Below are 230,686 nucleotides of genomic sequence, written 5' to 3'. Positions count from 1 at the left end.
GCCGGTGGACACCGCCACCAGCGACGAGTTCTTGAACGCCCCGGTCGCGAAGGCATTGGGCTCGCCCTCGAAGATGCCGACCTCGGGCATGCCGATGCCGGCCTTGTCGGCGAACTTGCGCACCGTGCCGACAATCCAGGCCTCGTCGGGCGTCTGGGGGTTGTCGATCATGTGCAGCTTGGTCGTCCACTTGGCCATGGGCTTGCTGATCAGCAGCGAAATGATCGCACCGCCAAAGCCCATGATCAGCGCAAAGCCGAGCAGCGCCGTAAGGTTCAGCCCGTTGGCCGTCAGAAAGCGGTTGACGCCGAGCAGGCTGGCGACGACGCCGAGCACTGCAACGACCATCACATTGGTCAAAACGAACAGAAGGATACGTTTCAATTGAATTCTCCGTGGGGAATGCTGCCGCATAGATGAGGACCGGATGGCCCTCTTCAAGCCGTGCAGAAAATGTCGCTCTTCCTGTGTTGTTTGGATTCTGGATGAGCCGCACCGCGGCTGGCGGGTAGAGCGATGATAGGAGCAAAAGTTCTACGGACCGGGCCTGAAGACCTTCGGATCGTCGTAGAAATCCGCCGTGGCGTTGTCTGCGCACCAGCCCGGCACGCCGAGCACCGGCAAGGGGACGAAAGGTTTTTGCGCCAGATATTGCGCATCGAGTCGGCGCGCCAGCACCCGGTCGTCGAGCGCCTCGGGTCCACCGCCATTCGGTGAAGGCGGTGCCGGCAGCAGCACATGCGCGGTGATCGCCTTTCGCGGAGTGGTGAGCTTCTCGAGCAACGCGTGGCCGAACACAATCAGGCGCGCCTCGGACCACAGCGCGCGCTGCGTCACGAAAAGGGTGTGCCAGTCGCGCGCGACCAGCGCCTCCCACAACGCGGCGGGTGCATCGAGCAGCGCGCCGTTCTCGTCGAAGAGCGTGAGCGCATCGCGCACGGGGCCGCGCGTGGAGGTGACGCCATTGCGGGCGATCTCCGAAGCTTGTAGTTCATTGAGGCGGCGCTTGGTTTCGGGGAACGCCAGCCAGACCAGCCCGTTGAAGAAGTCGTGCAGGTTGTCGCGGGTCGGCACGGTGCCGGTCTGGAAGATGTGGGCTTCGTAGGCACGGCCCGCCGGCAGGTCCAGTTGCGGCACGAAGGTGGGCGCGGAAGCCGGCTTGGCGCCCTGTTCGAGCGCCGCTGCAACGGAGGTGCAGAGCGCGGTGTGCGCCGCCGCTTCGCCAATGACGCGATAAGGCGCGAGCCAGGGCTGTGCCCAGTCGATCGCCTCCAGGCTCAAGGCGCGGGGGCTCCGGTCCAGCGGATGCGGTCGGGGTGCTGCAGCACGGCGAACTCCGCAGGGAGTTTGTCGAACAGCTTGAGCGAACTGCCGTGCTTGCCGAGCAGCCCTGCCGCGCGCAAGGCCTGGGCGACGTCGTTGAGCGGCACGTCGGCGCCGCTGCGCAATGCGGGCGCAGCCTGCAGGATGAACTCGGCCGCCTCGGACGGCGGTTGCGCCAGCTTGGCGGCCTTGGCCGCCTTGCGGGCCGGTGTCTTGGCCGCGGTCTTGCGAGCTGGCGTGGCCGTGCTCTTGCCGGTCTTGGCAGCGGGTGCGCGCTTCGCGGCCACCTTGGCCGCAGCTTTCCTGGCTGGCGCAGCGGCCGGCGCAACCGGTGCCCCGTGGTGCCGCAGGTCGGTGAACTCGTCGTACACCGCCACGGTCTCTTCGCCGGTCTTGCCCTGCTGGCCGAGGCCACACACACGGCAGCCCTTTTCACGCAGTCGGATCACGAGCGGCGCAAAGTCGGAATCGGACGACACCAGTACCACCACGTCGGGGCGCTCGGCAATCACGAGGTCGACGGCATCGACCGCAAGCGCGATGTCGGTGCTGTTCTTGCCGGACGAGAGATTGACCATCGGCCGCACCGACAGGCGCTTGAAGAGCGTCTGTTGCTTGAGCGCGGTTTCGGCGTTGCAGTAAGCACGCCGCACGTGGATGGCGCCGTGCTCGGCCATGGTCCGCTGCACGGCCTGCTCGATCACGTCGGCCGAGACGTTGTCGGCATCGATCAGCAGCATCACGCGCAGCGTGGGGGTCATGCGAGTCTCCAGGCGATGGTTTCACCGCCGCGCAGCGGCTTGAGCGTGGCGTCGCCATAGGGCACCGTCTCGGGCACGGTCCAGCTTTCGCGCTTCAGCGTGATGGTGCCGCTGTTGCGCGGCAGGTCGTAAAAGTCGGGGCCGTGGAAGCTCGCGAACCCCTCGAGCTTGTCGAGCGCATCCACGCTGTCGAAGGCTTCGGCATAGAGCTCGATGGCGGTCAGCGCGGTGTAGCAGCCGGCGCAGCCGAGCGCATGCTCTTTCAGGTGGGCCGGGTGCGGCGCGCTGTCGGTGCCCAGGAAGAAGCGGTCGCTGCCGCTGGTGGCCGCCTCGACCAGTGCCACGCGGTGCGTCTCGCGCTTGAGCACGGGCAGGCAGTAGTAGTGCGGGCGGATGCCGCCGGTGAAGATGGCGTTGCGGTTGTAGAGCAGATGGTGCGCGGTGATGGTGGCGGCCGTGAAGCGGTTGGCATCGCGCACGTAGTGAGCGCCCTCTTTCGTGGTGAGGTGCTCGAACACCACCTTGAGCTCGGGGAAGTCGCGGCGCAGCGGAATCATCACGCGGTCGATAAACACAGCCTCGCGGTCGAACAGGTCGACGGCCGGGTCGGTCACTTCGCCGTGCACCAGCAGCAGCAGGCCGTGCTTCTGCATCGCTTCGAGCGTCTTGTAGGTATGGCGGATGTCGGTCACGCCGGCATCGCTGTTGGTGGTGGCGCCGGCCGGGTAGAGCTTGAGCGCGCGCACGCCGGCCTGGGCGGCCAACGCAATTTCTTCGGGCGGCAGCTTGTCGGTCAAGTAGAGCGACATCACGGGCTCGAAGGCCGTGCCTTCGGGTACCGCGGCGCGAATGCGGTCGCTGTAGGCCATGGCCTGCGCCGCGGTGGTCACGGGAGGACGCAGGTTGGGCATGACCAGCGCGCGGCCGAACTGGCGCGCACTGTGCGGCACCACGGCTTCGAGGGCGGCGCCATCGCGCACGTGCAGGTGCCAGTCGTCCGGGCGGGTGATGGTGAGGGTATCTGTCATGAGAAGGCGATTGTCGCATCGGGGCCCCGGAACAGCGGCTGGCACATGTCGTGCTTGACCGCTTCCCTCGGCCTCGTGGCCTTCGTCTTCGGGCCCTGGCCCGTCCTTTCCTTAGGAGTTGATGTGAAGCGTGCTGCTATCCCTGCCCCGTCCCTGAAACCGCTGGCCGCCAGCGTGCTGCTGGCCATGCTGGCCGTTGCCGCACCCGCTGCGCTCGCGCAGGAAAAAACCCTGCGCATCGCCATGACGGCCGCCGACATTCCGCGCACGCTGGGCCAGCCCGACCAGGGCTTCGAGGGCAACCGCTTCACCGGCATTCCGATCTACGACTCGCTCACGCAATGGGACCTGTCCAAGGCCGATGCGCCCAGCGTGCTGATCGCCGGCCTCGCCACCTCGTGGGCGGTGGACGCCAAGGACAAGACCAAGTGGGTCTTCAAGCTGCGCCCGGGCGTCAAGTTCCATGACGGCTCGGCCTTCAGCGCCGATGCCGTGGTGTGGAACGTGCAGAAGGTGCTCGACAAGGACGCGCCGCAGTTCGACCCCAGCCAGGTGGGCGTGACCGCCTCGCGCATGCCCACGCTGCGCACGGCGCGCAAGATCGACGACATGACGGTCGAGTTCACCACCAGCGAGCCCGATGCCTTCCTGCCGATCAACTTGACGAACCTGTTCATGGCCTCGCCTGCGCAGTGGCAAAAGAAGTTCGACGCCGCGACCGGTGCAACGCCCGCCGACAAGGCCAAGGCCGCATGGACTGCTTTCGCGGCCGATCCCGCCGGCTCGGGCCCGTTCAAAGTCACGCGCTTTGTCGCCCGCGAGCGGCTGGAGCTGGCGGCCAACAAGACTTACTGGGACGCCAAGCGCGCGCCGAAGATCGACAAGGTCGTGATGATCCCCATGCCCGAAGCCAACGCACGCACCGCCGCGCTGCTCGGCGGCCAGGTCGACTGGATCGAGGCGCCCGCGCCCGACGCCATGGCGCAGATCACGCAGCGCGGCTTCAAGATTTATTCGAACGCCCAGCCGCACGTGTGGCCCTGGCAGCTCTCGTTCGCCGAAGGTTCGCCATGGCTCGACAAGCGTGTGCGCCAGGCTGCCAACCTGTGCATCGACCGCGGCGGCATGAAGCAATTGCTCGGCGGCATGATGGCCGAGCCCAAGGGCACGGTGCCGCCGGGCCACCCCTGGTTCGGCAAGCCGGGCTTCGACATCAGGTACGACGTGAAGGCCGCGCAGGCACTCATGACGCAGGCCGGCTATTCCGCCGCCAAACCGATCAAGGTGAAGGTGCAGATCTCCGCCTCGGGTTCGGGCCAGATGCAGCCGCTCCCGATGAACGAGTTCGCGCAGGAGTCGCTCAAGCAGTGCTTCTTCGACGTGCAGTTCGACGTGATCGAATGGAACACGCTCTTCACCAACTGGCGCAAGGGCGCGAAGGACCCCTCGGCCAACGGCGCCAACGCCACCAACGTGAGCTTCGCGGCGATGGACCCGTTCTTCGCGATGGTGCGTTTCGTGAGCACCAAGGCCTTTCCGCCGGTGTCGAACAACTGGGGCTACTACGGCAACGCCGAGGTCGACAAGCTCGTGGCCGACGCGCGCACCAGCTTCGACGACAAGGCGCGCGACGCGGCGCTGGCCAAGCTGCACACCCACATCGTGGACGACGCTCCCTTCGTCTGGATTGCGCACGACGTCGGTCCGCGCGCGCTCTCGGCCAAGATCAAGAACGTGGTGCAGCCCAAGAGCTGGTTCATCGACATCGCCACCATGACGATGGATTGATGTTTTCCTATTTGATTCGCCGCATCGTCTACGCCGTGCCGATCATGGTCGGCGTGGCGCTCGTGTGCTTCCTGCTGGTGCACATCGCGCCCGGTGACCCGCTGGTGTCGATCCTGCCGCCCGATGCGTCGGCCGACCTGCAGGCGCAATTGCGCGAGCTGTACGGTTTCAACCGTTCGCTGCCCGAGCAGTTCGCAATGTGGGTCTGGCGCGCGCTGCACGGCGACCTGGGCGTGTCCATTGCCAGCAACCGCGCCGTGGCGTCGGAGGTGCTCACCGCCGTCGGCAACACGCTGCGGCTGGCGGTCGTGGCCACCTTCATCGGCTTCGTGCTGGGCTGCCTGTTCGGGTTCGTGGCGGGCTACTTCCGCGGCTCATGGGTCGACCGCTTTGCATCGATGCTGTCGGTGCTGGGCGTGAGCGTGCCGCACTACTGGCTCGGCATGGTGATGGTGATCGTGTTCTCCTCGCAGCTCATGTGGCTGCCCGCCACGGGCGCGGGCCCGAGCGGTTCGGGCGACTGGGCGTGGGACTGGGCGCATCTGCAGTTCCTGGTGCTGCCGGCGCTCACGATATCGGTGATTCCCATGGGCATCATCGCGCGCACGGTTCGCGCGCTGGTGGCCGACATCCTCGACCAGGAGTTCATCGTGGGCTTGCGCGCCAAGGGGCTCACGCACTTCGGCGTTTTCCGCCACATGGTGAAGAACGCGGCGCCCACCGCGCTGGCCGTGATGGGGCTGCAACTGGGCTATCTGCTCGGCGGCTCGATCCTGATCGAGACCGTGTTCTCGTGGCCCGGCACCGGCTTTCTGCTGAACTCGGCAATCTTCCAGCGCGACCTGCCGCTGCTGCAGGGAACCATCCTCGTGCTGGCGCTGTTCTTCGTCGTGCTCAACCTGCTGGTCGACGTGCTGCAGACGCTGCTCGATCCGCGCATTGCGCGTGCCTGAAGAAGAAAAAGATCAAACCGATAAACCCATGTCCTCCGTGCTCGCTTCTTCCTCACCCGTGGCAGCGGCCGTCGAGCCGCTGCCGGCCCAGCGCTCCCGCGGCTACTGGGCTTCGGTCTGGCTGCGCTTCCGGCGCGACCCGGTGGCGGTGGGCGCCGCCATCGTCGTGCTGCTGCTGATCGCGCTCGCGCTGGTCGGCCCCTGGATCGCACCGGCCGACGCCTACCAGTCGTCGATGCTCAAGCGGCTCAAGCCCATCGGCACCGCGGGCCTGCCGCTGGGCAGCGACGAACTCGGGCGCGACATGCTCTCCCGGCTGATCGTCGGTGCGCGGCTGTCGCTCTTCATCGGCATTACGCCGGTGCTCTGCGCCTTCGTGCTCGGCACGGTCATCGGTTTGGTGGCCGGTTATGCGGGCGGCCTCACCAACACGCTGATCATGCGCACCATCGATGTGTTCTATGCCTTCCCTTCGGTGCTGCTGGCCATTGCGCTGTCGGGCACGCTGGGCGCGGGCGTGGTCAACTCGCTGATCTCGCTCACCATCGTGTTCATTCCGCAGATTGCGCGCGTGGCCGAGAGCGTGACCACGCAGGTGCGCAACCGCGACTATGTGGAGGCGGCCCGCGCCTCGGGTGCGAGCCCGTTCACCATCGTGCGGGTTCACGTGCTGGGCAATGTGCTCGGCCCAATCTTCGTCTACGCCACCAGTCTGATCGCGGTGTCGATGATCCTGGCCTCGGGCCTCTCGTTCCTGGGCCTGGGCGTAAAGCCACCTGAGCCGGAGTGGGGGCTGATGCTCAATACGCTGCGCACTGCGATCTATGCTCAGCCTTGGGTGGCTGCGCTGCCGGGGGTGATGATCTTCATCACGTCGATTTCCTTCAACATCCTGTCGGACGGCTTGCGTTCTGCGATGGACAACAAGGGTTCGTGATGGGCGCTTGTCTTTTTGTGCCTCGGAGTGCGCGGTTGGTTTGTTCGGGGCGCGCTCCCGCCGACGGGGTACCTTGCTCCGCGAATGACCCCCGCCCTTCGGGCTCCTCCTTTATTTCGCTGCGCAAGGCACCCCATCGACGTGACCGTCATGCGGCGCGGTCGTTGATCGAGCGGAACAACCGCAGCGCCCATTGGGCACAGGGCGCCGGGTGCTCCCCGCAGCGAAATAAAGGAGGAGCCGAAGGCGGGGGACATTCGCGGAGGGGAGTACCCGGTGGCCTGTGCACACGCCCTGAATCAGGAGCACCCGCAACGCAAACCGACAGAGGCATGACCGCATGGACGCACTGAAAGACATCGGCGGCCCCGCACAACCGCTTCTCACCATTACCGGACTCGTCAAGCACTTCCCGCTCAAGAAAGATCCGCTGGGCCGCGGCGGCGGCATGGTGCGCGCGGTGGACGGCGTGGACTTCGAAGTGATGAAGGGCGAAACGCTGGGCGTAGTCGGCGAATCGGGCTGCGGCAAGTCGACCACCGCGCGTCTCCTGATGCAGCTCCTCGAACCGACGCGCGGCGAAGTCGTGTTCGACGGCCGCGAGGTCGGAAGCCGCGACCTGCCGCTGAAGGAATTCCGTCGGCAGGTGCAGATGGTGTTCCAGGACAGCTACGCCTCCCTCAACCCGCGCCTCACCATCGAGGACTCGATCGCCTTTGGCCCGCAGGTGCATGGTGTGCCAAGGCGCGAAGCCGTGGCCCGCGCGCGCGACCTGCTGTCGCGCGTCGGCCTCGAGCCGCATCGCTTTGCAGAGCGCTATCCGCACGAGCTGTCGGGCGGGCAACGCCAGCGCGTCAACATCGCGCGTGCGCTGGCGCTCCAGCCGCGCATGGTCATCCTCGACGAGGCCGTGTCGGCGCTCGACAAATCAGTCGAGGCACAAGTGATCAACCTGCTGCTCGACCTCAAGGCTGAATTCGGCCTTACCTACCTCTTCATCAGCCATGACCTCAACGTGGTGCGCTACGTGAGCGACCGCGTCATGGTGATGTACCTCGGCCAGGTGGCCGAGATCGGCCCGGCCGACGCGCTCTACGAGGCGCCGGCCCATCCCTACACACGCGCGCTGCTGTCCTCCATGCCGTCGATGGACCCCGACCATCGCACCGAGGAAGCTCCGCTGGCCGGCGACCCGCCGAACCCCATCGACCCGCCCACCGGATGCCGCTTTCATCCGCGCTGCGCCCTGGCCGCGCCGGTGTGCAGCCAGGTCGTTCCCGAACGCATTGCCATGGGCTCGCAGCATGCGGCGAGCTGCCTGGTCCACGAGCCGGGCAGCGGGCATCCGCTGGCGCGGCAACCGATGAGGCGAGCAGCATGAGCACCAACAGCAACGTCATTCCAGACGGCGAACCGATGGTCCGCCTGCGCGACCTCAGCGTCACTTTCTCGGGCGGACGCAAGCCCGTGCATGCCGTCAGCGGCGTGAGCCTGGATGTGCGGCGCGGTGAAGTGGTGGCGCTCATCGGCGAATCGGGCTCTGGCAAGAGCGTGACCATGCGAACGCTGCTGCGACTGCATCCGGAGCGTCGCACGCGAATTGGTGGCCACGTGCAGGTGGCGGGCCGCGACGTGCTCGCGATGCCGCAGCGCGAGCTGTTCGACTTCCGCGGCAAGGTGGCGTCGATGATCTTCCAGGAGCCCTTGCTGGCACTCGACCCGGTGTATTCGGTGGGCGCGCAGATCGTGGAATCGATCCGCCGCCATGAAGCCGTTTCCGAAACCGAGGCACGGCAGCGCGCACTCGCGCTGTTCGAGCGGGTGCGCATTCCGAGCCCCGAACGCCGGCTGGCCGCCTATCCGCACGAGATGTCCGGCGGCATGCGCCAGCGCGCCATGATCGCGCTGGCGCTGGCCTGCAAGCCCCAGCTGCTGCTGGCCGACGAGCCGACCACCGCACTCGATGCCACGGTGCAGATCCAGATCCTGCTGCTGCTGCGCGAACTGCAGCGCGACCTCGGCCTGTCGGTGATCTTCGTCACGCACGACATTGGCGCGGCCGTCGAAGTGGCCGACCGCATTGCCGTGATGTATGCCGGGCGCATCGTCGAGGAAGGCACCGCGCGCGAGCTGATCCGCTCGCCGCGGCATCCCTACACCATCGCATTGCTCAAGAGCCGCGCGCACGGTGCGCTGGCGCGTGGCACGCGACTCGAAACCATCGGCGGCGCGCCGCCCGATCTCTCCGCTCTGCCGCCGGGCTGCGCCTTTGCAGAGCGCTGCGCGCTCGCGAACGACATGTGCCGGGCCGCACAGCCCACGGCGGTGGAGCTTGCGCCGAACCACCGCGCGCGCTGCATCCGCACCGATGCCGCCGCGGCCACCGCGCCCGTCCTGGTCGCCTGAAATCTCTTCGTCCAAACCTTCATCGCCATGCCGCTGTTCGACCCCGCACATGCGTTCGTTCCCTACCCCGACGTGCCCGTGTCGCGCGCAGGCACCGGTCCGCTGGCCGACCTGAGTTTTGCCGCCAAGGACCTGTTCGATGTGGCGGGCTACCCGACGGGTGGCGGCAGCCCCATCGTGCTGGCGATGTCGGGCATCAAGACGCGCACCGCGCCCACCGTGCAGAAGCTGCTCGACGCCGGCGCACGCTTTGTCGGCAAGACGGTGACGGACGAGCTGGCGTTCTCGATGAACGGCAACAACGCGCACTTCGGCGCGCCCATCAATGGAGCGGCCAAGGACCGCATCACGGGCGGCAGTTCGTCTGGCTCGGCGTCGGCCGTCTCGTCGGGCCTGTGCGACTTCGCGCTCGGCACCGACACCGGTGGCTCGGTGCGCGCACCGGCCAACCATTGCGGCTTGTACGGCCTGCGTCCCACGCACGGTCGCGTGAGCCTCGATGGCGTGCTGGACCTGTCGCCCAGCCTCGACACCTGCGGCTGGTTCGCGCGCGACGTCGGCACCTTCGCGCGTGTGGCAAAGGTGCTGCTGGGCGAGGACGCGCCCGCGCTCCCGCAGCGCGTGCGGCTGCTGCGCCCCGACGACGTCTGGTCGCTTGCCGCCCCGGCCGCTGCCGATGCGCTGGCCGATGCAGCCGCGCGCGTGCAGGACGTATTCGGCGAAGCGCAGGGCATCACCGTTGCGCTCGACTCTTTCGATGCGATGTACTGGAACTTCCGCTACGTGCAGGCGCACGAGGCCTGGCTCACCGACGGTCCGTTGATCGAACGCTACGCGCCACCCCTCGGTCCTGGCGTGGCCGAGCGCTTTGCCTGGTCGCGCGACGTGACCGACGCGCAGATTGCCGCCGGACGCGCGTTTCGCGCCGCCTTCCGCGGCCACCTGGCGCAACTGCTCGGCACCGACGGCGTGCTGCTGATGCCGACCATGCCCGACATCGCGCCGTTGCGCAGCGAGAGCGAAGCGGGGCTGGAGGACTACCGCAACCGCGCCATCCAGATGCTGTGCATCGCGGGGCTCGCGGGCTTTCCGCAGTTGTCGATGCCGCTCGCGCAGCGCGACGGTGCGCCGCTCGGCCTTTCGCTGCTCGGGCCGGCCGGCTCGGACCGGTCGCTGATCCGGATGGCGGAGCGCATCGCGGCGGGCTGACGCGGCGCGGCCTGGCCGGACTCGGCGACACTGCGCTCTTTTCATCCGGCGCCTGGCGCCAGCACATCATGTCGGAAGCCTCGTCGCAGTTCGCCGATTTCATCGTGGACCGGCTCTCCGGAATCCCGCGCATCGCCAGAACCCGCTTCTTCGGCGGAACGGGGCTGTCGGCCGATGCCACGCAGTTCGGGATGATCATGGGCAGCACCCTGTACTTCGTCGTGGACAAGGACACCCGGCCGAAATACGAGAAGCTGGGCAGCCAATGCTTTGCCTACGACACAAAGGCACGGCGCGTGCAGGTGCGAAAGTATTTCCAGGTTCCAATCGAGACCATCGAAGACCACGAAGCGTTGACGGCGCTGGCCCGGGAGGCTGTTCAGGTGGCGCAAAGTCTCGCCAGGAAGAAAAAGACCGCCGGCAAGGGCGCCTAGCTTTTCCAGTCGACCATCGCCGGCGCCGCGAACGTGCAGGTGTCGCAATCGACCGCATCGCCGGCACGCTCCACCACCACGAAGTCGCCCGCGTCCACTGCCAGCAGCGCGTGGTGCCACGTGCCGGGCGCGAGCGTCACGCCCTGCAGCCCGTCGGTGATGAACGCGGCGAGCGCACCGGCCGCCGGAGGCTCGCCGGCCGGCGCCACGACGATGACGAAGCGCCGCTCGCCCAGCGGCACGAAGGTCTGGCTGCCGAGCGCGTGGCGCTCCATCTCCGTGACCTGGTGCGGAAAGCGCCGCGCCTCTGCGCGGAACAACGCGAGCATCGGCCGGCCGTTCGCGGTGCCGAGCTGCAGATCGGAAACCAGGTCGAAGCGCTGCGCATTGCCGCCATTGATCGGGCGACCTGCGCCAGAGGGTGCCTCGATCACAGTGCCATAGGGTGCGAAGGCTTGCGGCGTCAGCGATTGCACGGCGAGTGGCATGGGGGCGGCGCGGGGAGCGGCATCGTTCATGCGGCCAGTACAGCAGAAAACATGCCGTTGGTCATCTCGCCCCATCCGGCGCCGGACCGGCAGGCGCTAAAGTCGCGGACTTCTTGTTCCTCCGCGCATCCCTGCGCCTTCCCGATGCGACCCTCTCTCACCCTCTGCCTGCTCGTTCCGGTCGCCCTCGTCGCGGCATGCGCAACGGGGCCGGCACCCCTCGTCACACGGCTGGGGGACGGCGTGTACAAGTCGCCCAGCGCCAAGGATGCCGAGGCCTACTGCCGCAACTTTGGCGCCCCGCTGCGCTACCTCGACCCGAAGGCAGCGGCCCGCGCGCCGAATGCCGAAGTCACCTACCGCTGCGACTGATCGGTCGGCTCCGCGCCGGGCGCTCGCACCCGCTCCAGAATGAAATCGATGAAGGTGCGGATCGCGCGGGTGTGCTGGCGGTTCGGCATGTAGAGCATGAACATCTGCGTGCCGAAGATGGAGAGGCGCCAGTCGTCGAGCGTGGTCACCACGTCGCCCTTGCGCACGTCTTCCTGCACCACGTAGTCGGGCACGAGGCCGATGCCCAGGCCCGCGAGGACGGCCTGGCGCAGGAACAGAAAGTTTTCCGAGATCAAGGTCGGCTCCAGGATCACCTCGCGCCGCGTTTCCCCCTGGTAAGCCGACACGCGCAGCTGCCGGCCGATGACAGCCGCCGTGACCACGGGCGCGCCCTGCAGTTCGTCGAGCTGCACCGGCAGCGGATGCTTCTCTGCATAGTCGCGTGACGCGCAGGCCACGTAGCGCACCGGCCCCAGGTCGCGCGCCACCAGGTTTTGCGGCGGCTCGGGAATCACGCGCACCGCAATGTCGACCTCGTCGCGCAGCAGGTCTTCGATGCGGTTCTCGAACACCACGTCGAGCACGATGCCGGGGTACTGGCGCTTGAAGTCGATCAGCCAGTCGGCCATCACCAGTTGTCCGTAGCCGCTGGGCACGCTCAACCGCACGCGGCCCTGCAACCCCTCGCCCAGCGTGGTGACCGACTCCCGCGCGGCCAGCAGTTCGGTCTGGATGGCCACGCCGTGCTGGTACAGCCGCAGGCCGATTTCGGTCGGCTCGGCACGGCGGGTGGTGCGCCGCACGAGTTGCGCGCCGACCGAGCGCTCCAGCTGGTTGAGGTGGTAGCTGACGTTGGCGCGGCTCATCTTGAGCCGGCGGGCCGCCGCGCTCAGGTTGCCCGCGTCGAGGATTTCCACCAGCAGGGTGAGCGATTGGAGGTCCATGCGGCGATTGTGTCAAAAATTCTTTGACAGTCTGTCAACCGTCTATGCAATTGTCAAAGCGGCGGCGCGGACCAAGAATGCGAGGTTCACCCCAGAGCCTCGAGCCCCTCGCGTTGCAGGGCTCGCCACGCAAGAGACAAAGCACATGGCCACCTCAAGCTCCAGCCCCTCCACGTCTTCCGGTCCCGTCGCCTTCGAACGTCGAGGCAACGTGTTCGTGGTGATCATCGACAACCCGCCCGTCAACGCCCTGGGCGTGGACGTGCGCCGCGGCCTCGTGGCTGCGATCGACGCGGCCGAAGCCGACGGCGGCGCCGCCGCGGTGCTGATCGTCGGCGCGGGCCGCAACTTCATCGCCGGCGCCGACATCCGCGAGTTCGGCAAGACGCCGCAGCCGCCATCGCTGCCGGAGGTGTGCCTGAAGATCGAGAACTGCAGCAAGCCGGTGGTCGCGGCGATCCATGGCGCAGCACTCGGCGGCGGTCTCGAAGTGGCGCTCTCGGCGCACTACCGCCTTGCCGCGCCGTCGGCCAAGCTCGGCCTGCCCGAAGTCGCGCTCGGCCTGCTGCCCGGCTCGGGCGGCACGCAGCGGGCGCCGCGCCTCGTCGGCGTGAAGCCCGCACTCGAACTGATGCTGAGCGGCCGCCATGCGGGCGCGAAGGAAGCGCTGTCGCTCGGCCTCGTCGACCGGCTCGGCAACGAAGCCGACGCGCTCGCCGAAGGTCTCGCCTACGCAAACGAACTCGTCGCCGCCAAGGCCCCGGTACGCCGAACGCGCGAAGCCACCGCGCTGGCCGATACCGAAGCCAGCCGGGCCGCCCTCGAAGCCGCACGCGCCGACACCGCCAAAAAGAGCCGCGGCCTGTTCTCGCCGATGAAGATCATCGAAGCGGTCGAAGCCGCGCTCACGCTGCCTTTCGCCGAAGGCATGGCACTCGAGCGCAAGCTCTTCCTGCAATGCATCGACAGCCCGCAGCGCGCGGGACTGATCCACGCCTTCTTCGCCGAACGCGAAGTGCTCAAGGCGCCCGAGACCAAGGTGGCCAAGCCCCGCGCGCTCGATGCGGCCGGCATCGTCGGCGGCGGCACCATGGGCGCGGGCATCGCGGTGGCCATGCTCGACGCGGGCATGCCCGTGACCATGATCGAGCGCGATGAGCCCAGCCTTGCACGCGGCCGCCAGCACGTCGAGAAGGTGTACGACGGCCTGATCAAGAAGGGCCGCATGACGCCCGAGGCCAAGGCCGCAGTGATGGCGCGCTTCTCGGGCTCCACGAGTTACGACGCGCTCGGGCAGGTCGACATCGTGGTCGAGGCCGTGTTCGAAGACATGGGTGTGAAGAAGGCCGTGTTCGCCGAGCTCGACCGCGTGTGCAAGCCCGGCTCAGTGCTGGCCACCAACACCTCCTACCTCGACATCGACGAGATCGCGGCCAGCATTTCGCGTCCGCAGGACGTGGTGGGCCTGCATTTCTTCTCGCCGGCCAATATCATGAAGCTGCTCGAAATCGTGGTGCCCGCCAAGGTGAGCGCCGACGTGGTCGCCACCGGCTTCGAGCTCGCGAAGAAGCTGAAGAAAGTGCCGGTGCGCGCCGGCGTGTGCGACGGCTTCATCGGCAACCGCATCCTGGCCGTATACCGCCAGGCGGCCGACCACATGATGGAAGACGGTGCCTCGCCCTACCAGATCGACGAGGCGGTGCGCAACTTCGGCTACCCGATGGGCCCGTTCCAGGTGTCGGACCTGGCCGGCGGCGACATCGGCTGGGCCACGCGCAAGCGCAAGGCCGCAACCCGCGACCCGAAGGCACGCTACGTGCAGATTGCCGACCGCATCTGCGAGCGCGGCTGGTTCGGCCAGAAGACGCAGCGCGGCTACTACCTGTACCCCGAAGGCGCGCGCACCGGCGTGCCCGACCCCGAGGTGCTGGCCATCATCGACGCCGAGCGCGAGCGTGCCGGCATCACGCCGCGCGCCTTCACCGAAGAAGAAATCATGCGCCGCTACATGGCCGCGATGATCAACGAAGGCGCCAACGTCGTGCACCAGCGCATCGCGCTGCGCCCGCTCGACGTGGACGTGACCTTTCTCTACGGCTACGGCTTCCCGCGCCACCGCGGCGGCCCGATGAAGTACGCCGACACCGTGGGCCTCGCCAAGGTGCTGGCCGACATCCGCGAGTTCGCGAAGGAAGACCCGCTTTTCTGGCAGCCCTCGCCGCTGCTGGTGGATCTGGTCGAACGCGGTGCCGATTTCGCCAGCCTCAATCAAAACTGAAAACCTTGCGGGACAGACCAAGAAACTGCGCAGCAGTTTTTGCTCTGTCCTCAACTGACTAAGGAGCCCTCCCCATGCGTGAAGCCGTCATCGTTTCCACCGCCCGCACCCCGCTCACCAAGGCGCACCGCGGTGAGTTCAACATCACGCCCGGCGCCACGCTGGCCGCCTTTGCGGTGCGCGCGGCCGTCGAGCGCTCGGGTCTCGACCCCGCGCTGATCGAGGACGCGATCCTCGGCTGCGGCTACCCCGAAGGCACCACGGGCCGCAACATCGCGCGCCAGAGCATCATCCGCGCAGGCCTGCCGATCAGCATCGCCGGCACCACCGTGAACCGCTTCTGCGCCTCAGGCCTTCAGGCGATCGCGATGGCGGCGGGCCGCATCGTGGTGGACGGCGCGCCGGCCATGATCGCGGGCGGCGTCGAAAGCATCTCGCAGATCCGCGGCCGCAGCCCGGGCGACGGCGGCGACCTCAGCCTGGACCCCTGGATCGTCGAGCACAAGCCCGCCCTCTACATGGCGATGATCGAGACCGCAGACATCGTGGCCAAGCGCTACAACATCAGCCGCGAAGCACAGGACCGCTTCTCGGCCGAGAGCCAGCGCAAGACCGAAGAAGCACAGATTGCCGGCCGCTACAAGGACGAGATCGTCGCCTGCACCACCACCATGGCCGTGACCGACAAGGAGACAAAGGAAGTCAGCTACCGCGAAGTCACCGCCACGGAAGACAACTGCAACCGCCGTGGCACCACCTACGAAGCGCTCGCCAAGCTGAAGCCGGTGATGGGCGAGGACAAGTTCATCACCGCGGGCAATGCCTCGCAGCTGTCCGATGGCGCGTCGGCCTGCGTGCTGATGGAAGCCAAGGAAGCAGAGCGCGCCAACCTGAAGCCGATGGGTGCGTTCCGCGGCCTGGCCGTGGCCGGTTGCGAGCCCGACGAAATGGGCATCGGCCCGGTGTTCGCAATCCCCAAGCTCCTCGCGCGCCACGGCCTGAAGGTCGACGACATCGACCTGTGGGAACTCAACGAAGCTTTTGCCTCGCAGTCGATCTACTGCCAGGAGAAGCTGGGCATTCCGTCGGAACGCCTCAACGTGAACGGCGGCGCGATCTCCATCGGCCATCCCTTCGGCATGACCGGCGCGCGCCTCACGGGCCACGTGCTGATCGAGGGCAAGCGCCGCGGCGCGAAGTACGCCGTGGTCACGATGTGCATCGCCGGCGGCATGGGCGCGGCGGGCCTGTTCGAAATCTACTGAGGAGCTGGCGATGGACCTGAACTTCACCCCCGAAGAAGAAGCCTTCCGCGCGGAAGTGCGCGCCTTTCTGGCCGACAAACTGCCCGCGCGCCTCTCGGCGAAGGTCGGCGGCGGCAAGATCCTCGCCAAGGCCGACATGGAGGAGTGGCACGCCATCCTCAACGAGCGCGGCTGGCTCGCCAACCACTGGCCCGAGCAGTACGGCGGCCCGGGCTGGACGGCGGTGGAGAAGTTCATCTTCGAACACGAATGCGCGCTGGCCTTCGCGCCGCGCATCGTGCCCTTCGGCGTGAACATGCTGGGCCCGGTGCTCATCAAGTATGGCAACGAGGCGCAGAAGCAGCGCTGGCTGCCGCGCATTCTGAACGGCGACGACTGGTGGTGCCAGGGCTATTCGGAACCCGGCGCGGGCTCCGACTTGGCCGCCGTGAAGACCTCGGCCGTACGCGGCATCGATGCCAAGGGCGACCACTACATCGTGAACGGCCAGAAGACCTGGACCACGCTGGGCCAGCACGCCAACATGATCTTCTGCCTGGTGCGCACCAACCGCGAGGCGAAGAAACAGGAGGGCATCAGCTTCCTCTTGATCGACATGACCTCGCCGGGCGTGGAAGTGCGCCCGATCATCACGCTCGACGGCGAGCATGAGGTGAACGAGGTGTTCTTCTCCGACGTGCGCGTGCCGGCCGAGAACCTCGTCGGCGAAGAGAACAAGGGCTGGACCTGCGCCAAGTACCTCTTGACCTACGAGCGCACCAACATCGCGGGCGTTGGTTTCTCGGTGGCCGCGCTCGAACAGCTCAAGGGCATTGCCGCCACGCAGACGAAGAACGGCAAGCCGCTGGCCGAAGACCCGGCGTTCGCGGCACGCCTGGCGCGCGTCGAGATCGACCTCGAGAACATGAAGACGACGAACCTGCGCGTGATCGCCGCCGTGGCCGGCGGCGGCGTGCCGGGCGCGGAGAGCTCGATGCTGAAGATCCGCGGCACCGAAATCCGGCAGGAGATTTCGTCGCTCGCGCGCCGCGCGATGGGTGTGTATGGCCGGCCCTTCGTTGAAGAAGCGTTGCACGACGGATTCGACGGCGAAACCTTCGGCCCGGCCTACGCATCCGCCGCGGCCGCGCGCTACTTCAACAACCGCAAGCTGTCGATCTTCGGCGGCTCCAATGAAATCCAGAAGAACATCATCTCCAAGATGATCCTCGGCCTGTAAGGAGACATGCAATGAACTTCGAACACACCGAAGACCGGCGCATGCTCGCCGACAGCCTGAACCGCTTCATCGCCGAGCAGTACGCCTTCGATGCGCGCGACCGCATCGCGAAGTCCGAGCACGGGTTCAGCAAGGAGATCTTCCAGCAGTTCGCCGAACTCGGCGTGATCGGCGCGCTGTTCAGCGAGGCCGATGGTGGCTTCGGCGGCGGCGGTTTCGACATTGCCGTGGTCTTCGAGGCACTGGGCCGCGGACTCGTGGTCGAGCCGCTGCTGGGCGCCGTGATGGTCGGGGAGGCACTCAGTGCTGCCGGCAACGATGCGCAGAAGGAAAAGCTCGGCGACATCATCAACGGCGTTACCGTCGCGGCCTTTGCGCACGACGAAGCCGATACGCATTACGAACGCACACGAGTTTCGACCCGCGCCGAGCGCAGCGGCGGCGGCTGGGTGCTGAACGGCGCCAAGGCTGTCGTGCCGCAGGGCGAGCAGGCCGACCTGTTTCTCGTCTCCGCTCGCACCTCGGGCCAGGTGGACGACGAGGTCGGCATCTCGCTGTTCCTCGTGCCCGCGAAGACGGCAGGCCTCACGGTGCGCGGCTGCCCCGCCATCGACGGCGGCCGTGTCGCAGAACTCACGCTCGACGGTGTGAAACTGGGCGCCGACGCACTGCTGGGCACCGAAGGCCAGGGCAGTGCGACGCTGGAACGCGCCATCGGCCGCGGCGTGCTCGCGCTGTGCGCCGAGGCGCTGGGCGCAATGGAAGCCGCCAAGACCGCGACGCTCGACTACCTGCGCACGCGCAAGCAGTTCGGCATTCTGATCGGCAGCTTCCAGGCGCTGCAGCACCGCATGGCCGATCTGCTGCTCGAGATCGAGCAGGCCCGTTCGGCCGTGATCAACGCCGCGGCCGCCATCGACGGCACCGACCGCGTGGCGCGCGAGCGCGCGCTGTCGGCCACCAAGTTCAGCATCGGCCGCATCGGCGCGCTGGTGGCGGAAGAGAGCATCCAGATGCACGGCGGCATCGGCATGACGTGGGAGCTGCCGCTGCCGCACTACGCCAAGCGGCTCGTGATGATCGACCACCAGCTCGGCGACGAGGACCATCATCTGCAGCGCTACATCGCGCTCGGCAAGGAGGTGGCGGCATGACCGACAAGACCGTGTTGATCTCCCAGCAAGGCGCCGTGCGCATCCTGACCAACAGCAACCCCGGCGCGCGCAACGCGATCACGCCGACGCTGTATGCGGAACTGAGCGCCGCGCTTGCCGATGCGCAAAACGACCCCGAAGTCGGCGCGATCGTCTTCACCGGCGCGGGCGATTTCTTCTGCTCCGGCGGCGACCTGAACCTGCTGGCCAAGCGCCGCGAACTGCCCGCCTCGGAGCGCCGCGAAAAGCTCGAAGGCCTGCACGACCTGATCCGTGCGATCCGCGATTGCGGCAAGCCCGTCATCGCGGCCGTCGAAGGCGGCGCGGCCGGTGCGGGCCTGTCGATGGCGCTGGCCTGCGACATGCTGGTGTCGGCGCGCGATGCGTTCTACACGGTCGCCTACGTCAAGGTCGGCCTCACGCCGGACGGCGGCGCGACGGCCTTTCTCTCGGAGTTCGTCTCGCGCCAGGTGCTGACCGAGATGTGCCTGACCGGCGATCGCATGCCGGCCGAGCGCCTGCATGCATTGGGCGCGGTCAACCGCCTGACCGACAAGGGCGCGGCGCTGGCCGAGGCCATCGCGCTTGCGGCCAAGGTGGCCAACGGTCCGCAGCGCGCGAGCGCGCGCATCAAGACCCTGTGCCGCCAGGCGCACCGCACCACGCTCGAAGAGCAGCTCGAAGCCGAGGCCGTGTACATGGTCGAGTCCCAAGCGGATGTCGAAGCGGCCGAAGGCATCGGCGCTTTTCTCGGCAAGCGCACGGCGGATTTCGCGGCGCTGCGCGGACAGAAGTCGCAAGCCACCTGACACCGCCCGAACTCGCACGCCATCTCGCCTCGCACCCGGTGCGGGGCTTTCTCGTTTCCAGGGAGTTGCCCTCATGCCCATGCTCAATTCATCGCTGCCGCTTGCCGGCGTGCGCGTTCTCGATCTGTCCCGCATCCTCGCGGGCCCCTGGTGCGGCATGGTGCTGGCCGACATGGGCGCCGAAGTAATCAAAGTCGAGCACCCGGGCCGCGGCGACGACACGCGCGACTGGGGCCTGCGCGTCGGCAAGACCGAGACGGCCTACTTCAACAGCGTGAACCGCAACAAGCGCTCGGTCACGCTCGACCTGCAGACGCCCGAAGGCCAGCAGATCGCACGCGACCTTGCGAAGCAATGCGACGTGGTGATCCAGAACTTCAAGTTCGGCGGCATCGACAAGCTCGGGCTCGGCTACGAGCAGCTCAGCAAGGAGCAGCCGGGGCTCATCTACTGCTCGATCTCGGGCTACGACCGCACCGGCCCCGAGGCCGCACGCCCCGGCTACGACCTCGTGGTGCAGGGCGAAGCCGGCTTGATGGCGCTCAACGGCGAAGCGAACCAGCCGCCGCTGAAGTTCGGCGTGGCCATGGTCGACCTGTTCACCGGCATGTATTCGGCGCAGGCCATCCTGGCCGCGCTCTATCAGCGCGAAAAAACCGGCAAGGGCCGTCACGTCGAGATGGCGCTGTTCGACTGCGGCCTGATGATCACCGCCTACTACGGCCTGGAGGCGCTGCTGATGGGCGAGGACCCCCCGCGCTACGGCAACTCGCATCCGTCGATCGTGCCGTATGGCGTGTTCGATGCGGCCGACGGCCCGCTGGTCATCACCGTGGGCAACAACGCGCAGTTCGCGCGCTTCTGCACCGAGGTGATCGACCGGCCCGACCTCGCGGCCGACGAGCGCTTCAAGACCAACATCCTGCGATCGGCGAACCGCGGAGTGCTGCTGCCAGAGCTGCACGCCGAATTGGCCAGGCGCCAACGCGCAGACCTGCTGGCGAAGCTCACGAAATCGGGCATTCCCTGCGGCGAGGTGCTCGGCCTGCTCGAAGCGCTGAACTCCAAGCGTGCGACCGATGCCGGCCTTGTCACCGAGCAGCCGCATCCGGTGGCCGGCACGGTCAACGTGCTGGCGCCGCCCTATCGCTTCGACGGCGAACGCCTGCCCGTGCGCAGCGCACCGCCGCAACTGGGCGAAGGCACGCACGAGGTGCTGCAGTCGCTGCTCGGCCTGTCGGACGACAGGCTCGCGCAACTCAAATCAAATGGCGTCGTCTGAAGGCGCTTGTCTCTCTTCCGATCCCTTGAACATGTCCATGGCCTTTTCTTCTTCCCGCTCCCTTCGCAATCCCGCACGCCGTGCACTCATCGCACTGGCCCTTCCGCTCGCGGCCGGCGCCGCCTTCGCACAAGCCTGGCCGTCCAAGCCGATCACGGTCATCGTGCCCTTTCCGCCCGGTGGCCCGACCGACGTCGCGACGCGCATCGTGGCGCAGAAGATGTCGCAGGGCCTGAAGCAGAACATCCTCATCGACAACCGCAGCGGCGCCTCGGGCACCATCGGCGCGGCGGCGGCCGCCAAGGCCGCGCCCGACGGCTACACCTTCGTGATGCTGGCCACGCCCACGCTGCTGGCCGCGCACCTGTACGGCCAGACGCCCTACGACATCTTCAAGAGCTTTACGCCCGTGGGCGTCGTCTATGACTTGCCAATCGTGATGGTGGTCAATCCGAAGGCGTTGCCCGGCGTGAACGACTTGCAAGGCCTGATCGCCAAGGCCAAGGCCGAGGGCGGCAAGCTCAACTACACGACGGCCGGCGCCGGCAGCTTCGGCCACCTGACGACCGAGCAGCTCAAGAACATCGGCAAGTTCGAGATGCAGCACGTGCCCTACCGCGGCAGCGCACCAGCCGTGACCGACCTGATCGGCGGGCAGGTGCCTGCGATGTTCTCCGACCTGGTGGCGGTGATGCCGCACATCCGCGCGGGCACGCTGCGCGCCATCGCGGTCGGATCGGGCAAGCGCGTGAGCCTGCTGCCCGAAGTGAAGACTGTCGCCGAGCAGGGCTTCCCTGGTTTCGATGCGACCTCGTGGGGCGGGCTGCTGGCGCCGGCGGGTACACCCAAGGACGTGGTCGACCGCATGAGCGCCGAGCTGAAGTCCGCGCTGGCTGACAAGGAAGTGCAGGACAAGCTCGAAGGCGTTGGCTCCTTCGCGGCCTACGGCACGCCCGAGCAGACGGGCACGCGCATGCGCCAGGATTTCGAGCGCTGGGGCAAGGTCATCCGCGACAACAAGATCACGAACCAGTAAAACAGCGATTCGCGCGCGGCCGGCAAGAGACAACATCAGGAGACGACATGACAGGCAACGACAAGAAGACCAGTCCGGGCGGGGCGCCGTTCCGCCCCCTGTTGCCGGTTCGCAGCCTGGCGGACATCCGCAAGCTCGAAGAGACGCCGCTTGCGCAGGCGCTGACAGTCCGCAGTACCTACGAGATCTTCCGCAACGCGGGAGCGGCCTTCGGCAACAAGACCGCGCTGACCTTTTTGCGCACCGGCAACCCGGCCGATGAACCAATCCGCTGGTCGTATGCCGACTTGCTCGCGGGCATCCACCAGACTGCGAACATGCTGCACGCCCTGGGCGTGGGCCCTGATGACGCGGTGGCGGTGCTGCTGCCAGGCTGCCTCGAATACCACCTGGCCCTCTGGGGCGGCGAAGCGGCCGGCATCGTGCAGCCGCTCAATCCGCTCTTGACCGACGAGAAGCTGGTGGCGCTGATGACCGCCGGCCGCGCCAAGGTGCTGATCGCCTATGGCTCCGACAGCGAATCGGGCATGTGGTCGAAGGCCATGCGTTTGCGCGGGCAGGCGCCCACGCTCACGACCGTGCTGCGCGTGGCGCCGCATGACGAAGCGCCGGGTTCGGCGGGCGCGCTGCATGAAACAGGATCGGGCAGCGCGGCCGCGCTGCCGGGCGTGGCCGACTTCGACGTGCTGCGTTCGGCACAACCGTCTGATCGCCTCGTGAGCGGCCGCGACATCGCACCCTCCGACATTGCCGCCTACTTTCATACCGGCGGCACCACCGGCGCCCCGAAGCTCGCGCGCCACAGCCACGGCGCGCAAGTGTTTACCGCGTGGGCCAGCGTGCAGGTCGCGGGCATGAACGAACAAGGCATCTCGATCAACGGCTATCCGCTGTTCCACGTGGCGGGCGTGCTGCCGGCTTCGCTGGCATCGCTCTCGGCCGGTGTGGAGGTGATCATTCCGACCCCCTCGCTGCTGCGCAACAAGGAGGTGCTTGCCAACTACTGGAAGCTGGTCGAGAAATACCGGCCGACATCGCTCTCGGCCGTGCCCACAGTGCTTGCGGCGCTGGCGAACGTGCCGCTCAATGGCGCCGACATTTCATCGATCGGCTACTGCCGCACCGGCGCCGCCGTGCTCTCGCCGGAACTGGCCGCGCGCTTCGAGCGCCTGTTCGGCCTGCACGTGCACGAGAGCCTGGGCATGACCGAGATGGCCGGCATCTCGACCATCACGCCGCCGGGCGTTGACGGGCCCGCGGGCTGCGTTGGTTTTCCGCTGCCCTACATGCAGATGCGCATCGTGGCGCTCGACGAAAACGGCAACGCCAGCAACCGCGACCTGCCGCCTGGCGAGCAGGGCATGGTGCTGTTCAAGTCGCCCAACCTGTTCTCTGGCTTCGTCGATCCGGCCGACAACGCCAGGGCCTTCACCGCCGACGGCTGGCTCGCGACCGGCGACTTGGGATGGATCGACGGCGAAGGGCGGCTCAACCTCAGCGGCCGCTCGAAGGACCTGATCATCCGCAGCGGCCACAACATCGACCCCAAGGTGATCGAGGACGCGCTGGGCGCGCATCCCGCGGTGCAGCTGTGCGCGGCGGTGGGCGCACCCGATGCGTATGCCGGCGAACTGCCGGTGGTCTTTGCCACGCTGGTGCCGGGCGCATCGGCCACCGAGGACGAACTGCTGGCCTTCACGGCCGCGCGCGTCGACGAGGCGCCGGCCAAACCCAAGTCGGTGATCGTCATCGAGAACATGCCGATGACCAACGTCGGAAAAATCTACAAGCCCGAGCTTCGCGCGATGGCCGCGAGCCGCGTGGTGGCGGCTGGCGTGGCGCAAATCTGCGACGAGCTCGGCGTGGCGCAAGCCGCACGGCCGCGCGTGCAGAGCGAGGGCGAGGGCCTCGTGCAGGTGCGCATCGATGCAACCGCTGCGGGCCCACTCGCGGACACGCTGCAGAAGCGGATCCGCACGGCGCTCGAGCCGCTTCCGTTCAAGACGCGGGTGCTCCTGGAATAGACACGCCCCGCTTCTTTTTTTCGACAGACAACACAACGACATCCGGAGACATCGCAAACATGAACGCAACTTCGACCCCTCGCGGGCTCACCCGACGCGCCCTGCACTGCGGCATCGCCTCGCTCGCGCTGGCGGCCACGGGCGCCAGCTGGGCGCAGGCCTACCCGAGCAAGCCGATCCGCATGGTGGTGCCCTTTGCCCCGGGCGGGGCAACCGATGTGCTGGCCCGCGTGCTGGGCGAGAAGATGGCGGCCGGGCTGGGCCAGCCCGTCATCATCGACAACAAGCCAGGCGCCGCCGGGATCATTGGCACCGATGCGGTCGCCAAGGCGCCGGCCGACGGCTACACCATCGTGCTGTCGCTGAGCAACTCGCTTCTGACCAACCAGTTCCTGTACGAGAAACTGCCCTACGACACGCAGCGCGACCTCACGCTGGTCTACCAGATCGCCACCGCTCCACTGGTGCTGGTGGTGCACCCCAGCGTGCCCGCCAACACCGGGCCCGAGCTGCTGAAGTACGTGGTCGCAAACAAGGGCAAGGTGGCTTACGGCTCTTACGGCGTGGGCGCCTACCCGCACCTGGCGGGCGCGCACATGAGCCTCACGCAGAAGGCCGAGATGAACCACATCGCCTACAAGGGCGAATCGCCGATGCTGCAGGACCTGATCGGCGGCCAGATCCAGATGGCCTTTGCGAGCGCGCTGGTGGCCAAGCCGCACATCGAGGCCGGCAAGCTCAAGGCCATCGGCGTGAGCGGCGAGCGCCGCATGGCCACGCTGCCCAACGTGCCCACGCTGGCCGAGCAAGGGCTGAAGGACGAGGCCTACCGCGTGACCGGCTGGCTCGCCATCGCCATGCCGTCCGGCACGCCCAAGCCCATCGTGCAGCGCATCGCCGACGAAGTGGGCAAGGCCACCCGCCAGCCCGACGTGCAGGCGCGCGTGGCGGCCATGGGCTTTGACCTGAAAGACAGTTCGCCCGAGGCTTTCAACGCGGTGTACAAGAAGGAAAGCCCGATCTGGGAGCGCCTGATCAAGGACTCGGGCGCCAGGCTCGAGTAGCCGCCAAGGGCCTCCAAAGGGGCTGGGGGAATGAGGCCACAGCTTAGGAAAACCCCGATGAACGGATGGTCATGGATCGTTACCATTCATAGCTGCTTCCCCCTCTCCCTTCGATGACCACTCCCAACGAGTCCGGCCCGCTGCTGGACGCCGCCAGCCCCCTCCCCCCAGACATAGAAGCCGCCGACGAGCCCACCAAGGTGCCGCTCGCCATCGAAGACTGGCTCACCGTCATCATCATGGGCGCGCTGGCGCTCATCACCTTTGCCAACGTGCTGGTGCGCTACTTCACTGACTCTTCGTTTGCGTGGACGGAGGAGTTCTCGGTTTTCCTCATGATCATGCTGGCGCTGGTGGCCGGCTCGGCCGCGGTGGCGCGCGATCGGCACATCCGCATCGAATACTTTTCCGAGAACGGATCGATGGCACGCCGCAAGCGGCTCGCGCAATTCGGCGCGCTGATGATCGCCATCCTCTTCGGCCTGATCGGCGCGCTCAGCATCCGCATGGTGTGGGACGACTACCGCTTCGACGAGACGACGCCGGGCATCGGGCTGCCGGCCTGGTGGTATTCGATGTGGCTGCCGATCGTGTCCTTTGCCATCGCGCTGCGCGCGGTGGGCCTCATGGTCCGCCGCGGCCGCAAGGAATACGGCGACAACGAAAACCGCAAGGGCGACGCACCGTGATCGCCACCCTGCTCTTCGTCGCCTTCGTGGTGATGATGCTGGTGGGCGTGCCCATCGGCGCCGCGCTGGGCCTGGCCGGCGCCGCCTGCATTGCGCTCGCCAACAGCGACGCCCAGTGGTTCGGGCTCCTGGCCGTGCCTCAGAACTTCTATGCCGGCCTCGGCAAGTACCCGCTGCTCGCCATTCCGATGTTCGTGCTGGTGGGCTCCATCTTCGACCGTTCGGGCGTGGCGCTGCGGCTCGTGAACTTTGCGGTGGCCATCGTCGGGCGCGGCCCGGGCATGCTGCCGCTGGTGGCGATTGCGGTGGCCATGTTCCTCGGCGGCATCTCGGGCTCGGGCCCGGCAAATGCCGCCGCGGTGGGCGCGGTGATGATCGCGGCAATGTCGCGCGCGGGCTATCCGGCGGCTTTCTCGGCCAGCGTGGTGGGCGCCGCAGCGGCCACCGACATCTTGATTCCGCCCTCGGTCGCGTTCATCGTCTACTCGGTGCTGGTGCCCGGCGCCTCGGTGCCGGCGCTGTTCGCGGCCGGCATGATCCCCGGCGTGATGGCCGGCCTGGCGCTGATGATCCCGGCCGTGCTGCTGGCCCGCCAGCACAAGATGGGTGCGCTCGAATCGACGCTGCCGCGCCCGCCGTTCTGGAAGAGTTTTCGCGAAGCGATCTGGGGCCTGGCGGCGCCGGTGCTCATTCTGGGCGGCATGCGCGCGGGCTGGTTCACGCCGACCGAAGCGGCGGTGGTGGCGGTGTTCTACGGGCTCTTCGTGGGCATGTGCGTGCACCGGACCATCAAGGTGCGCGACCTGTTCGTCATATTGCGCGAGTCGGGCGAACTCTCGGCGGTGATCCTGCTGGTGGTGTCGCTCGCGGGCATCTTCGCGTACTCGCTCTCGACGCTCGGCATCATCGACCCGGTGACGCGGGCCATCGTGAATTCGGGCCTCGGCGAATACGGCATCCTGGCGCTCCTGATCCTGCTTCTCATCACGGTGGGCATGTTCCTGGACGGCGTGTCGATCTTCCTGATCTTCGTGCCGCTGTTGCTGCCGATCGTGCAGTATTACAAGTGGGACCCGGTGTGGTTCGGCGTGATCCTCACGCTCAAGGTGGCACTCGGCCAGTTCACGCCGCCGCTCGCCGTCAACCTCATGGTCTCTTGCCGCATCGCCAAGGTGCGCATGGAAGAGACCGTGCGCTGGGTCGGCTGGATGCTGTTCTCGATGTTCGTGGTGATGGTGCTCGTGATCGCGTTCCCTGAACTCGCGCTTTGGTTGCCGCGCAAGCTGGGGTATTGAGATGGGGTCGTGCGTTTGGGTGCTTTGTTCAGGGCGCGCTCCCGCCGACGGGGTACCTTTCTCCGCGAATGTCCTCCGGCCTGCGGCCTCCCCCTTTATTTCGCTGCGCAAGGCACCCCATCGGAGCGGAACAACCGCAGCGCCTGGTGTGCACAGGGCGCCGGGTACTCCCCGCAGCGAAATAAAGGAGGAGGCGAAGCCGGGGGACATTCGCGGAGGGGAGTACCCGGTGGCCTTTGCACGCGCCCTGAACAGGAACGCCCCGAACACTCCAGTCAGTACCGTTACCCAAAAACATCCATCGCTTAGTTGTGTTCAGAAAACAAGGAGACCTCAAATGAAATTCCGCCGCACCCTGCTCGGCCTTGCCGCCGTAGCTACCGCCTTGGGCATGTTTTCGACCGGCGCAATGGCGCAGGCCGCCTACAAGCCCGAATACAAGATGTCCCTCGTACTCGGCCCGCCCACGCCCTGGGGCCAGGCCGGAAAGATCTGGGCCGACCTCGTGAAGGAACGTACCCAGGGCCGCATCAACATCAAGCTCTACCCCGGCGTGTCGCTCATTCAAGGCGACCAGACCCGCGAGTTCAGCGCGCTGCGCCAGGGCGTGATCGACATGGCCGTGGGCTCCACCATCAACTGGTCGCCGCAAGTCAAGCAGCTCAACCTCTTCTCCATGCCCTTCCTCATGCCCGACTATGCGGCCATCGATGCGCTCACCCAGGGCGAAGTCGGCAAGGAAATGTTCAAGACGCTCGACAAGGCCGGCGTCGTGCCGCTCGCATGGGGCGAGAACGGCTACCGCGAAATTACCAACTCCAAGAAGCCGATCAAGTCGCCTGAAGATTTGAAGGGCATGAAGATCCGCGTCGTCGGCTCGCCGATCTATTCCGACATGTTCACCGCGCTGGGCGCCAACCCCACGCAGATGAGCTGGGCCGACGCACAGCCCGCGCTCGCCAGCGGCGCGGTCGACGGCCAGGAGAATCCGCTCTTCCTGTTCACCGTGCTCAAGATGCAGAACGTGGGACAGAAGTTCGTGACCACCTGGGGCTACGTCGCCGACCCGCTGGTTTTCGTGGTCAACAAGGAAATCTGGGCTTCGTGGACACCGGCCGACCAGGCCATCGTGCGCCAGGCCGCCGTCGATGCCGGCAAGCAGGAGATCGAGCTCGCGCGCAAGGGCCTCGTCGAAGCCGACAAGCCGGTGCTGAAGGACATCGCCGGCATGGGCGTGACCGTGACCCAGCTCACGCCCACTGAGCGCGAAGCCTTCGTGAAGGCCACGCGCCCGGTGTACGACAAGTGGAAGAACACGGTGGGCGCGGACCTGGTGGCAATGGCCGAGAAGGCCATCGCCGCGCGCAAGAAGTAAGTAGACAGGTCCTGCGTCGTTTCGGGGTGGCCGCGACAATGTCGTGATGCCACACACCCTGATCATCGACACTGACCCGGGCGCGGACGATGTGATCGCGCTGCTGTTCGCCATGGCGGCGCCTGAAGCGCTAAAGCTTCAGGCGCTGACCACGGTGGCCGGCAACGTTCCGTTGGCCAAGACCTCGCGCAATGCGCGCCTCGCCTGCGAATGGGCCGGCCGGCCGGACCTTCCGGTGTACGCCGGCGCGGAACGCCCGCTGCAGCGCACACCCATCTACGCGGCCAACATTCACGGCCGCGAAGGCATCACCGGCGTCGATGTGCATGAACCGGCCGCGCCGCTGGCCGAGGGCCATGCCGTCGACTACCTGATCCGCACATTGCGCACGGCGCCCGAGCGAAGCGTGACGCTTGCGATGCTCGGGCCACAAACCAACCTGGCACTCGCGCTTGAGCAAGCGCCCGACATCGTGCGCGGCCTGCGCGAACTGGTGCTCATGGCTGGCGCGCATTTCAACGGCGGCAACATCACGCCCACCGCAGAGTTCAACGTATTTGCCGACCCGCATGCGGCCGAGGCCGTGCTGAAGTGCGGCGTGCCAATCACCATGCTGCCGCTGGACGTGACGCACAAGATTCTCACAAGCGACGAGCGCATTGCGCGGCTGCGGAGCATCGGCAACCGGGCCGGCAGGATCGTCGCCGACATGTTGGATGCCTACGCTCCGCAGGAGATGCAGCACTACGACATGCCCGGCGGGCCGGTGCACGATGCCACGGTCATTGCCTACCTTCTGAAGCCTTCGCTCTTCAGGGGCAGGCTGATCAACGTCGAACTCGACAGCCGCGAAGGCATGGGCTTTGGGCAGACGGTGGCCGACTGGTATGACAGCCTGAAGCGTTCCACCAATGCGAACTGGATCGTGGACGGCGATGCGCAGGGCTTCTTCGACCTGCTGACCGAACACATCGCGCGGCTGCCATAACAGTTCCAGGCAACAAATAAAAAAGCCACGCTGCGAACAGCGTGGCTTTTGCTTTTTGGCGCCGCAGCGAATCGATCAGTGCTGCAGAATCTTGTTCAAGAAATCCTTCGTACGCGGCTGACGATTTTCCGGGTGGCTGAAGAACTCGTCCTTCGGGCAGTCTTCAAGGATCTTGCCGCCCACGTCGATGAAGATCACGCGGCTGGCCACCTTGCGGGCAAAGGCCATTTCGTGCGTGACCACCATCATGGTCATGCCGTCCTTGGCCAGGCTCACCATCACGTCGAGTACTTCGCCGACCATTTCGGGGTCGAGAGCCGAGGTGGGTTCGTCGAACAGCATCACGATCGGGTCCATGCTGAGCGCGCGGGCAATGGCCACGCGCTGCTGCTGGCCGCCCGACAGTTGGCCCGGGAACTTGTCCTTGTGCGCCATCAGGCCCACGCGGTCGAGCATCTTCAGGCCGCGGGTCTTGGCTTCGTCGGGGCTGCGGCCGAGCACTTTGATCTGGGCGATCGTGAGGTTCTCGGTGACCGACAGGTGCGGAAACAGCTCGAAGTGCTGGAACACCATGCCGACCTTGGAGCGCAGCTTCGGCAGGTTGGTCTTGGGGTCGTGCAGCGGAATGCCGTTGACGGTGATCTCGCCCTTCTGGAAGGGCTCGAGCGCGTTCACGGTCTTGATGAGGGTGGACTTGCCCGAGCCCGAGGGCCCGCACACCACCACCACGTCGCCCTTGGAGATGCTCACCGAACAATCGTTGAGCACCTGCACCGGGCCGTACCACTTGGAGACGTTCTTGATTTCAATCATTTTCTCGGACATTTCTTTCTCTCCGGTTCAGCCACTCGACTAGCGAATGATCGCGATTTTCTTGTGAAGGCGCTTGACGAGCCAAGACAAGGCATAGCACATGATGAAGTAGACGACCGCCGCCAGCAGGTAGGCCTCGATCGGGCGACCGAAGTTCTTGCCCGCGGTCTCGAAGCCCTTGAGCATGTCGTAGGCGCCGATGGCGTAGACCAGCGAGGTGTCCTGAAACAGGATGATGGTCTGCGTGAGCAGCACCGGCAGCATGTTGCGGAAGGCCTGCGGCAGCACCACGAGCCGCATGTTCTGGCCGTAGGTCATGCCAACCGCCTGGCCCGCATGCACCTGGCCGCGCGGGATCGACTGGATGCCCGCGCGCATGATCTCGCTGAAGTAGGCCGCCTCAAACGCGATGAAGGTGATCACGGCCGAGATTTCCGAGCGGTAGTTCGAGCCGACGGAACCGAAGGCCGCGTAGAACGAGGCCGGCACCAGAAGGAAGAACCACAGGATCACCATGACCAGCGGAATGCTGCGCATGCCGTTGACGTAGATGGCGGCTGGCGCGTCGAGCCATTTCTTGCCCGACAGGCGCATGAGCGCCAGCACGGTGCCGAAGAGCACGCCGCCAATGGTGGCCACGATCGTCAGCATGATGCTGAAGTAGAAGCCCTTGACGACGAAGTTGCTGATGACGTCCCAGTTATAGAACGACAGGTCGAGATTCATCATGTCAGTGTCCCCCGCCGCCGCTGGCCGAGACGATGAAGCCTGGCACGCGCGTCTTCTTCTCGACGAAGGCCATCAGGCGATTGATCGTGAAGGCCGAGATCACGTACAGCGCCGTGACCGCCAGGTACACCTCGATACCGCGCGAAGTTTCTTCCTGCGCCTGCATGGCGAACATCGTGAGTTCGGTCACCGACACGGCAAACGCCACCGACGAGTTCTTGAAGATGTTCATCGTTTCGCTGGTGAGCGGCGGAATGATGATGCGGTAGGCCATCGGCAAGATGACGTAGCGGTAGTACTGCGGCGTGGTGAAGCCCACCGCCATGCCCGCATAGCGCTGGCCCTTGGGCAGCGCCTGGATGCCCGAGCGCACCTGCTCGGCAATACGCGCCGAGGTGAAGAAGCCCAGTGCCAGCACCACCAGGATGAAGCTCGGCACGCCCTTCATGACCGGCACCATCGCCGGGATGACGTGGTACCAGAGGAAGATCTGCACCAGCAGGGGGATGTTGCGGAACAGCTCGACCCAGGCATTGCCGAGGCGAACGAGCCACGGGCTGTTGGGCAGCGTACGGATGATGCCGATGAGCGACCCCAGCACCAGCGCGACGATGAGCGCCAGCAGGGCCACCGACACGGTCCAGCCCCATGCGGACAGCATCCACTCCCAGTAGGTCGGGTACTTCCCGCCAGGGTCTTGCAAGAAGACCTGCCAATCCCAGTTTGATCCCATCGGGGACTCTCCTTCTTTCAGATTTCCAGACTGCTAGCCAGTTTGCATGCAGAGGCCGTGCCCGCGTGCCGCATTGCGCTGCATTTGCGAAAACAAACGCCCGCCGGGGGCGGCGGGCGTTGCGCGGATGACCTTGCCGTGTTTACTTCTTGGCGGCGTACTCTTCCATTGGCTTGTCGTTCGGGTTGGCCCAGGCCGACTTCGTGGCGTCGGACAACGGCAGGTTGACCGTGACATTGGCCGGGGGGATCGGCTTCAGGAACCACTTGTCCCAGAGCTTGGCGAGATCGCCGTTCTTGATCTGTCCCTTGATGCTGTCGTCCACCACCTTCTTGAAAGCGGGGTCGTCCTTGCGGATCATGATGGCGATGGGCTCGACGCTGAGCACTTCGCCGACGATCTTGTACTCGGCAGGCGACTTGGACTTGGCGATGTTCGAGGCCAGGATGGAACCGTCCATCACAAAGGCGTCGGCGCGGCCCGACTCGAGCAGCAGGAAGCTGTCGGAGTGGTCCTTGCCATAGAGTTCCTTGAAGTCGATGCCGCCGGCGCGCTCGTTCTTGCGCAGGGTCTGGACCGAGGTGGTGCCGGTGGTGGTGGCCACGGTCTTGCCGTTGAGGTCCTTGATCGAGTTGATGCCCGAATTGGCCTTGACCGCGATGCGCACTTCCTCGACGTAGGTGGTCACTGCGAAGGAAACGTCCTTTTGCCGCGTGGCGTTGTTGGTGGTGGAACCGCACTCGAGGTCGACGGTACCGTTCTGCACCAGCGGCACGCGGTTTTGCGAGGTCACGGGCTGGTACTTGGTTTCGAGCTTGGCGAGGCCCAGGTGCTTCTGGATGTCGCGGATGATGTTGGCGCAGACGTCGTAGTGGAAACCGGTGTATTGCCCGTTACCCAGCGTGTACGACAGGCCGGAGGACTCGCGCACACCCTCGGTGATGCTGCCCGAGGCCTTGATCTTGGCCAGGGTGTCATTGGCCTGCGCAAAGGCGCTGCCTGCGGCCAGTGCCGCGATCGCCAATGCCAATACTTGCTTATTCATGTGGAAACTCCTGAGGGTGACTAAGAGATACAGATACAACGAAATTCTAGACATTCACGTCTTGGGGAATACCCGGGCCAACCCGGTGCATTCTTGGTGACGCCCGCACCGGCCACGCGCGCCGAGGCGCCGTCGTGGTGCAGGTGAACCCATAGGCATTGTCCGACTTTCACTAAGCAGCCTTTGTGCCCGAGGGCTCGGCAGCGGGTGGCACCGGCGCGGACAGGCGCACCGGCTGGGTCAGGTTTTCTGGCACGAGGAGCGCTTCCATCTCTGCGCGCGTCATGATGCCGAGCGATTCGGCCACCAGGTCGATCGGCCCGCCGGTGGCCAGCGCGGTTTTTGCGATCAGCGCCGCCTTTTCGTAGCCGATCAGCGGATTGAGGGCGGTGACCAGCGTGACCGACTCCCGCACCCGCTTCGCCAGGAACTCGCGGTTCGCCTCGATGCCGTCGACGCAGTTCTGCCGCAGCGTGGTGCAGGCATTGCCCAGGTGAAGGATGCTCTTGAACAGGCTCCATCCCATGATCGGCTCGAAGGCATTGAGCTGCAGCTGACCGGCCTCCGACGCCATCGTCACCGTGATGTCGTTGCCGATAACCTCGAAAGCCACCTGGTTCATCACTTCCGGAATGACCGGATTCACCTTGCCCGGCATGATCGACGAGCCGGCCTGGCGCGGCGGCAGGCGGATTTCGCCGAAGCCCGCCTGCGGGCCGCTGGACAAAAGGCGCAGGTCGTTGCAGGTCTTGCTCAGCTTGCACGCCACGCGCTTGAGCACGCCCGACAGCTGCACGAAGGCGCCGGTGTCCTGCGTGGCCTCGATGAGGTTGGCCGACTGCTTGAGCGGCACGCCGGTCTGCTCGGCCAGGTACTGGCAAGCCAGGTTGGCATAGCCATGCGGCGCGTTGATGCCGGTACCGATGGCGGTGGCGCCGAGGTTGATTTCCTCGATGAGCGCGCGCGCCTCGCCGAGCCGTGCCTCGTCCTCGCCGATCATGATGGCGTAGGTCAGGAACTCCTGGCCCAGCGTCATGGGCACGGCGTCTTGCAGTTGGGTGCGGCCGATCTTGAGGATGTCCTTGAACTCGAGCGCCTTGGCTTCGAAGCTCTTGCGCAGCGCGGCCATGGATTCGAGCAGCCGGCCGATGGCAAACCACAGCGCCAGCCGCACCGCCGTTGGATAGACGTCGTTGGTGCTCTGCGAGGCGTTGACGTGGTCGTTGGGGTGAAGCACGTCGTAGCGGCCTTTTTCGTGGCCGAGCTTCTCGAGCGCGAGGTTGCAGATCACCTCGTTGGCATTCATGTTGGTCGAGGTGCCCGCGCCGCCCTGAATCACGTCGACCACGAATTCGTCGAGCAGCTTGCCCTCGATGAGGTCCTCGCAGGCCAGGATGATCGCGGCCGCGCGGTCGCGGTCGATGGCGCCCAGGTCGGCGTTGGCGCGGGTGGCCGCCTTCTTCACGAAGGCCAGTGCGCGCACCAGTTCGGGCATGGCCGAGACGCGGGTGCCGGAGATGGCGAAGTTCTCGACCGCGCGCGCCGTGTGCACGCCCCAGTAGGCAAAGGCAGGAATCTGTTTCTCGCCGAGAAAGTCGTGTTCGGTCCTGAAATTCGGGCTCATACGGGGTTCCTCGGCTTAAAAAAAAGCACGCGGGTGGCGCGTGCCGGAAGTTTGCTGTGTGACAGCGGCAAAAACTGCCGCGACTGTAGTGGCGCCCAGCCGGCAAAGCCAATGCCGTTTGCGGGGGGTCCTATGCGCGGCATTTATAGATTGTGCAATGCACAAATCCGGCGGGTCAATCCACCTCAATGCGGTGGCTGGGCGCCGACAAGGTATGACCACAGGGCGTCGGCCGTGCGCTTGGGCTGCAAGCCCTCCGACGCCGCAGCGGCCTTGGAGGATCGGCCGGTGCTGGTCTTCACCGGCACCGACATGCCGGGCCGCTCGCGGTAGGCGCGGATTTCCATCGTCGCCTCCAGGCTGTCGATCTCGGGCGGCAGCGCGCTCACGAGCTTGCGCGACTTGATCTCCTTGCGCACCGCGCTCTGCGGCAGAAAGGCGATGCCATGGCCTTCGAGCGCCATGACCTTCAGCCCCTCGGCCATGTCGGTTTCATAGACCCGGTCGAGGTGAATGGCGGTGCCCGACTCCTTCAGCAGCTGGTCGACCACGCGTCCAAGGTAGGCGCCGGGCGCGTAGCCCAGGTAAGGCAGCGGCTGGCCCGGCCGGCCGGGCAGGCGGAAGCGCGGCGCCCCGTCGGCATCGGCCTTGACCCAGGGCGCCACGGTTTCCTCGCCCAGGCTGACCATCTCGTACTTGTTGGCATCGAGCTGCAGCGGCTGCGAAGGGTGGTGGTAGGCAATCAGCAGGTCGCAGCTGCCTTCCACCAGGCGCAGCACGGCGTCGTGCACGTTGAGCGCGATGAGCCGGCTCTTGATGGGGCCGAAGTGCTCGCGCAGGCTGGTCACCCAGGAGGGAAAAAAGGTGAAGGCCAGGGTGTGCGGCACCGCGATTTCGATCACGTCCTGCCCGGCTGCCGAATGGCCGCGCAGCATGGCGCGGGTGCTCTGCAGCGACTGCAGCATCTCGATGGCCTGGCTGTAGAGCGTCTGGCCCGCGGGTGTGAGGCGCGTGGGGTACGAACTGCGATCGACCAGGTCGGTGCCCGCCCAGCCCTCGAGCGCCTGGATGCGGCGCGAGAACGCCGGCTGGGTGACGTGCCTCAATTGGGCGGAGCGGCTGAAGCTGCGCGTTTCCGCCAGGCTGATGAAGTCTTCGAGCCACTTGGTTTCCATACGCGGCGATTATGTCCGTGTGAAGGCCGGCTGCGGGCCCCTGGCACATACTAAGGTTCTCGAAGACCCCTCCTCACCGGATCGCCATCGCCATGCCGCCTGCCGACATCCTCGAACTCACCGCCACCGAGCTTTCGCGCCGCATCGCGTCCCGCAGCGTGTCGTGCCGCGAACTGATGCAAGCCTCGCTGGCGCGCATCGAAGCGCTCAACCCGCGCTTCAACGCCATCGTTTCGCTGCGCGAGCCCGAAGTGCTGCTGGCCGAAGCAAGCGAGCGCGACGCCGAGCTGGCGCGCGGCGAACGGCGCGGGTGGATGCACGGGTTTCCGTTGGGCGTGAAGGACCTGAGCCACGCGGCCGGCCTGCCGACCTCCATGGGTTCGCCGCTTTCGCCGCGCTCCCCGGCGCGGGCCGACAGCCTGCACGTCGCGCGCATGCGCGAGGCCGGCGCCATCGTGATCGGCAAGACCAACACGCCCGAATTCGGCCTGGGCTCGAACACCTACAACACGGTGTTCGGCATCACCCGCAACGCCTATGCGCCCAAGCGCAGCGCCGGCGGCAGCAGCGGCGGCGCGGCCGTGGCGCTGGCCCTTGGCATGCTGCCGGTGGCCGACGGCAGCGACATGATGGGCTCGCTGCGCAACCCGGCAGCGTTCAACAACGTGATCGGCATGCGGCCCTCGCGCGGACGCGTGCCGGGAGATCCCGAGCAGGAGCTGTTCTTCCAGCAACTGGGCACCGAAGGCCCCATGGGCCGCACGGTGGAAGACGCGGCGCGGCTGCTCGCGGTGCAGGCGGGCTTCGATGCGCGCGTGCCGCTGTCGTCGCCGCAGCCGCTGCCTTCGCCCGACGCGCTGCAGCTCAACGCCGAAGTGAAGGGCCTGCGTATCGGCTGGCTCGGCAGCGTCTGGCCAGATCTGCCGCTCGCACCGGGCATCCGCGAACTGTGCGAAAGCGCGCTGGGCACCTTTCGCACGCTCGGCTGCGAGGTCGAGCCCTGCACCCTGGACGTGCAGCGCGAACACAACTGGAGCGCCTGGCTACGGCTGCGGCAATTGCTGGTGGGCGGCAAGCTCGGCGCCTATCTGAGCGACCCGAAGCTGTTTGCCCAGCTCAAGCCCGAGGCGCAATGGGAAATCGAACAGAGCCGGCATCTCGATGCGGCCTCGCTTTACCAAGCCTCGCTCTATCGATCGAACGTGTACCGCGCGTTCCTCAAGCTCTTCGAACGCTTCGATTTCGTGCTGGCGCCGACCGCCCAAGTGTTCCCGTTCGATGCCGAACTGCATTGGCCCGCCGAAGTGGCCGGCGTGCCGAGCGACACGTACCACCGGTGGATGGAGATCGTCACGCCGTTCACGCTGGCGGGATTGCCTACGCTGAACGTGCGCGCGGGTTTTGGCGAGGGCGGACTGCCGATGGGGCTGCAGCTCGCGGGGCCGATCCATGCGGATCTCGACGTGCTGCGGCTCGGGTATGCGTATGACCAGGCGTGCGGCTGGGCGTCTCATCGCCCTCCGGCCCTGGCTTGATAACTCCCCCCTTCCGGGGGAGGGTTGGGGTGGGGGCAAGCGGCGTATTCATCGAGCGCCCTGCCCGCCCCCATCCCAGCCTTCCCCCAGCGGGGGAAGGAGCAAGACCTCAGATCGGCGTCAAAACGCCGCGGCCTGCGAAGTGCCCTTCGGCATTCGCGAGGAAATGGTCCACCGACTTCTGCGTCGCTTCCGGCGACCACCCCGCCATGTGCGGCGTCAGCAGCACGTTGTCCAGCCCGATCAGCGGCTCAGGCCGCTTGGGTTCGCTCTCGTACACGTCGAGGCCCGCGCCCGCAATGCAGCTCTCTCGCAGCGCAGCGGCCAGCGCCTCGGTATCGACCACGCTGCCGCGGCCGATGCTGACCAGAAAGCCATGCGGTCCGAGCGCGTCGAGCACCTCGGCATTCACGAGGTGGCGCGTGGACGGACCGCCCGGCGCGGCCAGCACCAAAAAGTCGGCCCAGGTGGCGAGCGATTTCAGGTCGTCGAAGTAGCGGTGCGTTGCGCCTTCGCGCGGCTTGCGGTTGTGATAGCCGATCTGCATGTCGAACGCCGCGGCGCGCTTGGCGATCTTCTGGCCGATGGTGCCGAGCCCGAGGATGCCGAGCTTCTTGCCCGACACGTTCGGCGGCTGCGGAATTTCTTCGCGCCAGACACCTTCGCGGCACAGCCGGTCGAGCTGGCGAAAGCCGCGGACGATGCTGATCAAGAGGCCGAAGGCGTGGTCGGCCACGCAGTCGTCGTTGGTCCCCGCGCCATTGGCCGTGGCGATGCCGCGCGCGCGGGTCACGTCGAGCGGCACGCCCTCGTAGCCTGCGCCCATGCAGCAGATCAGCTCGAGCGCCGGCATGGCCGCGATCTCTTCGGGCGTGATGCCGATCACGCCGATGGTCAGCACCGCGCGAAATTTCTTGCCGTGCTCCGCGATGGCGGCGGCGCGGGCGGCGGGGTCGAAGGCATAGGTCATGTCGTAGACCTCGGCAATCTGGGCCTGGTGGGCGCTCGAGAGGCTGTTGAGCACCAGCAGGGGAATCTTGGTCGGCACGTCTTAACTCCTGGATCGATATAAAAGAAGAATGGTCGGTCTACATCAGCGGGGTTGCTTCGCTCTTCTGCAAAGTCCACATCTGCGCATAGCGCCCCTGCTTCGCAAGCAGCTCGGCATGCGTGCCGCGCTCGACGATCACGCCCGCTTCGAGCACCAGGATCTCGTGCGCATCGACCACCGTCGAGAGGCGGTGCGCGATCACCAGCGTGGTCTTGTCCTGCGCCGCGCTCTTGAGCTCCGATTGAATGGCACGTTCGTTGGCCGAGTCGAGCGCCGAGGTGGCCTCGTCGAAGATCACGATCGGCGGGTTCTTGAGCAACGTGCGCGCAATGGCCACGCGCTGCTTTTCTCCGCCCGACAGCTTGAGGCCGCGCTCGCCCACGCTAGTTTCATAGCCCTTGGGCGTAGCGGAGATGAAGTCGTGGATGCGCGCCGCGCGCGCGGCGTTTTCCACCTCTTCACGCGTGGCGCCAGGGCGGCCATAGGCGATGTTGTATTCGACCGTATCGTTGAACAGCACCGTGTCCTGCGGCACGATGCCGATGGCGCGCCGTACGCTCGATTGCTGCACCTCGCGGATGTCTTGCCCGCCGATGGTGATGCGGCCCTGCTGCACGTCGTAGAAGCGGTAGAGAAGGCGTGCGAGCGTGGACTTGCCGGAACCCGATGGCCCGACCACCGCCACCGTCTTGCCCGCGGGAATCTCGAAGCTCACGTGCTTGAGGATGGGCCGCGCGGACTCGTAGGCAAAGCTCACGTCTTCGAAGCGGACGGTGGAATCTACGCCGCTGCTCTCACCCTCACCCTCGCCCTCTCTCCGAGCGAGAGGGAGTAAAGACAAAGGCTGCGCGTCCGGCGCATCGCGCACCTCGCGCTCTTTTTCCATCAGCACGAACATCTTGTCCAGGTCGGTCAGGCTCTGCTTGATCTCGCGGTAGATCACACCCAAGAAGTTGAGCGGAATGTAGAGCTGGATCATGAAGGCGTTGACCATCACTAGGTCTCCGAGCGTCATGCGCCCTTCGACCACGCCCGACGTGGCGCGCCACAGCATCAGCACCAGGCTGGTCGCGATGATCAGTTGCTGGCCGATGTTGAGCATGCTCAGCGTGCGCTGGCTCTTGATGGCCGCCTTGCGGTAGCGGTCCAGGCTGGCGTCGTAGCGCTTCGCCTCGAACTCCTCGTTGTTGAAGTACTTGACGGTTTCGTAGTTCAGCAGCGAATCGACGGCTCGGCTCTGGGCCATCGAGTCGAGCTCGTTCATGGTCTTGCGAAACTGGGTGCGCCACTCGGTCACCGTGACCGTGAAGGTGATGTACAGCACCAGCGCCGCGCCCGTGATCCAGACGAACAGCGAATCGAACTTCACGCCCAAAATGGTGAGCACCAGCACCAGCTCGATGAGGGTCGGCACGATGCTGTAGAGCGACATCGAAATGAGCGAGTGCACGCCGCGCGTGCCGCGCTCGATGTCGCGCGTCATGCCGCCGGTCTGGCGCTCCAGGTGAAAGCGCAGGCTCAGCGAATGCAGGTGGCCGAACACCTCCAGCGCAATCTGCCGCGCCGTGCCCTCGGTGGCCTTGGCGAAGATCAGCTCGCGCAACTCGCCGAAGAGCGCGGTCGAGAACCGCAGCAGGCCGTAGGCCAGCAACAGCCCGATGGGCACGAGCAAGAGCGCCTGCGCCATGTCCGGCTTGGGCGTCATCGTGTCGATGAGGTTCTTGAGCAACACTGGCACGCCAACGTTGGCGACCTTGGCCCCGACCATGAAGGCGAGCGCGGCGATCACCCGCCACTTGTATTGCCACAAATAGGGAAAAAGGCGGCGCAGCGTTGCCCAGTCGGAACGGTCGCTGCGCGCCGGCGCGTGGCCGGCCACGGGGTGGGAGGGAGGAGGCAGGGCTTCGCCGCTTCGGCGCATGGAGGACAATCGTGGTTGCTTTGTTTGTCCAGATTGTGCCCATGTCCGATATTTCCAGTAGCGCCGCTGCCGCCACCCTCAAGAGCCTGCCCACCGACATGGAGCTGGTGCTCAAGGTCATTCCGATGCCGGCCGACTGCAACGCCAACGGAGACATCTTCGGCGGCTGGGTCATGGCGCAGTGCGACCTGGCCGGCTCGGTCATCCCGGCCCGCTATGCCAAGGGCCGCCAGGCCACAGTGGCGGTGAACGAATTCATCTTCAAGCAGCCGGTGCGGCTGGGCGACATTCTTTCATTCTATTCGAAGCTGGTGCGCGTGGGGCGCACCTCGGTCACGGTCACGGTCGAGGTCTTTGCCGAGCGCTTCCGGGCGCAGGGCGAGTACATCAAGGTGACGCAGGCCACTTTCACCTACGTGGCCATCGACGACAACGGCCGGCCGCGCCCCATCGAACAGGAGCCCTGAGCACGCCCGCTCAGCGATCGATTGCTACTTTTTCTGCAGCATCGATCGCGCGCTGGCCTGTCAAGGAACGCCTTCAGACCTTGGAGAAATCCGGCTTGCGCTTCTCCATGAAGGCGCCAAAAGCCTCCTTGGCAGCGGGTTCGCGCAGCATGCGGCCGAAGCTCGCGCCCTCTTCGTCCATGCGCTCGAGCACGGCGGGCATCTGGGCCTTTTTCAGCAGGCGCTTGGTTTCGACCAGCGCGCTCAGCGGCTTGGCCGCGAGCTTGCGCGCCTGACCCTGCGCAATGGCGTTGGCTTCGGTGGGCGGCACGATGCGGTTGACCAGGCCCACTTCGAGCGCGGCTTCGGCCATGAAGGGCTCGCCCAGCAGCAGCGCCTCGGCCGCGCGGTGGTAGCCCAGCATTTGCGGCACCAGCAGGCTGGAAGCGGCTTCGGGGCACAGGCCCAGGTTCACGAAAGGCATGGAGAACGCGGCGTTGTCGCCCGCGTAGACCAGGTCGCAATGGAACAGCATCGTGGTGCCAATGCCCACGGCCGGGCCGCAGACTGCGGCGACGATAGGCTTGGGAAAAGTGGCGATGCCGCGCAGGAAGCGAAACACCGGCGAATCCTGGCTGGCGGGCGGCGCATTGAGAAAGTCGCCGATGTCGTTACCGGCGCTGAAAATCGTCGGGTCACCCTGGATCAGCACGCAGCGAACGGCCGCATCGCCCTCGGCCGCAGCCAGTGCATCGGCCAGTTCGCCGTACATCTTGCTGGTGATCGAGTTCTTCTTGTCGACGCGGTTGAAGGTCAGGGTCATTACACCGGCTTCGGTGTGGGCGAGGATGTCGGTCATGGAAATGGTCCTTGAATAAAACGGGGTGATGGCGACGCGTTCAGGTGCCGAGGGCTTCGCGCACGAAATCCAGCCGGTCCTGGCCCCAGAACATCTGGTCGCCGACGAACATGGTGGGCGCGCCGAACACGCCGCGCTCCACGGCCTCTTGCGTGACGGCTTTCAGGCGGTCTTTCACTTCCTGCGAGCCGGCCAGAGCGAGCAGCGCAGTGGGGTCGAAGCCCGCATTTTGAAGCACCGCACCGACGGTAGCGGGGTCGTTCATATTCTTGGGCTCGACCCACATCGCATGAAAGATGGCGTCGACGTAGGCGCCGAAGCGTGCAGGCTCCTTCATCTGAACGCCGGTGGCGCCGCGCATCAGCAGCAGCGTGTTGATGGGGAAGAACGGGTTGTGCACGAAGGGCACACCGTAGCGCCTGGCGAAGCGCTGCAGGTCGATCGTCATGTACGGCGCCTTGGGCACCACCTCGGCCGGCGAACGGTTGCCGGTGGCCTGGAACACGCCGCCGAGCAGCATGGGCTTCCAGACCAGTTCGGCGCCGGTGTCGGCGCAGACGTGCGGCAGCTGCGTCGCGGCCAGGTAGGCGGCGGGGCTGCCGAAGTCGAAATAGAAGTCGACGGATTTGGTCATGGGTGTGTCCTTAGCGGTTCTTTTGTTCTGCGCGCTGCTGGTGCACCGCTGATCACCAACCGCTCTGAATAACGCACCCGCTGGCGGGGTGCCTTGCGCAGCGAAATAAAGGAGGAGGCCGCAGGCCGGGGGACATTCGCGGAGAAAGGTACCCCGTCGGCGGGTGCGCGCCCTGAACAGCTAAAACAGCGAACAAGCATCTCAGAACTTCTCCGACCAAGGCCGCAGATCAAGCTCGTGCGTCCATGCATCGCGAGGCTGCGAATGCAGCATCCAGTAACTGTCGGCGATGTGCTCGGGATTGAGGATTCCGTCGCTCTCCTTCAGCGCATAACGCTCGGGAAAATTGGTGCGGATGAACTCGGTGTCGATGGCGCCATCAACCACTACGTGTGCCACGTGAATGCCCTGCGGACCCAGCTCGCGGGCCATCGACTGCGCCAATGCGCGCAGTGCCATCTTCGCGCCCGAGAAGGCGCCGAAGTTGGCCGCGCCGCGCAGCGATGCCGTCGCGCCGGTGAAAATGATCGTGCCGCGATGCCCGCCTTTCGGGAGTTCGCGCGCCACCATGCGCTTCGCCACCTCGCGCCCGTTGAGAAAGCCCGAGAAGCAGGCCATCTCCCACACCTTGAAGTACTTGCGCGCCGTCTCCGTCAGGATGCTCTCGGGCACATTGGCACCAATGTTGAACACCATCACCTCGATCGGCCCGATAGTCGATTCGATCTGCTCGACCAGCGCGACCACGTCTTCTTCCTTGCGGGCATCGCAGGCAAAAGCATGGGCGCGGCCGCCGTCGGCCTCGATCTGCGCGACCAGCGGCTGCAGCTTGTCCAGGCTGCGGCGCGTGACGCAGGCGGCGAACCCTTCGCGCGCGAAGCGGCGTGCAATGGCCCCGCCGGTGGCGTCGCCGGCGCCGACGATGAGTGCGGTCTTTTGCATGGGATGCTCCCGCTATTCCTTGTAGTAGACGATCTGGTTGGACGTCGCGAGCAATACGCCCTTCTCGCTCCACAGGTGCGCCGCCTGGTCGAAGAACCCGTTGAAGAACTGCTGCCCAACCGCCCGGCCCAGCAGATAGCCCGTGCCGGCCTCGGCCAGCTGCGCAGGTCCGGCATGAAAGTAGGTGGTTATCGAGACCGTACCCGCCGGCACACGCGTTGCGCGGCGCAGCCAGACGCGCGGATAGAACACGTCGCTCATCGCGGCCAGCGAGCAGAAGTCGAGCGGCCGCTGTTGCGCCTCGCGCAGCCACATCCGGGATTCGCTGTGATGCAGGCTGTCATCCCATTTGGCAGGAATGCCGCCGCTGAATGGGCGCATCTCGTACCGGTCCAGCCAGGCCACGCCCGAGGGGCCGATGCTGAGGCGCTCGACTGACTCGGGGTTGGGCGCCTCGGGCATTGGCATGTCGCTTGCGCTCCACGTCTCGCGCCGTGCGGCGGTGACCACGGTGGCGGTGGTCGTCATGTTCGGCACACCCCCCGTTCCCGCCTGTGTGATCTGCACGGTCCAGTGCTGGGTCGAACGGTTGGTGCGCACGGCGGTGGCCTGCACGTCGAAAGCGCCAGCCTCCAGCGCGGCCGCGAAATTGACGGTCAGTGCAATGGGCGTGCCCAGCAGGTCCGGATGCCGCAGCACCGACTGCAGCGCAATGGCCGCGGTGGTGCCACCGAAGGGCCCGACCATGTTCCAGTAGTCGGGGCTCGTGGCGCCGGTGAAATGGCCGACACGGATGTCGCTGTGCTCAAGCGCGATGGCTTTGTCGAAGGGGTGCGTGCTCATGGTTGCAGTGTGCCTCCGGTGGATGGCGTCACGCAGTCGTGTGCGGGACGCTGGCTTGCTGCACCGCGGTAAGTGCCGTCAGCCGGTGCAGCTTGTCGAGCGTGCTCGGCCAGAGGTTCTGGCTGAATTGCTCGCGGAAAAAGCCGAAGTGGCCGATGCGCCGGGCCTGCACGTCGGCCGGCGCAATGCGCTGGACCGCGCTCGGCGCGCCGGCGTAGAAACTCACGAGGCTCTCGGTGCCCGCGAGCGTCATCAGTTCGTCGTCCGTGATCGACAGCGCAAGTACCGGAAAACGCACGCGCCCGTAGCTCTGCAACGCGCGGTCGCCTTCGGCACCGACGCTGTAGCGCGGATGGAGGCACCAGCGGCGCCACTGCAGGATCACGCCCCGCGGCAGGTCGCCGACCTTCTTGAGCTTGCGGCCCGGGAAGTAGCCGCACAGCCGCGTGACCAGCGGCACCAGAACGAACCAGAAATAGAGAATGCTGCGCTTGAGCTTGGGCGCGTTCTCGCGCCAATAGCCGCTTCCCGCGGCGATGCTGACGAGACCATCGACCTGCTCCGGCCGCTTGAGGAAACCCGGCAGCTGCGCGCCGAGGCTGTGGCCGAGAAGGTAAAGCGGCTGCCCGGGCAGCGCGGCCTTGGCAGTGTCGATGACCGCCTCGTAGTCGCGCGCCCAGTCGAACAGGTCGGCCTCGAAGCCGCGCAGCGAGGCGCCGTTGCGCGAATCGCCGCTGCCGCGGTAATCGAAGGTCCACACGCGCAGGCCCTGGCCGGCGAGCCACTGCGCGAAGGGTTCGTAAAACGACTGGCGCACGCCCATCGCACCACCGATGACGATGCTGGCACGAGGTTCACCGGCCGGATCGTAGCGGCGCACAGCCACCTGCACGCCGTTGTCGACCGGAAGTTGTTGCAACTGCACGTGAGCGTCTCCTTCGTTCTTTGAAATCACCGACCACAACCTTCCCGGCGTAGCGAGCGGGATGAGATGCAAGGCGCGGGTGGCGGGAAACCGGAGCGACCTTCAGGGTCGTGAGGATTTCCCGACGGCCCCCGCAACGCCGCAGATCGCCCGCGCAGTAGCCGTCACACGCGTTCGAAGATGCCGGCTGCGCCCTGCCCCATTCCTACGCACATGGTGACCATGCCGTACTTCAGGTTTTCGCGGCGCAGCGCGTGCACCACGGTCGCCGCGCGAATGGCGCCGGTCGCGCCGAGCGGATGGCCCAGAGCGATTGCGCCGCCCATCGGGTTCACCTTCGACGGATCGAGCCCCAGCGTGTTGATGACTGCGAGCGACTGCGCGGCAAAGGCTTCGTTGAGCTCGAACCAGTCAATGTCCTCGTGCTTGAGCCCCGCGTAGCGCAGCGCGGCAGGAATCGCCTCGATCGGACCGATGCCCATGATGTGCGGCGGCACGCCCTTGCTCGCAAAGCTCACGAAGCGCGCGAGCGGCGTCAGGCCGTACTGCTTGACCGCCTTCTCGCTCGCGAGGATGAGCGCGCCCGCGCCGTCGGAGGTCTGCGAGCTGTTGCCGGCCGTGACGGTGCCGCGCGCGGCGAACACCGTGCGCAGCTTGGCCAGGCCTTCGAGGCTGGTGTCGGGGCGTGCGCCTTCGTCGAGACTCACCGTGCGCGTCTTCGCGATCGACTCGCCGGTCTCCAGGTTCGGCGTGCGGTCGGTCACTTCGATGGGCGTGATCTCGTCTGTGAACTTGCCGGCCTTCTGCGCAGCCAGCGCCTTCTGGTGCGAGGCGAGAGCGAACTCGTCCTGCGCCTCGCGGCTCACCTTCCACTGCTGCGCGACCTTCTCGGCCGTGAGGCCCATGCCGTAGGCAATGCCGACGTCGCCTTCGCGCTCGAAGATGGATGGCGACAGGGAAGGCGAGTTGCCCATCATCGGCACCATGCTCATGCTTTCGACACCGGCGGCGATCATCACGTCGGCCTCGCCCACACGGATGCGGTCCGCGGCCATCTGCACTGCAGAGAGGCCTGAAGCGCAGAAGCGGTTCACGGTGATGCCGCCGATGCTGGTGGGAAGACCCGCCAGCACCGCGCCGATGCGCGCGACGTTCAGGCCCTGCTGCGATTCGGGAATCGCACAGCCGCAGATGATGTCTTCGATGGCCTTCGGGTCAAGACCCGGCACGGCGGCGAGCGCGGCCTTGAGCGTGGTGGCGAGCAGGTCGTCGGGACGGTAGTTGCGGAAGTAGCCGCGGTGGGATTTGCCGATGGGCGTGCGGGTGGCGGAGACGATGTAGGCGTCTTGGATTTGTTTCATGGCTCTTCAATCCTTGTATCTTGTCTTGCTCATTCGTCCGATGCGACGACGGTGAGCGGCTGTTGTCTTGCTCCCTCTCCCGCTTGCGGGAGAGGGCTGGGGTGAGGGCTGCCTTCCAGCAGCACTTGCAGGATCCGTTCACGCACGGCATCCGTCTGCGCCAGCACTTCGTTGTTCCAGAACCGAAGCACACGAAAACCCTGCGCTTCCATGAAGCGTGTCCGGCTCTCGTCATACGCTGCAGCTTCCACATGCTGCCCGCCGTCCAGTTCAACGATCAACTTCGCTTCCAGGCATGCAAAGTCTGCGAAGTACGGACCGATCGCGCGTTGGCGGCGAAACTTGAAATTGGCGAGGCGTCGGTCGCGCAGCTGGTACCAGAGCAGGGACTCGGCGTCCGTCGGGGTCGTGCGAAGGCTGCGTGCCCTCACCCTAGCCCTCTCCCGCTCGCGGGAGAGGGGACCAGAGGCGCCGAGGTCTTCGCTCATGGTCCTTGCCAGGTCAGTTGCGCACCGGCTTCCCCGTACTCAACATCCCCATGATCCGCTCCTGAGTCTTCGGATGCACGATCAGCGAGCAGAAGGCCTTGCGTTCCAGCGTCATCAGGTACTCCTCGGTCACGAGCGAGCCCGCATCCACGTCACCGCCGGTCACCACGTTGGCGATCAGGCTCGCGATATGGAAGTCGTGCGCGCTGATGAAGCCGCCGTCGCGCATGTTGACGAGTTGCCCCTTGATGGTCGCGGCGCCGCTGCGACCCGCCACGCGAAAGCTGCGGCGCAGCGGCGCGCGGTAGCCGGCGTCGGCCATGGCCTTGGCCTGCTGCAGTGCCACGTAGAGCAGCTCGTCCTTGTTCGGCACGATCACGTCGCTATCGAGCAGGTAGCCGAGCTTCTTCGAATCGAGCGCGCCAGTGCCCACCTTCGCCATCGCCGCGGCGGTGAAGCCCTCGGTCAGGAACGGCAGCAGGTCGTTGCCGATGGAGGCCGCAGCGTTCTCGGCTGCACGGCGAGCGATGTAGGTCAGACCGCCCGCGCCGGGAATCAGGCCCACGCCTACTTCGACGAGGCCGATATAACTTTCCATCGCTGCGACGCGTTTGGCCGAATGAATCGCCAGTTCGCAGCCGCCGCCCAGCGCCATGCCGCGCACGGCCGAGATCACCGGCACGCTTGCGTAGCGGATCTTGAGCATCACGTTCTGCAGCTCTTCCTCGGCACCTTCGACCGCACCGATGCCGGCGACCACGAAGGCCGGCAGCATCGCCTGCAGGTCGGCGCCGACCGAGAACATCTCGTCGGGCGACCAGATCACCAGGCCCTTGTATTCGGCCTCGGCCAGGTCGACAGCGGCGCCCAGCGCCTCGGCCACGTCGGGGCTGATGGCGTGCATCTTCGAATGGATGCTGGCGATGAGCACTTCACCGTCGAGCGTCCAAACGCGGACGTCGCCTTCGTCGCTGATCGTGGTGCCGGCCGTGTTGGCGTCGACCGCGTTCGCGCCGAGCACGCTTTCGGGGAACAACTGGCGGTCATGCACCGGCAGCTTGCGCTGCGGCACGAACTTGCTCTGCGAAGCGCTCCACGAGCCTTCCGGCGTGTGTACACCACCCGCTTCGGCCACTGGGCCTTCGAACACCCATTTGGGCAGCGGCGCAGTGCTCAATGCCTTGCCGGTGTCGATGTCTTCCTGCACCCACTTGGCAACCTGCGCCCAGCCGGCTTCCTGCCAGAGCTCGAACGGACCCTGCTTCATGCCGAAGCCCCAGCGCATCGCATAGTCAATGTCGCGCGCGCTCTCTGCAATGGTCTCCAGATGCACGGCGGCGTAATGGAAGCTGTCGCGCATGATGGCCCAGAGAAACTGGCCCTGAGGACCTTCGCTCTCACGCAGCAGTTTCAGGCGCTCGCCCGCGGGCTTCTTGAGCATGCGGCCATACACCTCGTCGGCCTTGGCGCCGGCGGGCACGTACTCGCCGCTCTGGAGGTCGAAGCGCAGGATGTCGCGGCCGGCCTTCTTGAAGAAGCCGGCCTTGGTCTTCTGGCCCAGGTTGCCGAGCTCGAGCAGCTTGGCGAGCACCGGCGGTGTCGAAAAGTTGGCGTAGAACGGATCGCTCTTCTCGTCGAGGTTGTCCTGCAGCGTCTTGACCACATGCGCCATCGTGTCGAGGCCCACCACGTCGGCAGTGCGGAAGGTGCCCGAGCTCGCGCGGCCCAGCTTCTTGCCGGTGAGGTCGTCCACCACGTCAGGCGTGAGACCGAACTTTTCCACTTCTTTCAGCGTGGCCAGCATGCCGGCGATGCCGACGCGGTTGGCAATGAAGTTGGGCGTGTCGTGCGCGCGCACCACGCCCTTGCCGAGCGTGCTGGTGACGAAGGCCTCGAGGTCGTCGAGCACCTTCGGTTCCGTGGTGGGCGTGTTGATCAGCTCCACCAGGAACATGTAGCGCGGCGGGTTGAAGAAGTGAATGCCGCAAAAGCGCGGCTTCAGGGCTTCGGGCAGCGCTTCGCTCAGCTTGGTGATCGAAAGGCCCGAGGTGTTCGAGGCCAGGATCGAATGCTTGGCGACGTGCGGCGCGATCTTCTTGTAGAGATCGAGCTTCCAGTCCATGCGCTCCGCAATGGCTTCGATGATGAGGTCGCACTCGCCGAGCTTGGCGAGGTCGTCCTCGTAATTGGCCTGCTCGATGAGCACCGCATCGGCCACGTCGCCGAGCGGCGCGGGCTTGAGCTTCTTGAGGTTGTCGATGGCGCGCGTGACGATGCCGTTCTTCGCTGCACCTTGAGCGACAGCTCCGGTCGCGTCCTTGGCGGCCAGGTCGAACAGCACCACAGGCACGCGCACGTTGACGAGGTGGGCGGCAATTTGCGCGCCCATCACGCCGGCGCCGAGCACGGCGACCTTCTTCACTTGAAATCGGGACATGTTGATTGGTATTTCTTGGATTGAAAACGCGGCGGTCTACTACTGGACGCGGAGCCAGGTCTGGGTGCGCCAGAAGGGCCCCAAGTAGCCGCGCACTTCGAGCTTCTTGCCGCCGTCGATGGGCGTGAAGCTCGCGCGGTATTCCTTGCCGTTCTCGGGGTCGAGGATCTTTCCGCCTTCCCAGACGTCCTTGCCCTCGGCCTTCTTGCCGCCGCGGATGATGTCGAGCCCTGTGATGGGCTTGCCCTTGCGGTCGTCGCTGCATTCATCGCAAATCGCGTCGGGCTTGGCGTCCTTCCGTAGCGACTTCTCGATGCGTCCGATGAGCGCGCCGCCGGATTCGCCGATGCGGATCTCGGCCTTGACCTCGCCCGTCTTGTCGTCGACGTTGCGCCACAGCCCCACCGGGGTGCTCTGGGCCATGGCTGTGGCAGAGATAGCGGCCAAGGCGATGGCTGCAAACAACGATTTCATGATTGGGTTCCCGGCTGGACGATGAAGAAGGACAGCAGCCTCAGGCCAGCGCCGCTTCGGTATCCATCAGCACCTTGCTGCCGGCGCGCGCGGTGCGCATCAGCGTCGCGGTCTCGGGGAACAGCTTGGCGAAGTAGAAGCGTGCGGTCTGCAGCTTGGCAACGTAGAACGGGTCGGTGTTGCCGGCGGCAATTTCGCGCAGCGCCACCTGGGCCATGCGAGCGAACAGGTAGCCGAACACGAAGTGGCCGGCCACGCGCAGGTAGTCCACCGCGGCGGCGCCCACTTCGTCGGGGTTCTGGAAGCCCTTGAAGCCGATCTCGGTCGTGAACTTGGTGAGCTGGTCGCCCAGCATGGCAATCGGGTTGATGAACTCGGCCATCTTCTCGTTCACGCCCTCTTCTTCCACCAGCCTGGCGACGAGCTTGCCGAACTTCTTGAGCGACGCGCCGTTGTTGCCCAGCACCTTGCGGCCCAGCAGGTCCAGCGACTGGATGGTGTTGGTGCCTTCATAGATCATGTTGATGCGGTTGTCGCGCACGAACTGCTCCATGCCCCATTCCTTGATGAAGCCGTGGCCGCCGAACACCTGCATGCAGGCATTGGTGGCGATGTGGCCGTTGTCGGTGATGAAGGCCTTGACGATGGGCGTGAGCAGCGCGACCAGTTCGCCGGAGTCCTTGCGCACCTTCTCGTCGGGGTGGTTGTGTTCCTTGTCGAGCAGCAGCGTGCAGAAGATCTGCAGCGCGCGGCCGCCTTCGGCATACGCCTTGGCCGTGAGCAGCATCTTGCGCACGTCCGGGTGGACGATGATCGGGTCGGCTTCCTTGTCCTTGGCCTTGACGCCGGAAAGCGAACGCATCTGCGTGCGGTCCTTGGCGTAGGCCAGCGCATTCTGATAAGCCACTTCGGTCAGTCCGAGCGACTGGTTGCCCACGCCCAGGCGCGCGGCGTTCATCATCACGAACATGGCTTGCAGGCCCTTGTTGGGCTCGCCCACCAGCGTGCCGGTGGCGCCTTCGATCACGATCTGCGCGGTGGCGTTGCCGTGGATGCCCATCTTGTGCTCGAGGCCGGCGCAGAAGATCGGGTTGCGCTCGCCGAGCGAGCCGTCGGCCTTGACCTTGAACTTGGGCACCACGAACAGGCTGATGCCCTTGCTGCCCTTGGGCGCATCGGGCAGGCGGGCCAGCACCAAGTGAATGATGTTGTCCGTCATGTCGTGCTCGCCGGCCGAGATGAAGATCTTGCTGCCGGTGATGCGATAGCTGCCGTCGGCCTGCGGTTCGGCCTTGGTGCGCAACAGGCCCAGGTCCGTGCCGCAGTGCGGTTCGGTCAGGCACATGGTGCCGGTCCATTCGCCGCTCGTGAGCTTGGGCAGGTAGGTCTTCTTCTGTTCGTCGGTGCCGTGTGCCACCAGCGCTTCGTACGCGCCGTGCGAGAGGCCGGGGTACATGGTCCAGGCCTGGTTGGCGCTGTTGAGCATTTCGAACAGGCACTGGTTTACCACGAAGGGCAGGCCCTGGCCGCCGAAGGTCGGGTCGCACGACAGCGCGGGCCAGCCGCCTTCGACGTACTTGGCGTAGGCGTCCTTGAAGCCCTTGGGCGTCTTCACTTCATGCGTGGTCTTGTCGAGCTTGCAGCCCTCTTCGTCGCCGCTGATGTTGAGCGGAAAGGTCACCTCGGCGGCGAACTTGCCGGCCTCTTCGATCACCGCATTGATGGTGTCGGCATCGGTCTCGGCATGGGCCGGAAGCGCCTTGAGTTCGTCGGCGACGTTGAGCACTTCGTGCAGCACGAACTGCATGTCGCGTACGGGTGGGTTGTAAGTAGGCATCCGGAACTCTCCTGGTCGAAAACTGGATAAAAAAGAAAAAGGAAGAACGAAAAAAGGGGCGCTCAGCGCACCGGCTTGAGCCGGCGGGAAGCGGAGGGCTTGGCCTTGGCCGCAGCCGCTGGGGCCGGCGGTGCTTCGGGCGTGGCGCTGCGCGCCAGGATGTTGTCGAAGCCGACGTTGGCGCGGCCGATGGAACCCGGCACCTGGAGGAAGCGCGCTTCGTAGTGCAGCGCGAGGATCAGGCCATGGATCTCGAACGCGAGCTGGCGCTCGTCGGCGTCGGCGCGCAGGTGGCCTTCGCTCTTGGACTGCACGATGGCGCGCAGAACAGCCGCCTGCCAGATGCTGACCGACTCCACGAGCGCATCGCGCACCGGGCCGGGACGGTCGTCGAACTCGGAGGCGCCGCTGATGTAGATGCAGCCCGAGTCGATTTCAGCCGAGGTGCGCTTCATCCAGTTGGCGAACATGGCGCGCAGCCGCGGCAGGCCGCGCGGCGCCTCAAGGGCCGGAAAAAACACCTCTTGCTCGAAGCGCGCGTGATACTCGCGCACCACCGAGATCTGCAGTTCCTCGCGCGAGCCGAAGTGGGCGAACACGCCCGACTTGCTCATCTTCGTGATTTCGGCCACGGCGCCGATCGACAGGCCTTCGAGCCCGATCTGCGCTGCCAGCGCCAGCGCCGCGTCGACGATGACGGCCTTGGTCTGCTGGCCCTTCTGGGCGGCGCGGACCGGCTTGGCGGGAACGGCATTGACGGACATCGTGGAAGCTCCGAATAAAACGAACGGTCGTTCTATTTTGCAGGCGCTTTGCGATTTTGGCTGTCAATGTCCTTCTGCAGTTGAAGGTTAATCGGTGCGGGGCGGGGCCGCCACTGCCCCACCCGCCCGGATCAGAACTCCTGCGAAACGGGCCGGAGCACCACCTCGTTGATGTCCACGTTCGCGGGCTGCTCGACGGCGTAGACCACGGCGCGCGCCACCGAGTCAGCGGGAATCTGGTTGGCCTCGTAGAACGCCTTCACCCCGGCCGCGCTCTCGGCGTCGCTGCTGCCGAACTTCAGCTCCGATTCGATCGCGCCCGGCGACACGATGGTCACGCGCACGCCGCTGTTGCCCATTTCGACGCGCAGCCCTTCGGAGATGGCACGCACCGCATGCTTGGTCGCGCTGTAGACGGTGCCAATCGGCGTAAACACCTTCAGCCCCGCGATGGACGCCACGTTGACGATGTGGCCGCTGCCCTGCGCCTGCATGCGCGGCAGCACCGCGGCAATGCCGTAGAGCACGCCCTTGATGTTGACGTCGATGGTGCGATCCCATTCGTCGACCTTGAGCTTCTCGATCGGCGACAGCGGCATCACGCCGGCGTTGTTGACCAGCACGTCGATGCGGCCGAAGGCTTCCACGGTGGCGGCCGCGAGCTTTTCCAAATCGGCGCGCTTCGCCACGTCGGTGGCGACGGCCATCGCTTCGCCGCCGGCTTCGCGAATTTCGGCGACCACTTTGTCGAGCCGGTCGGTGCGCCGTGCCGCGAGCACCACCTTGGCGCCGCGTGCGGCCAGGTGGCGCGCGGTCGATTCGCCAAGCCCGCTGCTCGCGCCGGTGACGATGGCAACCTTGCCGCGGATGTTGTCTTGTACGGATGTCATGGGGATTTCCTTTCGGGTGTGTTGAAGAAGAAGTGCATGCAGTGTGGAAAATCCATGCGTTCCCGTAAATGAAACTCTTGCGACTTCAGAATTCCCCAAACCGGAATTCGCCTCCTCTTGAAAGCAGCCCATGGCCAATCGTCTCGAAGCCCTGCGCGTGTTCTGCACCGCCGCCGCTGCCGCCAACTTCCGCGAAGCAGCCGCGCGCCTGTCCGTCTCGCCGCAGGTGGTGACACGCGCGGTGCGCGAGCTCGAAGAAGAACTGGGGGAGCCCTTGTTCCACCGCAGCACGCGCGGCGTGCAGCTCACTGACTTCGGGCGGCAGCTCGCGGAGCGCGCCCGCGTGGCGGTGGGCGGCGTCGATGACCTGTTTCACCAGATCGACCGGCGCACGCTGTCGCAGCACGCAGGCACGGTGCGGGTCACGGCGCCGCATGTGTATGCGCGGCTCATCCCGCAGGCGCTGGCGCCGCTCGTGGCAGCGCATCCGGGGCTGGTGCTAGACCTGCGCCTGTCGGAACAGCATGCCGACGTGGTGGACGAGCAGATCGACATCGGCGTGCGCGTGGGGCCGATGCGCGACGCCCGCTTCGTCGCGCGGGCCGTCGGGAAAATGCCCCTGCGTGTGGTGGCCGCGCCAGCGCTCATTGCGCGACTGGGCACGCCGCGTGATCTCGATGCCCTGTCCGCCCTGCCGCTGACGGCGTTGATCAACCGCAGCTCCGGCCGCCCCTGGCCGTGGCCATTCAGCAAGCGGCGGGTGCTGACGGTCTCGTCGCCCGCGTTCGTCACGGACAACATCGATGCCGAATGCGCCGCTGTGTTGGGCGGCGTCGGCTTCGGCCAGCTCATCGGACCGCTGGCCGAACCATGGCTGCAGTCGGGCGCGCTCGTGGCCGTGCTGGAGGCGGATGCGCCGGAGCCATTTCCGATTCACGTCTATCGTCCGCAGCGCGCGCCGGTGCCGGCACGCGTGCGGCTGGTGTACGACGAGCTGATCCGGGTGCTGCGCTGAGCGCGCTGCCGCGCGTCAACAAAAAAGGCGCGCCGGGCTTTCGCCCGCCGCGCCTTTCGTGGCTCGCTGCCGCGAGGCTCAGAGCTTGAAAGGCACCACTTCCTGGCGCTGCTCGCCCAGGCCTTCGATGCCCAGCGTCATCACGTCGCCCTTCTTCAGATAGAGCGGCGGCTTCATGCCAAGGCCGACGCCGGGCGGCGTGCCGGTGGTGATGACGTCGCCGGGCAAAAGCGTCATGAACTGGCTCAGATAGCTCACGATCTTGGCGATGCTGAAGATCATGGTCTTGGTGTTGCCGGTCTGCATGCGCTTGCCGTTGAGGTCGAGCCACATCGACAGCTTCTGCGGGTTGGGCACTTCGTCGCGCGTGACGAGCCACGGGCCGAGGGGGCCGAAGGTGTCGCAACCCTTGCCCTTGTCCCAGGTGCCGCCGCGCTCGATCTGGTATTCGCGCTCACTCACGTCGTTGATGGTGCAGTAGCCGGCCACGAAATTGAGCGCATCTTTCTGCGAGACATAGCGCGCGCGCGTGCCAATGACCACGCCGAGCTCGACTTCCCAGTCGCTCTTGACCGAGTTCTTGGGCAGCATGACCGGATCGTTCGGGCCCTGGATGCAGCTGGTCGCCTTCATGAAAACCACGGGCTCCGCGGGGATCGGCAGGCCCGATTCGGCCGCATGATCGGCGTAGTTCAGGCCGATGGCAATGAACTTGCCGACATTGGCCACGGGGCTGCCGAAACGCGGCTTGCCCCTGACCAGCGGCAGCTTGTCGACCTTTTGCTTCTGCAGCTTGGCAAGGGCGGCGTCGCCGAGCTGCTCGGGCCCGATGTCCTTGACCACCGCGCTCAGGTCGCGCAGACGGCCTTCGCCGTCGATGAGGCCGGGCTTTTCCTTGCCGGGGTTGCCATAGCGAACGAGTTTCATGTTGTCCTTTCTTGTGAGACTGATTGACTGGCTAGTAAGTGGAGCGGCCGCCGGAGAGGTCGAACACGGCGCCGGTGGAGAACGAGCAATCTTCGGTGCAGAGCCAGCCGACCATAGCGGCCACCTCCTCCACCGTGCCGAAGCGGCCCATGGGAATTTTCGAGAGCATGAACGCGATGTGCTCGGGTGTCATCTGGTCGAAGATGGCGGTCTTCACCGCCGCGGGCGTCACGCAGTTGACGCGGATACCGGTGTCGGCCAGCTCCTTGCCCAGCGACTTGGTGAGCGCAATGACGGCGGCCTTGCTCGCACTGTAGGCGCTGGCGTTCGGGTTGCCCTCTTTTCCGGCCACGGAAGCAATGTTCACGATTCGGCCATAGCCCTGCCTTTGCATCTGGGCCACCACCTCGCGGCAACAGAGAAAGACGCCGTTGACGTTGACGTCCATCACCTGCCGCCAGTCGTCGACGGGGTAGTCCCACAGCTTGGTGTTGGGACCGGTGATGCCGGCGCTGTTGACCAGCGCGTCGATGCGCGGCGCATGGGCCAGCGTGGCCGCCACGGCCGCGGCCACCGAAGGCTGCTGCGCCACGTCGACCTTGACCGCGAAGGCCTTGGGGCCCAGCGCAGTGCAAGTCTGTAGGGCCGCGGCCTCGTCACGATCCCAGAGGGTGACGCTGCCGCCCGATGCAATCAGCCGCTGTGCAATGCCGAAACCCAGCCCCGCCGCGCCGCCGGTCACCACCGCGTGGCGGCCGGCGAAGTCGAGCTGGTTCATATGGTGAGGCCGCCGTCGACCGTGAAGGCCTGGCCGGTCGCGAACACCGATTCATCGCTCGCGAGGAACACCACCACGGGCGCGATTTCTTCGGCCTTCGCGAGGCGCCCCATCGGCTGGCGCGCGATGAACGCCTTGCGTGCAGCCTCGGGATCCTCATTGGCGTTGATGCGGTCGCCGAGCGAAGGCGTATCGACCGTGCCTGGACACACGGCATTGCAGCGGATGCCGCGGGTCACGAAGTCGGCTGCCACGCTCTTGGTAAGGCCGAGCACCGCTGCCTTGGTGGTGCCGTAGACGAAACGGTTGGGCAGGCCCTTCATGCTCGAGCAGACGCTCGCCATGTTGATGATGCTGCCGCGCCCCGCCGCCAGCATGCCGGGCAGAGCGGCCTGGATGGTCCAGAACTGCGCGCGCACGTTGAGGTTGAACGCGAACTCCAGATCCTTGTCGGTGGCGTCGAGCGCGGTGCCGTTGTGCACCACGCCGGCGCAGTTGAACAGCACGTCGAGCGCTGGAAGACTCTTGAAGAAGGCGGCGATCGCATCCTTGTCGAGCACGTCGAGCCTGGCGGTGCGCACGTTGGCCACGCCAGCGTAGCGCTCGAGCAGCGTCTCGTTGACGTCGGTGGCCCACACCTGGGCGCCTTCGGCCGCCATGGAGAGAACGCTCGCGTGGCCGATGCCTTGTCCGGCCGCCGTCACGAGCACGGTCTTGCCCTTGAGTCTCATGCATGTCTCCTTGGAAGTTGGAAGCGGCCGTTCAGGGTTTGGCCCGATGGCAACGGCGCAGCGAGATCGTATTCTGAATTGGCCTTACCACTTGTCCAATTCAGGACAACCCTTAACAACCACCCCGTGCCGCTCCAGACCGTAGAACCCCAGCGCCTGTACCGCCAGATTGCCGACCAACTCCGAGAGCTGATCGGCAAGGGCGAATTCGCGGTCGGCGCACGGCTGCCGGCCGAACGCGACCTGGCCAAGCAGCTCGGCGTGAGTAGGCCCTCGGTGCGCGAGGCGCTGATTGCGCTCGAGGTCGAAGGCTGGGTCGAGGTTCGAACGGGCTCGGGCGTGTACGTGCTCGACCGGTCACATCGCGTGAGCAAGCCGGTGGCGCCAAGCGAATGGGGTCCCTTGGAGCTGATTCGTGCACGCCGCGTGATCGAGGGCGAGACCGCCGCCATCGCGGCCACCGTCGGCAAGCGCAAGGATGTCGACGCCATGAGCCGCGCCATCGAAACGATGCGCGGGCTCGCCGACCGCGAAATAATGCCGCTCGAAGGCGACCGCGCATTCCACGTGGCCATCGTCAACGCCAGCGGTAACACCGTGCTAGTGGAAACCGTGCAGAGCTTCTGGGATTCCCGCAACGGACCCATCTTCACGCGGCTGGGCGGCTACTTCGAAACAGTGGCGTCCTGGCGCTCGGCCATTGCCGAGCACGAGGCCATTCGCGACGCGGTGGCCGCGCACGACGCCGAGGCCGCGCGCGCCGCGATGCACGCCCACATGGACAACTCGCACCAACGATTCAGCGCGAGCTGGCGCCGCGCAAAAGCCGCCTGAACCGCCAGCATTTCCTTCATCAAGATATTTTCTAACCCCACACCACGAGTTCCACGATGAATCCCTTCATTCGCCTGCATCCGGCCGACGATGTCGTGATCGCGCGCAGCCAGTTGGTCGGCGGCGCCAAGGTCGAAGACTTCGCCGTGCGCGGCCTGATTCCCGCCGGCCACAAGGTGGCGACGCGCGCCATTGCCGCCGGCGAGCCGGTGCGCCGCTACAACCAGATCATCGGCTTTGCGAGCAAGCCGATTGCGGCTGGCGAGCACGTGCATACGCACAACCTCGACATGGGTCCCGACAAGGGGGATTTCGAGCGCGACTATGCGTTCGGCGCCGACGTGAAGCCCGCGCCCCCAAAGCGCGAAGCGACCTTCATGGGCATCAAGCGCGCCGACGGCCGCGTGGCCACGCGCAACTACATCGGCGTGCTCACGAGCGTGAACTGCTCGGCCACAGCGGCGCGCGCCATTGCCGACCACTTCTCGCGCAAGACCAATCCATCGGCGCTGGCCGACTACCCGAACGTCGACGGCATCGTGGCGCTCACGCATGGCACCGGCTGCGGCATGGACACCCAGGGCATGGGCATGCAGATCCTGGAGCGCACGCTCACGGGCTATGCCACGCACCCGAACTTCGCGGGCGTGCTGGTGGTGGGCCTGGGCTGCGAGGCGAACCAGATCAATGCCTGGCTTGCGACCGGCCACCTGGCCGAGGGCGAGAACTTTCGCACCTTCAACATCCAGGACACCGGCGGCACGCGCAAGACGGTGGAGAAAGGCATTGCGCTGATCAACGAGATGCTGCCGCGCGCCAATGCGGTGAAGCGTGAGCCCTGCAGCGCGGCGCACATCACCATCGGGCTGCAATGCGGCGGCTCGGACGGCTACTCCGGCATCAGTGCCAATCCAGCGCTGGGCGCGGCGGTCGATCTGCTGGTGGCGCACGGCGGCACGGCCATCCTCAGCGAGACGCCCGAGGTCTATGGCGCCGAGCATCTGCTGACGCGCCGTGCCGTGAAGCACGAAGTCGGCCAGAAGCTGGTCGACCGCATCAAGTGGTGGGAGCACTACACCGAGATCAATGAAGGCGAGATGAACAACAATCCCTCGCCGGGCAATAAAGCAGGCGGCCTCACGACCATCCTCGAAAAGTCGCTTGGCGCGGTGGCCAAGGGCGGCACCAGCAACCTCGAGGCGGTGTACGAATACGCCGAACCTGTCACGGCGCACGGCTTCGTCTACATGGACACGCCGGGCTATGACCCCGTGAGCGCTACCGGGCAGGTGGCCGGCGGCGCAAACGTCATCTGCTTCACGACCGGGCGCGGCTCGGCCTACGGCTGCGCGCCCTCGCCTTCGCTCAAGCTCGCGACCAACTCGGCGCTGTGGCAGCGGCAGGAAGAGGACATGGACATCAACTGCGGCGAGATCGTGGATGGCACGTCGTCGATCCAGGAGATGGGGCAGCGCATCTTCGAACTGGTGCTGGCCACCGCGTCAGGCGAACCGTCCAAGAGCGAAAAACATGGCTACGGCCAGAACGAATTCGTGCCGTGGCAAGTCGGCGCGGTGATGTAAGGAACATATGCCCCAGACTCTTTCCGCCTCCGTTCTCCGGACGCAATGCGCCCGCATCCTCGAAGCCGCCGGCAGCACGCCGGCCGAAGCCGCGCAGGTGGCCGGCAACCTCGTGCTTGCCAACCTGAGCGGCCATGACTCGCACGGCGTGGGCATGCTGCCGCGCTATGTCGATGCGGTGGCCGAGGGCGGGCTCAAGCCCAATGCTTCGGTCAAGGTCAATGCCGACATCGGCACGATGCTCGCGATCGACGGCCAGCATGGCTATGGCCAGATCGTCGGCGTGCAGGCGACGGAGCTCGGCATCGCACGCGCGAAGCAGCACGGCAGCTGCATCTTCACGCTCGCCAATGCGCATCATCTGGGCCGCATCGGGCACTTTGCCGAAATGGCGACGGCGCAAGGCCTGGTCTCGATGCACTTTGTCAACGTGCTGTCGCGGCCCGTGGTGGCACCGTGGGGCGGCGGCGACGGGCGCTTTGGCACCAACCCGTGCTGCATCGGCATTCCGCTGGCGGGGGCCGAGCCCTTCCTGCTCGACTTTGCGACCAGCCGCGTGGCCCAGGGCAAGATGCGCGTCGCCCACAACAAGGGCGAACGGGTGCCCGATGGCTACCTGATCGACGAACACGGCGCGCCCACCAACGACCCCGGCGTGGTGGTGGTGCCGCAAGCCAACGGCCTCTTCGGCGCGCTGATGACCTTCGGCGAGCACAAGGGCTACGGCATGGCGATGGCGTGCGAACTGCTTGGCGGTGCGCTCAGCGGCGGCGGAACCTGGCACCGCCCGGCCGACACCGCTCGCACGGTGCTCAACGGCATGCTGACGATCCTGATCGACCCCGCCAAGCTGGGAACCCAGGCGAGCTTCGAGCAGGAGGCGACCGCCTTCGTCGAGTGGCTGCGCCAGAGCCCGCCAGGCGAGGGCTTCGACCAGGTGCAGATTGCGGGCGAGCCGGAGCGCGCCGCACGCGTGGCACGCGAGCGCGACGGCATCTGGCTGGACGATGCGACGTGGGGAGAAATCGTCGCGGCCGGTTCGAAGGTGGGCGTGGCGATCGCGTAGAAGCCAGCCTGCGCGCCTAACGGCGTGCGTTGCGCGACTTCTGGCTCAGCACGATCGCAATGCCGCCGAGGATGGCCACCGATGCGGCCGCGAGCCGCGGCGTGATGGCTTCCGACAGCAGCAGCACGCCGCCGATCGCCGCCAGCAGCGGCACCGACAGCTGCACGGTCGCCGCCTGCATGGCCGAAAGACGGGCCAGCGCCGCATACCAGATGACATAGCCGAGGCCCGAGGTCACGGCGCCGGACGCCACGGCCAGCGCGATGCCGGTCGCGTCCGCATGGGCGCGGGCGACAAAGATCAAGCTCAGCGCCAGGGCCATCGGCACGGCCCGCATGAAGTTGCGTGACGTGGCTGCCAGCGGATCGGCCACGCCGCGGCCGCGCAGCGAATACACGCCCCAAGCTACCCCGGCGATCGCCATCAGCGCGGCGCCCAGGAGCGGCGGCGCGGCGACGCCCGGCAGCACAAGGTAGACGAGCCCGCCCGCCGCCAGCACGAAGCCCAGCCATGCGAGCGGCCCAAAGCGCTCGCCGGAACCCAGGCCCGCGCCGAGCATCGTGAGCTGCACCGCACCGAACAGGATCAGCGCGCCCGTTCCCGCCGGCAGGCTGAGGTAGGCGAACGAAAAGAATGCGACGTAGGCGAACAGCATCGCGGCAGCGAGCCAGTCGACGCGGGCGGGCGACGGCGGCCGTGCTCTGAGCCGCACGACGAGGGCGAGCGTGAGCGCGCCCGAAACCAGCCGAATGCTGCCGAAGCTGGCCGGATCGATGCCCTGGTGCTGCAGTGCCAGCCTGCACAACAGCGAATTGGCCGCAAACGCGACCATGGCCGCCGCGGTGAGGGCCACGGTCTGCAGGAGGGACGGAGCGCCGCGCGCCTCGGACACGGCTTCAGACATGCGACGCCACCGTGAAGACGGCCCAGCCCATCAGCGCGAACCCGAGCGGCGCGCTCAGGCGATGGCCCCAGCTAACGTTTTTTTCCAGTGCCATGACGACGGCCAGAAGAAGCATCCAGCCGAGGCTGCCCGTGCCGACGGCGAACATCAGCAGCATCAGCGCCCAGCAGCAGCCAACGCAGAACAGCCCGTGGTGCGTGCCCAGAACGAAGGCATGGCGGGCCTGCGCCCGCCCGCGCCAGTGCTCGATGACGAAGCTCAATGGCGAGCGGCACTTTTCGAGGCACTGGTGCTTGAGGCGGCTGAACTGGAAGGCGCCGGCCAGAGCAATGGTCGCGGCGCCGATCACCCAACCGTGCCAGGCCAGCGTTGGCGCGCTGGCGAGCAAAGCCAGCACCGCGCTGTGAAGGCCGTGCGCCAGCAACCCGAAGGCACCCCACACCGCCACGTAGCCGAGCCCCAGCATCACCAGCAGGCGCGCATGGTCCGGGCGCCCCATGGTCAACCTATCGAAGGCGTTGAAAAGCGGCAGCGTGGTCGGCAGCATCATGGCCATTGTCATGAGGATCCACGCCACCGCATAGAGCACCGCGGGCACCACCACGCCGCCGGCGGGAACGACCTGGCACAGGAACGCGGCCGGGCCCGAGACGGTCCAGTCGCCGTGTTCGAGATAGCGTCCGTAAGGGCTGCGCGCCCAGGCCCACAACACCAGCCACGCAAGCGTGGCGAGCGCGGCAAGAACCGGCAGGAACACGCGGCGGTGGCGGACGGCGTGGCGCGGCGGCGAGCCGGCCATAGGGGTCATGAGTCGAAGACGAAGGTGCTCTGCAGCGCGTTGTGGTTCTTGATGTCGAGATCGATGCCGAGGGCGGCGTTCTTCGACCGGTAGGTGGGTGCCTTGCCAACGAACACCGGGGCACCCGGCACCGTGGAGAACACGGTGTCCGACAGCGTGGTCTGTCCGCCGGTCGCGCCGCGGTAGGGCTCGAGTTCGGCGTAATAGTCCTTGCCGATCTCCAGTTCGCCCTTGCCTTCGTTCACGGTGAAGCGGATGGGCGCCCGCTCGACCGACACGACCTGGCCGATGAGCGCGGCCAGATCGGCGATCGGCCCGCCGGCCTTCCCGGTGTAGACCTTGAGCAGCGCTTCCTCTTGTTCCTTGGAGGCCTTGTCGTCGACGAAGATCGCCGCCGTCCAATTGCCTTCGAGGATGTTGCCCGGCACGTGCGCCACGGCCGCGATGGTGTTGCCGCCGACGTCGACGCCGTCGATGGTTCCCTTGTCGATGCGCCAAGCGACGATGGTGTCGCAGGTGCCGTTGTCAGGGTCCTCGCCGATCCAGCAGGGACACAGGACATTGCAGTTGCAGACCTCCAGCAGGCGACCTTCCAGGTGATAGCTCATACGAACCTCCGTTCAGAAGCCACACAAACACGGACTTGTCGCCGCGACTCAGCGGCAAGGGGGCGCTGATCGTACGCTTCGCAATGAAGCAAGTCGAGTGCGGCGCCCCGGTGCCGCGCTATCGCCTGGGTACCCTCTTGGCAGCTGCCGATCAGCTGCGGCTCGTGTCGACGATCAGGGCGATCGTGGCCTCGAGATGCTCCGAAGGCGCCCGGCGGAAGCCCGAACGCGTGAAGCGCTGCAGCTGCCCGACCACAAAGGCCGTGAGCGCAGCTGCGCGCACCTGGGCATCCACCGTGGGGGTGCTCGAACCGTCCGCCGCGGAGGCGCCGCGCAGCACTTGGCGCAAGGTGGCTTCGATCTTGTCAAAGAACTGGTTCATGCGCTGCTGGAGGCGCTCGTTCTCGAACACCAACGCGTCGCCCACCATGACGCGTGTCATGCCCGGATTGCGTTCGGCAAACTGCACCAGCAGGGTGAGGATTCGTGCGGCCTGCTGGGCGCCCGTGGCGCCCTCGCGCTCGAGAATCTGGTTCACCAGCGTGAAAACGCTCTGCTCGATGAAGTCGATCAGGCCCTCGAACATCTGGGCCTTGCTGGCGAAATGGCGGTAGAGCGCGGCCTCGCTCACATCCAGCCGCGCGGCCAATGCCGCCGTCGTCACCCGCTCGGCGCCGGGCTGCTCGAGCATGGCCGCCAACGCCTGCAGTATCTGCACGCGCCGCTCCCCCGGCTTCGGTCGCTTGCGCACCGGCGCCGCAGGGGTCAGCGTCTCTGTCTGGGTTTCTACGCCGGGGTAGCTTGTCTCTTCGTTCTGCATGGGAGCGCGTGCAAAGATGTAATCAATTGATTCTCGCACAGGGGCGCCTGCAGTGAGCGCGTGCAAACCAGCCCCCGAAAAGCTCGTACAGAATCAGGCTTCGCAAACAGAAAAGAGATCACATGGCCCAACGCAGCGTTCTGGTGACCGGAGGTGCAGGCTTTATCGGCAGCCACACCTGCGTGGCGCTGACGGCAGCGGGATATACCCCGGTCATTCTCGACAACCTCGGCAACAGCGACGTCCGCGTGCTGGACCGGCTGCGCCAGATCACGGGCAGCGCGCCGCGGCTGATCGTGGGCGACGTGCGCGACAGGAACTTGCTCGACCGCGTGCTGGGCAGCGAACGCTTCTCGGCCGTGATCCACTTTGCGGGCCTCAAGGCCGTCGGCGACTCCGTGGCCGATCCGCTCACCTACTACGACAACAACGTGCATGGCAGCCTGGTGCTCGCCTCGGCCATGCAGCAGGCGGGCGTTCATACGCTGATCTTTTCGTCGTCCGCCACGGTATACGGGGAACCCGACCACTCGCCCATTCCGGAAGACGCCCCCTGCAGGCCGGCCAATCCCTATGGGCGCTCCAAGCGCATGGTGGAAGAAGCGCTGATCGATCTGTACCACGCGCAGCCGAATTGGCGCATTGCACTATTGCGGTATTTCAACCCGGTGGGTGCGCATGAGAGCGGGCTCATCGGCGAACATCCGCAAGGCAAGCCGAACAACCTGATGCCCTTCGTGTGCCAAGTGGCCGTGGGCCAGCGCGACAAGCTGCTCATCCACGGGAACGACTATCCGACGCCCGATGGCACCGGCGTGCGCGACTACGTACATGTGATGGACTTGGCCGAGGGGCACGTCGCGGCCCTGCGGCACGCAGAAAAGCAGGCGGGCCTGGTGACGCTGAATCTCGGGACCGGCCGCGGCGCCTCGGTGCTCGAGGTGGTGCATGCCTTCGAACGCGCGAGCGGTCGGCCGCTGCCTTGTGAGATCGGCCCGCGCCGGCCCGGCGACGTGCCCGCGTACTGGGGGGATCCGTCGCTCGCGGAGACGACCCTCGGCTGGCGTGCTCAGCGCGGGCTTGAGCAGATGTGCGCGGACAGCTGGCGGTGGCAGCAGGGGAACCCGAGCGGGTACGAAGGCTAAGCCGGACCTGCTGGCTCAGCGCGCCCGAATCATCGTGCCGTAAGCCTGGTCGGTCAGGATCTCAAGCAGCATGGCGTGCGGCACGCGGCCGTCAATGATGTGCACCGCGTTCACACCGCTCTTGGCCGCATCGAGCGCGCCTTCGATCTTGGGCAGCATGCCACCTGAGATGGTGCCGTCGGCAAACAGGTCGTCGATTTCGCGCGCGCTCAGGTTGGTGAGCAGCTTGCCGTTCTTGTCGAGCACGCCGGGCGTGTTGGTCAGGAGCATGAGCTTCTCGGCCTTGAGCACGGTGGCCAGCTTGCCAGCGACGACGTCGGCATTGATGTTGTAGCTTTCATTCTCCTCGCCGAAGCCGATGGGGCTGACCACGGGAATGAAGGCGTCGTCCTGCAGGGCCTTGACCACGCTGGGGTCGATGGAGACGATGTCGCCCACCTGGCCCACGTCGTGGTGCAGGTTGGGGTCGGTGCGGTCCGCCATTTTGAGCTTTTGCGCCCGGATCAGGCCGCCGTCGCGCCCGGTCAAGCCCACGGCTTTGCCGCCGGCCTGGTTGATCAAGCCCACGATGTCCTGCTGCACTTCGCCGGCCAGCACCCACTCGACCACTTCCATGGTTTCGGCGTCGGTCACGCGCATGCCCTGGATGAAGCTGCCCTTCTTGCCCAAGCGATTGAGCGCCGCCTCGATCTGCGGGCCGCCGCCGTGCACCACCACCGGGTTCATGCCGACCAGCTTGAGCAGCACCACGTCTTCCGCGAAGTCGGCCTGCAGGGCTGGGTCGGTCATGGCATTGCCGCCGTACTTGATGACGATGGTCTTGCCGTGGAACTTGCGGATGTACGGCAGGGCCTGGGCCAGGATCTCGGCCTTGTCGCGCGGGGGAATGTTGAGGACGGGGTCGGTCATGGGCGGTCAGGCTCCAAAGCGAAGGACGATGAGGGAAATTCTCGCAAAGAAAGCGCAGTCAGGGGCGCAGCCAGCGCGGCACTTTGAAGCGCACGATCATGAGGTAGGCGCCCACGTAGGTCGTGACGAACAGCAGGCAGAACAGCATCAGCACGATGGTGTTGTTCCAGAACAGCACGGCCGGCACCACCGACAGCGCCGCAAACATCCACAGGTAAGGTGAGGTCCTGTTGTTGCGGGCAAGCAATTGCCGGGCCTCGTCGTCGGCAAACGCCACCCGCACGATGCGCCGGAAGATCAGCTGGTGAAAGTGCAGGGCATCGGCGGTGCCGGGCGACTGCCCGCGCGCCAGCTTGCGGTAGATGGAAAACAGCGTCTCCCACACCGGGTAGATCAGCAGCAGCATCGGGAACCATGGCGAGACGACGCGGTGCCGCTGCACCAGCGTCACACAGGCCACCGCAATGACCATGCCCCACACGTAGGCGCCGCCGTCGCCGGCAAAGATCTTGCCGCGCGGATAGTTCCAGATCAGGAAACCGACGGTGGCGCCCACCAGGCACACCATCATGGCCGCCAGCTGGCGATCGCCCACCTGCAGCGCCACGTGCGAAACAGCCAGGCAAACCAGCACCGCCACGGTGCCGGCCAGGCCGTTGTACCCATCGATGATGTTGAAGGCGTGCGGCAGGCCGCCGATGGCCAGGGCCGCGAACAGCACAGCGCCATAGGGAACCATGGCGAGCCACGTGTCGACCGTTTCGATGCCGGTGCGCGACAGGCTGAGCCCCAGCACCCAGCACACCAGCAAGGCGGAGCCGATGGTGAGCCCCAGCCGGTAGCGCACCCTGACGTTCTGCGTGACGTCTTCGACGATGCCCGCGAGCACAGCCGGCGCAATGCACAGCAGCGTGAGCATCGAGGTCTTGACCGGCCAGGACACGTTGAATGGATCGGTGCCGGTAATACCGGACGCCAGCCAGGCCGCGCCCATGCCGAGCAGGATCCCCGCGCCGCCAAGCCGCGGCACGTGCCCCCTGTGGAAGCGCTGGGGCATGTCGGTGCCGTAGAGCCGGGCATGCCTGCGCGCGCGGCGCATGAACAGCTGGACCGCAAAGGCGGAGACGAAAAAACTGATGACGATCAGAGCAATCATGTGTGGGTGTTCGGGAACCCTAGAATTCCCGAGCGAAATTAGACCATGCCAGCGCCCTCCCCCTCCCAACCCCCGATCACCGTTTCGATCGTCAGCCACGGCCAGCTCGCGTTGGTGCTGCCGCTGCTCGAGCAACTCGACCGCTTCAGCCGGGCTTCGACCGCCAAGGTGGTGCTGACGATCAACATCCCCGAACCCGACCTGCTGGACGGCCGGAAATGGGGATTTGCCGTCGAGCGCATCGAAAACGCGAGCCCCAAGGGGTTTGGGGCCAACCACAACCAGGCGTTCGAACGCTGCGACACGCCATGGTTCCTGGTCCTTAACCCGGACATCCGATTCGACAACGACGTTCTGGCCCCGCTGGTTGCGCAGGCCGCGCCCGATGCCGGCCTTTTGACGCCGCGCATTTTGGAGCCGGACAAGAGCACCCCCGAGCAGCACCGCGCAATCATCACGCCGCTCGAGATCCTCACCCGGCGCAAGCCTGGCTATGTGCGCCCAGCGGTACCTGACTGGATTCCGGGCCTGTTCATGCTGTTTCGAAGCGCCGCCTACCGCGAGATCGGCGGTTTCGACGAACGATTCTTCATGTACGGCGAAGACTTCGACATCTGCGCAAGGACCCAGCTGGCAGGCTGGAAGCTGCAGGTGGGAGAAGACCTGCTCGCGCGCCACGAGGCCCAGCGCGCCAGCCGCAGCAGCAAGAAGCACCTGTACTGGCACGTGACCAGCCTGCTGAAGGTGTGGAGCTCGGCGGTGTTCTGGCGCTACCTGCGGGCACGCCCCCGCCATTCCTGAAACAAACGCTTTCCGTTTGCGAAGACAATCCGGGGCCCGGAAGCCGGAGCCAAGCCGCCTTTCCCTCCCCAACGACGACGATGACGACAACCAGCAGCCCGACATCCCCGCAGGAACACGCCCACCTGGTTCACCCCAAATACCGACCCGACATCGACGGCCTGCGTGCCGTCGCCGTGATTTCGGTGCTCGGCTACCACGCGTTTCCGCAGTGGATCAAGGGCGGCTTCATCGGCGTCGACATCTTCTTCGTCATTTCGGGTTTCCTGATCACGACGATCATCCTGGGCAGCTTCGAGGGCGACGGATTCAGCTACCGCGAGTTCTACGCGCGGCGGGTAAAGCGCATCTTTCCAGCGCTGGGCCTGGTGCTGGCGGCCACGTTCGCCTTCGGTTGGTATGCGCTTCTGCCTAACGAGTGGGAGCAGCTCGGCAAGCACGTGGCGGCAGGCGCGGGCTTTGTCTCGAACTTCGCGTTCTGGAACGAAGCCGGCTACTTCGACAACGCGGCCGAGACCAAGCCGCTGCTGCACCTGTGGTCGCTGGCCATCGAGGAACAGTTCTACATCTTCTGGCCCGTGCTACTGGGCCTGGCGTGGAAGCGCAAGTGGCGCGTGCTCGCGGTGGTGGGCGCGGTGGCAGCCATGTCGTTCCTGCTGAACGTCTCGACCATCCATAGCCACCGCACGGCGGCGTTCTATTCGCCGTTGTCGCGCTTCTGGGAGCTGATGATCGGCGGCATGCTGGCGTACATGCGGCTTCACCGGCCCCTGCCAAAGCCGGGTTGGGGGCGCCATGCGCAGTCGATTGCCGGGCTGGTGCTGATCGGCCTGGGCCTCGCCTACATCCGCGGCAACAAGGCTTTTCCGGGTTTCTGGGCCATCCTGCCCACGCTGGGTGCGTTCTACTGCATTGCAGCCGGCCCGACCGGCGTGCTCAACCGCTACGTGCTTGCCTCGAAGCCGATGGTGTGGATCGGCCTGATCAGTTATCCACTTTACCTTTGGCATTGGCCCTTGCTCGTGTTCGCGCGCATCGTGGAAGGTGGCCTGCCATCCGAAGGCCTGCGCGCCTTTCTGTTGGCGACAGCGGTTCTGCTGGCCTGGATCACCTACCGATTTGTCGAACGCCCGGCACGGGCCTCGTCGGCGCCGCGCATGGTGCGCACACTCGGCGCAGCCGTGGCCTGCTTGGCTGTGCTCGGTGTCTTCGCCCTGACGAGCCGGCTCACAGGCCGCCTGGACGACTCTTACTTCGACACGGTCGAGGCGGCACGAAAGAACTGGGTGTTCGGGGAGGGCCTAACCCCGGCAAAACTGAAAAGCGGACAGACCGTCTTTAGGGTCGGCTCCGGCAAGGAGCGCGTCTTGATCATGGGCGACAGCCACGTCCAGCAATATGCGATCCGTGCCGCACAACTGGCGAAGGATCCAGCGCAGCAGCTGAACTCGATCACGTTCGCAACCGCACCCGGATGTCCTTTCGTTCCGGGTATTTTTCGCGACGCCACGCCGGGCTGCGACGAGTTGCGAACGGCCTTCATCGATTACGCCTTGACCGACGATGTCGACACCATCGTGATCGGGGGATGCTGGAACTGCTATTTCATCGACCAGGCCCAGCCGGCCACGGGCGCGCTCAGCGAAGAAGGGTTCTACTTCCGCGCAGGCCCACAAAAACTCCTCTTCCGCGAAGGCAGCGGGGTGGACGCATCACTGGCCTCGCTGGAGATTCTGCTGAAACGCATCGCTTCGAGGAAGAAGGTCTACCTGCTGCTGGACAACCCGATCGGGCTGGAATTCAGTCCCGAGCATTTGATCAGCGGCCACCGGCTCGGCACCATGCACGTCGGGCGGATGACCCCTCACATTGCGCTTCGCACAACGCAGAACAGCCTCAACCAGCGCATGGCCGAGATCGCCAACCGCAGCGGTGCATCGGTTGTTGATCCGCTGCCTTTCCTGTGCCCCGAGAATCAGTGCATCCGGGCACTGGCCGATGGGACGCCGGTGTACAAAGATCGTGACCATTTTCGATCGGACTACGCTCGGACAGTGCCCTACCTCGACGACATCTTGCTCGAGCGCCACGGCCGATGAAAACGAGGTTGGCCGCTCAGTTCTCCCGGACGCCAGGCGCCATCAGTCGAGCAGGCGCCTGACCGTGCGCAGCCCCGGCACCTTGGTCAGGGAGCCGATTGCTGCCACCGTCGAAGGCGAAACGCGGCGCAGCAGGAAGATGACCATGCGCAGCTTGAGCTTGGACTTGCGGCCCACCGACGGATTGGCGAGGACCACCGCGGCGTACTGCTCCAGGATGTCGAGCATCTCGGCGCGGAATTCGTTGTCGTGCTTGGCCGAATCGATCGCGTGGTCGACGAAGTACGCCTGGAAGCGCGGCACCAGGTAATCGCGCAGGTAGTACAGCGAGCGCCGCGGCTCGTCCGGAAAGGCCGCGGCCAGCTTCATGAAATACCTGAAACGGCTGCGGACCATGCGAACGCCGAACGAAGTGCTCGCGGTGTGGATGCACCAGACCGTCACGGCCCGATCGACAAAATGGTTGGTGTAGCCTTTCCTGAAGATTCTCAGAAAAAGATCATCGTCTTCATACCCCGTGAACTGCGGATCGAACCCCCCAACGGCATCGAAGGCGGTTCGGCTGATCAGGCTGGCCGATGGCAGGACGAACATGTCGTGGCGCAGCAGGTCGAAGAGATCCGTTTTGGGGTGCGATTTGGCGCCCAGCTTGACCACACCAGTCCGGATTACATTGGCATCCGCATCGGCCTCGTAGAGATCCGCATAGACGAAGCCGAACCGCGCCTCCTTGGCGGGAATCGCTTCGACCAGGATCTCAATGTGGTTAGGCAGATAAAAATCATCCTGATCCAGAAAGCAGATGTACTCGGACGTGGAAGCAGCCACTCCGGCGTTGCGCGCCGAGCCCTGCCCCCCGTTCTCCTTGTCCAGGATGCGGAAGGGATAGCGCTCGGCCAGCGCGTCGAGCGCCGCGCGCTCTTCGGGCCGGGAGCCGTCGTTGACCACGATCACTTCATTCGCCGGCACGGACTGCTCGAACACGCTGCGGACCGAACGCTCGATGAAATCGGCGCCGTTATAGAACGGGATGATCACCACTACCGTGGGCGACACGCCCGTCCCGCCGGCGATGGATGTTGGAGAGGAATTCATTGGGGTCATTGTTTTTCTGGAAGAACGCGGTTCGGTGCGCGCGCCGAGCCTACACAGATTCGAACAGATCGCGAACCACACCCCGGAAGCCACGGCCGAACTTGTCGTAGCGCCCGGTCATGGCTTCGCGAAGGATCGGCAGGCAACGGGCGATCCGCGATGCGGGCAATGCGGCGCGAAACCGCTGATGCTCGATCTTGCTGCGCACCCTCGCGAGAATTTCCGGCGAGACCGCGTCTCCGAATTTCTGCAGCCGCGCAAGAAGCAATTCGGCCTTGTGAGCCCGCTCGACGTGCGTGCTCCCCCTGGAAGCCAGCGCCTTGTGCACCTTGGCTGCGAAGGTGTCGCGCCGCGCCCCGATCTGGTTTGACTCGTGCTGGCGGTAGTCGATCAGCGGCTGCTCCAGCAGGTCGACTCGCCCGATGGCCGAGGCGATGATGCCCAGCCATTCGTCGTGCACCCATTCGACCGGCAAGGGCAGCGCGTGCTCGAGCAGAGAGCGGCGAAACACCGTGGTCGCGCCGGTCACGAGGTTGCGCCGGAGGAACACGTCGAATGCGTTTCCGCCATGGATGCGCTCGATTTCGGATGGCGTGACCTCGAGCGCATGAAAAAGCGTATCGCCCAGGTCGCGACGCTCGGCGTTGACCAGGCGTGCATCGGTGTGCAAGAGCAGCAGCTTCGGATCGCGTTCGAAGAGCGGCACCATCTGCGCAAGGCGGTCAGGGAGCCAGACGTCATCCTGGTCGCTGAGCGCGATCAGGCCGCCGGTGCAGGCGCCGATCGCCTGCTCGAAGTTCTTGACCACGCGCAGGGCGGGCCTGTTCTCGAAGATGCGCAGGGAAATAGCGTGCCCGGGGCGCTCGGCGGCGCACTCGGCCACTGCAGCGCGCACCACCTCCACCGATCCGTCGGTCGATGCGTCATCGGACAACACGATTTCCACCGGCGGCAAGGTCTGCAGGCAGATGCTTCGTACCTGCTCACGTAGGAAACGCGCGCCGTTGTGGGTGCAAAGCGCGACGGAAACAAAGGGGGGCGTTGGCGCGGCGGTGTTCGGGCCTGCTGTCATGTCGAAGGGGGGAGCCAAGGGGTTCGGGGCGGCCAAGCGTAGCTGAAATCCTCGGCGGCGAGGCTCAGGTTGGGGTTGTAGGCGGGGTCGGCCTGCAGCAGCGCGCCCCAGCGCCCGCGCATGAACTGCTCTTCACGAAGAAAGCGCTGCAGCGCCGGGCCGGAGAAATCCGAGACACGCGTCGCCGATTCGTGATGGAACAGTTCGGCCTCAGGCGTCCAGACGTTGCGGTAACCAGCTTCGCGAAGGCGCAGGCAGAAGTCGATGTCATTGAAGGCCACCGTGAGGTGTTCCTCGTCGAGTCCTCCCACTTGCTCGTAAAGCGCCTTGCGCACAACCAGGCAGGCGGCAGTCACGGCGCTGAAAGATTGCGCAAGCTGCGCACGCCTGCCATGGCCGGGATCCGAGCGAGCCAAGTGCTTGTGGGCGTGGCCTGCGATGCCGCCGACACCCAGAATCACGCCCCCGTGCTGGACAGTCGTGTCGGGATAAAGCAGCTTCGCGCCGACAGCGCCCACTCCCGGCTGCAAGGCAATCGACACCATCTCCGCGAGCCAGCCGGGCGAGATGACCTCAATGTCGTTGTTGAGCAGCGCGACAAGTTCGCCCTGTGCCCTTGCAACTGCCGCGTTGTTCAGCGCCGAATAGTTGAACGCACGCTCGTCACGGATAACGGTGATGCCCTGCTGCGCATTCAGTGCGGCGAAGTAGGCAAGCGCTTCAGGGTCGTCTGATCCGTTGTCGACCAGAAGAATTTCGTAGTTCGGATAGTCCGTCTCGAGCACGATGCTCTCGATGCACTGCCGTACCAGCGGCAGCGCGTTGCGCGTCGGAATGATCAACGAAACCAGCGGCGGCGAAGATGGCAACGCATAACGGGTGCGATAGCCAAACTGCGTGGCCTCGGCCCTGGCTGCGGTGGTTGTTCGCGCGAAATGGGCATTCAGTACGGCAACGCCTCCAGGCCGACCACCGAATTCGACCTCAGAAGCACGGCGGTGGGCGAGCACGTGTGGGATGTGGCGTATCTGCTCGCTGCGAACCCGTTCCACACAGCGCAGCGCGAGGTCATAGCCCTGTTCGGGAGGCGGCAGCTCCGCACGAACTCCGCCGGATTCATCGAACAGGTGGGCCTCGATGGCAACCCACGAAGCAAAGAGATTGCGGCTGAGGAAAAGGTCCGGATTCCAGTCGGGCTTGAAAAAAGGATTGATGCGCCGACCGTTCGCATCCAGCTCGTCTTCATCGGCATAGATCAAGCGGGCCTCGGGGTGCGCAGTGCTCTGTTGGGCGATGACCCACAGTGCGTGCGACGGCAGTGTGCAGCCTGGCTCGATCCAGATGACCCAGTCGGCGGAGGCCGCCGCGTTGAAGCCCTCGGGCAGGGATCCGGCCGGCCTTTGCGTCCATTCTTTGTACAACTGCGCGTCGAGTGTGCCTGCGCTCAGTTCGCCTGCGGGCAGCAGCAGCAAACGCTGGCGCTTCGGCGATGCATCGATTTCCCGGCGCCTGCGATCGGTGGCCGCCGGATCGATCATGTCGTAGCGCTCGACCCAATCCGCGTAATCTCCTCGCTCTTCGACCTGCGGCAAGGGTGCACCGCCCACGACCCGCTGAAGACACCGGCTGGCCCAGCGCAGCGGCGCCGTGACGCGCCAACTGGTGGACTGCTGCATCTCCAATAACCGCGTTTCGAGGGACTGCGTCTCGTGCTCGAGCAAGGCGATCCGGCGTTGAAGCTGTGCACTGCTCAAGCCGTTTTCAAGCCCCCTTCGCCGAATATGGGGCTGCGGGGCTGGCAGCGTAGGCTTACTGAACATTGCTCGAGATCACGAAAATAGAGGCTTCCACTGGTTACGGGCCCTTTGGAGCAAGGCCGGTAAAATTATCCCCTTCTTCACACTCCTATAAAAAATGCACGTACTTTCAGTTGTGCTCTCGGGGGGGGCAGGCTCCCGGCTTTGGCCAGCATCACGGCAGGCGTTTCCAAAACCCTTTATGAAGCTGGGCGGCTCGACGCTGCTGCAGCAGGCCATCGAACGTGGCCAAGCCTGCGGCACCGGTGATCTGATGATTGTTACGAACAAGGATCATCTCTTCCTGACCAAGGATGTGCTGGGCCAAATGGCCGACCCGCCGGACGCCACGCTGCTTCTCGAGCCGAAGGGCCGCAATACCGGCCCCGCCATCGCGCTTGCGGCGCTGCAATGTATCGAGAAATTCGGTGGCGAAACCGTGATGCTCGTGCTGTCCGCCGATCACCTCGTGCCCGATGTCGAAGCCTTCGTCGCGAGTGCCAGCCAGGCTTTCAAACTTGCCACGCAAGGAGCGCTGGTTGTATTTGGCATCAGCCCGACGAGTCCGGACACAGGCTTCGGCTATATCGAAGTGGCCCAGGTCTCGCGGTCGAGTCAACCGGCCAAGCGCTTTGTCGAGAAGCCCGATTTGCAGACCGCGCAGGAGTATCTGGCTACCGGACGCTATTACTGGAACAGCGGGATGTTCTGCTTCACGGCAAACGCCATAGTGGCCGCCTTTGAGAAGTACGCACCCGAACTGCTGGACGCCGCCAAAAAAGCGCTGAAGAGCACGGAACATCAAGGCAACACCATCCAATTCGATTTGCATGCCTTCGGACTCCAGCCCGACATCAGCATCGACTATGCAGTGATGGAGCCGGCCGACAACGTGCACGTGGTTCCGGCCAAATTCCAATGGAGCGACGTAGGCTCTTGGCCTGCGGTGGCAAAAGCCCAGCCCCAAGATGCGAGCGGCAACACAATGCCATCGGACGTCGTGGCGATCGACACCACCGGCACCCATGTGCAGGTCGACAGCCATATTCCGAAACTGGTGGCGACGCTGGGCGTTCACGACCTCGTCATTGTCGACACTCCCGACGCGCTGCTGGTTGCCCACAAGAACAGCGCCCAGGAAGTCAAAAAGATCGTTGATACGCTGAAATCCCGCAAGCACGAGGCGGTTCATCTGCCCTCCGTGGTGCACCGCCCATGGGGCACCTACGCAACACTCAAGGAAGAAGATAGCTACAAGGTCAAGCGAATCACGGTCAAACCCGGAGAATCGCTGTCTTTGCAGTATCACCACCAGCGCTCCGAGCATTGGGTGGTGGTGCAAGGGCGGGGCATCGTGCAGATCGGCGACATCGAACATGTCACCGGGCCGGGCGAATACCGCCATATCCCATTGAAGGAGAAACATCGTTTGACCAACATCGGCGAAGAACTATTGGTGCTTATCGAAGTCCAGTGCGGTGTTTACCTTGGCGAGGACGATATCGTCAGGCTCGCAGACACCTACGGACGCGCATGACCCAAGAAATTCACTCCAACCTCCACCGTAGTGCCCTATCCGACTGGTGGGAGGGGACACGCCGCACCGACATCTGGTGGACACTGGCCTGGTTCGACATCGTTCTTCGCTATCGGCGTTCGATGCTCGGTCCGCTCTGGCTCACGTTGAGCATGGGCGCAATGATTGGCGGCATGGGCCCGCTCTACAGTTCGCTCTTCGGCACGGAACTTTCAAAGTTCTTTCCTCACCTTGCGCTCGGAATCATCTTCTGGGGATTTTTTTCCAGCGTGGTCTCCGAGGCGTGCAACGCATTCGTGGGCTCGTCCAATTACCTGAAGCAGGGCTACTTTCCGATCAGCCTTTTTGTCTGGCGAAGCATTGCGCGCAACCTGATCCAGTTTGCCCACCAGATCATTTTGTATGTGCCGGTCGCGCTCTGGGCGGGCATTTCGCTGTCCTGGTCGGCGCTGCTGATCCTTCCCGCGATGGTGATCGCAGTCGTCAATGCACATGCGATCGGCGTACTGCTTGGGCTGATCTGCACCCGTTTTCGCGACGTGACGCAGATCGTGAACAGCGTCATGCAGATGCTGATGTTCCTGACACCGGTTTTTTGGCTGCCCGAAAGCCTGCCGCAACGCGCCCAGTACGTCCTGTGGAACCCTTTTGCACAAATGCTTGATCTGCTGCGCACACCCCTGATGGGCGGCGTGGCGGAGATGCACAGCTGGCTCGGCATCCTGGCCTGGACCGTGGTGAGCGTCGTGGGGTCCACGCTGCTCTTCATCAAGTATCGCCGCCGCGTTGTTTACTGGCTCTGATCTATGGCATCCATTTCACTCAAGAACGTCGCCGTCAATTTCCCAATCTACGGTGCGGGCGCAGCCTCTCTGAAGAAGACGCTTGCAGCCTCCGTGACCGGCGGGCGTTTCGGTAAGGAGACCGGTGTTACCGTGGTCCAGGCCCTCAGCGACATCAATCTCGAACTGCGTAGCGGCGACCGCTTGGGGCTGATCGGCCACAACGGCGCGGGCAAATCGACCCTTTTACGCACTCTGGCGGGCGTGTACGAGCCCTCGGCCGGTGAATTCCGGCGCGAAGGAAGCGTGTCGAGCCTCATCGATCCATCACTTGGTATTGAGATGGACGCGACGGGTGTAGAGAACATCATGCTGCGCGGCCTGGTGATGGGCATGAGCAAGAAGGAGATCGACGAGCGTACGCCCGAGATTTGCGAATTCAGCGGTCTCGGCCAGTATGTGGACATGCCTGTGCGCACCTACTCCACAGGGATGATGATGCGCCTGGCTTTCTCGATCTCGACCAGCGTCGAGGCAGACATCCTGCTCATGGATGAATGGCTGTCAGTAGGCGATGCCGAGTTCACCGAGAAAGCCGAGCAGCGCATGCGCGACGTGGTGTCCAAATCGGGCATTCTGGTGCTCGCTTCGCACTCGCCCGACCTGATCGCCAAGGAATGCAACAAGGTCGTGAAACTCAGCCATGGCCGCTTGGAGGCGGTGGACATGGAAGCGTACATGGCCGAGCACACGCGACTCGCGGCTTGAACAAGTAAGCGGCAACCGGGGCCGCAAACACGGCCCCGGAGCTCTTTATTTAGCTCTTCGATTCTGTTTGGAACGTCGCGCGGATTTCGGCCAGCCGTGCCGCGGCCTTCTGGCCCGCCATTTTCAAAGACAGATCAATGGCCGCACGCGCTTTGCCGCGCGCACCGACCTCCTTGGCCCACGCCCGGTCTTCATACAGGCGGCGCATGAGTTGCGCTGCGTGCTCTGTGGATGGCTCGGCCCACTCAAGCTTTTCGTCGTAAGGCGGAATTGGACGACCGAGTTTTACCAACTTGTAGGACACCAGCAGGCTGTCATCCTCACCCATGAAATCGACGTTGCCAGAGTAGTTGGTGGCAATGACCGGCTTGCCCATCAGCATCGCCTCGGCCATCGTCAGGCCAAGACCTTCGCTGCGATGCAGTGACACGTAAGCGTCGCACGCATCCATGAGCGACAGCACTTCGTCGGGGCTGTAGACCTGATCGATCACCACGATGTTATGGCCCTCTGCGGCCGCACGCAGTTCTTTCAGCTGCGCCGGATGACGATCGCCGAATGACGTCTTCAGCACCAGCGTTACGTCTTCCTGCGGGGAAAAGGCGGCCTTGAATGCATTGATCAAACCAAGCGGATTCTTGCGCTCCATCACGCTCATCATGTGGAACGTGAACAGGAACGTGAAGCTTCCATCCTTCAGGCCGAAGTACTTGCGCTCTCGCTGCTGGTAAGCACCCAGTGCAACGCCGGGGAATATGGTGCGCACCGGAATGGAGAGCCGATCACGCAGGCCCTTGGCAACGAATTCAGTGGCTGTCCAGACTTCATCGACCTTGGCTGCCGCATCGAGCCATGAATCCGGAATCGAGTCGAACTCCCAGTACCAGTAGGCAATCCGATATGTGCGCGGCAAGTACTCGTTCAGATCGCTGCGGCTATAGGCCTCGTTGAAGAACGGCTCGGGCTGTGTGTGGATGATGGTCGTTTCGAAGTCTTCGAAATCACGAAACTGCGCGTGAACCGGATCGTCTTTCTTGTCGGTTCGAAGGTCACGTAGCGCGGTCTGCACGCCGACTTCTCGCAGGCCCTTGACCAGCGCCTCCACGGAAACCCGAAGACCCGAGGGATACGAAAAATGTCCGATGACATTGACGCCGGGCGTCGTCATCTCGGCTGCCACGGCGTCTTTGTCGAGCCCGGCGCACCATGCCCGCACCTCTTCAGTCTGCATGGCTTCTGACGACTGCAGCCAGTCGATCAATGCCTTCGCGGACTCGAAATCGTCCAGTGCTTTGGGGTGCAGGCGCTGCCATTGCTCGCGCGTCCGATACGCAGACCGAAGCTGGCGGGCAGGCGGGATATCGACCGGCCAACGCACCGGGTCCGCCCACAGATCGGCCACGCGATAGTGGGCGCGGAACCATGCGGCAAAGGCGCGGCGGCCGAAAACCGTCAGGCCATCGGGATAAAGCTTTTGCCACTCGGGGGTGAACTCATAGGCCTTGACCAGTTCGGCCTCGGGCCTTTCGGCGGCTGTCCAGAACAGCCACCAGATTTCTTCCAGCCTCAAATCCGCGTTGCGACGGCCATGCTGCACGAACCAATGGAACAGCTCGCGTCTTCCAATCGGCAGCAAGCCGTGGGGCAGCAATGCGCGGACCTCCGAGTGATAGAGAAACGCCTGCCGCGCCCGGACCGCCAAGTCCTCCGACCACATCGCGCGAATCGCGGCGAGCGCATTCTTGCCTAGTCCGAAACGATTCGCACCCTCTGCTTCCAGCCAGCCGACAAACGCACCTTCCGGGCCTTCGGACAGTGCGGCTGGAAAGCGCAGGCGGATGTCGGGGCATGTACGCAAGAGGTCCAGGCACCACCGTGCAGCAGACCAGATATCGCGCACGCCATGCGCCGGCTGGGGTGTCCAGATCACGCTTTCGCGCGGCCGCATCGCAACCGCCAAGCATGCGCCATCGTTTGAGAGGTCGAGCGTCTGCAGCTGCGGCCTGGGCGAGCCGAATTCGCGAAGGCTGGCCTTGAGCTTCTCGCGAACCGAGGGCGCCGCGCCGACTCGAAGGGTCGGAATCGCGTGGTTAGCATCCAACTCGGGGTGAAGATAGGGGTCTTCATCGATACCCAGGGTGCGAATGTCATCGGCTATTCGACGCATATCGATCTGGGGGTTAGTGTTGCCCCGTGTCGCGCCTTCGTGGTGCACGAGGCGTGCTTGCGGTACATAGGCAATGCGATAACCAGCGCGCCAGACCTGCAGGCAGAGTGCGACGTCGCTCATTGCAATCAGGTATGACTCGTCGAATCCGCCCACGCGCTCAAAGGCATCGCGCCGTACCATTTGGCAGGCACCCATGATCGAAAGCCAGTTCCGGGCGTGGTCCGGCGAACCGAACACACCCCAACCGAGCCGCTCCGCACTGCGATACATCAGGCCGCAAAGGTGAATGCCAACGCCCACGCCGCCGTGCTGCAGTTCGCCTGACGGGAACACCAGCTTGGCGCCGACCACGCCGACGCCGGGCCGCATTGCCACGCGCACCATTTCGTGCAGCCAATCGGGCGAAACGATTTCGATGTCGTTGTTCAAGAACAGCAAGATTTCGCCGCGCGAGAACGCTGCCCCATGATTGCACGCGGCAGAGTAGTTGAAGGTCTTGTTGAAATGAACGATGCGGACGCTCGGCTCGGCGGCGAGCTCGGCGTAGTACGCCAGCGCTTCCGGCTCGGTAGAGCCGGTGTCCACGATGATGATTTCCTTATTTGGATAAGCCGTTTCCCGCAGCAGCCCACCCACGGACATGCGCAGCAGGTGGTCCTTGTTTTTCGACGGAATCACGATCGAGACGAGCGGCGGCCGATCAATGTCCCAGGTCGCGTGGTGGGTGCCGTCCGGCTGCGTCTGGACTGACGCGTCAATGCCTTTTTGCGCCCAGTATTTGCGCAATGCCGAGCGATGCGAGGCGGCTTCAGCCGAGTCGGTCGACGGCCGTTCCCGGTGACCGCCACCAGTTGCGCGATGGCACAGTACCTTAGGAATGCGGGTGACGGTTTGGGCGAAATCGCTCACGCGAAGGTTCAGATCCCACTCGAAACCGGCGCCCACCGCGGAATCGATTCCGCCCGCAGCCTCGACCAGTTGCCGGCGCAACAGCGTCAAGCGTCCGAAGTAGTTGAAGGCATAAAGCAGCTCCGGCGACCAGTTCGGCTTGAAGTACGGCTGGGCGCGGCCGCCTTCGACCGACCACTCGTCTTCGTCGCAGTAAAGAATGTCGCTGGCCGGCGATTCGATGAACGCATTGGCGACTTCGACTGCGGCGCCGGGTGCGATGACGTCTCCGGCATCAAGCACTGCAATGAAATCACCATTGACGCGCGAAAGGCATGCGGCAAGCGCTTCGGCAGCGTTCTTGCCAGAAGCAGGTAGCCAGACGATGCGAGGCTCTTCATCCTGCAGCATGCGCAACGCGTCATCGATTGCGCCGGCATCATCACCGGTCAGCGCGATGACGAGCTGCCACTTGGGGAAGTTTTGCGACCGGATCGACTTCACCGTCGCGGTCAGCATCGCAAGCTGTGCACTGCTTGCACAAAGCAGAAAACTCAACCTCGGAATTGCCGAGAGATCGCCAAGCAAGGCAGAGCGACTTTCGTGCTCGGCAATCCATTGCCGATAGGAGTTCTGAGAGCTGTGGCTGGTTTCGGTGCCGACCACAGGCACCAAAGAGGACGCATTCGCCTCACCCGTACTGCGGCGCTCCTTGAGAAAATTAAGCCGCTGAGGCATGCGCCAAGGCGTTGCAACCCACCAGGTAGCCTTCGCCGCGCGGCGCAGATGACCTCGCCATGCAGGAGGAATCGCGGCAGACACTTTGCGCAACGGTGCGGTCAGCCGCCAGGATGCCGAGTTGAGCAGTGCGTTTTGCTGCTGCAGTGCGAACGCCGCGCGCTCATTTGCCGCTTCGATCTGGGCCTCAATCGATTCATCGCTGCTTTGCACGAGTCGCTCCTGCAACTCCAACCGCAATTTAAGGACGGCTATCTGCCGCTCTGCTTCGGCGAGTTTTTCTGCGTCTCGTGGTGTATGGCTCATATTTGCTTTGTGTATCTGGAGCATTTGGCGGGCTGGCCCCGTTCAATGAGTCAGTCCTTGCTCCCTGCGCGGACATGCCTGGGTCGGTACGTCCACGCTCAGCACATTTATTATCCCCATGAACTGTTGGGCTTCAACCACACCACCCTTCAACAATGTTGCACTTTCTCGCGTCTTATCTTCCCCGCTTCACTTGGATAAGACCGAGATTGCCCGCCGCTGATCGCGTAACGCCTGGCGTACGTCCACCCGGGAAAGTTACGTAACGGAATATGCCGGGGGCGCCGCCCGCCGATTTGGCAGAATCCCGACTTCGACCGGTTGACCGTTCCAGGCCCCCCAAGGATGGCTCGATCCGCCGCGCAGGCGAATATTTAGACAATACAGAGAAGGTTCTCATGAAAAAACATGCCGTTGTCACGGGCATCACGGGCCAGGATGGCGCTTACCTCGCCGAGTTGCTGCTTGCCAAGGGTTACGTCGTCTATGGCACCTATCGGCGCACCAGTTCAGTAAATTTCTGGCGCATTGAGGAACTTGGAATTCAGAACAACCCCGACCTGCACCTGGTGGAGTACGACCTGACCGATCTGGGAAGTTCGATCGAACTGCTCCGCCAAGCTGAACCCGTCGAGGTCTACAACCTCGCGGCCCAGAGCTTCGTTGGGGTGAGCTTCAATCAACCCGTGGCGACCGCTCAGATCACCGGCGTTGGCGCCCTGCACCTGTTGGAAGCCATTCGCCTCGTCAACCCGAAGATTCGCTTCTACCAAGCGTCGACCTCCGAGATGTTTGGCAAGGTGCAGGCCATTCCGCAGGTGGAGGACACACCCTTCTATCCGCGCAGCCCCTACGGCGTTGCCAAGCTTTATGCCCACTGGATGACCATCAACTACCGCGAGAGCTACGACATCTTTGGCTGCAGCGGCATTCTCTTCAACCACGAAAGCCCACTGCGCGGCCGCGAATTCGTGACGCGGAAGATCACCGACGGCGTCGCCAAGATCAAGCTTGGCAAGCTGGACGTGCTGGAGCTCGGAAACCTCGACGCCAAGCGGGATTGGGGCTTTGCAAAGGAATACGTCGAGGGCATGTGGCGCATGCTTCAGGTCGCCACGCCAGACACATACGTGCTGGCGACCAACCGCACCGAAACCGTTCGCGACTTCGTGCGCATGGCGTTCAAGGGCGCGGACATTGCCGTGGACTTCAAGGGCAGTGGAGAGGGCGAATCGGCCGTAGACATCGCCACCGGCAAGACCGTCATGCGAATTAACCCCAAGTTCCATCGTCCTGCAGAAGTCGAACTGTTGATTGGGAACCCGGCCAAGGCCAAGACCCAACTCGGCTGGGAACCGAAGACCACGCTCGAGGAACTTTGCCAGATGATGGTTGAAGCAGACCTGCGGCGGAATCGCCAAGGCTTCTCGTTTTGAGAATCCTGCTCACCGGTGCCGAGGGTTTTACCGGCCGGCATTTCATTGAACGGGCATCCGCTAAGGGGCACTCGGTCATCCCGCTGCGGTCCGACCTGATGGAAGACGAGGCGCTTCGCCGGGAGGTGCTGGAAGTTGCGCCTGACGCAGTGGTCCATTTGGCGGCAATCAGCTTCGTCGGGCATGCGGACGAAACGGCGTTCTACGCCGTCAATGTGGTCGGCACCACGAACTTGCTCGATGCACTCGCAAGGCTGCCCGCTCGGCCCCAACGCGTGCTTCTGGCCAGCAGCGCCAACATCTACGGCAATACGGAAGCATCGCCGATCAGCGAAACGCAGCCGCCCGCACCCGTCAACCATTACGCCATGAGTAAGCTCGCTATGGAATACATGGCGCGGACCTACGACGGGCGCCTAAACCTGGTCATTGCGCGGCCGTTCAACTACACAGGCCCTGGACAGAGCCCGAGCTTTCTGATCCCCAAGCTCGCGCTCCACTTCGCGCAGCGCGCGCGATCCATCGAGCTCGGCAATCTCGAAGTGGAACGCGAATTCAACGACGTGCGAATGCTTTGCGATGCATACCTCGAACTCCTTGCCCACGGAGAATCAGGTGAAAGCTACAACATCTGTACCGGCCGTCCACACACGCTTCGCCACATACTGGACGCCTTCATTCGCATGACGGCCCATACGCCGCGCATCGAGATCAACCCGGCCTTCGTGAGAGCGAACGAAGTGCACAGGCTCTGCGGCGATCCGGCCAAGCTCGATGCACTGCTAGCACGCCACGGCAGCACGCTCGAGGCGCCAAGTCTTGAAGACACTCTGCAATCCATGCTGGCTGCGGCGGCGATCAGCGTACTGAAGACGTAGAGCTGGCCCTGCCTGTCAAGTCAGAATCTAGTGAAATCTGAGACGCGCAGTGTTGCGCCTGCTCGGCGGAACCACCGCGGATCCTATCCAGCCGGCACAGCGCTTTGCCGCCCGACCAAGGGACGCACGCATCGTCCCTCTGAGCCGCGTGCGCTGAGTCAGTCTCCTAGCCGTGCCGCAGCCCGTGCTCAGCGCTTTTGCAAGTGCGTCGATGCGATTCGATGCAGCTGCTCGCGATAGCGCAAACCTTGCCTGCGATGCGAAAAATGCGTGCGCATGTGAATGCCGGCACGCTTACCCAGCTGCCGACCGAATTCCGGATTCTCGAAAAGCATTAGCACCTTCTCAGCGGCGTCCTCCGGGTCAGCGTCTGCCCACACTTGGTCCTGCCAATACGGATAGTCGCCGTCAGTCAGCGGCACCAGGTTGTAGCGAACACCCAGCGAGTTGTCCGTCGACATGTAGTCCATGTTTCCGGACCATGCCGTCACGATGACAGGCTTGTCAAAAAACATGGCTTCGGCGGGCCCGAGGCCAAAGCCTTCGGCGCGATGCAGCGAGAGGAAAGAATCGCAGACCCGGACAAGGCTCCTGACCTCTTCTTCGGTCATCGTCTTGTCAATCAACGTGACCCGATCGCGGATGGGCTCGATTTCTTCCTTCAGCTTTTGCAGCGACTGGGCATCTCGAGCTGAGTTGTTGATCTTCAGGACCAGTTGCAGCTTGGCCAGGGGCCTCTGTGCAAGCACGCGCTTAAAGACATCGACTGCAGCCCACGGATTCTTGCGGCTTGCATAAGAAAGTGCATCGAAGAAAAAGAGCACCGCATAGCGCGACTCCGGAATACCGAAGTATTTGCGGCCGAAGAATTCTTGAACCCGCGGCTCGACGGCGATGGGCATATGGAAGACCGGCCGCTTGACAGCCCCGCGCAACGCAACATCGACATGAAGCGATGGTGACCACACTTCGTCGAACCGTTCGAGCTGACGCGCCCACTCCTGTGGATATCTGGGTAGTTCCCACATTGGATAGATGATGTTGTAGCCGTTGGAGAACGCCCCCTCGTACTTTTGCTCGATCGTCCGGATCACGGCATCGACTTCATCTCCATTGATGCAGAAGAGCCGGACAGGGGCGGAGAATTGCTCAGTGAGCAGAGGACCGAACTCGCGCGCTTCCCGTGGCATCGGCTTTGTGAACTTATAAACGTCGTGCACCGAAAAGTTCCCGTGCGCAGCCGCAAGCGAGCGCACGATGCCCCTGCAGTGGGCTCCCATTCCGATCGCCGCATAGGGGTGGCCGACGATCAGGCACTCAGGCTTGCTGGAGTGGTCATTTGCCGCCATGCTCATCCGTTCCTCTTCAGATATTTGTGTGATTCGAGCGCGTCGCGCAGGGCGGTCAAATAGGCATGGCCGTAGCGCTGGTCCGGCTCCAAGTAGGCGCCTTCCCCCCACTCGTTCCAAGCGTTGATGAAGACCATTCTGCGCTCCGGTACGTTGAAGTCGCGGGAGAATTCCAGTGCATGTTCCAGCCAGGCACGGAATGCACCGGGACTGGGATCGCTCAGGATGAAGGGCGCATCCTGTCTGCGCGGCGTGTTGTCCCATCCCGGCAGCACGCCCGGGAAATGGGTGAATGGCCGCAAGGGCAATTCGGTGGCATAGCGCGTGCCCACGGTCTCGTAGTCGTCGATGGTTCCCGTGAAATTTGGACTGACCGCCGACGGTGTCTTGGTCACAGGCGAGCCCATGTTGTGGGGCGGGAAGCCAATGCTCGCATCGAGCCCGAAGTCCGCCACGTTCTTGAGCTTCCAGGCCAGATCAAACGAATCCACACTCGCGACGAAAATCTCTCCGATTCCCAAGCGCCTGCACTCCTCGCGCCAGACCTGCACTGTGTCGGCGATTGAAGGGAGCAGATCCCAGCGATAGACGATCACCAGCGGCTTGCCTTCTACCCGGATGTAGCGCTCGTCTCGCATGAATCGCATGAGGTCTTGGATGAGCGCCTTGTCGTCCTCAGTCGAGTATTCCTGCTTCAGAAGAAGATCCTGATCGCGCCCGTCCCATCGCCTGCTCCAGTTCTCGTTGGCCCAGCAAAGGCAGAACGGGAAATCCAACGACCTGTCCTCAAGATACAGTTCCAGCGGCGCCTCTAGAATGCGGCGGCCATTGAACCAGTAGTAGTAAAAGCAGAAGCCATGCAGTCCGTATTGCATGGCAAGCTCGATCTGCTTGCGAATACTCTTGGAGCTGGCAAGGTCGTAGTGCCCAAGGTCGGCGGGTAGGCGCGGCTGATCGTGCCCAGGATAGTTCGGTTTTGCCTTGGATACGTTCGTCCACTCTGTGAAGCCTGGCGCCCACCACAAGTCGTTCTCCGGGATCATGTGGTATTGCGGAAGATAGAAGGCAATGGCCTTCACGGCATTGTTGGCCTCCAATTGGGCCTGCCATCTCTCTGAGAAGTTCTGCGCACCGCGGGCCGATTGCGCATACTTGTATGCCGGTGACAGCGACGACATCGTTTCGCTCATGAAGTGAACGATGCGTGCCTTCGGTTCATAGACCACGCGAAGCCCGCGGTCGCGAACGCGGAAGCACAGATCCACGTCTTCGTAGTAGGCAGGGTAGAAAAGGGGATCAAAGCCCCCCAACGCATCGAACAGTGCCCGCTCGATCAGCAGGCATGCGCCGGAGATGTACTCCACGTCCCGACGGTAGCCGAATCTCGGATCCTCGGGGCTGGCGCCATGTCCAACGAGGGCAGGTGAACAGTCCACCCGAATCCGGCCACCCGCTTCCTGGAGCAGACCGGACGGATAGAGCACCTGCGGACCCACGATGCCGACACCAGCTTCGTAAGCAGCCACCATGGCGTCCAGAAAGCCCTCCTGGACCAGCGTATCGTTATTCAGGAACAGCACGAACCTGCTGCGTGCGGTTGCCGCTGCCTTATTGCAATTGCCGCCGAATCCGAGGTTTTGTTCCGACCGAAGGAATGTCAGGCCCGAAATGTGGGCGAGTTCGAGGCAATCGGGGTCGACCGAGGCATCATCCGCAACGATAACCTCGTAGGGAGTTTGACAGTTGCTTTCAACGATGGCCCGAAGGCAGGTCAGCGTCAATGCAGGCTTGTTGTAGACAGGAATCACGATCGAGACGAGCGGGCACTCGAACGTGGGAATCACGATTTTGGCCGCATCGATCTCGAATTCGTTCCCGACGGGGAGTGGAATAGATGTCTTGGCGCGCGGGTACTGTTCCGCGCGCCGCTTTTCGGCCTGCGCGAGTCTCGCCCGCATTGCGCCGTAGCGGGTCCACTCCCACTTTCCATTTGCGACACGCGCCAAACCTTCGTGCATTCGGGCGCGCGGAATGCCGTCTTTGGCGAACGCCTCGGTGTAGTCACCCTCCACTGCGTAAGAGCTTTCCTGCACCAAAAAGTGCGCGAGTTCATGGACCTTGTCGGCTTTGGCGGCCGGGAACTCCCGCGCGTGCTCAACGAGATTGATCGACAAGCATGGATTCCTTAGAGCCTCGTGTCGACGCTCGATGAAATGAGCAAGGGGGTCGGCGCCCTCAGCAACGTCTCCGTAGGTTGCGCAGTACCAGTCCGGATCGAAGCTCGGGTGCGGCATCCTGCGCTCGCGCGCACCGAACAGCACGTAGTGCAGCAATGGGTTGCGGCCTGCGGCCTTCACATCGAGGTATTGATCCAGGTACCACGTCGTGCTGAACAGCGGATGCGGATCCCGTCCTTCCTTCCAACCGAGATCCACATAGTGGGCCAGCGGGTTCAAGCCAGCCTCGGCAACGTCGGGATTGCGCGCCAGATACCACGCCACGTCGAACAGCGGGTGCGGATTGAGCCCTTCTTTCCAGCCAATCCGCAAAAAGTGGCGCATCGGATTGAGGCCGTTCTTTAAGACCTCTGAATTGCGTCTGCTGTACCACTCCGCGTCGAAAAGCGGATGTGTTTCTCCCCATTGATCGCTCGACGAATTTTCAATGCAGCTGTTTTCCTGCGCCAGGTAATGAGCGACTTCATGGACTTTGTCCGCCTTGGCTGACGGGAACTTCCGCGCGTGGTTTACTAGGTCGATCGACGGACATGGGTTCCGCACAGCGTCGTGCCGATGCTCGAGAAAATGAATCAGCGGGTCCACGCCTTCGGCGACATCTCCGTAGGCCGCGCAGTACCATTCGGGGTCAAAAGCTGGATGCGGAATTCTGTGCTCGGCTGCACCGAACAGCGCGTAGTGCATTAACGGGTTTTGGTCCGCCGCCTTCACATCGACGTACCGACCCAGGTACCAAGTCGTACTAAACAGCGGATGCGGATCCCGTCCTTCCTTCCACCCGAGATCGATGTAGTGAAGCAGCGGGTTCCAACCAGCCTGGGCAACGTCAGGATAACGTGACAGATACCACCATGCATCGAATAGAGGATGAGGATTCCGTCCTTCTTTCCACCCGAGATCGAGGTAGTGGAGCAGCGGGTTCCAGCCGGCTTGGGCTACGTCAGGATTCCGCATGAGATACCACCCTGCATTGAACAGCGGGTGCGGATTCCGCCCTTCCTTCCAGCCGGGATCGAGATAGTGGAGTAGCGGGTTCCGACCCGCCTTTGCAACATCAGGATTGCGCGCCAGATACCACCGTGCATTAAACATAGGATGCGGGTTCCGACCTTCTTTCCAGCCGAACCGCAGAAAGTGGCGCATGGGGTTGAACCCGGCCTTCATCACATCTGGGTTACGGCCGATATACCACCCTGCATTAAACAGTGGATGTGGGTCCCTCAATACATTTTGGCGCTCGGAAATACCACCAATTCTCATTCGGCCGATTACCCGACCGCAAATCGATTTCAAACGGCGGTACCAATGGAAATTCTTCATGTTCTTCAGCCCGCAAGCCGATCCTTGCAACTCAGCACTTCGTGTGTGAATGGGTTATAATTGCAGACAACAATTTTTCAAGCCGGTTTTACGACGCGCACATATCTTCGGTTGAATAATAAATTTCGCGCCCCATTCAATTCCTTCACTCAGAGAACAATGCTGGAAAGAATGGTTCAACCTGCCGCACAAGCCATCGATTCAGGCCATCCAATCAATTTTCAAACTTGCCTTGGGCCGGTCTCCTGCGCGCGTAGACATGGAAAGAACCAGGCTTTGACAGCTCGGACTACTGTACGTTGGACAGTTAAACTACCGCCCCGAAGCGCAGTCATCATAACAGACGCCCCCTCCCCTCCAGGGAGCCAAACCATCTTCAAGATCGAATGCACGAGGTTTGTCACATTTTTCCAGGCTAATGTGCATGCGTAACATGACCACCGGAGGCATTTCGCTGATCAAGATTCGCAATACACTTGCCACAGTCGGTAAGCTTTTTTGACCTAAATCAAAAGATGGTGCACATGATTACAAATGAATCCCACATTGTTAGCACGAGATATGGCCAGATGCATCTGCTCGGACGGGATTCCGTCGTCTCGGAATCCCTCGCGCTATATGGCGAATGGGCCCAGCGCGAGATCGATTTCCTTGCATTTTTTATTGCGCCAGGTTCGACGGTTCTTGACATAGGCGCCTTTATCGGAACGCATACGCTTGCGTTCTCCTCGCTGGCAGGCGGCTACGGCACTGTAATTGCGTTCGAGCCCCGCGCGGAAGCATTTGAGCTGCTGTCCAGGAATATCCGGGACAATCACCGAATGAATGTTCGGCTCCGCCAAGAAGGAGTCGCTGACGCGATGTCAACCATCGAACTGCACCGTCTCCAGCCGGGTGCATTAACAAACTTTGCAGGGCTCGCACTTGAAGACGATGGCGGCTCCGGTTCGGAATACGAGGTGCCGCTTATTACGGTTGACAGCTTGCTTCTTCCTGCCGTCGACTTGATGAAGATCGACGTCGAGGGAATGGAAAGGCAGGTGCTCGAAGGCGCGCAAAAAACCATCGCATCTCTCAAGCCCGCGATATTTGCCGAGGCCAACTCCATCAGCGCCGGAATCAAGATCCTCAATTGGTGCCAGTCCAACGGATACGAATGCTTTGGGCACCTGACCGATGCGTTCAATCCAGACAACTTCAATGGTGAAACTCGAAGCATCTTCGATGGTGGCAAGGAACTCAATCTTCTCCTGCTGCCGGCCGAGCGTGCACTTCCCCCCAATTTGCCACGCGTATTCGCCATCGACAACGCGGACGATATCGCCGCTTTGCTTCTTCATAAGCCGCAATATCCCCATGAAGTCTTGAAATTCGCGAACAGGCAAAAGGGGCCAGGCTTGTTGTATCCCTCGCCAGCCGCGCAAGCTGCAACCGAGGCGCAAAAACAGCTCCAGAACGAAGTTTCGGATCTTCAATCTCAACTGCAAGCAGCCAATGCCTCGCATGCGGCGACAATGGGGGCCGCCGAAGAAGCTGCAAGGGCAAACTCTCAGAGCCGCGACAGATTAAAAGGCGAACTGAATGCTCTGCAGCTAAGATTTGACGCCGAAAAAAACAAGATTGATACGCTGCTCGCACAACTCGCACAAGAGTCTGCGATGAAGGATCACATCGACCGCCAACTCACGCAAGCAAACGAACACCTGGACGCGCTGAACAGCGAAAATAAGGCGAATCTTGCTGCGTTGGCATTGCTTCGTGGCAGCCGCTCATGGAAATTCACCGCGCCATTACGATATGTGAGCCATCATGTGCGGTCTGTACTGAATCGTTTCACTACTCGCTGATTTCTAACAGCCAAGCAGTCTTGACAGTGCAGCAGAGGAAGGTCTGCGTCCACTTCATTCAAATGTGTCGGCTTTGCTCAACGAAACACCGGCCTGATCCTTCGCAGACAACAGGGGGGCCATTCCGATTTCCGGCCACTCGATACCCACGTCCGCGTCGTTCCATGCGATGCAACGTTCGTGCGCTGGCGCGTAATACTCGGTGGTCTTGTAGAGAAAATCCGCAGTCTCGCTGAGCACCAGAAACGCGTGCGCGAATCCGGCCGGCACCCAGAGCTGCTTATGATTTTCTTCGGTCAACTCGACGCCAACCCATTTGCCGAAGGTGGGCGACGATCTGCGGATGTCGACCGCCACATCAAACACCGAGCCGCGCACAGCTCGCACAAGCTTCCCTTGCGGCTGCTGCACTTGATAGTGCAGGCCCCGAAGCACCCCCTTCACCGATCGTGAATGGTTGTCTTGCACGAACTCGACATGCCGCCCAACAGCCTCGTCGAACGCCCTGCCGTTGAAGCTTTCATAGAAAAAACCGCGCGCATCGCCGAAGACCTTCGGCTCGATGATCAGCACCTCGGGAATTGCGGTGGGCGTTGCCTTCACGAGCGCACCTCCTCGGCCAGCAGATGGTTCAAGTACTTGCCGTAGCCATTCTTCTGCAGCGGAGCCGCAAGCCTTGCCAACTGTTCCCGGTCGATGAAGCCATGTCGCCACGCGATTTCTTCCGGACAAGCGATCTTCAGCCCCTGCCGGTGCTCCAGCGTTGCGATGAACTGCCCCGCTTCCAGCAGGCTTTCATGCGTGCCGGTATCGAGCCAGGCATAGCCGCGCTGCATGATCTGCACGTTCAGCTGGTTGAGATCCAGGTAAGCCTGGTTGACGGCCGTGATCTCCAACTCGCCGCGCGCGCTGGGCTTCACTGCCTTGGCAATGTCGACCACCTGGTTGTCGTAGAAGTAGAGGCCAGTGACCGCATAGCTGCTTTTGGGCTGGGCCGGCTTTTCCTCGATGCTGCTGGCCTTGCCCTCGGCATCGAAGGCCACCACGCCGTAGCGCTCAGGATCGTGCACGTGGTAGGCAAACACCGTGGCACCCGAAGACTTCGAATCGGCATCGGCAAGCAAATGCGCGAAATCGTGGCCGTAGAAGATGTTGTCGCCCAGCACCAGCGCGCTCGGCGAATTTCCTACGAATTTGTCGCCGATGATGAAGGCCTGTGCCAGGCCATCGGGGCTCGGCTGCACCGCATATTGCAGGCTGATGCCCCACTGGCTGCCATCGCCCAGCAGTTGCTGGAAGCGCGGCGTGTCCTGCGGGGTGCTGATGATCAGGATGTCACGCATGCCGCCGAGCATCAGCGTGCTGAGCGGGTAGTAGATCATCGGTTTGTCGTACACCGGCAGCAGCTGCTTGCTGAGCGCGAGCGTTGCGGGGTGCAGGCGCGTGCCCGATCCGCCAGCGAGGATGATGCCTTTGCGTTTCGTCGTGGTCTTGGTGGTCATTGTTTTATTTCTCTCCTTGCTTTCTTTGCTTTGCCGCGCTCGGCGTAATTAGAGGGTTTCGCGCAGCATGCGGGCCACGCCCTGCTGCCAAGGGGGCAGCACCAAGCCGAAGGTGGATTGCAGCTTGCGGGTGTCGAGGCGCGAGTTGGCGGGGCGGGTTGCAGGGGTGGGAAAGGCGCTGGTGGGCACGGCATCGACTTCAGCGGGGCCGGCCTTCAGTTGGGCGCCGGCCAGCTGCGCCTGTTCGAGCACGAAGCGTGCATAGCCGCACCAGGTGGTCTCGCCGCCAGCCACTGCGTGATAGAGCCCGGCCTTGGCCGGGTCTTGCAAGGTGGCGCGGATGGCGTGTGCCGTGACGTCGGCCAGCAATTCGGCTCCAGTGGGCGCGCCGAACTGGTCGTCGATGACGGTCAAGCGGTCGCGCTCCTTTGCGATGCGAAGCATGGTCTTGGCAAAGTTGCCGCCGCGCGCGGCATACACCCAGCTGGTGCGAAAGATCAGGTGTTTGGCGCAGTGCTTGGCCACCAGTTGTTCGCCTTCGAGCTTGGTACGGCCGTACACGCTGAGGGGGCCGGTGGCGTCGTCTTCTTTCCAGGGCTTGCTGCCGCTGCCGTCGAACACATAGTCGGTGGAGTAGTGCACCATGAGCGCGCCGATCTGCTGCGCGGCCTCGGCCACCACGCCGGGCGAGGTCGCGTTGAGCTTGCGCGCAAACTCGGCCTCGCTCTCGGCCTTGTCGACAGCGGTGTGCGCTGCGGCGTTGACGATGACGTCGGGACGCACCTTCAACACGGTCTCGGCCAGTTGCTCGGGGCGGCTGAAGTCGGCGTGAAAGTCGGTGCTGTCGAAATCGAGCGCCACCAGTTCGCCCAGGGGTGCGAGGCTGCGCTGCAGCTCCCAGCCGACCTGTCCGCCCTTGCCCAGCAGCAGCAACTTCATGCCGCGGCCTTGGCCGCGGGCGCGGCGTCGTATTGCTTCTCGACCCATTCGCGGTACGCGCCGCTTTGCACGTTGCGCACCCATTCGGCGTTGGCAAGGTACCACTCGACGGTCTTGCGGATGCCGCTGTCGAAGGTTTCGGCGGGCTTCCAGCCGAGTTCGCGTTCGAGCTTGCGCGCGTCGATGGCGTAGCGGCGGTCGTGGCCCGGCCGATCGGTGACGTAGCTGATCTGCTCCTTGTAAGGCTTGCCGTCGGCGCGCGGGCGCAGTTCGTCGAGCAAGGCGCACACGGTGTTGACGATCTCGATGTTGGGCTTCTCGTTCCAGCCGCCGACGTTGTAGGTCTCGCCGAGCTTGCCGCCCTCGAGCACGCGGCGGATGGCGCTGCAGTGGTCCTTCACGTAGAGCCAGTCGCGCACCTGCATGCCGTCGCCATACACGGGCAGCGGCTTGCCGGCCAGTGCGTTGACGATCATCAGCGGGATGAGCTTCTCAGGAAAGTGGAACGGCCCGTAGTTGTTCGAGCAGTTGGTGGTGACCACAGGCAGGCCATAGGTGTGGTGCCATGCACGCACGAGGTGGTCGCTGGCAGCCTTGCTGGCCGAGTAGGGGCTGTTGGGCTCGTACTTGTTCTCTTCAGTGAACGCCGGATCGGTCTTGGAGAGCGAACCGTAGACCTCGTCGGTCGACACGTGCAGGAAGCGGAAGGCGGACTTCTGTTCGGCTGGCAATGCGCTCCAGTAGCCGCGCACCGACTCGAGCAGGCGGAAGGTGCCAAGCACGTTGGTCTGCACAAAATCTTCGGGGCCGTGGATGGAACGATCGACGTGCGATTCCGCGGCAAAGTTCACGATCGCGCGCGGTTTGTGTTCAGCCAGAAGGCGGTCGACCAGTGCGCTATCGCCGATGTCGCCCTGCACGAAGATGTGGTTCGTGTTGCCTTTGAGCGAGGCGAGCGTCTCGAGGTTGCCGGCGTAGGTGAGTTTGTCGAGATTCAAGACCGGCTCGTCGCTCTGCGCAAGCCAGTCAAGTACGAAATTGGCGCCGATGAAGCCGGCGCCGCCGGTTACCAGAATCATTGAGTCCCCCGAAGTTGTCGAACAATCGCCCTATGGCGAGTCTGCTGGCGATTATCCCATCGGACAGAATTGTCAAGATCGAGGGTGAGCAGCTCGGCGCTTAGCCCTACAATACTTTTACTGCAGGAGAGCGAGTAGAACTTATTACTACTCCACCGAAGGCGCAAACTCCCATAAACGCTCAGGTCGGCTCCGCGATTCTTGAAGTTCTTCTTTCAAAGAGTTTCGAGAGGGGCCTGTACTGCATCAACTGATACGCCGTCTGGAGAGCCATCGCCTTTTGCGTGATGCACCGAAGGAGCAAACCCGTTGCGGGCGCAGCGGGTGAATCTCTCAGGTACCAAGGACAGGGGGAGCGGCAACTTGGACGGCGGTCGTCCGGTTGCTTGCTATTGAGTTCGGTAGCACACCACGTCCGTCGTTCAAGCGCCTCACTCAAAAGGTACTTGAAATGCGCGTGATCGTTCTTGGCGCCGGCTTGCTCGGCGTGACCTCGGCTTATTACCTCCAGCAACTCGGCCACGAAGTGACCGTGATCGACCGTCAGGCCACGCCAGCGGCCGAAACCAGCTTTGCCAATGGCGGGCAGATCTCCGTGAGCCATGCCGAACCCTGGGCCAACCCGAGCGCACCGCTCAAGGTGCTGCAGTGGCTGGGCAAGGAAGACGCCCCGCTGCTCTTTCGCATTCGCGCCGACATGCGCCAGTGGCTCTGGGGCCTGCAGTTTTTGCGTGAATGCACCCCGGCGCGCACGCGCCACAACATCGAACAGATCGTGCGCCTGGGCACCTACAGCCGCGACACGCTGCAGCAGCTGCGCGCCGACACCGGCCTCCAGTACGACCAGCGCACCCAGGGCATCCTGCACTTCTACACGACGCAAAAGGAGTTCGACGGCGCCCTCGCGCCGGCCGAGCAGATGCGCGCGCTGGGCTGCGAGCGCCAAGTGATCTCGGCCGACGAGGCGGTGAAGATCGAGCCCGCGCTGGCTCACATCCGGCCGCAACTGGCCGGTGCCACCTATACGGCCGAGGACGAATCGGGCGACGCGAACCGCTTCGCGCGCGAGCTGGTCGCGCTGGCGAGGGCGGCCGGCGTGAAGTTCCTCATGAGTCACACCATCACCGCGCTGCGCGAAGCGGGCGGCCGCATCGACCATGTCGAAGCCACCGACAACGAAGGCCGCTTCCAGCGCATCCGGGGCGACGCCTTCGTGCTGGCGATGGGCTCGCTGAGCCCGATCGTTGCCGCGCCGCTGGGCCTCCGCCTGCCGATCTATCCGGCCAAGGGGTATTCGGTGACCTTGCCGGTCAAGGACGCCTCGAAGGCGCACCAGGTCTCGCTGACCGATGACGAATACAAGCTCGTGTTCTCGCGATACACCTCGCCGGGGGGCGAAGGGAGCGACCGCCTGCGCATCGCCGGCACGGCCGAACTCAACGGCTACGACCGCGACCTGAACCGCGTGCGCTGCGAGGCCATCGTGCGGCGCGTCGAAGAGCTCTTCCCCGGCGCCGGCGACACCGCGCAGGCGCAGTTCTGGACCGGCCTGCGTCCTGCGACGCCAAGCAACGTGCCGCTGATTGGCAAGACGAAGCTGCCGAACCTGTATCTGAACACCGGCCACGGCACGCTGGGCTGGACGCATGCCTGCGGCTCGGGCAAGTCGATCGCGCGCATTGTGAGCGGGCTTGCGCCGGAGGTGGATTTCGCGTTCACCGGCATGCCTGCGCCCGCCGCGCGCGTGCTGCAGCCGGCCTGAGCTTGCGCCCGTCGGCGGTTGCTGAGCTCAGTCCTTGCCGGTGAACACCGTCAGCACCCCCGTATACCCATACAGGTGGTGCCGGGCGATCTCGCCCGCGGCAAAGAAGCCGACCAAGGGCACGTCGCCCAGGGCGTGCCGCACGATCTGCAGTTCAGCGCCGGGCGCGCCGAAGTGCGGCCCGCCGCGGCCCGAGCAGCTGACATAAACGGCACCCGCGATGCGGCGCGCCGGATGCGGCGCGGCTTCGGCCTCTCCGGCCGCCACGGCGCGCGCGGTGGCCAGCGTCTGTTCCTCGGGTTCCAGCTCTTCGCGGATTTCCGCGCAGATGCGCATCAGGTCGGCGCGCGCGGCCTGCGCATTGCGGCGGCAGAAGGTCAGGCGCATGCCAGCCTCGGCCACATCGGCAATGGCGATGCCGCGGCGCGTGGGGTCCAGGCCAATGATGTGGCGCACCAGCACGTCGGCGCCCAGGTCGCCAGTGCGGCGGATGCCGTCGCTGCCCGCATCGGCAAGGCCCACGAGCGTGGCGCGCACGGCGTCAATGGCTTCCTGCGGCCGCTCCAGCGACACCTGCAGGTCGGCCAGCAGCACGTCGAGTGCCGGTTCGCCGTCGAGCTTCAACAGCAGATTGCCGTCGGCCTCGGTGATCTCGCGTTCGCGCCCGCCGCCCGAACGCAGCGGCTGGCAGCCTTGGGTGACGCGCGACACAAGTCGCACGCCCTCGCCGAACACCACGCCCGACAAGCCACCCGAGAACACGCCGCCCGCCGCGCCATGTCCGCGGATGTTGCCGTTGCCGCCCACCGCGAACTGCAGCGCGCCCGCGCGGCCCGACGACAGTCCGCCGAACAGGTAGCCGGTGTCGGTGCGGCCGGCCATTTCGCCGATCAGCTCGGTCAGGTCGGGGGTCGCGGGGTCCGCATGCACCAGCGCCGTGTGGGCCTCGAAACCGCTCATCTCCGAATTACCCAGCGGCGCGACGCCGGAGAACACGCGGTATTGGTCGCTCGGCAGCGCGCAGAGCATCAGGCAGAGGCCGGGCTCGTCGAAATATTCGGCATTGTTGGCCGACACGCCGATGCCGACCGTGCCCGACCAGTCGGTGACCTCGGGGAGTTCGGCACCCAGGTGGTCGAGGATGTCTTGCGCGTCCGACGCGTAGTGGTCGGTGATGTAGAGCAACCCCAGCGTCGGCGACGACGCGTAGTCGGGCAGCGCCATCTGCGCCCGCAACTGCGCCAGCACGAGGCCGGCCGCCATGCGCCATTGCGGATGGGTGGCATGGCCGGAAGGAAACAGCTTCATGATGCGTGCCAACCCGTTCTCTTCAAACAAAAATGCGTTCGTGTGTATGGCGTCAGCGCCGACTGGCCGCTCGCTTTCGCGCGGCGCCGGGCGCCTTCTTCTTCGCGGCGGGCGTCGCTGCCGCCTTCTTGGCCGCAGGCTTGGAAGCCGCGGAGGCCGCCGGCTTGCCCATTGCCTTGTCTACCGCATCGGCCACGGGCTGGGCCATGGCCGGCACCTTGAGCTGGGCTGCATCTTGCAGCGCCGAGCTGGCAATCTGCTGAAACTGCTCGGTCAACGAGCCCCACCATTGCATCGGATCCACCACACCCCCGTTGCCGGTCGAAGCTGCATTGGACGACGCCGGCTTGCTGCGCGCCTTCCTGGCGGGCGCCGCTGCTTCTGCCGGTGCTTCTTCCTCCGGCTCGGCTTCCGGCTCGGGCTCGACGGGCGCAGCAGCAGCTGGCGCCACGGCGGCCGCCTGCTTGGTGAACGCGTTGGCGATATCTTCCATCCGCACGTTCATGCCGCGCAAGGTCGAAAGTGTCATCTTTTGCACTTCGAGCGCCTGGATGGTGGCCTTGAGCGCATGGCCGTTCTGTTCGAGCCAGTACTGCACCGTTTTGAGCTCCTGGATGCGCTTGTCGACCTCTTCCACGCTCAGCGTGGGCGCCACCCAGCTTGCAAGCCCGGGCAACCCCGGCGCTGCGCCGCCACCCGAACCACCGGCTGCACCGCCGGCTAGGTTCTTCAGAAAATCGAATCCAGGGACGAATTGACTGAAGTCGAAGGGTTGGCTGGCGTTGCTCATGCGGTGGTCTCCGGGTTGGGTTTTCTTGTGATGCCAGCTTACTCCAAGGCACCCCTCTTTTCGACCCACGAACGCCCACGTCGCGCAAGGGCAAAAACCGTCAAAGCTCCGCGCGGACCTTGCTGAATACTTTCCAGAATGCCGCGTCCTGCGAGGTCGCGAAATTGATCCGCATCATCGTGCTCGGCGGCCGCCGCGCATGGAACAGCGAGCCTGGCGCCAGCAGGTAGCCCTGGTCGAGCATGCGCTGCGTGAGCGCATCCGTGTCCACGCCGGTGTCGACCCAGCCGAAGAGGCCCGCCGGTTCCGATGCGAAGGAACAGCCGTGCGACATGGCGAGTTTCACGGCACGGCCGCGCGCGCCGTCGAGCCGGATGCGTATGCGGTCGGCATGCCGCCGCAGCTGACCCTGGTCGATACACCATGAAAGGGCCCGCTCGAACAACGCGGGCGTGGTGAGCGTGGCCAGCAGCTTGGTTTCGAGCAGCCGCTCTTTCAGTTCGGGCGAGGCAGCCAGGAAACCGATGCGCCAGTTGGGCGCCAGTATCTTGGCAAAACCGCTGACGTAGATGGTGCGCTGCAGGCCGTCAAGCGCGCTGAGCCGGGTGGCGTGCTCGGGCGCCAGGTGGCTGTAGGTGTCGTCCTCGACGATGTGGAAGTCATGCGCGTTGGCCAGCTTGAGCACGCGGTGCGCACTGCCCGGCGTGAGGCTGTAGCCGGTCGGGTTGTGCAGCACGCTCACGCTCACGAAGAGCTTGGGCTGGTGCAGCGCGCAGTACTGCGCCATCACCTCCAGGTCGGGTCCGTCGGCGCGGCGCGGCACCGGCAGGATGCGCATGCCCAGCGCCTCCAGCCGAGCGAACTCCAGCGCCCAGCCGGGCTCCTCGACCATCACCGGATCGCCCGCGCGCAGCAGCGTGCGGCTCACGATGTCCAGCGCATGCGTGGCGCCCACGGTCGTCACGATCTGGTCGGGCGCGGCGGGCACGTTGATGCCCATGAGCTTGTTCGACAGGCTGCGGCGCAGCGCGGCGTCGCCGGCGGGCTCCCCGTACTGGAGCGACAGCTCCTGCAGCGCGGCTGTACTGGTCACGCGGCGCACCGCCGTCGGCATGAAGGTCGACGACATCCATTCAGGCGGAAACACGCCCATGCCGGGCTGGGGCTTGTCGCTTGGCCGGTGAAACATGCTGCGGATGAGCGAACTGGCATCGGCCGGCACGCGCGAGGCCATCATCTGCGCGACCATGGGCGCCGCGTTGGGCGGACGCCCCTCCTGCGCCGGCGCCGAATCGCGCACGTAGAACCCGCGCTGCCGGCGCGCCTCCACCAGGCCCTGGGCCAGCAATTGGTCGTAGGCCGCCACCACCGTGTAGGGACTCACGCCCTGCTGGCGCGCACATTCGCGCACCGAGGGCAGGCGCGCGCCCGGCGGCAGGAGGCGGGTGCGGATGCGCTCGGCCAGCCGGTCGGCCAATTGCCCGGTGAGCGACTGCGTTGAGGTTCGTGTCAGCATCGGGTTGGGCTTCTGTGTCGAAAGGCAGACCAATACAGCTTTGGAATATGTTCGATCAACTGTATTGGAACTGTAATGGTCGCAAAGTTTAGAGTGTATGCAATGAACTGGCAAGAATTCACCGCGCTGCTGGTGCTGGCCACGGCGATGAGCTTCTCGCCCGGCCCCAACACCACGCTTTCCACTGCTCTGGCGGCCAACGGGGGGCTGCCGCGCGCGATGCGCTTCGTGGTGGCGGTGCCGGTCGGCTGGACACTGCTGCTGGTTCTTTGCGCGGCCGGCATCGGCGCGCTGGTGGTGGCGGTGCCTCCGCTTCGCCTGGGCATCAAGGCGCTGGGCGTGGGCTACCTGCTGTGGCTGGCGTACAAGCTCAGCGGCAGCGGCACGCTCGGGCGTGCTGACAGCGCCAGCCTGAACATCGGCTTCGGCCAGGGCGTGATGCTTCAGTTCGTCAATATCAAGGCATGGCTGCTCGCGCTCACGCTGGTGGCCGGCTGGATCGCGGGGCAGCCCGACGCGCTCGGCCGCTTCGCCATCGTCGCGCCGGTGATGCTGGTCTATGCCTTCGCCAGCAATTTCGCCTACGCCTTGGCGGGTGCGCTGCTGCGCGACTGGCTGTCCAAGGGCAAGCGCCTGCTGTGGTTCAACCGTGCGATGGGCCTGGTGCTGGTGCTCACGGCGTGGTGGATGTTGGGCGTATGAGCCGCATCAAGGACGAGACCCTGGGCATGTGGCTCGGCGTGATTGGGGTGGCGCTGTTCGCCGTCACCTTGCCGATGACGAGGCTGGCCACCGGCACGCAGGGCGCACCGCAACTCTCTCCGTGGTTCGTCACGCTCGGGCGCGCCGCCTTGGCGGGCATTCTCTCGACGGTCTTCCTGCTCGCCACGCGCTCGCCGCGGCCCGCGCCGCACCAGTGGAAGCCCCTGGGCATGGCGGTGCTCGGCAACGTGATCGGCTACCCGCTGCTGCTGGCCTACGCATTGCGCGTGGTCACGGCCAGCCATGCGGCCGTGGTCACCGCGCTGCTGCCGCTCGTCACAGCGGCAGTCGCGGCCCTGGTGCTGCACCAGCGGGCGCGGCTCGGCTTCTGGCTTTGCGCCGTGGCGGGCAGCATGCTCGTCGTGCTGTTTTCGCTGCTGCGCGCCAGCCAGCAGGGCCACGGCTTCGGTTTCGAATGGGCCGACCTGCTTTTGGTCGGCGCGGTGGTCGCGGCTTCGTTCGGCTACATCTACGGCGCGCAGGTCACGCCGTCGCTCGGCGCCGAGCGCGTGATCTGCTGGGTCTGCGTCATGGCGCTGCCCGTCACCTTGCCGGCCACGCTGGCCCTGTGGCCGGAGGAACCCATCGCCACGTCGGCCTGGCTGGGTTTCGTCTACGTCGGCGTGTTCTCGATGTGGATCGGCTTCTTTGCCTGGTACCGCGGCCTTGCAATGGGCGGCGCACTGCGCGTGAGCCAGACCCAGCTGCTGCAGCCCTTTCTCTCGATACTTGCCTCCATTCCGCTGCTGGGCGAGCCGCTCGATGTGGTTACCCTGGGCTTTGCCATTGCCGTGGTCTGCACGGTCATGCTCGGCAAGCGCCTTTCGCAGCCGCAGCCCGCACAGGCCGTTTCGCCGCGTGCAGCCCGTGCCGAACAATCCTGAACAAATTCGCCTCTCACCTCACCCGCCTGAAAGAAGAACCCATGAACTGGAAACTCGCCGCCCGCGCCGCCAAGATGAATCCGTCGGTGCTGCGTGAAATCCTCAAGGTCACCGAGCGCCCCGGCATCATCAGCCTGGCCGGTGGCCTGCCCTCGCCCAAGACATTTCCGATCCAAGCCTTTGCCGACGCCTGCGCCGAGGTGCTGCACAACGACGGCCAGGCGGCCCTGCAATATGCCGCGAGCGAAGGCTATGCGCCGCTTCGTCAGGCGGTGGCCGACATGCTGCCGTGGAACGTCGATCCCGCGCAGGTGCTCATCACCACCGGCTCGCAGCAGGGCCTCGACCTGGTGGCCAAGGTGCTGCTCGACCCGGGCAGCAAGGTGCTGGTCGAAACGCCCACCTACCTCGGCGCGCTGCAGGCCTTCGGCCCGATGGAGCCGCAGCCCGTGAGCGTGGCAAGCGACGACGACGGCGTGATCGTCGATGACCTGATCGCCAAGGCGAAGGACGCGCGCTTCGTCTACCTGCTGCCCAACTTCCAGAACCCCACCGGCCGCACCATGACCGAAGAGCGCCGCGCCGCCGTGTCGGCCGCTGCGGCTGCGGCCGGCCTGCCGATCGTCGAGGACAACCCCTACGGCGAGCTGTGGTTCGACGAAGCACCGCCGCTGCCGCTGACCGCGCGCAACCCCGAAGGCTGCATCTACCTGGGCTCGTTCTCGAAGGTGCTGGCCCCTGGCCTGCGCCTGGGTTTTCTCGTCGCGCCGAAGGCCATCTACCCGAAGCTGCTGCAGGCCAAGCAGGCGGTCGACCTGCACACGCCCATCTTCACGCAGCGCATGGTCTCGGCCGTGATGAAAGACAACTTCCTCGAGCGCCACGTGCCCACGATCCGCGCGCTCTACAAGCGCCAGCGCGACGCGATGATTGCCGCGCTCACGCGCGAGATGGCCGGTCTCGACGTGAAGTTCAACGCGCCCAAGGGCGGCATGTTCCTGTGGGCGCGGCTGCCCGAGGGCATCGACACCGTGGCCCTGCTGCCCAAGGCGGTGGAACGCAACGTGGCCTTCGTGCCGGGCGCGCCGTTCTATGCGGACCAGGGCGACCCGCGCACGTTGCGCCTGTCGTTCGTGACGGCGAGCGTCGAAGAGATTGACATCGCCATCGCCGCGCTGGCCCTGACGCTGCGCGAAGAACTGGCGCTACTCGGCGAACGCAAGCTCGCAGCCGAACCGGTCTGAGCCGCAACACAAGAAGGCACACCACGATGCACATCGCCATCCTTACTTTCGACGGCTTCAACGAGCTCGATTCGCTGATCGCACTCGGGGTACTCAACCGCATCAAGAGGCCGGGCTGGCGCGTGACGCTGGCTTCGCCCAGTGCCACGGTCACTTCGATGAACGGCGTCACAGTGCATGCGAGCTCCACGCTCGAGGCGGCCGCCGAAGCCGAGGCGGTGCTCGTCGGCAGCGGCATCCGCACGCGGGAGGTTGCCGCCGATCCCGCCATCATGGGCGTGCTGCGCCGGCTCGATGCCAAGCGGCAGCTGATCGGCGCGCAATGCTCGGGCACCCTGCTGCTCGCCAAGCTGGGCCTGTTGGGTTCGGTGCCGGCCTGCACCGATCTCACCACCAAGCCATGGGTGCAAGAAGCCGGCATCGAAGTGCTCAACCAGCCCTTCTTCGCGCAAGGCAACGTCGCCACTGCCGGCGGCTGCCTGTCGGCGCCCTACCTCGCGGCCTGGCTCATCGCGCGCAGCGAAGGCGTCGAGGCTGCGAAGAGCGCGATGCACTACGTCGCGCCAGTGGGCGAGAAAGACGACTACGTGGCACGCGCCATGCGCAACATCGAGCCTTACCTCCCATCGGTTGCGGCTGCTACGGCCGCCGCTGCTTGAAAGAAGCGTTGCAAGACACACCATGATCAGCCTCGCCACGCTCGCGCTCTTCCTCCTGGCCGTTCTGGCGCTGTTCCTGTCGCCGGGGCCGAACATGGCCTTCGTGCTCTCGCACGGCGTGGCCCATGGACCGCGCGGCGGTTTCGCGGCGGCGCTCGGCATCTCGTCGGCCGACCTGGTGCACACGCTCTTCGCCGCCACGGGGATCACGGCGCTGGTGGCGACATGGCCGCCCTCCTTCGACCTGCTGCGCTATGCCGGCGCGCTGTACCTGCTGTGGCTCGCGGCGCAGGCCCTACGCAGCAACGCCGGCCTCCCGGCGGGTGCGCGCGTGCAGCCGTCCGCCTTCGCGCGCATCGTGCACATGGCGTTCCTCAACAACCTCGTCAATCCGAAGGCGCTGCTGTTCTTCATGGTGTTTCTGCCGCAGTTCGTCGACCCGGCGCGCGGCAGCGTGCCCTTGCAACTGGTGCAGCTCGGCGTCATGCTCTCGGTTGCCGCGCTCGCATTCAACACGCTGCTCGGCGCATGCAGCGGGCAGGTCGGACGCTGGCTGCAGCGCCGTCCGGGGGCTGAGAGATTCCAGCGCGGGCTGCTGGCCCTGGTGATGGTCGGCCTGGCCATCCGCCTGCTGCTGCTCGATCGTCCTTCCGTGCCGTCCGCCTTGTCCGCCACACCTGTCCAAGGAAGCTGAACACATGCTCAACATCTGGGGCCGCATCAGTTCGATCAACGTGCGCAAAGTCGTCTGGTGCGCGCAGGAGCTCGGGCTCGACTTTCAACGCACCGAAGCCGGCGGCCGGTTCGGCGTGGTGCAGACGCCCGAATACCTTGCGCTCAATCCGAACGCGCTGGTGCCCACCATCGACGACGGCGAAGGCAGCGAGCGCGTCACGCTGTGGGAATCGAACGTGATCGTGCGCTACCTGTGCGCCAAGCACTCGCACGGCAAGTTCTACCCGAGCGACCTGCCCGCGCGCTTCGACGCCGAGCGCTGGATGGACTGGCAGCAGACCACGCTCAACCGCGCGAGCCGCGACGCCTTCGTGCAGTGGGTGCGCACAGCGCCGGCGGAACGCGACTTCACGCTCATCGACGCTTCCGTCCATGCGAGCGAGTCTCTGTTCGCGATGCTCGACGCGCACCTTGCGCGGCAGCCCTACACGGCCGGCGAGCGCTTCACGATGGCCGACATTCCCATCGGCTGCGAAGTCCACCGCTGGTTCGGCCTGCCGCCGGCCGAATACCAGCGCCCCAGCTGGCCGAACCTCGAACGCTGGTACGGCGAACTCATTTCCCGTCCGGGCACGCGCGGCGTGCTCGACCTTCCGCTCGAATGACACGCATGAAACCCCGCCCGTTCAAACAAGTCGACGTCTTCACGGCAACGCCTTACCTCGGCAATCCGCTTGCCGTGGTGCTCGACGGCGCAGGCCTCGACGACGCCGAGATGCAGCGCTTCGCGCAGTGGACCAACCTGTCCGAAACCACCTTCTTGCTGCCGCCGACCGACCCCACCGCCGACTACCGCGTGCGCATCTTCACGCCCGGCGGCGAGCTGCCTTTCGCGGGCCATCCCACCATCGGCAGCTGCCATGCCTGGCTGCAGGCCGGCGGCAAGCCCAAGGCGGCGGGCCGCATCGTGCAGCAGTGCGCGGCCGGCCTGGTGCCCCTGCGCCATGAAGGCGAGCGGCTGGCTTTCTCGGCCCCGCCGCTCAAGCGCAGCGCGCCCAGCCCCACGCTGCTGGCCAAGGTGGCGGGTGCGCTGGGCCTGAAGGCGCAGCAGATCGTCGCGGCCCAGGTGTTGGACAACGGTCCGGTCTGGTTCGGCCTGCTGCTCAGCGATGCCGACACCGTGCTCAGGCTCGTGCCCGACCACCGCATGCTCAAGGAGTTGGGCGTCAAGGCCGGCGTGGCGGGCGTGCCGGTGGCGGAGGGCTCGTCGATGCTGATCGGCCGCTCGAACCGCGAAGCGCGCGCATTCGGCGGGAAGGCCGTGGCCGAAGCCGACGACGGCCCGAAGATCGATCTCGAGGTGCGCGCTTTTGCAGCGCCGATCGGCGTCGAAGAAGACCCGGTCACCGGCAGCCTCAACGCGAGCCTCGCCGAATGGCTGATTGCCGACGGCCACATGCCCGAGCGCTACGTGGCCGCGCAAGGTCAATGCCTCGGACGCGCCGGGCGCCTGTACATCGAGCGCGACGGCGACGGCAAGGTGTGGGTCGGCGGCGATGCCGTGACCTGCGTCGACGGCCAGGTGACGCTGTAAGAGGAGAACACCATGCACGCGCAGATCGACCACTTGGTGATCGCCGCCGCCTCGCTGGCCGAGGGCGTGGCCTGGTGCGAGGCCACCCTGGGCGTGACGCCGGGCCCCGGCGGTACGCATCCGCTGATGGGCACGCACAACCGGCTGCTCAACATCGCGAGCGCGGCCTTTCCGCAGGCCTACCTCGAAATCATCGCCATCGAGCCCGGCAAGCAGCCGTCGCGCCCAGGCACGCGCCGCTGGTTCGACCTGGACGACGCCGCGCTGCAGGCGGGCCTCTTGCAGCACGGGCCGAGGCTGGTGCACTTCGTTGCGCGCGTGGCCGACGCGCCCGCAGCGCTGCGGGCGCTGGCGCGCGACGAACACGCGCACATCGACCGCGGCCATTTGCTCGAGGCCTCGCGCGACACGCCCGCCGGCCGTCTCGAATGGCAGATCACGGTGCGCGACGACGGCCAGCGGCTGTTCTATGGCGCGCTGCCCACGCTGATTCAATGGGGGCCGGTGCACCCCACCGATGCCATGCCCGCCTCGGGGCTTTCGATGCGGTCGCTCCAGGCCACCCATCCACGCGCGGCTGACCTGTCTGCCGCGCTGTCCGCCATCGGCATGGTCGACATGGCCGTGCAGCCCGGGCCGCCCAATCTCGTGGCCGTGCTCGACACGCCGCGCGGCCCCGTCACGCTTCAATCCGAAGGGCTCTGACCAACATGCTCAGCTTGACCGAAATCGCCTGGTTCGCGCTCGCCTCCGTGCTGCTCGCGCTGACGCCAGGACCCAACATGATCTATTGCGTGTCGCGCACACTGATCCAGGGCCGCCGCGCGGGACTGGTCTCGCTCGGCGGCGTGATGATGGCGTTCCTGGCCCACCTGTTTGCGGCCGCGCTCGGGCTCACCGCGCTGCTGTTGGCCGTGCCGGTCGCCTTCGACGCCATCCGGCTTGCCGGCGCGGCCTATCTGCTCTGGCTTGCATGGCAGGCGGTCAAGCCCGGCGGCAATGCGCCCTTCGAGGCGCGCGCGCTGCAGGCGGACCGGCCCGGCAAGTTGTTTCGCATGGGCTTTCTCACCAACCTGCTGAACCCGAAGGTCGCGATGTTCTACCTCTCGTTCTTTCCGCAGTTCATCCATCCCGAGCGCGGCTCGGTGCTGCTGCAGAGCATGCAACTGGGCATGGCGCAGATGGCAAGCAGCGCCGCGGTCAATACCGTCGTGATCTTCGGCGCCGCAAGCATCACGGCCGTGCTGTCGCAAAGTGCCGGCTGGCTGCGCGCGCAGCGCTATGTGATGGGCAGCGTGCTCGCCGCGCTGGCGGTGCGTGTCGCGCTGACGGAACGCAAGTAGAAGGAAAACGCCCGTGAGGTTCACCCGCGAAGAAATCGAATCGGCGCAACGCACGGTCGCCGCCGCCATGCCGCCGACGCCCCAATACGCGTGGCCGCTGCTTTCCCAGCGCCTCGGCAGCACGGTGTGGGCCAAGCATGAAAACCACACGCCAGCGGGTGCCTTCAAGATCCGCGGCGGACTGACCTATTTCGAGACCCTGGCGCGCGAGCAACCCGGCGTGCGTCGCGTCATCAGCGCCACGCGCGGCAACCACGGCCAATCGGTCGGCTTCGCGGCGCGGCGCCATGGGCTCGCGGCCACCATCGTGGTGCCGCATGGAAACTCGCACGAGAAGAACGCCGCGATGCGCGCGCTGGGCGTGGAGCTGGTCGAGCATGGTGACGATTTTCAGGCAGCTTCGGAACATGCGGCCATGCTCGCCGAGCGCGACGGCATGCATCGCGTGCCGTCGTTCCACCGCGAGCTGGTGCGCGGCGTATCGACCGCCTATGTCGAATTTTTCAGCGCGCTGAAAGACACGCCACCCGACGTGATGTTCGTGCCCATCGGCCTGGGCTCGGGTTTTTCCGCCGCGGCCGCCGCGCGGGCGCATTGCGGCGTATCGACCCGGCTCATCGGCGTGGTGTCGGCGCATGCGACGGCGTACCAGGATTCCTTTCGCGCGGGCCGGCCCATCGAGTCGCCAGTCAGCACGCGGCTGGCCGACGGCATGGCCTGCCGCACGCCGGTGCCCGAATCGGTCGAGGTGATCCTGCGCGAAGCCGACGACGTGATCGCCGTCAGTGACGACGAGGTTGCCGAGGCCATGCGCATTCTCTTCAGCGACACGCACAATGTGGCCGAAGGCGCCGGGGCCGCCGCGCTGGCGGGTGCGCTCCAGCAGCAGGAGCGCTGGCGCGGCAAGACGGTGGGCATCTGCGTGAGCGGCGGCAATGTCGATTCAGACATGTTCGCGGAGGTGCTGGGACGCGGTGGAGTGCGGACCTAGAGGTTCTTGCGTTCTTAGCGCTGTTGTTCAGGGCGTTGCTGTTCAGGGCGTGTGCAAAGGCCACCGGGTACTCCCTCCGCGAATGTCCCCCGGGGGCTGCGCCCCTCCTCCTTTATTTCGCTGCGCGGAGCACCCGATGCCCTGTGCACCGGGGCACGCTTCTGGTGTACCCCTGATCAACGACCGCTGTTTGCAACGCGCCCGTCGATGGGGTGCCTTGCGCAGCGAAATAAAGGAGGAGGCCGCAGGCCGGGGGACATTCGCGGAGTAAGGTACCCGTCGGCGGGTGCGCCGCCCTGAACTGAACGAGGCACCAAACACCCACCGAACCAATGACTAAGACAACGGCCCCGTATTGGCCGTATCCAACGGCAGCCGAGACACCTCTGCCAACAGCAGCGCGAGCTGCTCCGCAGCCGCATCGACAACGGCCTGCCCACGCACACCAGTCGCCGCGGCCGCATTGCCCGCTGCGCCTTGCGGGTTGTAATCCTCCATGGCCCATCCCAGCTTCGCGCTCTTGCCGTTGCCAAGAATCGCGTAGTCGGCCGCGCGCTGCTCGGAGGTGGAGCGGAAATTCTTCGCCTCGCCCATGCGCACCTGCTGCGGCGCGAGCGCCAGCATCATCGACGTTTCGATGTCGCCGGCATGCACGCCGAAGCGATGTTCGTCGGCGCCGAACTGCGCGCCCGCATCGCCCAGCGGCAGGTTGAACCAGCTCACGCTGTAGACGATGAGCCCGTGCGCCGCGCGCAGCTCGCGCGCCACGATGTCCATTGCGCCCACGTGCCCGCCGTGCGCGTTGAACAGCACCAGCTTCTTCACGCCGGCACGCGCCACCCCGGCGCCGATCTCGTTCCACATGCGGACCAGCGTCTCGGCCGACAGCGTGAGCGTGCCCGCGAAGCGCGCGTGCTCGGGGCTCAGGCCGATCTGCTGCGTCGGCAAGAACAGCACCGGCAGTTCCGCCGGCAGCAACGGCAGCGCCGCGGTCACGATGCCGTCGGCCAGCACTGTGTCCACGCCCAGCGGCAGATGGGGCCCGTGCTGTTCCGTCGCACCGAGCGGCAGTACTGCCACGGTGGCTGCCACATCGAGCGCGGCAAAGTCGCGCGTCGTCAGTTGAGACCAGTAGCGGGGCAGGGATACCGAAGATGCGTTCATCCGCCGATCTTAGAGCGGTGATTCAATCCACGCGACCCCGCGCCACGCGGCCTTCTTTTCACGACTCAAGGACTCTCACATGGACCTCCAGCTCCAGGACCGGCACGTTCTCATTACCGGCGGCAGCAAGGGCATCGGCCTGGCTTGTGCGCTGGGCTTCCTGCGCGAGGGCGCGCGCGTGAGCCTGGTGTCGCGCGATCTGCAGAACCTGGAGCAGGGCCGCAACACGCTGGTCGAGGCGGTTGCCGAGGCCGAAGGCCGGATCTCGGTGCATGCCGCCGACCTCAAGGACCCGGCAGGTGCGCTGGCCGCGCTGGATGCGGCCGAGCAGGCCTTCGGCCCCGTCGACGTGCTGGTCAACTCGGCCGGCGCCGCGCGCCGCACGCCGCCCGACGAGCTGAACGCCGCCGCCTGGCACGACGCCATGGACGCCAAGTACTTTACCTACATCCACATGATCGATCCGGTCGTGAAGCGCATGGGCCAGCGCGGCCGCGGCGCCATCGTCAACGTCATCGGACAGGGCGGCAAGGTGGCGAGCCCGGTGCACATGGCCGGCGGCGCAGCCAACGCCGCGCTGATGCTGGTGAGCGCCGGCATGGCCGCCGCCTACGCGGCCAAGGGCGTGCGCGTGAACGCCGTGAACCCCGGCCTCACGCTGACCGAGCGGCTGCAGGAAGGTCTGAAGGCGGATGCAAAGCTGCAGGGCATCGGCAGCGACGAGGCGCTGCAGCGTGCCAAGGCGCGGCTCCCGCTCGGGCGCATCGCGGCGCCGGAAGAGATTGCCAATGCCGTCGTGTTCCTGGCATCGCCAAAGGCGAGCTACATCACCGGCGCGATCGTCGCGATGGATGGCGCGGTCACGCCCATGATCTAGACGGCGGCGGTCAGCGCCTCGAACTTCACGGCCAGAAAGTCGACCAGCGCCCGTACGCGCGCCGGCACGAAGCGCCCGCTCGGCAGCAAGGCATGCAGCGGGTACGGCTCGGTGTCCCACTCGGGCAGCAGGTGCACCAGCCGGCCGCTCGCGATGTCGTTGTGCACGTCGAGCGCCGACTTCAGCGTGATGCCGCGCCCCGCCACGGCCCACTCGCGCGCCAGCGAGGCGTCATCCACGCTGCGATCGCCCTTGACCCGCACCTCGGTCCACTGCCCGTTCTGCGCAAAGCGCCACGTGCGGTGGCGGCGCCCGCCGCGGTCGAAAGTGAGGCAGTTGTGGTGCACCAGGTCTTGCGGCGTCTTCGGCGCGGCATGGCGGCGCAGGTAGCCGGGCGATGCGGTGAGCAGCGGATTGGTCAGGGCGAAGGGCCGCGCCACCAGGCGTGAATCGGCCAGCGCACCGTAGCGCAGCGCCACGTCGACCTCGTCGCGGGTCACGTCGAGCAACCGGTCGCCGACGGAAAGAGAGAGCTGCACGCCCGGATGCAGTTCGAGGAATTCGTCGAACCAGGGCAGCAGCGTGCTGCGCGTGAGATCTGACGGAGCGGCCACGCGCAGGGTGCCGACCAGTTCGCCGCGATCGGCCGTGACCAGCGACTCGCCTTCGTCGAGCAGCTCGAAGGCGCGCACCGCGTAGTCGAGCAAGGTCTGGCCTTGCGAAGTCAGGCGCATGGCGCGGGTCGAGCGCTCGAACAGGCGCGCGCCGAGCTGCGTTTCCAGCCGCTTGAGCGTGGCGCTAGCTGCTGCCGGCGTCATGCCCAACGCATGGGCGGCGGCGGTGAGCGTGCCGCCGCGCGCGGTATGCACCAGCACTTGCAGGTCCGACATATTTTCAATTTTCATTTGAAAGTGTTGCTGATTTTGACGGTCTTATCAATTTCAGATTGCCATCCTACAGTGGAGCCACTCATTCAAGAAAGGTCCTCCGACATGAAAGCCATCGGCTACTACCAAGCCCTTCCCATCGACAACCCGGAATCGCTGCAGGACATCGAACTGCCCGCGCCCGTGGCCAGCCCGCGCGACCTGCTGGTGCGCGTCAAGGCGATCTCGGTCAACCCCGTCGATACCAAAGTGCGCAAGAACATGGCGCCCGAGGCCGGCCAGGCCAAGGTGCTGGGCTGGGACGCCGCGGGCACGGTCGAGGCCATCGGCACCGCGGTGAAGAACTTCAAGGTCGGCGACCGCGTCTACTACGCCGGCTCAATCGTCCGACCCGGCGCCAACGCGGAACTGCATGCGGTCGACGAGCGCATCGCGGCCTTGGCGCCCAGCAGCCTCGACGACGCGCAGGCTGCCGCGCTGCCGCTCACGACCATCACCGCGTACGAGCTGCTCTTCGATCGCCTCAGGGTGCCGAAGGACGGCGGCGCAGGGCAGACGCTGCTCGTGACCGGCGGGGCCGGCGGCGTGGGTTCGATCCTGATCCAGCTTGCGCGCCAGCTCACGCAGTTGCGCGTGGTGGCCACCGCCTCGCGGGCCGAGACGCGGGCCTGGTGCCTGGCGCTCGGCGCGCACGCGGTCATCGACCACTCAAAGCCGCTCGCCGCCGAACTCAAGGCCGCCGGCATCGGCGAGGTCGACATGGTCGCGAGCCTGACGCAGACCGGCCAGCACTACGCGCAGATCATTGAAAGCCTCAAGCCCCAGGGCCAGCTCGCGGTGATCGACGACCTGCCCTCGCTCGACGCAATGCCGCTCAAGACCAAGAGCATCTCGCTGCACTGGGAAATGATGTTCGCGCGCTCGCGATTCGAAACGCCGGACATCGCCGAGCAGGGCGCGCTGCTGGCCGAAGTGGCTGCGCTGGTCGATGCGGGCCGTATCCGCACGACCGCCAACGCGAGTTTCGGCACGATCAACGCGGCCAATCTAAGGAAGGCGCATGCGCTGATCGAAAGCGGCACCGCGCAGGGCAAGGTGGTGCTGGCGGGGTTCTGAGCGCTTCTGCGCACAATCGGCCGCATGGCCGACCGCATCATCCAGCCACCGATCGAATTCGAGACCCCGCGCCTTCGTTTGCGCCAGTGGCGCGAGAGCGATCTCGCGCCTTTTGCCGCGCTCGCCGCCGATCCGGAAGTCATGGCGTTTTTGCTGCCGGTCCCCACGCGGGCTGACAGCGATGCGCTCGCAGCAAGCTTGAAGGCACGCATCGCCGCCAACGGCTGGGGCTTCTGGGCCGTCGAGCACAAGGATTCGGGCGAGTTCGCGGGCTTCACGGGGCTCAACGCCCCACTGGCCGCGCTACCCTTTTCACCGTGCGTGGAGATCGGGTGGCGCTTCGCGCGCCAGTGGTGGAGCCAGGGCCTTGCAACCGAGGCGGCACGCGGCGCGCTGAACGTCGGCTTCGAGCGGCTCGGGCTCGACGAGATCGTGGCGTTCACGGCGCTCGGCAATCTGCGCTCGGCGGCCGTGATGGAACGTATCGGCATGCAGGAAGACGTGCCCGGCGCCTTCGATCACCCGAGCGTGCCCGAAGGGCACCCGCTGCGCCGGCACCGGCTGTTCCGCATCGGCCGCCCGCGGCGCTAGCGGCTGGCGAGGCGCCTACTGCGGCTTTGCGGGCGAGACGCGCCAGACCACATTGCCCACGTCGTCGGCCACCAGCAATGCACCCGCCTTGTCGAGCGCCACGCCCACCGGGCGGCCCTGCGCCTTTTCGTCCGCCGTGAGAAAACCGGTCAGCACGTCGACCGGCGGCCCACTCGGCTGGCCACTGACGAAGGGCACGAACACCACCTTGTAGCCCGACTTGGGCTTTCGGTTCCACGAGCCGTGCTCGCCGATGAAGGCACCGCTCGCGAACTGGGCCGGCATGCCACGCGCGTCGGAAAAAGCCAGCCCCAGCGGGGCGACGTGCGAGCCGAGCGCGTAGTCGGGCACGACCGACTTGGCCACCATATCGGGGTTTTGCGGCTTGACGCGCTCATCCACGTGATTGCCGAAGTAGCTCCAGGGCCAGCCGTAGAAGGCGCCGTCCTTCACCGAGGTCAGGTAGTCGGGCACGAGGTCGCTGCCGATTTCGTCGCGCTCGTTGACCACGGTCCACAGCGCCTTGGTCTCCGGGTGCCAGGCCAGGCCGTTGGGATTGCGCAGGCCGCTGGCGAACAGGCGCTTCTGGCCGCTCTTCACGTCGACCTCCCAGATGGCAGCACGGCCTTCTTCGGCCGCAAGCCCGTTTTCGCCGATGTTGCTGTTGGAACCGACCGTGACGTAGAGCTTGGTGCCGTCAGGATTGGCGATCACGTTCTTGGTCCAGTGGTGGTTGATGCCCGCGGGCAGCGGGGTGACCACTGTAGGCGCGGCGCTGGCCGAGGTCTGGCCATCGGTATAGGGCACCTTGACGAGCGCGTCGGCATTGGCAATGAAGAGCTCGTTGCCGACCAGCACCATGCCGAAGGGCGAAACCAGGTTCGACAGGAACACCTGCCGCACCTCGGCCGCGCCGTCTCCGTCGGCATCGCGCAGCAGCGTGATGCGATTGGGGCTGGGCACGCCCGCGCCAGCGCGGGTCATGACTTTTCCCATGACCCAGTTGCGCAACTTGGCCATCGGCCCGCCGGCGCCGTCGCCGCTGCCCTCGGGCTTGGGCGGCTTGTTGCTCTCGGCCACCAGCACGTCGCCGTTGGGCAGCGTGTAGACCCAGCGTGGATGGTCCAGCCCGCGCGCCAGCGCATTCACGCGCAAGCCTTGGGCCGCCTTGGGGCCGGCGGTGTCGGACCAGCCGACCGCGGTGGCCACGTTGACGGTGGGAATCACAGTCTTGTGGGGCTCGGCAAGGCGGGGCCGCGGTCCGATGGTGGCTTCGGGCGGCAATTTGGCGGCTTCGCCACAGCCGGCCAGCGCGAGCGCCGCGGTCACGGCGGCCATGGGGACCAGGAAAGAAACGGCGATGCTCGGAACCTTCATTCGCGCTCCTTGGTGTGTCGCGGCGGGCGGGCCGCATTGACACAGATCATGCGGACGGCGCCGCGATGGGCTGTCGGTCATGGGCGCTTTCTGGCGTGGGCGCACCCCATCGGCGCATCGCCGCTACCATCGGCCGCATGACCGACGACCTGTTCCGTGCCGACGCCTACCTGCGCGCCTGCGAAGCCCGCATTCTGCGCATCGACGATACCGGCGTCGTGCTGGACCGTACCGTGTTCTATCCGCTGGGCGGCGGGCAGGCCGGAGATACCGGTGTGCTGGCGCTGGCCGATGGCCGCGAAATCGCCATTGCCGACACCCGCAAGGCAAAAAACGAAGAAGGCCAGCCCACCGCCGAATTCGTTCACGTGCCGGCCCCGGGGCAGGCTGAACTGCTCGCCGCACTGAATCCCGGCGACACGGTGACGGCACGCCTGGACTGGGAGCGCCGCCACAGGCTGATGCGCTTTCACACCGCCAGCCACCTGCTGTGCCACCTTGTGCCGGTGCCGGTGAACGGCTGCTCGATCACGCCCGACTACGCGCGCATCGACTTCCACATGACCGATCCGCTCGACAAGGAAGCGCTGACCGCCGGCCTCGCACGGCTGGTGGAGGCGGCGCATCCGCTGACGGTCGGCGTCATCACCGACGAGGAGCTCGACGCGAATCCGGCGCTGGTAAAGAGCATGAGCGTGCAGCCGCCGCGCGGCACGGGCACCGTGCGCACCATCCGCATTGGCGGCGACGGCGATGCGCAGATCGATTTCCAGCCCTGCGGCGGCACGCATGTTGCAAACACGGCAGAGATTGGCGCGGTGATGGTCACCAAAATCGAGAAAAAGAGCGCCAACAGCCGCCGCGTGGTGCTGGGCTGGGCCGCTTGAAGCCCCTCCAAGCCCGGAACTTCGCACCGCCCGCCTGCTCCGACTTATCGGCATGATCTTTTCCCGCATCTTTCACCTGGCTACGTTTCTTGTAGCAACCGCCGCAGCCTGCATGCCGGCTGCGGCCCAACTGTCATCCAAGCCGGGTGCCGTCGTCACTACCCCTCACGTGCGCGCCGAACTGGTCGCGCACGCGCCGGAAGGCGTGATGCCGGGCGCACCGGTCTGGGTCGGGTTGCAGATCGCCCACCAGCCCGAGTGGCACACCTATTGGAAGAACGCCGGCGATTCCGGCCTGCCCACCGAACTGAACTGGACGCTGCCGCCGGGCGTTGCGGCCGGCGAGATCGCGTGGCCGGTGCCCAAGAAAATTCCCGTCGGCACGCTGGCCAACTACGGCTACGAGGGCACGGTGCTGTTGCCGGTGCCGCTCGAGGTGTCGAGCAATTTCAAGCCGCCGCTGGCCCTGGGCGCGGGGGCTTCGTCGATGGACATCCGGCTCAAGGCCACGTGGCTGGTGTGCCGCAAGGAATGCATCCCCGAGGAAGGCGAGTTCACCCTCGCGCTGCCGCTGCAGGGCTCCACGGCGCTGCACAAGGCCGATTTCGACGCGGCCCAGGCGGCCCAGCCGCAACCGCTCGCCAAGGCGGGCGCCGTCGAGGTCGATGGCAACAAGCTGCAAGTGCGCCTCGAAGGCCTGCCTGCCGCCGCACAGGGCAAGACGCTGGGTTTCTTCCCCGAGACGCCCGAGCTGATCCGCACGGCCGCGGAGTCGGGCAAGGACTGGACACAGAGCTGGCAGGGCAGCACCTGGACCGCCACGCTGCCGCTGGCCGACCAGCGCAGCGCCAGCCCAACCACCCTGCCGCTGGTGGTGGCGCTGGCCGAGCCCGACCGGCAGCCGGGCCAGCCGGTGGCCTGGCGCTCCGAGGCGCCGGTCAGCGGCACCTGGCCGGCGGCCGCCGCGCCGCGCGCCGAAGTGTCGCCTGCACTGCAGGCTGCGCTGGCCGCCAATGCAGCGGCAAACTCGGCCGCCTCGGGCTCCCCCACCGCGCTGCCACCGCAGCCTGCGGGCACCTTCGCCGTCGCGTTGCTGGGCGCCCTGCTCGGCGGCCTGCTGCTCAACCTCATGCCCTGCGTGTTCCCGATCCTGGCCATCAAGGTGCTGGGCTTCGCACGGCAGGCCGGCAACCGCAGCGCGCACCGCACGGCGGGGCTGGCCTACACCGCGGGCGTGATGCTCTCGTTTCTCGCTCTGGGCGGCGCCATGCTGGCGCTGCGTGCGGCGGGCGCCCAGCTCGGCTGGGGCTTCCAGCTGCAATCGCCGGCCGTGGTGGCGGCGCTGGCGGCGCTGTTCACGCTGATGGGCCTCAACCTCGTGGGCGTGTTCGAGTTTGGCCGCGCGGCGCCGTCTTCGCTGTGCTCGGCGCAGGCCAGGCACCCGATCGCGAACGACTTTCTCTCGGGCGTACTGGCGGTGGTGATCGCATCGCCCTGCACCGCCCCGTTCATGGGCGCCTCGCTCGGCTTTGCGATCGGGCTCCCGGCGACGCAGGCCCTGCTGCTGTTCGCCGCTTTAGGCCTGGGGCTGGCACTGCCCTACCTGGTGGCCGGCTTCGTTCCGGCCGTTGCGCGGCTCTTGCCCAAGCCTGGTCCCTGGATGGGCACGCTGCGCCGGCTGCTGGCTTTTCCCATGTTCGCTACGGTGGCCTGGCTGGTCTGGGTGCTGGGCCAGCAAAGCGGGATCGACGGTGCCGGCACGCTGCTCGCGCTGCTGGTGTGCATGGCCGCCATCGTGTGGGCGCTGACGCTGCGCGGCCGCACACGGCTGGTCATTGCCACGGTGCTGGTCGCCTTCACTGCGGTGCTCACCGCCGCCATCGGCCGCAACGTGCTGCAGACGGTGGAACCCGCCAAGCTTGCATCCAATACCAGCCAACGCTGGCAGCCCTGGTCTGCCGCGCGCGTGACCGAGCTCACGGGCGCGGGGCAGCCGGTGTTCATCGACTTCACGGCCGCGTGGTGCGTGACTTGCCAATACAACAAGAAGGCCACGCTCGCGGATGCCGACGTACTGGCCGATTTCGACAGCAAGAAGGTCGCGATGCTGCGGGCCGACTGGACGCGCCGCGATCCTGCCATCACGGCGGCGCTGACTTCGCTTGGACGCAGCGGGGTCCCGCTGTACGTGCTGCAGGTACCCGGCAAGCCGCCGATCGTGTTGACCGAAATTCTTGGCAAGAACGAGGTGCGCGCGGCGCTGGCCTCACTTTGACCCCGGTGTGACATGGGTTGTCACACGCACATGAGCAAAGCGCTCTAAGCTGTCGCCGTTGTTCGTTTTTATTTTGGAGTTCTAGCTGGCCATGTCAGTTTCGCCATCTTCCGACTCGCGTTCCATCCGCGCCGCGCGCCAGGCCCGCGCCGCGCTCAGCCGCGCCTCGCGCCGCGCCGTCGTGGCCGCCGCCGTGGCCCTGGGAGCCACCTTCCTGATGGGCAACCACGCCTTCGCCGCCCCCGCCGTGGGTCAGCAGGCGCCCGACTTCGTTGCCGTGGACACCAGCGGGGCCAAGCACAAGCTGTCCGATTTCGCCGGCAAGTTCGTGGTGCTCGAGTGGACCAACCCGGGCTGCCCCTTCGTGCGCAAGCACTACAACAGCGGCAACATGCCCGCCACGCAGAAGGCCGCCACGGCCAAGGGCGTGGTCTGGCTGTCGGTCAATTCCACCGAGCGCGCGGCCAGCGACTACCTGCAGCCCGCCGCGCTCGACGCATGGATGAAGTCGCAAAAGGCGTCGCCCACCGCGGTGCTGATGGACGAAGACGGTGTGATCGGCCAGGCCTACGGCGCACGCACCACGCCGCACATCTTCATCATCGACCCCAAGGGCATGCTGGTGTACGCGGGCGCCATCGACAGCATCGCGTCGGCCCGGCCCGACGACATCAAGACAGCGACCAACTATGTGAGCCAGGCTCTGGGCGAAGCCGTAGGGGGCAAGCCGATCTCGGCGGCCTCGACGCGGCCCTATGGTTGCTCGGTGAAATACAAGAGCTGAAGAAGTCGCGAGTGACAGCTACCTGACTCGCGCGGTCAGGCAGCGGTCGGGAACCCCGGCCTACCCTTGGTGCATTACATCGCCCAAGGGGACAACGAGATGAATTCTGCGCACTCCAGCGCGCAACCGGGCACGGCCGCCCGCGCCTCTGCTTCAAGCACCGGCTCCTCCTCGAAATTGGCCACCGTCCTGCGCGTGACGGGCGGCAATTTCATGGAGATGTTCGACTTCTTCCTGTTCGGCTTCTACGCCACGCAGATCTCGAAGGCCTTCTTCCCGGCGGGCGACGAATTCGCCTCGCTGATGCTGACCTTCATGACCTTTGGCGCGGGCTTCCTGATGCGGCCATTGGGCGCAATCTTTCTCGGCGCATACGTCGACCGCGTGGGCCGCCGCAAGGGCCTGATCGTCACGCTCGCGCTGATGGCGCTCGGAACGCTGCTGATTGCCTGCGTACCGGCCTACGCCACCATCGGCTTCGCCGCGCCGCTGCTGGTGCTGATCGGGCGGCTGCTGCAAGGCTTCTCGGCCGGCGTGGAACTGGGCGGCGTTTCGGTCTACCTGTCGGAAATGGCCACGCCGGGGCGCAAGGGCTTTTATGTGAGCTGGCAATCGGCCAGCCAGCAGGTAGCGATCGTCGTGGCGGCGGCGCTCGGCTATTGGCTCAACGTGACCTTCACCTCGCAGGAGATCGGCGACTTCTACTGGCGCATTCCTTTCTTCGTCGGCTGCCTGATCGTGCCGGTGCTCTTCATCATTCGCCGTTCGCTTCAGGAAACCGAGGAGTTCATGGCGCGCAAGCACCGGCCGGACGCACGCGAGATCTTCCAGTCGATGGTGGCCAACTGGGGCCTCGTGGTGGCGGGAATGATGCTGGTGTCGATGACCACCGTGTCGTTCTACCTGATCACGGTCTACACGCCCACCTTTGGCAAGTCGGTGCTGCACCTGAGCACGACCGACGCGCTGATCGTCACGCTGTGCGTGGCGGTCTCCAACTTTTTCTGGCTGCCGGTGATGGGCTCGCTGTCCGACCGCGTGGGCCGCAAGCCGCTGTTGATTATTTTCACGGTGCTGACCATCTTCACCGCGTACCCGTCGCTCAAATGGCTGGTGGGCGCGCCGAGCTTCGGGCGCATGCTCGAGGTCGAGCTGTGGCTGTCGTTCCTCTATGCCAGCTACAACGGCGCGATGGTGGTGGCGCTCACCGAGGTAATGCCGGTCAACGTGCGCACGGCGGGCTTCTCGCTGGCCTACAGCCTCGCAACGGCGCTGTTCGGCGGCTTCACGCCGGCCATTGCGACCGGGCTGATCGAGATGACCGGCGACAAGGGCGCGCCGGGCCTGTGGATGACGGCTGCCGCCGTTTGCGGGCTCGTCGCCACGCTGATGCTCTACCGGCGCAACGTGAGCCCAGCCGATTCGCGGCGCGTGCCGGTGGTCTGAGTTTCGTTGGTTCAAGTGCCTTGTTCGGGGTGCGCTCCCGCCGACGGGGTACCTTTCTCCGCGAATGTCCCCCGCCCTTCGGGCTCCTCCTTTATTTCGCTGCGCAAGGCACCCCGCCAGCGGGAGCGTTGCAAAGGGCAGTCGTTGATCAGCGGTACACCAGCAGCGTGCCCCAGTGCACAGGGCGCCGGGTGCTCCCCGCAGCGAAATAAAGGAGGAGCCGAAGGCGGGGGACATTCGCGGAGGGGAGTACCAGCGCCCTGAAACAAGAGCGCAGAACAGCAGCACTCGAAAAGAAAGCACAGTCCCCCTGCGACAATCGGGACATGCCTTTCGCCCCTTTGCAAAACGACACTTTCCTGCGAGCCTGCTGGCGCCAGGCCACGGATCACACGCCCGTTTGGCTCATGCGCCAGGCCGGACGCTACCTGCCCGAATACGTGGCCACGCGTGCCAAGGCCGGCAGCTTCATGGGGCTGGCGACCAACGTCGACTACGCGACCGAAGTCACGCTGCAGCCGCTCGCGCGCTATCCGCTGGACGCGGCAATCCTGTTTTCCGACATCCTCACCGTGCCTGACGCCATGGGCCTGGGCCTGTCCTTCGAGGCCGGCGAAGGCCCGCGCTTTGCGCGGCCGGTGCAGGGCGAAGCAGCCGTTGCGGCACTCGAGGTGCCCGACATGGCCAAGCTGCGCTACGTATTCGACGCCGTGGCGTCGATCCGCAAGGCGCTGGACGGCCGGGTGCCGCTCATCGGCTTCTCGGGCAGCCCCTGGACGCTCGCCTGCTACATGGTCGAAGGCGCGGGCTCCAGCGACTACCGGCTCGTGAAGAGCATGCTCTACAGCCGCCCCGACCTGATGCACCGGCTGCTCGCAGTCAATGCCGATTCGGTGGCCACCTACCTCAATGCGCAGATCGACGCCGGCGCGCAGGCCGTGATGGTGTTCGACAGCTGGGGCGGCGTTCTGGCTGACGGCGCGTTCCAGGAATTCAGCCTTGCCTACACGGCCCGCGTGCTGGCCGGCCTCAAGCGCAACGGCGCCGACGGCCAGCCCGTGCCGCGCATCGTGTTCACCAAGGGCGGTGGCCTGTGGCTCGAGGCCATGCGCGCGCTCGACTGCGAAGTGCTCGGCGTCGACTGGACCGTGAACCTCGCGGCCGCGCGCCGTCTGGTCGGCGAAGGCACCGATGAGAAGGCCAAGGCCCTGCAGGGCAACATCGATCCCAACGTGCTGTTCGCCCCGCCCGCACAGATCGATGCCGAAGTGGCCAAGGTGCTGAATGCTTTTGGCAAACCGCACACCGACCCCAGCGAGCCGGGGCCAACCCACATCTTCAATCTGGGACACGGCATCAGCCAGTTCACGCCGCCGGATCACGTGGCGGCGCTGGTGGAGGCGGTGGACGCCCAATCACGCGCCCTGCGCCGCTGAGACTTGTAACTTCCGCGCCGGGCGGCCCAGAACGGGCGCAGCCGTTGAAAATCAATTCGCAGCGGTTTGTCAAGCCTAAAAAGGGTGTAGGAGGCCAGACTTATGCACAAAAGACGTGCTGCAGTGCGCAAGATCATCTGAAGCACCGCCTGCTTTGCTCACAAACTAGTAGCAGCCGTAAGTTGTTGATTTATATAGCAATTGACTTTTGCTTTTTTTGAGGGCAACCCAGTCAGGCGCTTGATTTACAAGGCTTGGCGGGCCGTCGGGCCGCGTTGTCAACAAAGTTATCCACAGAAACTCTGGATGGCCGCCAAAGCACTGGAAAATCAACAACTTAAGTGATTTTGCTCAAATTTGCATTAACAATGCTTGCCAACGAGGACGTCCATTCCAATCCCCAGCCTTGACCTCCCGACGGAGGCAGCGCCGCCCGTTGCATCGGTTTGGCGGCTCGATATTGCCGTGCAGACGCCGGCGCACGCGGCCCTCGGTGACCTGTTGAGCTACGCCAGTGCGATGCCGCTCACGCCCGGCACCCTGGTGCGGGTGCCATTGGGACGGCGCGAGGTGCTGGGGGTGGTCTGGAACGACGCGGCCCCGCTCGACGGCGCCGAGCCCGACATGGCCCTGAAGCCCGTCGGCGCCGCGCTCGATGCACTGGCCCCGCTTGGCGACGCCTGGCGTGACCTGGTCGCCTTTGCCGCGCGCTACTACCAGCGCTCCATCGGCGAAATTGCCTTGGCCGCCCTGCCGCCGCAACTGCGCGACCTCACGACCACGCAACTGGCGCGCCGGCTCAAACGCAAGGCGACGACCGGGCCGGTGGCCGATACCGCCGAAGCCGCAAACCCGATCGGGCTGAGCCCCGAGCAGACGGCCGCGCTGGCCCGCATCGAAGCCGAGTCCGGCACCTTTTTGCTGGTCGGCAGCACCGGCAGCGGCAAGACCGAGGTCTACCTGCGCTGCGTGGCCGACCTGCTCGCCCGCGATGCCGCCGCGCAGGCGCTGGTGATGGTGCCCGAGATCAACCTGACGCCGCAGCTCGAAGCACGCTTCAAGGCGCGCTTTGGCGACGAGGCGGTGGTGTCGCTGCACAGCGGCATGACCAACCCGCAGCGGCTCGCGAGCTGGCTCGCGGCGCACGGCGGGGCCGCTCGCATCGTGCTGGGCACGCGCATGGCGGTGTTCGCGTCCATACCAGGGCTCAAGCTCATCGTGGTCGACGAGGAGCACGACCCCAGCTACAAGCAGCAAGAAGGCGCACGCTACTCGGCGCGCGACCTTGCCGTGTGGCGCGGCCAGCGCGAAGGCGCAAAAGTCATCCTCGGCTCGGCCACGCCCTCCCTCGAAAGCTGGCACCAGAGCCGCTCCGCCGAAGGCGAAGACCCGGGCGGACGCTATGTGCGGCTGGCCATGCCATCGCGTATTGGCGCTGGCGAACTGCCCGCGGTGCGGCTGGTGGACATGAACCTGCAGCCGCCGAAGACCGTGCTCTCCAGCGCGCTGCTGGACGCCATCGGCCAGCGGATTGCGCGCGGCGAGCAGAGCATGGTGTTCCTCAACCGGCGCGGGTACGCGCCCGTGCTGGCCTGCGCGGATTGCGGCTGGAAGAGCGAATGTCCGCATTGCAGCGCCTATCGCGTGTTCCACAAGATCGACCGCACCCTCCGCTGCCACCACTGCGGCTTTACCGAGCGTGTGCCGCGCGCCTGTCCGTCCTGCGGCAACCCCGACATCGCACCCGTGGGCCGCGGCACCGAGCGGCTCGAGGAGCACCTGGCCGAACTGTTCGCAGCGGTCAAGCGGCCGGACGGCAGTGCGGTGCGCATCGCGCGCATCGACGCCGACAGCACCAAGAAGCAGGGCGCGCTCGAATCGCAGCTTGCGGCCGTGCATTCCGGCGAGGTCGACGTGCTGGTCGGCACGCAGATGATCGCCAAGGGACACGACTTCCGGCGCATCACGCTGGTGGCTGCTGTGAACCCCGACGGCGCGCTTTTTTCCAGCGACTTTCGCGCGCCCGAGCGGCTGTTCAGCCTGCTGATGCAATCGGCCGGCCGGGCCGGCCGCGATGCCGCGTATCTGGCGGCGCAGGGCGCCACGGCCGAGATGTGGATCCAGACGCACCATGCGCAGCATCCCCTCTTTGCCGCGCTGCGCAGGCACGACTACACCGCTTTCGCGCGGCAGCAGTTGGAGGAGCGCGCCGCGGCTGGCATGCCGCCGTTCGCGTTTCAGGCGCTGCTGCGGGCCGATGCGCGCACGCAGGAGGCCGCACAGGCTTTCCTGAATGCGGCGAGTTCGGCCGCCGATGCGCTGGAAGGTGCTGACCGCGTGGTGCGCTACCCGGCGGTGCCGCTCGCCATCCAGCGCGTGGCGAATGTGGAACGAGCCCAGATGCTGATCGAGAGCCCTTCGCGCGCCGCGCTGCAGCGCCTGCTGGCCGGTTGGCAGCCGCTCTTGCATGCGTTGCGGCGTACGCCCGAAGGCAAGGGCGTGATCCGTTGGCTCGTCGACGTCGATCCGCACAGCATCTGAGCCGTGCGCACCGCGCGGTCAGTGGTGCAGGCCTGCAGGCTCCTTGCTCACGTCGATATAGCGCAGTTCGGTACTGCGGCGCCGCGCAATGCTGCCGGGCCATGCAAACACCATGAGGCTCAGGGCGCCGAGCGCCAGCGAAGTCCCGGTGCCGAGCTCCCCGGCGTGCCAGAACCAGCTCACGCCAGCAATCCATGCCAGCCACAACAGGACACGAACAAGTATTGTCATCGTGCTACCCATTCATACTTTGATTTGCAAACACTCTAGCAGGCGCAATGAAAACACAAGTATTCATCTGAAGTAATAACGGTAATACCAGTAGGTATGTCTTACGGCCGGTCGCAAAGCCGGAAATATTCTGAAAAAGAGGTTGACCGAGCCCCGGCTGGCTGCGCAAGCTGTCGCTGTGCGAAGCCCGTTCCGGCTCCGCGCATCAGCAAGCACGCTGGTTTGCAGGGGTTGTCGTGAAACTGCCTTTACTTCTCGGTCCGGCTCTTTTGTTCGCATGCCTCGCATGCCCGGCGGCCGAACTCGAACTGCAGGGCAGCCGGCTGGTGGTGTCCGGCATGCTGGATGGCAGCGCCATCAAGACCTTCACGCAGTACCTCGCCAAGGGCACCGTGCGCACCGTGGTGTTCGAGGATTCGTTCGGCGGCACCGCCGACGCGGCCGGCGCCTATGCCGACGCGATCCGGTCGAGCGGCGTGGACACTGAGGTCCGCGGCCAGTGCATGGCCGCATGCGCCTATGCCTTTCTGGCCGGCAAGACACACCGCTTCGGCTACGGCCTGCAGGTGAACGGCGTGCTGCTGCCAGTGGCGACCAGGCCTTCGGCTACCGACCTGGCGTCGCGCTGGCGCGGCGACGAAGCCCACAAGACGCTGGCGGATTTCACGCCCATCGCGGCGGCGGCACCGGCCAAGGAGCTGGAGGCCAGCGCCGGGTCGGCAAAGGACAACTGGCAGCCCGACCATGGCGTGCTGTTCACGGCCAGCCCCACGCTGTTCGGACTCATCTACAACGCGTTTTATTGCGACGGCAGCCAGGGCCGCGATTTTTCCAAGTGCGAGCGCCTGCCCGACGCCGACCCCTTCAAGCTTGGCGTGCTGACACCCTGATGCCTGAGGCCGGGGCGCCCCGGTTCAGCGCAGCAGCCCCACCGCCAGCGGGAAACTGAAGAAGGTTGCGACCGTCGTCCACAGGATGATGCGCGCGATGCGGCCGTTGTCGGCCCCGAAGCGTTCGGCCAGCATCGACACGTTGCTGGCGCTTGGCAGCGCCGCCACCAGCACGATCACCATCAGCGCCGACGACGAAAGCGGCAGGCCGAGCGCGATGGCGCCCTGCCCCAGGGCCCAGACCAGCACGGGATGCGCGAGCAGCTTGACCAGCACCACCGGCAGTACGTCGGCCAGCGGCGCCTTGGGCGGAACGGCCGACCGGGTGCCCATGGCCGCCGCCACCGCCGCGCTGGCCCCGTGCTCACGCGCAAGCAGGGCCGAGCGCGCCAGCACCGCGCCGATGGTGAAGAGCGCCACCGGCGAAGCCGCATCGGCCAGCATGGCAATGGTGCGCTCCACCGGCCCCGGCAGGCGCCAGCGCGCGGCCGACAGCAGCACGCCCAGCAGAATCGACCACGGCATGGGATTGACCAGCACGCCGCGCAGGGCCTGGCGCGCCGCCTGCCTAGGGCCGTGCTGCGCAGCGCCGCTGTCGACTCCGTCGAGGCGCGACAGCGCAATGCACAGCGAAGAGGTCACTATCAGGTCGAAGGCTATGGTGATGATGATCGGCCCCGCGGCCTGCGCACCGAGCAGCGCCACCAGCAGCGGCACGCCCATGAAGCCGGTGTTCGGGAAGGCTGCCACCAGCGCGCCGAAGGCGGCGTCGTTCCAGCCGATGCGTGCATTGCGGGTGAAGACGACCACGCCAGCCACCACCGCCAGGGCGCCCAAGCCCCAGACAAGCGCAACGCTCCCGTCGAGCAGTTGCCCGATCGGCGTGCCGGCGCCAAATCGCAACAACATGCAAGGCAGCGCGAAGTACAGAACGAAGGTGTTGAGACCCGGAATCGCATCGAGCGGCAGGACGCGGGCGCGCGCGGCGCCGTAGCCGGCCGCGATCAATGCGAAGAAAGGAAAAGTTACGAGAAATACAGGCAGCACGGGGCTATTGTCGTTGCGTCCCGCATCGTGAACTCGTGCGGCCTTTCCAGATACATGCGCCCCGTATCATTGCGCGCTTTGCGTCCGCCGTTCCCCTGCGGGCCCTTCCGTCCCCACTCTCCATGTCCTCCGGTCTCAACTTCGCACAGCAAGAAGCGGTCAATTACCTGCACGGGCCCTGCCTCGTGCTGGCGGGCGCGGGATCGGGCAAGACGCGCGTCATCACGCACAAGATCGGCCGGCTCATCCAGGCCGGACTCGAACCCAAGCGCATTGCGGCCATTACCTTTACCAACAAGGCCGCCAGCGAAATGCGCGAACGCGCCAAGGACCTGATCGGGCGCGACGCGAAGCACGTGGTGATCTGCACCTTTCACGCGCTGGGCGTGCGCATGATGCGGGAAGACGGCGCGGTGCTGGGCCTGAAGCCCGCCTTCAGCATCCTGGACAGCGACGACGTCACCAAGATCCTGAAGGACGCTGGCGGCACGACCGACACGGCAACCGCGCGCATCTGGCAGTGGACCATCAGCAAATGGAAGAACATGGGCCTCAATGCCGCAGACGCCGAAGCGGCCGCGGCGGACGACAACGAGCGCATCACCGCGCGCATCATGGCGCGCTACGAAGAGCGGCTCACCGCCTACCAGAGCGTCGACTTCGACGATCTCATCGGCATGCCCCTCAAGCTGTTGCGCGACTTCGACGAGGTGCGCGCCAAGTGGCAGGCCGCGCTGGGCCACATCCTGGTGGACGAATACCAGGACACCAACGCCACCCAGTATGAAGTACTGAAGGCGCTGACCGGCGAGCGCGGGCGGTTCACCGCGGTGGGCGACGACGACCAGTCGATCTACGGCTGGCGCGGCGCCACGCTGGACAACCTGCGCAAGCTGCCGGTCGACTTCCCGAGCCTGAAGGTCATCAAGCTGGAGCAGAACTACCGGTCGACCAGCGCGATTCTTCGTGCGGCCAACAACGTGATCGGCCCCAACCCCAAGCTGTTTCCGAAGACGCTGTTCTCCGAACTGGGCGAAGGCGAGCCGGTGCGTATCGTCGATGCCGACTCCGAGGCGCACGAGGCCGAACGCGCGGTGGCGCGCATCGTCAGCCTTCGCGCGGGCGATGCCATCACGCAAGGCAAGCAGTACAAGGAGTTCCGCGACTTCGCTATTCTTTACCGCGCCAATCACCAGGCGCGCGTGTTCGAACAGGCATTGCGCAAGGCGCAGATCCCCTACAAGGTGTCGGGCGGCCAGAGCTTCTTCGACCGCGCCGAAATCAAGGACCTGTGCGGCTGGTTCCGCCTGTGGGTCAACAATGACGACGATCCGGCGTTCCTGCGCGCCATCACCACGCCCAAGCGCGGCATCGGCCACACCACGCTCGCGAGCCTCGGCACCTTTGCCAGCCAGTACAAGCTGAGCCTGTTCGAGGCGCTGTTCAGCCCGTCGCTGCCGAGCGTCATGCCCAAGCGCACGCTCGAGGGCATCCACGAGTTCGGCCGCTATATCAACGACCTGGAATACCGCGCGCGCCGCACCATGGGCGCCGAGGATTCGCGCACCTTCATGCTCGACTGGCTGAAGGAGATCGACTACGAGAAGCACCTGTACGACGGCGAGGACAGCGAGCAGGCCGCGGCCGCGCGCTGGACCAACGTGCTGGAGTTCGTCGACTGGATGTCGCAGCGCGCCGGCGGCGTGATCGACGACGCCTCGGGCGCCGACAACAACATCGAGAGCGAGCGCAAGAGCCTGCTCGAGGTGGCGCAGACCATCTCGCTGCTCTCGACCATCAGCGAGCGCGAGCAGGACCAGAACGTGGTGACGCTCTCCACGCTGCATGCCTCCAAGGGCCTCGAATGGCCGCACGTGATGCTGATCGGCGTGACCGAGGGCCTGCTGCCCTTCAAGCTCGAAGACGACAACGGCCGCCAGCTGAAGGTGAGCGACGAGACGCTGCAGCGGCTGCAGGAAGAGCGCCGCCTGATGTACGTGGGCATCACCCGCGCGCAGCGCAGCCTTGCGGTGAGCTGGACCAAGAAGCGCAAGCAGGGCCGCGAGATGGTGCCCTGCGTACCGAGCCGATTCATTGCCGAGATGGGCCTGGACAAGACCACCACGCGGGAAGATCCGCGCGAAAAACTCAAGGCACTGCGCGCTGAGTTCGCGCGCAAGGCCCAGGACAGCGCGGCGGCCGCAGCAGCCGCCGCCTCTGCACCATGAAAGCACCGCTCGCCCTTCTTTTCGTGGCGGCGCTCTGCACGGCCTGCGCCGGCCCCGGGGGCCGGAACGCGGCCAAGGCCGGATGCCCGACCACCGCGCAAGACCTGCCCGTCGAGGCACTCTATGGCGACTGGCAGGCGCGCTTCGACGGCCTGCCCAATGCGGCCCTGGTGCGGCTCGGCAAGCACCCGGACTACGCGGGCGTGCGCGGCACCATCACGCGCACGGCGGCCGCACCTTCGGCGCGCACCACCGTGGCCCAGCTCGCGGGCGACGTCGACGACGAGGGCGAGCTCGCCATCGACGAATCGCTCGACGGCCGGAGTATCAGCGGCGTGTGGTCGGGCTCCCTGCAGCCGGACTCGTGCGGCCGCGAGTTCAAGGGCACATGGCGCAACGCCGCCGACGACAGCACACATCCCTTCACGCTGAAAAAGACGGAACCCACACGAGATCAATGAACGCAATCCATCTACGCACCACGCTGGCCGCAGGCCTGCTGCTGGCTCCCGGCCTCTTTGCGGCGCCGGCGCAGGCACAGGCGGTCGACAGGCCGCGCAGCCCGCTGGCCGATGCCCAGCTGACCTGGCAGCAATGCGCCGCGCTCGGCAACAACAACGAAGCGCGCCTGGCCTGCTTCGACCGCTGGACGCAGCAGCAGACGCTGCCTTCGGTCTCGGTGCCGGTGGCACCGCCGGTGCTGGCCAGCACACAGCCGCCTCCGCCGGTGGACGCCTCCATTCCCGCCACCCGCGTGGTTTCGGTCGCCACCAGCGAAGGCTGCCGCGACCGGCAGTATTCGATCCTGTCGCGCTTCTGGGAGCTCGAGAACGGCACGGATTGCGGCGCCTTCGTGTTCCGCGGCTACCGCCCGCTGAACGTGTCGGCTTCGGCCGCCAGCAGCAAGCCCGAAACGCCCACGTCGCCCTCCAACGGCCACAACGGGTCCGACGTGGCCTACCAGGCCAACGAAATGCGCATCGGCCTTTCCGTGCGGACCAAGGTCGCTCAGGGCCTGCTCACGCAGAACGAGCCGGCCAAGAAGGACTCGCTGTGGTTCGCATACTCGCAGCAGTCGACCTGGCAGCTCTTCAACGGCTCGGTCTCGCGGCCGTTCCGCACCACCGACCACGAGCCGGAGCTGATGTATGTCTACCCGCTCGACTTCAACCTGCCCGGCGGCTGGCGCTGGCGCTATGCGGGCGTGGGCCTGGTGCACCAGTCGAATGGCCAGAGCCTGCCCCTGTCGCGCAGCTGGAACCGCGTCTACCTGATGGGCGGCGCCGAGCTCGACGATCGCTTCACCATTACCGGGCGCATCTGGCAGCGGCTGTCGGAAGACGCAGCGAAGGACGACAACCCGGACATCTCCAACTACATCGGCCGCGCGGAGATCACGGGCCGCTGGAACTTCAACCGCGACAACACGCTGGGCATCACGGTGCGCAACAACCTGCGCGACACCGGCCGCGGTTCGGTCCGGCTCGAATGGCTCAAGGCCATCGGCGACTCGACCGCGAGCAACTTGCGCTTCCACACGCAGCTGTTCCATGGCTACGGCGACACGCTGGTCGACTACAACCGCAAGCGCACGGTGCTCAGCATCGGCCTGAGCTTGGTGGACTTCTAGCCCGCGCGCGGGCCTGCTACGCCGCCTTCGAGCGTGGCGGCGGCTCCAGCAGGCGTTCAAGCAGCGCCGAGAGCTTGTCGACGTCGACCGGCTTCGTCAGGTGGGCGCGAAACCCGGCCTCGAGGCTGGTGTCGCGGTCGCTGGCCTGGCCGTAGCCGGTCACGGCGATCAGCGGCGGCGGGTTGATCATCTCGGCCCTGAGGCGCCTGGCAACCTCGTGGCCGCTCAAATCCGGCAGGCCGATGTCCAGCAGCACGGCGTCGGGGTCTTGCGCCTTGACCGCCTCGATGGCCGCGAGCCCGCCGTGAGCAACACTGGACTGGTAGCCCAGCGCCTCCAGCAGCAACGCCATGGTTTCGGCCGCGTCGATGTTGTCATCCACCACCAGCACGCGCTGCTCTCCCAAGGGCCGGGGCTGCGCCTCGAGCGTGGCTACCGGCGCCTGGACGGTGGGAAACTGCACCACGAACTCGCTGCCCTCACCCGCCCTGCCGGTGCTGAAGGCGCTCACCCGGCCTCCATGCAGCGTGGTCAGCTGCTGCACCAGGCTGAGCCCCAGCCCAAGCCCGCCCTGCGTCCGCGCCATGTTCTGTTCGCCCTGCACGAACAGGTCGAAGATCCGGTGCAGGTCCTTGGGCAGGATGCCGGGACCGTCGTCGCGCACGCTGATGTCGGCATCGGCGGCGCCCTGCGAAAGCGAGACGTGGATGTTGCCGCCGTTGTGCGTGAATTTGGCCGCGTTGTGGATCAGGTTGCTCACGATCTGGATGACCCGTGCGCTGTCTCCGGAAATCCAGGGGTCCGCGTCGCGGGCCTCGAGGTGAATCGTCTGCGACTTGCTTTCGATCAACGGCCGCGCTGCCTCGATGGCCTGGGCAATGGCGTCGCGCAGGCGCACCGGCTTGTTCTCCAGATGGATCTTGCCGCTCGTGATGCGACCCACGTCGAGCAGGTCGTCGACCAGCCTCGTCATCTGCCGCAGCTGCCGGCCGATGATGTCGCGTGTATGCGCAACCACCCCCGAATCCGTCTTTTCGCGCTTGAGGAGTTCGAGCGCATTCGAGATCGGCGCGAGCGGATTGCGCAGCTCATGCCCGAGCATGGCGAGAAAGTTGGTCACGCGCCGCCCCTCGTCCTCGAGCGCCGTGACGCGGCGCCGCTCGGTCAGGTCGCGCGTGACCTTGGCAAAGCCGCGGTGCTTGCCGGTGGCGTCGTGCAGCGCGGTGATCACCACGCTGGCCCAGAACCGGCTGCCGTCCTTGCGGATGCGCCAGCCCTCGTCCTCGAAACGCCCATCGCGCAGCGCATAGCGCAACTCCTGTTCCGGCCAGCCGCTGGCGGCCACGTCGGGCGGATAGAACTTGGAAAAGTGCTGCCCGATGATTTCGGATGCCTCGTAGCCCTTGTTTTTCTGCGCGCCCATGTTCCAGCTCACGATGTGGCCGCCGGGGTCGAGCATGAAGATCGCGTAGTCCTTCACGCCTTCGACGAGGAGCCGGAACCGCTCCTCGCTCATGCGCAGCATCTCGTCCTGGCGGCGCCGCTCGCTGAGGTCCCGCGTAATGATGGAATAGCCGCGGATATCGCCACCCGGACCGGTCATGCGGGTGAGGACGACACTGGCCCAGAAGCGGGTGCCGTCCTTGCGCAGGCGCCAGCCCTCCTCTTCAACGTGGCCTTGGTCGCGGGCCAGTGCGAGTTCCTGCTCTGGCCGGTTCTGGTCGATGAGTTCGCTCGGGTAAAGCAGCGAGAAGTGGCGCCCGAGCACTTCCGCCGGCTCATAGCCGTTGAGCTTTCTTGCCCCGTCGTTCCAGCTGATGAGGATGCCGCCCGGATCCAGGACGGTGATGGCGTAGCCGGTGACTGCGTCGACCATCAGCCGGTAATCGGCGTCGGTCAGAGTACGTTGGTTGAGGGGTGCACTCCCACCGCCGTGTTCTGCCATTGCTCTTCGCCCTCCAGTGGCCGCGCATCGGTGCAGCGGCATGCGGCTCCCCGCTTCAGCGGCTGATGCCGAACTCCCGAATTTCCTTCGCTCGAACATCCCCGCACGAGGCTGCGAACAGGCGCTGGCGCCTGTTCGCCCGGCCGTGAAGGTGCTGCCGCCAATTTAGGGCAGCCCCGGGTACTTTCCGCGTAGGACAAGGCCGAGATCGCGGGAGGCGGCCACCACGAAAGCCGCGGCCTCAGGCGCTGTAGGGCTCCTGCCGCGGCCACGCGCCAGCGCCGCTGGCTTCGGGCCTGGGCGCCGCCATCACGAAGCGGTTCTTGCCCTCTTTCTTGGCCGCGTACAGCGCGTTGTCGGCACGCACCAGCAAGGAAGGAAAGTCCTCGTCTTCTTCCGACATCGCAACGCCGATGCTGGTCGTGGCGTGCAGGGTGCGGTTGGGCAGGCTGAAGGCCGGCCGCATGGCGGCCAGCACCTTGCCTGCGACCATTTGCGCTTCTGCGGCGCCCGCCACCCCTTCGAGAAGAATCACGAATTCGTCGCCGGCGTAGCGGGCCGCCATGTCGGTGTCGCGCACGCTCTGCCGGAGCCGGCGGCCGAATTCCTTCAGCACCGCGTCGCCCGCCGCATGGCCCAGCGAATCGTTGATGGTCTTGAAGTAGTCGATGTCCAAGAACAGCAGGCAGACCGAAAGGCCGGACCGCCGCGACCTGGCCATGGCGTCGTGCACATGCTCTTCGAACGACCGCCGGTTGGGCAGGCCGGTGAGCGCATCTTCGCGCGCAAGCACATCCAGCTGCAGCTGCTTTTGCTTCAGGTCGCTGACATCGTTCGCCAGCACGTACAGGCCGACGACCTCGCCCTCGGCATTCTTCTGCGGCAGGTAGGTCGTCTGCAGGGTTCGTTCGCCGATCAGCAGCCGGGCCGATTGTTCGAAAGACACCACCTCGCCGGCAAACGCGCGTGCCAGCAGAGGCTTGCGCATCTCGTAGTGCGCATCGCCGATCACCTCGCGGATCGGCCGGTTCATCATCGCTTCCGGCGAGATGCCGAGCCAGGTCTGGTATCTGCCGTTGCAGAAGACAACCCGCTCGTCGCGGTCCAGTTCGGTCATGAGCGCCGGCACGTTGTCGGTCAGGCCCCGCAGGCGGCGCTCGCTCTCGGCGCTTCGCATCTCGGCCTGCTTGCGCTCGGTGATGTCGAAGGTCATGGCGTAGAAGCCGCGCACGGTGCCGTCCGCGTTGCGATCGGGGATGTAGTGCGACTGGTGCCACTTATGCCCGATGCCGCGTGCCGGATCGCCCTTCTTCTCGAAGGTGACCGCTTCGCCGGCGAGCACACGCCGGACGTAGGGCTCGACCACTTCGAAGTCTTCAGCGCCACGCACCTCGGGCAGCAGCTTTCCCACCAGCTCGACACCGTCGAACAAGGCGCGCAAATGTTCATTCACGAAGGTGAAGCGCAGCGACGCATCCACGTGAGAGACCAGCGCCGGAAGGTTGTCGGTGATGGTGCGCACGCGGGCCTCGCCGGCCGCGCGCTCGCGCTCGGCCACCTTCTGGCGCGTGATGTCGAAGGTCATCACGTAGAAGCCGGCCAACACGCCGTCGTCGCGAATGTCGGGTGCCAGATGGCACTCGAAGAAGCCTTCCTTGCCGTTTGCGGTCGTAGGTGCCTTCCGCGCGCGTCGGTGTTCCCGCGAGCACCTTGTCGATGTGCGGAACGAGCTGCCGGTAGACCGCGTCGGGCAGCGACTCCTGCATGGTCATGCGCCCGATGTCGGCCCGCGATCTGCCGCGCATTCCAAGCCCCGCCTTGTTGGCGAACAGGCAGCGTTGCTCGCTGTCGAAATAGGCAACGACCGCCGGCAGGTTGTCCGTCACGTCACGCAGGAATCTTTCGCTGGCCTGCACCCGCTCCTGGGACGCCTGGCGCTCCTGCATCAGTGAATCGAAGGTGCGCGACAGATCGCCGACTTCGTCCGTGGACGGCGCTTCCTTCATGGGCGCATAGACCGCGGCCGCCCCCGAAACCTGCATGTGCTCGCGCAGACGGGACAAGGGCGCGAGCTGCGTCCGCGTGGTCACGAAGGCGAGCGCGCCGGTCAGGAGCGCCAGCAGCAATGCGCCCGCCCACGCGAAGCGCTCGATCTGCTCGATGCGGGCAAAGGCTTCGTCGCGCGGATAGATCGCTCCCAGCACCCAATTGGTCTGGCGGATCGGCTTGAAGGCGTAGAGGCCGCGCACGCCATTGCGGTTCACGGCTTCGGCCGTGCCCTCGTAGCCGGCGATGGCGCGCGCTGTGGCGGCGTTGCGCACGCCATTGGCCTCCACATGCTGGAGCAGCCTGGACTTGTCGGGGTGGTCGATGACGATGCCATCGGTGTTCGTGATGAACATGTACCCGGTCTTGCCGAATTTCACGTTGGCAAGTTCGCCGAGGAAGTTCTGTTCCTTGAGGTTGATCGAGGCGGAGATGACGTAGGCGACGTTGCCCTGCCGGTCCAGCACCGGTTCGGTCATGGCGATCTGCGCCAGACCGTTGAGCCGGTTGCGGTAGGGCGCCGAAATGACGCCGGCCTTGGCTGCCATCGTGCGCTGGAAATACTCGCGGTCCTTGACGTTGACCCGGCCGATCTGGTGTGCGCCGTTCAGGTTGGCAACCAGCTTGCCGTCGGTGTCCACGAAGGCGACGTTGTCGAAGGCCTCTTTCAGCGACTCGTGCCGCATGACCAGGTCCTGCAGTCCGTCGGGGCTGGTGAGGTCGTGGCTCTCGACGGCGTCGCCGAAGGTCTTGAGCAAGGTGCGCCGGCTCAAGAACTTCTGGTCCACCGCGTCGGCTATGGCCGATATCCGCTCGAGTTGCTCGCTGGCAATGGCGGCTTGCATGTTGCGCTTGACGAAGTAGAGCGCAGCGGTGGTCACTCCGAAGGTCGTCAGGAAAACGATCGCAACCACGCCCGCGGTCAGGCGGGTGCGCAGGCTGAAGGTCGGCAAGCGCATCATCGTGTGAACTCGATCAGCGCGGCATGCGTTCAGTCGGCCATCGCGACATCCAGCTGCGCTTCGAATTGCTCGATCGGCACCGGCCTGCTGAACAGGTAGCCCTGGCACAGCATGGCCCCGTGCGCCTGTAGAAACTCGAACTGCTGGTGCGTTTCGACGCCCTCGGCCACGATCTCGAGGTCCAGGTTGTGCGCCATGCCGATGATGGCCTGGATGATCAGCTCGACCTTCGGATCGATCCCGATGTTCTGCACGAAGAACTTGTCGACCTTGATCTGGTTCAAGGGCAGCTGCGTCATGTAGGAGAGCGACGAATAGCCGGTGCCGAAGTCGTCCATCGAAAAGTGGATGCCCATGGCCGCTAGCAACTGCATCTTGCCGATCGTTTCGGTCACCTTGTCCTGCAGCAGGCTTTCGGTGAGTTCCAGCTTCAGCCTCGTCGGGTCGGCGCCGGTTCTTCGGATCACCTCGCAAATCCGGTCCACGAAATCGTCGCTGCGGAACTGCCGCGCACTGACATTGACTGCGAGCTGGAGGTGCCGGCGCCTCGGATCGTGGCTCCAGCGCTCGAGCTGCACGCAGGCCGTCTCGAGCACCCACATGCCGATCGGCACGATCAGCCCGGTTTCCTCGGCCAGCTCGATGAAGCCTCCGGGCTGCACCAGCCCCTTCTCCGGATGGTGCCAGCGGATGAGGACCTCGGCGCCCACGATGTGGCCTTCCGACGTGACCTGGCTTTGGTAGTGCAGCAAGAACTGCCCGCCTTCCAGCGCCGCGTGCAGTTCGCTTTCGAGCGTGGCGCGGGCCGTGATGGCCGTCTGCATGGCAGTCTCGAAGAAGCGCAGCGCGTTGCCTCCCGCCGACTTGGCGTAGTACATGGCAATGTCCGCCTGCTTCAGCAGGTCTTCGAGCGATTGATGCGTGGCGTTGAAGACCACGGCGCCGATGCTGCACGTGCTGTGGTACTGGTGGTTTTCCAGTTGGAACGACTGGTTCAGCCCCGTGAGGATGGCCTCGCCGCTGGCGTTCGTCTGCATCGCGGCAATGGCGGGGTCTTCGTTGAGATTCTCGAGCAGCACCACGAATTCGTCGCCGCCGAGCCGCGCAACCGTGCTGCCCTCGCCCAGGCTGCCCTGGAGCCGGACGGCCACCTGCTTCAGCAGCTCGTCGCCAACGGCATGGCCGAGCGCGTCATTGAGCGTCTTGAAATCGTCCAGGTCGAGAAACAGCAAGGCCCCGTGCCTGGAACGCCGGATGTTGGAGTCGATGCTGGCCTGCAGGCGATGCAGCAGCAGCCGCCGATTGGGCAGGCCCGTGAGGATGTCGTAGAAAGCCAGGTGCTCGATCTCTCGGGCCGCCAGCTTGCTGTCCGTGATGTTGCGCAGGATGACGATGAAGCGCGCGTCGGCGCCTTCGCCAACCGCCATGCGCGACACCGAAATCTCGAACCAGAGCGCGCCCTTGGGCCCGCGGCTTTCGAACTGCCTGCCGGACGAGAAGCCGAACTCGAACGCATCGCGCAGCGCCACCATCACCTCGGCGGCGGCATTGGCCGGCAACAGCTCGGACATCAGCTTGCCGACCGGCTCACGCACCCTGATGGAGGACCTGGGGCGGCGCGGCGAATGGAAGCGGTAGCACCGGCCATCGATCCCGGCTTCCAGCAGCACGTCGGGCAGGGCGTCCAGCGTGGCCTGCAGCTGTGCCTTGCCTTCGAGGATGTCCGCAAGATGGCGCCGCTTCTCGGTCACGTCGCGGTAGACGCACACCAGCCCGCCGTCCGGCGTGGGACTTTTCACCGCAAGGATCACCTGGCCGTTCGGCAAGGTGAGTTCCTGCTCGTTCTGCGCTTGCAGGTGGCGCACGTTCTGGTCGTCGATCTGCTGGAACGTCGCCCGCGTTGAAAGCAATGTCTCGGTCCAGGGAAAGTAATCGACGAAGCGGCGGTTCCACGTGACGATGCGGCCATCCGGATCGAGCAGCACGAAGCCGTCCGCCATCGATTCGAGGGCCTGGTCCAGCGTGGCCTTGGATCGGAGCAGGTCGCCGCGGGAACGCCACTGCCGGCGCAGTTGCAGATGGGCGAAGTAGCTGACGGCCAGAATCATCAGCGTGAAGGCCAGCGCCGTACTCAGGATCAGATCGCGCTCCCTGCGCCAGTCCTCGAGCGCGACCTCCAGCGGGATGCTCGCGACGATCAGCAGGTTGCGGTACAGCGTGGGTCGGGCCACGACGATGGCGGGAGTGCCGCTGAGCCGCGCATTCATCCGGCGCGGCCGCCCGTCGCTGACCTGGTCCGTCACTGCGGGGCTGATGGCCCGTCCGGCAAGATCGTCGCGTGGCGGCATGCTGGCCAAGAGCGGCCCCGCGTCGCGCTCCAGCGTGACCTCGAGCCCCTTGATGCTCGCGCCCTGCGCAAGAATTGTGGTGAGCATCGACACCTGCACTTCGGCCACTGCCACGAGCCTGCTGCCGTCCGCCAGGCGGAGCACGCGCCCGAAGTACAGCACCTGCTGCGATGTCGCCAGGCTGACCGAAGGTGCACTGATCGCCAGCAGGGACGCGGGCCGGTTCAAGAGTTCTTTCAGGAATCCGTCGGGCAGTTGTACCGCCAGCCCGGCGCCCCGGCGGTCGGAAGACCCGACGACGGTGCCGTCGGGATTCAGGAACGCCAGATACCGCACCAGCAGGCTCTGCCGCACGATGGTCTCGACGAGTTGTGCGGTGTCGGGTTGCGCAATGTCGGACGCAACGCTGGCTTCAGTGGATTTGCGCAGAAACTGCCCCATGCCCGCGAGCAGCATGTCCACGGCCAGAAGACTGCGGTTGAGCGCAGCTTCCGAGGCGCCGACGAAGCGCTTGGCCTCGCTCTCGCTTTCGGCAATGGCCTTCTGGTAGGTCTGCCACATCGTGAGGGCGGCAATCGACAGGACGGCGCCGAGAAACAGCGCCGCAACCCCATAGACGAAGGCGGTGATTCGGCGGGGCAGTGGCTTGTTCACTGTCCGACGGGAGCCTTGATGCCCACCACGGGGCCCGCGGTCTGGTTCCAGACCTCCGCGCACACCGCCCCGCACCGCTGTACCCATCGTGTCAATACGCTCGAGGCGAAGATCTCGCGCCTGCGGCGCTCGTCATCCGCCGAAGGACGTGCCTCCACCATGGCGCCCTTGGTGCCCTTCACGCATGTCGAAGCACCTGTGTTGCACGCAATGCCGTTGCCGGTGTCGCGCTCCGATTCGGCCCATACCGCCGCCTCGAGCTTGGGAAGCTCGGTTTTCAACAGGAGCTTCAAGTCCTGAGGAAGCGCGTTCCATGCGTCGGTGTTGGCGCCGAACACGGCGATGCCCCAGCTGATGGGCATTGTGTAGATAGAGCTGGTGATCTTGTGCAGGCCGAGCGTGTTGCCGGACATCGCACCCGTGATCGCGCACTCGGTGTTTTCCGAGTTCATGTTGGCCATGAGTTCGGCGAATTCGGTGAACACCGGCACGCCCTTCAGCGCCCGGACGAAATCGGCCTGCGTGCTGCCCGAAACGCGGATGCGCCGCCCCGCCATGTCCGAGAGTTGCTTCACGGGTTGCTTGCAGAAGATGACCTGGGCCGGATAGACATACACCGCAAGAACCTCGACGCCGTGGCGCTCGCGCAGCGTTTTTTCCAGGTAGGGCCTGAAAGCGCCGATCACCCGCCGCAGCGTGGGCATGTCGGGGTTCAAGCCGGCGATGTCCGGGGTACCCAGTTCAGGGTACTCATTGCTGATCTGGGTCAGCAGCGCGGTGCCGAAAGGAATGACGCCAAGCCGCATGAGATTGAGCATCTCCGGTCCGGGCACGCCGGCCTGGTTGAACGGGACGATGGTCGCGCTGTACTTGCCGCCGCTCAGGCGCGCCAGATCCTTGCTCCAGAAGGGCTCCTCCTGAAGCGTGTACTGGCTCACACTGGCCAGGCCGCCCACAATCCGCAGCCTTTGCGCGGACGCGGATTGCTGGGCCTCGCTGTTTGTCGCTGCGAAAGCCAGAAAAAGAGCGGCAACCTGCGTCATCCAAAGGACGCGTTGCCGAGCAGAAGATGCTTCGCCGGACTTCATGGCCCGGATCATGATGCCGAATTGCGCCGGAAGTCACAAATTTTTTACACAAGACCCCGATTCCAGCATCCTGTCCGTCCATGTTCGCGAAGCCCGTTGCGTACAGGGCACAGGAATACCATTCAAGGCGCCGGGGAACCGAAATTTCGGAACTGCGGACCATTTCTCCACTTTCCAGACCGATGCCAGCGCCCGACCTCTCCAGCCGCCAGTTGCGTGCGTTCACCGCCTTGGCCGAGCAGCGCAATTTCACCCGGGCGGCAGAGACCTGCCATCTGTCGCAGCCCGCATTCAGCGCACTGATCCGCACGCTGGAAGAGACGCTCGGCGCCCGTCTGTTCGACCGCGACACCCGCAGCGTGCAACTCACGCCCGAAGGGCTGCTGTTCGAGCCTTCGGCGCGGCGCCTGCTGGACGACATGCAGGGTGCCATCGGCGACCTGGCCGACCACGCCCAACGGCGCAAGGGCCGCGTGAGCGTGGCGGCGCTGCCCTCGCTCGCGGCCGGCTGGCTGCCGGCCATCCTGGCGGAATTCATGCGGACCTGGCCCGGGATCACGGTCGAGCTGCACGATGCGCTGTCGGACGCCTGCATTGCCCAGTTGCGCAGCCATCAAGCGGACTTTGCGCTGGCGGCCACAGGCGCCGGCGCGGCCGCGGCCAGCGACCTGCGCGGGCGCAAGCTCTGCGACGACCGCTTTCACCTGGTGTGCCGCAAGGACCATCCCCTGGCCGTGGTGCCCCGGCTCACGGCCAAGCAGCTCGCGCCCTGGCCCTTCATCCAGATGGCGCGCAACAGCAGCGTGCGCCAGTCGCTCGATGTCGCGCTGCATCCGCTCCGGCTCAACGCGGTGTTCGAAGTGGAGCACCTGGCCACCGTCATGGGCCTGGTGGAGGCGGGCATCGGCATCAGCGTGGTGCCGGAGCTCACGCTGTTTCACTTCCGGCGCGACACCCTCGTGACCCGGCCACTGCCGCTGCCCGGCCTGACGCGCACCATCTACCTGGTTCAGCGGCGGGAAGGAAGCCTTTCCGTCGCGGCCCAGACGCTGCACGACTTGATCCTCGCGCGGCTGGGCACCCTCAACTGAAGCCCTGAAAAAGAAAACGGCCCCGAAGGGCCGTCGTCGCAGCGGCAGCCTTGCAGCTGTCGCGAACTTGCGCGTTGCGCGATTTACTTCTTGGCCTTCTTGGCGGGAGCGGCGGCCTTCTTGGCCGGCGCTGCCTTCTTGGCGACGGGCTTGGCGGCTGCCTTGTCGGCCTTGCGCTTTGCAGCCTTGGGGTCGATGGCGGCCTTGAATGCGGCGCCCGGCACGAACTTGGGCACCTTCTGCGCGGCGATCTTGATCTTGGCGCCGGCTTGGGGGTTGAAGCCGGTGCGCGCGGCGCGGGCCACTTGCTTGAAGGTGCCAAAGCCGATGAGCTGCACGGGGTCGCCCTTCTTCACTGCGGCAATGATGGAGCCGGTGACGGTTTCCAGGATGCGTGCGGCTTCAGCCTTGCTGACGGTGTGGGCGGTGGCGATCTTTTCGACCAGTTCGATACGGTTCACTTGAAAATTTCCTTAGGATTGTTCTCGTCATGTTGCCAATGACGGCGCAGCGGCTGAGGCCGTCTGCAAGCGGCGCGGAGTGTAGCGCACGCAGCGTGCCTCTTGGATTTGCGAGCGTTTTTGCGGCTTCGCCAAGTCGCTTGTGCGGAGTGCTTTCAGGCCGCTTCCTTGATGGCATCCGTCAGAAACCGCACGAAGGCTTTTCCTGCGTCGGGCAACGAACGGCCCGCCAATGTCTCGACCTCCAGGTGGCGCTCGTTCATTTCGCGGTCCTTGAGCGGAATGGCGACCAGCGCCTTGGACTTCAGCAGCGTTCGGATCGACAGCTCACCGTAGAACGCGATGATGCCGCGCCCCGCTGCGGCAAAACTCACCAGCGCATTCGCATGGTTGCTGGACATGGCCTGCATGTAGCGCAACCCTTGCCGGCTGCAGCTGATGTCGAGCAGTTGCCTGATCGAGCTGTCCTGCGGCGGCAGGCCCAGCGGATAGCCCACCACTTGTCGCAGCGAGAGTTGGCGCTGCGCCGCCAGCGGATGGTCGTTGGCCATCACCGCGAGGATCGGGCTCGGGTGGCGCAGCTCGATCTTGATGCCCGGCTCGGGCAGCGCGCTCAAAGTGATGCCGACGTCCGCCTCACCGTCGCGGATGCGGCCCGGAATGTCACTGGGCGGGCAGACTTCCAGATGAAAGCGGATGCCTTCGTGCTTGCTGCGAAAGCGCGAGATCAGCGTCGGAAGGAAATCGAAGGCGAAGCCCTCTGTGCTGGCCACCCGCACGCGCCCGCTGCGCAGGCCTCGCAAGCCCTCGATGTCACTGGCAACCCGCTCGATGTCCTGCTGCACCCGCTTGGCATGCGCCGCCAGCAGCTCGCCGGCCGCATTCGGCACCATGCCGCGCGCGTGCCGTTCGAACAGCAGGGTATCAAGCTCGCGCTCCAGGCGCGCCACCTGCCGGCTGACCGCGGAGGGAGCCACGTTGAGCTTGGTCGCGGCCTCCTTGACGGAGCCGGTTCGGACGACCTCCAGAAAGTACCGGACCGCCGTCTCCTGAAGTGCATGAAGCGACATGGTTGCTCCTTCGCGATCGTTTGCTGAAAACCGCAGCGCGTCGATTGCCGAAACGGCAATCCACAATTCTAAACATTGCGCTTGTGGCAGCGGCCTATGGCTCCTAGGATGAGACTGCCTCCCCGCTTCACGCTTTCGCCGTCTCGCCTTTTATTGCAGCGTCCCGTCCCCTCAGGAGAACTCTTCATGAAACGCATTCCCGCTTTCGCCCGCATGGTGCTGATGTCCTGCCTGGCACTGTCGTCGTTGGCAGCGGTTGCCGCGGAAACCGCATTTCCCACGCGTCCGGTCACCCTGGTGATTCCCTTTCCGCCCGGCGGCGCCACGGACGTGAACGGGCGCGTGATTGCCCAGCGCCTGGGCAAGGAACTGGGGCAGCCCGTGGTCATCGAGAACCGCGCAGGTGCCGGCACGGTGATCGGGGCGAGCTACGTCTCCAAGGCGGCGCCAGACGGCTACACGCTGCTGGTCAGCTCGGGCACCACGTTCACCGTCAACCCGGCCATCCGATCGAATCTTCCGTACGACCCGGTCAAGAGCTTCGACCAGATCGGACTGGTCGGACGCGTCGGCCTCATCCTGCTCGCGAACAGCGAGGTGCCGGTGAAGACGGTGAAGGAGTTCGTCGATTACGTGAAGGCATCGCCCGGCAAGTATTCGTACGCCTCGTACGGCACGGGCACCACGTCCCAGTTCGCGGGAGAAACCATCCTCCATGTCGCCGGCCTCAAGATGACGCACGTTCCCTACAAGGGCAGCGCCCCGGCCATGACGGACCTGATGGGCGGCCAGGTTCCGTTCAGCATCGACACGGTGAGCGCCGCCATCCCCCAGCTCAAGAACGGCAAGATCAAGGCCATTGCGGTGACCACGGCCAAGCGCTCCACCCTGTTGCCCGACGTGCCCACGCTGGCCGAAAGCGGTTATCCCGACATCAACATGGACAGCTGGCTGGTGGTGTCTGCGCCAAAGGGCCTGCCTGCCGACGTGAAGGCCAAGCTCGAGAAGGCGCTGGCCGCAACCATCGCCGACGCCGACACCCGGGCCAAGCTGACCGCGCAGGGCCTGGAGCCGGCGTACAGCAATTCGGCCGCCGTGAGCGAACTGATCAGCAAGGAACTGCCCTTGATGCGCGCCATTGCCGCGCGCGCCAACATCACCTCCGATTGAATGAACGCTCCCCGAAGCGCCTTCGGCGCCTCCCCCCACTGGGGGGCGCACCCGGCGGCCGGGCAAAGCCCGTTCCGCGGGTGCACTGGACTGGGCCTAGCGAAACAACAACCGACATGAGCACTCACAACGAATTGGTCGAAAAATCCGCCGTCGAACTGCGGCGCCTCATCGGCAGCAAGGCGGTATCGCCGGTCGATCTGCTGGAGGCCTGCATCGCGCGCATCGAGCGGGTGAACCCCTTCGTCAATGCGGTGACCGCGACCTGCTTCGACCGCGCGCGAACCGAAGCCAAGGCGGCCGAAGCGGCCGTCATGCGCGGCGATACGCTGGGCCTGCTGCACGGTCTCCCACTCGGCGTGAAAGACCTGGAGCCCACGGAAGGCCTGCTCACCACCTGGGGCTCGGCCATCTTCCGCGACCACGTGCCCGAGGAAGACATCGAACTGGTGGCCCGCCTACGCAGGGCCGGCGCCATCGTGGCCGGCAAGACCAACGTTCCCGAAATGGGCGCCGGCGCCAACTCGCGCAATGACGTGTGGGGCGCCACCGGCAATCCGTTCAACCCGAACCTGAATGCCGGCGGCTCCTCGGGCGGCTCGGCGGCGGCGCTGGCCTGCGACATGCTGCCCGTGTGCACCGGCTCCGACACCGGCGGTTCGCTGCGCATTCCGGCCGCCAAGTGCGGCGTGGTCGGCTTTCGGCCTTCGCCGGGCATCGTGCCCAGCGTGCGAAAGCTGCTGGGCTGGACACCCATCTCCGTCGTCGGCCCCATGGGGCGCACCGTGGAAGACGCGTGCCTGCAAATGGCGGCCTCCGCGGGCATGCACGCCGGCGATCCGCTGAGCTATCCGCTGGACCCGCTGTCCTTTTTAAAGCCCATCGACCTCGACCTGAGCAAGCTGCGCGTGGCGTGGACCGAAGACTTCGGCGTCTGCGCTGTGGACGACAACATCCGCGCCACGATGCGCCGGAAGATCGGCGCGATGCGGCACTTGTTCAAGTCTTGCGAGGAAGTGACGCTCGACCTGGGTGAAGCGCACCGCTGCTTCGACGTGCTGCGCGCCGAAGCTTTCGTGGCCGGCATGCACGCGGCGTACCAGCGCGACCCGGCGAGCCTGGGGCCCAACTCCCGTGCCAACTACGAGATGGGTGCCCAGATGAGTCTGCTCGACAGTGCCTGGGCGCAGGCTGAGCAGACCCGGCTCATCAAGCGCTTCCAGTCGACCTTTGCCAACTACGACCTGATTCTTTCGCCCACCACGCCGGTGTCACCGTTTCCGTGGACGCAGCTCTATGCGGACACCATCAACGGCGAGAAGCAGGAAAACTACTATCGCTGGCTCGCGCTGACGTATGTCGTCACGCTGACGACGCATCCCGCGCTTTCGCTGCCCTGCGGTGTCGATCACGCAGGCATGCCGTTCGGGCTGCAGATCGTGGGCGGCTTTCGGGCCGACCACCAGGTGCTGGGTGCGGCGCACGCCATGGAGATGTCATTTGCAGCCGATGCGCAACTGCGCCGCCCCCGGCCCGATCTCGCGGCTTTGCGTGCGGCGCAACCTGCGCTCACATCCATCGTCAAGACACCACCGGGGCCGCATGGCGGCGCCCCTGCGGCTGCGGCCACTGCCGCAGCCGCAAGCGTCTCGGCCGTCTGAGAAAGGCAGCGCAGAAGCTGAAAAGCCCCCGGCTCCGTGAAGAACCGGGGGCTTTTTGGCTTGGCATTCAGCGACTGGCGGAGGCTGTGCGATTTGCCGTCAGGGACACCGACGGAAAGCGGATCAGCGGACGCCCGTTGAGTTCCTGCAGTTTCCGGTTGTTGTGGGCGTAGTGCGCGCGGAACTGCGCAATCTGGGAGGGCGCCAACGACACCGGGGCCTGCAGCACATACCACTCGACGTTTTCCGTCAGCGGCGGCGTGGTCAGCGAGCCCAGGTAGTGGTAGTAGGCCTTGTCCTTGGGCAGGAGAACGGAGATATCGGCCTTGGACAGCTCGCCGCGGCCTTCCTTCTCGAGCGCCCCCAGCACCTTGGCCGCCAGCGGATTGGCCGGGCCTTCGCGGTACATGACGCCCACCACGGCCAGGCGGCCGTCAGCGGCACGGAATACGAAATGCCCTTCGAGCGGGAAGTGCTTGCCGTCCAGCGTGTGCTCGCTTTCGGCATGGAAGTGGAACTGCAGCAGCTTGAAGTGCCGGCCGCGAATGATCGCATCCGGCCCCTTTGCCTCGACCTCCACCGCATGTCCGTTGTCGACGACGTCGAGCTCTGCGCGAACGTTGCTCAGGCGAATGTCCTGGGGCTCGAGCGAGTCGCCGGGCCGGGCTTCGCGGGTGGGGATATCGATGGGCGACTGTGCGCTGTCGTGAACCGCCTTCCAGCTTTCCTGATGGTCGTAGTCCAACGCCTGGGCGTGGACTGTTGAAGCCGCGAGCAGCGCAACGCTCAGGAGATGGCGACTAACTGGGGACATGGGCAAGGATTCCAGGGAAGAGTTGTGAGAGAGGCCGTAGACCTCAAGCGAAAGACGGGGAGAACAGGCTTGACCTTGCCACGATGTCAACCCTGAAACTGAAATCCGCTTTCGACAAAGGAGTTGCCATGCAAGAGTTCGAGATTCAGTCGGTGACTTGCGGCCACTGCGCAAGCAGACTGTCCGCCGAAGCCGCCGGAGGCCGGCGCGATTGTCTGGAGGCCTACCTGACCGGAGGCTGACCCTCGAACCTCGCCTGCCTGGCGCCCTCGCGGCGCGCGCAGTCTCTTCCCGCTGGAGAATTCGAATGAACGACGAACATCCGTGGGCGTGGCAATGGGCACCGGCACCGACGTGGCCATGAACAGCGCGCAGGTCACGCTGGTCAAGGGCGACCTGCGCGGCATCGCGCAGGCGCGCATCGTCTCCGAGCAGACCATCGCCAACATGAAGCAGAACCTGGGCTTCGCGTTCATCTACAACGCGCTGGGCGTCCCCCTGGCCGCGGGCGCACTGTATCCATTCACGGGATGGCTGCTGTCGCCGATGATTGCGGCACTGGCGATGAGCCTGAGTTCGGCGTCGGTCATCACCAATGCGCTGCGGTTGAGGGCGAGCGGGCCTGTGAAGCTGCCGGTCGAGTAGCGCTGGCCGGGGTACCGCACGGCCAATTCAAGCAGCATTCGAATTCGGCCTACAGACATCCCGCCGCCACTTAGGCAAGTTGAGCGCATGACACACCCCATCGAACTCATCATCGAGGAGCCAGCCCTCGGTTCATATGTCTGGCGCCTGCTCGAAACGGATGCGGAGGGGGCAAACCCCAAAGTGCTTCGTGACGCTTTCGACGCGACTGACTCCTATGAAGCCGCGCTGGCAGCGGGACAGCGCGCGCTCCAAACTGAAATTCGACGACGCACTTCGTCCGCCCAGCCCCAGAACGCGTGACCCGCGCGGGCTACAGACGGCCTGCCACGGTCGGCCATCGCGCCGACCGGCTTGTTGCCGCCGCAGATGGGCAATGTCTCCGGCGTCCTCTTGTACGTAAGATCGGTCCGCCCTCGCCTGTGAGCACAGGCGAGCCGTACCTTTTCATACGACACAGGAGATCTACCGATGCAGAAGGGAAGCCGTCATCGCCGCCAGTTCCTGAAGACCGCCGCAGGTTCCGGATTGGCGGCCCTCACGGGATTGGCCGATGCGCAATCTTTTGAATTCAAGCCCAACCAGCGCTATCCGGATCCCTCGGTGCTGATCCTGGATCCGAGCTTTGCCAGGTACCGCATCTACAGCAGCACCATCGAGCAGGTGGGCACGGGCATGCGTTGGGCGGAGGGTCCGGTGTATTTTCCCGAGGGCGGCTACCTGCTGTGCAGCGACATCCCCAACAACCGGATCATGAAGTACGACGAGAAGACGGGCAGGTTCTCGGTGCACAAGCAGAACGCCAACTTCGCCAATGGCAACACGCGTGATCGCCAGGGCCGCCTCGTCACCTGCGAGCACTCGGTCACGCGCCGCGTGGTGCGCACCGAGAAGGACGGCCGCATGACGGTGCTGGCCGACAGCTTCGAGGGCAAGAAGCTCAATGCGCCCAATGACGTGGTGGTGAGGTCCGACGACACCGTGTGGTTCACCGACCCGACCTTCGGCATCAACGGCGAATGGGAAGGCTCCAGGGCCACGCCGGAACAGGCGACGACCAATGTCTATCGCATTGCAACGGACGGCAAGCTCACCGCGGTGATCACCGATCTGGTGAACCCGAACGGCCTCGCGTTTTCGCCGGACGAGAAGAAGCTCTACGTGGTCGAGTGGAAAGGCACGCCTCACCGCAGCATTTGGAGCTACGACGTGTCAGCCGACGGCACCAGCGTATCGAACAAGACCAAGCTGATCGATGCGGACGGGCCGGGTGCGCTGGACGGATTTCGCGTCGACCGCGACGGCAACCTCTGGTGCGGCTGGGGCTTCAGCGGCGCGTTCGCGCCTGAGCCGACCGACATCGGCGGCGGTATGAAGGCCCACCTGCCGCTCGGAAAGTCGGAGGATTTCGACGGCGTGAAGGTCTTCAACCCGCAAGGCAAGCCGATCGGCTTCATCCGGCTTCCGGAGCGCTGCGCCAATCTCGAGTTCGGCGGGCCGAAGCGCAACCGACTCTACATGGCGAGCAGCCATTCGCTCTATGCACTCTACGTAGAGGCGCACGGAGCGGTTTAGCAATATCGGCTCGATGCGTCGCTACGCGGCCAGCGACGCGATCTCTGACGCCGTCAGCGCACCGTGGTAGATGCGGAAGTCATCGAGCCGGCCGCGCAGGAATGGATCGTTCGAATACTGCGAGCGGCCGAGAAAGTTCTGCGTGGTCTCGCCAAGATCGAACGGGGACAGCGTCATCTGCGCATTGCTGCCGGCCACCGCGCCATCGACGTACAGTGTGCCGAGTGCTCCGGACAGGGTCACGGCCACATGCACCCAGCGGCCGGTGGGCAGCGGCGACGAGCCCTCGATCACCTGGTTGTTGTAGCCATGCACGGTGGTGATCGCATAGCGCACCACGCCAGCGCCGTTGCGTGGCGTCAGCATCATGTAGCGGCGTTGGCCGGAGCCGAAATCGAACACGCGCGACCACGTCGAGATGGCGTCCAGGTACACCCAGCATGCGATCGTGAAGTCGGCCAGGTTCTTCACCGGCGCCGCCGGAAGGCTGACGTAGTCCGCTGCGCTTGCCAGGCCGACGGCGCCGCCCTCGTGCCCCGCTACCCACGCCGCACCGCCCGCGAGTGTGCTGGCAGCAAAGCGGCCCGCCGCATCGGCGGCCAAAGTACCTTGCGCTTCGTCGAACTTGAGCTGCATCAGCAACTCGGCTTTGATGGCGGCCCTTGCCTCGGCCGACGGAGTACTCTCGCCGCCCGCGTTCACCGCCACCACCACGTAGTGCCACACCTCGCCGGCGCTGACGGTACTGTCAGTGAAGGTGAGCGTATCGGTGATGCCCGAGGTGACTGTGGTGTAGGGGCCGCCCGCGTTGGCCGCGCGCTTGACGGTGTAGCTCAGCGCACCGGTGCTGCCCCACCACGACAAATCGACCTGCGCTGCGCGCACCCGCGCCGTGAGCCCGCTCGGCGGCACGAGCGTGGGGATCGGGTCGCGCGTATAGGTGAGCGTTCCGAAGCCCAACTGGTCGCCGTTGTTGCCATCGTTTTCGGGGCGCATCTGGATGGCCTGCAGCGACGTGTAGGGCGTCGCGATGCCAAGCCGGTTCGCGTAGTGGTTGTACACGCTTTCCCAGACGCCGCGCCGGTGCCCTTGGGCGCCGGTCGACAGCACGCTCTGCGTTCCCTGCCTGTTGATGTTGGTGAGGAACGGCACGGTGTAGAAGTCGCCCGAGACATCGCGAAGGTTGGACTTGGCCACGTACTCGGCGCCGGCCAAAAAGCGGTTGTTTTCGTAGCCATAGACGTCGTCGCCCTGGTTCCAGGCCATCTCGCAGAACACGCCCGCCAAGCCGATGCCCAGGGTGCAATGGCCCTGGTCGCGGCCGCTCTCCTGCCACTGGCCAAGGTAGCCCGGATGCACGTGATAGACGGCCTGCAGGCCGGCGCCGTTGCCCTGGCCGGTCTTGTAGTAGCCGAGCGCCTCGTCGTAGAGGTCAGGCCGGTCGCACAGCACGCCGATGGCCAGGATCGAGGCCAGCGTGCATTGATCCCAGTTGGCCCAATAGTTGGTGATTTCGGCGCCGTTGTGGTTGACGAGGAAGTTGTGGTTGAGCGGATAGAACACCGTCAGCATCATGTTCTGGAAGCGTGCAAAGTCGCTTGCCGCCCAGCCCGGATAGGACCGCATGATCTCGGCCGCGTTCGCGAACTGGTGACCGTAGATGCCCGCCGCCAGGAAGCGGTCCGCGTTGCCCTCGATCGAGGTCAGCGTGGACGACCAGGCGTTGAGGAAGACGACCGCTAGATCGGCATAGCGCGTGTCTTGCGACACCTTCCAGCGCAGCGCCAGCTGATAGCTTCGAGCGATGTCGATGTACATCTGCGCAAAGTTCTGGCCGTCTCCGCCGCGAATCACCGTGGCGAGTGGCCGCGGCGTGGCGCCAAGTTGCGAACGGCCATTGGCTTGCAACCTGTTCCAGCCGTCGAGCCAAGGCTGCGCATTGGCCGCGACCTTTGCGCGCATGCGCTCGAAGTCGGCCTCGGTGTGCAAGAGGCCAGGGTGCACGAACTTTCGCGACGTGGATGGCGACGGTGCCGGAGCGGGTGCGTTTTCGGCCGAGGAATCCGTAGGCGCAGCGGGCGCAGCAACCGACGCGGCCGAGGCGTCCTGCGGCGCGGCGGCCACGGTGCCGAAGCCGCCTGCCGCTATGCCACCGCCCCCTCCTCCTCCGCCGCCTCCACATGCGGTGGTGCCGAGCGCGGCCAGGCTCACCGCGCTGATGCAGAAAGCACGTCGGTCTAGAGGAATTTTGTTTTCGCTGTCTTGTGGATGCATGTCGGGATTGGGATTGGTTAGCAATTGTTACCGCAACATGCATGCCAATTGGCGGATGAAACCTTTCCCATTCATTGATCAGCCTTGGTCGGCGCGGCGGCGCGCCGCAGGTGCGTCAAAAATGACAATCGGCGTCACATCGAGCCGCCGATGGGCTCAGGAATGTCACTTGGCAGAGCCAGGGTAGAGTGAGCCTGTGCTGTTGTCTCGAGTTCGAATCGATTTGCCACACCACCTCGACGAGCTTCTTCTCGACGCCCTGCGTACTGCACCGCGCCGATACCGCATGCCACCTTTGCCAGGCAACGCTGAAGCAGCCGTGGCCAGCGGCGCCGACGTCGCGCTCGCCTTCGCAATAGCAGGCGCTTGCCTTGCCAAAGAGCGGCGTCTTCCGCCATCGGCGCAGTCGCAAGAGATGTTCACCTGCGCGCTCGCGCAGTTGATCCGTCAGGCGCTCGCAACGGACGGCGGCGACCCGGCCTTTCAGGCGATCGTGCTGCAGGCGCAAGAGACGGCGGTTCACGAACACGTGCAGCTGCGCAGAGCCCGCGCGGCCGATCAGCGTGCCGTGAGAACCGCAACCAATTCGATCGCGCATCCGGGCAAGCTGCGGCGCATGCCTGCCGGCGCGGTGCGCGAGGCGCTGGCGCGGCTGCATGCGCTGGCGGCGGCGGGCTCTTGGGCAGCACTGGCGCAGGCTGTCGAACGCGCGCTTGCGCAGGGCCTTACCGAACAACCGGAATTGCGCGCGCCACTCGAAGCGATGCGCTCCAGCCCGGCACTGACGCGACTTCAGCGCGGCGACGAATTGCTCCGCCTCGATGCAGTGCGGCGCTACCAGGCACTCTGCGAACGGCGCGGGCCACTGGCGGGCAGCCATGCCGCTGCCGCAAAAGGTCGCACATCGGCGCGCGAGGGCGAGAGGGCCGAGCAGGCGGCCGCCGCAGCGTTCGGCAAGTTGGCCGAGCTGCTGAATCGCCATCGTGAAGGGGCAGCCGGCTATCGCGTGGTGCGCAGTCTTCGAACGCCGCGCGGGTTTCCGGGAACGGCGAACAAGGCCAAGGAAGAGTGGGATGCCGCACTCTTGCATGGTGAACCAGGCGCTGCCGCCGAGCTGATTCTTCTCGCCGAGATCAAGGCGTCGCCTGCTGCGGCGATGTCCGATTTTCCTCGCCTGTTGCGAGGCTTGCGGCGGCTCGCGCATGCAAGCGCCGAAACGGCGTACGCCTTTGCCTCGGCCGATGGCGAGGCACGCTTTCTCGGAGCCTCACTTCGCCAACTCGAACCCGTGGGCCATTTGCTGCCGTCGCACGTGATCTATTGCTGCTCGGCAACGGCCGAGCCGCCGCCGCAGGTGTTGAGTGCGGCGAGCAAGGCCGTGCTGCTCGCAGAGCCCGCCAGCCTCGCCTTCGCGCTCCAGGTGGCGCGCGGGAAATCGCCGCCGCATTCCGCCCTCGCTCCTGTATGGAATGAACTCCAAACCGCGCCGCGGTTACGGGCCGCGCTGCACCAGTACGAGACCGCAGCAAAAGCCCGCGCCGCGATGCTGCATCCCGACGACCTTGTGGCGGCCGTGGAACGAAGCCTTGATCAATCCTGAGTGGCCAGTTCCTTCGCCACGGCGCGGCGGCCCTCGGTGGGCGCAACGTACAGGGCCTGGGTCGGAATGGCGAGCTCGACGCCCAGCCGCTCGAACTCACGCATCATCTGCAGGTTGAGGCGTTGCTGCTCGTCCATGTAGAGACCGTAGTCCGCGCTCGTCACGAAGTAGACGACCTCGAAGTCGAGCGAGCTTTGGCCGAAGGCCTGGAAGTGCACGCGGTCCAGGCGCAGCGCGGGCCGCGATTCGATCAGCCGCTTCACGATGCCCGGGATGGCCTCCAGCTTTTCCGGAGCGCTGCGATAGCTCATGCCAAACTTGAATGCAATGCGCCGCTCGTTCATGCGGCGATAGTTCTTCACCACCTGCTTGAGCAGGTCGGTGTTGCTGATGACGATCTGCTCGCCGGTCAGGCTGCGCAGGCGCGTGGTCTTGAGGCCGATGTGCTCCACCGTTCCGGACATGTCGCCGATGCCGATGGCATCGCCCACCTCGAAGGGCTTGTCGACCGCGATCGAAAGCGACGCGAACAGGTCGCCCAAAATGTTCTGAACAGCCAGTGCGATGGCAATGCCCCCCACGCCAAGGCTGGCCACGAAGGCGGTGATGTTGACGCCCAGGTTCGACAACACCGCGAGCAGCACCACCGCCCAGAGCAGCGTGCGCATCGACCACGACAACAGCACGGCCGACGCACTCACCTGCGTCATGCCTGCAGAGCTGTGGCGCGACTCGTAACGGCGCAGCCCGAAGCTGATGGCCTTGGTGAACCACAGGCCCGTTTGCAGCGCGAGTGCAATGAACCACAGCTGCCCGACACGCTGGTTCCAGCGCTCCGCCAGGTCGAGCATGCCGACGCCGACAAGCAGCGCCGCGAGCAGCAGAAACACGCGGTTGGTACTGCCGAGCACGTCGACCACCATGTCGTCTATGCGGTTGTCGGTGTGCTGCGCAATTTTTCGCATGCGATCGATCACGTAGCGCAGCACGAGCCGCATGGCAAGGTAGGCCGCGAGTGCGGCTGCCATCGCCAGGGCCAGGTCGGTCGCGGGCAACCCCAGCAGCGTCTTGTCGGAGAGGGCGGCAATCGTCTCGTTCATCCGCCGGCGGCCTTCTTCGCGCCGGGCGCGAGATGGTGGTCAATCATGTCGTTCCTTTTTGAAAGCATGTGTTTGCGAATCGGTTTTTTTAGCAACCGCATGCCCATCGCGCGTAAGTAAACGCGCCGCCGTTGCGTGCGCACATGCCGGGCACCCCGCAGGCTCAGCCCTTCGGACGAATGTGGATCTCCGGAAACCGGTCGTCGTAGAACGCGATGCGATCTTTCAGTGCCTTGTGTTCGTCGTACGGGTCTTCATAGGTCCAGACCACGTCATCGAGCTGCCGTTCACCCAGCCTCAAGCTGTAGTAGTTCGCATGGCCCTTGAACGGACATTCGGAAGTGGTCTCCGAGCGCTTCAGCATGTCCATGCGAACGTCGGTGCGTGGAAAGTAGTAGCGCACCGGGGACTTGTCTTCGACCACCTTGATGACGTCTCCTGAGTTGACGACGACAACCCCTTCGACCTCGACCTCCACCGGCTGCTGCAGCTGTTCTTCCCGCACCTGGTGATCAGGCCATTTACGGTGTCCTGGCGACTTGCTCATTTCGCACTCCTGGGTTGGTCGAGGTATCGCTTGAACCAGTCGCGCGCCAACACGGACACGGCGCCCAGAGCGTCGGGCTCCTCGAACAGGTGGGTTGCGCCGGGCACGATCGACAGCCGCTTCTCTGTGTGCAGCGCCGCGAGCGCTTGCCAATTCATGTCGATCACCGGCCCATCGCTGCCACCGACGATCAACAGCGTGGGTGCGCGCACGCGCTCCAGCGAAGGCCCAGCGAGGTCCGGTCGCCCACCGCGGGATACCACCGCATCGACCATGTCGGGCCGCTCGGCGGCCGCCACCAGCGCGGCACCCGCACCGGTGCTGGCGCCGAAATAGCCGATCCTGAGCGCCGCGGTCTCTTCATGCACGCGCAGCCAGTCGGTCAACCCGACGAGCCGATCAGCCAGCATGCCGATGTCGAAACGCAGTTCGCGCGTACGTTCATCGACGGCCTCTTCGTCGGAGGTCAGAAGGTCGACCAGCATCGTCGCGAGCTCGGCCTCGTTGAGGCGCTCGGCGACCTCCCGGTTACGCGGGCTGAAGCGGCTGCTGCCGCTCCCGTGCGCAAACAGCACGATGCCGCGCGCCGCACCCGGCAAGCTCAGATCGGCTTCGAGCGAGACGGATTGGACGCGGATTCGAAGCGTGTGCCGTTCGATGGGGCGGGCCTGGGAAGACATTTCGATTTTCTCGTGCGCGAAACAAACCTTGCCTCGCACATGAGCCACTCTATTTTTCAGGCGCACGCTTTCTGTAGGGTGATGCTCACATCGGCGTAGGTGAAGCGAACCGTTGCATCTTGAAAAAAGGCAAAGGCCGAACGGCAACAGCAAGGGCCAAAGCAAAAAGCCCTTGATCCTGGGGAGGATCAAGGGCTTGGAATTTGGTGGCCTGGGGCGGAATCGAACCACCGACACGCGGATTTTCAATCCGCTGCTCTACCAACTGAGCTACCGGGCCTTGGTGTGCAGCCTTAAATTATACAGCGCTTCTGCGGCCTCTCGAAAGATCGACCCCAAGTTGTTTGAGCTTGCGATAAAGATGGGTCCGCTCGAGGCCTGTCTTCTCGGCCACGCGCGTCATCGAACCGTTCTCCATGGCCAGATGGAATTCAAAGTAGGCCTTCTCGAAGCCGTCGCGCGCATCGCGCAGCGGACGGTCCAGGTCGAAGCTCTGTGTCGATTGCGGCCCGGCGTCGGGCACTGGCACCGCCGCCAGCGAGGCCAGCAGCAGGCTGTCGCCCGTGGTGGTGATGGCGGTCGACGGGTTGACGCCCGCGGGCGGGGGAACGACGCCCGCCGCCGCACGCCTTGCGCTTTCGCGCGCGAGCCCCTGCTCCACGGCCTTGAGCAGCTTCTGCAGGGTGATGGGTTTTTCGAGGAATGCGAAGGCGCCAATACGCGTGGCATCGACCGCCGTGTCGATGGTGGCGTGGCCGCTCATCATGATGACGGGCATGCTCAGGAGGCCAGCGGTGGACCATTCCTTGAGCAGCGTGACGCCGTCAGTGTCGGGCATCCAGATGTCGAGCAGCACGAGGTCGGGCCGTGCGCGTTGCCGCGCGGCCCGTGCTTCGGCGGCGTTTTCGGCGAGCTCCACGTTGTGGCCTTCGTCATTGAGAATTTCGAAGAGCAGGTCCCTAATACCCAGCTCGTCATCGACCACGAGAATGTTTGCCATGAGTGCTGCTTGTCTTGTGCGCTGGTATCTGAATGATGTGTATGGGTCCGCCGGCCTCTCCATCGCCTGGACGCGATGGATTCTTTCGCGCTCAGGCGGCGGAAGACTTCGAATCTTCGGTGTGAGCGGCCGCTGCCCGCGACTCGCCTGCCAGCGCGAATGATAGCGAGACTTGCGCCCCTGCTACAGCCCCATCGACAACGCGGTTGGAAAGCTCGATGCGCGCACCGTGTTCGTCGGCGATCTTCTTGACCACAGCCAGCCCCAGGCCAGTGCCTTTGGTCTTGGTGGTGACGTAGGGCTCGAAGGCGCGCTTGAGGATGTTTTCTGCAAAGCCTGGGCCGCTGTCTTGAACCGTAAGGCGCACGCGCTGGCCCGAATCGCCCAGGCGGGTGCGAATGACGACTTCGCCAGCCCGACCGGTGCTGCTGGCGGCGGCCTCGGCGGCGTCCTGCGCGTTCTGCAGCAGGTTGTGAATGACCTGACGGATCTGCTGGGCGTCGCCGCGGATGGGCGGGCAGCGCTCGTCCAGCTCGGAGCGCAGCGCAATGGGGGCGTTGTCGGCGCCGTAGAGCTGGAGCACGTCGACCAGCAGCGCATTGAGGTCGATCGGCTTGAGATCGGCCGCGGGCAGGCGGGCGTAGTCGCGGAACTCGTTGACCAGACGCTTCATTGCGTCGACCTGGTCAACAATGGTCTTGACCGATTTCACCAGCACGGCTTGCTCGGGCGGAGCAACCTTGCCGGAGAGCTTCATCTCGAGCCGCTCGGCCGAAAGCTGGATGGGTGTCAGCGGATTCTTGATTTCGTGCGCCAGGCGGCGTGCGACTTCGCCCCAGGCTTGCGCGCGCTGGGCCGAGACGATCTCTGAGATGTCGTCGAACACCAGCAGCCGGGCGGCACCGGGCAGCTCCGCACCGCGCGCGACGATGTTGATGGCGCTGTCCTGCTGCGGCAGATCGATGCCGGTGGCGTGCAGCTCGAAGGCGTGCTGCCAGTGGTCGAGGCCGTGCTGCAAGCGCTCGACCTGGAATTCGTCGAACTGCTGCTGCACGCTGTTGCCGAAATCGGCCAGCCCGGGCACTTGGGCAAGCGGCATTCCCTCGTAAGCTGCCAGCGGGGCGCGCAACACGCGGGTGGCGCCGGGGTTGGTGGACAGTATGGTGCCCTTGGCGTCGAGCACGATCACGCCCGAGGTCAGGTTGTCCAGAATGGTCTGCAGGTTGGCGCGGGCGGCGTCGAGCTGACCCATGGTTTTTTCGACCGCACCGCGGGCATCGGCCAGCTGCTGCGTCATGACAGCAAAGGAACGCGTGAGGCCGCCCAACTCGTCTTTTCCCTGCAGAACGGTGGTCGGCCGCAGATCGCCGGCGGCCACCTGGCGCACGCCGTCGGCCAGCACAAGCAGCGGCCGCGCCAGCTGGTTGCCGAACAGCACCGCCAGCAGCACGGCGCCGAACACGGCCAGGAACAGGCTCAGCGTGAGGGTGCCGATGTACATCCGCCGGAGGCCTTCGCGCGCCAGGGCCCGCTCCTGGTACTCGCGGTTGGCCTCCTGCACGGCGAGCGCATTGGCCACCACGGCGGGCGGCAGCGGCTGCGTGACCTGCAGGAAGCGCGGCGCGGTGTCGAAGTCGAAGCCCGGGCGTTGCACCATGGCCAGCGCGCGGACGCTGGCAGGAGGCAGGGTGGCGCCCGGCGGCGCCGTTTCGTCCAGGCCTTCGATGTGGGCAATGGCACGGTCGGCCCGCACCTGCCGCAGCTGCTGGCTGGTCGGCCGCTCCGGGTTGAGCTGGAATCGCGAAGTGCCCGCGCTGGCCACGAGCTGGCCGGTGCCGGTCCAGAGCACCACGTCGGAAGCCTGGAGCTGGTCGCGGATGCGCTCCAGAACCAGGCCGGCGCTTGCGTCGGGCACCTGCACCAGCTGCGCGCTGGCTGCGCGCGTCTTGGCGGCCAGGTCGTCGGAGAGCGAATCGAGCGTGGCTCGGCCCAGGTTCAGGCCGGCATCGAGCGCACCTTCGACCTTGACGTCGAACCAGCTCTCGATCGACCGCGCGACGAACTGGTAGGACACCACATAGACCAGCGCACCCGGCACCACGCCCACCAGCGCGAAGATGGCGGCCAGCTTGATGAGCAGCCGGCTGCCGAACTTGCCCTGGCGCAAGCGCCGCAACAGGCGGAACGCGACCCAGCCGATCACCAGCACCAGCAGCACCGCCACCACCACGTTGATGCCGAAAAGACGTACGTAATAGCGCTCGTACAGGGCGCGGTTGTTGGTGGCTTGCGCCAGCAGGAACATCAACACGAGGCCAATGGCCGTGACCAGCGCGGCGCCAACGCCAACGGCCCAGCGCATGGCGCGTGCGCGGCGGGCGGCGGGAGTGGCCGCTGCGCCGCTGCGCGGTTTGGTGCTCACCGCTGTTTCTCCAGGGGCAGCTTGGCGCTGCGTTCGACGACGATGTTCCAGTCGGCCTGTCCGACCACGCCGATCTGGAACGGGCGCGGCAGCTGCGAAGTGTCGAGCCGGAAACGGAACACCACCTGTTGCGCAGGCTCGTCGCCGATCTCGGCCGCATCGCCCAGCCGCAGCCGGCCGATGCGCTTGACGGCGTCCATGGCGTCGGCAAGGCTGTCGAAGTTCTGGTTCAGCGAGACGCCGAAGCCCGCTGCGCCGGTGATTGGCACGGGCGACACGTTGAGCCGCCAGCGGCGCGTGAGCGGCTGGTAGGCCAGCCGCATGTGTCGCGTGACCTGTGCCACCTTGCGGTCGGTCCAGTACCAGCGCTCGTGAAAAACCTCGGCCTCGGCCACGAAATAGATGGCAATCCCCTTGTCGAGCACCTCCTCGACCAGCGATGGCAGCTCGAACTGCACGGCCGCGGTGAGATAGATGCCGTCGTCGGCCTGCTCCAGGCGCATCTGGGTGACCGACGCCGCGGCGCGCCCTTGCGCGGCCGCGGGAAGGGGCAGCCAGCTCAGCAGCAGCACGCAGGCTAGCAGCAGCGCCGCCAACACCGTGGCGCCGCGCGGCCCGCTGCGCTCAGCGCGGGCGTTTTTCAAGCAGGGCGTAGAAGAAGCCGTCGTGGTCACCTGAGGCATTGTCCGGGACGGCGCGGGCATTCGCCCCGCTTTGGGGAAGCAAATGGCCTGGCGACGCCTTCAATCGGGCATCGGTGTTGTGCGCAAGAAACGCATCGATTTGTTGCGAGCCCTCTTCCCGGAACACCGAACAGGTGCAATAAAGCAGCCGGCCGCCGGGCTTGACCAGCGGCCAGAGCGCCGCGAGCAAGGCCGCCTGCTGGACCGCGAGCTGCGACGTGTCGCTCTCGCGCCGCAGCCAGCGCACGTCGGGGTGCCGCCGGACGATGCCCGACGCCGTGCAGGGCGCATCGAGCAGGATGGCGTCGAAAGGCGTGCCGTCCCACCATGCGGACGGCCGGGCGGCGTCAGCCACCACCACCTTGGCGGCCAGACTGAGGCGGCCCAGGGTCTCGTCGATGCGCCGGCTGCGTACCGCGTCGACTTCGAGGGCCGTGACCTCGACGGCCTCCGGACCGGCAAACTCCAGCAGGTGCGCCGTCTTGCCGCCCGGGGCGGCGCAGGCATCGAGCACGCGCAGCGGCGCGGAGCCTGCCGCGGGAAGCATCCCTTCGAGCAGCAGGGGCGCCGCCATCTGCGCGGCTGCGTCCTGAACCGAGCATTCGCCGTCCGCGAAGCCCGGCAGCTGCTGAACCGGCCGGGCGCGCGCCAGCTGCAGGCCGGCGGATCCCACGCGTACCGCTGCCAAACCCACGGCTTCCAGCGCCAATTGGTAGGAAGCAACCGTGGTCTTCCGCAAATTGACACGCAGGGTCATCGGGGCGTGGGCGTTGTCGGCCGTGAGAACGCGCTGCCAATCGCGCGGATGGTCGCGTTTGAGCCGCTCGATCCACCAGCGCGGGTGATTCCACTGCGCCACCGGCTCATGGTCGGTGGCGGCCACGAGCTCATCGCGTTCGCGCAGGAAGCGGCGTAGGCAGGCATTGATGAAACTGGCTTGCGCCCGCGTGGCCGGATTGCGCTTTGCAGCCTCGACCGTCTGGTCGACCAGCGTGAATGGCTCGTACGGGGCGTGCTGAGCATCCCAGGCCAGCGCCAATGCGGTGCACAGCAAGGCGTCTGGCAGCGGCGGCGGCGTGCGCTTGGCAAGATGGCGGCGCAAAGCCTCGGCCCGGCCGAGCCAGCGCAGCACCTGGAAGCCGAGCGCTTGCACGCCCGGGCGCATGGCCGGCTCCACCGCTTCGAACGCGGCGGTGCCCGAGCTGCCGGCGCGAATCGACGCCAGCGCCGCGGCAGTCAGCTGCAGTTGGCGCCAGAGCGGGGGGTGCAGCAGCGGTGCGTTGCTGCCGCCTGGATGATCGGAAGATAGTTCTGGCAAGTTGAGGCGATGGTAACGGGCCGGCAATACGCACAAAGCCGCGGAGATCAAGAAAGAAGAAGGCGTTTGCCGGCGATTCGAAAAAAACCTCAGAGCAAGGGCGCGGCCGGACGCAAACGCACCATCCATGCCACCAGCAATGCCGGAAACTGGACGATGGCGGCGTTGTACTGCTCCACCGCCAGGTTGAACTGGCTGCGGGCAATTTCCGCTGCGGCCGAAGGTTCGGGCCAGGCCATGGGCTCGACCGCGCTGGACCATCCGGATCCGGCATCGGGCCCGGCGCCGCTCGATAGCAGCGGCGCCGGGCGCGAGAGCGTGCCGTCAGCGTCGAAGACCGTCACAGCGTCCGGGTGCTGGCGCTGCCATGCGGAAATCAGCACCTGCAGCGCCGTCGCCAGCGCAGCCATGCCGCCCGGGTCGAGCGGATGCAGCCGGGTCGCGCCCAGCAGCGTGGCCAGTTGGGTGGCGGCAGCCTGCAGCGGCGCCACCGCCGAAGAATGGCCGGGCGACGGCGCATCTTTTTCGGGCTCGGCGGCCGCGATGCTGGCCAGGACGAAGTCCAGCTGCTTTCGGAGCGCGGCATCGAGCGTGGCGTAGGCCTGGAGTACGGCGGCGCGCAGGCGCACCAGCCTGTTGTAGGCCCCCACGAACCAGAACAACAGCACCGCGACAACGATCCAGCTGGCAAGCGAATCGGGCAATGCGCTCATCGGCAAAAACACTTCATGGAAAAAACGACTCAAAGAAAAACGCCCCCCAACCGGATTCGGTCGGGGGGCGTCGGATACCGGTCATGGCCGGTGATGCTAACCAGTTATTCGGACGCGGCGCCTTCGCTGGCGTCGGCCGTGCTGGAAACATCGCTGGTCGAACCGGCCAGTTCGGCGGCTTCGGATTCGGCGATGGCGCGGCGCTCGGCCTCGTCCATCTGATCCTTGACCTTGCGTGCCTGGTGGTACGCCATGCCGGTGCCCGCGGGAATCAGGCGGCCGACGATGACGTTTTCCTTCAGGCCGCGCAATTCGTCGCGCTTGCCCATGATCGCGGCTTCGGTCAGCACGCGCGTCGTTTCCTGGAACGAAGCGGCCGAGATGAACGAGTCGGTCGAGAGCGATGCCTTCGTGATACCCAGCAGCAGGTTGGTGAACGTGGCGGGCAGCTTTCCTTCGGCGCGCAGGGCGTCGTTGGTGTTGAGCATTTCGCTGCGTTCGACCTGTTCGCCGGAGATGTAGCTCGTATCGCCGATGTTGTCGACAACGACGCGGCGCAGCATCTGGCGAACGATCACCTCGATGTGCTTGTCGTTGATCTTCACACCTTGCAAACGGTACACGTCCTGCACTTCGTCCACGATGTAGCGCGCGAGTTCTTCCGAACCCAGCAGACGCAGGATGTCCTGCGGGTCCGCCGGACCGTCGACCACGCTTTCGCCCTTGTTCACCACCTGGCCTTCGTGCACCAGGATGTTCTTTTCCTTCGGCACGAGGTCTTCGTAGACGCCGCCTTCCGGATCGGTGATCTGCAGGCGAATCTTGCCCTTCGTCTCTTTACCGAACGACACGGTACCGGTCATTTCGGCCAGCATGCCCTTGTCCTTCGGCGAACGGGCTTCGAACAACTCGGCAACGCGCGGCAGACCGCCGGTAATGTCGCGGGTCTTCTGGCCTTCGACCGGAATACGCGCCAGCACCTCGCCGGGGCCCACGTCCTGGCCGTCGCGGATCTGCACCAGAGCGCCGATCGGGAAGCCGATCGTCACCGAGTGGTCGGTACCCGGGATCTTCACTTCGGCGCCGGAGGCGTCGATGAGCTTCACCTGCGGGCGCACGACCTTGGCAGCGCCGCGGCGCTTCGGGTCGATCACGACCAGGGTCGACAGACCGGTCACTTCGTCCACCTGCTTGGCGACCGTGAGGCCTTCCTCGACGTTCTCGAACTGCGTCTTGCCGGCGAACTCGGTGATGATGGGGCGCGTCAGCGGATCCCAGTTGGCAAGCACGTGGCCGGCCTTGATCTGCTGGTCGGCCTTGACCGCCAGGATCGCGCCGTACGGCACCTTGTGGCGCTCGCGCTCGCGGCCGTGTTCGTCATGAATGACGATCTCGCCCGAACGTGCAATCACCACCAGCTCGTTCTTGCTGTTGGTCACATAGCGCATCGTGGCGTTGAAGCCGATCGTGCCGTTGGACTTGGCTTCGACGCTCGATGCCACTGCCGCACGCGATGCCGCACCACCGATGTGGAACGTACGCATCGTGAGCTGCGTGCCGGGTTCGCCGATCGACTGCGCCGCGATCACACCGACGGCTTCGCCGATGTTGATCAGGCCGCCGCGGCCCAGGTCGCGGCCGTAGCAGGTCGCGCAAATGCCGAAGCGGGTTTCGCAGGTCAGCGCGGTACGCACCTTGACCTCGTCGACGCCTTGCGCCTCGAGCTCTTCGATGTTGTCCTCGTCGAACATCTCGCCGGCCTTCAGCAGCACCGAACGGTTTTCCGGATGCAGCACGTCGTCTGCAGCCGAACGGCCGAGGATACGGTCGCGCAGCGATTCGATCACTTCACCGCCTTCGACGATGGCGCGCATCAGGTAGCCGCCGTGCGTACCGCAGTCCTGCTCGGTAACCACCAGGTCTTGCGTCACGTCGACCAGACGACGGGTCAGGTAACCCGAGTTCGCGGTCTTCAGTGCCGTGTCGGCCAGACCCTTACGGGCACCGTGGGTGGAGATGAAGTACTCCAGCACGTTCAGGCCTTCGCGGAAGTTCGCGGTAATGGGCGTCTCGATGATCGAGCCGTCAGGCTTGGCCATCAGACCCCGCATACCGGCCACCTGGCGAATCTGCGCCGCGGAACCGCGGGCGCCGGAGTCGGCCATCATGTAGATGGAGTTGAAAGACTCCTGCTCCACTTCCTTGCCGTGGCGGTCGATGACCTTCTGCTTGGACAGCTTGGCCATCATGACCTTCGACACTTCGTCGCCGGCCTTGCCCCAGATGTCCACCACCTTGTTGTAGCGTTCGCCGGAGGTCACGAGACCCGAGACGTACTGCTGCTCGATCTCCTTCACTTCCTTGGCGGAGCGCTCGATGATGCCGTGCTTTTCAGCGGGCACCAGCATGTCGTCGATGGCGATCGAGATACCGGCCTTCGTCGCGAGACGGAAACCGTTCTGCAGCAGCTTGTCGGCGAACACCACGGTCTCTTTCAGGCCGCACTTGCGGAACGAGACGTTGATGAGCTTGGAGATTTCCTTCTTCTTCAGCGCCTTGTTGATGTTCGAGAACGGCAGGCCCTTCGGCAGGATCTCGGACAGCAGCGCGCGGCCCACGGTGGTGTCCACAAGCGACGTGGACGGCGGGAACTCACCCGTTTCCTTGTCCTTGGTGTACTCCGTGATGCGCACGGCAACCTTGGCGGTCAGTTCGACTTCGTTGGCGTCGAGCGCGCGCTGCACTTCACCGATGTCGGAGAAGATCAGGCCCTCGCCCTTGCCGTTGATGCGGTCGCGGGTCGTGTAGTACAGACCCAGCACCACGTCCTGCGAAGGAACGATCGACGGTTCGCCCGAAGCGGGGAACAGCACGTTGTTGGAGGCCAGCATCAGCGTGCGGGCTTCCATCTGCGCTTCCACCGACAGCGGCACGTGAACGGCCATCTGGTCGCCGTCGAAGTCGGCATTGAACGCCGCGCAAACCAGCGGGTGCAGCTGGATGGCCTTGCCTTCGATCAGGATCGGCTCGAACGCCTGGATGCCCAAACGGTGCAGCGTAGGCGCACGGTTCAGCATGACCGGGTGTTCCTTGATCACTTCTTCCAGGATGTCCCAGACCACCGGCGTACCGGATTCGACTTCCTTCTTGGCAGCCTTGATCGTGGTCGCGATGCCCATGGCTTCGAGGCGCGAGAAGATGAAAGGCTTGAACAGCTCGAGCGCCATCAGCTTGGGCAGGCCGCACTGGTGCAGCTTGAGCGTCGGGCCCACCACGATGACCGAACGGCCCGAGTAGTCGACGCGCTTGCCCAGCAGATTCTGGCGGAAGCGGCCGCTCTTGCCCTTGATCATGTCGGCCAGCGACTTGAGTGCGCGCTTGTTGGCGCCCGTCATGGCCTTGCCGCGGCGGCCGTTGTCCAGCAGCGAGTCGACAGCCTCTTGCAGCATCCGCTTTTCGTTGCGCGCGATGATTTCCGGAGCCTTGAGCTCCAAGAGGCGGCGCAGGCGCGAATTGCGGTTGATGACGCGGCGGTACAGGTCGTTCAGGTCGGAGGTCGCAAAGCGGCCGCCGTCCAGCGGCACCAGCGGACGCAGGTCCGGCGGCAGCACGGGCAGCACTTCGAGCACCATCCACTGGGGCTTGATGCCCGACTTGCGGAAGGCCTCGAGCACCTTGAGGCGCTTGGAGTTCTTCTTGACCTTGACTTCGGAGCCGGTCAGGTCGCCGCGCAGGCGTTCGATCTCGCTGTCGAGTTCGATGCCTTCGAGCAGGTCCTTGATGCCTTCGGCGCCCATCTTGGCAACGAATTCATCGCCGAATTCCTTGCGCTTCGCGTCGTAGTCGTCCTCGGACATGATGCCGAACTTCTTCAGCGGGGTCATGCCGGGGTCGGTGATCACGTAGGCTTCGAAGTACAGCACGCGTTCGATGTCGCGCAGCGTCATGTCGAGCACCAGGCCCAGACGCGACGGCAGTGACTTCAGGAACCAGATGTGCGCGCAGGGCGCGGCCAGGTCGATGTGGCCCATGCGCTCGCGGCGCACCTTGGTCTGCGTGACTTCAACGCCGCACTTCTCGCAGATCACGCCGCGGTGCTTCAGGCGCTTGTACTTGCCGCACAGGCACTCGTAGTCCTTGATGGGGCCGAAGATCTTGGCGCAGAAGAGACCGTCGCGCTCGGGCTTGAACGTGCGGTAGTTGATCGTCTCAGGCTTCTTCACCTCGCCGAAAGACCACGAACGGATCTTCTCGGGCGAAGCCATGCCGATCTTGATGGCATCGAAATGCTCATCGGGTGTGAACTGCTTGAACAGGTCGAGTAGCGATTTCATGTGACTCTTTCCTCTTCTGATTACGAACGCTCGAGCTCGATGTCGAGACCCAGCGAACGGATTTCCTTGACCAGCACGTTGAACGATTCCGGCATGCCGGCTTCGATCGTGTGTTCGCCCTTGACGATGCTTTCGTACACCTTGGTACGGCCTTGCACGTCGTCGGACTTCACGGTCAGCATTTCCTGCAGGACGTAGGCGGCGCCGTAAGCTTCCAGCGCCCACACTTCCATCTCACCGAAACGCTGGCCGCCGAACTGCGCCTTGCCGCCCAGCGGCTGCTGCGTAACCAGCGAGTACGGGCCGGTCGAGCGGGCGTGCATCTTGTCGTCCACCAAGTGGTGCAGCTTCAAGAAGTGCATGTAGCCCACGGTGACGGGACGCTCGAACTGGTCGCCGGTGCGGCCGTCGTACAGGTAGGCTTGCGTGCGGGTGTCGGTCAGGCCCTTGAGCTTGGCGATGTCGTCCGGATAGGCGAGCTTCAGCATGCCGCGGATTTCTTCTTCCGAGGCACCGTCGAACACCGGCGTCGCAAAGGTTGCGCCGCTGGAGAGGTTCTCCGCCATTTCGAGCACGTCGGTGTCGCTCAGCTTGCTGAGGTCTTCCTTGCGGCCCGAACCGTTGTACAGCAGCTCCATGAACTTACGCAGCTCGGCCACCTTGGCCTCTTGCTGCAGCAGGTCGCCGATGCGCTGGCCAATGCCCTTGCCGGCCCAGCCCAAATGCACTTCGAGCACCTGGCCCACGTTCATCCGCGAAGGCACGCCCAGCGGATTCAGGCAGATGTCGCACGGCGTGCCGTCGGCCATGTGGGGCATGTCTTCGACCGGAACGATCTTGGACACCACACCCTTGTTGCCGTGGCGGCCGGCCATCTTGTCGCCGGGTTGCAGGCGGCGCTTGACGGCCAGGTAGACCTTGACCATCTTGAGCACGCCCGCGGGCAGCTCGTCGCCCTGCGTGAGCTTCTTGCGCTTTTCTTCGAACGCGAGGTCGAAGCTGTGGCGCGTCTGCTCGAGCGAGTTCTTGATCGACTCGAGTTGGGTTGCCACTTCGTCGTCCGCCGGGCGGATGTCGAACCAGTGGAACTTCTCGACCGACGACAGGTAGGCCTTGTCGAGCTTGGTGCCCTTGGCCAGCTTGTTCGGGCCACCATTGGCGACCTTGCCGGTCAAGAGCTTCTCGATACGGTCGAACGCGTCGGCTTCGACGATGCGAAGCTGGTCGTTCAGGTCGAGGCGGAAGCGCTTCAGCTCGTCGTCGATGATCTGCTGGGCGCGCTTGTCGCGCGTGATGCCTTCGCGGGTGAACACCTGAACGTCGATCACAGTGCCTTGCGAGCCCTGGTCCACGCGCAGCGAGGTGTCCTTCACGTCGGAAGCCTTTTCGCCGAAGATGGCGCGAAGCAGCTTCTCTTCAGGCGTCAGCGTGGTCTCGCCCTTCGGCGTGACCTTGCCCACCAGCGTGTCGCCGGGCTGCACTTCGGCGCCGACATAGATGATGCCGGATTCGTCGAGGCGGTTGAGCTGCTGCTCGGCCAGGTTCGGGATGTCGCGCGTGATTTCTTCGGCACCCAGCTTGGTGTCGCGAGCCATCACCACCAGTTCCTCGATGTGGATCGAGGTGTAGCGGTCTTCCGCAACGACGCGTTCCGAGATCAGGATCGAGTCTTCGAAGTTGTAGCCGTTCCAGGGCATGAACGCGATCAGCATGTTCTGGCCGAGGGCCAGTTCGCCGAGGTCGGTCGATGCACCGTCGGCCACGACGTCGCCCTTGGCGATCTTGTCGCCGCGCTTGACGATCGGACGCTGGTGGATGTTGGTGTTCTGGTTCGAACGCTGATACTTGATCAGGTTGTAGATGTCCACACCGACTTCACCGGCTGCCGCTTCGGCGTCGTTCACGCGCACCACGATGCGGGTCGCGTCGACGTAATCCACGATACCGCCGCGAGTGGCCGTGACCACGGTGCCCGAGTCGACCGCGGAGACGCGCTCGATACCGGTACCGACCATCGGCTTCTCGGGGCGCAGCACCGGCACGGCCTGGCGCTGCATGTTGGCGCCCATCAGCGCGCGGTTCGCGTCGTCGTGCTCCAGGAACGGCACGAGCGAGGCGGCCACCGACACGATCTGCGCGGGCGACACGTCCATGTACTGGATGCGCTCGGCACCGACCAGGATCGATTCGCCGGCTTCACGCGCCGAGACCAGGTCGCCGGTCAGCTTGCCGTCCTTGTCCAGGACCGCATTGGCCTGGGCGATGACGTACTTGCCTTCTTCGATGGCCGACAGGTAGTCGATATCGTTGGTGACCTTGCTGTCCACCACGCGACGGTACGGCGTCTCGATGAAGCCGTATTCGTTCAGGCGGGCGTACAGGGCCAGCGAGTTGATCAGGCCGATGTTCGGGCCTTCAGGCGTTTCGATCGGGCACACGCGGCCGTAGTGGGTCACGTGCACGTCGCGCACTTCGAAGCCTGCACGCTCGCGCGTCAAACCGCCCGGGCCAAGGGCCGACACGCGGCGCTTGTGGGTGATTTCGGACAGCGGGTTCGTCTGGTCCATGAACTGCGACAGCTGCGAGGCGCCGAAGAATTCCTTCAGCGCGGCCGAGATCGGCTTGCTGTTGATCAGGTCGTGCGGCATCAGCGGCTCTTGCTCCGCTTGACCCAGACGTTCCTTCACGGCCTTCTCGATGCGGGCCAGGCCGGTGCGGTACTGGTTCTCGGCCAGTTCGCCGACGCAACGCACGCGGCGGTTGCCCAGGTGGTCGATGTCGTCGACTTCGCCGTTGCCGTTGCGCAGGTCCACGAGGATCTTGACCACGGCCAGGATGTCTTCGTTGGTCAGCACCATCGGGCCGGTCGATTCGTCGCGGCCGACCTTGGCGTTGAACTTCATGCGGCCGACGCGCGACAGGTCGTACGTGTCCGGGTTGTAGAACAGGCGCTGGAACAAGGCTTGCACAGCGTCTTCCGTCGGCGGCTCGCCGGGGCGCATCATGCGGTAGATGGCCACGCGGGCTGCGAACTCGTCCACCGTCTCGTCGATGCGCAGGGTTTGCGAGATGTACGCGCCCTGGTCGAGTTCGTTGGTGTAGATCACCTGGATGTCTTGCACGCCGGCCGTGCGCAGCTTCTTCAGCAGCGCTTCGGTCAGTTCGTCGTTGGCCTTGGCCAGAATTTCGCCGGAGTCGGCGTCGACGATGTTGCGAGCGATGACGCGGCCGACCAGGAAGTCTTCCGGCACGCTGATGTGCGTGGTGCCCGACTGCTCGAGTTCACGCGTGTGGCGCGCGGTGACGCGCTTGTCCTTGGCGACCACGACCTTGCCCGACTTGTCGGTGATGTCGAAGCGCGCGACTTCGCCGCGCAGGCGCTCGGAGACGAACTCCATCTGCGCGCCGCTGTCCATCAGGCGGAAGTTGTCGTTCACGAAGAAGTTCGCGAGGATCGATTCCGGGTTCAGGCCGATGGCCTTCAGCAGGATCGTGACCGGCATCTTGCGGCGGCGGTCGACGCGGAAGTACAGCATGTCCTTCGGGTCAAACTCGAAGTCGAGCCACGAACCGCGGTAGGGAATCACGCGGGCCGAGAACAGGAGCTTGCCCGAGCTGTGCGTCTTGCCCTTGTCGTGTTCGAAGAACACGCCCGGCGAACGGTGCAGCTGCGAGACGATCACGCGCTCGGTGCCGTTGATGATGAAGGAACCCTTTTCGGTCATGAGCGGCACTTCGCCCATGTAGACCTCTTGTTCCTTCACTTCCTTGACCACCTTCGACTGCGAGGTCGACGACTCGCGGTCATAGATGATGAGCTGCACCTTGGCGCGCACGGCCGAGGCGAAGGTCAGGCCACGGGTCTGGCACTCGCGCACGTCGAAAGCGGGCTTCGCGAGGTTGTACTCGAGGAACTTCATCTCGACAAAACCATTGTGCGAGACGATCGGGAACGCGGCGTCGAACGCGGCCTGCAGGCCTTCGACGGTGCGTTGCTTGGGGGGAATGCCAGCTTGCAGGAACGCGGTGTACGCGTCTTTCTGCATCTGCAGGAGGTAGGGGATTTCTACGACGCTGTCGCGGTTACCGAAACTTTTTCGGATGCGCTTGCGTTCGGTGTAACTGTACGCGGACGATTGGGCCATGAGAGCTCCGGAGCTTGAGATCTTCAGCGACTTGTCAGCAGTGCCGAGGCACCACTGCTTGGCGGCTGGCCACTACCAGCCGTTGGCGGACAGCGATGCGTTGCACATCGCCCGAACCAAGGGGTCTTCTGCAGTCGGGGTCAGAAGACACTCAAAAATCGCATGGGAATGGCGACTTTTGGGTGCGCTCTGAAAGCGGCAAAGGCTGGAGGGCCTTTTCAGGCACCTCCAGCCCTCTAGGGGGTCTGAATTACTTCAGTTCCACCTTGGCGCCAGCGTCTTCCAGCTTCTTCTTGGCGGCTTCAGCGTCAGCCTTCGACAGGCCTTCCTTGACTGCCTTGGGAGCGGCTTCCACCAGGTCCTTGGCTTCCTTGAGGCCCAGGCCGGTGATTTCGCGCACGGCCTTGATCGCCGAAACCTTGTTCGCGCCTGCATCCATCAGCATGACGTTGAACTCGGTCTGCTCTTCGACCACTGCAGCAGCAGCGCCGCCGCCAGCAGCCGGAGCCGACATTGCTGCGGCGCTCACGCCGAACTTCTCTTCGATGGCTTTCACCAGGTCGTTGAGTTCCAGGACCGTCATGCTGTCGAGCGCGGTCAGAAATGCGTCTTTATCGAATGCCATTTTTGTTTCCTAACAATTGGGTTGAATATTTCAAACGCAAGGCTTAAGCAGCCTGCGCTTCTGCCGGTGCATCGGCGGGTGCAGCTTCGCCACCACCGCGCTTCTCGGCCAGCGCCGCGAGCACGCGGGCGGTACGAGAGATCGGGGATTGCATCAAGCCCAGCAATTGCGCCAGCAGCACTTCCTTGGAAGGGATGTTGGCCAGTTGCTTCACGCCGTTCACGTCCAGGGCCTTGCCGCCGAATGCGCCACCGCGAATCACCAACTTGTCGTTGGTCTTCGCGAAATCGGCCACCACCTTGGCGGCGGCCACTGCGTCTTCGGAAAAGCCATAGATCAGCGGACCGGTCATCTGGTCGCCAACAATCTCAAATGCGCTACCAGCAACAGCACGGCGTGCCAGCGTGTTCTTCAACACGCTGAGGGTCACACCCTTGCTGCGAGCTTCGCTGCGCAGTTTGGTCATGTCGGCCACCGTGATGCCACGGTATTCCGCCATCACGAGCGTTTGAGCTTTAGCGGCGAGGCTGGTCACATCACTGATGACCGCTTCTTTCTCACTGCGATTCAGACTCAAGGTCTACTCCTTTTAATGCGACCTTCGGCCGGGGCCTCGGATCGCGCTTCATGCAGCGACCAACTGTTTCGGAACAAAAATCAAATTCCTTGCAGTGGGGTCGCCATCTGCGCTGGATACCGGAAGGATCGATCCGGCGATTAAGTGCAGCGCCCTGCACACCAACGGTCTTGGATGGCTCACGGCAACCGAAGCTGCCGCGACCCACCACATTCGCCCTGCTCTTTTCAGAGCCGGGCAAATCTCTTTAGCTCGCCGAGATGGTTTGCGTGTCCACGCGGACACCCAGACCCATGGTCGACGACACAGCCACCTTGCGCAGGTACACGCCCTTGCTGGTCGCCGGCTTGGCCTTGACCAGAGCGTCGATCAGCGCAGCGAGGTTGCCCTGCAGCTTGTCGGTGTCGAACGAACGGCGGCCGATCGTGCCGTGCACGATGCCGGCCTTGTCGACGCGGAACTGAACCTGGCCAGCCTTGGCGTTCTTCACCGCCGTGGCGACGTCCGGGGTCACCGTGCCAACCTTGGGGTTGGGCATCAGGCCGCGCGGGCCGAGGATCTGGCCGAGCGTACCGACCACGCGCATTGCGTCGGGGGCAGCGATCACGACGTCGAAAGGCATGTCGCCAGCCTTGACCATGGCAGCCAGGTCGTCCATGCCGACGATGTCGGCGCCGGCGGCCTTGGCTTCTTCAGCCTTGGCGCCCTGGGCGAACACAGCCACGCGCTTGGTCTTGCCGGTGCCGTTGGGCAGCACGACGGCGCCACGCACGACCTGGTCCGACTTCTTCGCGTCGATGCCGAGCTGCACGGCCACGTCGATCGATTCGTCGAACTTGGCGGTGGCGGCGTCCTTCACGATGCCGATGGCGTCAACGAGGGGGTACAGCTTGTTGCTGTCGACCTTGCCTGCGAGCGCTTTTTGCTTCTTGGTGATCTTGGCCATTTACACGCCCTCCACATTCACGCCCATCGAACGGGCAGAGCCGGCGATGGTGCGAACTGCTGCGTCCAGATCGGCTGCAGTCAGGTCCTTCATCTTGGCCTTGGCAATTTCCTCGAGCTGTGCGCGCGTGATCTTGCCGACCTTGTCGGTGTGCGGACGGGCCGAGCCCTTGTCCAGCTTGATGGCCTTCTTGATCAAGGTGATCGCCGGCGGCGTCTTGATGATGAAGGTGAAGCTCTTGTCAGCGAACGCGGTGATGACCACCGGCAGCGGCAGACCAGGCTCGACGCTCTGGGTCTGCGCGTTGAACGCCTTGCAGAACTCCATGATGTTCAAACCACGCTGGCCCAGTGCGGGACCGATGGGTGGTGACGGGTTGGCCTTACCAGCTGGCACTTGCAGCTTGATGAAGCCGACGATTTTTTTCGCCATGCTTTGCTCCTTGCGGGTGATATCGCCTTGGCTCTCGCCGCAGCTCCCCGGGGTTTAACGACTCTTCGATCAAGGCCGCGCGCCGAGTCGGACAACGCGCAGCCGGAAATATGGTTCCGGCCCGAAGACCGGAAGGAACTCAGGTCTTTTCGACCTGGCTGAATTCGAGCTCCACAGGCGTCGCGCGGCCGAAAATCATGACCGACACGCTGACCTTGCTCTTCTCGTAGTTGACTTCTTCGACCGTGCCGTTGAAGTCGGTGAACGGGCCTTCCTTGACGCGCACGAATTCGCCGACGGTGAATTCGACCTTGTGGCGCGGCTTCTCGGTGCCCTGCTGCATCTGGTTGACGATGTCCTCGACCTCTTTCTGCGAGATCGGGGCTGGACGGTTCTTGGCGCCACCCACGAAACCCGTCACCTTGTTGGTGTGTTTCACCAGGTGCCAGCTCTCGTCGTCCATGATCATTTCGACCAGCACGTAGCCCGGGAAGAAGCGGCGCTCGGTGGTGCGCTTCTGGCCGTTCTTGATTTCGACCACTTCTTCGGTCGGAACCAGGATGCGGCCGAACTTGTCCTGCATGCCGGCGCGGTTGATGCGCTCGGTGATGTTGCGCTCGACAGCCTTTTCCATGCCCGAATAGGCATGCACCACGTACCAACGCAGATCGGGGTTGGCAGCAGGGGCCAGCACGGAAGTGTTTTCTTCTTCCGAGCCCGCCGGCGTGGTTTCAACTGTGTCGTCGGTCATTTATTTTCTCCAGCCCAGAATGAGGTCGAAAAACACCCATTCGAGCGTCTTGTCGGTGAGCCAGAGGAAGACGGACATGATTGCCACGAAGGCAAACACATAGGCCGTCATCTGCATTGCTTCTTTGCGGGTCGGCCAGACGACCTTCTTGACTTCGCGCCACGAATCGCGGCCAAAGGCCCACAACTGACGGCCATTCTCCGAACTGCCGAAGGCGCCCACGGCCGCGGCCAGGCCGACCAGCAGCGCAGCCCATTGCACCAGTGAACCTTGGCGCGACAGCAGGTAGAACGCCACGATGGCGCCCACTGCCAGCACCACCGCCGCAGCCAATTTGGCTTTGTCGGCACCCGTGCTCACGGTTTCGATTTGAGAAGTGGCCATGTTCGGCTGATTTCCTGTGGCCTTTCGGCCTTCAATTCAATGCGTCTTCTGAGACGCCGAAGCCCACCGGGTCGCGATGGGCTTTTTTTGCCTTCCGCCGGGTCACCGACGGGGCTTTTTCGGAGGTGCCACCTAGGTGGCAGGGGCAGTAGGAATCGAACCTACAACCTTCGGTTTTGGAGACCGACGCTCTGCCAATTGAGCTATACCCCTCCGGTACTCTTTACGCTCGGCTTAGATGTCGAGGATCTTGGCCACGACACCCGAACCCACGGTACGGCCGCCTTCACGGATGGCGAAGCGGAGACCCTCTTCCATCGCGATCGGGTTGATCAGCTTCACGGTGATGCTGACGTTGTCGCCAGGCATGACCATTTCCTTGTCCGCAGGCAGCTCGATCGCGCCGGTCNTCTTCCATCGCGATCGGGTTGATCAGCTTCACGGTGATGCTGACGTTGTCGCCAGGCATGACCATTTCCTTGTCCGCAGGCAGCTCGATCGCGCCGGTCACGTCCGTCGTGCGGAAGTAGAACTGCGGACGGTAGTTGTTGAAGAACGGCGTGTGACGGCCACCTTCGTCCTTGGACAGCACRTACACCTCGGCGGTGAAGTGCGTGTGCGGCTTGATCGAGCCGGGCTTGCACAGCACTTGGCCGCGCTCGACTTCTTCGCGCTTGGTGCCGCGCAGCAGCACGCCGACGTTGTCGCCCGCTTGACCTTGGTCCAGCAGCTTGCGGAACATTTCCACGCCGGTGCAGGTGGTCTTGACGGTCGGGCGGATGCCGACGATCTCGATTTCTTCGCCGACCTTGATGACGCCGCGCTCGACGGCGCCGGTCACGACGGTGCCGCGGCCGGAGATCGAGAACACGTCTTCGACGGGCATCAGGAAGGTGCCGTCCACGGCGCGNATGACGCCGCGCTCGACGGCGCCGGTCACGACGGTGCCGCGGCCGGAGATCGAGAACACGTCTTCGACGGGCATCAGGAAGGTGCCGTCCACGGCGCGYTCRGGCGTCGGGATGTAGGTGTCGAGGGCTTCGGCCAGCTTCATGATGGCYTCTTCACCGAGCTTGCCCTTGTCGCCTTCYAGGGCGAGCTTGGCCGAGCCGTGGATGATGGGGGTGTCGTCGCCCGGGAATTCGTACTTGTCCAGGAGCTCGCGCACTTCCATTTCRACSAGCTCGAGCAGTTCGGCGTCGTCGACCATGTCGCACTTGTTCAGGAACACGATGATGTAGCCCACACCCACCTGACGGGCCAGCAGGATGTGCTCGCGGGTCTGGGGCATGGGGCCGTCAGCGGCCGAGCACACCAGAATGGCGCCGTCCATTTGAGCGGCGCCGGTGATCATGTTCTTCACATAGTCGGCGTGGCCGGGGCAGTCGACNGGGCCGTCAGCGGCCGAGCACACCAGAATGGCGCCGTCCATTTGAGCGGCGCCGGTGATCATGTTCTTCACATAGTCGGCGTGGCCGGGGCAGTCGACGTGTGCGTAGTGGCGGTTGGCCGTTTCGTACTCGACGTGGGCGGTGTTGATCGTGATGCCGCGGGCCTTTTCTTCGGGCGCCGCGTCGATCTGGTCGTAGGCCTTGGCTTCGCCGCCGAACTTGGCCGACAGCACCGTGGCGATGGCCGCCGTCAGCGTGGTCTTGCCGTGGTCGACGTGACCGATCGTGCCCACGTTCACGTGCGGCTTGGTGCGGGTGAATTTACCTTTTGCCATTTTTCGACTCCGAAAAAACGATTTCAACGTATGCAGATGGGTTGCAAACCAGCTGTTGNTGGCCGCCGTCAGCGTGGTCTTGCCGTGGTCGACGTGACCGATCGTGCCCACGTTCACGTGCGGCTTGGTGCGGGTGAATTTACCTTTTGCCATTTTTCGACTCCGAAAAAAACGATTTCAACGTATGCAGATGGGTTGCAAACCAGCTGTTGCAACCCCCAGAAACTGGTGCCCTTTGCGGGAATCGGACCCGCGACCTCTCCCTTACCAAGGGAGTGCTCTACCACTGAGCCAAAAGGGCTTTTGTCTAACCAATCGCTTCCGGCGTCGAACCGGGTCTCTGGAGCGGGAGACGGGAATCGAACCCGCGTCATCAGCTTGGAAGGCTGGGGTTCTACCATTGAACTACTCCCGCATCGGGGGCACTCAAAGGCACCCAAAGCGCTAGATCCAATCGCTCTTAGAAACCAAATTCATCGCTGGTGGAGAGGGCTGGATTCGAACCAGCGTACTCGTAAGAGGGCAGATTTACAGTCTGCTGCCATTAACCACTCGGCCACCTCTCCGGCGAACCTCGAAATATAGCACGGTTTTGTGACTACACAGAACCCCCAGCACCAAGAAGAAGCGTGAGGAACTGCACGAGGCGGAACTGCACGGATTATCCGCGAATTCAGTCGCCCGCCTGGCGCGCCTCCCGCCATGCACGCGCCTCGCCGAAATGTCCGCAGCCGATGAAAGGCACGGGCGGGCGCAACGCGGAAAGCGGCGAGGGATGATTCGACATCAGCACCTTATGGCGCCCAATATCGATCAACGCACGCTTACTTTGGGCGTGCGCGCCCCAGAGCATAAAAACAACAGGTTTCTCGCCGCCTGATACATGCCGGATGACAGCATCGGTCAGCACCTCCCAGCCTCGGCCCGAATGGCTGGCGGGCTGCCCCTCCTCGACCGTGAGGCAGGTGTTGAGCAGCAGCACGCCGCGGGTCGCCCATTTCACCAGGCTGCCGCCCGGATTCGGGAATGGCGGCGGCGGCGTGCCAAGGTCGCGCTGAAGCTCCTTGAAGATGTTGCGCAACGACGGCGGCAGCGCCACACCGGGCGCCACCGAGAACGCGAGCCCTTCCGCCTGCCCGCGACCGTGGTACGGGTCCTGGCCCAAAATGACGACGCGCACGTCTTCGGGCGGCGTCAGCTCCAGCGCCCGCAGCGGTTGCGGCGGAAAGATCACGGCGCCGGCATCGAGGCGCTCGCGCAGGAAGCTGCGCAGCTTCACCCCCGCGATGCTGCTGAAAAACTCGTCGACCAGTGGCTTCCAGCCCGGTGCCACGGGCCAGTCGGCGGGATCACTGCTGGACAGCTGGTCCGGCCGATTCATTTGAACAATGCCGCGAGCGCCTCGCCGGGTTCCTTGGCACGCATGAAGGCCTCGCCGACCAGGAAAGCGTGGACCCCGGCCGCGCGCAGCGTGGCCACGTCCTCGCGGGTGGCAATGCCCGACTCCGTGACCGCCAGCCGATCGGCCGGCAGCTTGGGCAGCAGGTCGATGGTGGCCTGGATCGACACCTCGAAATTGCGCAAGTTGCGGTTGTTCACGCCGATGAGCGGCGTGCTGAGCTTGAGTGCGCGCTCGAGCTCGGCCGCGTCGTGCACTTCGACCAGCACCGCCATGCCCAGCCCGCGCGCAATGGCTTCGTAGTCTTTCATCTGCGCATCGTCGAGGCAGGCGGCAATCAACAGGATGGCATCGGCGCCCATCGCACGCGATTCGTACACCTGATAGGGGTCGACGATGAAGTCCTTGCGCAGCACGGGTAGGTCGCACGAGGCGCGGGCCTGCTTCAGATAGTCGACGCTGCCCTGGAAAAACTGCTTGTCGGTGAGCACCGAAAGGCAGGCGGCGCTGATCTCGCCATCGCCCTCGGCATAGCTCTGGGCGATGTCGGCCGGAATGAAGTCTTCGCGCAGCACGCCCTTGCTCGGGCTGGCTTTCTTGACCTCGGCAATCACCGCGGCGTGGCCGGCAGCGATCTTGGCGCGCAGCGCGCCTTCGAAATCGCGCGTCAGCACGCGGCTCTCGGCGTCGAAGCGCACCGCTTCGAGCGGGCTTCTTTTTTGCGCCGCAGCAATTTCCTGCCGCTTGACGGCAATGATCTTGTCGAGGATGTCGGACATGTTCTGTGTTCCCAGCAATCTGTTGCGGCTCAAACGGCCGCGGAGGCCTTGACGAGTTCAGCCAGCTTGGCCCGCGCGGCGCCCGATGCAATCGCTTCGCGCGCACGCTCGATGCCCTTGGCGACCGAATCGGCCACGTTGGCGGCATATAGCGCCGCGCCGGCATTGAGCAGCACGATGTCCAACGCCGGGCCGGCCTGGTTGTCGAGCACCCCCAGCAGCATGGCCTTCGACTGCTCGGGCGTTTCCACGCGCAACGCGCGGTTGCTCGACATGGCAAAGCCGAAGTCTTCGGGGTGCAGTTCGTATTCGCGGATCTCGCCGTCCTTGAGTTCACCCACCATGGTGGCGGCGCCGAGCGAGATTTCGTCCATGCCGTCACGGCCGTACACCACCATGGCGTGCTCGGTGCCCAGGCGCTGCAGCGCACGCACCTGGATGCCCACCAGGTCAGGATGGAACACGCCCATCAGGATGTTCGGCGCGCCCGCCGGGTTGGTCAGCGGACCGAGGATGTTGAAGATAGTCTTGATGCCCAATTCCTTCCGCACCGGCGCGACGTTCTTCATGGCAGGGTGGTGGTTGGGCGCGAACATGAAGCCGATGCCCACTTCTTCGATGGAGCGTGCAATCTGCTCCGGCTGCAAATTGATGTTGACCCCGAGCGACTCCAGCACGTCGGCGCTGCCCGACTTGCTCGACACGCTGCGCCCGCCGTGCTTGCTCACCTTGGCGCCCGCCGCGGCCGCGACGAACATCGAGCAGGTCGAGATGTTGAAGGTGTGCGAGCCGTCGCCCCCCGTGCCGACGATGTCGACCAGGTGCGTGGTGTCCTTCACCGGCACCTTGGTCGACACTTCGCGCATCACCTGCGCAGCCGCCGTGATCTCGCCGATGGTCTCCTTCTTGACGCGCAGGCCCGTGATCAGCGCGGCCATCATCACGGGCGAGCACTCGCCGCTCATGATGAGCCGCACGATGTGCAGCATCTCGTCGTGGAAGACCTCGCGGTGCTCGATGGTGCGCTGCAGCGCTTCCTGGGGAGTGATCATGGGAAGTCTCCTGGGAGTTTGTCAGTGTCCGACGCGGACCGCCGGCGCGTCCGTGAACGCAAGCTTGAGGCCGAAGCCGATGAAGAGGACGCCCGCCGCGCGATCGAGCCAGTGCATGCCTTTTTGCACGGCGCCGCGGCGCGCCATCCAGCCAGCCGCCACGGCCCAGCCCACGTTGACGGGGATCGCATTGAGGTTGAACAGCACGCCCAGCAGCACGAAGTACAGGGCCTTGTTGTCCGCGCCGGGCGCGATGAACTGCGGCACGAAAGCCAGGAAGAACAACGCCACCTTGGGGTTGAGCACGTTCGTCCAGAACCCGCCGAGGAAGATCGCCTTGAGGCTGTGCTCCCCGGTCACCGCGGCCGCGGCCTTGCCCAGGTCGGCGGGTGGCGCCGCGCGCGACAGCACCATGCGCGCGCCAAGGTAGAGCAGGTAGGCCGCGCCGATGTACTTGAGCACCGTGAAGGCCGCCGCGGACGTGGCCATCAGGGTGCCGACGCCGACTGCGGCGGCGAAGATGTGAACGAAGCAGCCGGCGGTGATGCCGAGCCCGGCGACGGTGCCCGCGCGCACGCCGGAGCGCAGCGAATTCGTCACGACGTAGAGCACGTCGGGGCCCGGCGTGAGGTTCAGCAGCCAGCCGGCGGCGATGAAAGCGAGCAGATGCGGGAGGTCGGGCATCGCACGGCTCCTTGAGGTTCAGGCGTTGAAGAAGCCACGGATGGCGGCCACGGCGCGGTCCGCGCCGGCCGCATCGACATCGAGGTGCGTCACGAAGCGCAGGCGATAGAGCCCGGTCGCGAGAATGCCCTGCTGGTTCAAGTGCGCCAGCAGCTGTGAAGAACGCGCCTGCGCCGCACCCGTCAGATCGACGAACACGATGTTCGTGTGCGGCGTCTCGACCTTCAGGCCCTCGATGCCTTCGAGCCCCTCTGCCAAGCGCCGGGCCAGTGCATGGTCTTCAGCCAGCCGGTCGACGTGGTGGTCGAGCGCATGCGAAGCCGCCGCGGCAAGCAGGCCGGCTTGCCGCATGCCGCCGCCCGCCATCTTGCGGATGCGGTGCGCTCTCGCGATGAACTCGCGCGAACCGACCAGCGCCGAACCGATGGGCGCCCCAAGGCCCTTGCTGAAGCAAACCGACACGCTGTCGAAGCATTGCGCGATGCGGCGTGCTTCGGCGCGAATGTCGCTGCGCTTGTTCAGCGCCGCCTGCGCCGTTGCGGCGTTGAAGAGGCGAGCCCCGTCCAGGTGCCGTTGCAGTCCCTTGCTCTTCGCGAGATCGGTCGCGGCCTGCACGTATTCAAAAGGCAGCAGCTTGCCGCCGAGTGTGTTCTCCAGCGCCAGCAGCCGCGTGCGCGCGAAGTGCGCATCATCGGGCTTGATGGCCGCCTCGATCTGCGCGAGCGGCAGCGTGCCGTCGGACGCATGGTCGAGCGGCTGCGGTTGCACGCTGCCGAACACCGCCGCGCCGCCGCCTTCCCAGCGGTAGCAATGCGCCTGCTGGCCGACGATGTATTCGTCGCCCCGCCCGCAGTGGGAGAGGATCGCGCACAGGTTGCTCTGCGTGCCGGTCGGCACGAACAGCGCCGCCTCGAAGCCCAGCAGTGCGGCGATCTTCTCTTGCAGTGCGTTGACGCTCGGGTCGGTGCCGAAGACGTCGTCGCCGAGCGGCGCCGCCATCATGGCTTCGCGCATCGCCGGGGTGGGCTGCGTGACGGTGTCGCTGCGCAGGTCGACGATGGAAGAGCGGTCCGTCATGGCGTGGTCAATCCAGAAAGTTCTTGAGCATCGCGTGGCCGTGCTCGGTAAGGATCGATTCGGGGTGGAACTGCACGCCCTCGATGCGCACGTCGTGTGCAAAGCCGGTGTGCCGCACCCCCATGATCTCGCCGTCGTCGGTCCAGGCGGTGATCGCCAATTCCTTGGGGCAGCTTTCGCGCTCGATGGACAGCGAGTGATAGCGATTGACGGTGAACTTCTCGGGCAGCCCCGCGAACACGCCTTCCTGCGTGGTCGTGATCTCGCTGGTCTTGCCGTGCATCAGCTGTTGCGCGCGAATGATCTTGCCGCCGAAGGCCGCGCCGATGGCCTGGTGGCCGAGGCACACGCCAAGAATCGGCAGCTTGCCCGCGAATTCCTTGATGGCCGCCACCGAAACGCCCGCTTCCGCCGGCGAGCAAGGGCCCGGCGACACCACGAGCCGCGTGACGCCCGAAGCGATCAGCTCGCCGATCTGCGCCACGGTGATCTCGTCGTTGCGGTGCACCTGAACATCCGCACCCAACTCGCCCAGGTACTGGACGATGTTGTAGGTGAAGGAATCGTAGTTGTCGATCATCAGCAGTTTCATGGCTTGCTCACAATCCGGTGCACGCCCTTGACGACGGGGAACACGTTGAAGTTGATCAATAGGCCCAGCTTGAGGCCCGAGAGCCGCAGCGCGGCAAGCACCTGCGCGCGGTGCAAGTCGGTCAGCACGTCGACCGCCTTGAGCTCGACGATGACCGATTGCTCGACCACGAACGCCGCGCGGTACACGTCGCCCAGCGAACGGCCCTTGTAGCTGGCCGACAGCGCCACGCCCTGCGCAAAGCCGATCTCGCGCTCGGCGAGTTCGATGGCCAGTGCCGCGGCGTAGGCATCTTCACTCAGGCCCGTGCCAAGCACGCGCTGAACCTCGACGGCGGCGCCGATGATCTCGTGCGAGAAATCGTTCTGGATGTCCGGTACGTTGCTCATTCCAATCCCTCCTCGACCAGCTCGGCGGCGCGCAGCAATGCGCGCGCCTTGGCTTCCGTTTCCTTCCACTCCAGCTCCGGCACCGAATCGGCGACGACGCCGGCCGCGGCCTGCACGTGCAACATCTGATCCTTCACGATGCCGGTGCGGATGGCGATCGCCACGTCCATGTCGCCCGCATAGCTGATGTAGCCGCAGGCGCCGCCGTACAGGCCGCGCTTGGTGGGCTCCAACTGGTCGATGAGTTCCATCGCGTGCACCTTGGGCGCGCCTGTCAGCGTGCCGGCCGGGAACGTGGCCTTGAGCACGTCGATGGCGGTCATGCCATCTTTCAGCGTGCCTTCGACGTTGCTCACGATGTGCATCACGTGGCTGTAGCGCTCCACCGCGAAGGCCTCGGTCACCTTCACGGTGCCGGTCTTGGCGATGCGCCCGATGTCGTTGCGCGCGAGGTCGATCAGCATCACGTGCTCGGCGCGCTCCTTCGGGTCGTTGATCAGTTCTTCCTCGGCCGCCTTGTCGAGCTCCAGCGACGCGCCGCGCGGACGCGTGCCGGCCAGCGGGCGGATGGTGATCTTCTGCTCGCCGTCACCCGTGTTCTCCTGGCGCACCAGGATTTCGGGCGAAGCGCCCACCACGTGGAAATCGCCCAGGTGGTAGTAGTACATGTAGGGCGACGGGTTGAGCGAACGCAGCGCGCGGTACAGCGACAGCGGCGATTCGGTGTAGCGCTTGCTGATGCGCTGCCCCACCTGCACCTGCATGAAGTCGCCGGCGGCGATCATGTCCTTGGCGCGCTCCACGGCCGCGAGGTAGTCGGCCTTGGCAAAGCTGCGCTCGGGCGGATGCGGCTGCGTCGGCTTCACGATGGGTGCGCTGACCGAATACTTGAGCTTTTCCTTCAGCTCGCGCAGGCGGCGCTTGCCTGCCGCATAAGCTTCGGGCTGCTTTGGATCCGCATAGACGATCAGGTAGAGCTTGCCCGAGAGGTTGTCGATGACGGCAAGCTCTTCGCACTGCAGCAGCAGGATGTCGGGACAGCCCAGCGTATCCGGCGGGCAGCTTTTTTCGAGCTTGCGCTCGATGTGGCGCACCGTGTCGTAGCCGAAGTAGCCTGCAAGACCGCCGCAAAAACGCGGCAGGCCCGGCCGCAGCGCCACCTTGAAGCGCTTTTGGTATTCGGCGACGAAATCCAGCGGATTGCCCGCAGCGGTCTCAACCACGTGGCCGTCGGTCACCACCTCGGTCACGGCTTCGGCGCCGAAGCCGCTGGCGCGCAGCAGTGTGCGAGCCGGCAGGCCGATGAAGCTGTAGCGCCCGAAGCGCTCGCCGCCCACCACCGATTCGAGCAGGAAGCTGTGCTTGCCGCCGCCCTGCGAATGGGCCAGCTTGAGATAGAGGGAAAGCGGTGTTTCGAGGTCGGCAAAGGCCTCGGCCATCAGCGGAATGCGGTTGTAGCCCTGGGCGCTGAGGCTCTTGAATTCAAGTTCGGTAATCACGGATTCGTTCTCCAATTGCCTCCGGCGCTCGAGTTTTGGCCGGTGGCAAGGTCATTCACTGGTGGCCCGGAGTCGATGAGCGATCCGGTACCGCGGGCGCACGGCGTGCGCCGTGCAATCAAACAGTCAGCGATGTATGGCGACGCCAGGGCCAGGCTCCCCGGCTGCCTTCACCTGTTTGAATGATGTGATGAACGAACATGGAGCGTGGAGTTTAGCCCACGAAAACGCCGCTGCGTGCAACCGTCAGCTTCAGGGTTCGCCCGAGGGGGACGGGGTAGAACGAAAAGATACATTCGCACGACCGTTCGCAAATTCAAGGAGACCCCCTTGCCCGTTCTATCGCTCCCCACCCTGTCGTTGTCTCGCTTGGCCGCGCTGGCCTTTGTTTCGGCCGTGCTCGGCGCCTCGGCAACGCAGGTCGACGTCGCGGGCGTCAAGCTGAACGACACCCTCGACCTGCGCGGCAGCACCCTGCAGCTCAACGGCGCGGGCGTGCGCTACAAGGCCGTCTTCAAGGTCTACACGGCCGGGTTCTACGTCGGAAAGAAAGTCTCCACGCCCGAAGAGGCGCTGGCCGCGCCAGGCCCCAAGCGCGTGGCCATCACCATGCTGCGCGACATCGACGCCAACGAACTGGGCAAGCTCTTCACCAAGGGCGTGGAAGAAAACTCGCCCAAGAGCGAAATGGTCAATCTCATTCCGGGCCTGCTGCGCATGGGACAGATGTTTGCCGACCAGAAGCAGCTCAAGGCCGGCGACACCTTCACCGTCGACTGGCTGCCCGGCACGGGCACCGTGATCTCCGTGCGCGGCGTGGCGCAGCCCGATCCAATCAAGGAACAGGCCTTCTTCAACGCGCTGCTGCGCATCTGGCTCGGCCCGGTGCCGGCGGATTGGAAACTGAAGGACGCGCTGCTCGGCAGGCAGCCGTAGCGGCCGCCCGACCTCCTTGCTCAGGCTGCAGCAGCGCGATCGAGTTCGGCGAGCGAATCCACGAAGCCGTCGGCATCGACGCCGCGCACAGGCTCGCCGTGGTTGTAGCCGTAGGTCACGAGCAGCACCGGGCAGCCCGCCGCACGCGCGGCCTTGGCATCGTTGCTGGAGTCGCCGATCATCAGCGTGCGCGCGGGCGTGGTGCCCAGCGCTTCGCAGGTCTTCAGCAGCGGGAGCGGGTCGGGCTTCTTGCGTGCGAAGGCATCGCCGCCGAAGGCGAATTCGAAGAATCCCTCGAGCCCCTTGGCAGCCAGCAGCGGCTTGGCGAACGAGGTCGGCTTGTTGGTGAGGCACGCCAGCCGCAGGCCGCGTGAGCGCAGCGCCTTGAGGCCCTCGACCACGCCCGGGTACACCGCCGAGTGCTGTCCGTTGATGGCCAGGTAGTGGTGCTGATAGCGCTCCCAGGCCCGGTCGAACAGCGCCTGCGCCCGCGCCTGCAGCGCCTCCGCGCCGGCACCCGCCGCGACGCCTTCGTTGGAAGACATCACATGCGCAAGCGCTGAAAGAATCAGGTGCTCTGACCCCTTGCCCACCATTTTCTCGATGGCCGCCGGAGCCACCGGCGGCAACGACAGGTCGGCGAGCATGTGATTGAGCGACACCGCGAAATCGCCGAGCGTGTCGACCATGGTGCCGTCGAGATCGACGATGGCGGCATCGAAGCGGGTGGGGTCGAAGCTAATAGAGTTCAAAACAGACGAATGGAATGGCGAAAACCATCCGTCACTTTACAGAACATCGAGGAACAGGGCTCACGGCACGTCAGGGCAGAAGCTCGAACTTGAGGTCCGCCAGCGGCATGACCTTTTCTTCGCGCGTCATCTTGTATTCGGTGTTCGGGCCGAGCCACTTCGCCCAGATCTTGTCGAGCTCGCCCGACTTTTCCAGCGCGTACAGCGCGCCATTCACCTTGGCCAGCAGCGCCGGCTCATCCTTCTTCATGCCGACGCCGATAGGCTGCAGCACCATCGGGTCCTTGATCATCTTGAGCGCCACGCCTTCGGTCTTCGACTGGTTGACCAGCTTGGTGATGGTCATCGTGTTCGCGACCATGCCGACCGACTTGTTCTGCTGCACCGCCATGAAGGCCGATCCCGTGTCCTGGAAGGTCACCGGCTCGGAGCCGTTCATCTTGATCGACAGCTCGGAGGTCGAGCCCTTGGTCGAGCTCAGGCGCTTGCCCTTGAAGTCGGCCTTGGCCGTGCCCGGGTCGGAAGCCTTCACCGCCAGCATTTCCTTGGCCACGTAGTACGGGTCGCTGAACTGGATCTGCTCGCCGCGGCTCTTGGTGTAGGCCAGGTTGGCGACGGTCACATCGACGCGCCCGAGCTTGACCTCAGGCACGCGCGCCTCCACCGACAGCGGGGTGACCTTGGCCGTCAAGCCGAGTTCCTTGGCGAGCGCCTGACACAGGTCGACGTCGTGGCCCACCATCTCGCGCGTCTTGGGATCGGGGGCGGCGAAGGGCGGCACGTCGGCAAAGGTCCCGCATCGCAGTTCCTTGCGCTGGCTGATGTCGCTCCATTGGTCAGCATGCGCCAGGAAAGGCACGGCGCAAAGGCTGGCGCCAATGGCGGCAAGACGGAAAACGGTTCTGTTCGACATGCTGGACTCCTGAAGAAATTCGAGGGGATGAAGAAAACGACGATCAATCAGTGCGCGCGCAAGTCCGACAGGAAGCGCTGCGCGCGCGGATGCTGCGGGCTGGTGAAAAAGGTCTCGGGGTCGGCCTTCTCGAGAATGCGGCCCGCGTCCATGAACCAGACGCGGTCGGCCACCTCGCGGGCGAAGTTCATCTCGTGCGTGACGCACATCATGGTCATGCCGTCGTTGGCAAGGCTGCGCATCACCGACAGCACTTCGCCCACCATCTCGGGGTCGAGCGCGCTGGTGGGCTCGTCGAACAGCATGGCGGGCGGCTCCATGGCCAATGCACGGGCAATGGCCACGCGCTGCTGCTGACCGCCCGAGAGCTGGGCCGGGTAGGCGCCGGCCTTGTTCGACAGGCCCACGCGCTCGAGCAGCTGCGCCGCCCTTGCCTTCGCCTCGGCCCGCTTCACGCCCAGCACGCGCACGGGCGACAGCATGATGTTCTCCAGCACCGAGAGATGCGGAAACAGGTTGAAGCTCTGGAACACGAAGCCGATGCGGCTGCGCAGCTTGTTGAGCGCCGCGCTGCTCATGGGCGCGTGGATGTCGTGGCCGTCGAACAGCAGCTGCCCCGACTTCACTTCTTCCAGCCGGTTGACGGTGCGGATCAGGGTGGACTTGCCGGAGCCCGAAGGCCCGCAGACCACCACCACCTCGCCCTTCTTCACCTCGGCGTTCACGTCGGCGAGCGCCTGGTAGTCGCCATACCACTTGTTGATGTTGGAGAACAGGATCATGGTGTCATCCCCTGCGGGATGTGGAACGGGGTTCATGGATCTGTCTCCTTGTTTTCCTGTCGATGGCCGTCGGGCGCGGCCTTACGGATTCACCACCGCCGGTGGCGGCAGCGAAACACCGTCTTCGGATGTCTTCGCAGAGGCTGCGCCGAGCCGCTTGTGGGCCACGCGCCGCTCCAGCCACAGCGCCAGCTGGGTCAGGCTGAAGCAGACGACGTAGTACGTCATCGCCAGGATGAAGAACACCTGGAACGGCTTGGTCAGCAGCTGGTTGTTGATCTGGTTGGCCGCGAAGGTCAGCTCCTGCACGTTGATCACATAACCCAGCGTGGTCTCCTTGATGGTGGAGATGAACTGGCTCAGCATGCTCGGCAGCATGTTGTAGAGCGCCTGCGGCAAGATCACGAACCACATGGTGCCCAGGTGGCTGTGGCCGAGCGCGCGCGCAGCTTCGGTCTGGCCCTTGGGCAGCGCCTGGATGCCGGCGCGCACCACCTCCGACAGGTAGGCGCCCTCGTAGATCACCAGCGTGCACAGCATGGTGGTGAAGCCCGACACGTCGCGCCCGATCAGGATCGGCACCAGGAAGTAGACCCACAGGATCACCATCAGGAGCGGCACGCCGCGCACCACGTAGACCAGCACCGTGGCCGGCCAGCGCAGCAGGCGCCAGGGAGACAGCCGGGCGAGCGCCAGCAGCACCGACAGCGGAAACGCCAGCACGATGCCCAGCACCGACAGGATCAGCGTGGCGACGATGCCGCCGAGCGGCCCGCTGGGATACTGGCCGATGAGCAGCAGCAGCCAGTTGTCGCGAAGAATTTCAAAGACGCTGAACATGGCCTACCTCGCTCCCACGATGCGGTAGCGCCGCGACAGCCAGCCGCCCACCGCCATGATGAGCAGCGAGCACACCAGGTACAGCACCGTCGCCACGCTGTAGGCCTCGAAGGTACGAAAGCTCTGGCTCTCGATTTCTTTCACCGCATGGGTCAGCTCGGCCACGCCGATCGCCATGGCCAGGCTGCTGTTCTTGAACAGCGACACGCTGTGGTTCACCAGTGCCGGCACCGCGTTTCGGATGGCCTGCGGCAGCATCACGTGGCGCATCGAGCCGATGTAGCCATGGCCGAGCGCGCGCGCGGCCTCGGCCTGGCCGGCGGGGATGGAGCGCAGGCCCGAGCGCATGTCCTCGCTGAAATAGGCGGCCTGGCAGAGGCCGAGCGCGACGATCGAGAGAATCGTCTCCGCGTTGTGCGCCGACAGCCAGCCCTGCAGCGCATCGGGCAGCAGGCTGAAGATGCCGAAGTACCAGAGCATGAGCTGCACCAGCGTCGGCACATTGCGGTGGTAGGAGACATAGCCGGCCACCACGCGTTCGGCCAGCCGGCTCGGCGTGAGGCGCACGACCAGCAGCACGACCGCCATGGCCATGGCCAGCAGCCAGGAACCGGCCGCGATTTTCAGTGTCTCCTGCAGTCCGTGCCAGAGCATCGCACCGAACTCCGGTTTCAGCAGGATCGCCAGCAGGTCGAAGTCCTTCATGCGCGGTTCCTTTGCCTGGCTTAAAGAGCGGGTACCACTCAGGCCTGCGGCGTTTCCGGCCGCGCGGTCGAGAGCCCGCCGGGCACCTGCAGCGTGGGCGTGATTTCCATGTGGCCCACGTTGACTGCAATGGGCGCCGCAATCGCGAAGGCGATGGCGTTCGCGATGTCCTCGGCCTTCGGCAGCTCGTAGCCTTCGACGAAGCGCTTGTGGGTTTCTTCGGAGTCGCCGTGCACGTGCGCGAAGATGTCGGTGGCCACGCGCCCCGGGCAGATCTCGGTCACCCGCACGCGCTTGCCGAAGACGTCGATGCGCAGCTGGCGCGACAGCATGCTCACGGCCGCCTTGGTCGCGTGGTAGGTGCTGTTGCCGCCGAAGTTGTAGGCCGCTGCAATGGAGCTGATGTTGACCACGTGGCCCCGGTCGCGCGCGGCCATGCCGGGCACCACGAGGCGGCACAGGTGCAGCACGGCGCGCAGGTTCACGTCGACCAGCAGGTCGATACCCTCGGCGTCGGCCTTGAGGATCGAGCCGGGGCGGTCCACGCCGGCGTTGTTGACCAGCACGTCGAACTCCACCTCCTGCGTGAGGCGGGTGATGCCGGCAAGGTCGCTCACGTCGATGGCGTGCGGAATGCAACCGGTGCGCTCGGCCAGCTCGGCCAGCTTGTCGGCACTGCGCGCCAGCGCATGGACTTTCAGGCCTTCCTTGCAGAGGCGTTCGACGACGGCGGCGCCGATGCCCGAGGAGGCCCCCGTCACCAGCGCGGTCTTGTAGTCAGAGAACGGCATCTTTGTTTCTTTCGTTGGAACTGGAGATCGCTGCGTTGAATTCACTGTATCGAGCGCTTCTTCGCGGCGCCAAGACGGATTGGCTGTGGAGCGATAAGCCGCCCTTATGTTGCCCCGTGCGCGTGCGCGCGACCTAGGGTAAGCACCATGTTCGACCTCCAGGCCGGCTAGTCCGATTGCTTGGAGATGGGCACCACGCGCCCCGCCTGCTCGACCACGCCGCGCACCGCGCGGGCCAGGTCCACCGCACCGGGCGTGTCGCCGTGCAGCAGGATCGAATGCGCGCGCATCGGGATCTTCTTGCCGCCGTAGCTGGTGACCGTGCCCTCCTCCAGCAATAGGCGCACGCGCGCCAGCACCGCGCCCTGGTCGTGGATTACCGAATCGGGCAACTTGCGCGGCACCAAGAGGCCGTCGTCGTCGCAGGCGCGGTCGGCCAGGAAGGTGGTTCGCACGCGCAGGCCGCAGCGCGCGGCGGCCTCCTCGATGGCGCGGCTGGCGGAAGAGCTGACGATGAGCGTCGGATCGAAATCCGCCACCGCGCGCACCAGCGGTTCGGCGAACGCGGCGTCGGCCGCGGCCATGTTGCCGAGCGCACCGTGAAAGCTCATGTGCGTCATGCGGTGGCCGGCGGTGCGCGCCATGCCGTCCAGCGCGCTCAGCTGGTAGAGAACGTAGGCGACGAGTTCCTTCGGCTCGATCTGCATCGGCCGGCGGCCGAACCCGAGCAGGTCCGGAAAGCCCACATGCGCCCCCACGTCGACGCCCCGCGCGCGCGCCATGCGCACGGTGCGGTCCATGATGACCGGATCGCCCGCATGGAAGCCGCAGGCCACGTTGGCGGAAGAAACGATGTCGAGCAGCGCCTCGTCCTCGCCCATGCGCCAGGGGCCGAAGCCTTCGCCGAGGTCTGCGTTCAGGTCGATGTCCATGGGGTGTCCTTCTCTCGTTCAGAGGGGGTGCAAGTCGACCAGCGGGGTGCCGTAGCCGACCGCAAGGCCGTCGGCCGCGTGGACGCCGTCGACGATGCCGGCCTGCGGCGCCGTCACGGGCAGCAGCAGCGGGCCAATCTTCAACAGGCCGACGGTCTGGCCGGCTTCTACGCGCTCACCGGTGCGCACCAGCGGCGCGGCGGCTAGCGGATGACTGTGCAGGAACACGCCGACGGATGGAGCGTTTACCGGCACGAGCACGGCTTCGATTTCGGCCACATCGACGGGCAGTTCCACGATGTCGTCGCCCCGCCGTCCGAGGCGCAGCGTGCCTTGCGGCGTGCGCAGTTCGAGCAAGCCGATGTCGGTGCCGGCCAGCCAGGCGGCCAGCTGCGGGGTGCGCAGTGCGGGGCCACCGGGTACTCCCCTCCGCGAATGTCCCCCGCCTTCGGCTCCTCCTTTATTTCGCTGCGGGGAGCACCCGGCGCCCTGTGCCCACTGAGCGCTGTCGTTGTGCTGGCTGATCAACGACTCTGAACAACGATCCCGTCGATGGGGTGCCTTGCGCAGCGAAATAAAGGAGGAGGCCGCAGGCCGGGGGACATTCGCGGAGCAAGGTACCCCGTCGGCGGGAGCGCGCCCCGAACAACGCACGTCAAACACAACGCGAAGAATCGAAAAGCAAGGTGTCATCTCAGCGCCTTCCAGCAGACACAGGCGCACCGCGGTGCAGTTCCACCATGCGCGCCACCTTGTCGAGCCAGGCGCGCACTTCGTCCAGAGCGGCCACGGCCTCGTCCCAGCCGGCTTCGATGAAACGCACGCGGCTGCCGATCGGCGCCTGCCCGAGGCGCCACATGTCGGCCTCGATCACCGTGCCGAACTTGGGATAGCCGCCCGAGGGCTGGGCGTCGCGCATCTGGATGATCGGCTGCCCGCTGTGCGGCACCTGAATCACGCCGGGCACGATGCCGTGCGAGCGCAGCTCCATCGGCGCGATGGGCCGCAGCGCCTCGCCTTCGAGGCGGTAGCCGTAGCGGTCGCTCTGCGAAGTGATCTTCCATTCGCTGGCCCAGAAGGCATCACGCGACGCGGGTTCGAAGCCCATGTATTCGGCCGCGGGCAGGACGCGCACAGACGCTACGCCATCGCGTTGCAGCGGTAGTGCGAGCGCGGGCGGCACCAGGCCGAAGCCGGTCTTGCAAGCCGCGCCCGCGCCCGCGGCGCGCAGCACGTCGCCCCGGCGCAGCGCGCGCCCTTCGTGGCCACCGAAGGCGCCGCGCAGCTGCGTGCTGCGCGAGCCCAGCACTTCGGGCACATCGACGCCGCCGGCCAGGCACAGCATGGCGCGGCTGCCGCGCTGCGCGCCACCTTGGGGCAAGCCCAGCGTCAGCACCTGCCCTGCCCGCGCCTGGTGAACCCACCAGGGCAGCAGCGGCTGGTCGTCCAGCCGGGCCGCGCAGTCCGCACCGGTCAGTGCGAACGCGCAGTCTTCATCGAAGCGCACCTTGAAGGGAAACACCGGCACTTCGATGGCGGCCGCATCGAGCGCATTGCCCAGCAGCAGGTTGCCGGCCGCGAGCGCCAGGTTGTCCATGGCGCCCGAGGTGCCGACGCCCCAGCGCAGGCTGCCGGTGCGCCCCAGGTCCTGCACGGTGGCGAGCGCCGCCGAAGAAAGCACCTCGATCATCGGACGATGCCCTCCACGCGGAAACGGATCATGTCGCCCGGCTGCAGCGTCGCGGGCGGGTCTTGCGCCGGATCGAAGAAGGACATCGCGGTGCTGCCGATGGTGTTCCAGCCGCTGGGCCCGGCCGAGGCCGACACGCCGGTCTGCGCGCCGCCGATCGACACCGCGCCGCCCGGAATGCTCAGCACCGGCACCTTGCGCCGCGGCGTGGCGATGCGCGCGTCCATGCCGCCGAGGTAGCAGTAGCCCGGATGGCTGCCGAGCGCATACACCGGGTAGAGCGGCGCGCTGTGCAGCTCGACGATCTGCTCGATGCTGAGGCCGGTGTGGGCCACCACGTCGGCCATGTGCGGACCGCTCGCGCCGCCGTAGACCACGGGCAGCTCGACCACTCGGCCTTCCCGCGGCCGCGCGACGGCTGCGTCCCACGCATCGCGCAGGCGCGCCTCCAGGGCTTCGAGCGCACCGAGGCCGCGCGGCGGGCGCAGGAAGGTCAGCATCAGGTTGTTCATGCCCGGCACGGCTTCGCGAATCTCCGGCCAGGCCTGGGTCTCGTGCGCCAGCGCCCAGATGCGCTGCTGCGAGTTCAGGTTCATCTCGCCGGGCGCCTCGAAGAGCAGCGCGGTCGTGCCCAGCAGGCTGATCGACGGCCGTTGGGCGGTGGTCATGCCGCGCCCCTTTGCTGCAGCCAGCGTTCGAGGTGACGGATGTCCACGCCGCCGACGGCAAAGCCCTCGTCGCGCAGCAGTTCGCGGTGCAGCGGCACGTTGGTGGCGATGCCGTCGATGCGCATCTCGGCGAGCGCCAGGCGCATGCGGTCGAGCGCATCGGTGCGCGTGGCGCCGTGCACGATCAGCTTGGCGATCATCGAGTCGTAGTAAGGCGGCACGCGGTAGCCGGCGTTGGCATGCGAATCGACGCGCACGCCGAAGCCGCCCGGCACCTGCCAGCCGGTGATGCGGCCGGGCGCGGGCGCGAAGGTGTCCGGGTTCTCGGCGTTGATGCGGCACTCGATCGCATGGCCCTGGCATCGCACATCGTGCTGCGCCAGCGAAAGGCGCTCGCCGCGCGCCATGCGCAACTGCTGCTGCACGATGTCCACCCCGGCGGTCATCTCGGTCACCGGATGCTCCACCTGCAGGCGGGTGTTCATCTCGATGAAATAGAACGCCCCCTTCTCGTAGAGGAACTCGAAGGTGCCCACGCCGCAATAGCCGATCTGCCGGCAGGCGGCCGCGCAACGCTCGCCCACCTCGGCCATCAGCGCGTCGTCGATGCCGGGCGCCGGCGCCTCTTCGATCACCTTCTGGTGGCGGCGCTGCAGCGAGCAGTCGCGGCTGCCCAGCCACACGGCGTTGCCGTGGCTGTCGGCCAGCACCTGGATCTCGACGTGGCGCGGGTGCAGCAGGAACTTCTCGATGTAGACCTCGGGGTTGCCGAAGGCCTGGCGCGCTTCCTCGCGCGTCAATGCCATCGCGTTCAGCAGCGCCGCTTCGTCGTGCACCACGCGCATGCCGCGCCCGCCGCCGCCGCCCGCCGCCTTGACGATCACCGGGTAGCCGATCTCGCGGGCGATGGCCTGCACGGCGGCCGGGTCTTCAGGCAGCCCTTCGTCGGGCCCCGGCACGCAGGGCACGCCGGCCTTGCGCATCGCGCGCTTGGCCGAGACCTTGTCGCCCATGGTGCGGATGCAGGCGGCGCTGGGGCCAATGAAGACCAGGCCGGCCTGCTCCACGCGCGCGGCAAAACCCGCGTTCTCCGACAGGAAGCCGTAGCCCGGATGGATGGCCTGCGCCCCGCTGACTTCGGCGGCAAACAGGATGGCGGACTGGTTCAGGTAGCTCTGCCCCGGCGCGGAGGGCCCGATGCACAGCGCCTGGTCGGCCTGCGCGACATAGCTGGCTTCGCCATCGGCCTCGGAATGCGCGACCACGGTTCTGAGGCCCAGGCCGCGGCAGGCGCGCAGGATGCGCAAGGCGATCTCGCCGCGGTTGGCAATGAGGACGGTATCGAACATTGCGCGGCTTTCCTCAAGCGAAGCGGAACAGGGGCAGCCCCGCATCCACTTCCTGGCCCGACTGCACCAGCACGGCCTGCACGGTGGCGGCAGCATCGGCGCGGACTTCGTTGAACATCTTCATGGCCTCGATCACGCAGAGCACCTGCCCGGCCTCGACGGCCTGACCCGGCTGCACGAAGGGCGGCTCGCCGGGGGCGGGCTGCAGGTGCACCACGCCGTAGAGCGGCGCGAGACATTCGGCCGGGGCGGCCTCCGGCAGCGCCGGTTCCGCGGACACCGCGGCGCGCGCCTGGCGCGCTGCGGCCGGGCGCCGCGCGGTGGGCGCGGCCGCCAGCGCCGACTGCTTCACCAGCCGCAGCGTGCTGCCGTCTTCGCTGTACTCCAGCTCCGCAAGATCCGATGCGGCGAGTGCGTCGATGAGCGTCTTGATCTGTTCCTGCTTCATGCCGGGCCTGCCTGTGGCGACAGAACATCCTTGGTGGCCGACGCATTCCGCGAACGCGTGACGGCAGGCATGAAAGGTAACGGGCCGCGGGCGCAAAGCCCAAGACGGAATGGCTGTGCCGGGATAAGGCCGGCTTATGACGGCACGTTACGACAGCGCGGCAAGACCGGGTTCGGGCGTGGCCGCAAAGGTGCCGGCGAGGTCGACCACCAGCTCGAGCAGGATGCTCTTCACCGCCTGCGCCGGCTCCGAGAGCGGCAGGTGGTCCGACTGGCACAGCGCCAGCGGCGCCTCGATGACCGGGTCGACGATCTGGAATTGCCAGGCACCGCAGGAAGCCACCACTTCGCGCGCCATCGACGCCGGCAGGATGGTGGCGCCCAGCCCGTCGGCGATGGCCGCCGTCAGGGTGAAGGCCGATTCGATCTCGGCCACTACGCGCGGCACCATGCCCGCACGCACGAAAGCCGCATCGACCAGCTTGCGCACCACGTTGTAGGGGCGCGGCAGAAAGAGCTCGATGTCGCGCAGGTCGGCCAGCTTCACCGGTTGCGCCGGCGCCGGCATCGCGGCCGGCCCGACCAGGAACAGTGGCTCCTTGAGCAGCGGCTGAAAGCTCAGGCCATGGATCGCCTTGTCGCCGTAGAGCACGGCCAGGTCCATGCGGCCGTTCATGATGAGCTCGCTCAGCGTGGTGCCGTAGTTCTCGTTCAGGTAAAGCAGGATGCCGGGGTGGCGGGCGCGCACGGTGCGCAGCAGCGGCAGCGAGAGCGCCGAGGCCGCCGTGCCGGGCGCAAGACCCACCGACACCTGGCCCGAGAGCCCTTCGCCGGCCGCTTCCATGTCTACGCGCGCCTGCTCGCACTGGCGCAGGATGATCTGAGCATGCCGGTACAGCACCTTGCCGGCCTCGGTGGGCGTGACGCCGCGCTTGGTGCGCACGAGCAGCTGCTGGCGCACCTCGCCCTCGAGCGTGGCCAGTTGCTGGCTCAGCGCCGGCTGGGCGATGAAAAGAACTTCGGCTGCCTGCGTCAGGCTGCCGATGTCCACGATCTTCACGAAATATTTGAGGCGTCGCAGGTTCACGCGGTGTCCCCAAGCAAAAGCCGAGCCTAGCACCGCGCCTGTGCGGCAGGTATAGGCGCTCACCATAAGCTGCGCCTATACGACCAGTGAAAAGTCGTCTTGGCCTCGCCTGTTCGATCTGCGTACCGTTCGGTCCATGCAATCCCAGACACAGGAAGTCACGTGACCACGTCCCGCATTGCCGCCCGCGTGCGGCGCATCAAGCCCTCGCCCAGCACATCGGCCGCCGACCGCGCCAACGAGCTGCGCCGCCAGGGCAAGTCGATCGTGAACCTCGTGGTGGGCGAGCCCGACTTCGACACGCCACCCCACATCCGGCAGGCCGCGGCCGCCGCCATCGAGCAAGGCGCGACGCGCTACACGCTGATGGCCGGCACGGTGGAGCTGCGGCAGGCCATCGTCGCCAAGCTGGAACGCGAGAACGGCCTGCGCTATGGGATGAACGAGATCATCGCCACCAGCGGCGCCAAGAGCGCGATCTACAACGCCTTCGCGATCACGCTGGAGCCGGGCGACGAGGTGATCATTCCCGCGCCCTACTGGGTGTCGTACCCCGACATGGTGCTGGCCTGCGAAGGCACGCCGGTCACCGTGGCCTGCCCCGAAGCCAACGGCTTCAAGCTGACGCCCGCGCAGCTGGAGGCCGCGATCACGCCGCGCACGCGCTGGCTGCTGATCAACTCGCCCAGCAACCCGACCGGTGCCAGCTACACGGCTGACGAATACCGCGCGCTCGCCGCGGTGCTGCAGCGCCATCCGCACGTGATGGTGATGACCGACGACATCTACGAGCACATCCGCTTCGACGGCCAGGCCACGCCGCATCTGCTCGCGGTGGCGCCCGCGCTGCGCGAGCGCACGCTGGTGGTCAACGGCGTCTCGAAGACCTATGCGATGACGGGCTGGCGCATCGGCTATGCGGCGGGGCCGGCGGATCTGGTCCAGGCGCTGGACACGCTGCTGTCGCAGTCCACCGGCAACTGCTGCTCGGTGAGCCAGGCGGCCGCCGCAGCCGCCATGAATGGCGACCAGGGTTTTGTGGCCGAGAGCGTGGTGGTCTACAAGCAGCGCCGCGACCGCACGCTCGCGCTCATCAACGACATCCCCGGCCTGCGCTGCATCCCGCCACCCGGCGCCTTCTACCTCTACATCCACTGCGGCGGCCTGATCGGCAAGACCACGCCCCAGGGCAAGCGGCTGGAAGTAGACAGCGACGTGGTGATGTACCTGCTCGAAAGCGAAGGCGTGGCCGTGGTCGCGGGCACCGCCTATGGGCTGTCACCCTACTTTCGTCTTTCCATCGCCACCGCCATCGAGACGCTGGAAGAAGGCTGCGCGCGCATCGCGCGGGCCGTGGCCGCCCTGCGCTGAAGCGCCCCTGAATTGCCGAGGACAACACCCATGCCCTACAAAGCCATCCGCAAGAATCCGTCGGCCCCGCAAGTGGCGCCGGAGATCATCGCCGCGCTGCACGATATTCCGGTCGCCGCGCTGAGCGACAACATGCACCGCAACATCGGCAGCGTCGGCCTGCAGCCCTACCACCGCCCGGGACACAAGACCATGGCGGGCACGGCCGTCACCGTGAAGACGCGCGGTGGCGACAACTTCACGATGATGCGGGCCTTCGAGTTCTGCCGCCCCGGCGACGTGCTCGTCATCGATGCGGGCGGCGACGTGACCAATGCGGTGATCGGCGGCATCCTGTCGTTCTATGCCGCGACCATCGGCACCGTGGGCGTGGTGCTCGACGGCGCCATCCGCGACGTGGCCGAGATCCGCGAGCGCGATTTTCCGGTGTACGCGCGCGGCGTCAACCACCGCGGCCCGTACAAGGACGGTCCGGGCGAGATCAACGTGCCCGTCTCGGTGGGCGGCATGGTGGTGAACCCTGGCGACATCGTGGTGGGCGACCAGGACGGCCTGATGGCCTTCACACGCGACGAAGCCGAGCTGCTCATCGAGAAGGCCCATGCGCACCTGGCCACGGAGGCCCGCACGATCCAGGCCATGAAGGAAGGCCGGTGGGACCGCTCCTTCCTCGATGCGCTGGAGGCCCGCTGCGCCAACTGAGGCGCAACGGGGCGCACCTCCCGCACGGCTGTCAGTCTGTGCGAAGCCGTCAGTCGTCGGCAATCACGACTTCTTCATCTGATCCCGCAGCTGCTTGATCTGATCGTGGTTGCGCTTGGCGCCTTCGGACTGCTGCTGGATCACGGCGCGCACGTCGGCCGGCAAGTCGGCCTTGAGCGCCTTGCGATAGCGCGCGACCGCGGCGTCTTCACCGCGTTCGCATTCTTCAAGCATCGAGAGCGCGCTGTCTGCGCCCACCGATCCCTTCACGTGCACCCAGCCGCGGTGCATGGCACCGGTCACCGTTCCGCCATCGTCGGGCGAACCGCCAAAGCGACGGATGAGTTGGACCAGTTCTCCGGCCGCCTTGGCGCAGTCGGCCGAACGGCTCTGGAAAACCTGCTTGAGTTGTGGCGACTCGACCTCCTCGGCACAGGCGCGGAAGCCGTATTCGCCGTCGCGCGAAGTTTCAAGCAGGTCGTTCAGCACCTCGACCACGTCGGTGTTGGTGGCGGTGTCGGCGGTGTTCGTGTAATTGGCCATGTCAGGACTCCTTCATAGGCCTCGTTGAAATGAGGCGGGTTGGAAAATCGCCAGCAAAAAGTGCTGCCGCAGAGCAAGCCGCGATGCGCTGGTCTTCGTTCAAAAACCAACCATGCTCCGCGCATACGGTGAGGTGCGTAGGAAAGCGGCGCATCTTCGGGGCCAGCAATTCGCTCGCAGGCATGCCACCGTCGCGGGAATGCTGTGACTGCCTACAAGGGCGCGCCGGCAGTGCGCGAGAAAGGAGGTCCTGCAGCTTTCTTTTTTCGAGGAATCCTCCATGGCCCCGCATTCATCGCGCTTTGTCTTTCGTCATTTGAAATACGGCCTCGCAACGGCTGCCCTGCTCGCCATGGCGGCCGCGCCCCTCACCGCAATAGAAGAAGAGGTATGCCTATGACTTCCACCACGCAAATCGACGGCCGCATCGTGGGCGATGTCGCGTTTCGTGCGGGCGATGGCCCGCAGCTGAAAATCCCCAAGGGCAATGTCCAGATCCTCATGGCGGACGACAGCGTCGTGCTCACCTGGACGGAGAACGGCCAATCGCTCACCGCTGCCATCCCCAAGATCGAATTCGACCGCTACATCCAGGAGGGCGCCGTCGTCCTGGGACGGGGCTGACAGCGTTCTTCAAACCCGCGCACTGTCTGCGCGGGCCCGCTCGTCATTCCTCGCGGATGCTGCTTGCGCGCGCGTCGAGCGCCTGCGCATAGGAAGCGGCTTCCTCGCGTGACATGGAGGCTTCCAATTCGGCCAGTTCGAGCCGCTCGAAATCGTAAGAAATCCATTCGAACAAGTGGGACTTCGGCATGTCGCCCATGCTTTCGCTGTCGCTCCACGCCTGCAGGCGCGTGGGCGCGCTTTCCAGCAGCATGCGCAGGTAAAGCGCCCGCGCAATCTTGATCGCTGCGATCTGGCGTGGATCGTCGAACAGGAGCCGCAACTCCGCGAGCACCCGCTCCCAGTGCAGCACGCGCTGATGCGCATCGTCCATCACCATGTCGGACGACGAAAGCAATTCCACTCTCTCATGCCTGGCGCGAATGAATTCGCGTGTGATGCGGGCATAGGCAAGCTGCTGGAGACTCTGCAGAGCGCATTCAAGGGGAGGGCCATGCATGCGTTTCACGCCGGGCTTCGCCTCAGTCGGGCTCGTCGCCGGCGTCCTCGGTTTCGTCTTCTTCGATTTCGGCATCGGCAAGCTGATCCGGCCTGCCCGCGTACGGGTCGTCGGGGGACGCGGGCACGATGCCGATGCGGTCCGGCAGGATGTCCGCATCGGGCGCGGACGGCGGAGTGTCCGCCGAGGCCCGCTCGCCGGTGCCCTCCGCATCGGTGCTGCTGTCGTGCGCGATCGGGATGGCACCTTCCGCGGCGTCTTCGGGAATGGCGGTGCGTTCGCGCGACGTGCGCACGTCGCTTCCGCTGTCGCTCGTGTCGCTGGGCCCCAGGCTGTCGACGTCCGTTCCCTTGGGTTCCATGGGCGGATAGTCGCCGCCCAGGATGCTGCTCGTGGCCATGGCTTCCTTCGGTGGTTAAAAGATGGATGGGATCGAATGCCACACTGAGCATTCGCAAGGCGGTGCGGCGTAGGAAACGGGCGCATCCGGGCAGCAGCCATTCGCGGAGATTCAGTTCGCTCGCTGCGTTCGGCGAGACAAGCGCTGTGTTGGCGCGAGGCGACGGGAGCTTGGGCTCTCTTCCTACGCGGCAGGTCGGCATGGCCGATAGCCTGAATGGGTGAGCCGCAGCGCCGCAGCGCTCCACCGGCTCCACCGTCCTCAACCCCACAAGCAGAAGACCAATGAAGAATTTCCGCTACCTCCTGATCGCTGGCGCAGTCGCGCTCGGCGCCTGCGCCAACACATCGACCCCAACTACCTCGACCGCGACGGCCGACAACCGGCCCGATCCCACGATCCTGCTGGTGCCTATCCGCGTGGAAGACCCGGCGCTGGCTGCCGGCTGCTGGGCCCAGTTCTATACCGGGCGCGACTTCAAGGGCGACATGCTCACGCTGGTGGGCCCCGCCGAAGTCCAGAGCATGGACAAGGGCACCGCCAGGCAGCTCAAGCGCGACATCGACAGCGTGAGCGTCGGCCCGCGCGCGACGCTGCAGGTGTACGAGCACGCGATGTTCCGGGACCGCACGGTCAACTTTCCGGCCAACAGTCGCGAAGGCGGCTTGACGCGCAAGCTGGGCTTCGGTGGCCGCATCGAGGCCATGAAGCTCAACTGCTCCTGAAGCGAACGATCAACAAGAAAGAGTAATCAGCCGCTGCGCAGCTGCGCGCGGCTCAGGCCTGCTGCGCTTCGGTCAGCGCCTGCGCGGCCACCACCGCCTCGGTGCGATTGCGCACGTTGAGCGCGCGGAAGATCGCCGCCAGGTGGATCTTGACCGTACCCTCGCTGATACCCAGGCTGCGGCCGATGAGCTTGTTGGGCTTGCCCTGCGACAGCAACTGCAGCACCTCGACCTGGCGCTCGGTGAGCACGCTGCGCAAATGCTCCAGCGTTGCCGACGATGCGCCTGCGGAGCGCGCTTCGCCGTTCTGCGTGGGCGCCACGCCGGCTACGATGCCCGGCGGCAGCGCCGTCAGCATCATGGGCGGCACGTAGACGCCGCCGGCCAGCACCAGCCGCACGGCCGACAGCATGACCTCGGGCGAATAAGCCTTGGGAATGAAGCCCAGCACACCGCGTTCAAGCGCACTGCGCATGATGGCCGGGTCTTCGTAGCCGGAAAGCACGATGACCGGCACGGCCGGATGGCGGCGTCGGATTTCATCGATGTGGGCCTGGCCGTCGGCGCCGGGCATGTTGAGATCGATCAGGGCCAGGTCGAGCTCGTCGGTGGCGCCGGCAAGCAGTTCGTCGACGCTCATCGCCAGGACGAACTCGATGCCGGGCTCGAGCTCCGACAACTTGGCCTTGACCGCCTCGATGACGAGCCGGTGGTCGTCGGCGATCAGAATTTTCATGGCATGTCCAGTCCCAGCGTGCGTTGATCTCAGCGGAAGCCGAAGATACCGGCGATTGCGTCGCGCAGCAAGGCCGGTTTGCCCGACGAACGGCATAGACCCCAAGCGATATGGCGCCCGCCGCGCAGCGTTTGGAAGAATGAATGCCTATTCGAAGGAACCGGGGACATGGGCATGTGCCATCGCTGCAGACGCCGGTGCAAGGCATCTTTCGCCATGCAAGCGCAGTGAACGGACGCGGTTCATGGCCCGGCTGCTCGACTGTTTTTCGATATTCGTTTCATTCGGCCTTGCTCTCGACGCATCGATTGCCACTGGCCGCAATACGCTCTCGCACGAGGCCGCGCAGCAACAGGCACGCCGATTGCTGGACGCGGCGCGCGCCTGTGCCATGGCATCCCTCTCGCCCGCCGCGCAGGTCGAATCGGCGGCCTTTGCCATGGTGGCCTGGATCGACGAGATCCTGGCGCGCCATCCCGGCGCCGCAGGCAGTGCCGCGCCGCTGCAGGTGCAACTCTTCAATTCGAACAACGCGCACAGCGAGTTCTTTCATCACCTGTCGGCACTGACCGCCGAGGACGACGAGGTGCGCGAGGTCTACTGGCATGCGCTGGTGCATGGCTTCAAGGGCCAGTATTACTTCGAGGACGGCGACCGGGGCGAGCTTGGCAAGCTGAAGGACCTGCACGCGCGCCAGCTGCGGCTGCGGCCACTGGCGCTTGGCAGTCTGGTGCAGGACCGCATCACGCCTCAACCCTACCGCGTGGCGGACCCGCCCGGGCCGCACGACACGCAGCGCCGTGACCGTGCATTGCTGCGCGCCAGCGCCGCGCTCGCGCTGCTGTTGCCGCTTGTCTACCTGCTGTGGTGGCTGTGGCCGGCCGGGCCAACGGCGGTGGAGCCGAGCCTGGGCCAGCGCATCGAACAGCACTTGCAGAGCTATGCCTGCGCCGACCTCGCGGCCGCCCCGGGCAAGGACGGCAAGCTGCGCGTGAGCGGCTTCGTCTCGCTGCCCGCGGACCTGAAAAGAGTCGAGCACGAGGTGGCCGCGATGCCCGGCGTCAACTCACCCGAGTTCGACGTCGAGCTTCGCCTGTGGCCCCACTGCGAGGTGTTCGCCATCCTGAAGCCCTACCAGCTGCGCAACCGCGACAAGGCTTATGGGCTGGACGTGGAAGCCCCTACGGCCCGGAACGGCCAGCTCCGCGAAGGCGACACCGTTGGCGTGCAGATCGCGGCGCCCAACCACGATAGCTACCTGTGGGTCGACTACTACACAGTCGACGGTTCGGTCATGCACCTGAACGCCGGCCAGGTGGCCACGCGGCTGCGCGCCGGCGAAAAGCTCGAACTGGGTCGCGAGGTGCCCTCCAGCTGGCTCGTCGGCCCGCCCTTCGGCAGCGTGCTGATCACTGTGCTCTCGTCCCCCACGCCGTTCAACGAAACGGCCGACCGGCCGCCGTTCGAGCTGGCCTCGGCCTATCTGCTGCGCCTGCGCGAGGCGTTGGCGGCCAACAAGGGTGGCGACCGGCTGATCGCGGACTTCGTCTCGCTTCACACCGCCGCGCGCTGAGAAGATCCGCCACACCGTCGCAATGACCGCAGCGCTGTCGCCCACCCACCTCTTCTTGCTGCTGCTGTTGCTGTGCCTGATCGGGTTCATGCTGCTGTACGGCACCGTGCGCGATGCGGGCCGTGGCGCGCGCCGGCGTGCGCTGCGGCGGCGCATCGATGCCCAAGGCCCAACGGCCGCCGAAACCGACGAGGCCGCCATCGAAGCCGTGCGCGATGCCATGTCGCAGGCACGCCAAGCCCTGCGCCAGCCGGCGCGGCAACGCAGCACCCCGGTGCCGTGGTTCCTCTTCCTGGGCGACGCGGCGGCCAATCTGCCGGGCCTGCTGGCGGCGGCGCATGCCGAGCGGCTCGTGCCTTCGGGCGGCGAGCCTTTCAGCGAACCGTATTGGCGCTGGTGGCTCAATGGTTCGATTGCGGCCATCGAACTCCATCCAGCGGCGGTCAGCGAATCGGCCGCGGCGCCGCACACGCGCGGCCTCTGGCTGCAGGCGCTGCTGGCGCTGGCCGAGCGGCGCGACCGCCTGCCGCTCAACGGGCTGGTGGTGTGCGTCGCCGCGAGCGAGCTGCAGCGCGCGGACCCCGGAACGATGAAGCCGCTCGCCGCCCGGATGCGCCGCCTGCTCGAAGAGGCCGGCGACACCCTGCGCCTGCAGTTGCCGATCTACCTCGTCGTGACCGGCCTCGAACAGCTGGGCGGCTATGCCACGCTGCGCGGCGCGCTGCCTCCCGAAGTGCTGGCGCAAGCCATCGGGCACCGGCTGGCCGAGCCCCATGGCGGCAACGACGCGGCAGCCGCGCGGCTGGATGCCTTGTTTGACCCCTTGGCGCAGCAGCTGCATGCGCTGCGCATGGCGCTGCTGCGAGAGCAGCCGAGCGCATCGGGCCGGCTTGCGATCCATGAGTTCATCGAGGCGATGCGTGCGCTGCAACCCGCGCTTCGCCAGGTTGCCGATGCCTTGTTCGAGAGCCATGGCCGCGGTTCGCGCGGCCCGCGGTGGCGCGGCCTCTATTTCACGGCCGCCGCATCGGACGCGGCCGGCGGCGCGTTCACGGCCGACCTGTTCGGACGCTTCCTGCCCGCCGACCAACCGCTGGTGCGGCCTGGCCGCCCGCCGAACGCGAGCGCGCCGCCGCCATGAACAGGCTACTTGCTCTCGACGCGAATCTGGCGGGCGCCGAAGGTCACCGTCATGGCCTGGGCCTTGCCGGTTTGCACGGGGCGCACTTCGCGCCAGCGCGCACGGTCCAGATCACGGAACGCCGCCATCACGCCGATGGCCTTGGCATCGGGCGGCAGGGTGAGATCGAGCTTGCGGGTTTCGCCGGGTCGCAACAGCATTTCTTCGCGCTGCACGAGCTCCGCACCCAGCGTGGCCTGGTCTTTTTCGAACAGCGAGAAGAAGTCCGCGCCTTCGAACGGGCCGGGCGACTTCAATGCATACACGCGCACCGTGAGCGGCGAGGCGCGGCCGCGCGCATCGGGGTTGGCATCGGCACCTGCAACCAGCGTGATCGACACCGTCGTGACCACAGGTTTGGGTGCGCAGCCCGCGAGCAGGACGCCAGCCAACACCAGACCGAAGCCCAGTGCCAGGCGCCGCGGAACCGCGGCAGGAGTGCGTCCATAGGACGAATGGTGTGTACCCAGCGTGCGCATGCTATTCCCTTCGTTGCATTGACCGGTTCCGACGCATCTTTGATTATCACCAGCCAACTCGAACAGGCAACATGCTGACCAACGAACTAGTCGAAGCCCTGCTCACGCCCATCGGCGAGGCATCGCCGTGCGGCGACGACCTGGAGTACGACGCCGCCTTTACCGCGCTCGCGGCGTCCTCGCAGGGCAAGCCCGAGCAGCAGTTCGGCGACACCGTCATACCTGCGGTGGAACCGGAGTGGCGCGACGTGGCCGAGCAGTCCGACGCCATCCTGCGCCGGAGCAAGGACGTGCGCGCCGCGGTGCTGCTGCTGCGCGCCTCCACGCGGCTGCAGGGCGTTGTTGGTTTCATTGCAGGCCTTCAATTGCTGACGGGCCTGTTCGACCGCTTCTGGGACGGCATACATCCAACGCTCGATGCCGACGACGACAACGACCCCACGATGCGCCTCAACGCACTGGCGCCGCTGTGGGACGAGAACATGGTGCTGCGCGACCTGTACGACGCCCAGGTGGGCGTGGCACCCGGCGTCGGTCCGATCCGCGTGCGCGACATTGCCATTGCGCACGGCGCGCTGAATGCCGTGGGCGGCGAAGCCACCTATTCGATGTCGCAGATTCAGGGCGGCCTCGAGGCGATCCAGGCTCACCAACCCGAACGCCTGCAGGCCGCGATGGAAGTGCCTGCGCTCGTCGAGAAGCTGCAAGCGCTGCTGGTCGATCGCACCGGCCGCTCCGACGCCATCAACTTCGGCGCATTGCGTGCCATCGGCCGCGTCCTCGCCAAGGCCTGCGGCGCCGCCTCCGGCGTGGCCGACGCGGGCGAAGCGTCTGCGGCGGACGAAGGCACGGCGTCGCAGGGCGCAGGCGACGGTGCGGCCCGGCCCGCGGCCATGCGCGGCGAGATCCAGAACCGCCAGGATGCGCTTCAGATGCTCGACCGCGTGATCCGCTATCTCGAACAGGCCGAGCCCGGCAACCCGGCGCCGCTCCTGATCGAACGCGCGAAGAAGCTCATTGGCGTGAGCTTCCTCGAGATCATGGCCAACCTCGCGCCCAACGCGATGGACACCATCGAGAACGTGACCGGCAAGCGCCCGTCCGAATAGGTCGACCCCTCTCTTTTCAGTTCACCGACTCATCCCATTCATTCCCGCAAGGAGCATCGCCATGGCCAAGAGCAGTCAGAAATTCATCGCCCGCAACCGGGCGCCACGCGTGCAGATCGAATACGACGTGGAACTCTACGGTGCCGAGAAGAAGATCCAGCTGCCGTTCGTCATGGGCGTGCTGGCCGACCTGTCCGGGAAGCCGGCAGACCCGCTCGCCTCGGTGGCGGATCGCAAGTTCCTGGAGTTCGACGTCGACAACTTCGACTCGCGCATGAAGGCAATGAAGCCGCGCGCCGCCTTTGCGGTGGAGAACTCGCTGACCGGCGAAGGTGACCTGAAAGTCGAGCTCACCTTCGAGAACATGGAGGATTTCTCTCCCGCCGCTGTCGCCAGGAAAGTCGGCGCACTCAACAAGTTGCTCGAAGCACGCACTCAGCTGTCGAACCTCGTGACGTACATGGACGGCAAGGGCGGCGCGGAAGACCTGCTCGCCAAGGTGCTCGAGGACCCGGCGCTGCTGCAGACGCTGGCCGCCAGCAAGAAGCCCGACGACAGCGCGCCTGCCGCCTGACCCATTTTCGCCAGACACACCGGACCACGAGGAGAAACACCATGGCCGACGCACTCGAACAACAGAGCGCACTGAAAGACGTTGCCTATGCGGGGAGCGACTTTTCGTCGCTGCTGCAAAAGGAATTCAAGCCCCGCAGCGACGAAGCCAAGAGCGCCGTCGAAGCCGCGGTGCTCACGCTCGCCCAGCAGGCGCTGAGCAACAGCACCGTGATCGGCAAGGACGTGACCAAGTCGATCCAGGCGATGATCGCCGCGATCGACGCCAAGCTCACCGACCAGGTCAACAAGGTCATTCACCACCCCGATTACCAGAAGCTCGAGAGTGCATGGCGCGGCCTGCACTACATGGTGAACAACACCGAGACCGACGAGAACCTCAAGATCCGGGTGATGGACATCTCCAAGCAGGAGCTGGCCAAGAACCTGAAGAAGTTCAAGGGCGCGGCGTGGGACCAGAGCCCGATGTTCAAGAAGATCTACGAACAGGAATACGGCCAATTCGGCGGAGAGCCCTTCGGCGCCATCGTTGGCGACTACCACTTCGACCAGAGCCCACCGGACGTGGAACTGCTCGGCGAGATGGCCAAGATCGCCGCCTCCGCCCATGCGCCCTTCATCACCGGCGCGAGCCCCAACCTGATGCAGATGGAATCTTGGCAGGAGCTCGCCAATCCGCGCGACCTGACCAAGATCTTTCTCACGCCCGAATACGCCGGCTGGCGCAGCCTGCGCGAGTCGGACGACTCCAAGTACCTGGGCCTGTGCATGCCGCGCTTCCTCGCGCGCACGCCTTATGGCGCCAACACCAATCCGGTGGAGGAGTTCGACTTCGAGGAAGACACCGCCGGAGCCGATCACAGCAAGTACGCCTGGGCCAACGCGGCCTATGCAATGGCGACCAACATCAACCGCTCGTACAAGCTCTATGGCTGGGGCTCGCGCATACGCGGCATCGAGTCGGGCGGCGCGGTGGAGAACCTGCCGCTGCACACCTTCCCGAGCGACGACGGCGGCGTAGACCAGAAGTGCCCCACCGAGATCGCGATCAGCGACCGGCGCGAGGCCGAGCTCTCCAAGGCCGGGCTGCTGTCGATGATCCACCGCAAGAACTCCGACTTCGCGGCTTTCATCGGCGCGCAGTCGCTGAACAAGCCCGCGGAATATGACGACCCGGACGCCACTGCCAATGCCAACCTGGCGGCACGCCTGCCCTATCTCTTTGCCTGCAACCGCTTTGCGCACTACCTCAAGTGCATCGTGCGCGACAAGGTCGGCAGCTTCAAGGAGCGCGAGGACATGCAGCGCTGGCTCAACAAATGGATCATGAACTACGTCGACGGCGATCCGGCCAATTCGTCGGAGATCACGAAGTCGCAAAAGCCGCTGGCGGCCGCCGAAGTGGTGGTGGAAGAGGTCGAAGGCAACCCGGGCTACTACACGTCCAAGTTCTTCCTGCGTCCGCACTACCAGCTCGAAGGCCTCACGGTCTCTCTGCGGCTGGTCTCCAAGCTGCCTACGGCCAAGGGCGCCGGCTGAAAAGTCCTTCGGATTTTCTTGAAATTCCCGATTCCGTTTCGTTCTCTCAGTAGCTGCCGCGCATCGGTCCTGTTTACAAGTTGCCGACAGCCTTTGTCTTCATCTCGATCATTAACCGCCCGAACCCAATCGGGCCTCAAGGAGTAGGAACATGTCATCTGACTTTCACATCAAGCTCGACGGCGTCAAGGGCGAGGCTTCCCACAAGGATCACAAGGACGAGATCGAGATCTCGTCGTGGTCCTGGAACGTGAGCAACGCATCCGGCGCAGGCTCCGGCGGCGGCTCCGGCAAGGGCAAAGCCACGCCGGGCGAGTTTCACTTCACGCACGCCTACGACAAGGCCTCCCCGGTGCTGGCCAAGAACTGCGTGAGCGGCAAGCACTTCAAGGACATGGTCATGACCTGCCGCAAGGCGGGTGAAGGCCAGCAGGAGTACCTCAAGGTCACGCTCAAGGAAGTCTTCATCGCCCTGGTGGGCCCCGGCGGCGCGCAGGGCGGCGACGTGCAGGAACAGGTGTCCTGCTCGTTCAAGGACATCGAGTTCGCCTACAAGGCCCAGGACGACAAGGGCGCGGGCGGCGGCGAAGTCAAGTTCGGCTGGAACGTCGCAACCACCGAGACTCGCTGACGGACGACGGACCCGCAGGGCACGGCATCGGGCGCGCCAGTGCCCGATGCGGTTTCCACGCGTCCTCACCGGAGCAATGCAATGGCATTCAGCACCCCACTCATCGGCCGCAGCGGCGCGCTGCTCACCACCTACAACATCGACTGGTCGGCCGGCCGGATCGGTTCCAACACACGTGAAGACGTGATGCTGGTGCAGGCGCTGTTCAAGATCTTCTACTACGAGCTGCTCGGCTTCAACCACGACATGGACCCGCCTCCGGGCCAGACCGAGGTGATTGCCGTGGACGGCTACTACGGGCCGGTCACGCAGAAGCACATCACGCACTTCCAGACGCAGTTGATCGCGCGCGGACAAAAAGTACTGCCGGACGGCATCTTCGATCCGTTCCGGGAGCCCGGCTCGTCCAGCACGGTCAGCAAGACCCGCTACGCGCTCGACCTGCTCAACAACGGCTGCGCCAACTGCTGCAAGGAACAGGGCATCGACAACTACACCAACCTGCCCAACCGCGAGGACATGCCGGCGCTGCTGCGCAACGCCCTGAAGCGGGTGAAGAAGACGGCGAGCAAGTACGCCTACTCCTAGGTCGCACTCCAAAAAATCGACAAAGGCCCGAAGCGATCGTCCGGATGGACGAAAGCTTCGGGCCTTTTTTCCTTTCCCGCTACGGAAGGAAAGGATCAGGAATCGGCCTGCGCGACGTTCTCTGGCAGCAGCCGCGTCACATCGTCGCCCTCGTCCCCGATCACCCACAGCGTGAGCGCCGTGTAGTTGTCGTGGCCCGGCTTGGCGTTGGCCCTCACCTTCGCGTCGATCAGCTCGGTCCACTGGCTGGGCGTGCGCGAGGCATGCAGCGTGTCGATCAGGCACTCGTCGCCCAGCGGCTCCCACACGCCGTCGCTGCACAGCAGCAGCACGTCGCCAGGCAACAGGCGCATGCGGTCGGACACCGCGATGTCCGGCGCCTCCTCGATCGAACCCAGCGCGGACAGCAGCATGTTGCGCTGCGGATGCAGGCGCGCGCCTTCTTCGTCGAGCATGCCGCCGGCCACCATCTGCTGCACGAGGCTGTGGTCGGTGGTTCGCGCCACGATGGCGCCGCCGCGGAACAGGTAGGCCCGGCTGTCGCCGCTGTGCACCCAGGCCAGCGCCTCGCTCTCCAGGTCGATGGCCGCGAAGACAACGGTCGAGCGCATGCCCGCGAGCTTGCCGCCCTCCGCCTGGCGCGCCACCACGTCGCGGTTGGCCTGCTCGACCAGCGCACGCAGGCTCGCTTCGTCCAGGCTCGGCATGCCCGAGAAGCCGCCCAGCGCGCTGCTGCGCACGGTGGCCGCCGCCACGTCGCCGCCGCCGTGCCCGCCGGCGCCGTCGGCCACCAGGCAGGCGACATAGCGATCGTCGTGCCAGTGACCGTAGACGTCCTCGTTGTAGCTGCGGCCGCCCTGTCTGGACAGCGTGACGATTTCGATTTCCAAGCGGATGCCTCGCGTTAGCTGATGCTGTCGTAGTTGTGCTTGAGGACGACGTTCAGGCGTCGGACTTCAGGCGCGCCATCTGTTCTTCGTAGGCCTCCAGGAAGGCCTTGCCGAAGAGATTGTGGAAATCGTCCTCGGCCTCGCTCGCGATGCCGCCATAGAGCGCCACGAACTGGTCCCAGAGCTTGGCCTTGCGATTGGCGCTGAACAATGCGTCGAGCGCCGACCTGGACGTGATCTTCTTCTCGAGCTCTTCGGGCTCGAAGCGCGCGATGACGTGCGCGAGCGCCGCGCGCATGCCCACCATTACACCGAACTGGTGAGCCCGCAGGTCGTTGTATGCATCGCGCATCGCCGCCTCGGGCTGCATGAAACCACGCACGCCCGGGCCCAGCAGATGCGCGAGCGCCACTTCCACGGTGGGCGAGAACTTGAGCGGGTTGTTGGCTTGCGAGGCGATCATGGTGACCTCGGCGCGCACTTCGCGCTTGAACTCCTGGCGCGTGAGCAGCAGTTGCAGCGTGCCCTCTGTGGCGCTGCGAAGAATCGTGCCGATGCGCTCCATGAGGCCGGGCGTGAGCATCTCGGGCGTCTGGTGCGTGCTGCCGAGGCCGCGCAGGAAAGCGGCCAGCAGCTCGTCGTCGGAGGCGGTGCGCTGCACTGCGGGCGTTGCCTTGGCGACCGGCGTCGGCGCGGTCTGCGGCTGTGGTCGCGCCAATGGCGGCGAAGGCGCCGGAAATGGCGCGAGCGGCTTCAGCAGCCCCGGCGGTTCGATCGATCCGCCGGCAGAGACCTCCGGCCCGCTGATGCGGATCGGCTGGCCCGTGATGTCGTCGAACTGCGGCAGCTGCGGCCGTGGCGCGTCGATCGCCCTCGGCGGGGTGAAGCCGAACTGATCGATGGGCAAATGGTCGGCGCGCGGTACCGGCGTGGCCGGCGCGGCACGCTGCAGCGCCGCCAGCGGATCGGCATCGGACGCCGTGTTGGGCTGCAGCAGCGGGTCCGCCAGCGGAGAAAGCGAGAGCGGATCGCCGCCGATGCCACCCCCACCGCCCATGCCGCCGAGCAGCTCGTCGATGCCCGCGGCCTTGCCGCTCGCGGGCGGCGCGCCCAAGTCGGAAAAGTCGTCGAGCGCGCCAAGGCCGGTTGCGGGCGCCGACGAAGGCGCAGGGCCCAGCAGATCGGCGAAGGGATCGATCTGCGCCGCTTGCGCATTGCGCGATCCGCTTTGCATCGGATCAGGGAACAGCAGGGAGTCGGCGGAGGGCGCGGTGGCCGACGGCAACGGCTTGGCCGCAGGCCCGGTGATCGGCGCTTGCGGCGGCGGTGCAAGGCCCGCCAGCAGATCCGCAAAGGGATCGTCTTCTGCACTTGCAGGGAACGGCGCGCCCGGGGCCGGAGCGAAGGACGGCGCAGGCGATGCATCGACAGCCGCCTGCACTTCGACTTTCAGTTCGAAGCCACCGATGACCAGCCGGTCGCCGTCGGACAGAAGCGCTTCGTTGCCGGAGCCCAGCGTTTGTCCGTTGCGCACGATCGGGTTGCTGCCGCGGTCGATCACGAAATACTGGCCGCTACGGCAGAGCACCTGCGCATGCACGCGCGACACGGTGCGGTCGGGGTCCGACAACACCAGCGTATTGGTGTCGGACCGGCCGATGGTTCCGCCGGCGGGGCCGAACTGAACGATCTGGGACTTCTCTCCCGGCGCGCCTTGCCGAGTGATCACAGCGATTTGAATCATGAACCGGCTCCCAACACGCTTCGCCACACAACGGGCGCGAGCGACAGTACTCCTGAGGAGTATTCATTTAGGCGGGCGGGTTGGCAATCTCGCCTTAAGAGGTATGCCGCATGAGGGTCGGCGCGGTTGGAACCGGAGGCCGAATCAGGCGTGTAATGCGCTTCATGTTCTGGCGAACGGCCCAAACAATGCTTGTTCTTGCTTCGCTCACCAATCTGCTCACGGCCTGCACGGAAGGCACGCGAGAGATGCCGGGCAGCCAGGCCAATGCCGTGCTGGCGCAGTTGCTGCAGGTGGAGATCGATGCCGAGGTCGGCCGGATGAACCCGACCTGGTCGCCCGGCCTGATTCCGCAGGCTCCGGACAACGCACGCGCATGGCTCAGCGAGATTGACGACGTGGTCGCGAGGTGCCGCTACGGGCCGCGCAACCGCTCCAAGCACAACCTCATGGAATACGACGTCACGCTTCGCGGCGGCGAGCGCATCAACGGCGTCTTCAGCGGGCAGCGCTGCCTCTACGGTGTTGCGCAGCCTCTGGTGATGCGCGTGCGCTTCGCGCAAGGCCGGGTCGGCGATGTGCTTACCGACGGGCGCGAGCGGCAGGCCCCGGTGGAAGCAGCCGTGCCTGAACTTCAAAAACTTGCCGAAAGCGTGGTGCGCGTCGACTGGATGCGGCGTCCGGCACTCTACTTTCCGCCCGAAAAATCCGCCGCGGACATCGCGCGCGAATGGGAGCAGGGGCGACGTTGATCCGCTCACGGTGCAAGCAGCAGCATGAGCGTCTGGCTTGGCACGGTGCGCACTCCGGGGCAGTTGGTGCTGTTCTGGATTGAGACGCTCGTGAGCCGCGTGGCGGGCATGCCCTGGAGCAGCACGGTGAACGCGGCGGTGACATGCCGGCTCGGGCCCATCACCGTACCCGAGGCGACGCCCAGCAGGACGCCCGCATTGTCGCCATTGGTCATCGGAATCGTCGTGCCCATATTGTGCGCCGGCATGCCCATGATCAGTATGGTCGGACAGTTGGGAATCGCCATCGGGCCCATCGCAATGTTCGGATAGGGCACCGGGATGGGCGAAGGCGCCGCGGGCGTGATGCATACATCCGGGAAGCCCATGTCGGTTCCCATCAATTGGCAGTTTGCAAACATGGTGCGTTCCTAACCGAAGTGGATTTGCCCGCCGCGCGCCTTGATGAGCTTTTCGCCGTTCACGAGCGCATGCTCGCCGGACAGCCGCAACAACTGCTTCGCCTCGCATTCCACATGCGTGGCTGCCACACGGTCCATTCCGTCGGTGGTTCTCGTATGGCTCTTGCTGTAGTGATGAACGCGTTCCATCACGGTGGAAAGCACCGAGCCCACGACCTTGAGCACACTGCCGACCACACGCAGACGCGTGCCCACCAGCTCGGCGGATTCGACAGCCATCCGGGCCTCGCGCGCCCGGAGTTCGAGCTCATCGCCATGCAGCGACAGACGCGCCGACGACAGGGACAGCGCCCCGCCCTCCACCTGAATTCGCGTGTCGCCCGACAGGCTCAACACATGCTCGGCCGCCCCTTCGCGCTGCAGCACCGCCAGGATCCACAGCTCCCTGGGCGCCACTTGCATGCAGGCCACGCTATCGCCTTCGCGCGGCTCCAGGAGACAGCTGACTGCGCGGCGTCCGGTGGCGCGCAATCCGCCACTCAGGACCGCGAACCCGTCGCGCTCGCAAGCGCTGACGGTGCCCACGCACCACGTCGCCTGGATGGCCGCCTGCGGCGGAGCCGCTCGGGTGCGAGAGCGGGAACGCACATGCGGCGCAGGCTGGGGAAGGGATGAAGTCATGAGGATTGCTCCATAGGTTGCCAACGTTCGGCCGCAGCCAGGTCCGGGTCTTCGTCGATGGCCCGCGCGCGATCGGTCATTTGTGCGTTCTGCGTGCCTGCGCCATGCAGAACAGCGCGGAACAGGATGGCCTGGCGCAGGTCCGCGCCGGTGAGATCCGCATGCCGGAAGTCGGCGTACGTGAGGTCGGACGACATGAAGCGCGCCTGGGGCAGCTGCGCGCCGGCAAAGTGCACCTGGTACAAGTCGCAGCGGGTGAAATCGGCACCCGGCAACTGGGCGCCAGTGAAAAGCGCCTGTCGCAGCCCGGCACCGGCGAAATCTGCCTTGGCGCCCTGCACATTGCAAAAAAGTGCGAGCGGCCCTTGTGCTTTGGTGAAGCATGCACCGTCCAGCGTAGCCCCCTGGAAGTTGCATTGGCGCATGCGGGCCGCTGAAAAATCGGCCGTGCTGAGATCGGAACCCGTGAACTGGCAGCCTTCGATGCTCAGGTTTGCGAACGACTTGCCCTGCAGGTCGGTGTTGACGAAGGCAACCCGCAGCAAGGTTGCGCCCGCCCACGTCAGCAGCTCGAGCTTGCACTCGGATACGACCGTCTGGCGCCAGGAAGCGCCATCGGCGCAGGCGTCGAAAAGTCCAAGCTCGCTCAAGACTGCCGAATCAAGATTCGCGCCGCGCAGAACGGCGTGGTCCAGATTCGACTTCGACAGCGTCGCCATGCTGAGCTGCGCATCGGCCAGCTGAACATGCGGCGCCTGGCATTCGGTCCAGACCGAACCATGGAGATTGGCTCCGCGCAGATCGGCGTGGTCAAGCGTGCAGTGATCGAACACCGCCCGGCGCAAGTTGGCGCCTGACAGCAGTGCGCCGGTCAGGTCGCAATGCTCGAACACCGTTTCGCGCAGGTCCGCACCGCGCAGGTCGGCTTCACTCAGGCGGGTGCGCGAGAACACGCCGCCTCCCAGCGACGCGCGTCCGAACGCCCCCTTCGCCAGGTCCATGCCGATGACGGGTTCTCCGACCGCCACGGCCATCGAAAGCAACTCGGGACTCATCATGGCGCCGCCTGCTGCTCTGGCGTGAGGCGGGGCCAGGTGCGGGCCCGCTTGAGCAGCGCGTGTTCGAAATTCACGTCGCCATCGAGTCGAACCCGCGAGAGATCGGCGCCGAACAGGCTGCTTCGGCGCAGATCGGCACCGCGCAGGTCGGCGTGTTGCATGACCGCGCCCGACAGATCCGCGCCGGCCATGGCGGCGTGGCGCAATACGGCCTTCCGCAGAATGGCGCTCTTGGCGCTGGCCAGCCTCAGGTCGGCCCCTGCCAGGCTTGCGAAGCCGAGATTGGCGCCATCGAGCCGTGCACGCATCAGCTTGGCACCGTCGAGGTTCGTTTCGCCAAGATTGCTGCGCTCGAGCCGCGCGTCGCGAAGATCGGCCCCCGCCAGGCTGCAGCCCTGGGCGAATACCGCTCCCTCGGCCTGGACGCCGGCAAGCCGGGCATTGTCGAGCTTGCAGTTCACGAAGCTCGCTCCCTGCAGGTTGGCAACACGCAGATCACAGCCTCCAAGGTCGCATTCGACGAAGCTGCAGCCTCTCAGATCGGCTTCGGCAAGGATCAACCCCTTGAGGTCCAGCTTGTAGAACAGCTGGCGCACCGCGTGCACGCCGCTCCAGTCCGCAATGCCCCATCGGGTGTCGAGCAGCTGCGCGCCCGAGAGTTGCGCGCGGCGCATCTGGGTTTCGGCCAGTTGGCAACCACTGAGTACCGCGCCGCGGAGATCCGCATCATCGAAAACGGTGCCGGACAAACCGGCCTTGCCCAGGTTCGCCTCGGCGAAACGCCCGCCGACCGCGATCGCCTGCTTCAGGTCGGCATGCGCGAGCACGGCGCGCGAAAAGTCGGCGCCGGAGAGGTTCGACCTCGCGAGATTCGCGCTTTCCAGCCATGCGCCGGAAAAGTTCGCCCCACGCAAATCCAGGTCCGACAGATCGGCCCCGGTGAAGTCCATTTCCGCGAAGTACCTGAGCCCTTTTGCGATGCCGCGCTCGACTTCGGCACGCAGCGCAGAGGCCTCGTCCGGCGCCATCGGCAAGGCCGGCGCCTGTACATGCGCCGACTGCCGATAGGCCGTGCGCTCGACGGCCTCGAGCTGAATGAGCTTGCCGTAGAGCCCCGCCGTGATCTGGCCGACTTGCTGCCGCGGTGCGGCGGCAAAGCTCGCGCGCAGTGCATCGAGGCGAGCCTCCGCCCCGGCGCGCGGGGGTCCCCGATGCTGCAGCGACGCGAGGGGAAGCTTCTGCGCGGCGGCAAAATCCAGCGCCTTTTCCGCCTGCGTCACTACGTCTTCAAGCATTGCCCATTGCTGGCGCTCCGCCTCCTTGATCTTCTGCTCGACATACGGCGCCAAGGCGGCGCCGGTGGGAACCTTCTCACGCGCCGGCATGCGAATGCCCATGGCATCGGGATCCTTGCCTTGCGCACGCACCTCCTCGCGCGCCAGCGTGACCTCCGTCTGCGCACGCAGGAACTGTGCGTCGCCTTGCAGGCCATCCATGGCGAAATTCGCGCGGGCGGCATCGAGTGCAGGGTCGCTGGTGTCCACGCCGTCCGGCAGAAGGTCTGCGTCGTTCAGCATATGGACACTGCCCATTCGGGGATCGGCGCGCCGCGCGATCGCATCCACATAGTGCGCATCCGGGCGCGACTCTCCCAGGCGCTCCACCGCGCCCATCAGGGACACGACGTCCGAGCCGTCGTCCGTATCCACCTCGGCCATTCCCTGGAACAGCACCACGGCACGCTCCGCATGTGGGAAGAACCAGACGGTCGTCAGGCGCAGAGGTACTTCGCGCAGCCGGGGCTCGCCTTCATCGGGCATGCAATAGCCCGCGAACACCCTCGCACGGAAGCCCGGCAGCCGACCTTGCAGGTGCGCATGCACCGGGTGCATGTGGTCGAAGGAAAATGCCTCGTCGCCTTGCAACGAACTGTCGAACCACTGGTCCGGAGGCGCCAGGTTGAAATGGCGCCAGTCCAGATCGGGCGGGAAACCAGGTGCATGCTCTTGCAGATAGGTGGCGTCGAAGGTTCCGCGGTACTGCGCGCGGTGTGGATGAGTCGCCTCCAGAGCACCGAACCCCGCGGGTGAAACCGCGTGGTCGGCCCGCATCAGGCGCTCATGGGGCGATTCGATGTTGGGCAGGGCGCGCGCACCCTCGACGGCAGTGCGTCCCTTGCCTGCCGGATTGGCGGCAAAGTCCGCCCCGCCGTAGGCATGCGCCCAGTCGATGGGCATCCGGTCGAATGGCTGCGGCCGGCTGGGTTGCACGGCGCCACCTGCCCAGTTGCGTTCACCGAAAACCAGCAGCGTCTTCTCGCGCGCACCGAAGCGCGCGCGCACGGCACAGGCCGAAGGTGTTTCGGGCGGCGGGTAAGCACTGCCATGCACCAGGAACTCGGCCGTCAGCTTGGCCACGCCTTCGTCGATCAGCGGTACGGCCATCTCCTGCGCGAGGAAATCCCACATGGACTGTTCGCCCCACAAGGTGCCGCGCTCTCCCTGCGCAAAGGGAACATGCAGCGCCGCCGTGACACACAGGCCAAAGCGTTTGCGGTATTCAATGGGCCTTGTGGACAGTCCGAGTGCTTGGGGCTTGATGACTTGCATGGCCGGGCTCAGCCGCCGGGCGGCACATAGCGGGGCGGAGCCGCTGGAATGGGCGGCACCGCCGGTATCACCGGAGCGGCGGGAAGCGCCGGGGCGGCTCCGGCGGCGGCGTGCGGCGCTTTGCCCAGGGCGTCGCCGCTCGCTTCAGCCGCGGTGCCTCCCAGCAGTTCGGCGCCAGCCACGGCAACGCCGCCTACCAGCGGGATCGCCGCCAGGGCGCCCTCCGTGCGGCGGCGGCTTGCGATGTCGGCAAGCCGGCCGAGCCTGCTGCCGAGCGCCGTCAACCCCTGCGCATTCGCCTCGGCGGCGGCGGCCTTGAGGTCCGCCTCCGCCTTCTCGTACTGCTCGAAAGTTGCGGCGACGTCGAACAGCCCGGCGACTACCGACGCGGCCCCGATTGCGAATCCTGCAACCATTCCCGCCGTGCTGCTGGCTGCCGCGGCACCCGCGCCTGCTCCGCCGCCGATCACCTCCAGCGTGGTCAGGTTGACGTCGATCGTTTTCTGGCTGATGCAAGCGGCGGCCACGTTGGTCAGGCGAACGGCCGCCGTGTTCTCGATCTGGGCACCCAGGAAATTCGAGATGTCCACCGCCAGGGCATTGCTCATGTTCAGTCCGATGAAGGTCGAACGGTTCATGCCCAGGTTGGCTTCGCTGTTGGAGCCGATATAGCCGCTGGAATTGGTTCCCAGCACGGTGGTGTTCGAGCCCACCGAGGTGGCATTGATGTTGGCGACCGCCATCAGCTCGATATTGGTGTTGCTCACCAATTTGATCTCGTTGGCCATGATGGCGTGCTTGCCGCCGGTCACGTCATTGCGCACGCCCCCGCTCTGGATCTTTGTGTTGCCGGTCACCAGCAACGCACTGTCGGCACCGACGGAGGTCGTCTGGAAGCCGACTACTCCCACGTCCATGTTGGCACCAACCACCGTCTTCTGAAAGCCGCCGATGGCGTTGTCCTGGTTGGCGGTCACGGTCAGGTTCTGCATGCCGACGACAGAGGTCTTCTGGCCGGCATGGAAGATGTTTTCCTGGAACCCCGCGACTTGCGTCTTCTGGCCGCCCGATCCGATGGTGTTGCTCTGGGAAATGCCCACCACGTTGGTCTGCACCTCGGCCACCGTGTTCTTCTCGTTGCGCTTCACCAGTGCCGTGCGGTCGCGGTCCACGGTGCTGCTTTGGTCGCGCCCGATGGAAATCGAATCATCCACCTCAACCGAGCGCGACATGTTGCGCTCGGCATGAATGTTGATGTTCTCGGCGCCCTTCTTGTCCTCGAACATGATCTCGTTGTAGTTTCCTGCGCCCCCCTTGGGCGTCGACCGGGTCTTGAAGCCGCTTTGCGTGGGCGACTCGTAGGGGATCGGCTGGTCGTCGTTGTAGACCCGGCCCACGATCACCGGGCGGTTCGGATTGCCCTCCAGGAAATCGACCAGCACCTCTTGCCCGATGCGCGGCATGAAATAGCCGCCCCAGCTCTTGCCTGCCCAGGGCTGAGACACGCGCACCCAGCAAGTGGACTTTTCGTCGCGCTCGTCGTAACGGTCCCAATGGAAGTGGACCTTGACCCGGCCGAACTCATCGACATAGGGCTCGTTCTCCTGGCCTTTGGGCCCTACGACGATGGCCGACTGCAAGCCGGGCATCTTGACGAACGGCGTCAGGCGAGGCGGCCGGTAGGGCATGGCCTGCGGCATGACCGTCGTCACGAAGACGCTGGCATCGCGCCCGTCGCCGCGCAGTTGCGGCGCGCTTTCGAACAAGTCCTGGATGATGCCCAGGTTCTCCAGGTTGGGCGGATCGTCGGCCAGCACCGCGCGCAGCATGTCTGCCACCGGCTGCGGCTGCGGCGCCCGGTCCAGACCCTCATAGCCAGGATGGCTCACGAAGAACGTGCAGGCTGCGATGGTGTATTCGCCGTCACGCGTGCCGTCGGGGTCTCCCTCGAACTTGAAGCTGCGACCCGCGGCCACGTCGGGCCAGGCAGTCAGGGCCCAGTGCCGCTCGCGGCGGCCGACCAATTCATCCCGGCGAACCGCGCCGACGACATCGGACGTTTCCTTGTGGAAATAACCCCCGGGAAATTCGAAGCTTTCGAAATCAGCCAACTCGCAATCGCCGGAGCCGTCGGCCGTCACGCTGAGAAGCGTGTTGATCGTCTTGAAGTTGCTGTCGGTCGAAGCGTACTTGCCCGTATCCAGACGAGTGGCCGAAACCCAGCGGCTGATCTCGTTGAAGCGTGCTTCGCTGCGTTGCTCGGTCACATGCGCGAGCGTGTCGGCGACGGGAAGTGCCGCGTGTGCAATGTCGCTGGCATCGGCCAGGTACATCGTGCCGGGGGCGTCGTGCGCATCGAACCAGTAGTGGATCCCCTCCTGCTCCATCAGCCGGGACAGAAAGTTGTAGTCGGTCTCTTCGAACTGCACGCAGTAGCGCAGTGCGTCGTGCTTGCCGATGACCTGGTCGACATTGGTCTTCTTGACACGCTTGATGGGACTGTCATCCAGCGTCGCATCGAACACTTCCAAGGTGGGCTTCACCTGAAAGATGCGCGAGTTCTTCCGTTTGGTCAGCAGCCAGAACCAAGAGCGCAGGGTGATTCGATACTCGAAATGGCGTCCGAGTTCATGTACGCGCACAAAGCGCACCGCGTGGCCATGGCAGTGCCGCTGGTGCGTGCCGCCGTCCGCATCGGCAAAATCGATCACGACGTCGAAGGCGCGGCCCAGGATGTCGGTCGCGCTGATTGCCCGGTTCTTGGAGACTACCGTGAGCTCGTAGAACGAAGCACGCGACAGCGACTCGTGCCCCGCAAGGCTCCAGAACATCAGATCGTCGACGGCGGGCGATTCGCTCTTGATGTGGAACTTTTCTTCAGCCATGTCGGAATGCTTGTGTTGTTTCAATCAAAGGCGTAGGTGAAGTCGGCGTCCTTCACGTCGAGCGCCACGCGGCGGATCTCGCCGCCGGACGCCAGCCGCTGCAGGTACTCGACCGAGATGGTCGGCAGCACCGTGTTGGTCAGGATCGCGTCGATCACGCGGCCGCCGGACTCCGGGTCCTGGCAGCGCGCAACCACCTGCTCGACCACCGCTTCGCTGTACTCGAAGGGCACTCCGTGGTTGGTCTCCACCCGCTTCTTGATGCGGCCCAGCTGCAGCCGCACGATCTTCTTCATCATGTCCGGCGACAGCGGGTAATAGGGAATGGTGACGATGCGGCCCAGGAGCGCGGGCGGAAACACCTTCATCAGCGGCGCCTTCAGCGCATCGGCCAGCGCGTTGGAATCGGGCAGCAGCTCGGGGTCGCGGCACATGCTCATCACCAGCTCGCTGCCGGCATTGGTGGTGAGCAGGATGATCGTGTTCTTGAAGTCGATCATGCGGCCCTCGCCGTCTTCCATCCAGCCCTTGTCGAACACCTGGAAGAAGATCTCGTGCACGTCGGGGTGGGCTTTTTCCACCTCGTCGAGCAGCACCACGCTGTAGGGCCGGCGGCGCACAGCCTCGGTCAGGATGCCGCCCTCGCCGTAGCCCACGTAGCCGGGCGGTGCGCCCTTGAGCGTGGAGACGGTGTGCGCCTCCTGGAACTCGCTCATGTTGATGGTGATGATGTTCTGCTCGCCGCCGTAGAGCGCCTCGGCCAGCGCCAGCGCGGTCTCGGTCTTGCCGACGCCCGAGGTGCCGCAGAGCATGAACACGCCGATGGGCTTTTGCGGGTTGTCGAGCCGCGCGCGAGACGTTTGAATTCGGCGCGCGATCATCTCCAGGCCGTGCTTCTGGCCGATGACGCGCTGGTTGAGCGTGTCGGCGAGCTTGAGCACCGCCTCGACTTCGTTCTTCACCATGCGGCCGACGGGAATGCCGGTCCAATCCGCGACCACGGAAGCCACGGCCTGTTCGTCGACCGAAGGCAGGATGAGCGGCGACTCGCCTTGCACCGCATGGATCTTGGCCTGCAGCGCATGCAGTTCTTCAAGCAGCGCGGCGCGGTCTTCGCTCCCTCCCCCGCTGGGGGAGGGTTGGGGTGGGGGCACGTCGGTCTTCGCATTGCCCTCTGCGGATGCCGCATCCACCGGCTTGTTCCCCGCCCGCAGCTTCGCACGCAACTCAAGCAGCCGGTCGACCAGTCCTTTTTCTTCCTGCCAGCGCGCATTCAAGCCTTCGAGCTGCAGCTTCGATTCGACCAGCAGCGCCTCCACCTGCGCCGAGCGCTTGGTCACGTCGATGCCGATGGTCGCCTCGCGGCCGATGATCTCCTGCTCGACCGTGAGGCCTTCGATACGCCGCATGCAGTCTTCCACTTCGGGCGGCGTGGCGTGCTGCGACACGGCCACGCGGGCGCACGCCGTATCGAGCAGGCTCACGGCCTTGTCGGGCAGTTGGCGCGCGGGAATGTAGCGGTGCGAGAGCTTCACGGCCGCTTCGATGGCCTCGTCGAGCAGCTGCACACGATGGTGCTTCTCGAGCACGCTGGCCACCCCGCGCAGCATGAGAATGGCCTTCACCTCGTCCGGCTCTGGCACCTGCACCACCTGGAAGCGCCGCGTGAGTGCCGGGTCTTTCTCGATGTACTTCTTGTACTCGGCCCAGGTGGTAGCGCCGATGGTGCGCAGGTTGCCGCGCGCCAGCGCCGGCTTCAAGAGGTTGGCCGCATCGCCGGTGCCGGCCGCGCCGCCCGCGCCCACCAGCGTGTGGATCTCGTCGATGAAAAGAATGATGGGCGTCGGTGAGCTCTGCACCTCGTCGATCACTTGGCGAAGCCGCTGCTCGAACTCGCCCTTCATGCTCGCGCCCGCCTGCAAGAGGCCGATGTCGAGCGTGAGCAGCTTCACGTCTTTCAGCTGCGGCGGCACGTCGCCGCGCGCCAGGCGCTGCGCGAAGCCTTCCACCACCGCGGTCTTGCCAACGCCGGCTTCACCCGTCAAGAGCGGGTTGTTCTGGCGGCGCCGCATCAGGATGTCGACGATCTGGCGGATTTCCTCGTCCCGCCCGGTCACCGGATCCATCTCTCCCTTTTTCGCCTTCTCGGTCAGGTCGACAGCAAATTTCTTGAGGGCATCGCCCTTGCCCATGGCGGCAGGCGCCATGGCGCCGGAGTCTTCGCCCGGTGCACCGCTGCCCATGCCGGTGCCGTCCTGCGCGCGCATCTGCGATTCGGGCGAAGGGTCGCAGATCTTCACGAAGTTGTCGGCCAGGTCTTCGACCTTCACCTTCTCGAACTGCTTGGACAAGCCGAAGAGCGGGTTGCGCAGGCTCTGCGTCTTCAGCATGCCGACCAGGATGTAGCCGGTGCGCACCTGCGCCTCGCCGAACTGCAGCGTGGCGTAGGTCCATGCGCGCTCGATGGCGTTCTCGATGTGCGGAGAAAAATCGCTGATGGCGGTGGCGCCGCGCGGCAGTCGGTCGAGCGCGGCCGTGATGTCCTTGGCGATGACCGATACGTCCAGGCCGTAGTGCTGGATCACGCGATGCAGGTCGGAGTCCTGCGCCTGCAGCAGCTGCGCGAACCAGTGCTCCAGCTCCACGTACGGATTACCGCGCATCTTGCAGAACACGGTAGCGCCTTCAATGGCCTTGTAGGCCAGCGAGTTGAGCTTGCCAAAAAGGGCGGTGCGGCTGATTTCACTCATGGAGGACTCCGTATCTCTTCAAGACGAATGGAAGCTGGGTTTATTGAAATGCGGCCGTCCGCCGATCCTTCGGCACGACGGGCTGGCTGCCGATGCGGACATCCGCCGCGTCGCGCGAGCGCGGGCGCTGTCCGAGCCACGCGATCCATCCGAGGCGAGGCGCGTTGCCCTTGGCTTGCCCGAGACGTGTGGGCGGCACCTGCGCGCCTTGCAGCGCAAGCTGCGCGTCCCACTCGAGCTCGTCGCCGAGCAGCTGCTGCATCCAGCGCTGCAGCACGGGCTGCGCATCGCCGGTAGGAAGGAACATGCGGTATTGGTCGAGCGTGAGCGGGCCGACGTGCAGCCGCACGCGGTGCTGCCGGTCCCAGGCGCGCGTGCCGAGCATCGCGCCCATGCCCATCGAGCGCGAGGTCTCGCCCTGGCCGAGTCGGGTGAGTTCGCCGGCGGGCAGGCTCATCCAGTGGCCGACCCAGCGCTCCAGCTTGACCGGCACGCCGAAGTAGCTGCACAGCACCGACTCCACGCCTTCGACGTTGTGCACCCGCCGCGCGAGCCAGCCCGAGAAGTGCAGCCGCGCGTCGTCGTGCACCTCGTCGCGCCCGGTGCGCCCCGGCGTGCCGATGCCGACCAGCGCGCCGACCTGCAGCCGGAAGCGATCTTCGTCTGGCCTGTCGAGCGCCACGGCCGGCCGCGATTGCGCCCAGGCCCGGTAGAAGTGCAGCGAGAAGCGGTGCGAAAAACTATCGAGAAAGGCGAGCCATGTCGGGTCGCCCTGGTTGATGCTGCGCTCGCGAATGAAATCGCTCAGGTGCACCGGCAGCGGACCGTTGGGGCCGATGTAGCTGAAGAAGTGCTGCCGCAGGCGCGGCGGCGAATAGGCCGTAGCGGGCTCGAAGCGGCTGAAGCTGGCGGGCGCGAAAGAAAGCGAAGGCTCCTGCCCCACGCGCAACGGCTCCGCTTTCGGCAACAGCGCGCGGCCCCAGCGCGGTGTGGTCCCGGCAATCGATTCCAGCCGGCGCAGCACCGCAAAGTAGTCGAAGGCCCACGGCTCGGCCGACCACTCGCGCAGTGCGTTGTCCACGCGCGTGTTGACTGGCCCGCCTCGATCGGCGCTCACAGAATCTGGCGTGTCCCGCACAGCGGCCTCCAGCGCATGATTTCGCCTTTGCCCGCAATACGCAGCACGGCCTCGACGAAGTGATTGACCTCCACGTGGCGCGCCAGGTATTGCGCCATCACGGCACCAAAAAGAAAAACGCTGTGGCCGTGGAACGCATCCTTGTCGACTTCGAGCGTCACTTCGAGCCCGCGGCCGAATGCGATCGGGCCCGGCAGCGGCAGCCGGCGCGCCACGGGCTTGCTCTTGACCGACAGCAAGCCCCGCACCTGCCCCTGGCGCATTTCATCCGCGTGCGCGGCGTAGAGCATCAAGGTCTCGCGCAATGCGGCGGCGCCCTGCTCGGGTGTGCTGTCCGAGAGCGACAGGTAGTTGAGTGCCAAGTGGTCCACCACGCGCCAGCCGAGCCCCTGGCTGACCACCGGCGACACCGGCCGCGAAGGCCCACGCACCATGCGCACGCGCTGCGCCGGAAAAGAGTCGATGCAATCGAAGTCGTTATCGCGGCCCAGCGGCATCAGGAGCGGCAAGTCGCGGTTGGTGCACAGCGCCGTCACCGCCAACTGGCGCAGCGCGGTCGAATACGGCGCCTGCTGCGGATCGACGATCTGCATGTACACCTCGGACCCGATATGGCTGCTGCGGTGCCCTTCGGTGCGCTGGCGTACCGAGAGCATGCGCGGCTCGCGCGTGGTCGTGTAGTAGGCCGGGTGCGCGTGGCGGCTGCCATGAAAAGCCGAATAGAACGGACGAAAGGACTGCTCCGCGGCTACTTCCGCCGTGCCGGGTGCGCCGTGTCCGGTGACCTCGGTCACCGTGTGCACTTCGAAGTCCTGTGGGCGAGTGCGGTCGGGCACCAGGTGGAACTGGCTCACGCCCTCCGACACCGGTACACGGTCGAGCCGCTTGCTGAAGAGGTTGGCCACCGGCACGCAGTGCAGTTGCACGTTGTCGGCACTCACCAGCTTTTCGAGCGCCGCATCGCCGCGCGAAAAGAGCAGCACGACCTCGACCTCCGTCACCGCCATGTCCGCCAGCAGCGGCCGCAGGCCGCCGATGCGGGCGAACTGGAATCGCTGCGGAAACGCGAAGTACTCCTGCAGCAGCCTGAAGCCCGAAAAACCTGTGGCCGTCACCGGCAGCAGCGCGTCGTCTTCCTCAAAGCCCACCGGCTGGATGGCGCTGCCGGGCAGCGTCTTCATCGCGCCCTGCATCGCGCCGCCGGGCGCCATCGGGCGCACCAGCACGCCCACGGGCTGGCCGAGCGCGCATTCGTGCAGTTGCCACGCCACGTCTTCGGCACCGCCAAAATGCAGAACGAGCTCTTCCATCGCGATCTGGCTGAAGTTCAGCCCCGCCGTCGCACGCAGTGCAATGCGCAGCCCGCCGCGAATCGAGCGCGACTGCGGGTGCGCATTCAGCGGCAGGTCCGGCGCGTAGGTGAAATACTGGGCACGCAAAATCTCGATGGGCCAGACGCGCAGCGCACTGGCCGTGCGGAATTCGCAGTGCGTGTTCTGCCCCACCGCCTGCCGTGCGCGCAGCCCGCTGCCGCGCGGTAGTGTCGGCCCGGTTGCAAGCTTGGCGTCATCGGCATCCGGCATCACCGACACGATGGCCATGGCCGGCGTAGGCGCCAGGAAATGCGGATAGACGATGTCGAGCAAATGCCCCGTGAAGCGCGGGTACTCGGCATCGAGTTTCAGCGCCACACGTGCCGAAAGGAATGCGGTGGCCTCGATCAGCCGCTCGACGTACGGGTCGGCGACCTCCTGGCCTTCGATGCCCAGGCGGTGCGCAATCTTCGGAAAGGCGCGCGCGAACTCCGAGGAGCTTTCACGGAAGTAGCGCAGTTCCTGTTCATACAGGCTCAGCAACCGAGGGTCCATGACGGCGGACTTATCTTTGGGCTTGCGCCATGTCCACGATCTCTATGCGGCCTTCTTCCAGGTCGACGCGGCTGCGCATCAGGAACTCGAGCGGCACGGGTTGCGCCCACAGCATGCCGCGGATCTGCAAGCCAATGCTGTTGTGGGAGTCCAATGCCGAGCCTTCCATGACGAGTTCAACTTCGAGAGTGCGGGACAGGATGCGTGGCTCGAACTGCAGGATTGCGTTCTTCAAAGCCTGCTCCATGCTGACACGCTGCACCGACGAGGTGTACTGGCCAGACAGCATAGGCAATCCGTAATTGATGACGGAGCGCGCCGCATTGGGAAAGCGCTTGTCGTCCATGGCAAGGCCGTAGCTGGTGGCATTGAAAAGCCAGCCGAGGTCGCGCAGCACGGCCTGGCGCAGCGCCTGCTTGGTCAGCGTGCGCTTGTCGTCGCTCTCGCGCTTCTCGTCCGGCGCATGGTCGACGAGGCGGTCGAGCAGCGACGGCTGCAGCCGCTCCTGTGCAGTGAGTTCAGCCATCGGTGCCGTCCTCCGACGGTGTGCTGGCTTCCGCAGCGGCGGCGGCAGTTGCGGCCGGCGTGAACAGGATCTCGCGCACGTCCATGAGCGCGTACTCGCCGGCGTCGCTGCCCAGCACGCGTTGGCCGCTGCCGATCCACACCTCGGGCCGCAGTTCGCGCCACTCGGTCTTGCGTGCGAGCTGCAGTTCGCCGTCCGCGCTGTTCTCGCTGCCTTCGTAACGCGTGGGAATCAGCGCGAGTGTCTCGCCGCCGTTCTCGAACTGCAGGTGCGCGGGCATCCAGACGCAATCGCGCAGATCTTCGGGCGGCTCGATCTTGATGTGCGCGAGCCGCGCATAGGGAATCCAGTAGTACTCGCCGTTGACGAAAGCTTCGAGCACCGGGCCCAGGCGCATGTCGGCATCGGCCAGCCATTCGAAGGGTGCGCCGTCGATGGTGCCGCCGATGGCCGGTGCGGCCTCGAAGGCGCGCTGGCGCAGGTCCTCGGCCATGCCGTCTTCACCGCGGCCCTGGCGCAGCAGTGATTCGATCAGCAGCGCCAGCCATTCATCCGGCTGCCCGAACACCATGGGTGTGCGCTTGCCCGCGAACACTTCGGCGCGCAAACCCTCGCAGCGCACGGCTTCGCCATACACCTGCTTCATCGGCACGGCCAGTGCGTCGAGCTCGGCCGCCACGGTGAGCTGGTTGAGTGCGCGCTCCCACTGGCCGAGCACGCACAGCAGCTGCGCCATGAAGACGCGGTGCTTGCTGTCGGCCGGCTTTGCGCGCACTTCGTCGCTCAGTGCCTTGAGCGCGGCCACCGGATCGGCGGCCTTCAGCAGTTCGGATGCAGTCATGGTGTGGTGCCCAGGTTGGTTGCAATCATTCGGGGGACTCGAAGACGCACTCGCGCACCGCGCCGCGCGCGCCCGCCTCCTTTTGCGGCGCCGAGCGGATGCTGAAGCGCCTGAAGGCGAAGCTGATGATTTCCGTCGGTACGCCCAGCACGGTGTTGGTGAGCAGCATGTGGCTGGTCACCCGCACCTTCTCCATGGTGAACTCCAGCATGGCCTGGGCCTCGGTCGATTTGATGTCGCCGCCCGACTTGTAGACGCTCACAACCACCTTGCCGGCTTCTGCATTGACTCGCAGCAGGCTCGCGATGGAGGCCGTGGCAGCATCGGTACGGCGCACAACGATGAAGTTCGACAAGGCGCGCGCAGCCGCGGCGCGGCCGGATTGCGAGTTCTGATGCCCACCCCAGAAATAGCCGGCAATTTCCATGCGCGGCTTGCCGTCGTCGAACTGGCGCGCCAGTTCGCCCTCGATGGGGGTGCCCGAGTGTTCGATCAGCATCACGAGGTCGCAGCCGCTCGCCCCCCCCAGCGCAAGATCGAGCATGCGCAGCGCGTCGTCGGGATCGGGGACTCCGTTGGAAGTCATGGACATGTGCTTCTCCTTCTCGGTGATGTGTGATTCGGTGGATGCGTGCGATGGATGAGGTCAGGGCGCGGCCGGGTTGGTCCAGCGCAGCATGGCGCCGTACACCTGGCGCTCGCGCTCGGGCGTGAGCTGGCCGCGCACCCGCAGTTCCGCGGTGTTGGTTACGGCTTCGGCGGTGCCGGCGCCGAACAGGCGCGGTGCGCTGCGGGCCTGGGCCGGCGTTGCCAGCACCAGCAGCCTGGCCGGCCGTCCGGGCTTGAGCCACGGCAGCGCAAAGCGCTTGGAGGCCGGCGACTCGCGCGTGCCGCGTTCGAAGCGATTGGCTTCGCCCAGGTCTTGGGGATAGACGGACTGCAGGACGCCCTGCGCATCGACACCGACCACCACGAGATCGATCGACTGGCCGCTGCCATTGCGAACCATGAGCTCGGCGCGCTCGCCCGGCCGCAGCTGCAAGGTGCCGCCAGCCGCGTCGCGCACGTTCGCGCTGCGCAGCACGCGACTCTCGTCGCGCACTTCGAGCACGGCGTCGAAGCCGTCGAGCCGGCCGTCCTTCGCCAGTTCGGCGAGGCGCGACATCCACTTGAGTTGCGCCAGTGCCTGCAGCCGAACACGGGCTTCGGCCATGTCCCGCACCACGATGCCGGACTGCGCAGAGCCCCCTTCCGCAGTCGCAGCGAGTGCGGGGGACAACAGCTCCAGCCGGCCGCCTGCCGCACCAAGGTCGACCCAGCGGACATCGGCTTGCGCCTCGCCCGCCGTGCGGATGGACGCCGGGTAGTCGAGGCTGAGCCCACCGGGTAGCGCGGAATCGCTTCGGACCCGCAGCGCCGCCAAGGCCGGCTCGGCCACCGGCGTCGCGCTCCATGACGTGGCCTGCGCGAGTTCGGCCAGCGACGACGGAACCGCCAGCCGCGCGTTGCCGAGGTCGGCTTGCACCAGCCTGCCCTGTGCCGTGCGCTGGATGCCGTCGGCCAGGGTGGCGACGACGCGGAGGTCTTGCCCCGGCTCGAGGCCGTCGAGCAGGCCCGCCTTGAGCGTGAGGCTGCCGCCGGCGCGTTCGGCGCGCCACACGGGGCGTGTCGAAAGAGGCGCCAAGGCATTGGCGAAGATCGGCAAGTCGAGGTTGCCCTCCGCCACCGGCGACGGAAGCTCGCGTGCGGGAAAGCGCGATTCGAGCTCCTCGATCACCGCCGGGTACAGGTTCAGCACGCCGTTGAAAAGGTCGCGCCAGGTGGCGGGCTTCTGTTGCAGGGCCTCGGCCACGGCCCAGGTCAGCAAGCCCTGGGGACGCGCATTGCGGCCCTTGCGCGGCAGGCGCAGCTCGGGCGTGACCTGATGGCTCTCCGAAGCGAAGAAGGCCACATAGCGCGCGCGGGGCACGCCGGCCGCGGACTCGGGCAGTGCCTGCGCGGGTGACGCTGCCGCAGCGGGTCCGCTCGCGGCAAGCTGGCCGGCACGCACGCCGCGAAAACGCACCTCATCGTCCGCGGGGCCTGTGTCTTCCGGCGGCTGTGCCGCGCCGCGCGTCATCGAGGCCGCGGAGCAGGTGTCGAATACCGACCACACGAACACGTTCCTGGCAAGAAAGGCGCTGATCCAGCGATCGAAGTCGACATCGCGCAGGCCGCCCGGCAAGCTGCCGCCGGACGCATCCGCGCCGCGGGCGTCGCGCGCCAGAAAGTTTTCCGCCAGGCCATCCGGCTCCTGGTAACGCTTGGTGCTGTCGCGCACCCGCGTGCCGTGACCGGAAAAATAGAGCACCACGAAGTCGCCCGAACGGGACTGCTCGAGCAGCCGCGCCAGCGCCTCGTTGATGCGCTCGGCCTCGGGCAGCGAGGCACCCGCAACCCCGTCGGCCAGCACCGTGACATCGGCCGGCGCGAAGCCTTGCTTCATCAGGGTCTGCCGCATCAGCATGACGTCGTTGCGGGGCGCCTGGAGCCACAGCGCCTGCGGCTGGTTCACCAGTTCCGAGACCCCCACGAGCAGCGCTCGCTGCGCAGCCGCCGAGCCACCCGCCGCGGCGAGCAACATCAGCAGGCAGAGCAGGCGCGCCGCAATCGTCATGGCCGCTCCGGTGCCGGGCCGGCCGATGCAACCAGCGGCGACGCCGCCAACATGGCCAGCCCCTGCGCGGGGTCGGCCACGCGCAGGCGCCAGCTGCCGTCAGAGCTCGGGCCGCCCACCACTTCGGCTGACATCGATTGCAGCAGGCGGGCCGTGTCCCCGGCGCGCGCTTCGGGCTTCCACCGCACGACCAGTTCGGCTTGCGCGCCGGCGGCGGGCGGTGCGGAGCGGAACCGCACTTCGTCGTCTTCCGTGCGCTGGCCGAAGAGGCCCACGTTCTGCACCACGACGACGAGGGCGAGTGCCGCGAAGGCAGGGCGCAGCCAGCCTTCGGCACCGAACCAGCGGCGGATGCTGCCCCACCAGCCGCCCTCTGGCTTTGACTGTGGCCTGGCGCGCGACGTGCCCGATGCTGCGGCCGATGCGCTGCTGCTGTGTGAAGCCGGCTGCAATGCAGGGCTGAGCTGCGATGCGGCATCGCGATAAAGCGCCTGGTATTCGGCGCGCGGATCTTCTTCACCCAGCGGCGTGCCGCATAGCACCGAGAACACGCCGCCCACAGTGCGCAATGCGATGCGTCCCGGTTCGGGCGCAATGGCCAGCGGGGCCTCTGCGGCCCATTCGTCGTGCACCGCGCGGATCGCGGCCAGCCGCGTGGCCGAGACCCCGCCGAGCACGCGCGCGCAAAGCTGCGGGCTGGGTTCGAGCGTGAGCACGTTCCAGGCCTGGACCAATCCGAAGGCGGGCTCGAAAGGCTCGTCGTCGGGTTCGAGCAATACGTCGTACGCACCGGCCCAGTCGGCCTCGCCCGCGGCCATCCAGCCCTGCCAGAGCTGGCCGTGGATGCAGCGGTCGAGCAGCACGCCGAGCAGCCGCCCTTCGACCACCACGCTGATGAGGCGGCCCGGCGCCCAGCGCGCGTTGAAGGCGCGCTGGGCGACAGCCTCGCGGCGCCGGGCCAATTCGGAAAGAGGAAGAACCAGATCGAGCACGGCGCGCGGCGGCTCGGCAACGGAGCGGGAGGCGGTGCCCGGCATGGCCACGACGGCTTCGCGGCCTGAGGCGCCGGGTACCGTGGGTACGGTGCCCTCGAACGCGCTTCGGATCACGCTGAGAGGGGGCCAGAGGTCGGTGTGCATGGCGGTCTGTTCCTGAATGGCTATGTCTTCAGGCATAAGACGCTTCAGCACCGAGGATTTTGAAAACCTGCAGGATCGCCGCCATGTTCCCGGGCTCGATGGCAATGCCCAGCGTCTGCTGGATCCAGCCACCCAGGCGGGTCTTGGCGTAGTCCGCCGTGAGCCCCTCGCGCTTGTGCACCAGGCCGAGCCGCCCCGCGCGGTAGTGGTAGGAGGCTATGGCATGGCGCGAAGCAATGCCCGACAGACCGCCATCGGCCTCCTTGCCGAAACCCTCGCACAGCAGGAGGCGCTCGGGCTCTGGCAGCTCGGCAATGAAGGCACGCGCGGCCAGCTGCACCGCGCTGGCGCTCAGGCCGTGTTCCGCCAGGCAGCCGTCGAGGTCTTCGTCCGTGCCCAACGCGTCTTCGAGCTGCGCCTCGGTGACCTGGTCGCCGATCGACAACTTGCGGCGGAACGAGCTCGCGCGCGTGCAGTCGATCAGGTAGCGCCGAAAGTAGGCGCACAGCGCAAAGGCAGTGGAAGGTGCGCTGTGGCCCGCGCGTTCGTCGCCCTCGTCGGGATCGGCATCGAGCCGCAGCACCTTCACATAGATGAACTGCGCGACGAGTTCCTGCCGTCCCTCGCCCAGCACCTGGAGTTCAGGCGGATTGCAGGCCACGAGCGCATCGCCCACGATGCGGTACATGGTGCCCATGTCGTCCGGCGACAGCGTCTGGCGGCGCCGCCACATGCGGACAAGCGCAGTGCTTTCCGCGGACGAAAGGGTATCTTGCATGGAAGAGCGGCCAAAGGATTCGAAGCGACCGGACCAGTCAGTCGTCTACGCACACGCCTTCGGTCGGCACCAGGCATTGCGGCAAACCGGCACCCACCGGGCCGCCGCGCGTGCGGATGGCAGAGGACACCGCCGCCGACGCCACGGCCAGGCCGCGCGGCAACAGGATCCAGAGCTGGCCGCGCTCCTTCATCCGTCGCGCATTGGTGGCGGCCTGCTGACCGTTCCCGAAGAAATAGTCGGCCCGCACCGCACCGCGGATCGCGCCGCCGGTATCCTGCGCAATGGTCAGCCGCTGCATGGGCGCGCCGGTGCCAGGGGCACGCGTGGAGACGAACACCGGGTAGCCAAGCGGTGTGCTGCGCGGGTCCACCGCAATCGATCGGCCCGCCGACAGCGGCACGCCGAACGCACCCACCGGACCACCCGCGGGGGATGTCGATTCCTTGAAGAACACGTAGCTCGGGTCCTTGATGCCCGAACCGATGACCGGGCCGGCCGTGCGGCGCCCCGGCACCACGACCGCACCACTGGCGACGGGCCGCGCGAGCGTGAAGCCGCGCGTGCGGATGGTGCTGGTCGAGGTATCGCCCGCGTCGTCATCCTCGTCGCCATCGTCCAGCTGCAACTCGATGGACGAGCCGCGCACCTTGACCGGCGTGCGCGGCTTGCCGTTGGCCGCCTGCGCCAGTGTGGGCCTGAAGGGCTGGCCGTTCTGCTCGGCATAGGCCACGCGAACGATGTCGCCGTTGGCCAGCTTGATGCGGCCCGAGCCCTGGATCTGCATTTCGTAGAGCGCAGTGGCGCTGCTCACGAAGGCCAGCACCTTGGCGTTAGGAGCGCCCTTGGTCTCGATCTCTTCGCGCGTGTAGTAGGGCAGCAGCTGCTTGCCCTCGATGCGCAGGCGGACCTTGCGGTCGAGCGTGTCGCGCGTGAGGGCCGAGAGATCGAGCGCATAGAGGCCCGGCGCGCCCATGTCGCGCGTGCTGAGGCCGGTCTGCACCACCACGTTGCGGCCTTCCACACGCGCCGCCACCGTGCCGCTGCCGGCCGGCAGCTTGCGAACGTCGGCAAACAGCATGTCTTCGGGCTGGCCGTAGACCGGGTAGATGAACGGCGCCGCGTACTGCCGGCTACCCGGAATCTCGGGCTCGAAGTAGCCGGTAACCACGCCGTCGGGCTTGCGGTCGTCGTCGCGGATCTGGTAGGCCGAGAACTCCTGCTCGAAGAAGGCGCGAATGGCGGTGCTGTTCTTGCTGTCGACACGGAGGGCGCGCGCGCACACGTCTTTCCACTCGGCGCCGCGGCCGGTGAGCACCTTGCAGCTGCCGAGGAAAGCGGGCCAGCTCTCGGAGAAATCGTCGCGCGCCCAGCCGGGCACGGCATCGAAGCTGACCGAGGTGTAGGTGGCCAGCTGGGTCGAGAAGGTGCGCGCCTGGCCGGCCACGCTCGACCCGGTGGAAGCCGGCCGCGGCGTGCCGGCCGATGCCGCCGTGGTGTCGGGCGCGGCGGTGCCCGCGTTGACGTTCGCGTTTGTGCTGGCGCCGGCGCTGGATGAAGGCGGCGTGTTGGCGCAGCCGGCGACAAGCACGGCCGCGGCAGCGGCAACCCAGCGAAGGGCGGAAATGAAAATCGGCGACTGCGTGTACATGAAAGCCTCCTTGTCCGAAAGACGGCCCAGCGGGCCAACGCTCTACAGACGATTACTTCTCGACGATTTTGAAATTCGCGACGCCGTAGACGTCGTTGCATGGGGTGTTGGGCGCGCAAGTGGGCTTGCCCAGCAAGGGCGACGGCCCTGTGCCGCGGCTCGCTTCGAGCGCCGCCAGCACGGGCAGCGGAAACTGCGGAAACACGCCGTCGTTCTGCATGCCCGAGGCGCTGAAGTCGCGCTCGTGCTGGCTGACGAGCACCGCGAACTGGTTGGTGCCGGCCGGTCCGCCGGCATCCATCGGCCATGAGGCGCGCGGCAGCGACAACGGGCTGTTCGCGGTGATCTTGTTGTACTTGTCGAGCAGGTTGGGGAACAGCAGGAACATCTCGCCGCCGCTCGACAGCAGGAACACGTAGACAAAACCTTCGCGCTTGCTTCGAACCTCGAAGGCGAGCTTGTCCTTGCCGATCGCCACCTCGGACTTCTTCGGCGTGGCCGTCACGTCGAAGCCCGGAGCAGCGCCGGCCGCGAGCGACTGCAGAGATTCGAGCGGCGTGCGGGGTGTTGGTGGCGGTGGTGGTGGCGGCGGAGCTTGGGTCACACGGGGCTCCGGCGGTGGCGCCGGTGTGGCAACCACCACCTGCTTGCCGCCATCGCCCTCCCCGCCCGCGGTGCGGCCCTGGTACCACCACCAGCCGCCGCCGCCGGCCACTGCGGCAAGCACGGCGACCGAAGCGATCGCGGCCATGGCCTTGCCATTGTTCTTTCCGTTCGTGCCTGCACTCGCGCCTGGAGCGGGTGCAGGCGCAGGCGTCTTGCCGCGGCCGACGATCGTCGGCAGGTCCGCGCTGCTGTTGGTGCGAGCGCCCGATCCCGGCGGTGTCGTCCGCGGCGTCGGTGCGATGCTGTGGCCCACCTCCAGGTCGAGCGCCGCGCGGAACTCGGCCATCGACTGCGGCCGCGACTCGGGCCGCACGCCCAGGCCCGCATCGATCGCCTGCAACAGCCGCAGGCTATAGCGCTGGCGCAGGATCTCGTTGCCCGCCAGCGGCACATAGCTGTCGGACAACAGCCGCGCCACCGAAGGCGGCGGCGCGCGGCCGCAAACGGCCACGTGCATCACCGCCGCCAACGCATAGACGTCGGTCCATGCGCCCTGCGACATGTCGGGCATTTCGGCGTACTGCTCGATGGGTGCGTAGCCGGGCTTCAGGATGACGGTGATCGCCTGCGTCTTGTCGGTGATCACGCGGCGCGCGGCACCGAAGTCGAGCACCACTGGCCGGCCGGAGCCTTCGAGCAGGATGATGTTGTCGGGCGCGATGTCGCGGTGGTAGCAGTTGGCGCTGTGCATCACCGCCAGCGCCTGCGTCACGCCGTCCATGATGCGGATGAGCCACGCCTCGTCCACGCCCGCGGGAATGGACACCAGCGCCTGGCGCAGCGTGTCGCCGCGATAGAACGGCATCACCATGTAGGTGGTGCCGCGCTCCTGCCAGAAGCGGTAGACCTTCAGCAGCGAGGCATGGTCGAACTGCGCGAGCAGACGGGCTTCGTTGATGAAGCTGCGCATGCCGAGGTCGAAGGTTTCTCTGTGTCGCTCAGACAGGGGGACCACTGTTCCGTCCTGCTGCCTGGTCGACAGCGAAGTCGGCAGGTATTCCTTGATGGCGACGACGCGCTCGAGGGTGTGGTCCCAGGCTTCGTAGACGACGCCGAAGCCGCCTTGGCCTACGACTCTGGTTATTTCGAATTCTGCTAGGCGGCTGCCTACGGGGAGGAGGCCGGCTTCGTTGGCTTCTGTTGCTGGGCTTGTGACTGGGGCGTTGGACAGGCTTGTCGGGTTTGCCGTGATGACGGTGGCTGAGGTGTCTTCGTTGCCTGCGGGTTGTGAGGCAGGTCTGGACATGACCTGGGTGCGGTCGTCTTCTTGAGGCGTGTTTTCTTCGGTCATTGGGTGGCTCCCGTTTCAACGTCTGACGGGAGCTTGCTGCCCGAGGCCGGGTGTCGCCCCGGCGGGCGACCTACTTTTCTTTGCTTCGCCAAAGAAACGTAGGCAAAAGAAAGGCGACCCCACTGTCTGCGACCCTTCGCTTCGCTGCGGGCAACCTGCGGTGCTCGCGTTTCGCGGGGTCTCGCAGAACTCGCTTCGCTCAGACAGCTGCGAGCCCTGATCCGCGAAACCCTGCGCTCCTCGGCGCATACAGAGGGGCTTGGAGACCGAACGGGCCTTTGCTTCGCTCGGCCAGCAGGCCACCACAGGCGCGCAGCGCCTGTGGTGGTTGGTTTTGAGTTGGCTGTTGGGTTTGAATTCGGCCGAGCGAAGCGATGGCCTGTCGGCTCCCACCCCTTCTGTATGCGCCGAGGAGCGCAGATGCAGGCGGGATCAGGGCCGCAGCTGTTTGAGCGAAGCGAGTTCTGCGGACCCCCGCCGGAG

At 65.6% G+C, this 230,686-nt stretch carries 203 protein-coding genes, 5 tRNA genes, 3 pseudogenes and 2 riboswitches (1 of these 213 running past the window's edge); of the genes and pseudogenes, 80 read left to right on the top strand and 131 right to left on the bottom strand.

The annotated features are described in order from the left end of the window. The 4 genes from htpX to pyrC all read right to left on the bottom strand — a co-directional run. Positions 1–384, bottom strand: partial view of a protease HtpX gene (htpX, locus tag ASC78_RS12780; RefSeq protein WP_055801562.1) — the start only. The gene continues 492 nt to the left of window position 1, outside the view; 384 of the gene's 876 nt are visible here — the first part of the coding sequence; its start codon is at positions 382–384; its stop codon lies beyond the left edge, outside the window. 150 nt (positions 385–534) lie between these two features. Beyond that, a complete protein-coding gene (locus tag ASC78_RS12775; RefSeq protein WP_055801559.1) occupies positions 535–1,281 on the bottom strand; it encodes a DUF3025 domain-containing protein in 747 nt (248 codons plus the stop codon). Then, positions 1,278–2,084 (bottom strand): NYN domain-containing protein, encoded by an 807-nt coding sequence (locus ASC78_RS12770; RefSeq protein WP_055801557.1) that lies wholly within the window; start codon positions 2,082–2,084, stop codon positions 1,278–1,280. The genes ASC78_RS12775 and ASC78_RS12770 overlap by 4 nt, the downstream gene beginning before the upstream one ends. Further along, positions 2,081–3,112, bottom strand: a complete 1,032-nt coding sequence (gene pyrC, locus ASC78_RS12765) for a dihydroorotase (protein ID WP_055801555.1) — start codon at positions 3,110–3,112, stop codon at positions 2,081–2,083. Before pyrC ends, ASC78_RS12770 begins: the two co-directional genes overlap by 4 nt. 186 nt (positions 3,113–3,298) lie before the next feature. On the opposite strand from pyrC, the gene ASC78_RS12760 reads away from it, so the two are divergent. The 7 genes from ASC78_RS12760 to ASC78_RS12730 all read left to right on the top strand — a co-directional run bounded on the left by ASC78_RS12760 (position 3,299) and on the right by ASC78_RS12730 (position 10,839). Beyond that, entirely contained in the window at positions 3,299–4,900 is a 1,602-nt protein-coding gene (locus ASC78_RS12760; RefSeq protein WP_235505087.1) for an ABC transporter substrate-binding protein, read from the top strand. Beyond that, a complete protein-coding gene (locus tag ASC78_RS12755) occupies positions 4,900–5,853 on the top strand; it encodes an ABC transporter permease (protein ID WP_055801550.1) in 954 nt (317 codons plus the stop codon). Before ASC78_RS12760 ends, ASC78_RS12755 begins: the two co-directional genes overlap by 1 nt. A 28-nt stretch (positions 5,854–5,881) precedes the next feature. Continuing rightward, on the top strand, positions 5,882–6,790 hold the full coding sequence (locus tag ASC78_RS12750; RefSeq protein ID WP_055801547.1) for an ABC transporter permease: 909 nt from the start codon (positions 5,882–5,884) through the stop codon (positions 6,788–6,790). A gap of 340 nt (positions 6,791–7,130) precedes the next feature. Then, positions 7,131–8,171 (top strand): ABC transporter ATP-binding protein, encoded by a 1,041-nt coding sequence (locus tag ASC78_RS12745; RefSeq protein WP_055801544.1) that lies wholly within the window; start codon positions 7,131–7,133, stop codon positions 8,169–8,171. Between the two features lie 35 nt (positions 8,172–8,206). Further along, the gene (locus ASC78_RS12740) at positions 8,207–9,196 is read left to right on the top strand and encodes an ABC transporter ATP-binding protein (RefSeq protein ID WP_055802157.1); all 990 of its coding nucleotides are present in this window, start codon (positions 8,207–8,209) and stop codon (positions 9,194–9,196) included. A 27-nt stretch (positions 9,197–9,223) separates the two neighbouring features. Continuing rightward, the gene (locus tag ASC78_RS12735; RefSeq protein ID WP_055801542.1) at positions 9,224–10,405 is read left to right on the top strand and encodes an amidase; all 1,182 of its coding nucleotides are present in this window, start codon (positions 9,224–9,226) and stop codon (positions 10,403–10,405) included. A gap of 68 nt (positions 10,406–10,473) precedes the next feature. After that, complete coding sequence (locus ASC78_RS12730; protein WP_055801539.1) at positions 10,474–10,839, top strand: TfoX/Sxy family protein; 366 nt, start codon at positions 10,474–10,476, stop codon at positions 10,837–10,839. On the opposite strand, the gene ASC78_RS12725 is transcribed toward ASC78_RS12730, so the two are convergent. Further along, on the bottom strand, positions 10,836–11,357 hold the full coding sequence (locus tag ASC78_RS12725; RefSeq protein WP_055801536.1) for an ureidoglycolate lyase: 522 nt from the start codon (positions 11,355–11,357) through the stop codon (positions 10,836–10,838). The genes ASC78_RS12730 and ASC78_RS12725 overlap by 4 nt on opposite strands. A 114-nt stretch (positions 11,358–11,471) precedes the next feature. Here ASC78_RS12725 and ASC78_RS12720 point away from each other — a divergent pair, with 114 nt between their 5' ends. Continuing rightward, on the top strand, positions 11,472–11,699 hold the full coding sequence (locus tag ASC78_RS12720; protein WP_055801533.1) for a hypothetical protein: 228 nt from the start codon (positions 11,472–11,474) through the stop codon (positions 11,697–11,699). Here ASC78_RS12720 and ASC78_RS12715 read toward each other — a convergent pair. After that, positions 11,684–12,604 (bottom strand): LysR family transcriptional regulator, encoded by a 921-nt coding sequence (locus tag ASC78_RS12715; RefSeq protein ID WP_055801529.1) that lies wholly within the window; start codon positions 12,602–12,604, stop codon positions 11,684–11,686. The two genes, ASC78_RS12720 and ASC78_RS12715, sit on opposite strands and share 16 nt — an antisense overlap. A 145-nt stretch (positions 12,605–12,749) precedes the next feature. On the opposite strand from ASC78_RS12715, the gene ASC78_RS12710 reads away from it, so the two are divergent. The 13 genes from ASC78_RS12710 (at position 12,750) to ASC78_RS12650 (ending at position 29,082) form a co-directional block, all read left to right on the top strand. After that, positions 12,750–14,882, top strand: coding sequence for a 3-hydroxyacyl-CoA dehydrogenase NAD-binding domain-containing protein (locus ASC78_RS12710; RefSeq protein WP_055801526.1), 2,133 nt, complete (start codon positions 12,750–12,752; stop codon positions 14,880–14,882). Positions 14,883–14,956: 74 nt separating this feature from the next. Beyond that, a complete protein-coding gene (locus ASC78_RS12705; protein WP_055801521.1) occupies positions 14,957–16,147 on the top strand; it encodes an acetyl-CoA C-acyltransferase in 1,191 nt (396 codons plus the stop codon). A 10-nt stretch (positions 16,148–16,157) separates the two neighbouring features. After that, complete coding sequence (locus tag ASC78_RS12700) at positions 16,158–17,366, top strand: acyl-CoA dehydrogenase family protein (protein WP_055801518.1); 1,209 nt, start codon at positions 16,158–16,160, stop codon at positions 17,364–17,366. A gap of 11 nt (positions 17,367–17,377) precedes the next feature. Beyond that, positions 17,378–18,520: an acyl-CoA dehydrogenase family protein gene (locus ASC78_RS12695; protein ID WP_055801515.1), complete on the top strand. Its 1,143-nt coding sequence runs from the start codon at positions 17,378–17,380 to the stop codon at positions 18,518–18,520. Continuing rightward, positions 18,517–19,329 (top strand): oxepin-CoA hydrolase, alternative type, encoded by an 813-nt coding sequence (locus ASC78_RS12690; protein ID WP_055801513.1) that lies wholly within the window; start codon positions 18,517–18,519, stop codon positions 19,327–19,329. Before ASC78_RS12695 ends, ASC78_RS12690 begins: the two co-directional genes overlap by 4 nt. Before the next feature lie 73 nt (positions 19,330–19,402). Then, positions 19,403–20,611, top strand: coding sequence for a CaiB/BaiF CoA transferase family protein (locus tag ASC78_RS12685; RefSeq protein WP_055801509.1), 1,209 nt, complete (start codon positions 19,403–19,405; stop codon positions 20,609–20,611). 37 nt (positions 20,612–20,648) lie between these two features. Then, entirely contained in the window at positions 20,649–21,647 is a 999-nt protein-coding gene (locus tag ASC78_RS12680) for a Bug family tripartite tricarboxylate transporter substrate binding protein (protein WP_055801506.1), read from the top strand. A 47-nt stretch (positions 21,648–21,694) separates the two neighbouring features. Beyond that, positions 21,695–23,671: an acyl-CoA synthetase gene (locus ASC78_RS12675; RefSeq protein ID WP_055801503.1), complete on the top strand. Its 1,977-nt coding sequence runs from the start codon at positions 21,695–21,697 to the stop codon at positions 23,669–23,671. Between the two features lie 59 nt (positions 23,672–23,730). Then, positions 23,731–24,735: a Bug family tripartite tricarboxylate transporter substrate binding protein gene (locus tag ASC78_RS12670; RefSeq protein ID WP_055801501.1), complete on the top strand. Its 1,005-nt coding sequence runs from the start codon at positions 23,731–23,733 to the stop codon at positions 24,733–24,735. A 113-nt stretch (positions 24,736–24,848) separates the two neighbouring features. Further along, positions 24,849–25,424 carry a TRAP transporter small permease gene (locus tag ASC78_RS12665; protein WP_055801498.1) on the top strand — a complete coding sequence of 192 codons (576 nt, stop codon included), beginning with the start codon at positions 24,849–24,851 and terminating at the stop codon, positions 25,422–25,424. Then, positions 25,421–26,719 (top strand): TRAP transporter large permease, encoded by a 1,299-nt coding sequence (locus ASC78_RS12660; RefSeq protein WP_055801495.1) that lies wholly within the window; start codon positions 25,421–25,423, stop codon positions 26,717–26,719. The genes ASC78_RS12665 and ASC78_RS12660 overlap by 4 nt, the downstream gene beginning before the upstream one ends. Before the next feature lie 337 nt (positions 26,720–27,056). Continuing rightward, on the top strand, positions 27,057–28,094 hold the full coding sequence (locus tag ASC78_RS12655) for a DctP family TRAP transporter solute-binding subunit (protein WP_055801492.1): 1,038 nt from the start codon (positions 27,057–27,059) through the stop codon (positions 28,092–28,094). A 46-nt stretch (positions 28,095–28,140) separates the two neighbouring features. Beyond that, positions 28,141–29,082, top strand: coding sequence for a nucleoside hydrolase (locus ASC78_RS12650; RefSeq protein ID WP_055801490.1), 942 nt, complete (start codon positions 28,141–28,143; stop codon positions 29,080–29,082). A 75-nt stretch (positions 29,083–29,157) separates the two neighbouring features. On the opposite strand, the gene ASC78_RS12645 is transcribed toward ASC78_RS12650, so the two are convergent. The 6 genes from ASC78_RS12645 to ASC78_RS12620 form a co-directional block, all read right to left on the bottom strand. Continuing rightward, on the bottom strand, positions 29,158–29,895 hold the full coding sequence (locus ASC78_RS12645; RefSeq protein ID WP_018903696.1) for an amino acid ABC transporter ATP-binding protein: 738 nt from the start codon (positions 29,893–29,895) through the stop codon (positions 29,158–29,160). 39 nt (positions 29,896–29,934) lie between these two features. After that, positions 29,935–30,624, bottom strand: a complete 690-nt coding sequence (locus ASC78_RS12640) for an amino acid ABC transporter permease (protein WP_055801487.1) — start codon at positions 30,622–30,624, stop codon at positions 29,935–29,937. 1 nt (position 30,625) lies between these two features. After that, positions 30,626–31,357, bottom strand: a complete 732-nt coding sequence (locus ASC78_RS12635; protein ID WP_055801485.1) for an amino acid ABC transporter permease — start codon at positions 31,355–31,357, stop codon at positions 30,626–30,628. A gap of 142 nt (positions 31,358–31,499) precedes the next feature. Further along, positions 31,500–32,402, bottom strand: a complete 903-nt coding sequence (locus ASC78_RS12630; protein ID WP_055801482.1) for an amino acid ABC transporter substrate-binding protein — start codon at positions 32,400–32,402, stop codon at positions 31,500–31,502. Positions 32,403–32,574: 172 nt separating this feature from the next. Next, positions 32,575–34,026 (bottom strand): aspartate ammonia-lyase, encoded by a 1,452-nt coding sequence (locus ASC78_RS12625; RefSeq protein WP_055801480.1) that lies wholly within the window; start codon positions 34,024–34,026, stop codon positions 32,575–32,577. Between the two features lie 185 nt (positions 34,027–34,211). Then, entirely contained in the window at positions 34,212–35,201 is a 990-nt protein-coding gene (locus ASC78_RS12620; RefSeq protein ID WP_055801477.1) for a LysR substrate-binding domain-containing protein, read from the bottom strand. Positions 35,202–35,293: 92 nt separating this feature from the next. On the opposite strand from ASC78_RS12620, the gene ASC78_RS12615 reads away from it, so the two are divergent. After that, positions 35,294–36,736 carry an amidase gene (locus ASC78_RS12615; RefSeq protein WP_055801474.1) on the top strand — a complete coding sequence of 481 codons (1,443 nt, stop codon included), beginning with the start codon at positions 35,294–35,296 and terminating at the stop codon, positions 36,734–36,736. 109 nt (positions 36,737–36,845) lie between these two features. Here ASC78_RS12615 and ASC78_RS12610 read toward each other — a convergent pair whose 3' ends face one another. Together ASC78_RS12610 and ASC78_RS12605 are read right to left on the bottom strand one after the other, a co-directional pair. Further along, complete coding sequence (locus ASC78_RS12610; RefSeq protein ID WP_055801471.1) at positions 36,846–37,784, bottom strand: 2-hydroxyacid dehydrogenase; 939 nt, start codon at positions 37,782–37,784, stop codon at positions 36,846–36,848. A gap of 40 nt (positions 37,785–37,824) precedes the next feature. Next, positions 37,825–39,708, bottom strand: coding sequence for an ABCB family ABC transporter ATP-binding protein/permease (locus tag ASC78_RS12605; protein ID WP_055801470.1), 1,884 nt, complete (start codon positions 39,706–39,708; stop codon positions 37,825–37,827). A 41-nt stretch (positions 39,709–39,749) separates the two neighbouring features. Between ASC78_RS12605 and ASC78_RS12600 the strand changes: the two genes are divergently transcribed. Further along, positions 39,750–40,175: an acyl-CoA thioesterase gene (locus ASC78_RS12600; protein ID WP_055801467.1), complete on the top strand. Its 426-nt coding sequence runs from the start codon at positions 39,750–39,752 to the stop codon at positions 40,173–40,175. 73 nt (positions 40,176–40,248) lie between these two features. Here the strand turns inward: ASC78_RS12600 and ASC78_RS12595 are convergent, their stop codons facing one another. From ASC78_RS12595 to ASC78_RS12540, 12 genes are all read right to left on the bottom strand, one after another. Continuing rightward, positions 40,249–41,013: an enoyl-CoA hydratase gene (locus tag ASC78_RS12595; protein WP_055801462.1), complete on the bottom strand. Its 765-nt coding sequence runs from the start codon at positions 41,011–41,013 to the stop codon at positions 40,249–40,251. 40 nt (positions 41,014–41,053) lie between these two features. Further along, positions 41,054–41,647, bottom strand: a complete 594-nt coding sequence (locus ASC78_RS12590) for a 2-hydroxychromene-2-carboxylate isomerase (protein WP_055801459.1) — start codon at positions 41,645–41,647, stop codon at positions 41,054–41,056. A 201-nt stretch (positions 41,648–41,848) separates the two neighbouring features. Next, positions 41,849–42,589 carry an SDR family oxidoreductase gene (locus ASC78_RS12585; protein WP_055801457.1) on the bottom strand — a complete coding sequence of 247 codons (741 nt, stop codon included), beginning with the start codon at positions 42,587–42,589 and terminating at the stop codon, positions 41,849–41,851. A 12-nt stretch (positions 42,590–42,601) separates the two neighbouring features. Continuing rightward, entirely contained in the window at positions 42,602–43,432 is an 831-nt protein-coding gene (locus tag ASC78_RS12580) for an acyl-CoA thioesterase (RefSeq protein ID WP_055801454.1), read from the bottom strand. A 28-nt stretch (positions 43,433–43,460) separates the two neighbouring features. Beyond that, positions 43,461–44,357 carry an alpha/beta hydrolase family protein gene (locus ASC78_RS12575; RefSeq protein WP_055801451.1) on the bottom strand — a complete coding sequence of 299 codons (897 nt, stop codon included), beginning with the start codon at positions 44,355–44,357 and terminating at the stop codon, positions 43,461–43,463. A 164-nt stretch (positions 44,358–44,521) separates the two neighbouring features. Continuing rightward, positions 44,522–45,718 carry an acetyl-CoA C-acyltransferase gene (locus tag ASC78_RS12570; protein WP_055801448.1) on the bottom strand — a complete coding sequence of 399 codons (1,197 nt, stop codon included), beginning with the start codon at positions 45,716–45,718 and terminating at the stop codon, positions 44,522–44,524. A gap of 29 nt (positions 45,719–45,747) precedes the next feature. Beyond that, entirely contained in the window at positions 45,748–46,206 is a 459-nt protein-coding gene (locus ASC78_RS12565; protein WP_055801445.1) for an endonuclease domain-containing protein, read from the bottom strand. Positions 46,207–46,219: 13 nt separating this feature from the next. After that, positions 46,220–48,643, bottom strand: coding sequence for a 3-hydroxyacyl-CoA dehydrogenase/enoyl-CoA hydratase family protein (locus tag ASC78_RS12560; protein ID WP_055801442.1), 2,424 nt, complete (start codon positions 48,641–48,643; stop codon positions 46,220–46,222). 39 nt (positions 48,644–48,682) lie between these two features. After that, positions 48,683–49,117, bottom strand: coding sequence for a DUF2147 domain-containing protein (locus ASC78_RS12555; RefSeq protein ID WP_055801439.1), 435 nt, complete (start codon positions 49,115–49,117; stop codon positions 48,683–48,685). 40 nt (positions 49,118–49,157) lie between these two features. Beyond that, positions 49,158–50,954 carry an acyl-CoA dehydrogenase C-terminal domain-containing protein gene (locus ASC78_RS12550; RefSeq protein WP_055801437.1) on the bottom strand — a complete coding sequence of 599 codons (1,797 nt, stop codon included), beginning with the start codon at positions 50,952–50,954 and terminating at the stop codon, positions 49,158–49,160. Positions 50,955–51,016: 62 nt separating this feature from the next. After that, complete coding sequence (locus ASC78_RS12545) at positions 51,017–51,718, bottom strand: TetR/AcrR family transcriptional regulator (protein ID WP_055801435.1); 702 nt, start codon at positions 51,716–51,718, stop codon at positions 51,017–51,019. A gap of 131 nt (positions 51,719–51,849) precedes the next feature. Beyond that, positions 51,850–52,608, bottom strand: coding sequence for an SDR family oxidoreductase (locus ASC78_RS12540; protein ID WP_055801432.1), 759 nt, complete (start codon positions 52,606–52,608; stop codon positions 51,850–51,852). A gap of 130 nt (positions 52,609–52,738) precedes the next feature. Here ASC78_RS12540 and ASC78_RS12535 point away from each other — a divergent pair, with 130 nt between their 5' ends. Then, a complete protein-coding gene (locus ASC78_RS12535; protein WP_055801428.1) occupies positions 52,739–53,623 on the top strand; it encodes a LysR family transcriptional regulator in 885 nt (294 codons plus the stop codon). A 78-nt stretch (positions 53,624–53,701) separates the two neighbouring features. Here the strand turns inward: ASC78_RS12535 and ASC78_RS12530 are convergent, their stop codons facing one another. Genes ASC78_RS12530 through ASC78_RS12520 form a run of 3 tightly spaced genes read right to left on the bottom strand, consistent with a single transcriptional unit; the run spans position 53,702 to position 56,059 of the window. Next, positions 53,702–54,550 (bottom strand): fumarylacetoacetate hydrolase family protein, encoded by an 849-nt coding sequence (locus ASC78_RS12530; protein ID WP_055801425.1) that lies wholly within the window; start codon positions 54,548–54,550, stop codon positions 53,702–53,704. Positions 54,551–54,581: 31 nt separating this feature from the next. Beyond that, entirely contained in the window at positions 54,582–55,328 is a 747-nt protein-coding gene (locus ASC78_RS12525; protein WP_055801422.1) for an SDR family NAD(P)-dependent oxidoreductase, read from the bottom strand. Continuing rightward, a complete protein-coding gene (locus ASC78_RS12520; RefSeq protein ID WP_055801418.1) occupies positions 55,325–56,059 on the bottom strand; it encodes an SDR family oxidoreductase in 735 nt (244 codons plus the stop codon). The genes ASC78_RS12525 and ASC78_RS12520 overlap by 4 nt, the downstream gene beginning before the upstream one ends. Positions 56,060–56,185: 126 nt before the next feature. Here ASC78_RS12520 and ASC78_RS12515 point away from each other — a divergent pair, with 126 nt between their 5' ends. From ASC78_RS12515 to ASC78_RS12505, 3 genes are read left to right on the top strand one after another with little or no spacing between them, the layout of a single operon-like run. Next, positions 56,186–56,893 (top strand): FadR/GntR family transcriptional regulator, encoded by a 708-nt coding sequence (locus ASC78_RS12515; RefSeq protein ID WP_055801415.1) that lies wholly within the window; start codon positions 56,186–56,188, stop codon positions 56,891–56,893. Between the two features lie 56 nt (positions 56,894–56,949). Then, complete coding sequence (locus tag ASC78_RS12510; protein WP_055801412.1) at positions 56,950–58,476, top strand: UxaA family hydrolase; 1,527 nt, start codon at positions 56,950–56,952, stop codon at positions 58,474–58,476. A 7-nt stretch (positions 58,477–58,483) separates the two neighbouring features. After that, positions 58,484–59,542 (top strand): malate/lactate/ureidoglycolate dehydrogenase, encoded by a 1,059-nt coding sequence (locus tag ASC78_RS12505; RefSeq protein WP_055801410.1) that lies wholly within the window; start codon positions 58,484–58,486, stop codon positions 59,540–59,542. Positions 59,543–59,558: 16 nt separating this feature from the next. On the opposite strand, the gene ASC78_RS12500 is transcribed toward ASC78_RS12505, so the two are convergent. The 4 genes from ASC78_RS12500 to slmA all read right to left on the bottom strand — a co-directional run bounded on the left by ASC78_RS12500 (position 59,559) and on the right by slmA (position 62,673). Continuing rightward, entirely contained in the window at positions 59,559–60,446 is an 888-nt protein-coding gene (locus ASC78_RS12500; RefSeq protein WP_055801407.1) for a DMT family transporter, read from the bottom strand. Next, positions 60,439–61,254: a DUF2182 domain-containing protein gene (locus ASC78_RS12495; protein ID WP_055801404.1), complete on the bottom strand. Its 816-nt coding sequence runs from the start codon at positions 61,252–61,254 to the stop codon at positions 60,439–60,441. Before ASC78_RS12495 ends, ASC78_RS12500 begins: the two co-directional genes overlap by 8 nt. Continuing rightward, entirely contained in the window at positions 61,251–61,853 is a 603-nt protein-coding gene (locus ASC78_RS12490; protein ID WP_055801402.1) for a DUF1326 domain-containing protein, read from the bottom strand. Before ASC78_RS12490 ends, ASC78_RS12495 begins: the two co-directional genes overlap by 4 nt. 151 nt (positions 61,854–62,004) lie before the next feature. Then, complete coding sequence (gene slmA / locus ASC78_RS12485) at positions 62,005–62,673, bottom strand: nucleoid occlusion factor SlmA (RefSeq protein ID WP_055801400.1); 669 nt, start codon at positions 62,671–62,673, stop codon at positions 62,005–62,007. A 122-nt stretch (positions 62,674–62,795) separates the two neighbouring features. Between slmA and galE the strand changes: the two genes are divergently transcribed. Beyond that, positions 62,796–63,818 carry a UDP-glucose 4-epimerase GalE gene (galE, locus tag ASC78_RS12480; protein ID WP_055801397.1) on the top strand — a complete coding sequence of 341 codons (1,023 nt, stop codon included), beginning with the start codon at positions 62,796–62,798 and terminating at the stop codon, positions 63,816–63,818. Between the two features lie 15 nt (positions 63,819–63,833). On the opposite strand, the gene argB is transcribed toward galE, so the two are convergent. After that, on the bottom strand, positions 63,834–64,727 hold the full coding sequence (argB, locus tag ASC78_RS12475) for an acetylglutamate kinase (protein WP_055801394.1): 894 nt from the start codon (positions 64,725–64,727) through the stop codon (positions 63,834–63,836). A gap of 58 nt (positions 64,728–64,785) precedes the next feature. Next, complete coding sequence (locus ASC78_RS12470; RefSeq protein ID WP_055801391.1) at positions 64,786–65,883, bottom strand: glycosyltransferase family 4 protein; 1,098 nt, start codon at positions 65,881–65,883, stop codon at positions 64,786–64,788. 45 nt (positions 65,884–65,928) lie between these two features. Between ASC78_RS12470 and ASC78_RS12465 the strand changes: the two genes are divergently transcribed. Both ASC78_RS12465 and ASC78_RS12460 read left to right on the top strand, forming a co-directional pair. Further along, entirely contained in the window at positions 65,929–66,684 is a 756-nt protein-coding gene (locus tag ASC78_RS12465) for a glycosyltransferase family 2 protein (RefSeq protein WP_055801388.1), read from the top strand. Positions 66,685–66,764: 80 nt separating this feature from the next. Beyond that, positions 66,765–68,783 carry an acyltransferase family protein gene (locus ASC78_RS12460; protein WP_082517513.1) on the top strand — a complete coding sequence of 673 codons (2,019 nt, stop codon included), beginning with the start codon at positions 66,765–66,767 and terminating at the stop codon, positions 68,781–68,783. Between the two features lie 42 nt (positions 68,784–68,825). Here ASC78_RS12460 and ASC78_RS12455 read toward each other — a convergent pair whose 3' ends face one another. From ASC78_RS12455 to ASC78_RS12445, 3 genes are read right to left on the bottom strand one after another with little or no spacing between them, the layout of a single operon-like run. Then, a complete protein-coding gene (locus ASC78_RS12455; protein ID WP_235505072.1) occupies positions 68,826–69,959 on the bottom strand; it encodes a glycosyltransferase family 2 protein in 1,134 nt (377 codons plus the stop codon). Beyond that, positions 69,928–70,950, bottom strand: coding sequence for a glycosyltransferase family 2 protein (locus ASC78_RS12450; RefSeq protein WP_055801382.1), 1,023 nt, complete (start codon positions 70,948–70,950; stop codon positions 69,928–69,930). The genes ASC78_RS12455 and ASC78_RS12450 overlap by 32 nt, the downstream gene beginning before the upstream one ends. Next, entirely contained in the window at positions 70,947–72,704 is a 1,758-nt protein-coding gene (locus ASC78_RS12445) for a glycosyltransferase family 2 protein (protein WP_162246099.1), read from the bottom strand. Before ASC78_RS12445 ends, ASC78_RS12450 begins: the two co-directional genes overlap by 4 nt. Before the next feature lie 160 nt (positions 72,705–72,864). On the opposite strand from ASC78_RS12445, the gene ASC78_RS12440 reads away from it, so the two are divergent. Genes ASC78_RS12440 through ASC78_RS12430 form a run of 3 tightly spaced genes read left to right on the top strand, consistent with a single transcriptional unit; the run spans position 72,865 to position 75,833 of the window. Beyond that, a complete protein-coding gene (locus tag ASC78_RS12440) occupies positions 72,865–74,283 on the top strand; it encodes a mannose-1-phosphate guanylyltransferase/mannose-6-phosphate isomerase (protein WP_055801374.1) in 1,419 nt (472 codons plus the stop codon). Continuing rightward, positions 74,280–75,086 (top strand): ABC transporter permease, encoded by an 807-nt coding sequence (locus ASC78_RS12435; protein WP_055801372.1) that lies wholly within the window; start codon positions 74,280–74,282, stop codon positions 75,084–75,086. Before ASC78_RS12440 ends, ASC78_RS12435 begins: the two co-directional genes overlap by 4 nt. Before the next feature lie 3 nt (positions 75,087–75,089). After that, positions 75,090–75,833, top strand: a complete 744-nt coding sequence (locus ASC78_RS12430; protein WP_055801368.1) for an ABC transporter ATP-binding protein — start codon at positions 75,090–75,092, stop codon at positions 75,831–75,833. Positions 75,834–75,882: 49 nt separating this feature from the next. On the opposite strand, the gene ASC78_RS27040 is transcribed toward ASC78_RS12430, so the two are convergent. Next, complete coding sequence (locus ASC78_RS27040; RefSeq protein ID WP_235505071.1) at positions 75,883–79,935, bottom strand: glycosyltransferase; 4,053 nt, start codon at positions 79,933–79,935, stop codon at positions 75,883–75,885. Positions 79,936–80,333: 398 nt separating this feature from the next. Here ASC78_RS27040 and gmd point away from each other — a divergent pair, with 398 nt between their 5' ends. Then, positions 80,334–81,371 (top strand): GDP-mannose 4,6-dehydratase, encoded by a 1,038-nt coding sequence (gene gmd / locus ASC78_RS12420; protein WP_055801365.1) that lies wholly within the window; start codon positions 80,334–80,336, stop codon positions 81,369–81,371. Beyond that, the gene (locus ASC78_RS12415; RefSeq protein ID WP_055801362.1) at positions 81,368–82,249 is read left to right on the top strand and encodes a GDP-mannose 4,6-dehydratase; all 882 of its coding nucleotides are present in this window, start codon (positions 81,368–81,370) and stop codon (positions 82,247–82,249) included. The genes gmd and ASC78_RS12415 overlap by 4 nt, the downstream gene beginning before the upstream one ends. A gap of 188 nt (positions 82,250–82,437) precedes the next feature. On the opposite strand, the gene ASC78_RS12410 is transcribed toward ASC78_RS12415, so the two are convergent. Beyond that, on the bottom strand, positions 82,438–83,598 hold the full coding sequence (locus ASC78_RS12410) for a glycosyltransferase family 4 protein (protein WP_055801359.1): 1,161 nt from the start codon (positions 83,596–83,598) through the stop codon (positions 82,438–82,440). A 2-nt stretch (positions 83,599–83,600) separates the two neighbouring features. After that, complete coding sequence (locus ASC78_RS27035) at positions 83,601–87,155, bottom strand: glycoside hydrolase family 99-like domain-containing protein (protein WP_157634438.1); 3,555 nt, start codon at positions 87,153–87,155, stop codon at positions 83,601–83,603. Positions 87,156–87,679: 524 nt separating this feature from the next. Between ASC78_RS27035 and ASC78_RS12400 the strand changes: the two genes are divergently transcribed. After that, a complete protein-coding gene (locus ASC78_RS12400) occupies positions 87,680–89,002 on the top strand; it encodes an FkbM family methyltransferase (RefSeq protein WP_162246098.1) in 1,323 nt (440 codons plus the stop codon). A 54-nt stretch (positions 89,003–89,056) separates the two neighbouring features. On the opposite strand, the gene rfbC is transcribed toward ASC78_RS12400, so the two are convergent. From rfbC to rfbB, 4 genes are read right to left on the bottom strand one after another with little or no spacing between them, the layout of a single operon-like run. Next, entirely contained in the window at positions 89,057–89,605 is a 549-nt protein-coding gene (rfbC, locus tag ASC78_RS12395) for a dTDP-4-dehydrorhamnose 3,5-epimerase (RefSeq protein ID WP_055801353.1), read from the bottom strand. After that, entirely contained in the window at positions 89,602–90,504 is a 903-nt protein-coding gene (rfbA, locus tag ASC78_RS12390) for a glucose-1-phosphate thymidylyltransferase RfbA (RefSeq protein ID WP_055801351.1), read from the bottom strand. Before rfbA ends, rfbC begins: the two co-directional genes overlap by 4 nt. A 48-nt stretch (positions 90,505–90,552) precedes the next feature. Further along, positions 90,553–91,443, bottom strand: a complete 891-nt coding sequence (gene rfbD / locus ASC78_RS12385; protein WP_055801346.1) for a dTDP-4-dehydrorhamnose reductase — start codon at positions 91,441–91,443, stop codon at positions 90,553–90,555. Beyond that, the gene (gene rfbB / locus ASC78_RS12380; protein ID WP_055801343.1) at positions 91,440–92,522 is read right to left on the bottom strand and encodes a dTDP-glucose 4,6-dehydratase; all 1,083 of its coding nucleotides are present in this window, start codon (positions 92,520–92,522) and stop codon (positions 91,440–91,442) included. The genes rfbD and rfbB overlap by 4 nt, the downstream gene beginning before the upstream one ends. A gap of 113 nt (positions 92,523–92,635) precedes the next feature. After that, positions 92,636–92,727, top strand: a riboswitch (glycine riboswitch). A gap of 47 nt (positions 92,728–92,774) precedes the next feature. Then, positions 92,775–92,882, top strand: a riboswitch (glycine riboswitch). Between the two features lie 91 nt (positions 92,883–92,973). Between rfbB and ASC78_RS12375 the strand changes: the two genes are divergently transcribed. Beyond that, positions 92,974–94,284 (top strand): D-amino acid dehydrogenase, encoded by a 1,311-nt coding sequence (locus ASC78_RS12375; RefSeq protein WP_055801340.1) that lies wholly within the window; start codon positions 92,974–92,976, stop codon positions 94,282–94,284. Between the two features lie 27 nt (positions 94,285–94,311). On the opposite strand, the gene ASC78_RS12370 is transcribed toward ASC78_RS12375, so the two are convergent. From ASC78_RS12370 to ASC78_RS12360, 3 genes are all read right to left on the bottom strand, one after another. Continuing rightward, positions 94,312–95,592, bottom strand: a complete 1,281-nt coding sequence (locus tag ASC78_RS12370) for an FIST signal transduction protein (protein ID WP_055802147.1) — start codon at positions 95,590–95,592, stop codon at positions 94,312–94,314. A gap of 52 nt (positions 95,593–95,644) precedes the next feature. Continuing rightward, positions 95,645–96,382: a PhaM family polyhydroxyalkanoate granule multifunctional regulatory protein gene (locus ASC78_RS12365; protein WP_055801338.1), complete on the bottom strand. Its 738-nt coding sequence runs from the start codon at positions 96,380–96,382 to the stop codon at positions 95,645–95,647. Positions 96,383–96,482: 100 nt separating this feature from the next. Beyond that, positions 96,483–97,898 carry an aminotransferase-like domain-containing protein gene (locus tag ASC78_RS12360; RefSeq protein ID WP_055801334.1) on the bottom strand — a complete coding sequence of 472 codons (1,416 nt, stop codon included), beginning with the start codon at positions 97,896–97,898 and terminating at the stop codon, positions 96,483–96,485. Between the two features lie 102 nt (positions 97,899–98,000). Between ASC78_RS12360 and ASC78_RS12355 the strand changes: the two genes are divergently transcribed. From ASC78_RS12355 to ASC78_RS12310, 10 genes are read left to right on the top strand one after another with little or no spacing between them, the layout of a single operon-like run. Next, positions 98,001–98,600: a LysE family translocator gene (locus ASC78_RS12355; RefSeq protein WP_055801332.1), complete on the top strand. Its 600-nt coding sequence runs from the start codon at positions 98,001–98,003 to the stop codon at positions 98,598–98,600. Continuing rightward, positions 98,597–99,544: a DMT family transporter gene (locus ASC78_RS12350; RefSeq protein WP_055801330.1), complete on the top strand. Its 948-nt coding sequence runs from the start codon at positions 98,597–98,599 to the stop codon at positions 99,542–99,544. The genes ASC78_RS12355 and ASC78_RS12350 overlap by 4 nt, the downstream gene beginning before the upstream one ends. Positions 99,545–99,585: 41 nt before the next feature. After that, a complete protein-coding gene (locus ASC78_RS12345; RefSeq protein ID WP_055801327.1) occupies positions 99,586–100,788 on the top strand; it encodes an aminotransferase-like domain-containing protein in 1,203 nt (400 codons plus the stop codon). Between the two features lie 26 nt (positions 100,789–100,814). After that, on the top strand, positions 100,815–101,447 hold the full coding sequence (locus tag ASC78_RS12340; RefSeq protein ID WP_055801324.1) for a DJ-1/PfpI family protein: 633 nt from the start codon (positions 100,815–100,817) through the stop codon (positions 101,445–101,447). 22 nt (positions 101,448–101,469) lie between these two features. Then, positions 101,470–102,141 (top strand): LysE family translocator, encoded by a 672-nt coding sequence (locus tag ASC78_RS12335; RefSeq protein WP_055801322.1) that lies wholly within the window; start codon positions 101,470–101,472, stop codon positions 102,139–102,141. A gap of 4 nt (positions 102,142–102,145) precedes the next feature. After that, positions 102,146–102,787 (top strand): glutathione S-transferase family protein, encoded by a 642-nt coding sequence (locus ASC78_RS12330; protein WP_055801319.1) that lies wholly within the window; start codon positions 102,146–102,148, stop codon positions 102,785–102,787. Between the two features lie 5 nt (positions 102,788–102,792). Next, positions 102,793–103,716: a PhzF family phenazine biosynthesis protein gene (locus ASC78_RS12325; protein ID WP_200934302.1), complete on the top strand. Its 924-nt coding sequence runs from the start codon at positions 102,793–102,795 to the stop codon at positions 103,714–103,716. Positions 103,717–103,728: 12 nt separating this feature from the next. Further along, the gene (locus tag ASC78_RS12320) at positions 103,729–104,421 is read left to right on the top strand and encodes a VOC family protein (protein ID WP_055801314.1); all 693 of its coding nucleotides are present in this window, start codon (positions 103,729–103,731) and stop codon (positions 104,419–104,421) included. Between the two features lie 5 nt (positions 104,422–104,426). Beyond that, a complete protein-coding gene (locus ASC78_RS12315; RefSeq protein WP_055801311.1) occupies positions 104,427–105,059 on the top strand; it encodes a LysE family translocator in 633 nt (210 codons plus the stop codon). Positions 105,060–105,072: 13 nt separating this feature from the next. Then, entirely contained in the window at positions 105,073–106,050 is a 978-nt protein-coding gene (locus ASC78_RS12310) for a threonine dehydratase (RefSeq protein ID WP_055801308.1), read from the top strand. A 336-nt stretch (positions 106,051–106,386) separates the two neighbouring features. Here ASC78_RS12310 and ASC78_RS12305 read toward each other — a convergent pair whose 3' ends face one another. Next, a complete protein-coding gene (locus tag ASC78_RS12305; RefSeq protein ID WP_055801305.1) occupies positions 106,387–107,214 on the bottom strand; it encodes a creatininase family protein in 828 nt (275 codons plus the stop codon). A 79-nt stretch (positions 107,215–107,293) separates the two neighbouring features. On the opposite strand from ASC78_RS12305, the gene ASC78_RS12300 reads away from it, so the two are divergent. Then, the gene (locus tag ASC78_RS12300; protein WP_055801303.1) at positions 107,294–108,091 is read left to right on the top strand and encodes an SDR family oxidoreductase; all 798 of its coding nucleotides are present in this window, start codon (positions 107,294–107,296) and stop codon (positions 108,089–108,091) included. Here ASC78_RS12300 and ASC78_RS12295 read toward each other — a convergent pair. Further along, the gene (locus ASC78_RS12295; protein WP_055801300.1) at positions 108,088–108,996 is read right to left on the bottom strand and encodes a LysR family transcriptional regulator; all 909 of its coding nucleotides are present in this window, start codon (positions 108,994–108,996) and stop codon (positions 108,088–108,090) included. The two genes, ASC78_RS12300 and ASC78_RS12295, sit on opposite strands and share 4 nt — an antisense overlap. An 87-nt stretch (positions 108,997–109,083) precedes the next feature. On the opposite strand from ASC78_RS12295, the gene ASC78_RS12290 reads away from it, so the two are divergent. Together ASC78_RS12290 and ASC78_RS12285 are read left to right on the top strand one after the other, a co-directional pair. Further along, positions 109,084–110,094: a zinc-binding alcohol dehydrogenase family protein gene (locus ASC78_RS12290; protein ID WP_055801299.1), complete on the top strand. Its 1,011-nt coding sequence runs from the start codon at positions 109,084–109,086 to the stop codon at positions 110,092–110,094. A gap of 24 nt (positions 110,095–110,118) precedes the next feature. Further along, positions 110,119–110,685, top strand: coding sequence for a GNAT family N-acetyltransferase (locus ASC78_RS12285; RefSeq protein ID WP_055801295.1), 567 nt, complete (start codon positions 110,119–110,121; stop codon positions 110,683–110,685). Between the two features lie 15 nt (positions 110,686–110,700). Here ASC78_RS12285 and ASC78_RS12280 read toward each other — a convergent pair whose 3' ends face one another. Further along, positions 110,701–112,062: a PQQ-dependent sugar dehydrogenase gene (locus ASC78_RS12280; protein WP_055801292.1), complete on the bottom strand. Its 1,362-nt coding sequence runs from the start codon at positions 112,060–112,062 to the stop codon at positions 110,701–110,703. A gap of 137 nt (positions 112,063–112,199) precedes the next feature. Between ASC78_RS12280 and ASC78_RS12275 the strand changes: the two genes are divergently transcribed. The 6 genes from ASC78_RS12275 to ASC78_RS12250 all read left to right on the top strand — a co-directional run bounded on the left by ASC78_RS12275 (position 112,200) and on the right by ASC78_RS12250 (position 121,431). Further along, the gene (locus ASC78_RS12275; RefSeq protein WP_055802145.1) at positions 112,200–112,949 is read left to right on the top strand and encodes an alanyl-tRNA editing protein; all 750 of its coding nucleotides are present in this window, start codon (positions 112,200–112,202) and stop codon (positions 112,947–112,949) included. A gap of 52 nt (positions 112,950–113,001) precedes the next feature. Next, positions 113,002–115,224, top strand: coding sequence for a protein-disulfide reductase DsbD family protein (locus ASC78_RS12270; RefSeq protein ID WP_200934301.1), 2,223 nt, complete (start codon positions 113,002–113,004; stop codon positions 115,222–115,224). A gap of 91 nt (positions 115,225–115,315) precedes the next feature. Next, positions 115,316–116,008, top strand: a complete 693-nt coding sequence (locus ASC78_RS12265) for a thioredoxin family protein (protein ID WP_200934300.1) — start codon at positions 115,316–115,318, stop codon at positions 116,006–116,008. Between the two features lie 99 nt (positions 116,009–116,107). Beyond that, entirely contained in the window at positions 116,108–117,454 is a 1,347-nt protein-coding gene (locus ASC78_RS12260; RefSeq protein ID WP_055801289.1) for an MFS transporter, read from the top strand. A gap of 326 nt (positions 117,455–117,780) precedes the next feature. Beyond that, positions 117,781–118,890, top strand: coding sequence for a uroporphyrinogen decarboxylase (gene hemE / locus ASC78_RS12255; RefSeq protein ID WP_055801286.1), 1,110 nt, complete (start codon positions 117,781–117,783; stop codon positions 118,888–118,890). Positions 118,891–119,355: 465 nt separating this feature from the next. Continuing rightward, positions 119,356–121,431 (top strand): primosomal protein N', encoded by a 2,076-nt coding sequence (locus tag ASC78_RS12250; RefSeq protein WP_055801284.1) that lies wholly within the window; start codon positions 119,356–119,358, stop codon positions 121,429–121,431. A gap of 18 nt (positions 121,432–121,449) precedes the next feature. Here the strand turns inward: ASC78_RS12250 and ASC78_RS12245 are convergent, their stop codons facing one another. Continuing rightward, entirely contained in the window at positions 121,450–121,662 is a 213-nt protein-coding gene (locus tag ASC78_RS12245) for a hypothetical protein (protein WP_055801282.1), read from the bottom strand. 236 nt (positions 121,663–121,898) lie between these two features. Here ASC78_RS12245 and ASC78_RS12240 point away from each other — a divergent pair, with 236 nt between their 5' ends. After that, positions 121,899–122,552, top strand: coding sequence for a hypothetical protein (locus ASC78_RS12240; RefSeq protein ID WP_235505070.1), 654 nt, complete (start codon positions 121,899–121,901; stop codon positions 122,550–122,552). Positions 122,553–122,576: 24 nt separating this feature from the next. Here the strand turns inward: ASC78_RS12240 and ASC78_RS12235 are convergent, their stop codons facing one another. Further along, the gene (locus ASC78_RS12235) at positions 122,577–123,599 is read right to left on the bottom strand and encodes an AEC family transporter (RefSeq protein ID WP_055801279.1); all 1,023 of its coding nucleotides are present in this window, start codon (positions 123,597–123,599) and stop codon (positions 122,577–122,579) included. Positions 123,600–123,721: 122 nt separating this feature from the next. Here ASC78_RS12235 and ASC78_RS12230 point away from each other — a divergent pair, with 122 nt between their 5' ends. From ASC78_RS12230 to ASC78_RS12220, 3 genes are read left to right on the top strand one after another with little or no spacing between them, the layout of a single operon-like run. Next, complete coding sequence (locus ASC78_RS12230; RefSeq protein WP_055801274.1) at positions 123,722–125,827, top strand: ATP-dependent helicase; 2,106 nt, start codon at positions 123,722–123,724, stop codon at positions 125,825–125,827. After that, positions 125,824–126,288, top strand: a complete 465-nt coding sequence (locus ASC78_RS12225) for a hypothetical protein (protein WP_055801271.1) — start codon at positions 125,824–125,826, stop codon at positions 126,286–126,288. The genes ASC78_RS12230 and ASC78_RS12225 overlap by 4 nt, the downstream gene beginning before the upstream one ends. Beyond that, entirely contained in the window at positions 126,285–127,457 is a 1,173-nt protein-coding gene (locus ASC78_RS12220) for a phospholipase A (protein ID WP_055801268.1), read from the top strand. Before ASC78_RS12225 ends, ASC78_RS12220 begins: the two co-directional genes overlap by 4 nt. 16 nt (positions 127,458–127,473) lie before the next feature. On the opposite strand, the gene ASC78_RS12215 is transcribed toward ASC78_RS12220, so the two are convergent. The 5 genes from ASC78_RS12215 to ASC78_RS12200 all read right to left on the bottom strand — a co-directional run bounded on the left by ASC78_RS12215 (position 127,474) and on the right by ASC78_RS12200 (position 136,455). Then, positions 127,474–129,402: a hybrid sensor histidine kinase/response regulator gene (locus tag ASC78_RS12215; protein WP_055801265.1), complete on the bottom strand. Its 1,929-nt coding sequence runs from the start codon at positions 129,400–129,402 to the stop codon at positions 127,474–127,476. A 241-nt stretch (positions 129,403–129,643) separates the two neighbouring features. After that, positions 129,644–130,882, bottom strand: coding sequence for a diguanylate cyclase domain-containing protein (locus ASC78_RS28000; protein WP_235505086.1), 1,239 nt, complete (start codon positions 130,880–130,882; stop codon positions 129,644–129,646). After that, entirely contained in the window at positions 130,848–132,410 is a 1,563-nt protein-coding gene (locus ASC78_RS27995; RefSeq protein WP_055801261.1) for a cache domain-containing protein, read from the bottom strand. The genes ASC78_RS28000 and ASC78_RS27995 overlap by 35 nt, the downstream gene beginning before the upstream one ends. Before the next feature lie 29 nt (positions 132,411–132,439). Further along, positions 132,440–135,412, bottom strand: a complete 2,973-nt coding sequence (locus ASC78_RS12205) for a bifunctional diguanylate cyclase/phosphodiesterase (RefSeq protein WP_055801259.1) — start codon at positions 135,410–135,412, stop codon at positions 132,440–132,442. Further along, positions 135,409–136,455, bottom strand: a complete 1,047-nt coding sequence (locus ASC78_RS12200; RefSeq protein ID WP_235505069.1) for a TRAP transporter substrate-binding protein — start codon at positions 136,453–136,455, stop codon at positions 135,409–135,411. The genes ASC78_RS12205 and ASC78_RS12200 overlap by 4 nt, the downstream gene beginning before the upstream one ends. 227 nt (positions 136,456–136,682) lie before the next feature. Here ASC78_RS12200 and ASC78_RS12195 point away from each other — a divergent pair, with 227 nt between their 5' ends. Next, complete coding sequence (locus ASC78_RS12195; protein ID WP_055801252.1) at positions 136,683–137,591, top strand: LysR family transcriptional regulator; 909 nt, start codon at positions 136,683–136,685, stop codon at positions 137,589–137,591. 83 nt (positions 137,592–137,674) lie between these two features. Here the strand turns inward: ASC78_RS12195 and ASC78_RS12190 are convergent, their stop codons facing one another. Both ASC78_RS12190 and ASC78_RS12185 read right to left on the bottom strand, forming a co-directional pair. Next, positions 137,675–138,052, bottom strand: coding sequence for an HU family DNA-binding protein (locus tag ASC78_RS12190; protein WP_028258556.1), 378 nt, complete (start codon positions 138,050–138,052; stop codon positions 137,675–137,677). Positions 138,053–138,207: 155 nt separating this feature from the next. After that, entirely contained in the window at positions 138,208–139,122 is a 915-nt protein-coding gene (locus tag ASC78_RS12185) for a LysR family transcriptional regulator (protein WP_055802134.1), read from the bottom strand. Positions 139,123–139,308: 186 nt separating this feature from the next. On the opposite strand from ASC78_RS12185, the gene ASC78_RS12180 reads away from it, so the two are divergent. Then, a complete protein-coding gene (locus tag ASC78_RS12180; RefSeq protein ID WP_055801249.1) occupies positions 139,309–140,292 on the top strand; it encodes a Bug family tripartite tricarboxylate transporter substrate binding protein in 984 nt (327 codons plus the stop codon). Between the two features lie 116 nt (positions 140,293–140,408). Next, entirely contained in the window at positions 140,409–141,953 is a 1,545-nt protein-coding gene (locus tag ASC78_RS12175; protein ID WP_055801246.1) for an amidase, read from the top strand. Between the two features lie 67 nt (positions 141,954–142,020). Here ASC78_RS12175 and ASC78_RS12170 read toward each other — a convergent pair whose 3' ends face one another. Then, the gene (locus tag ASC78_RS12170) at positions 142,021–142,767 is read right to left on the bottom strand and encodes a carbonic anhydrase (RefSeq protein WP_082517508.1); all 747 of its coding nucleotides are present in this window, start codon (positions 142,765–142,767) and stop codon (positions 142,021–142,023) included. 315 nt (positions 142,768–143,082) lie between these two features. Here ASC78_RS12170 and ASC78_RS12165 point away from each other — a divergent pair. The 3 genes and pseudogenes from ASC78_RS12165 to ASC78_RS12155 form a co-directional block, all read left to right on the top strand. After that, a pseudogene (locus ASC78_RS12165) lies at positions 143,083–143,412 on the top strand (copper-transporting ATPase); the annotation flags it as partial. An 87-nt stretch (positions 143,413–143,499) separates the two neighbouring features. Beyond that, positions 143,500–143,715: a hypothetical protein gene (locus ASC78_RS12160; protein WP_055801236.1), complete on the top strand. Its 216-nt coding sequence runs from the start codon at positions 143,500–143,502 to the stop codon at positions 143,713–143,715. Positions 143,716–143,883: 168 nt separating this feature from the next. Then, positions 143,884–144,987, top strand: coding sequence for an SMP-30/gluconolactonase/LRE family protein (locus tag ASC78_RS12155; protein ID WP_055801233.1), 1,104 nt, complete (start codon positions 143,884–143,886; stop codon positions 144,985–144,987). Between the two features lie 21 nt (positions 144,988–145,008). Here ASC78_RS12155 and ASC78_RS12150 read toward each other — a convergent pair whose 3' ends face one another. Then, a complete protein-coding gene (locus tag ASC78_RS12150) occupies positions 145,009–147,261 on the bottom strand; it encodes a LamG-like jellyroll fold domain-containing protein (RefSeq protein ID WP_055801230.1) in 2,253 nt (750 codons plus the stop codon). A 319-nt stretch (positions 147,262–147,580) separates the two neighbouring features. On the opposite strand from ASC78_RS12150, the gene ASC78_RS12145 reads away from it, so the two are divergent. Next, entirely contained in the window at positions 147,581–148,861 is a 1,281-nt protein-coding gene (locus ASC78_RS12145; protein WP_235505068.1) for a hypothetical protein, read from the top strand. Here ASC78_RS12145 and ASC78_RS12140 read toward each other — a convergent pair. From ASC78_RS12140 to trpE, 33 genes and pseudogenes are all read right to left on the bottom strand, one after another. Further along, a complete protein-coding gene (locus ASC78_RS12140; protein WP_055801227.1) occupies positions 148,852–149,961 on the bottom strand; it encodes a mechanosensitive ion channel family protein in 1,110 nt (369 codons plus the stop codon). The two genes, ASC78_RS12145 and ASC78_RS12140, sit on opposite strands and share 10 nt — an antisense overlap. 163 nt (positions 149,962–150,124) lie before the next feature. Beyond that, complete coding sequence (locus ASC78_RS12135) at positions 150,125–150,508, bottom strand: DUF427 domain-containing protein (protein WP_055801224.1); 384 nt, start codon at positions 150,506–150,508, stop codon at positions 150,125–150,127. Beyond that, complete coding sequence (locus ASC78_RS12130; RefSeq protein WP_200934306.1) at positions 150,505–151,167, bottom strand: dienelactone hydrolase family protein; 663 nt, start codon at positions 151,165–151,167, stop codon at positions 150,505–150,507. The genes ASC78_RS12135 and ASC78_RS12130 overlap by 4 nt, the downstream gene beginning before the upstream one ends. A 225-nt stretch (positions 151,168–151,392) precedes the next feature. Further along, positions 151,393–151,468, bottom strand: a tRNA-Phe gene (locus ASC78_RS12125). A gap of 18 nt (positions 151,469–151,486) precedes the next feature. Then, positions 151,487–152,188, bottom strand: a complete 702-nt coding sequence (locus ASC78_RS12120; RefSeq protein WP_055801217.1) for a response regulator — start codon at positions 152,186–152,188, stop codon at positions 151,487–151,489. Positions 152,189–152,279: 91 nt separating this feature from the next. Further along, positions 152,280–154,610 carry a sensor histidine kinase gene (locus ASC78_RS12115; RefSeq protein ID WP_055801215.1) on the bottom strand — a complete coding sequence of 777 codons (2,331 nt, stop codon included), beginning with the start codon at positions 154,608–154,610 and terminating at the stop codon, positions 152,280–152,282. After that, entirely contained in the window at positions 154,607–155,254 is a 648-nt protein-coding gene (locus tag ASC78_RS12110; protein WP_055801211.1) for a DUF4390 domain-containing protein, read from the bottom strand. Before ASC78_RS12110 ends, ASC78_RS12115 begins: the two co-directional genes overlap by 4 nt. Beyond that, the gene (gene rsmB / locus ASC78_RS12105) at positions 155,235–156,563 is read right to left on the bottom strand and encodes a 16S rRNA (cytosine(967)-C(5))-methyltransferase RsmB (RefSeq protein ID WP_055802128.1); all 1,329 of its coding nucleotides are present in this window, start codon (positions 156,561–156,563) and stop codon (positions 155,235–155,237) included. Before rsmB ends, ASC78_RS12110 begins: the two co-directional genes overlap by 20 nt. A 137-nt stretch (positions 156,564–156,700) precedes the next feature. Beyond that, complete coding sequence (locus tag ASC78_RS12100; protein ID WP_055801207.1) at positions 156,701–157,324, bottom strand: LemA family protein; 624 nt, start codon at positions 157,322–157,324, stop codon at positions 156,701–156,703. A 104-nt stretch (positions 157,325–157,428) separates the two neighbouring features. Beyond that, the gene (gene rpoC, locus ASC78_RS12095) at positions 157,429–161,658 is read right to left on the bottom strand and encodes a DNA-directed RNA polymerase subunit beta' (RefSeq protein WP_055801204.1); all 4,230 of its coding nucleotides are present in this window, start codon (positions 161,656–161,658) and stop codon (positions 157,429–157,431) included. A 20-nt stretch (positions 161,659–161,678) separates the two neighbouring features. Further along, on the bottom strand, positions 161,679–165,803 hold the full coding sequence (rpoB, locus tag ASC78_RS12090; protein ID WP_055801201.1) for a DNA-directed RNA polymerase subunit beta: 4,125 nt from the start codon (positions 165,801–165,803) through the stop codon (positions 161,679–161,681). 250 nt (positions 165,804–166,053) lie between these two features. Then, positions 166,054–166,428, bottom strand: coding sequence for a 50S ribosomal protein L7/L12 (gene rplL / locus ASC78_RS12085; RefSeq protein ID WP_055801198.1), 375 nt, complete (start codon positions 166,426–166,428; stop codon positions 166,054–166,056). A 43-nt stretch (positions 166,429–166,471) separates the two neighbouring features. Then, entirely contained in the window at positions 166,472–167,005 is a 534-nt protein-coding gene (gene rplJ, locus ASC78_RS12080; RefSeq protein ID WP_012745749.1) for a 50S ribosomal protein L10, read from the bottom strand. A 247-nt stretch (positions 167,006–167,252) separates the two neighbouring features. Further along, positions 167,253–167,951: a 50S ribosomal protein L1 gene (rplA, locus tag ASC78_RS12075; RefSeq protein WP_055801194.1), complete on the bottom strand. Its 699-nt coding sequence runs from the start codon at positions 167,949–167,951 to the stop codon at positions 167,253–167,255. Then, positions 167,952–168,383, bottom strand: coding sequence for a 50S ribosomal protein L11 (rplK, locus tag ASC78_RS12070; protein WP_055801191.1), 432 nt, complete (start codon positions 168,381–168,383; stop codon positions 167,952–167,954). Positions 168,384–168,522: 139 nt separating this feature from the next. Next, a complete protein-coding gene (gene nusG, locus ASC78_RS12065; RefSeq protein ID WP_028258524.1) occupies positions 168,523–169,134 on the bottom strand; it encodes a transcription termination/antitermination protein NusG in 612 nt (203 codons plus the stop codon). After that, positions 169,135–169,518, bottom strand: coding sequence for a preprotein translocase subunit SecE (secE, locus tag ASC78_RS12060; protein WP_007831049.1), 384 nt, complete (start codon positions 169,516–169,518; stop codon positions 169,135–169,137). It lies immediately after the preceding gene. Between the two features lie 137 nt (positions 169,519–169,655). Further along, positions 169,656–169,731, bottom strand: a tRNA-Trp gene (locus ASC78_RS12055). Between the two features lie 21 nt (positions 169,732–169,752). Continuing rightward, entirely contained in the window at positions 169,753–169,842 is a 90-nt protein-coding gene (locus tag ASC78_RS28355; RefSeq protein ID WP_443082720.1) for a hypothetical protein, read from the bottom strand. A gap of 86 nt (positions 169,843–169,928) precedes the next feature. Beyond that, a pseudogene (locus tag ASC78_RS27990) lies at positions 169,929–170,347 on the bottom strand (EF-Tu/IF-2/RF-3 family GTPase); the annotation flags it as partial. 82 nt (positions 170,348–170,429) lie between these two features. Next, positions 170,430–170,908 (bottom strand): annotated as a pseudogene (locus ASC78_RS27985) (GTP-binding protein); the annotation flags it as partial. 1 nt (position 170,909) lies between these two features. Next, the coding region (locus ASC78_RS27980; protein ID WP_443082714.1) for a GTP-binding protein at positions 170,910–171,244 on the bottom strand (335 nt) is incomplete at its 3' end. A gap of 226 nt (positions 171,245–171,470) precedes the next feature. Then, a tRNA-Thr gene (locus ASC78_RS12045) sits at positions 171,471–171,545 on the bottom strand. A 40-nt stretch (positions 171,546–171,585) separates the two neighbouring features. Next, positions 171,586–171,659: transfer RNA gene (locus ASC78_RS12040), tRNA-Gly, on the bottom strand. A 65-nt stretch (positions 171,660–171,724) separates the two neighbouring features. Next, positions 171,725–171,810 (bottom strand) — tRNA-Tyr (locus tag ASC78_RS12035). Between the two features lie 107 nt (positions 171,811–171,917). Further along, positions 171,918–172,625, bottom strand: coding sequence for a uracil-DNA glycosylase (locus ASC78_RS12030; RefSeq protein WP_055801188.1), 708 nt, complete (start codon positions 172,623–172,625; stop codon positions 171,918–171,920). Continuing rightward, positions 172,622–173,422 carry an indole-3-glycerol phosphate synthase TrpC gene (trpC, locus tag ASC78_RS12025; RefSeq protein WP_055801185.1) on the bottom strand — a complete coding sequence of 267 codons (801 nt, stop codon included), beginning with the start codon at positions 173,420–173,422 and terminating at the stop codon, positions 172,622–172,624. Before trpC ends, ASC78_RS12030 begins: the two co-directional genes overlap by 4 nt. 29 nt (positions 173,423–173,451) lie before the next feature. Then, complete coding sequence (trpD, locus tag ASC78_RS12020) at positions 173,452–174,474, bottom strand: anthranilate phosphoribosyltransferase (protein WP_055801182.1); 1,023 nt, start codon at positions 174,472–174,474, stop codon at positions 173,452–173,454. 21 nt (positions 174,475–174,495) lie between these two features. Beyond that, complete coding sequence (locus tag ASC78_RS12015) at positions 174,496–175,158, bottom strand: LysE family translocator (RefSeq protein WP_055801179.1); 663 nt, start codon at positions 175,156–175,158, stop codon at positions 174,496–174,498. Positions 175,159–175,176: 18 nt separating this feature from the next. Continuing rightward, positions 175,177–176,235: a low-specificity L-threonine aldolase gene (ltaE, locus tag ASC78_RS12010; protein WP_055801176.1), complete on the bottom strand. Its 1,059-nt coding sequence runs from the start codon at positions 176,233–176,235 to the stop codon at positions 175,177–175,179. A gap of 7 nt (positions 176,236–176,242) precedes the next feature. Then, complete coding sequence (locus ASC78_RS12005; protein ID WP_055801174.1) at positions 176,243–176,827, bottom strand: aminodeoxychorismate/anthranilate synthase component II; 585 nt, start codon at positions 176,825–176,827, stop codon at positions 176,243–176,245. Next, the gene (locus tag ASC78_RS12000) at positions 176,824–177,216 is read right to left on the bottom strand and encodes a GxxExxY protein (protein WP_055801171.1); all 393 of its coding nucleotides are present in this window, start codon (positions 177,214–177,216) and stop codon (positions 176,824–176,826) included. Before ASC78_RS12000 ends, ASC78_RS12005 begins: the two co-directional genes overlap by 4 nt. Next, the gene (gene trpE, locus ASC78_RS11995; RefSeq protein ID WP_055802123.1) at positions 177,213–178,715 is read right to left on the bottom strand and encodes an anthranilate synthase component I; all 1,503 of its coding nucleotides are present in this window, start codon (positions 178,713–178,715) and stop codon (positions 177,213–177,215) included. The genes ASC78_RS12000 and trpE overlap by 4 nt, the downstream gene beginning before the upstream one ends. A gap of 330 nt (positions 178,716–179,045) precedes the next feature. Here trpE and ASC78_RS11990 point away from each other — a divergent pair, with 330 nt between their 5' ends. Further along, positions 179,046–179,651, top strand: a complete 606-nt coding sequence (locus ASC78_RS11990; protein ID WP_055801169.1) for a chalcone isomerase family protein — start codon at positions 179,046–179,048, stop codon at positions 179,649–179,651. A gap of 20 nt (positions 179,652–179,671) precedes the next feature. Here ASC78_RS11990 and gph read toward each other — a convergent pair whose 3' ends face one another. The 13 genes from gph to nac all read right to left on the bottom strand — a co-directional run bounded on the left by gph (position 179,672) and on the right by nac (position 190,607). Beyond that, positions 179,672–180,403, bottom strand: coding sequence for a phosphoglycolate phosphatase (gene gph, locus ASC78_RS11985; RefSeq protein ID WP_055801166.1), 732 nt, complete (start codon positions 180,401–180,403; stop codon positions 179,672–179,674). A gap of 70 nt (positions 180,404–180,473) precedes the next feature. Further along, positions 180,474–181,316: an ABC transporter substrate-binding protein gene (locus ASC78_RS11980; RefSeq protein WP_055801164.1), complete on the bottom strand. Its 843-nt coding sequence runs from the start codon at positions 181,314–181,316 to the stop codon at positions 180,474–180,476. Between the two features lie 47 nt (positions 181,317–181,363). Then, the gene (locus tag ASC78_RS11975) at positions 181,364–182,098 is read right to left on the bottom strand and encodes an amino acid ABC transporter ATP-binding protein (RefSeq protein ID WP_055801160.1); all 735 of its coding nucleotides are present in this window, start codon (positions 182,096–182,098) and stop codon (positions 181,364–181,366) included. Positions 182,099–182,179: 81 nt separating this feature from the next. Then, complete coding sequence (locus ASC78_RS11970; RefSeq protein ID WP_055801157.1) at positions 182,180–182,938, bottom strand: amino acid ABC transporter permease; 759 nt, start codon at positions 182,936–182,938, stop codon at positions 182,180–182,182. A gap of 3 nt (positions 182,939–182,941) precedes the next feature. After that, complete coding sequence (locus ASC78_RS11965) at positions 182,942–183,643, bottom strand: amino acid ABC transporter permease (protein WP_055801154.1); 702 nt, start codon at positions 183,641–183,643, stop codon at positions 182,942–182,944. A gap of 38 nt (positions 183,644–183,681) precedes the next feature. Next, positions 183,682–184,434 (bottom strand): SDR family oxidoreductase, encoded by a 753-nt coding sequence (locus ASC78_RS11960; protein ID WP_055801149.1) that lies wholly within the window; start codon positions 184,432–184,434, stop codon positions 183,682–183,684. Between the two features lie 167 nt (positions 184,435–184,601). Then, positions 184,602–185,366: a LamB/YcsF family protein gene (locus ASC78_RS11955; protein WP_055801147.1), complete on the bottom strand. Its 765-nt coding sequence runs from the start codon at positions 185,364–185,366 to the stop codon at positions 184,602–184,604. Positions 185,367–185,384: 18 nt separating this feature from the next. Further along, positions 185,385–185,894 (bottom strand): acetyl-CoA carboxylase biotin carboxyl carrier protein, encoded by a 510-nt coding sequence (locus ASC78_RS11950; RefSeq protein WP_235505067.1) that lies wholly within the window; start codon positions 185,892–185,894, stop codon positions 185,385–185,387. A gap of 166 nt (positions 185,895–186,060) precedes the next feature. Next, a complete protein-coding gene (locus tag ASC78_RS11945) occupies positions 186,061–187,056 on the bottom strand; it encodes a biotin-dependent carboxyltransferase family protein (protein WP_055801144.1) in 996 nt (331 codons plus the stop codon). Next, complete coding sequence (gene pxpB / locus ASC78_RS11940) at positions 187,053–187,724, bottom strand: 5-oxoprolinase subunit PxpB (RefSeq protein ID WP_055801140.1); 672 nt, start codon at positions 187,722–187,724, stop codon at positions 187,053–187,055. Before pxpB ends, ASC78_RS11945 begins: the two co-directional genes overlap by 4 nt. Then, entirely contained in the window at positions 187,721–189,073 is a 1,353-nt protein-coding gene (accC, locus tag ASC78_RS11935; protein WP_055801136.1) for an acetyl-CoA carboxylase biotin carboxylase subunit, read from the bottom strand. The genes pxpB and accC overlap by 4 nt, the downstream gene beginning before the upstream one ends. A 13-nt stretch (positions 189,074–189,086) precedes the next feature. Then, positions 189,087–189,521: an acetyl-CoA carboxylase biotin carboxyl carrier protein gene (locus tag ASC78_RS11930; RefSeq protein WP_055801133.1), complete on the bottom strand. Its 435-nt coding sequence runs from the start codon at positions 189,519–189,521 to the stop codon at positions 189,087–189,089. Positions 189,522–189,668: 147 nt separating this feature from the next. Further along, positions 189,669–190,607: a nitrogen assimilation transcriptional regulator NAC gene (gene nac / locus ASC78_RS11925; protein WP_055802116.1), complete on the bottom strand. Its 939-nt coding sequence runs from the start codon at positions 190,605–190,607 to the stop codon at positions 189,669–189,671. A gap of 162 nt (positions 190,608–190,769) precedes the next feature. Between nac and ASC78_RS11920 the strand changes: the two genes are divergently transcribed. Next, on the top strand, positions 190,770–191,978 hold the full coding sequence (locus tag ASC78_RS11920) for an aspartate transaminase (RefSeq protein WP_055801129.1): 1,209 nt from the start codon (positions 190,770–190,772) through the stop codon (positions 191,976–191,978). A 30-nt stretch (positions 191,979–192,008) separates the two neighbouring features. Next, complete coding sequence (locus tag ASC78_RS11915; RefSeq protein WP_055801127.1) at positions 192,009–192,680, top strand: RraA family protein; 672 nt, start codon at positions 192,009–192,011, stop codon at positions 192,678–192,680. A gap of 63 nt (positions 192,681–192,743) precedes the next feature. Here the strand turns inward: ASC78_RS11915 and ASC78_RS11910 are convergent, their stop codons facing one another. Further along, positions 192,744–193,223 carry a ferritin-like domain-containing protein gene (locus ASC78_RS11910; protein WP_055801124.1) on the bottom strand — a complete coding sequence of 160 codons (480 nt, stop codon included), beginning with the start codon at positions 193,221–193,223 and terminating at the stop codon, positions 192,744–192,746. 396 nt (positions 193,224–193,619) lie between these two features. Here ASC78_RS11910 and ASC78_RS11905 point away from each other — a divergent pair, with 396 nt between their 5' ends. After that, the gene (locus ASC78_RS11905) at positions 193,620–193,847 is read left to right on the top strand and encodes a hypothetical protein (RefSeq protein ID WP_055801122.1); all 228 of its coding nucleotides are present in this window, start codon (positions 193,620–193,622) and stop codon (positions 193,845–193,847) included. A 43-nt stretch (positions 193,848–193,890) separates the two neighbouring features. Here ASC78_RS11905 and ASC78_RS11900 read toward each other — a convergent pair whose 3' ends face one another. Together ASC78_RS11900 and ASC78_RS11895 are read right to left on the bottom strand one after the other, a co-directional pair. Then, complete coding sequence (locus ASC78_RS11900) at positions 193,891–194,250, bottom strand: hypothetical protein (RefSeq protein ID WP_235505066.1); 360 nt, start codon at positions 194,248–194,250, stop codon at positions 193,891–193,893. 118 nt (positions 194,251–194,368) lie between these two features. Beyond that, on the bottom strand, positions 194,369–194,746 hold the full coding sequence (locus ASC78_RS11895) for a hypothetical protein (RefSeq protein WP_055801116.1): 378 nt from the start codon (positions 194,744–194,746) through the stop codon (positions 194,369–194,371). A 284-nt stretch (positions 194,747–195,030) separates the two neighbouring features. Between ASC78_RS11895 and ASC78_RS11890 the strand changes: the two genes are divergently transcribed. Further along, positions 195,031–195,471 carry a hypothetical protein gene (locus ASC78_RS11890; RefSeq protein WP_055801114.1) on the top strand — a complete coding sequence of 147 codons (441 nt, stop codon included), beginning with the start codon at positions 195,031–195,033 and terminating at the stop codon, positions 195,469–195,471. Positions 195,472–195,523: 52 nt separating this feature from the next. On the opposite strand, the gene ASC78_RS11885 is transcribed toward ASC78_RS11890, so the two are convergent. Beyond that, positions 195,524–196,207 carry a response regulator gene (locus tag ASC78_RS11885; RefSeq protein ID WP_055801111.1) on the bottom strand — a complete coding sequence of 228 codons (684 nt, stop codon included), beginning with the start codon at positions 196,205–196,207 and terminating at the stop codon, positions 195,524–195,526. 244 nt (positions 196,208–196,451) lie between these two features. Between ASC78_RS11885 and ASC78_RS11880 the strand changes: the two genes are divergently transcribed. Together ASC78_RS11880 and ASC78_RS11875 are read left to right on the top strand one after the other, a co-directional pair. Beyond that, on the top strand, positions 196,452–197,780 hold the full coding sequence (locus tag ASC78_RS11880; protein ID WP_055801108.1) for a DotU family type IV/VI secretion system protein: 1,329 nt from the start codon (positions 196,452–196,454) through the stop codon (positions 197,778–197,780). A gap of 22 nt (positions 197,781–197,802) precedes the next feature. Then, complete coding sequence (locus ASC78_RS11875; RefSeq protein WP_055801104.1) at positions 197,803–198,921, top strand: type VI secretion system protein; 1,119 nt, start codon at positions 197,803–197,805, stop codon at positions 198,919–198,921. 5 nt (positions 198,922–198,926) lie between these two features. On the opposite strand, the gene tssJ is transcribed toward ASC78_RS11875, so the two are convergent. Continuing rightward, complete coding sequence (gene tssJ / locus ASC78_RS11870) at positions 198,927–199,439, bottom strand: type VI secretion system lipoprotein TssJ (RefSeq protein ID WP_055801101.1); 513 nt, start codon at positions 199,437–199,439, stop codon at positions 198,927–198,929. Positions 199,440–199,510: 71 nt separating this feature from the next. Between tssJ and tssA the strand changes: the two genes are divergently transcribed. The 5 genes from tssA (at position 199,511) to ASC78_RS11845 (ending at position 203,879) form a co-directional block, all read left to right on the top strand. Then, positions 199,511–200,548, top strand: coding sequence for a type VI secretion system protein TssA (tssA, locus tag ASC78_RS11865; protein WP_055801098.1), 1,038 nt, complete (start codon positions 199,511–199,513; stop codon positions 200,546–200,548). A 61-nt stretch (positions 200,549–200,609) separates the two neighbouring features. Continuing rightward, on the top strand, positions 200,610–201,122 hold the full coding sequence (tssB, locus tag ASC78_RS11860) for a type VI secretion system contractile sheath small subunit (RefSeq protein ID WP_055801097.1): 513 nt from the start codon (positions 200,610–200,612) through the stop codon (positions 201,120–201,122). A gap of 41 nt (positions 201,123–201,163) precedes the next feature. Continuing rightward, positions 201,164–202,660, top strand: a complete 1,497-nt coding sequence (gene tssC, locus ASC78_RS11855; protein WP_055801093.1) for a type VI secretion system contractile sheath large subunit — start codon at positions 201,164–201,166, stop codon at positions 202,658–202,660. Between the two features lie 151 nt (positions 202,661–202,811). Next, positions 202,812–203,291, top strand: coding sequence for an Hcp family type VI secretion system effector (locus ASC78_RS11850; RefSeq protein WP_055801090.1), 480 nt, complete (start codon positions 202,812–202,814; stop codon positions 203,289–203,291). An 81-nt stretch (positions 203,292–203,372) separates the two neighbouring features. Beyond that, positions 203,373–203,879, top strand: coding sequence for a peptidoglycan-binding domain-containing protein (locus tag ASC78_RS11845; RefSeq protein ID WP_055801085.1), 507 nt, complete (start codon positions 203,373–203,375; stop codon positions 203,877–203,879). Between the two features lie 95 nt (positions 203,880–203,974). Here the strand turns inward: ASC78_RS11845 and ASC78_RS11840 are convergent, their stop codons facing one another. Together ASC78_RS11840 and tagH are read right to left on the bottom strand one after the other, a co-directional pair. Next, positions 203,975–204,769 carry a PP2C family protein-serine/threonine phosphatase gene (locus ASC78_RS11840; RefSeq protein ID WP_055801082.1) on the bottom strand — a complete coding sequence of 265 codons (795 nt, stop codon included), beginning with the start codon at positions 204,767–204,769 and terminating at the stop codon, positions 203,975–203,977. 52 nt (positions 204,770–204,821) lie between these two features. Continuing rightward, positions 204,822–206,513 (bottom strand): type VI secretion system-associated FHA domain protein TagH, encoded by a 1,692-nt coding sequence (tagH, locus tag ASC78_RS11835; protein ID WP_055801079.1) that lies wholly within the window; start codon positions 206,511–206,513, stop codon positions 204,822–204,824. Between the two features lie 188 nt (positions 206,514–206,701). Between tagH and ASC78_RS11830 the strand changes: the two genes are divergently transcribed. Beyond that, complete coding sequence (locus tag ASC78_RS11830) at positions 206,702–207,265, top strand: hypothetical protein (RefSeq protein ID WP_055801076.1); 564 nt, start codon at positions 206,702–206,704, stop codon at positions 207,263–207,265. A gap of 5 nt (positions 207,266–207,270) precedes the next feature. Here ASC78_RS11830 and ASC78_RS11825 read toward each other — a convergent pair whose 3' ends face one another. From ASC78_RS11825 to ASC78_RS11750, 16 genes are read right to left on the bottom strand one after another with little or no spacing between them, the layout of a single operon-like run. Then, a complete protein-coding gene (locus tag ASC78_RS11825; RefSeq protein WP_055801073.1) occupies positions 207,271–207,666 on the bottom strand; it encodes a DUF4150 domain-containing protein in 396 nt (131 codons plus the stop codon). Positions 207,667–207,675: 9 nt separating this feature from the next. Further along, a complete protein-coding gene (locus tag ASC78_RS11820; RefSeq protein ID WP_055801070.1) occupies positions 207,676–208,347 on the bottom strand; it encodes a DUF3540 domain-containing protein in 672 nt (223 codons plus the stop codon). Continuing rightward, entirely contained in the window at positions 208,344–209,405 is a 1,062-nt protein-coding gene (locus ASC78_RS11815; RefSeq protein WP_235505065.1) for a pentapeptide repeat-containing protein, read from the bottom strand. Before ASC78_RS11815 ends, ASC78_RS11820 begins: the two co-directional genes overlap by 4 nt. Further along, on the bottom strand, positions 209,402–212,014 hold the full coding sequence (locus tag ASC78_RS11810; RefSeq protein ID WP_055801064.1) for a DUF2169 family type VI secretion system accessory protein: 2,613 nt from the start codon (positions 212,012–212,014) through the stop codon (positions 209,402–209,404). Before ASC78_RS11810 ends, ASC78_RS11815 begins: the two co-directional genes overlap by 4 nt. An 8-nt stretch (positions 212,015–212,022) precedes the next feature. After that, positions 212,023–214,899 (bottom strand): type VI secretion system Vgr family protein, encoded by a 2,877-nt coding sequence (locus ASC78_RS11805; protein WP_055801062.1) that lies wholly within the window; start codon positions 214,897–214,899, stop codon positions 212,023–212,025. Positions 214,900–214,919: 20 nt separating this feature from the next. Then, positions 214,920–217,649, bottom strand: coding sequence for a type VI secretion system ATPase TssH (gene tssH / locus ASC78_RS11800; protein WP_055801059.1), 2,730 nt, complete (start codon positions 217,647–217,649; stop codon positions 214,920–214,922). A gap of 40 nt (positions 217,650–217,689) precedes the next feature. Then, a complete protein-coding gene (tssG, locus tag ASC78_RS11795; RefSeq protein ID WP_235505064.1) occupies positions 217,690–218,766 on the bottom strand; it encodes a type VI secretion system baseplate subunit TssG in 1,077 nt (358 codons plus the stop codon). Continuing rightward, on the bottom strand, positions 218,763–220,655 hold the full coding sequence (tssF, locus tag ASC78_RS11790; RefSeq protein ID WP_055801055.1) for a type VI secretion system baseplate subunit TssF: 1,893 nt from the start codon (positions 220,653–220,655) through the stop codon (positions 218,763–218,765). The genes tssG and tssF overlap by 4 nt, the downstream gene beginning before the upstream one ends. Positions 220,656–220,665: 10 nt before the next feature. Then, positions 220,666–221,181: a type VI secretion system baseplate subunit TssE gene (tssE, locus tag ASC78_RS11785; RefSeq protein ID WP_055801052.1), complete on the bottom strand. Its 516-nt coding sequence runs from the start codon at positions 221,179–221,181 to the stop codon at positions 220,666–220,668. Continuing rightward, on the bottom strand, positions 221,174–222,022 hold the full coding sequence (locus ASC78_RS11780) for a type VI secretion system accessory protein TagJ (RefSeq protein ID WP_055801048.1): 849 nt from the start codon (positions 222,020–222,022) through the stop codon (positions 221,174–221,176). The genes tssE and ASC78_RS11780 overlap by 8 nt, the downstream gene beginning before the upstream one ends. Before the next feature lie 25 nt (positions 222,023–222,047). Continuing rightward, positions 222,048–222,614, bottom strand: a complete 567-nt coding sequence (locus ASC78_RS11775) for a type VI secretion system tube protein Hcp (RefSeq protein WP_055801045.1) — start codon at positions 222,612–222,614, stop codon at positions 222,048–222,050. A gap of 54 nt (positions 222,615–222,668) precedes the next feature. Beyond that, a complete protein-coding gene (locus ASC78_RS11770; RefSeq protein WP_055801043.1) occupies positions 222,669–224,678 on the bottom strand; it encodes a caspase family protein in 2,010 nt (669 codons plus the stop codon). Beyond that, positions 224,675–225,817, bottom strand: coding sequence for a hypothetical protein (locus ASC78_RS11765; protein WP_055802114.1), 1,143 nt, complete (start codon positions 225,815–225,817; stop codon positions 224,675–224,677). The genes ASC78_RS11770 and ASC78_RS11765 overlap by 4 nt, the downstream gene beginning before the upstream one ends. Positions 225,818–225,845: 28 nt before the next feature. Further along, entirely contained in the window at positions 225,846–226,595 is a 750-nt protein-coding gene (locus ASC78_RS11760) for a hypothetical protein (protein WP_055801038.1), read from the bottom strand. A gap of 37 nt (positions 226,596–226,632) precedes the next feature. Then, entirely contained in the window at positions 226,633–228,246 is a 1,614-nt protein-coding gene (gene mltA, locus ASC78_RS11755) for a murein transglycosylase A (protein ID WP_055801035.1), read from the bottom strand. A 52-nt stretch (positions 228,247–228,298) separates the two neighbouring features. Continuing rightward, the gene (locus tag ASC78_RS11750) at positions 228,299–230,203 is read right to left on the bottom strand and encodes a serine/threonine-protein kinase (protein ID WP_055801032.1); all 1,905 of its coding nucleotides are present in this window, start codon (positions 230,201–230,203) and stop codon (positions 228,299–228,301) included. Between the last annotated feature and the right edge of the window lie 483 nt (positions 230,204–230,686).

The sequence above is a fragment of the Variovorax sp. Root318D1 genome, from assembly GCF_001424835.1.
Lineage (GTDB): Bacteria > Pseudomonadota > Gammaproteobacteria > Burkholderiales > Burkholderiaceae_C > Variovorax.
The sequence above is the reverse complement of the archived record's forward strand: the minus strand, read 5'-3'. Positions and strand labels throughout refer to the sequence as shown.

Coding starts and splice junctions, on each gene's coding strand:
- ASC78_RS27995 (WP_055801261.1), bottom strand. CDS start 132,410: ATGATGCGCTTGCCGACCTTCAGCCTGCGCACCCGCCTGACCGCGGGC.
- ASC78_RS12585 (WP_055801457.1), bottom strand. CDS start 42,589: ATGCAAAAGACCGCACTCATCGTCGGCGCCGGCGACGCCACCGGCGGG.
- ASC78_RS12000 (WP_055801171.1), bottom strand. CDS start 177,216: ATGAGCAACGTACCGGACATCCAGAACGATTTCTCGCACGAGATCATC.
- ASC78_RS12540 (WP_055801432.1), bottom strand. CDS start 52,608: ATGACATCCGTACAAGACAACATCCGCGGCAAGGTTGCCATCGTCACC.
- nusG (WP_028258524.1), bottom strand. CDS start 169,134: ATGACCGACGACACAGTTGAAACCACGCCGGCGGGCTCGGAAGAAGAA.
- ASC78_RS12400 (WP_162246098.1), top strand. CDS start 87,680: ATGATTACAAATGAATCCCACATTGTTAGCACGAGATATGGCCAGATG.
- ASC78_RS12330 (WP_055801319.1), top strand. CDS start 102,146: ATGCTCAACATCTGGGGCCGCATCAGTTCGATCAACGTGCGCAAAGTC.
- ASC78_RS12600 (WP_055801467.1), top strand. CDS start 39,750: ATGTCCGATATTTCCAGTAGCGCCGCTGCCGCCACCCTCAAGAGCCTG.
- ASC78_RS11965 (WP_055801154.1), bottom strand. CDS start 183,643: ATGAAGGACTTCGACCTGCTGGCGATCCTGCTGAAACCGGAGTTCGGT.
- ASC78_RS12305 (WP_055801305.1), bottom strand. CDS start 107,214: ATGAACGCATCTTCGGTATCCCTGCCCCGCTACTGGTCTCAACTGACG.
- ASC78_RS11960 (WP_055801149.1), bottom strand. CDS start 184,434: ATGCCGTTCTCTGACTACAAGACCGCGCTGGTGACGGGGGCCTCCTCG.
- ASC78_RS12530 (WP_055801425.1), bottom strand. CDS start 54,550: ATGAAACTCGTTCGCTATGGCAACCCCGGCAAGGAAAAGCCCGGCCTC.
- rplK (WP_055801191.1), bottom strand. CDS start 168,383: ATGGCGAAAAAAATCGTCGGCTTCATCAAGCTGCAAGTGCCAGCTGGT.
- ASC78_RS11775 (WP_055801045.1), bottom strand. CDS start 222,614: ATGTCCATGACTTCCAACGGAGTCCCCGATCCCGACGACGCGCTGCGC.
- ASC78_RS12675 (WP_055801503.1), top strand. CDS start 21,695: ATGACAGGCAACGACAAGAAGACCAGTCCGGGCGGGGCGCCGTTCCGC.
- rfbB (WP_055801343.1), bottom strand. CDS start 92,522: ATGATTCTGGTAACCGGCGGCGCCGGCTTCATCGGCGCCAATTTCGTA.
- ASC78_RS12685 (WP_055801509.1), top strand. CDS start 19,403: ATGCCCATGCTCAATTCATCGCTGCCGCTTGCCGGCGTGCGCGTTCTC.
- ASC78_RS12300 (WP_055801303.1), top strand. CDS start 107,294: ATGGACCTCCAGCTCCAGGACCGGCACGTTCTCATTACCGGCGGCAGC.
- ASC78_RS11760 (WP_055801038.1), bottom strand. CDS start 226,595: ATGCAAGATACCCTTTCGTCCGCGGAAAGCACTGCGCTTGTCCGCATG.
- ASC78_RS12245 (WP_055801282.1), bottom strand. CDS start 121,662: ATGACAATACTTGTTCGTGTCCTGTTGTGGCTGGCATGGATTGCTGGC.
- ASC78_RS12370 (WP_055802147.1), bottom strand. CDS start 95,592: ATGAAGCTGTTTCCTTCCGGCCATGCCACCCATCCGCAATGGCGCATG.
- ASC78_RS12670 (WP_055801501.1), top strand. CDS start 23,731: ATGAACGCAACTTCGACCCCTCGCGGGCTCACCCGACGCGCCCTGCAC.
- tssB (WP_055801097.1), top strand. CDS start 200,610: ATGGCCAAGAGCAGTCAGAAATTCATCGCCCGCAACCGGGCGCCACGC.
- ASC78_RS12295 (WP_055801300.1), bottom strand. CDS start 108,996: ATGAAAATTGAAAATATGTCGGACCTGCAAGTGCTGGTGCATACCGCG.
- ASC78_RS12470 (WP_055801391.1), bottom strand. CDS start 65,883: ATGATTGCTCTGATCGTCATCAGTTTTTTCGTCTCCGCCTTTGCGGTC.
- accC (WP_055801136.1), bottom strand. CDS start 189,073: ATGTTCGATACCGTCCTCATTGCCAACCGCGGCGAGATCGCCTTGCGC.
- ASC78_RS12465 (WP_055801388.1), top strand. CDS start 65,929: ATGCCAGCGCCCTCCCCCTCCCAACCCCCGATCACCGTTTCGATCGTC.
- trpD (WP_055801182.1), bottom strand. CDS start 174,474: ATGATCACTCCCCAGGAAGCGCTGCAGCGCACCATCGAGCACCGCGAG.
- ASC78_RS12750 (WP_055801547.1), top strand. CDS start 5,882: ATGTCCTCCGTGCTCGCTTCTTCCTCACCCGTGGCAGCGGCCGTCGAG.
- ASC78_RS12030 (WP_055801188.1), bottom strand. CDS start 172,625: ATGAATCGGCCGGACCAGCTGTCCAGCAGTGATCCCGCCGACTGGCCC.
- ASC78_RS12665 (WP_055801498.1), top strand. CDS start 24,849: ATGACCACTCCCAACGAGTCCGGCCCGCTGCTGGACGCCGCCAGCCCC.
- ASC78_RS12340 (WP_055801324.1), top strand. CDS start 100,815: ATGCACATCGCCATCCTTACTTTCGACGGCTTCAACGAGCTCGATTCG.
- ASC78_RS11750 (WP_055801032.1), bottom strand. CDS start 230,203: ATGACCGAAGAAAACACGCCTCAAGAAGACGACCGCACCCAGGTCATG.
- ASC78_RS12545 (WP_055801435.1), bottom strand. CDS start 51,718: ATGTCCGTCAATGCCGTTCCCGCCAAGCCGGTCCGCGCCGCCCAGAAG.
- ASC78_RS12015 (WP_055801179.1), bottom strand. CDS start 175,158: ATGCCCGACCTCCCGCATCTGCTCGCTTTCATCGCCGCCGGCTGGCTG.
- ASC78_RS12740 (WP_055802157.1), top strand. CDS start 8,207: ATGGTCCGCCTGCGCGACCTCAGCGTCACTTTCTCGGGCGGACGCAAG.
- ASC78_RS12550 (WP_055801437.1), bottom strand. CDS start 50,954: ATGCCTACTTACAACCCACCCGTACGCGACATGCAGTTCGTGCTGCAC.
- tssC (WP_055801093.1), top strand. CDS start 201,164: ATGGCCGACGCACTCGAACAACAGAGCGCACTGAAAGACGTTGCCTAT.
- ASC78_RS12735 (WP_055801542.1), top strand. CDS start 9,224: ATGCCGCTGTTCGACCCCGCACATGCGTTCGTTCCCTACCCCGACGTG.
- ASC78_RS11765 (WP_055802114.1), bottom strand. CDS start 225,817: ATGCACACCGACCTCTGGCCCCCTCTCAGCGTGATCCGAAGCGCGTTC.
- ASC78_RS12290 (WP_055801299.1), top strand. CDS start 109,084: ATGAAAGCCATCGGCTACTACCAAGCCCTTCCCATCGACAACCCGGAA.
- ASC78_RS12510 (WP_055801412.1), top strand. CDS start 56,950: ATGAATCCCTTCATTCGCCTGCATCCGGCCGACGATGTCGTGATCGCG.
- tagH (WP_055801079.1), bottom strand. CDS start 206,513: ATGATTCAAATCGCTGTGATCACTCGGCAAGGCGCGCCGGGAGAGAAG.
- ASC78_RS12100 (WP_055801207.1), bottom strand. CDS start 157,324: ATGAGCGCATTGCCCGATTCGCTTGCCAGCTGGATCGTTGTCGCGGTG.
- ASC78_RS12650 (WP_055801490.1), top strand. CDS start 28,141: ATGCCACACACCCTGATCATCGACACTGACCCGGGCGCGGACGATGTG.
- mltA (WP_055801035.1), bottom strand. CDS start 228,246: ATGTACACGCAGTCGCCGATTTTCATTTCCGCCCTTCGCTGGGTTGCC.
- ASC78_RS12265 (WP_200934300.1), top strand. CDS start 115,316: ATGTCAGTTTCGCCATCTTCCGACTCGCGTTCCATCCGCGCCGCGCGC.
- ASC78_RS12535 (WP_055801428.1), top strand. CDS start 52,739: ATGGCCAATCGTCTCGAAGCCCTGCGCGTGTTCTGCACCGCCGCCGCT.
- ASC78_RS12195 (WP_055801252.1), top strand. CDS start 136,683: ATGCCAGCGCCCGACCTCTCCAGCCGCCAGTTGCGTGCGTTCACCGCC.
- ASC78_RS12760 (WP_235505087.1), top strand. CDS start 3,299: ATGCTGGCCGTTGCCGCACCCGCTGCGCTCGCGCAGGAAAAAACCCTG.
- ASC78_RS12225 (WP_055801271.1), top strand. CDS start 125,824: ATGAAAGCACCGCTCGCCCTTCTTTTCGTGGCGGCGCTCTGCACGGCC.
- ASC78_RS12335 (WP_055801322.1), top strand. CDS start 101,470: ATGATCAGCCTCGCCACGCTCGCGCTCTTCCTCCTGGCCGTTCTGGCG.
- ASC78_RS12135 (WP_055801224.1), bottom strand. CDS start 150,508: ATGAGCAAGTCGCCAGGACACCGTAAATGGCCTGATCACCAGGTGCGG.
- ASC78_RS12285 (WP_055801295.1), top strand. CDS start 110,119: ATGGCCGACCGCATCATCCAGCCACCGATCGAATTCGAGACCCCGCGC.
- ASC78_RS12430 (WP_055801368.1), top strand. CDS start 75,090: ATGGCATCCATTTCACTCAAGAACGTCGCCGTCAATTTCCCAATCTAC.
- ASC78_RS11975 (WP_055801160.1), bottom strand. CDS start 182,098: ATGATCCTGTTCTCCAACATCAACAAGTGGTATGGCGACTACCAGGCG.
- ASC78_RS11830 (WP_055801076.1), top strand. CDS start 206,702: ATGCTTGTTCTTGCTTCGCTCACCAATCTGCTCACGGCCTGCACGGAA.
- ASC78_RS12355 (WP_055801332.1), top strand. CDS start 98,001: ATGAACTGGCAAGAATTCACCGCGCTGCTGGTGCTGGCCACGGCGATG.
- tssE (WP_055801052.1), bottom strand. CDS start 221,181: ATGGCTGAACTCACTGCACAGGAGCGGCTGCAGCCGTCGCTGCTCGAC.
- ASC78_RS12230 (WP_055801274.1), top strand. CDS start 123,722: ATGTCCTCCGGTCTCAACTTCGCACAGCAAGAAGCGGTCAATTACCTG.
- rplA (WP_055801194.1), bottom strand. CDS start 167,951: ATGGCCAAGATCACCAAGAAGCAAAAAGCGCTCGCAGGCAAGGTCGAC.
- ASC78_RS12525 (WP_055801422.1), bottom strand. CDS start 55,328: ATGAACCAGCTCGACTTCGCCGGCCGCCACGCGGTGGTGACCGGCGGC.
- ASC78_RS11820 (WP_055801070.1), bottom strand. CDS start 208,347: ATGACTTCATCCCTTCCCCAGCCTGCGCCGCATGTGCGTTCCCGCTCT.
- ASC78_RS11895 (WP_055801116.1), bottom strand. CDS start 194,746: ATGGCCACGAGCAGCATCCTGGGCGGCGACTATCCGCCCATGGAACCC.
- ASC78_RS12590 (WP_055801459.1), bottom strand. CDS start 41,647: ATGACCAAATCCGTCGACTTCTATTTCGACTTCGGCAGCCCCGCCGCC.
- ASC78_RS12565 (WP_055801445.1), bottom strand. CDS start 46,206: ATGAGCGAAGACCTCGGCGCCTCTGGTCCCCTCTCCCGCGAGCGGGAG.
- ASC78_RS11880 (WP_055801108.1), top strand. CDS start 196,452: ATGGCCCGGCTGCTCGACTGTTTTTCGATATTCGTTTCATTCGGCCTT.
- rpoC (WP_055801204.1), bottom strand. CDS start 161,658: ATGAAATCGCTACTCGACCTGTTCAAGCAGTTCACACCCGATGAGCAT.
- galE (WP_055801397.1), top strand. CDS start 62,796: ATGGCCCAACGCAGCGTTCTGGTGACCGGAGGTGCAGGCTTTATCGGC.
- ASC78_RS12595 (WP_055801462.1), bottom strand. CDS start 41,013: ATGACCGACATCCTCGCCCACACCGAAGCCGGTGTAATGACCCTGACC.
- ASC78_RS12520 (WP_055801418.1), bottom strand. CDS start 56,059: ATGAGACTCAAGGGCAAGACCGTGCTCGTGACGGCGGCCGGACAAGGC.
- trpC (WP_055801185.1), bottom strand. CDS start 173,422: ATGTCCGACATCCTCGACAAGATCATTGCCGTCAAGCGGCAGGAAATT.
- ASC78_RS12560 (WP_055801442.1), bottom strand. CDS start 48,643: ATGTCCCGATTTCAAGTGAAGAAGGTCGCCGTGCTCGGCGCCGGCGTG.
- ASC78_RS12320 (WP_055801314.1), top strand. CDS start 103,729: ATGCACGCGCAGATCGACCACTTGGTGATCGCCGCCGCCTCGCTGGCC.
- ASC78_RS12645 (WP_018903696.1), bottom strand. CDS start 29,895: ATGATTGAAATCAAGAACGTCTCCAAGTGGTACGGCCCGGTGCAGGTG.
- ASC78_RS12580 (WP_055801454.1), bottom strand. CDS start 43,432: ATGAGCACGCACCCCTTCGACAAAGCCATCGCGCTTGAGCACAGCGAC.
- ASC78_RS12450 (WP_055801382.1), bottom strand. CDS start 70,950: ATGACAGCAGGCCCGAACACCGCCGCGCCAACGCCCCCCTTTGTTTCC.
- ASC78_RS27035 (WP_157634438.1), bottom strand. CDS start 87,155: ATGAAGAATTTCCATTGGTACCGCCGTTTGAAATCGATTTGCGGTCGG.
- tssA (WP_055801098.1), top strand. CDS start 199,511: ATGCTGACCAACGAACTAGTCGAAGCCCTGCTCACGCCCATCGGCGAG.
- tssJ (WP_055801101.1), bottom strand. CDS start 199,439: ATGCGCACGCTGGGTACACACCATTCGTCCTATGGACGCACTCCTGCC.
- ASC78_RS11930 (WP_055801133.1), bottom strand. CDS start 189,521: ATGAAGCAGGAACAGATCAAGACGCTCATCGACGCACTCGCCGCATCG.
- ASC78_RS12725 (WP_055801536.1), bottom strand. CDS start 11,357: ATGAACGATGCCGCTCCCCGCGCCGCCCCCATGCCACTCGCCGTGCAA.
- ASC78_RS12350 (WP_055801330.1), top strand. CDS start 98,597: ATGAGCCGCATCAAGGACGAGACCCTGGGCATGTGGCTCGGCGTGATT.
- ASC78_RS12175 (WP_055801246.1), top strand. CDS start 140,409: ATGAGCACTCACAACGAATTGGTCGAAAAATCCGCCGTCGAACTGCGG.
- ASC78_RS12635 (WP_055801485.1), bottom strand. CDS start 31,357: ATGGGATCAAACTGGGATTGGCAGGTCTTCTTGCAAGACCCTGGCGGG.
- rfbD (WP_055801346.1), bottom strand. CDS start 91,443: ATGAAGTTGCTGCTGCTGGGCAAGGGCGGACAGGTCGGCTGGGAGCTG.
- ASC78_RS12630 (WP_055801482.1), bottom strand. CDS start 32,402: ATGAATAAGCAAGTATTGGCATTGGCGATCGCGGCACTGGCCGCAGGC.
- ASC78_RS12730 (WP_055801539.1), top strand. CDS start 10,474: ATGTCGGAAGCCTCGTCGCAGTTCGCCGATTTCATCGTGGACCGGCTC.
- ASC78_RS12200 (WP_235505069.1), bottom strand. CDS start 136,455: ATGACGCAGGTTGCCGCTCTTTTTCTGGCTTTCGCAGCGACAAACAGC.
- ASC78_RS12160 (WP_055801236.1), top strand. CDS start 143,500: ATGACACACCCCATCGAACTCATCATCGAGGAGCCAGCCCTCGGTTCA.
- ASC78_RS12555 (WP_055801439.1), bottom strand. CDS start 49,117: ATGAAATCGTTGTTTGCAGCCATCGCCTTGGCCGCTATCTCTGCCACA.
- ASC78_RS11815 (WP_235505065.1), bottom strand. CDS start 209,405: ATGATGAGTCCCGAGTTGCTTTCGATGGCCGTGGCGGTCGGAGAACCC.
- ASC78_RS11825 (WP_055801073.1), bottom strand. CDS start 207,666: ATGTTTGCAAACTGCCAATTGATGGGAACCGACATGGGCTTCCCGGAT.
- ASC78_RS12410 (WP_055801359.1), bottom strand. CDS start 83,598: ATGGCGGCAAATGACCACTCCAGCAAGCCTGAGTGCCTGATCGTCGGC.
- ASC78_RS11915 (WP_055801127.1), top strand. CDS start 192,009: ATGCCCTACAAAGCCATCCGCAAGAATCCGTCGGCCCCGCAAGTGGCG.
- ASC78_RS12655 (WP_055801492.1), top strand. CDS start 27,057: ATGAAATTCCGCCGCACCCTGCTCGGCCTTGCCGCCGTAGCTACCGCC.
- ASC78_RS12695 (WP_055801515.1), top strand. CDS start 17,378: ATGAACTTCGAACACACCGAAGACCGGCGCATGCTCGCCGACAGCCTG.
- rplL (WP_055801198.1), bottom strand. CDS start 166,428: ATGGCATTCGATAAAGACGCATTTCTGACCGCGCTCGACAGCATGACG.
- ASC78_RS12150 (WP_055801230.1), bottom strand. CDS start 147,261: ATGCATCCACAAGACAGCGAAAACAAAATTCCTCTAGACCGACGTGCT.
- ASC78_RS12620 (WP_055801477.1), bottom strand. CDS start 35,201: ATGGAAACCAAGTGGCTCGAAGACTTCATCAGCCTGGCGGAAACGCGC.
- ASC78_RS11770 (WP_055801043.1), bottom strand. CDS start 224,678: ATGACGATTGCGGCGCGCCTGCTCTGCCTGCTGATGTTGCTCGCCGCG.
- ASC78_RS11875 (WP_055801104.1), top strand. CDS start 197,803: ATGACCGCAGCGCTGTCGCCCACCCACCTCTTCTTGCTGCTGCTGTTG.
- ASC78_RS12270 (WP_200934301.1), top strand. CDS start 113,002: ATGATCTTTTCCCGCATCTTTCACCTGGCTACGTTTCTTGTAGCAACC.
- ASC78_RS12615 (WP_055801474.1), top strand. CDS start 35,294: ATGCCGCCTGCCGACATCCTCGAACTCACCGCCACCGAGCTTTCGCGC.
- ASC78_RS12275 (WP_055802145.1), top strand. CDS start 112,200: ATGACCGACGACCTGTTCCGTGCCGACGCCTACCTGCGCGCCTGCGAA.
- slmA (WP_055801400.1), bottom strand. CDS start 62,673: ATGCAGAACGAAGAGACAAGCTACCCCGGCGTAGAAACCCAGACAGAG.
- secE (WP_007831049.1), bottom strand. CDS start 169,518: ATGGCCACTTCTCAAATCGAAACCGTGAGCACGGGTGCCGACAAAGCC.
- ASC78_RS12435 (WP_055801372.1), top strand. CDS start 74,280: ATGACCCAAGAAATTCACTCCAACCTCCACCGTAGTGCCCTATCCGAC.
- ASC78_RS12185 (WP_055802134.1), bottom strand. CDS start 139,122: ATGTCGCTTCATGCACTTCAGGAGACGGCGGTCCGGTACTTTCTGGAG.
- ASC78_RS12570 (WP_055801448.1), bottom strand. CDS start 45,718: ATGAAACAAATCCAAGACGCCTACATCGTCTCCGCCACCCGCACGCCC.
- ASC78_RS12460 (WP_082517513.1), top strand. CDS start 66,765: ATGACGACAACCAGCAGCCCGACATCCCCGCAGGAACACGCCCACCTG.
- ASC78_RS12220 (WP_055801268.1), top strand. CDS start 126,285: ATGAACGCAATCCATCTACGCACCACGCTGGCCGCAGGCCTGCTGCTG.
- ASC78_RS12365 (WP_055801338.1), bottom strand. CDS start 96,382: ATGAGCAACGCCAGCCAACCCTTCGACTTCAGTCAATTCGTCCCTGGA.
- ASC78_RS12325 (WP_200934302.1), top strand. CDS start 102,793: ATGAAACCCCGCCCGTTCAAACAAGTCGACGTCTTCACGGCAACGCCT.
- ASC78_RS11810 (WP_055801064.1), bottom strand. CDS start 212,014: ATGCAAGTCATCAAGCCCCAAGCACTCGGACTGTCCACAAGGCCCATT.
- ASC78_RS11850 (WP_055801090.1), top strand. CDS start 202,812: ATGTCATCTGACTTTCACATCAAGCTCGACGGCGTCAAGGGCGAGGCT.
- ASC78_RS12745 (WP_055801544.1), top strand. CDS start 7,131: ATGGACGCACTGAAAGACATCGGCGGCCCCGCACAACCGCTTCTCACC.
- pxpB (WP_055801140.1), bottom strand. CDS start 187,724: ATGACCACCGCCCAACGGCCGTCGATCAGCCTGCTGGGCACGACCGCG.
- tssH (WP_055801059.1), bottom strand. CDS start 217,649: ATGAGTGAAATCAGCCGCACCGCCCTTTTTGGCAAGCTCAACTCGCTG.
- ASC78_RS12440 (WP_055801374.1), top strand. CDS start 72,865: ATGCACGTACTTTCAGTTGTGCTCTCGGGGGGGGCAGGCTCCCGGCTT.
- ASC78_RS12345 (WP_055801327.1), top strand. CDS start 99,586: ATGAACTGGAAACTCGCCGCCCGCGCCGCCAAGATGAATCCGTCGGTG.
- ASC78_RS11845 (WP_055801085.1), top strand. CDS start 203,373: ATGGCATTCAGCACCCCACTCATCGGCCGCAGCGGCGCGCTGCTCACC.
- ASC78_RS12700 (WP_055801518.1), top strand. CDS start 16,158: ATGGACCTGAACTTCACCCCCGAAGAAGAAGCCTTCCGCGCGGAAGTG.
- ASC78_RS12375 (WP_055801340.1), top strand. CDS start 92,974: ATGCGCGTGATCGTTCTTGGCGCCGGCTTGCTCGGCGTGACCTCGGCT.
- ASC78_RS12500 (WP_055801407.1), bottom strand. CDS start 60,446: ATGTCTGAAGCCGTGTCCGAGGCGCGCGGCGCTCCGTCCCTCCTGCAG.
- ASC78_RS12715 (WP_055801529.1), bottom strand. CDS start 12,604: ATGGACCTCCAATCGCTCACCCTGCTGGTGGAAATCCTCGACGCGGGC.
- ASC78_RS12640 (WP_055801487.1), bottom strand. CDS start 30,624: ATGATGAATCTCGACCTGTCGTTCTATAACTGGGACGTCATCAGCAAC.
- argB (WP_055801394.1), bottom strand. CDS start 64,727: ATGACCGACCCCGTCCTCAACATTCCCCCGCGCGACAAGGCCGAGATC.
- gmd (WP_055801365.1), top strand. CDS start 80,334: ATGAAAAAACATGCCGTTGTCACGGGCATCACGGGCCAGGATGGCGCT.
- ASC78_RS12770 (WP_055801557.1), bottom strand. CDS start 2,084: ATGACCCCCACGCTGCGCGTGATGCTGCTGATCGATGCCGACAACGTC.
- ASC78_RS11945 (WP_055801144.1), bottom strand. CDS start 187,056: ATGATCGAGGTGCTTTCTTCGGCGGCGCTCGCCACCGTGCAGGACCTG.
- rpoB (WP_055801201.1), bottom strand. CDS start 165,803: ATGGCCCAATCGTCCGCGTACAGTTACACCGAACGCAAGCGCATCCGA.
- ASC78_RS12605 (WP_055801470.1), bottom strand. CDS start 39,708: ATGCGCCGAAGCGGCGAAGCCCTGCCTCCTCCCTCCCACCCCGTGGCC.
- ASC78_RS11910 (WP_055801124.1), bottom strand. CDS start 193,223: ATGGCCAATTACACGAACACCGCCGACACCGCCACCAACACCGACGTG.
- ASC78_RS12755 (WP_055801550.1), top strand. CDS start 4,900: ATGTTTTCCTATTTGATTCGCCGCATCGTCTACGCCGTGCCGATCATG.
- ASC78_RS11885 (WP_055801111.1), bottom strand. CDS start 196,207: ATGAAAATTCTGATCGCCGACGACCACCGGCTCGTCATCGAGGCGGTC.
- ASC78_RS12155 (WP_055801233.1), top strand. CDS start 143,884: ATGCAGAAGGGAAGCCGTCATCGCCGCCAGTTCCTGAAGACCGCCGCA.
- ASC78_RS12140 (WP_055801227.1), bottom strand. CDS start 149,961: ATGAACGAGACGATTGCCGCCCTCTCCGACAAGACGCTGCTGGGGTTG.
- hemE (WP_055801286.1), top strand. CDS start 117,781: ATGCCTTTCGCCCCTTTGCAAAACGACACTTTCCTGCGAGCCTGCTGG.
- ASC78_RS12180 (WP_055801249.1), top strand. CDS start 139,309: ATGAAACGCATTCCCGCTTTCGCCCGCATGGTGCTGATGTCCTGCCTG.
- ASC78_RS11780 (WP_055801048.1), bottom strand. CDS start 222,022: ATGACTGCATCCGAACTGCTGAAGGCCGCCGATCCGGTGGCCGCGCTC.
- ASC78_RS12315 (WP_055801311.1), top strand. CDS start 104,427: ATGCTCAGCTTGACCGAAATCGCCTGGTTCGCGCTCGCCTCCGTGCTG.
- rfbA (WP_055801351.1), bottom strand. CDS start 90,504: ATGACCACCAAGACCACGACGAAACGCAAAGGCATCATCCTCGCTGGC.
- ASC78_RS12720 (WP_055801533.1), top strand. CDS start 11,472: ATGCGACCCTCTCTCACCCTCTGCCTGCTCGTTCCGGTCGCCCTCGTC.
- ASC78_RS12690 (WP_055801513.1), top strand. CDS start 18,517: ATGACCGACAAGACCGTGTTGATCTCCCAGCAAGGCGCCGTGCGCATC.
- ASC78_RS12120 (WP_055801217.1), bottom strand. CDS start 152,188: ATGGCAAACATTCTCGTGGTCGATGACGAGCTGGGTATTAGGGACCTG.
- ASC78_RS12495 (WP_055801404.1), bottom strand. CDS start 61,254: ATGACCCCTATGGCCGGCTCGCCGCCGCGCCACGCCGTCCGCCACCGC.
- ASC78_RS11955 (WP_055801147.1), bottom strand. CDS start 185,366: ATGGACATCGACCTGAACGCAGACCTCGGCGAAGGCTTCGGCCCCTGG.
- ASC78_RS27040 (WP_235505071.1), bottom strand. CDS start 79,935: ATGAGCCATACACCACGAGACGCAGAAAAACTCGCCGAAGCAGAGCGG.
- ASC78_RS12360 (WP_055801334.1), bottom strand. CDS start 97,898: ATGCTGACACGAACCTCAACGCAGTCGCTCACCGGGCAATTGGCCGAC.
- ASC78_RS12280 (WP_055801292.1), bottom strand. CDS start 112,062: ATGAAGGTTCCGAGCATCGCCGTTTCTTTCCTGGTCCCCATGGCCGCC.
- ASC78_RS11805 (WP_055801062.1), bottom strand. CDS start 214,899: ATGGCTGAAGAAAAGTTCCACATCAAGAGCGAATCGCCCGCCGTCGAC.
- ASC78_RS12705 (WP_055801521.1), top strand. CDS start 14,957: ATGCGTGAAGCCGTCATCGTTTCCACCGCCCGCACCCCGCTCACCAAG.
- ASC78_RS11980 (WP_055801164.1), bottom strand. CDS start 181,316: ATGTCGAACAGAACCGTTTTCCGTCTTGCCGCCATTGGCGCCAGCCTT.
- ASC78_RS12680 (WP_055801506.1), top strand. CDS start 20,649: ATGGCCTTTTCTTCTTCCCGCTCCCTTCGCAATCCCGCACGCCGTGCA.
- tssF (WP_055801055.1), bottom strand. CDS start 220,655: ATGGACCCTCGGTTGCTGAGCCTGTATGAACAGGAACTGCGCTACTTC.
- pyrC (WP_055801555.1), bottom strand. CDS start 3,112: ATGACAGATACCCTCACCATCACCCGCCCGGACGACTGGCACCTGCAC.
- ltaE (WP_055801176.1), bottom strand. CDS start 176,235: ATGACGGACCGCTCTTCCATCGTCGACCTGCGCAGCGACACCGTCACG.
- ASC78_RS11905 (WP_055801122.1), top strand. CDS start 193,620: ATGACTTCCACCACGCAAATCGACGGCCGCATCGTGGGCGATGTCGCG.
- ASC78_RS11890 (WP_055801114.1), top strand. CDS start 195,031: ATGAAGAATTTCCGCTACCTCCTGATCGCTGGCGCAGTCGCGCTCGGC.
- ASC78_RS11970 (WP_055801157.1), bottom strand. CDS start 182,938: ATGTTCAGCGTCTTTGAAATTCTTCGCGACAACTGGCTGCTGCTGCTC.
- ASC78_RS12260 (WP_055801289.1), top strand. CDS start 116,108: ATGAATTCTGCGCACTCCAGCGCGCAACCGGGCACGGCCGCCCGCGCC.
- ASC78_RS12505 (WP_055801410.1), top strand. CDS start 58,484: ATGCCCCAGACTCTTTCCGCCTCCGTTCTCCGGACGCAATGCGCCCGC.
- ASC78_RS12005 (WP_055801174.1), bottom strand. CDS start 176,827: ATGAAACTGCTGATGATCGACAACTACGATTCCTTCACCTACAACATC.
- ASC78_RS12625 (WP_055801480.1), bottom strand. CDS start 34,026: ATGAGCCCGAATTTCAGGACCGAACACGACTTTCTCGGCGAGAAACAG.
- ASC78_RS12215 (WP_055801265.1), bottom strand. CDS start 129,402: ATGGCAGAACACGGCGGTGGGAGTGCACCCCTCAACCAACGTACTCTG.
- ASC78_RS12710 (WP_055801526.1), top strand. CDS start 12,750: ATGGCCACCTCAAGCTCCAGCCCCTCCACGTCTTCCGGTCCCGTCGCC.
- ASC78_RS12490 (WP_055801402.1), bottom strand. CDS start 61,853: ATGAGCTATCACCTGGAAGGTCGCCTGCTGGAGGTCTGCAACTGCAAT.
- ASC78_RS12170 (WP_082517508.1), bottom strand. CDS start 142,767: ATGTCCCCAGTTAGTCGCCATCTCCTGAGCGTTGCGCTGCTCGCGGCT.